This is a genomic window from Phytopseudomonas flavescens (assembly GCF_900100535.1).
GTDB classification, from domain to species: domain Bacteria; phylum Pseudomonadota; class Gammaproteobacteria; order Pseudomonadales; family Pseudomonadaceae; genus Aquipseudomonas; species Aquipseudomonas flavescens.
This window is the reverse complement of record NZ_FNDG01000007.1, coordinates 57,672-281,862: the sequence shown is the minus strand read 5'-3', so window position 1 is coordinate 281,862 and position 224,191 is coordinate 57,672. Positions and strand designations below refer to the sequence as shown.

The window sequence follows — 224,191 nt, the reverse complement described above, 5'->3', positions numbered from 1 at the left end:
GCCCTCACCGCCGCAACCGGCATTGCACCAGTAACGGGCTCTGTCGGTGTTACCCGGCCACGCAACATCAACCCGCTTGTCTGCATCCGCTATTGAGGTCGCCTATGACTACCGCACCCGTTGTTTACCACTACCACGGCCACACCGGCGAATTGCTCGGTACCGGCTTCGCCGATCCCGATCCCGTGAACCCCGACAAATGGCTGGTTCCGGGCCTGGCGACCTTGGCCGAGCCGCCCGCACCTGTCGCGGGCTGCGTGGCGTGCCGCATCGAGCACACCCGCTGGGAGCTGCTCGAGGACAACCGCGGCACCATCTACAGCACCGACTCCGGCCAACCTCGCGAGCACGCCGAGCTTGGGCCGCTACCTGAAGGCTTCACCACCCAGCCGCGGCCAAGCCTGCACCACACATGGCAGGGCGGCATCTGGGTCTTCGACGAAGAATCGGCCCGTACCGCGTTCATCAGCGCCGCCGTACTCGAACGCAACCGCCTGCAAGCGGAGGCCGCCGCACGTATCGCACCACTTCAGGATGCCGCCGATCTTGAGGACGCCACCGAAGCCGAACGCGTCGAGCTGGACGCATGGAAGCGCTACCGCGTCGCACTCAACCGTGTATCACTGGATGCTTACCCTCATTCAATTCAATGGCCGGCCAGCCCAACCAAGGACGTCGCATGAGCGCAGCGCTAGAACTCAACTGGCGCCTACTTAGCGCCGCCGTGCTAAAAACCCTGGGCCTACTCGTGCTGCGAGCAGTGTTGATAGTGGCAGGTCTGGTGGTCGTGCCTTTGGCACTGCCATGGCGTCGTACCAACGAATCGACACGCCAGCCATTCACTACGGCGACAGGGGACTGGCTGCTGGTCACCTTGCCAGGCTGGGCGTGGCTTTGGAGCAATGACCGCGACGGTGCTATCGGCGACAAGCGTGGCTGGTGGCACGCTAACGCACCGTTCGGGCTCGGGGCTTATAACTGGTTCTCGATGTTCGCCTGGCTGGTCTACCGCAACCCCGCGAACAATGCTCGGTTTACCCATCTAATGGGCTGCCCGGTCACCGAATGCGACTACCAGTTCTGGGGCGACGAAGTGGTCAAGGACAAGCCCGACCAGGGTGGCCTGCGCTTCCTCACCGCCACGCATCGCGAGTCAGGGCGCAGATACTGCGGGCTGTACTACGTGAAGACCTGGAGCGACCGCCGTGCCATGGTCGTGCAACTGGGCTTCAAGGGTGAGCCAAGCGACTGGGCCGAGGACTACAGCGGCGACCTGTCCAGGCAATGGAAGGGCTTCACCTTCGAGGTGAATCCTTGGAAGAACATTGCCTGAGGCTGGGTGCCAAACCTCCCGCTAAAAACTAGGTGGCATGTGGTGGGCAGCGGTGCCAATCCCAATGCAGCTCAGTGCCAAAACCGGCGCGCGCTTACACGCACCTCGCTGTCTCACTTTGTCCAACCTTCGCTGCCAGGGATGCATAGGATTCGCGCCTGCAAACGATTCCTAAGGAGTAATCCATGCACGCGCCCTTCCCTCGCCGCCCCGTCGGCACCCTGATCCGCCTGGCGACGCTCTGCCTGGCCACTGGCAGCACCCTCGCCCATGCCGACACCGTGGAGCTGGACGATATGGTGGTCACTGCCTCCGGCTTCGCCCAGAACCTGGAAGACGCCCCGGCGTCGGTCACCGTGATCAGCGGCGACGACCTGCGCAAGCGCTCGGTGCAGAACCTCGCTGACGCGGTACGCGACGTGGAAGGCGTGGTGGTCAACGGCGGTGCCAACGAGACCGACATCCAGATTCGTGGCATGCCCGGCGACTACACGCTGATCCTGGTCGACGGCAAGCGCCAGAGCGGACGCGATTCGCGGGTCAATGGCAACCGTGGCTACGAGCAGAGCTTCGTGCCGCCGGCCGCGGCCATCGAGCGCATCGAAGTGGTCCGCGGGCCGATGTCGTCACTGTACGGTTCGGATGCCATCGGCGGGGTGATCAACATCATCACCCGCAAGGTATCGCCCGAGTGGGGCGGCAACATTTCCTACGATTACTCGGCGCGCCCGAACAGCGATCAGGGCAATGCCCGCAATACCCAGTTCTACCTCAATGGCCCGCTGATCAACGAGGTGCTCGGCCTGCAGGTGTGGGGCAGCTACCTCGACCGCCAGGCCGATGACGACGTCGAAGCCAACGAAGGCTTCGCCAAGTCCGACAACAAGAGCCTGACCGCGCGCCTGGCGCTGACGCCGAGCGAGAACCATGACGTCCTGCTCGAAGCGGGCGCCTCGCGCCTGAAGAATGGCGATGGTCTCAGCGCCAACTGGTCGACCCGCGAGCAGGATAACGACCGTGATCACTGGTCGCTGACCCACGAAGGCCGCTGGGGCTGGGCGGATTCGACACTGTCGTTCGCCGAGGAAACCACCAGCCGCGAGGGCAAGGCAACGCCAGCGCAGGCCGACGTGTTCGGCCGCAAGCCGGAGATCCGCAATCGCGTGCTGGACGGCAAGCTGGTGATTCCTACCGATTACCACGTCACCACCACCGGCGTGCAGTGGAACGAAGCCACGCTGAGCGACTGGAACCAGGCCAACCGCGGCACCTCCCGCGAGCGTGAGAACGAAGAATACTCGGTGGTACAGAAGGCCCTGTTCGCCGAAGACGAATGGTCGATCACCGACGATTTCGCCCTGACCACCGGCGTGCGCCTGGATCATCACGAGCAGTACGGCAGCCACGTCAATCCACGCGTCTATGGCGTCTGGCACCTGGATAACCAGTGGACGCTGAAAGGTGGCGTGGCCCGTGGCTTCAAGGCGCCGGAACTGCGCGCGGTGATCGACGACTACGCGGTGGTGCGCCGCAACCGCTTCGTGCAATTCGGTAATTCCAACCTCAAGCCCGAGAGCAGCACCAACTACGAGTTGAGCGCGATGTGGTCGAACCGTGACGACCTGTCGGCCGGCGCCACGCTGTTCTACAACGACTTCAAGGACAAGCTGTCCACGGTCACCACCACCGAACAGTGGCAGGGCCTGACCGTGATGGAGCGGGTCAACGTCGACAAGGCGGTGATCCGTGGCCTGGAGGTGAGCGGCAGCTGGCAGGCGCTGGCCAACGTGGCGATCAAGGGTAACTTCACCTACCTGGATTCCGAGCAGAAGAGCGGCGTCGACAAGGGCCGGCCGCTGTCCCTGACGCCCAAGCGCAAGGCCAGCCTGCGTGCTGACTGGGATATCAATGACCGAACCCTGGCCTGGGCTGCCAGCAACTACAGCGGCGAGGAATATGGCGCCACGCTGACCGGCCAATCGTCCCGCGCCTACACCACTGCCGACATCGGTGGCTCGTACAAGCTGACGCAGAGCCTGACGCTCAATTCGGCCGTCTACAACCTGGGCAACAAACGCCTCAACGACGAGGACGACGGCACGGTCAATTATGGCCGTACCTACTGGCTGGGTGCGTCGCTGGACTTCTGATGACCTGACCGTTCCCACGCTCCGCGTGGGAACGGTCACGAGTGACTGACGAGCACCACCTTCGTACCCTCTTTCGCCTCAGGCGTAGCACGCCTGCCCAGTTCGTCGGCCTGCCTGCCCAGGTACCAGCCGAGCGCTCCCCAGACCAAGGCACAGACAGCGCCTGCCAGCGCTACCAGAACCGCGCCCTGGCCGAGCAGGTCCAGGCCACTCTTCAGCCAGCCGCTGATCGCATCGCCAGCCCGATAGACGACCGTGTCGATAAAGCCCTTCGCCTTGTATTTGCTCTCGGCATCCAGCGGGGCGAAGAGCATTTCCCGGCCAGGCCTGACGAAGGCGTACTCACCGATGCGCCTGACGATCATCAGCGCTGCCAGCATGGCGAAGGTCGGCGCCAGGGCGAGCCCGATGAAACCCACGCAGACCAGCGTCGGCACGATCGCCAGCAGCATGCGCACGCCCATTTTCTGAGCGATGCGCCCGGTGATGAATACCTGGGACAGCAAGGCACCGGCCTGCACGATCACATCGATGATGCCGAATACCCGGATCTGCGCCTCGCGGCCAGGAAAGCGCTCGGCCACCAGGCGCGCCTGCTCGAAGTACAGAAAGGTCGTCACGCTGGCGAGCAGCACCACGAACCCGGCGATCGCCAGCAGGTAAGGCGATTGCAATACCCGGGTCAGGCCGCTGAACGGATTGCCCGTCACCGGTTTGCGGGTGCTCTCCGTAGGTGCAGCACCCGGCCTGCCGGCTCCGCCGACTTCCCGCCAGCGCATCAGCGGTGCCTTGAGCGCCAGGGCGATGCCGAGCAGTGCCCCTGCCAGCAGGACCAAGCCGGACTGGCCGACGATGCCGACCAGCAGCGCGCTCATCGCCGGCCCGACCAGGCCGCCGACACTGGCGCCGGCAGCGATGAAGGCGAACAGCCGCTTGGCCTGGCGCCCGTCGAACACATCGGCCATCAGGCTCCAGGCCACCGACACCACGAACAGGTTGTAGACCGAGATCCACACGTAGAACACCCGCGCCAGCCAGACGTTGTCGTCAGCGAGCTGAAACAGCCCGGCGAAGGCCAGCAAGTTCAGGCAAAAGAACCCGTAGACCCAATCCACGAAGTGGATACGCGGCACCCGTGAACTGAGCCAGGCGAACGACGGCACGGCCACCAGCATGACCAAGAATGTCGCGGTGAACAGCCATTGCAGGTTGTCGATACCGGCCATGATGCCCATCGACTCGCGAATGGGCCGCAGCATGAAATAGCCGGAGAACAGACAGAAAAACAGGGCGAACCCCGCAAGCGCGGGATTCAGCTCGTGGCGTTCGGCGTTGATGGCAGCGCCGAGGCGCCGCGTCAGGGTTGCTGAGAACATGATGACACTCCTGCCACGGGGCTCACCGGTAGGCGACACCGGTCAACTGCTCGGCAACCTGCCACAGACGGGCCGCCGCAACAGCATCCCTGGCGGCATCAGGAACGCTGGCCAGGCCCAGCGGCCCGCGTTTCTCCTCTTCACCGGTCGGCCCATAGTAGGCACCACCCTGGGCGGCGGGCGCGGTGGCCGCGTACAGGGTCGACAATGCCCCCTGGGCGGCGGAGTGATAGCGCTCGCGGTCCTTGGCCCAGTTGCGTCCGAAGTCGCTGTCCAGCCCCGGGCCACGCTCGATCAGCTCGGTCACGGCAACCCCCGGATGCGCGGCAATGCTCTGGATACCCCAACCCTGCGCCTGGCTGCGGCGTTGCAGCTCGAAGGCCCAGATCAGCACCGCCAGCTTGGACTGGGCATAGGACGCATAGGGGTTGTAGGCCTGCTCGGATTGCAGGTCCGCGAAGTCGATACGGCCCCGGGCGACCGCGATGCTGGCCAGGGTCACCACCCGCGGGGAATCGCTATTGCGCAGCAACGGCAGCACATGGCCGGTCAGGGCGAAGTGCCCCAGGTAATTGGTGGCCAGTTGCAGCTCGAAGCCATCGGCCGACGTGGCACGCTCTGGCGGCGCCATGATGGCGGCGTTGTTGATCAGCCCATCGAGGCGCGGCAAGGTCGCATTGAGGCGTTCGCCCAGCGCCTTGACCGACGCCAGGTCAGCCAGATCGACCGCCTCGAACTGCACCTGAGCACCACGAACTTCCTGCTTGATGCGGGCGATAGCTTCTTTGCCGCGCTCGGGGTTGCGTGCGGCAATCACCACCTCGGCACCCGCCGCTGCCAGCGCCTTGGCATCTTCATAGCCCATGCCGCTGGTACCGCCGGTGACCAGAAAGATACGCCCGCTCTGCGACGGCATATCCGACAGGCTCCAGTCGGGCTTCGGCTGACTCTGTGCACTGCTCATGCCAGCTTCCAGCACGCAACTCAGGGCCAGCCCAATGGTCGCCAGGCCTTTGCGCCAGGCAGCGCTGGCGGCGCTTATGGAAGCCATCCGCAGGGTTGTCTCTGTCATGGTTCGATCCTCACGTAGGGAATGATCCGACGACCACGGCAAGGCGGCACGTCGACGTGACGCATTGTTCACCCGTGGATTACCCGCGATAAGCCGTATAAAAATGGACGCTATGTACGGCCACTCGTACAATCCAGTTTTCCTTTCTGGAGTCCGGCCATGCGCCAGCCCAACCTGACGGATGTCGCCCTGTTCGCTGCAGTGGTAGAGGCCGGTGGCTTCCGGATTGCAGCGCAGAAGCGCGGCATGCCGGCGTCCTCGATCAGCGATTGCGTGCGCCGGCTGGAAAGCGACCTGGGCGTCAGGCTGCTCAACCGCACGACTCGCAGCGTATCTCCCACGGAAGTGGGTGCCCGCCTGCTGGAGAGGCTGCGCCCTGCCCTCGACGAAATCGGCGCCGCCTTCAGTGACCTCGACGACGATGCGCTACACCCGGTCGGCACGCTGCGCCTCAACGTCCCGGTGCCGATCGCCCGTTTCGTGCTGCCGCAGATGATCCCCGCTTTTCTGCAGCGCTATCCCGGCGTGAGCGTGGAAGTGGCGATGGATAACACCTTCATCGACGTTATCGCTGCCGGCTACGACGCGGGGGTTCGCTACCAAGAAAGCGTCGCCAAGGACATGATCGCGGTGCCCATCGGGCCGCGGCGGCAGCGCTTCGTGGCCGCCGCATCCCCCGCCTATCTGGCGAAAAACGGCACGCCGCTGCATCCCCGCGACCTGCTCGACCACCGGCTGATCGGTCATCGTTTCGAGAGCGGCAAGCTGGGTGTCTGGGAGTTCGAAAAGGACGGCGCCACCGTGCGCGTAGCGCCGCAGGGGCCGCTGCTTTCCTCGTCCCAGGACCTGGAAGTGGGCGCCGCCATCGGCGGCGTGGGGATCATCTACACCTTCGAAGAATACCTCGGGCCGCTGTTCGCACAGGGGACCCTGGTGCCGGTACTGGAAGGCTGGTGGCAGGCATTCGATGGCCCCTACCTGTATTACAACGACCGCCGCCACGTGCCCTCGCCACTCAGGGCATTCGTGGATTTCCTCAAGGCCGAAAACCATGGCTGAGCGCATCAATGTCAGCGAGATAGCGCCCTGGGTTTAGCTTCGCTCTACGCCAGGCTACGGAGCGGGCGCGGTGCGATGAATCTATCGAATCAACAACCCTCCGCCGGCAGACGCACCACCGCGCACAGGCCGGCAGGCGGGCGATTCTCCAGGGTCAGCTCGCCGCCGTGGGCGTGCACGCAAGCACGCGCGATGGCCAGCCCGAGGCCCAGCCCCCTCGCGCCTTTCTCTGCATTCAACTGCACGAACGGCTCGAATACCTGTTCCAGTCGCGCCGGATCGATGCCCGGCCCATGGTCGAGGACCTCCAGGCTTATCTCGCCCGTTGCGCTAGTTTCCAGGCTGATCACGGCGTCCCCCCCATGTTGCAGGGCGTTGTCGATCAGGTTGGTGAGCGCCCGCTTGAGCGCCAGCGGGCGGCAACGGCAAAACACCTCGGGCCCCGGCTGCCAATTGACCGGCCGCCCCAAGGTGCGATAACGCCGCGCCAGGTCATCGAGCAGGCCGCTCAGCGACAGGCGTACCGTGGCCTCCTGCACGGCATCGTCGCGGATGAAGCCCAGCGTCTCGGCGACCATGGCGCGCAACTCGTCGAGGCTGTCGAGCAAGTCGTCACGCAAGGGACCGTCATCGAGCAGTTCCAGTTGCAGGCGCAGTTCAGTGAGAGGCGTGTTGAGGTCGTGGCTCAGCGCCGCGAACATCCGCGTGCGCCCTTCGACGTGCCGCGCCAGGCGCTCCTGCATCAGGTTGAACGCCTGGCTCAGCTCCCGAGCCTCGCGCGGGCCGGACAACGAAAGGGCGGCGACCCGCTCGCCGCGGCTGATGCGTTCGGTGGCGGCGGCCAGCGTCCTGAACGGGCGTACCACGCGGGCCACGAAGAACAGCAGGATCAACAGGATCGGCACGATGCTCACTGGCAGGGCATACGCCAGCAGGCGCCCCCACTCATAAGCGCCCGACGGATGCTGCAGCGCATTGAGGTAGCGCCCCGATGGCAAGCGGATGCTGCTGCGCAGGCGCAACGACTCCCAGCCGGCAGGGCTCAGCACTCCCACGCGCGCCGGCCCGCCGCCGATGCGTTCGAGCTGCATGTGGATCAGCCCTGCGGCAACCCGCAGTTCATTGGCCAACTCGAGGGTCAGGCGGCGCTCTTCCGGATGCATCTCGAAGCGCGGAACATCCGCCTCGGCGGCGATCCAGAAACGCGCCTGGACACCGCCCAGCGACATCAGCAAGCGCTCGCCATCGTGCGGATTCAGCTGCACTGCCGCCTGGTAAGCGGTGCCAAGTCGCTCCAGTACCTGGGCGCGGGACAGCGGATGCACCAGTGCGCCGGTGCGCTGCAGCAGCAGGACGGCAATGCCGTGGGAAGCCAGCAACGCAAGGATCAGCAACACCGCCAGCTGATGAACCAGCCGCTGCGGCCACAGCCGCGACAATAGACTCATGAACGCGTCACGTCCGCCACCAACATGTAACCGCCGCCCCACACGGTACGCAGCAGGTCGTCACAGCCGGCGCTGTCGGTCAGCTTGCGACGCAGGCGGCTGACCTGGCGGTCGATGGTACGGTCGAACACATCGCTGTCCGGGCGGGCCGTCAGGTCGATCAGTCGGGCGCGATCCAAAAGCTGGTTCGGGTGGTCGAGGAAGACCTGCAGCAAACGGCCTTCCGCCGTGCTCAGGCGGGTCGACTGCCCGCTGCCGTCGCTCAGGCTGCCGCTACCGCTGGCGAACGCCAGGCCGGCGAACCGGTAGTGACGGACCAGTGGCCGTGGCGCTGGCTCGAGGGGGGCCGGTTCGCCGGCGCCGCGGCCACGCCGCCGCAGCACGCTGTGCAGGCGTGCCACCAGCTCACGTGGTTCAAAGGGCTTGGTCAGGTAATCATCGGCGCCCAGGTCCAGCCCGCGGATACGGTCGCTGATGGCATCGCGGGCGGTCAGCAGGATCACCGGTACGCCGTTGCGCCGGTGCAGGCGGCTGCACAGCTCGAAGCCATCGCCGTCGGGCAACATCACATCCAGCACCACCACGTCGAACGGCTGCCCGTCGAGCAACTGCCACATGCCTTCGGCGCTTTCCGCGGTACGCACGTCGAAGGCGTGCTTGCGCAGGTAAACGGCCAGCGGCTCGCGAATCTTGCGGTGGTCGTCGACCACCAGAACACGCGGTGCGGGGAGCGGAGAAGTCGGATTCATGATGGCTCGGGGCAGTCGCAGCCTGAGCGAGCAGGCCACCTGTGCGGAGGATTATCATTTGCATGCCGATGATACTCCAGAGCCCGCTGCAACTGCAGCGACGTCGCGTCGAAGACTGGCGTATCCGCTTCATTTGATGACGCACGGTTTCGGCCACACGCGCCTCGGCTTATGATGCCGCCCATGATCAAAGACCCGTTCCAACGCCTGAACCTCGACCGCGAGGTGCTCAGCGTCAGCCAGCTCAACAACCGTGCGCGCCTGCTGCTCGAAGATGTCTTCGGCGGTATCTGGGTGGAGGGCGAGATTTCCAACCTGGCGCGACCGGCCTCCGGGCATGTCTACTTCACCCTCAAGGACAGCCAGGCCCAGGTGCGCTGTGCGCTGTTCCGGCAGAATGCTGCGCGGGTACGCCAGGCACTGCGTGACGGCCTGGCGGTCAAGGTACGCGGCAAGGTCTCGCTGTTCGAGGGCCGTGGCGACTATCAGCTGATTCTCGATACCGTGGAGCCGGCCGGCGACGGCGCGCTGCGCCTGGCCTTCGAGGCGCTGAAGGAAAAGCTGGGGGCCGAGGGGCTGTTCGCCAGCGAAGGCAAACGGGCGTTGCCCGCGCACCCACGACGCATCGGCATCGTCAGCTCGCCCACCGGCGCGGTGATCCGCGACATCATCAGCGTGTTTCGCCGCCGCGCCCCCCAGGTCGAACTGAGCCTGATCCCCACCGCCGTGCAGGGTCGCGAGGCCACGGCGCAGATCGTGCGCGCCTTGAAGCTGGCGGATGCCCAGGGCTTCGATGCGCTGATCCTGGCCCGTGGCGGCGGTTCCCTGGAAGACCTCTGGTGCTTCAACGAAGAAGCCGTGGCCCGCGCCGTGGCAGCCTGCGTCACGCCCATCGTCAGTGCGGTCGGCCATGAGACCGATGTGTCGATCAGCGATTTCGTCGCCGACGTACGCGCCCCTACGCCGTCAGCCGCGGCCGAACTGCTGGCACCCCATAGCGACGACCTGGTGCAACGGGTCACGGTGCTGCAGCGCCGCCTGACCCTGGCCATCAACGGCCGCCTGGCCCGTGAACGCATGCGCCTCGACGGCCTGACCCGGCGCATGCGCCACCCGGGTGAGCGGCTGCGCCAGCAGGCCCAGCGCCTCGACGATCTCGACATGCGCCTGCGCCGCGCCCATGCGCAGCAGCTCAATCAGCGTGCCCACCAGCTGGCGCAGTTGCAGGCACGCCTGGCCGGCCAGCATCCGGGACGTCACCTCGCGCTGCTGCGCCAGCGCCTCGACAGCCTCGCCGAGCGTCTGCCAAGGGCCATGAAGGAAGGCCTCAAGGCCCGCCGTCTGCTGCTGCAGAGCCAGATGCAGACGTTGCACGTGGTCAGCCCGCTGGCGACCCTCGGCCGCGGCTACAGCATCCTGCTCGACGACCGTGGCCGGGCCATCCGCAGCGCCGCCGCCACCCAGCCCGGGCAACGCCTCAAGGCACGCCTGGGCGAAGGCGAACTGGACGTACGCGTCGAGGACAATCATGTCGCGCCCGTCACGCTTTCGCTGCTGGATTGAGGAACGGGTCACCCTCGCCCTCCGACAGCGCGTTTCCCCGTCTCGATAAGAAGGAAAATCAATGCGTCCCCTGCTGTTGCTGCTCACCCTCTGCCTCGCCCTGCCCAGCCACGCCGAAGGCTTCATCAGCCGCTTGCTGAACAAGCCGGTGCCCGGTGGCGTTGCGGTGGTCGACCTGGGCACCTCGCCCACCGCGCCCCGCGCCACCTACCAGGGCAAGCCGGTGCTGGTGGTGCATGAAGAGGGCCAACGCTGGATCGCCATCGTCGGCATTGCGTTGAGCGTCAAACCCGGCGCACAGCAGATCGAATCGAGCGGCCAGCGCCTGAGTTTTCAGGTCGGCAGCAAGCACTACGTCGAGCAGCGCATCACTCTCAAGAACCAGCAGCAGGTCAATCCCGACGCCAAGAACCTCGCACGCATCGAGCGCGAGCTGGCCGAGCAGACCCGCGCCTACCGGCAGTTCAGCCCGCGGCAACCGAGCAACCTGCTGTTCGACAAGCCGGTCAGCGGCCCGCTGTCGAGCCCCTTCGGGCTGCGCCGGTTCTTCAATGGCGAGGAGCGCAATCCGCACTCCGGGCTGGATTTCGCCGCCAACCGCGGTACGCCGATCAAGGCGCCGGCAGCCGGCAAGGTGATTCTGCTGGGCGACTACTTCTTCAACGGCAAGACCGTGTTCGTCGACCACGGCCAGGGCCTGATCAGCATGTTCTGCCACCTGTCGGAGATCGGCGTGAAGGTCGGCGACGAACTGCCACGCGGCGGCGTACTCGGCAAGGTCGGCGCTACCGGCCGCGCCACCGGGCCGCACCTGCACTGGAACGTCAGCCTCAACGACGCGCGGGTCGACCCGGCGATCTTCATCGGCGCCTTCAAGCCTTGATGCAACGCCTGTCGGCAGCGCCACAGGTTCGCGTCTAACCTGACGGCTACCCGCCGGTCGGCCTGAATGGCCGCCGTACCGGGCAATCGCTCAACCTGCCTTGACCAGGAGCCACGATGATCACCGTCCACCACCTGAACAACTCACGCTCGCAGCGCATCCTCTGGCTGCTCGAGGAATTGGGCCTGGAGTACCGGATCCAGCGTTACCAGCGCGACCCCAATACCCTGCTGGCCCCGCCGGAGCTGCGCGCCGTGCACCCACTGGGCAAGTCGCCGGTGGTTACCGACGATGACCTGACCCTGGCCGAATCCGGCGCCATCATCGACTACCTCGCCACCCGCTACGGCCCGCACCTGCTTCCCCCCGCCGACAGCGCCGAGCGCCTGCGCTGCACCTATTGGCTGCACTATGCGGAAGGCTCGGCCATGCCGCCGCTGCTGCTCAAGCTGATCTTCGACAAGGTGGAAAACAGCCCGATGCCGTTCTTCGTCAAACCCATCGCCCGTGGCATCGCGCAGAAGGTCCGGAACGCCTTCGTCGCCCCACAGTTGCAGTTGCACCTCGACTACCTGGAAAACGAGCTGGGCAAGAGCACCTGGTTCGCCGGTGAGCAGTTCAGCGCAGCCGATATCCAGATGAGCTTCCCCCTGGAAGCCGCCGCCGCACGCGCGGGCCTGGACACCAGTCGTCCTCGTCTGACGGCCTTTCTCGAGCGTATCCACGCCCGCCCTGCCTACCGGCGCGCGCTGGACAAAGGCGGGGAATACGCCTACGCGCAGTGAATGACTGCCGGTGCGAGCTTACCGCAGCCCGTCAGCAGCACATCCCGCGCCGGTGCCTGCGGGTTAACGGCCGCCAGCCGTCACCCGCCGACCCATGGCATTGCAAAGAACCGTCGCGGCAATGACAATGCGAGGCATTATCAGACCCGTGCTCAATTTTTCATGCCTGCCCCACAGCCTCTTCGCCACGCTGCCATCCATGCTCTCTACAGCGACCACCACGGTTGGCTGAAGACATGGTTGCGCGGCCGCCTCGGCAATGCCAGCGATGCGGCGGATTTCGCCCACGACACCTTTGTGCGGGTCATCCAGCGCTGCGACCTGAGCGCCATCGATACGCCCCGCGCGTTTCTGCGGACTGTTGCCCGCGGCCTGGTGATCGATCACTGGCGCCGTGAAGAGCTGCAGCGCGCCTGGCTGGAGAGCATCGCGCACCTCTCGGACGCGGAGGCGCCCTCGCCGGAATCCCGGGAGCTGGTGCTGGAGCTGCTCGAACGCATCGCGTTGATGCTCGACGGCCTGAAACCCCGGGTTCGCACCGCCTTTCTGCTTGCCCAGTGCGAAGGCCTGTCGTACCGGGAAATCGCCGAGCGTCTGGGTGTATCGGTTCGCTCCGTAGAGCGCTATATCGCCGACGCGCTGTATCACTGCTATCTGCTGCGCTATGGCGATGATGCATGAGCGACCTGGCCAACAAGGATGCCGAAGCACGCCGGGTCAAGCAGGCGATCGGCTGGCTGATGCGCCTGCAGCAGGACGACGCCCCGGCGCTGCGTCGCCAGTGTGAACAATGGCGACGCGAGGACGCCGGCCACGAACGCGCCTGGCAGCGGGTCAGCGGCATGCATGCCGAGTTGAGCCAGGATCTGCGCACCCTGCCGGCAGGCACCGTCGATACGCTGGAAAACTCGGCCATGCGCCTGCGTCGTCGACAGGCACTCAAGCTGCTGTCGCTGACTGCCGTGGCGGGCGGCAGCGCCTGGCTGGCCAAGGATCTGTCCATCGTCCAGCCGCTACTGGCGGACCAGGCAACCGCCGTGGGCGAACATCGCCACCTGACCCTCGGCCACGGTGACGAACTCGACCTCAACACCGACACCGCCGTGGATGTACGCCTCGACGACAGACAGCGCCTGATCGTGCTGCGCCAGGGCGAGCTGTTCGTCAGCGGCACCGCCAACAGCCAGCGTCCCTTGCGGGTCAGTACCCCGCACGGATTGTTCGAGGCCCGGGCAGGAGCTGAGCCGGCCACCCGCTTCGGCCTGCGCATAGGTGATGGCGGTATCAACCTGCATGTCGAACAGGGTCAGGTCGCGGTGGCCGGGCTGCCAACCTTTCAGGCGACTTCCGGAACTCGTTACCGGGTCGCCGATGGCCGCGCGTCAGCGTTCGAGCGTGACGATATGGACCCCTCCGCCTGGCGCGAAGGGCTGATCGTCACCCGCGACATGCGTTTGCAGGATTTTCTCGACGAGGTCGGCCGTTACCGCAACGGTCATCTCGGCTACACCCGCAGCGTTGCCGATCTGCGCCTGTCCGGCGTGTTCCGCCTCGGCGATACGGATGAACTGTTGCGGGTCATGGCGCAGACCCTGCCGATTCGCGTGCAGTACCTGACGCGCTGGTGGGTTCGGGTGGAAGCGGCCTGACGCCAGCCGGCTCGCATCTGCGCGCAGGCTGAAAAGAGCGTCGTTCTCGCGCTGAAAAAGTTGGAAAAAACTGTCGGCTTTGCCGACACGGTTCGGCAAGGAATCAGAACCATTCCTATTCATAGCCGTTCCGTCGACAGTGAGCCCCATGCAACCACGCTTAAACGCCGCCCACCTCACTCCGCTCAATCGCGCCCTGCGCCACGCCCTGTTCGGTGCAGCCCTGGGTTTCGCCGCTGCCCCAGCCACCCTGCTGGCGGACGAGCCCGGTAGCACTGCCAGCGTTAAGCGTTATTCGATCGCTGCCGGCCCGCTGGCCGATGCCCTCAACCAGTTCGCCCGTACCGCCGGGATCACCCTGGCGACGACCCCGCAGCAAACCGCCGGCAAGAACTCGCCGGGCCTGCAAGGCGAATACGAGGCTCATGAAGGGCTGAACCAGTTGCTGCAAGGCAGCGATCTGGAGGCCCTGAACCAGGGCAACGGCAGTTTCATTCTCGGCGAACGCCTGGACGTCGGCAGCGCCATGGAGCTGGGCGCGACCGCAATCAGCAGCACCGGCCTGGGCGGCACGACCGAAGGCAGTGGCTCGTACACCACCGGGGCGGTCAGCATCGGCAAGACGCCGCAGTCGCTGCGCCGCACCCCGCAGTCGGTGACGGTACTGACCGAACAGCGCATGAAGGATCAGAACCTGACCAACCTCAAGGAGATGCTCCAGCAGACGCCTGGCGTGGTGGTCGACCAGACCGATAGCGAGCGGGTGAACTACTACTCCCGGGGCTACCAGATCGACGCCCTGCAGTTCGACGGTGCCACCCTGAACATCGATTCGCGCAATGGCAACTTCATCCAGCCGGATGTCGCCACGCTCGATCACCTGGAAGTGCTGCGTGGCGCCAGCGGCATGCTACGTGGTTCCGGCAACCCGTCCGGCACCGTGAACATGGTGCGCAAACGCCCGACACGCGACGTCCAGGGCTCGGCCAGTTACACGGCTGGCTCCTGGGACGCGAACCGCTACACCGCCGATATCTCCGGCCCATTGACCGAAGGCGGCGCTATCCGTGGACGAGTCATTGCGGTGCACAGCGACAAGGACTTTTTCCAGGACACACGCATGGAGCGCAAGAACCTGCTCTATACCGTGCTGGCAGCAGACCTCACTGACAGAACCACGCTGACAGGTGGTTTCGAATACACGGAAATGGATGCAACGGGTGCCTGGGGTGGCCTGGTGCCTGACTTCGATGGTTCGCCATTGCCGTTCTCGCGCTCGACTTTTCTGGGTGCGAACTGGGCACGCTGGGACCGCACCAACGCACATACCTTCATCGAACTCGAGCATGCCTTCGACAGCGGCTGGACTCTCAAGCTGAGCGGCAATCGCAGCCGTCTTGCCTACAAGGACCACGGCTTCCAGCAGACCTCGCTGGCCAGAACGGTGGGCGCTACCAACCCTTATTTGTGGGACGTTAACTACAACTTCAGCGATGGTGGCGGCAGAACCAACTACAGCAACCTCGGTGCCGTGCTGGATGGCCCGTTCAACCTGCTGGGGCGTGAGCATCGACTCACCGCCGGCGCGGAATGGAACGAAGCGGACGCCATCGGCAACGAGTCCGTATGGGGCTATAACGCCCGTGGGGTAGATGTGCGCAATTGGAATCCGTCGACGGTCAACAAAGACCGTATCAACCCGACGGTGAATCCTCAGGCGCATACCATCACGACTCAGAAAGCCACCTACGCGAGCTTGAACCTGTCGCTGGCCGAGCCGCTGAATGCCATCATCGGCGCACGGTTGAACTGGTACGACTTCGATAACCTCACATCCACCACTGGCGATTACAAGGTCACTCAGGAGCTCGTGCCCTACGCAGCACTGATCTACGACCTGACCGAAAACATCAGTGCCTATACCAGCTATACCGAGATATTCGCGCCACAAACCAGCTACGACACCTCGGGCTCTCTGCTTGAGCCCATGACGGGTGAAGTTTACGAACTTGGGCTGAAGGGCGAATTCTATGAAGGACGCCTGAACAGCTCCCTCGCGGTGTTTCGTACCAACCTCATAGGCAAAGGCCTGCAGGACGCCGAAGCCCTCGCAAATGGCGTTACCTGTCAGCCCACGTTTGCACAGGGTTCCTGCATGAGCGCATCGGGCAAGAGCCGTAGTGAAGGCGTCGAACTGGAAATGTCTGGCGAGGTGGCGCCGGGCTGGCAAGTCACAGGCGGATACACTTACACCACCAGCGAGTATCTCAAGGATAGCGCTGCCAATACCGGCAATGCCCTTCGCACCACGGACCCCAAACACCTGCTGCGTCTGTTCACCTCGTACAAGTTGCCGGGCCAGCTATCCAACTGGACGGCAGGCGGTGGCGTTCAGACCCAAAGCGACACCTATGCAAGCAATACAGCGAGAACCGCCCGTGCCGAACAGGGAGGCTATGCGGTGTATAACGCCATGCTCGCTTACCGCTTCAACGAGCACTACTCGGCACAACTCAACGCCAACAACCTTTTCGACAAGTATTACTACGAGAAGATTGGCGTAACCGGCGCCAACTACTACTACGGCGAACCCCGCAACTTCGCCGTGACCCTGCGCGGCGAGTTCTGATCGCCCTCCGCTCCCGTGCCCTGTTACGGGAGCGGCTCACCTGGAAGCCGTACTTACGGAGTCACTTGCCCGGTTTGGGCAGCTTTTCCAGACGATGCAGTTCGCCAATCAGGCAGTGTTCGGCAAAGCCGCTGCCGTCGCTCGATACGATGCGGTCCAGCCGTGTCAGCGATCCCACGGTCGTGCTGAACCCCAGACTATTGCTGAAATTCAGGTTGCGGCAGGGTCGCGAGAACGTGATCAGGTAGGATCGCCCGGGGCCGTCACCGAGGATGATGTGGGTCTTGTCCAGGTACTGCCAACCGTCGATAGCGACGCGCTGCACCGCATCCACCCCTTCGCCCTGCCGGTAGCCGAGGCCGGCCAGGCGTTGCTCCAGCGGCAGACTTTCATCTCGCGCCGGCGATTGCGCACAGGCACCGAGCAGGAGCGTCAGCAGCATGACGGCGCCACAACCGATTCGGGACATAGGAGAGTTCCTGGAGAGCTGTCGACTCAGCCTCGAGCATAGCCGCAGCCACTTCAATATTGAACAAACCTGACAGAAACGCCTGATCGTGATTCGCTTTTGCTAAGGTACGTCGCCGCTGCACCGGAGCACTCTCTGGCAGCGGGTTCGACTGAAAGCTGAGGAACGCGATGAAAGAGCACTACGACGCCACGCTCGAATGGCTGAAAAACTACCCCGAACTGCACACCCTGATCAGCCTGAGTCTGCTGATCCTCGGCGCCTGGATCGCCAACTGGATCGTCAAACGCATTCTCGTGCGCGGCCTCTACCGTGCGCTGAAATCCACCGCCATGGGCCAGGATAAAGCCCTGGCGGACTCCCATGTAGTCGCGCGCCTGGCCAATATCGTGCCGGCGCTGATCCTGGCCAGCGGCATCAAGGTGGTCCCGCACCTGCCGCCCGCCGTGGTCACGGTGGTCGACAACGTCTGCAGTGCCTTCATCATTCTCACCATCGCCCTGGCCATCGGCGGGGTGCTGCACCTGATCAACACCCTCTACCAACGTCGCCCCAGCGCTTACCTGAAACCCATCAAGGGTTATGTGCAGGTGGTCTCCATCGTGGTCTACGCCATCGCCGCGATCCTCATGGTGGCGACGCTGATCGACCGCTCGCCACTGATCCTGCTCTCCGGCCTCGGTGCCATGGCCGCGGTACTGATGCTGATCTTCCAGGACACCCTGCTGTCGCTGGTGGCCAGCGTACAGATCTCTTCCAGCGACATCGTCCGTGTCGGCGACTGGATCGAGATGCCGCAACTGAATGCCGACGGCGATGTCATCGATATCGCCCTGCATACCGTGAAGGTGCAGAACTTCGACAAGACCATCACCACCATCCCGACCAAGCGCTTCATCAGCGACCCGTTCAAGAACTGGCGCGGCATGCAGGAATCCGGTGGCCGGCGTATCAAGCGCTGCCTGTACCTCGACCAGACCAGCGTGCGCTTCCTGAGCCCCGAGGAAATCGCCCACCTGCAGCGCTTCCTGCTGCTCGGCCAGTACCTGAGCAGCAAGCAGAGCGAGTTGCTGAGCTGGAACGCCGAACTGGCCGAAGCCGCCCAGGAACCGGCCAACACGCGGCGGGTGACCAACCTCGGCACCTTCCGCGCCTACGTGGAGCTCTACCTGCGCCAGCACCCGGGCATCAACCAGAACATGACCCAGATCGTCCGCCAGTTGCAGCCTACCGCCGATGGCCTGCCGCTGGAGCTGTACTGCTTCACCAACACCGTGGCCTGGGTGCCGTACGAGGGCTACCAGTCGGATATCTTCGACCACCTGCTGGCGATCCTCCCGGAGTTCGGCCTGCGCGTGTTCCAGCACCCGAGCGGCGCCGATATGCGCGAGCTGCGCCCCAGCCTGCCGCCGTCGGCATGAGCGACGACGCAGAGGGCTCTGCGGGCCGTCTGCGCGCCGCGCAACGAATGGTCGTTTCCAGGGCCACAATCACAATAAAAAACCCCAGGCAGATCCCGAACGGTTTTTTCCACCAATTTTTCTCAGGTACTTGCCAGTTTTTCCCTCACTGATTAGGGTTAGGTTCATGAACGCATCGCAGACCCTCATCCTCCTCCGGCAACACGCCAACCTCTGCCTGGTCGCCCAGCGACTGCGTTAGGGTCTGTTGGCGCCCAAGCACGTCGGCAAACCCGCTCCCGCTTATCCCTCTTCATCTTTTTGTTTTCAGTTCGGCCGTTGCCGGCCTTCGTCTTCAGGAATTTTCCATGAGCATGCTCAAAGACCCCTCGAACAAGTACCGTGCCTTCACCCAGATCCAGATTCCGGACCGCACCTGGCCGGACAGGATCATCGACCGGGCGCCGATCTGGCTGTCCACCGACCTGCGTGACGGCAACCAGTCGCTGATCGAGCCGATGGATGCCGAGAAGAAGATGCGCTTCTTCAAGTGCCTGCTCGCCGTGGGCCTGAAGGAAATCGAAGTGGGCTTCCCGTCCGCCTCGCAGACCGATTTCGACTTCGTCCGTGAATTGATCGAGGGCGGTCACATTCCGGATGACGTCACCATCCAGGTGCTGACCCAGGCTCGCGACGACCTTATCGAACGCACCTTCGAATCGCTCAAGGGCGCCAAGAAAGCCATCGTCCACTACTACAACGCCTGCGCACCGAGCTTCCGCAAGATCGTCTTCAACCAGGACAAGTCGGGCGTCAAGGCCATCGCCGTGGCCGCCGGCACCACCATCAAGCGTATCGCCGACGCCACACCGGGCACCCAGTGGGGCTTCGAGTATTCGCCGGAAGTGTTCAGCTCCACCGAGATCGACTTCGCTGTAGAGGTGTGCAACGCGGTGATCGACGTGTTCCAGCCGACTCGGGCCAACAAGCTGATCCTCAACCTGCCCGCCACCATCGAGTGCGCCACACCGAACAACTACGCCGACCAGATCGAGTGGTTCGGCCGTCATATCGACAAGCGCGACAGCGTGCTGATCAGCGTGCACACCCATAACGACCGTGGCACCGGCGTAGCCGCCTCGGAACTGGCCGTGATGGCCGGTGCGGATCGCGTCGAGGGCTGCCTGTTCGGCAACGGCGAGCGCACCGGCAACGTCTGCCTGGTGACCCTGGCGCTGAACCTCTACACCCAGGGCGTCGATCCGCAGTTGAACTTCTCCGACATCGACACCGTGCGCAAGGTAGTCGAGGAGTGCAACCAGTTGCCGGTGCACCCGCGCCATCCCTATGTCGGCGATCTGGTGCACACTGCCTTCTCCGGCTCCCACCAGGACGCCATCCGCAAGGGCTTCGCCCAGCAGCAGGAGGGCACCCTGTGGGAAGTCCCCTATCTGCCGATCGACCCGGCCGACATCGGCCGCGATTACGAGGCGGTAATTCGCGTCAACAGCCAGTCCGGCAAGGGTGGCATCACCTTCCTGCTCGAACAGGAATACGGCATCAACCTGCCGCGTCGCATGCAGATCGAGTTCAGCCAGGTGGTGCAGGGCGAGACCGATCGCCTGGGCCTGGAAATGACCGCCGGGCAGATTCACGGCCTGCTCGAGCGCGAATACCTGCAAGCCAGCGCGCCTTACCAGCTCAAAGGCCATCGCCTGCAGGAAGAGAACGGCGACAGCAACGTCGAGGTGCAAGTGCAGGTGGACGGCACCGTGCAACGCTGGAGCGGTGCCGGCAAGGGCCCGCTGGAAGCCTTGGTGTCGAGCCTGCCGGTAGCCGTGGAGATCATGGACTACCACGAGCACGCCATCGGCGGCGGTGCCAGCGCCAAGGCGGCCTGCTACATCGAGATCCGCCTCGACGGCCAACGCCCGCTGCACGGCATCGGTATCGACGAGAACATCACCACGGCGAGCTTCCGCGCCCTGTTCAGCGCCCTCAACCGCGCCGTTCGCCAGGCCGACGGGAAAACCCAGGCGGCCTGAGGGTCAGCCCGGCATGCACAAAGGGACGCCTCGGCGTCCCTTTGTCGTTTCTGTAGCAGATGGGGCTACGGGTGTTGCTGTTGCGCTTTTGCCGGCCGCGCCTGCCGCTGCAGGGTGTTGCCGAGGAAAAACGCCGGGGACTGCCAGCGGGCGATTAACATGAGCACCAGGCCCAGCAGCAGGATCACCACGGCGATCACGAACACCAGGCCGAGCCCGCCAATGTGGGAACCGCTGCCGAATTCTGGCGACATGCTGTCGAAGGTGGTCTGCCAGAAGATGATCGACAGCATCACCGCGCCCAGCAGCGGGCACAGGCCGCGCATGAAGAAGTGGCGCAGGCTGTCGAACAGGCTGTGGCGGAAATACCAGACGCAGGCGAAGGCGGTCAGCGCGTAGTAGAAGCAGATCATCATGCCCAGCGCGGTGATGGTATCGGCCAGCACGTTTTCGCTCAGGGTGCGCATGCTCACGTAGAACAGTGCCGTGGCGATGCCGGCGGCGATGGTCGCGTAGCGTGGCGTCTGCGACAGTGGATGCACACTGGCGAAACGCTTCGGGACGGCCCGGTAATAGCCCATCGCCAACAGCGTGCGCGCCGGCGAAATGAAGGTGGATTGCAGGGACGCCGCGGTGCTGGCCAGCACCGCGATGGACATCAGGATCGCCAGCGGCCCCATCACCGGGCCGGCCAGGTGGGCGAAGACGTTTTCCTGGATCTGCGCATTGCCCAGGCCCAGGCCGGTATCGCCGGTGCCCGCGAATTGCAGGGTAGCCGCCGCGGTGAACAGGTAGAGGGCGAGGATCAGCAGCACGGTGATGGTCGCCGCGCGCCCCGGCACCTTCTCGCTGCCCACCGACTCTTCGCTGACCGTCAGGCAGACGTCCCAGCCCCAGAAGATGAAGATCGACAGCGACAGGCCGGCGGCGAAAGCGGAGAACGAGTCGATGTTGAACGGGTTGAACCACTCGGGATGGAAGACCACTGGCGAGCTGTCCGGCGCCGCCGCGAAGGCGGCCAGGGCGAAACCGATCAGCACCACCAGTTGCAAGGCCACCAGGGTGTACTGCACGCCCATGGTCATGCCGATGCCCCGGCAACAGACCCACACCGCCATGGCGATGAAGACGCAACAGGTGACGATGTTCACCAACAGATTCTGGGTGAGACCCGCCAGCCAGTCCAGACCGGTCAACTGGGCGAGAAACAGGTAGAAGAAGTCCACCGCGATGCCCGCCAGGTTGGAGAGCACGATGGTCGTGGCGGTGACCAGCCCCCAGCCACCGATCCAGCCGATCATCGGTCCGAAGGCCCGCGCCGACCAGGTGAACGAGGTGCCGCTGTCCGGTTCGGCCGCATTCAGCTCGCGGTACCCCAGCGCCACCAGCAGCATCGGCAGGAAGCCGACGATGAATACCGCCGGCAGGTAGACACCCACTTCGCGGACGGTGGGACCAAGGGCGCCGGTCAGCGTGTAGACCGGCGCAATGGTGGAAATGCCCAGCACCACGCAGGCCAGCAGCCCGACCTTGCCTTGCGCCAGCCCCTTGGAAGACGCCCCACCGGCAGCTAGCGGGTTTCCCTGAACGGTCGATGATTCACTCATAAGCCTCTGCCATCATTTTAGAATTGTTCGTCAGAGCGCCTCGAACCCGACAGGGTTCGGGCGGATTCAGCGTGTTTGGCGTGTCTGCGCATACGCCTGGCAGGCATCGCGAAATGCCTGGAACAGCTTCAGCGACTCGGGGTTTTCGCTGAAGCGCCACTCCGGGTGCCACTGCACGCCGATCAGGAAGCCTGGCGAGCCCGCTATCGACACCGCCTCCACCAGGCCATCGGGCGCCCGGGCCTCGATGCGCAGGCTGTCGGCCAGACGATCGATGCCCTGGCTGTGCAGGGAATTGACCTGAAACTGCGACGGCAGGCCGATGCGCTCGAACGCCCCGCCCGGTTGCACGGTCACCCCATGCTGCGGCGCGTACTGCTCGGCGAGCGACTCGCTCTGCGGCTCGCGATGATCCAGGTAGCCAGGCAATTCCTGGACCCGCTGGTGCAGGGTGCCACCCAGGGTCACGTTGAGTTCCTGGAAGCCCCGGCAGATGCAGAACACCGGCACACCCTTGTCGATCGCCAGGCGCAGCAGCGGCAAGGTATTGGCGTCGCGACGCGGATCGTGCTGAGTGCCCTCGATGCTCGGCGTGCCCTGGTAATGACGGGGCTCGACGTTGGAAGGCGAACCGGTGAACAGGATGCCGTCCAGTTGCGCGAGCAATTGCTGCGGATCACTCGGCGTGCTGCGCGCTGGCAGTACCAGCGGCAAGCCAGCGTAAGCCGCAGCCTCGACGTATTTGTCGCCGACGGTGTGCGAATCGTACTTGCCAAGTTGCTGCCGGCAGGCAGTAACGCCGATCAGGGGCATACGGTACATGTTGACTCTCCGCAATGTGACTTGAAGCCTGCTCACGAACCTTTATCTACTCGTGAAGCACGGGATAGAACGACATTGATTGACTGCGACCTAGGGTGGATCGGGGCGCGTAGCCGACGCTTCACCTACGCGGCCCGATCTGTCCAGCATTGCAACGGTGGACAAAAAGAGCGTTGTCCACCCTACGAAAGCGCCTCCCACTAACAGGCTAAATGCCGAGGCGATCGCGCAGCTGGTAGTAAACGGCGCCCAGGGCCGTGAACGGTACCCGCAGCAACTGCCCGCCTGGGAACGGGTAATGCGGCAGGCCGGCGAACGCGTCGAAACGCTCGGCCTGACCGCGCAGTGCTTCGGCCAGCACCTTGCCGGCCAGGTGCGTGTAGGTCACGCCATGGCCACTGCAACCCTGGGAGTAGTAGATGTTGTCGCCGATGCGACCGACCTGCGGCAGGCGCGACAGGGTCAGCAGGAAGTTGCCGGTCCAGGTGTAATCGATCTTCACGTCCTTGAGCTGCGGGAAGGTCTTGAGCAGCTTGGGTCGGATGATCGCTTCGATGTCCGCCGGGTCGCGGGCGCCGTAGACCACGCCGCCACCGTAGATCAGGCGCTTGTCGGCGCTGAGGCGGTAGTAGTCGAGCAGGTAGTTGCAGTCTTCCACGCAGTAATCCTGCGGCAACAGGCTATGGGCCAGCTCGTCCGACAGCGGCTCGGTGGTCAGCACCTGAGTGCCGCAGGGCATGGATTTGGCTGCCAGTTCCGGCATCAGCCCGCCCAGGTAAGCGTTGCCCGCCACCACCACGAACCTGGCCTTCACCTGCCCGTTCGGTGTGTGCACCACCGGCTGCGGGCCACGGTCGATGCGGGTCGCCGGGCTCTGTTCGTAGATCGCGCCGCCCAGGGAGGCCACCGCTGCGGCCTCACCCAACGCCAGGTTGAGCGGATGGATATGACCGCCACTCATGTCCAGCAGGCCGCCGACATAACGCTCGGTGCCGACCACTTCGCGAATGCGGCGCGCGTCCATCAGTTCCAGCTGGGTATGGCCGTAGCGCTCCCACAGCTTCTTCTGCGACTCCAGGTGGCCCATCTGCTTGTCGGTGATGGCGGCGAATACGCCCCCCTCCTTCAGGTCGCACTGGATGCCATACTTGGCGACCCGCTCGCGGATGATGCGCCCGCCTTCGAAGGCCATCTCACCGAGCAGCTGTGCCTGGCGTGCGCCGACCTGGCGCTCGATGACGTCGATATCGCGGCTGTAGCTGTTGACGATCTGCCCACCGTTGCGCCCCGAGGCGCCGAAGCCGACCTTGGCGGCTTCCAGCACGGTGACGCGAAAGCCATGCTCGAGCAGGAACAGCGCCGTGGACAGGCCGGTATAACCGGCGCCGATGACGCAGACATCCGTCTCGACGGATTCGCCGAGCATGGGGTAATCGACTCGCGGATTGCGCGAGGCGGCGTAGTAACTGTCGACGTGTTGAGTCATGTGAAACTCCCTAACTCCAATGCTCCGCCTTGGGATAAATCATTCGAGACCTCGCGAGCTAGAGCCATGCAAGGCAAAAACAGACGAGGAAGCGGAATGTACTGTTGTACATGAGCATCCGCAGGCTGTTTTTAACGCCGCAGGGCCGACGCGCAGCAGGTCGGTTTCTCCCCTCAAAGCTTGATCCAGGTGGCTTTAAGTTCGGTGTACTTGTCGAAGGCATGCAGCGATTTGTCACGCCCGTTGCCCGATTGCTTGAAACCACCGAACGGCGCGGTCATGTCGCCACCGTCGTACTGGTTCACCCACACGCTGCCGGCCCGCAGGGCACGTGCCGTGCGGTGCGCACGGGAGATATCGCGGGTCCACACGGCAGCGGCCAGGCCGTAAGGCGTGTCGTTGGCGATGCGTACCGCTTCCTCGTCGCTGTCGAAGGTGATCACCGACAGCACGGGGCCGAAGATTTCTTCCTGGGCGATACGCATGGCGTTGTCCACGCCCTCGAAGATCGTTGGCTGCACGTAGCTGCCGCCGGTTTCCTGCAGGGCACGTTCGCCGCCGCTGATGATCACCGCACCTTGCTGGCGACCGGACTCGATGAAGCCGAGCACGGTGTCCAGATGGCCGTCATCGACCAAGGCGCCGACACGCGTCTGCGGCTCCAGCGCATGGCCGGGCTTCCAGCGTTGCAGGGCCTCGACCAGCATCGGCAGGAAGCGCTCCTTGATCGAGCGCTCGACCAGCAGGCGCGAGCCCGCCACGCATACTTCGCCCTGGTTGAAGGCGATGGCCGCGGCAGCGGCCTCGGCGGCGGCCTGCAGATCCGGTGCATCGGCAAACACGATGTTCGGGCTCTTGCCGCCCGCCTCCAGCCACACGCGCTTCATGTTCGATTCGCCGGCGTAGATCATCAGTTGCTTGGCAATTTTCGTGGAGCCGGTGAACACGATGGTGTCGACGTCCCTGTGCAGCGCCAGCGCCTTGCCAACCGTATGGCCATAACCGGGCAACACGTTGAACACGCCAGCAGGAACGCCGGCTTCCAGCGCCAGCTGGGCGATACGGATGGCGGTCAGCGGCGATTTCTCGGACGGTTTGAGAATCACCGAATTGCCAGTCGCCAGCGCCGGCCCGAGCTTCCAGCAGGCCATCATCAACGGGAAGTTCCACGGCACGATGGCCGCCACCACGCCGACCGCTTCGCGGGTGACCAGGCCAAGCTGGTCACGGGGCGTCGGTGCCACTTCGTCATACAGCTTGTCGATCGCCTCGGCGCTCCAGCGGATGGCGTTGGCCGCCGCGGGTACGTCGATGCTCAGCGAGTCGCTGATCGGCTTGCCCATGTCGAGGGTTTCCAGCAGCGCCAGCTCCTCGGCATTGGCCAGCAACGCGTCGGCGAAGGCGATCAGCACACGCTTGCGCTGCGCCGGGGCCTGATGGGCCCAGTCGCCACGCTCGAAACTCGCGCGGGCAGCCTTGACGGCCAGCTCGGCGTCCTCGGCCATGCAACTGGCCACGCGGGCCAGGTGACGACCGTCCACCGGGCTGACGCTGTCGAAGGTCGCGCCGCCCACGGCGTCGCGGTAGGCGCCGTCGATGAAGGCACGCGCCTCGATATCCAGACTGCGGTAGCGCTGCTCCCAGTCCTGGCGGGTAGTGATTGTCATGCCAGCTCCGTCAGACCGTGTGCAGGTACCAGTTGTATTCGAGGTCGGAAATGGTCGTCTCGAACTCGTGCATTTCCGCTTCCTTGCAGGCGACGAAGATGTCGATGTACGCCGGGGGTATGTACTTGTTCATCACTTCGCTGTCGTCGAGCTGGCGCAGGGCATCACGCAGGTTGTTAGGCAGGCTCTGCTCCAGCTGCTCGTAGGAATTGCCCTCGATCGGCTCGCCCGGCTCCAGCTGGTTGGTCAGGCCGTGGTGAATACCGGCGAGGATCGACGCCATCATCAGGTACGGGTTGGCATCGGCGCCGGCCACGCGGTGCTCGATACGGATGGCATCGCTGCTGCCGGTCGGCACGCGTACCGCCACCGTGCGGTTGTCCAGGCCCCAGCTCGGCGCGTTGGGCACGTAGAACTGCGCGCCGAAGCGGCGGTACGAGTTGACGTTCGGGCACAGGAAGGCCATCGACGCCGGCATGGTGTCGAGGATGCCGGCAATGGCGTGGCGCAGCGGGGCGTGCTGTTGCGGGTCATCGGTGGCGAAGATGTTCTGCCCGGTCTTCTTGTCGAGCAGCGAGATGTGCACGTGCAGGCCGTTGCCCGCCTGCCCCGGATAGGGCTTGGCCATGAAGGTCGAGTCCATCTCGTGGTCGTAGGCGATGTTCTTGATCAGGCGCTTGAGCAGCAGCGCGTGGTCGCAGGCCTTGATGGCGTCTTTGGTGTGGTGCAGGTTGACTTCGAACTGCGCCGGGGCGCTTTCCTTGACGATGGCGTCGGCCGGCAGGTCCTGTTCCTTGGCGGCTTCGAGCATGTCCTGCAGGCAGTCGACGTATTCGTCGAGGTCGTCGATCAGGTAGACCTGGGTAGAGATCGGGCGCTTGCCGGAGATCGGCGAGCGCGGCGGCTGCGGACGGCCGTTCACGTTCTCCTGGTCGATCAGGTAGAACTCCAGTTCGAAAGCCGCGCAGATGGTCAGGCCGAGTTCGTCGAACTTCTCCACCACCTGGCGCAGCACCTCACGGGGGTCGGCGAAGAACGGCTTGCCGTCCAGCTCGTGCATGGTCATCAGCAGTTGCGCGGTGGGGCGCTTCTGCCAGGGTTCCTTGCACAACGTGTCGGGGATCGGGTAGCAGATGCGGTCGGCGTCGCCGATGTCCAGGCCGAGACCGGTGCTTTCCACGGTGGAGCCATTGATGTCCAGGGCGAACAGCGAGGCCGGCAGGTTGATGCCTTTCTCATACACTTTGTGCAGGCTGGCGCGCTCGACACGCTTGCCACGCACGATGCCGTTCATGTCGGTGATCAGCAGATCGACGTACTGGATCTCCGGGTGATCCTTGAGGAAAGTGTTCGCCTCGTTGAGCTGGACGACACGTGGGGTTACCGAAGTCATGGAAAATCATTCCTTTTGGCTCGGCGCGCCCGCGGAAGACATCTCACGAGCCTGGCGCCTCATTATTCTGGGTAGTTGATTCTAGGGGCTATTGACGTTTCAGCACGACCGCGCCGGAGCCCGTTTTGCCGCGAGGCAAGGCACGAGCCGCGAAGTTTGGCTGGCCAAATGAGCCGGCGAGAAACGCCGCATCGCGACAAAACGGGCCCGGCCCTTCGGGTTGCGCGGGAAATCCCGCCATGCGTTGTTGGAGGACTTGAAAAGGGAATACCATTCCCTGCGTCCTCCGCCTAGCCTGGCGAGATTTCTCGCGGCAACGCGGCTTGCGCTGAAACGTCAACAGCCCCTAGACAACGCTCCGAGTATAAGTGGGCGCATACGCAACCGATACTGGCATTCAGGCAATTCATGATTGCATCGACGCACTACCAGATCAGCCATGCCGACCTCGCCCTGGTACTTGCCCTGGTGCGCGGACGCTCCCTGGCGCGGGCCGCGGAGCAGTTGCATGTCGACGTTTCCACGGTATTTCGCGCCATCCGCAAGCTGGAGGCCAGCCTGGGCGTGGCGCTGTTCGAGAAAAGCCGTCGCGGTTACATGCCGACCCAGAGCGCCCAGGCCCTGGCGGAACAGGCAGAACGTGCGGAGCAGGCTTTGGATGCGGCGCGCATCGCCCTGCAGCATGGCGAAAAAGTCATCAGCGGCACCGTGCGCCTGACCTGCACCGATGCGGTGCTGCAAAACCTGCTGCTGCCCAGCCTGGCCGAGCTGATGCCACGCTACCCGGCGCTGGCGCTGGAGCTGGCGACCACCAACACCTTCGCCAACCTTAGCCGCCGCGACGCCGACATCGCCCTGCGCCTGTCCAACGCTCCGCCCGAGCACCTGGTTGGCCGGCAACTGGGGCACACCGCCTATTACATCTGCGGCCGTCCCGAGCACCGCGAAGCATTCGTGCAGGCCCCCACTTCGGCGCCATGGATCGCCCCCGACGACTCCATGCCCGACCACATCACCGTGGCCTGGCGTCATCAGGCATACCCCAGCCTGGTGCCGCGCTACCGCTGCAGCAGCGTGTCGGCGGTGGCCACCCTGGTGCAGGCCGGCCTGGGCATCGCCGCCCTGCCCGACTTCATGGCCAGCAGCCTGACCGGGGTGGAACGCCTGAGCGATGCGCTGATCGATTGCGACACCGGTCTTTGGCTGCTGACCCGCCCGGACTGTCTGGCATTGCGCTCGGTGCAGACGCTGTTCGACGAGCTCACTCCGCTGCTGCGCGCGCGCCTTACGACACGATGAACCCACGCCGTGGGTGATCCCCATGCAGAGCGTGGGAACCATCTACCTGCCTGCACCTTCAAAAAACCACGGAGGATCAGGACAGACAGCGACAGGATTGTGCAATCGACCCGACACAGTGCTGCACTAAGCTTATTCACCCCCGCGGCCACAAGCCGCTGCTTTACACACGACAGGAATTGCCCATGACCACCATTCTCGGCTATGCCGCCCAGGACGCCAGCAAACCTCTCGCGCCCCATCGTTTCCAGCGCCGCGCCGTCGGCGCCAACGACGTGCAGATCGACATCCTCTACTGCGGCGTCTGCCACTCCGACCTGCACACCGCGCGCAACGAGTGGAAGAACACCCTCTACCCGTCCGTGCCCGGCCACGAGATCGTCGGCAAGGTCACTGCCGTCGGCAGTGACGTGACCGGCTTCAAGGTCGGCGACCTGGCTGGCGTCGGCTGCATGGTCGACAGCTGCCAGAGCTGCCCGTCCTGCTCCGAGGGGCTGGAGCAGTATTGTGAGAACGGCTTTACCGGCACCTACAACGGCCCGGTATTCGGTGGCGAAAACACCTTTGGTGGCTACTCCGACAACATCGTCGTCGACCAGAAATTCGTCCTGCGCATCCGCCACACCGACAACCTGGCAGCGGTCGCGCCGCTGCTGTGCGCGGGCATCACCACCTACTCGCCGCTGCGCCAGTGGAACGTCCAGCCCGGCCACAAGGTCGGTGTGGTCGGCCTCGGCGGCCTGGGCCACATGGGCGTGAAGATCGCCGCTGCCATGGGCGCCCATGTGGTGCTGTTCACCACCTCGCCGAACAAGCGCGAGGATGCCCTGCGCCTGGGCGCTGCCGAAGTGGTGGTATCGAAGAATGCCGACGAGATGGCCGCTCACGCCAACAGCTTCGACTTCATCCTCAACACCGTGGCCGCACCGCACAACCTGGACGCCTTCCTCGGCCTGCTCAAGCGCGATGCCACCATGACCCTGGTCGGCGCGCCGGATTCGCCGCACCCGTCGCCGGAAGTGTTCGGGCTGATCTTCAAGCGTCGCCGCCTGGCCGGCTCGCTGATCGGCGGCATCGCCGAGACCCAGGAGATGCTGGATTTCTGCGCCGAGCACGGCATCGTCTCGGATATCGAGATGATCGATATCCAGCACATCAACGAAGCCTACGAGCGCATGCTCAAGAGCGACGTGAAGTACCGCTTCGTGATCGACATGGCCTCCCTGGCCAAGGACGAGCACGCCGCTTAGCGGCCAGCCGCCACAAAACGTGCACTGGCCGCTATCGCCTGCTCGATAGCGGGCCAGTGCCGTTGATGGCGTGACAGAAATACCCCGGTCTGCGTCATGTCGAAGCGCTCGACCTGGATGAAATCCAGCGACTCGGGTGCGATCCGCAACAACCGCGGCATACCCGGTACGCGCAGCAAGGCCTTGAGCAGCCCCATGGGAACATGGTGTTGCGGCGCAGCGACCCGCAGCGTTCGTCCCAGCAGCTGAACCAGCCCGTGCAGGCTGGGTGTGCGCTCATCCAGGGCCAGCAAGGACCGCCCAGCCATCAGAGGGTCGAATGCCGCCAGGCGGATCAGCTCCACCAGAAAATCCACACTGATCAGCGGCAACCAGTGCATCGGCGAACCGGGCAAGGCGCTCAATCGCCCTGCCAGCAACTGCCGCACCAGCTCGGCAAGCGGCTGCCCGGGCAGAATATGGCCACTCTGGCTATGCCCGCAGAGCGTGGCCGGGTGCACCAGCGTCAGCTCGCCGCCCAACCGTTGCATGTCGTCCAGCACGCGGTAGTGCGCCTCCAGCTTGCTGCCTTCGTAGCCTCCCACCCGCCGGTATACGGCAGGCCAGTCGGTGTGCTCGGGATACCGACCGTCTACCCCGACACGTGCCAGTTGCGCTGCGTTGCACAGCATGTAGCCACCAACCATCAGCAGCCGCGCCCCACTGTGCACCGCTAGCCGCGCCACCTGTCGCGCGCCCTCGACATTCACCTGTCGGGCCTGCGCCATGGACAGCCCCCAGGCGAACTGTGCACCAAGATGGAAGAAGCACGCGCAACCCGCCACCTGGCGCAATGCAGCCGCATCGAGGCCCAGTCCCGGCAGCGCCAGGTCGCCGTGAATGACAGTCAGCCTGCGTGGCTTACCACCCAGTGCAGCCACACGCTCGGCAAGGCGTGGAAAATCGGCAGGACGGCGCATCAGCACCGTCACGGCATGATCATGGGCGGTCAGGGTGCTCAGCAGATGCTGGCCGATAAAACCGCTACCGCCGGTAACCAGACAGGATGTGTTCATAAGGGCTCGCTCGATCATGGGAGCGAGAGGCTAAACTATCGACCCCGCTCTACAGTCAAGAGGCAACGATGCGCATCGGCGAACTCGAACGCAGCAGTGGCGCCAGCCGCCACACCCTGCGCTACTACGAAACCCTCGGGCTGATCCAGGCCAGGCGCTTGCCCAACAATTACCGCGATTACCCCGACCACACCCTCGAGGACCTGCGGTTCATCCAGGGAGGCCAGCGCATGGGCTTTTCCCTGGAGGAAATCGGCAGCATCCTGCATGCCAGACGCCAGCAGCAGATCGACTGCGCCCAGGGGGCCTTGCTGATCGCCGCCAAACTGCAGCAGATCGAGAGCAGAATCGCCGAGCTGAATGCCATGCGAGACGACCTGCGTCAGGAGCATCAGCGCCTGCAAGCCAGTGCCGCTGCCCAGGCGGCATCAACTAGAACCTCGGGTTAGCCCCCATGGTCACACACAAACGCCCCATCAACTCGAGGAGCATTCGATGTCCAAACGCACTCTCGGTCAGTCCGGCCTGCAGGTTTCGCCCATCGCCTTCGGTGGCAACGTATTCGGCTGGACGCTGGACGAAGCGCAGTCCTTCGCCATGCTCGACGCCATCGTCGACAACGGCCTGGACTTCATCGACACCGCCGACATGTACTCGGCCTGGGCCCCAGGCCACCAGGGCGGCGAGTCGGAAAGCATCATCGGCAAATGGTTGAAACGCAGCGGCCAGCGCGAACGCATCGTGCTGGCGACCAAGGTCGGCATGGAAATGGGCCACGGCGGCAAAGGCCTCAAGGCGGACTACATCCAGAAAGCCGTGGAGGACTCGCTCAAACGCCTGCAGACCGACTACATCGACCTGTATCAGGCCCATCAGGACGATGCCGACACGCCCCTGGAAGAAACCCTGGGCGCCTTCTCCCGGCTGATCGAGCAAGGCAAGGTGCGGGTCATCGGCGCCTCCAACTACAGCGGCGAGCGCCTGCGCGAAGCCCATCGGGTGGCGCAGCGCCTGGGCGTGCCGAGCTACCAGAGCCTGCAGCCGCACTACAACCTGCACGCACGCAAGGCCTACGAAGAAGAGCTGGAGCCGGTGGTGCAGGAACTCGGCATCGGGGTGATCAGCTACTTTTCCCTGGCCAGCGGCTTTCTCACCGGCAAGTACCGCACCCGCGACGATATCGCCGGCGCCCGCGCCGAGATGGTCAAGGGCTACATGGATGAACGCGGCGTCACCATCCTCTCCGCGCTCGATGAGGTCGCCGCAGCCCGTGACGCGACGCCGGCCCAGGTCGCCCTGGCCTGGCTGATCGCCCGCCCGAGCATTACCGCGCCCATCGCCAGTGCCACGTCGAGCAGGCAACTGGCCGATCTGCTTGCCGCCACCCGCCTGCACTTGAGCGACGACGAAGTGACCATGCTCAACCAGGCCAGCGCGTACTGAGGCAATAAAGTAAACGCGCCGTTGCCGTAGGACGGCGAGCGAAGCGATACCCATCAAGGGCTACTTGCAACGCCCGATGGGTATCGTCGCTTCGCTCCTCGACCTACGCGGCCCGACCCATCCTGCGGATGGTCGATTCGAGCCGCTTTTGACGATCGTTCCCACGCTCTGCGCGGGAGCCATTTTCCGGGCGTTGCGCGCTACCTTCCTGATTCAGCGAAACTCGAACGGGTCGGCATCCTGGTGCGCGGGAAAACGCTCGCGATAGGCCGCCAATGCGGCACCCTCCAGGCGCTGGTGGAACACACCGGCCTTGTCGTGGGCATCGAGCAGGCTGTCGCCCTGGAAGTCCAGCACCTGGGAGTCGCCGCTGTAGGGGTGATTCTTGCCGTCCACCCCGATGCGGTTCACCGCGGCCACGTAGCACAGGTTCTCGATCGCCCGGGCCGGCAGTAGCCGGTTCCAGTGCGAGCGCCGCGCCGCGGGCCAGTTGGCGGTGTAGAGCAGCAGATCGGTGCCCCGGGGATCACGGCTCCAGACCGGGAAACGCAGGTCGTAGCAGATCAGTGGCCGCACTCGCCAGCCCTTGACCTCGAACACCACCTGGCGGTCACCGGCCGCATAGTGCTGGTGTTCCCCGGCCATGCGAAACAGGTGGCGCTTGTCGTAATGCGCCAGCGAACCATCGGGTCGCGCCCACAGCAGGCGGTTGCGATAGCTGCCATCGGCTGCCTGGATGATCAGGCTGCCAGTGATCACCGCGCCGACCCGCTGTGCCTGCGCGCTGAGCCAGCGGCTGGTGGGGCCGTCTTCCGGTTCGGCCAGCTCGGCCGACTGCATGGAAAAACCGGTGCTGAACATCTCCGGCAGTATCACCAGATCGGCGCCTGCGGCCTGCTGCAGCTGCGTCTCGAAGTGGGCGCGATTGGCCGCGGGATCGTGCCAGGCGAGGTCGCTTTGGATCAGCGCCAGTTCGAGGTTGTCTTGCTTGCTCATCAATAGCCCTCTGGAGTGATCTCGCATGCTATGTGGTGGACAACGTTTCGCGGTTGTCCACCCTACACGGCGCGCAGTTTTTCCGCTGCTTGGCGCAAGGTCTCTTCACGCTTGGCGAAACAGAAACGCACCAGGCGCTGCGCCGGATCTGGCGTCTGGCAGAACACCGACACGGGGATCGCCGCCACGCCGTGCTCACGGGTCAGCCAGTGGGCCATGGCCACGTCGTCCAGGTCAGGGCGGATCGCCGAATAGTCGGCCAGTTGGAAATAGGTGCCCGGCGTGCGACTGAAGGTGAAGCGCGAGCCCCCCAGCAGGTCGCAGAACAGATCGCGCTTGGCCTGGTAGAAGCCGGGGAGCGCGTCCACGTGCTCGGGGCAGGCGGCCATGAAGTCCGCCAGCGCCCACTGCAGCGGGGTCACGCCGCAGAAACTGACGTATTGATGAACCTTGCGCAGCTCGGCGCTCAGCGCGGGTGGCGCCACCACGTAACCGGTCTTCCAGCCGGTGACGTGATAGGTCTTGCCGAACGAGCTGACCACCAAGGCGCGGGCATAGAGTTCGTCATGGCTCAGCACACTGGCGTGCTGGCGACCATCGAACACCAGGTGCTCGTAGACTTCGTCGCTGATCAGATAGATGTCACGGTCGCGGATCAACGCGGCCAGGCGATCCAGCTCTTCACGGCTGATCAGCGCACCGCTGGGGTTGTGCGGCGTATTGAGGATGATCAGCCGGGTACGCGGGCTCAGCGCCGCTTCCAGCCGTTGCCAGTCGATGGCGAAATCGCCGTTGGCCAGCGGCACGTGCACGCAGCGGCCGCCGGCCAGGGTGACGCCCGGGTCGTAACTGTCGTAGCTCGGGTCGAAGACGATCACCTCGTCGCCGGGGTGAATCAGCGCCTGGATCGCCGAAAAGATCGCCTGGGTCGCGCCGGGCGTGACGGTCACCTCGCTGTCCACATCGACCCGGCGGCCATACAGGCGCTCGACCTTCACGGCGATCTGCTCGCGCAGCGCCGGCAGGCCGGTCATCGGCGCGTACTGATTGTGACCGGCAGCGATGTGCCGGCTGACGGCCTCGCGCAGCGCCTCGGGGCCATCGTAGTCGGGAAAGCCCTGGGACAGGTTGATGGCGCCGGTCTGGGCGGCGAGCTGGGACATGGTGGTGAAGATGGTGGTGCCGATCGACGGCAACTTGCTGGCGAACATCGACGCATCCTGGGCAATGGGGCAGACGCCGAGGATAGCCGATGGCGTGAAGCCCACGCACCCGGTAATAATCGCCGGCCAAGCGATGAGAAGCCCATGAACGTCGAAGACCTGCGCCTGTTCGTCACCACCCTGGACACCGGTAGTTTCACCGCGGCCGCCGATGCCCTGGGAGTCACCAAGCAATACGTCAGCCGACGTGTCGCCGCGCTCGAGGCGTTGCTCGGCGTGCGCCTGCTCAACCGCACCACGCGGCGCCTGCAGGCCACCGAGCTGGGCCTGCTGCTGCACGACAAGGCCACCACCATCCTGGCCGACCTGCGCGATGCCCAGGAGCTGGTATCGGCCCAGGGCACCTCGCTGCGCGGCACCCTGCGGGTCAGCGCGCCGATGACCTTCGCCACCCTGCACCTGAGCCACCTGGTGCCGCTGTTCATGCAGCAGCACCCGCACATCAACCTGCAAATCGACCTCGATGACCGCGCCGTCGACCTGCTCGCCGACGGCTACGACATGTCGATCCGCATCGGCACCCTGGAGGACTCCAGCCTGATCGCCAAGCGCCTGACCGCCATGCAGACCATTCTTTGCGCCAGCCCGGCCTATCTCGACGAGCACGGTACCCCGCAACACCTCGATGATCTGCAGCGGCATGCGTGCCTGCTCTACGGCCATGGCCAGCAGGTCGAATGGCGCCTGCGCGATCAGGGCAAGGCCCGCAACCTGAGCATGCGTGGCCAGTTGCGCGCCAACAACGGCGAACTGATCCGCGATGCGGCCATCGCCGGCATGGGCATCGCCTACCTGCCCACCTTCATCATCGGTCAGGCGCTGGAAGGTGGCGCGCTGGTGCCGATACTCGACGGGCACTGGCCGGCTCCAGCGGCGGTCTACGCGGTGTATCCGCGGCACCGGCAATCCGCCCGGGCGGTGCAGGTGTTCTCGGATTTCATCAAGGAACAGGTTCAGCACATGGGCAGCTGACCCCTGAAGCAATAGTCAACCTAGAGAAGACAATAAGTCCATTTACAGCCAGTTAATCACTCCATGGATAGTCAGTAGACTGTCTCTCATGCCGCCTCGGGCAGCGACCATAGACAGGAGGATTGATCATGCTGGCTATCCGTAAATCCACCGAACGCGGCCATGCCAACCATGGCTGGCTCGACTCCTTCCACACTTTCTCGTTCGCCAGTTACGACGACCCGAACGAACGGGGCTTCTCCGACCTGCGGGTCATCAACGACGACACCGTGGCCGCCGGCCAGGGCTTCGGCGAGCATCCGCACCGCAACATGGAGATCGTCTCCTATGTGCTGCAAGGTGCTCTCGAGCACAAGGACAGCCTGGGCACCGGCTCGGTGATCCGCCCTGGCGACGTGCAACTGATGAGTGCCGGCAGCGGTGTCTCGCACAGCGAGTTCAACCACTCGCCCCGCGACGCGGTGCACTTCCTGCAGATCTGGATAGTGCCGAGCGAGCGTCAGGCCGAGCCGCGCTACCAGCAGGAGCACTTCAGCGAGGCGCAGAAGCGCGGCCGCCTGCAGTTGATCATCTCGCCGGACGGCGCCGATGGTTCGCTCACCATCCGCCAGCATGCCCGGGTGTATGCCGGGTTGTTCGACGGCGCCGAGCAGGCTCGACTGCAGCTCGATGACAACCGCCATGCCTACCTTCACGTCGCTCGCGGCAGCGTCGAGCTGAACGGCCAGCCCCTGCAGGCGGGCGACGGCGTACGGCTGCGCGGGGAGCGGGAGATCCACCTGGGCAACGGCGAGCAGGCCGAAGTGCTGGTGTTCGACCTGCGTCCCAACGAACTGCCGTCGCTGTACTGATACGCATCGGTAGCCCGGTGTTGAGCGCAGCGATACCCGGGGAGCGGGCTTTCCTGGGTATCGCTGCGCTCGACCACAGGCTACGGTCTCGGAGTCTATTGGCTGGATTGCTGGGACACATCTAGGCGCTCCCATGCCGCTGCCTTAGAATGAGCATCCGCCGCCTGCCGGCCATCTGATCCGTCGGAAACACCATGCGCTGGTTGCTCGCCCTGCTCTGCTTCACCTTCTCTCTCGCGAGTCATGCCGCCACTGCGCCCGCCTCGACGACGGCGACCGTCGACAAGATCCTGGTGGAGAAGTCCCAGCGTAGGCTGCACCTGATCGGCCAGGGTGAGACCCTCAAGTCCTATCGCATTTCCCTGGGCAAGCAGCCGCTCGGCGCCAAACAACGCGAAGGCGACCTGCGCACGCCGGAAGGCTTCTACTGGATCGACTGGCGCCGCAAGAGCGAGAACTACCAGCTGTCCCTGCACATTTCCTACCCCAACGCCCGCGATCAGGCCCAGGCGAAAGCCACCGGCGTGAAGCCCGGCAGCATGATCATGATCCACGGCACACCGCTGGACGACGAATACCCCGAGTGGTTCTTCCATACCCTGGACTGGACCGAAGGCTGCATCGCCATGAAGAACGCCGACATGCGCGAGGTCTGGGGTCTGGTGAAGGACGGCACGCTGATCGAGATTCGCCCCTGAGAACCTATCCAAAGTCTGCTGCGCGTCGGCCCTGCTGCGTAAAAAACAGGCTCGGACTGCTCATTTACAACGCGTAAACTCCGCGTCCTCGCCTGTTTTTGCCTTGCATGGCTCTAGCTCGCGAGACGTTGAAAAGGCTCTTGGGCGAGGCGCTTACCAACGGATACTGCGCGCCACCTCGGTGACGCCCGGCGCCAGCCATTGCGCACTGACCAGCACCGGGCGCAGTGCCGCGCCAGGCTCGACTCGCCCCGTCAACCTGGCCTGCCTGGCGAGCAGATCGGCCGCCAACTCGGCATGATGCTGCCCAGCCAGGCTCAACTGCCCGGCCAGCTTCCAGCCAGCGCGGCAATCGAGCGCCAGGCGCGCCTGCCCCAGGTCCAGTTGCCAGGGCGCCAGCAGCGCCAGCCCATCGGCCTGTAAATGCCCGTCGGCCGACAGGCAGCGTGCGCCGCTGCCCGTCAGTTCGATCATGCCCTGCCACTGTCCCGCCAGGCGATAACCGGTGGCCAGGGTGTGGGGATCGCTGGCGGGTTGCAACGAGGCATGCCAGCGCCAGGGCCAGCCGGAAACCTGCAACTGCCAGCGCTGCCCCTGATAACCGGCACTCCCTTGCGCCATCAGCCGCCAGGGTTGCCAATCCCAGCGCAACGGGCCGAGATCGCCCAGGCGCTCGGCCTGCCCCTGCCAGATACTGCCGCTGATGCCTGCCAGCGGCACGGGCAGCGGCGCCAACAGCCAGCGGGCGGGCAACTCGACCAGCAGCGTCAGGGCGAAGACCAGCAGCCCCCACAGCCAAGCGCGCCGCGTCATCGCTGCAGCGCCAGTTCGAAGTGCAGCGCCGAGTCGTCACGCCGCAGCCCCCAGCGCAACGGTCGTGCGCCCTCTCGCTGCAACTGCTGGAGCCAGTCCTGTAGCACGCGCTCATCCTTCAACCGCCCGCGCACCAGCCACTCTTCACTGCCAGGCTCCAGCGTTTCGATGCTGATTTCACGGGCCTTGGCAGCCTGCTGCAGGTCATCGGCGGTCAGTGCCCTGGCGGCTCGCAGGGCCAGGGCCGACTGGGCCAGCGCCTGCCATTGGCCAAACGTCTGCCAGCGCTGCTGGCTTTCACGCCAGGCCAGCAGTCCCAGCAATACGGCGATGATCGCCACCGCCAGTATTCGTACGCCGCGGGCTTCGAGATTCAGCCTCATGATGCGGCTCCCAGGTCGAAGGTCAGGTTGAGTTCGTCGCTTGCCTGGGTCACCTGCACTGTCACGCCGATGGCGCTGGCCATCGCTTGCCAGGGTGCATCGTCGACGACCTCATGCCCCTGCAGACGCAGCGTCCAGCGCTGACCATCGAACTGGGCAGCGCTCAGTTGCCACCCCCCGTTGGCGCGCAGCCAACCATCGAGTTCGCTCTGCAGGTGTTGCAGTTGCCGCAAGCGAAGCTGTCGCTCGTCCGCCTCCAGGCGCCGCTGCTTCAGCCGCTGCGCAGCCTCGCGCACGGACGCGACCGGCCCGACCAGCTCTTCCACCTGGGCGCGATAGACACCCTGCTGCCGCCACTGCTGGCTGGACCACAGCCCCCCCCAGAGCACGGCCAGGGCCAGGCAGGCAGCCGGCAGGCGCCAGAGGCCAGGGCTCATCTGGCGGATCTGGCGTTTGCCCCGGCGCCGTTCGAACAGGCTGGGCAGGCCATCCAGCGCGGCGAAGCGCTCGGGCCAATCGCCCTCGACCGTATGCATCTCGAGCTCGCGCCAAACACCGGCAGGCGTTGCCGCCTGAAGCGCGACAGGCCAGGCCAGCCAGTGCTGGCGTGCCTCGGCACTGCGACCGACGAACAGGCTCGCGCCCGCGTCCTGTCGCCAGCACCATGCCGAGCCTGGAGCCGGCAACGGTAATAGCTGGAACTGCGCCCAGCAACGCTGCACATCGAGTTGCCACTCGGCGCACTGGGCCAGCCAGCCATCCAACAGCGCCTGTTCGACGCAGACCAGGCGCATGGAGCCGGGCTCGCGGGCCAGGCAGCCACAGGCCAGATCCTGGGCACTCTGCAGCAGGCGATCCTCGAGCAACAACGGCCACTCGTGACGCTTCAGCCCAGGCGGCGCGGGCACCTGAAAGTGGCTGCACAGCTCACCCGGCAGCAGCAACGCCACCCGTGCGCCCGTGATCGTCGGCGGCGCACCACAACCTGACGCCTGCACGCGCCCCTGCTCTACCCGCGCCCATTGCCAGGCCTGGGCATCCGCGCCCGGGCGCAACAACAGCCAGGGCCGTGCCGCGCGGCGGCGCCAACGCTCAGGCTTCATGAACGGCCCCACGGCAGGGCGAACGTACAGACATAGGGTGCTCCATCCCGCTGAAAAGTCAGGCGCACGCCCCTGTCGGGTCGCAACCTGTCCGTCGATGGCCAGGCCAGCCAGCGGCTGTCCTGACGAAAGGTAAAACTCACCGATTCCACTCGATCCAGCTGCTCGCGCAGTGCCCAGACCGGTGCGGCTGCGGCGTACAGATCGCTGGAGGTGTGCAGCAGCAGACGCTGGCTGCGGCGGTCGTAATCGAGACGCTGACGCTGCAGACGGGCACCGCCTTCGGCGCTCGGCCAGGCACCCAGCGCCACCCATTGCAGTTGCAGCTCGTCCGGCCGCCAGTCCAGCCAGTTCAAGGCCAGCGGTAACCGCCGCTCATGCAGTTGACGCAGCACGGTGCTATCGAAACGACGCTCCAGCGCCAGGCAGAAATCCAGCACCGGCATCCCCGCAGAGCCCTGCGAAAGGCGTTCGCGAACGTTGATCCAGCCATTGACCAGGGCGGCCAGCAGCACGCCGAGCAAGGCCGTCAGTGCCAGGGCGACCAGCAGTTCCACCAGGGTCAAGCCGCGCTGCCCGCCCCTCACGGGCGCACCAGAAACAGCTGGTACGAGCCCAGCGACTCGCGGCGATCGCCATCGGCGAACAGGCTCAGCTCGGCACGCCGCAGGTCCCGTACACCGGTGCCCTGCATCTGCAGTTGCCAGTGACAGTTCTCATGGCCCTGGGCGAGAACACCAGCGAGGCCGTTCTGCGCAGGCCAGAGCTGCTCGACCGCGAAGCGTGCCTCCAGCTCGCGGGCACACAGCGCGCCGAGTTGATGCTGCTGAACGCTTTGCTGCACGGCCAGGCGCTGGCGCAGCACCTGGCTGGTCATGACCGCCAGCATGGCGGCGATACCCAGGGCGACCGTCACTTCGAGCAGGGTGAAACCCCGTTGGCGCGTCATGGCGCGGACGTCCGCTGCAAACGACCGGCGCTGTCCCACTGCCACCGTTCGCCTCCATCGGGCCAATGCCAGCGCAGTGCCTGCGCACGACCGACCCCGTTTGGCGTGAAGACCAGACGCGGCTCACCGGCAGCCGGCCAGTCAGGTCGCAACATTGCCGGCCACTCCCCCAGCGCGACCGCCTCGATCTGCCAGCGCAGTTGATCGTTGTCGCGTACCTGGCGCACGAACTCCGGGCGCTGGCCATTCCAGCGCAGGCCATGAATCTGCCCGGCGTGCAGCGCGACTGCGGCCTGGGCGCGGCTGGCCGCGGCAAGGCGTTCCAGCGCCTGCTGCGCCGGCGCCTGACCGCTGTCGAGCCAGGCCACGCTGAGGCTGGTCAGCAAGCCGGCGATGAACAGCACGACCAGCAGCTCCAGCAGGCTGAAACCGCGCTGCCTGGACACCTACCAGAGCTCCCGGCCATGCAGGGTGGACGACGCTTTACCCGTCCACCGCTCACGATCGCAATGGTGGACAAAAGGAGCGTTGTCCACCCTACGTACCGGTTCATCCACAATGGCAGCAACCACGTAGGGTGGACGACGCTTCACCCGTCCACCGCTCACGATGGCAACGGTGGACAAAAACGGCGTTGTCGATCCTGCGTAAGGGCCTTCCACCCCGCTGTCATTCCGGTTCATGGCAACGTCTCAAAGCGCCCAGTTGCCCAGGTCGGCATCGATGCCCTCGCCGCCCGCGATGCCATCGGCGCCCAACGAATAGACATCGACCCGACCATGCTCGCCTGGGCTACGGTACTGGTAGGCGTTGCCCCACGGGTCCTGCGGCAAGCGGCGGATGTAACCATCGGCGCGCCAGGCGCGCGGCAGCGGCTCGACGGTGGGTTTGATCACCAGGGCCGACAGCCCCTGCTCGTTACTGGGGAAGCGCAGGTTGTCGAGGCGGTACATGTCCAGGGCCTGTTCGAAGGTCGACAGGTCGGCCATCACCTTCTGCTTCATGGCCTTGTCCTGGCTACCCAGCACGCTGGGCGCAACCACGGCGATCAACAGCCCCATGATGAAGATCACCACCATGATTTCCATCAGGGTGAAGCCCCGTTGAGTGAAACGATTGCTGCGCATGATGGCTCTCCTTTTCAAAGTGTCAGGCCCTGATTGAGCTGCATGATCGGCAGCAGCACGGCCATTACGATGAACAGCACCACGCCGCCCATCAGCAGAATCATCAGGGGTTCGAATAGCGCCATGGCGGTGTCCACCTGGCGGGCGAAGCCACGCTCCTGGTTGTCCGCCACGCGTTCGAGCATGTCCGGCAGGGTGCCGCTGGCTTCGCCACTGGCGACCATGTTCAGCAGCAACGGTGGAAAATGGCCGCTGGCCTCCAGGGCGCGGTGCAGGCTGACGCCGCCCTTCACCTCGCTGCCGACCCGCTCCAGGGCCAGGCGGATGCGCCGGTTGTTGACCGTGGCGGTCGCCACTTGCAGGGCTTCGAGCAAGGGCACGCCACTGCCGGCGAGGATCGCCAGGCTGCGCGACAGCCGGGCGCTCTCCAGCACCTGCAGGAGCACGCCGACCTGGGGCAAACGCAGCAGCAGATCATCGCGACGCAGGCACCAGTGCGGCTTGCGCAGCAGCAGCTTGCCGACCAACGCCGCCAGCAGTGCCGCGCCCAGCAGCCAGGGGCCGAGCAGCACCAGCGTATTGCTGATGCCGATCAGCAACGTGGTGATCCACGGCAGGCTCTGCCCGGCATGGGCGAACTGTTCGGTGAGCTTGGGCACCACGAAGGTCATCAGGCCGATCACCACGGCCAGGGAAACGCCCATCAGCACGGCCGGATAGATCAGCGCGGTACGGGCCTTGTGCTGTTGCCGCTGGACCTGTTCCAGGTGCTCGGCCAGGCGTTCGAGCACCTGGGCCAGGCGACCGGAGCGCTCGCCCGCCTCGACCAGCGCGCAATACAGCGTCGAGAACACCCCGCCCTGACGCGCCAGGCTGCGGGCCAGGCCAACGCCCTCGGCGAGGGAGCCGCGCACCGCCACCAGCAGGCTGCGCAGCGCTGGCTGGACCAGCTGCCGCTCCAGAGTACCCAGTGCGTCGACCAGCGCAATGCCTGCGCCGGTGAGGGTCGCCAGTTGCCGGGTCAGCTCGCACAGTTGCGCACGGCTGACCCGCTGGCGGCGCGGCTGCCGGCTTTGCGGGTCGTGACGATGCAACTCGCGGGCGAACAAGCCGCTCTCGCGCAGCAACTGCCGGGCGTGGCGCTCGCTGTCCGCCTGCAGACTGGCCTTGTGCGGTTTGCCGGCCAGGTCGACGGCCTGATAGCGATAGGTCGGCATACTCAGCCCTGCACCGCACGCAGCACTTCGGCGAGGCTGGTGTCGCCGCGTGCCAGGCAGTCGCAGGCCATGGCCGACAGGCTCTGCCGACGATCCTCGAGGTAGGCCTGCATGCTCACCTCGCTGGCGCCGCTGTACAGCAGCGCGATCAGCCCGGCATCCAGCTCGATGAATTCGTAGAGCCCCAGGCGGCCCTGATAACCGCAACCCTGGCACTCTTCGCAGCCGACCGGATGAAAGCTGTATTCGAGGCCGACCAGCTCCGGCATCAACTGCCGTTCGGCGGCCTGCAGGGGTCGACGTTCGGCACAGCCGCACAGGCGACGCACCAGGCGCTGGGCGAGCACGCCACGCAGGCAGGAAGCGATCAGGAAGGGCTCGATGCCCATGTCGCGCAGCCGCGTCACGGCACCCACTGCACTGTTGGTATGCAGGGTCGACAACACCAGATGCCCGGTGAGACTGGCCTGCACGGCAATCTGCGCGGTTTCCCGATCACGGATTTCGCCAAGCATGATCACGTCCGGGTCCTGGCGCAGGATCGCCCGCAAGCCACTGGCGAAGGTCAGCCCGGCACGCGGGTTGATGGCGGTCTGGCCGATACCGGTGATGGCGTATTCCACCGGGTCTTCGACGGTGAGAATGTTGCGGCTGCCGTCATTCAGGCTGTTGAGGCTGGCGTACAGCGTGGTGGTCTTGCCCGAGCCAGTTGGCCCGGTGCTCAGCACGATGCCATTGGGGCGGCCCAGGCAGGCACGCAGTCCCTGCTCCACGGCTGGCGGCATACCAAGATTGGGCAGCGCCAGCAGGCTGGCCTGCTTGTCGAGCACGCGCATCACCACCCGCTCGCCATGAATGCCCGGCAGCGTGGAAACCCGCACGTCGACCTCGCGGCCGGCGGCCCGCAGGGTGATGCGGCCGTCCTGGGGCTGGCGTTTTTCGGCGATGTCCAGGCGTGCCATGACCTTGATCCGCGACACCAGCATGGCCGACAGCGCCCGTGGCGGGCGCAGCACCTCGCGCAGGTGACCGTCGATGCGCAGGCGTACCACCAGGCTCTGCTCGAAGGTCTCGATATGGATATCCGAAGCCTGCAACTGCAGCGCCTGGGCGAACAGACCATTGATCAGGCGGATCACCGGCGCCTCGTCGTCGCTCTCCAGTAGATCCTCGATGCGCGGCATGTCGTCTATCAGGCTGGCGAGATCGACCTGTTCGCCAATGCCCTCGATCAGCGCCGCATTCGCCCCCTCGCCGGCCTGGTACAGCTGGCCCAGGCGTTGCTCGAACTCGGCCCGCGGCAAGCGACACACCGCGCCGGGCGCACCCTCGACACGCAGCAATTCCTGCAACTGGTCGCTGTCGGCGTCATCGCACAGCCACAGGCTCCAGCTACCCTCGCTGGGCACCCAGGCCAGGCCGGCCTGACGGGCCAGGCGATAGGGCAACAGGCTCATTACCAGGCGCCCCCATCGAGGCGTGCGCGGCTTGCCGGGAAGAGCTGCTGCAGCCGGGCATCGCCGTCCAGCGCGGGTAGTTTGAGCGCCGTCTCGCGCTGCAGATTCTGGTATTTCTCGGCACTGAAACCGGCGATGCTCGGCCCGTCACGCAGGATGCGCGGACGAATGAAGACCATCAGGTTCTGTTTGACGCCGCTCTTGCCGGAGGAACGAAACAGCCGGCCGAGCCCGGGAATGTCACCGAGCAGCGGCACCTTCTGATCCGTATTGCTGATTTCGTCGCTGATCAGCCCGCCGAGGATGATCAGGCCGTTGTCCTCGACCATCACCTTGGTCTTGATCTCGCGCTTGTTGGTGATCACATCGCTGGCCGAGGCGTAGTCGGCGATCGACGACACTTCCTGAACGATATCCAGGCGCACGCTGTTGTCGATATTGATCTGCGGCTTGATGCGCAGCTTCACACCGACTTCACGGCGCTCGATGGTCTGGTACGGGTTGCTGTTGTTCTGGGTCACCGAGCCAGTGACGAAAGGCACTTCCTGGCCAACCAGAATCGACGCCTCGGCGTTGTCCAGGGTCAGCAGGGTCGGCGTGGACAGCAGGTTGAAGCCGCTCTTGCTCTTCAGCGCATTGAGCAGCACGGCGAAATTGAACCCGCCACCGAAATGGCCGATGCCGGCGGTCGCGCCGTTGACACCGGAAAGCAGCTCACCGAGGGCGGCGTTGTCGCCACTGGCCGCCGCACCGGCGATACCCGCGATGTTCGCGCCGCCCGCGCTGAAGTTGACCACCCCGGCGCCAAGTTTCTCGTCGGCGAACAGCCACTGCACGCCCAGCTCTTCGGCACGGGAATCGGAGACCTCGGCGATGATCGCCTCGACCACCACCTGGGCACGGCGGATGTCCAGTTGTTCGACGATGGAGCGGTAGGCTGCCAGCTCGCTGTCCGGGCCGACCATCACCACTGCGTTGCTGCCCTCCTCGTACTCCAGGCGCACACCCGAATCACTGATCGGCAGGCGCGCAGCCTGGACGCCCTCCGTGCCCTCGCCGGGGACCTGGGGGGCCTCCTGACTGAGACCGCGCAACACCTTCACCACCTCAGCGGCGTTGGCATGGCGCAGGTAGATCACCTGGGTATTGGAGCTGCGCAGCTCGCCACCCGGCCGATCCAGTTGTGTCAGCAGGGCACGCACCCGCTCACGGCTGGCCGCACTGCCACGTACCAGCAAGGCGTTGCTGCGCGGATCGGCGATCACCTGGGCGCTGTCGCCGCCCTTCTCGCTGGCCAGCAGGCGAGTGATCAGCACACTGGTGTCGGCAGCGCTGGCATGCTGCAGGGGCATCACCTGCAACGGCTCGTCACTGACCTGATCGAGCTCGGCCAGCAGGCGATCGATACGTTCCAGATTGCTGCGCCAATCGGTGACCACCAGCAGGTTGGCGGCGGGATACGGCGTGATGACGCCCACCCGTGGGTCGATCAGCGGCTTGAGGATGCCGAGCAGTTGTTCGCTGGCGGCGTTGCGTACGCTGAATACCCGGGTGGCGATACCGTCGCCGCCGGCCTGCTGTGCGCCGCTGGGGTCCACGGGCACCGGTTCCAGGCGCGCCGCCTGATCGGGGAGAATCTTCACGCTGCCGTTGGGCAGATTGACCGCGGCAAAACCCTGGGCACGCAGTTGCGCGAGAAAGATGTCGTAGATCGCTTCGCTGTCATGGCGCTCGACCGTGCGCACGGTGACCTTGCCCTTGACCCGCGGGTCGACGATAAAGGTCGTGCCGGTGATCTGCGACACGCTGTCGATGAACTCGCCGAGTTCGGTGTCGACGAAATTCACCTCGTACAGCGGCGACTCGGCGACCGGCAGGTCCAGCCCTTCAGCCAGAGTCTGGGTCGATCCCAGGGCCAGCAGAGCGGCCAGGCAGTAGCGAACGATCATCTCTTATCCTTGCCGCTTGAAGCCGGTCACGGCAGGCCGTGGCGGCCAGGGCAGGCGCTCGCGCCGCCCCTGGTTATCGAAAATCAGCCCGGTTTCGTCTATGTCCTGCAGCACGATGCCGGGTGCCAGGCGTTGCCCACGGCTGACGCTGCGCACCTGCTGGCCGTAGCGCAGCACCACCACGGTGGCGCTCAGCGGCACCGCACGCAGCCCGCCCAGGTACTGCACCGGCAGACGGGTCAGCGGCAGTGCGCCGCCGTCGGCATTCAGTTGCCAGTGGCCCACCAGCAGGCCAGGGGGCGCTGCCACATCGACGGCAGCGGCACGGGCCGGTTGCGGTTCACGGCTGAGCTGCAATACGCACTGCGCCGCCAGCCAGGCGCCGAGGGTCAGCCACAGGCCGCTCCACAGTCGCTGTGCGCTGATCAACTGACGCCTCTGGGATGCCAGCCGGGATGGCCCTGCACGTAGCGCACGCTGGGCAGATGCAGAGCAGGTAGCTGCCAGTCGCCTGGCTGCCTGGCCAGCCAGGCCTCCACACGCTGCCAGAGGGGTTCGCCTGGGCTGGCGTCATCGGTCAGTGACACGCTGCGGCACAGGCCGTCGAGTGGAGCCAGACCGGAAACCCGCTTGCCGGTCGGGCTGTAGTTGACCTGCCAGGCCTGCCCCTGCCAGCGCGGCAGATCCTGGCTGTTGTCGAGTAACAGGGGATCACCGAACAGTTGATCGGCTGCGTTTTCCAGCACGCCTTCGAGAGGCTTTACCGGCGCCTCCACGACGGGGGCCGGATAGCCGCCCGTCAGGCTGATCAGGTGTTCTCGGGTAATCGCCTGGCCAGCGGCTACCGGGCTGTCGTAACGCAGGCCAGGCAGCAGCACCTGCATCTGGCCGTCATCGGACAGCGCCTGATGCAGCAGGCGGTCCCAGCTGCCGCCCCGCGTATCGCGACGCCAAAGCGCCTGCGGCGCCTTGGCCAGTGGCTGATCGAGCCAGGCGGCGTGAGGCGCTCGCTGGCCCTGCAGCTGCGTCCGCAAGCGCGCCGCATGCGCCTGGCCTGCCGGGGACAGCAGATGTTCGAACGCCGGATGAAAGCGCGCGACGAAGGTCCATTGTCCCGCCTGCCGCTGGCAACCGATATGAAAGGCACCGCTGGCCCGGCAGCCGCCCAGTACCACCGGCACCCGTCTGCCGCTGCTCTGCAGCACCTCGATCGGCGCCGGCCAGAAGTCCTGACCACGGGCACACAACAGCAGATCGGCATCGCTCAGGCGTTCGGCCAGCCACAGGCCGGGACCGGTCCCCACATCGGCCAGGGCGATGACCAGATCGGCCTGGGCACGTGCCTCCTTGAAGGCTGGCAGCAGCGATTGGTACCACTGTCTCAGTGTGGCGTTCTGATCCCCGGCATAAGGGTCGGTAATCCCCACTACCGCGATCCGCACCCCGGCGCGCCGGATGAGGGTGAAAGGTTCGCTACCCAGCGCCTGGGCGTCTGCAAGGCCGGCACCGACGACGGGCCGAGCGAAATGCCGATAAAGGCCGGCACAGCGTTGTGGCCACAGTACGCGCTCATCGCTGCTGACCCGCACCTCGCTGCCCAGCAGCTGGCTACCCTGCGCGCCACTCTCTCCCTGGGTCAGATAGGCCAGCCCACTGCCGTTCCAGCCCTGGCCATTCTCCAGGGTCAGGCAGCGCTCGGCGCCATGGCGCTGGCGCAGCTCTTCCAGCAACGCACCCAGTACGGCATAACCACCAGTACTGACGCCTTCGGCCAGGCGCGCATCGAGCAGCGGATTGAGTTCGCTACGGGCCTGGTGGGCATTGCTGCCACTGAGCCAGGGCGCTCGCCCGAGGTGGGAAACCGGCCCCAGTCGAGTGGCCGGCACCACCGGTTGACCCGGCTGGCGGGCATCCAGGGTATCGGCGAAATACAGCAATTGCAGTTCGGATTGCCCATCCTGCCGCGGGCTTGCGAAGCCCGAGCAGGCGCTGAGCATCGGGGCCATTGCACCGATGCCCATCCAGCTCATCACTTCACGTCTGCCGATGTCTGTCATCGCCCCGCTCGCCTCATCTTTATGCATTGTCGGGGCGGGATACTGGGCAGCTTATGTGACAGTTTAATGGCGGTTATTCGACAGCCACACCTCGGTATTCAATCAAAAAAATCAGATAAATCAGATAAATCAGAAAGGTAGCGTCACAAAGCTTTCAATAGCCGTTAACAGAACTGCCAGAAAATCATCACATTCGGTCTCTAAAGTCCCGGTTTCCTCAAGCCGCTTCAACAGAAAAAGGACATGACCTGATGAGTCGAGATACCGGCGATAACCTGGACCGCAACCCCAGTGGCAACCTGCCGATGGCATCGGTTCTGGATGCCTACCTGAGCCGCCGTAGCGTGATGCGCGGTGGCCTGGGCGCCGCGATCGCCATGATCGCCGGCACCGGCCTCACCGGCTGTTTCGACAGCGACGGTTCCAGCGACGACGGCCCCTCCACCGAGCCACCCGCCGAGCCGAAACTGGCTCTCGGCTTCCAGTCGATTGCCGGCTCGCGTACCGATGCCTGCGTGGTAGCTGCCGGTTACAGCGCCTACGTGCTGGCCCCCTGGGGAACGCCGTTCAACAGCGCCGGTGGCACTTGGCAGGCCGACGGCAGCAATACCCCCGAGGAACAAGCCAACTCGGCCGGCATGCATCACGACGGCATGCATTTCTTCCCCATCAATGGCAGCTCGGATGACGGCCTGCTGGCCGTGAACTATGAGTACATCGATGCCAACGCCCTGCACCCTGATGGCCCGACCCTGGACGCCAACGGCAAGCGCCCGGTCGATGAGGTGCGCAAGGAAATCAACGCCCACGGCGCCGGGGTGGTACGTATCCGCAAGGTCAATGGCCGCTGGCAGGTGGTCGACAACGACCCGCTCAACCGCCGCTACACCACCGCCACGCTGATGGATATCGCTGGCCCGTTGCGTGGCACCGACCACGTCAAGACCAAGTTCTCCATCGACGGTACCCAGACCCGCGGCACCAACAACAACTGCGGCAATGGCTACACGCCCTGGGGCACCTACCTGACCTGCGAGGAGAACTGGCCAGGCATCTTCGTCAACACCGGTACCCTGCCCGCCGACCAGGAGCGCATCGGCGTCAGCACCCGCCGTGGCAACTACCGCTGGGAAACCGCAGCCGGCGACGCCAGCGAGGTCGACGATGAATTCGCCCGTTTCACTATCACCCCGGTGGGCACGACCGCCCTCGACGACTACCGCAACGAGGCCAGCACCTATGGCTACATCGTCGAGATCGACCCCTACACCGCCAACAGCCGCGCGGTGAAACGCACGGCTCTCGGGCGTTTCCGCCACGAGGGTTGCTGGCCGACGCTGCCGGTGGTCGGTAAGCCGGTGGTGTTCTACAGTGGCGATGACTCGCGGGGCGAATACCTGTACAAGTTCGTCTCCGACGCGGTGTGGGACGCTGCCGATGCCAACCCGAGCGACCGCCTGGCCACCGGCGCCAAGTACATGGACAGCGGCACCCTGTACGTCGCCCGTTTCGATGCCGACGGCACCGGTGCGTGGATCCCGCTGGTAGCGGCTACCCCCACCACCGATGGCAGCACCCTGGGCGCCAAGTTCAGCGACCTGCCGGGGATCATTCTCAACACGCGGGGCGCGGCCGATGCCGTCGGCGCAACGCCGATGGATCGCCCGGAGTGGACCGCCGTCAACCCGCTCAATGGCGACGTCTACCTGACCCTGACCAATAACAGCAACCGCTCCGCCAGCGAAGTGGATGCCGCCAACCCGCGCGGCCCGAACCGCCACGGTCACGTGATCCGCTGGCACGACAGTGACGATCAGCTCAGCTTCGCCTGGGATATCTTCGTGTTCGGCGCCAACGCCTCGGGCACGCCCGATATCAACCGTTCCGGCCTGACCGAACTCAATCAGTTCGCCAGCCCGGATGGCATGAGCTTCGACAGCCGCGGGATTCTCTGGATCCAGACCGACAATGGCGAAGAGAGTGTGACCAGCTACACCAACGACCAGATGCTGGCGGTAATCCCCAGCAACCTGGTCGATGCCAGCGGCAAGCAGGTCCCGGTCAACGCTCAGAATCAGGTGGATCTGCGCCGCTTCTTCGTTGGCCCCAACGGCAGCGAAGTGACCGGCATCGCCTTCACGCCGGACAACAAGACCATCTTCGTCAACATCCAGCACCCGGGTAACTGGCCATCCACCGACGTCGCCACGGACGAAACGCCAGCCGGCACCAGCGTCCGCCCACGCGCCTCCACGGTGGTGATCCAGCGCAACGACGGCGGCGAAATCGGCGTCTGACCCGCCCACGCGGCACGGGGTCATCTCGTGCCGTATCTCTTCGCCTGGATCGAGCACCGCGACATCCAGGCCCCTCTTTCCGTGTATGCCCACGCTCGACACCGGCTGCCAATGCACCCTGTGCGTAGCCTGCGATTGATGGCGACCGCATGCCCATCCGCTGGATGAGCATGATCGCATCGCCCGCAAGCGGGCGCCCTACACAAGTAGGCGACTTGCGCTACAAAGCGAACGGCAAGGGTTCGCGGCTGATCACCTGCACCCGCTGCACCGGCACCTGCGCATGCCAGCGCACCACCCCCTGAGCCTGCACCTGAAACTGGCTGCTGATCAGCCGGTCATCCTGCTCGAACTCTAGCTGCAGCATGAAATCACCGCTGTTGAGCAGCAGGCCCTCACTGAGGCGCTCGAACGTCGGGTCGTCCACGGCGCCCAATGCCTCGCGCAAGGCGCCTACATCGCGGTAACCGTTGGCTGGTCGGCCGGTGATGATACGGGTCAGCAGCGAACGGGCGAACTCGCCCTCGTAGAGCGCATCGAGCAGGGGCAAATGCTCCAGGCTCAGGGCATTGGCATTCAAGCGCCAACCCGATGTCTGCGGCAGCGCACAGAGTTGCGGATAACGCAATTGTCGACCAGGTTGCGGCGTGAGCAGCAGGTTCAGTTCACTCATGTCCACCATGGGCTGATCGGCAGCGAGCCGAGGCGGCCTCTGGCGCAGGTACTGGTCGCTTTCGGCACCGTGCAGGCGGCTCTGGCCGTCGCTGTCGATCCAGTCAGCCAGCGCATGCACCAGTTGTTCGGCGGCCAGGTCGTCACCAAGCAGGTATTGCAACTGGCGCTCGGCCCGTTCGGCCTCCTGCCCGGCCAGCGCATTGACGTTGAAGCAGCTGTGCAGATCACGGATGCGCAGGGTCGCCGCACCGCCGGCGAAGTCGTAACGCAACGGCTGCCCACGCAGGGCTTGCCAGAACAGCGGGCTCTGCCGCCAGGCAGGATCCCTGAGTGCCTGTTCGGCGAACGCCAGGCCGGCGACCTCCATGGCTCGCGCCTGGATTCGCTGCTGTTGCAGGCGCACCGCATCGACCTGCTGTCGTCCTTGCTGCACCATCCACGCCAGCCCACCGGCGAGCATGGCCAAGGCCACCAGCACCATCAATAACGCTGCGCCGCGCTGCTGCCTGCCGCCCATCGCTCACCCCTCGAACCAAGAGCCGACAGTCAACAGGCTGAATGTTGCAGAGAGGTGGCAGCCGCCTCTTTTCGTCATCGACGCGTCACCGTAGCGTCACAAAGCCCAGGCAGATTAGCCCTTCAATTTCATCGCGTTGGAGAGTTTTCATGGGCGGCATCGGTATCTGGCAACTGGTCATCGTGCTGTTGATCGTGTTTCTGTTGTTCGGCAGCAAACGCCTCAAGACGCTGGGTGGCGATCTCGGTGAAACCATTCAGGGTTTCCGCAAATCCATGGCCAGCAACAAAGAAGCGGACGAGCCGCCGGCACAGGTCCAGCAGCAGGCACCGCTGTCGGGAACCACCCAGCAGCCCCACACCCACACGGATCGCCAGGCCTGATGTTCGAAATAGGCTTCACCGAACTGCTGCTGGTGAGCGTGGTGGCGCTGCTGGTGCTCGGCCCGGAACGCCTGCCGGTCGCAGCCCGCACCCTGGGGCGCGGCCTTGGCCAGGCAAAACGGGCGATGGGCATGCTGCGTGATCAGGTAGAACGTGAACTCGATGCCCAGGCCGTGAGCAAGGAACTGGACGCCGCGCCGTTGCGGCAACTGGAGCAGGAACTGCGTCGCGGCATCAACCTGCAGGGGCCACAACCAGCCGTAGGCAAATCGGAGGGCAGCGCATGAGCAGCATGCCATTGACGGCGCACCTGGGCGAACTGCGCAAGCGGCTGGTGCGTTGCCTGCTGGTGATTGCGCTGGCCTTCCTCGGCCTGTTCCCCTTCGCGCAGACCCTTTACACACTGATATCCGAACCGCTGCGCCGCTACCTGCCCGAAGGCGCGAGCATGATCGCAACCAGCGTGACCTCGCCTTTCCTGGCGCCATTCAAGCTGACCATGATGGTCGCCGTGTTCCTTTGCATGCCGGTACTGCTGCATCAGGCGTGGGGGTTCGTGGCACCGGGGCTGTATCGCCGCGAACGGCGCATCGCGGTGCCCCTGCTGGTCTCGAGCATCCTGCTGTTCTATGCCGGCATGGCCTTCGCGTTCTTCGCGGTGTTCCCGATGATGTTCGGCTTCTTTGCCAGCGTCACGCCGGATGGCGTGGAGATGATGACCGATATCGCCCTGTATCTGGACTTCATCCTCGCCCTGTTTCTGGCATTCGGGCTGGCCTTCGAAATTCCCGTGGCCACCTTCATCATCGTCTGGGCCGGGCTGACGGATGTCGACACGCTGCGCCGCAGCCGACCCTACGTGATCGTCGGCTGCTTCGTGGTCGGCATGCTGCTGACCCCGCCAGACGTATTCTCGCAAACCATGCTGGCGGTGCCGATGTGGCTGCTGTTCGAAGTCGGCCTGCTCGCCTGCGGCAGCATCCAGCGCCGGCCGGAGCGGGAAAGCCGGCAGGAACTGGCAGTCACAGAATGAGGCTCGAGGCGGACGCCTCGAGCGCGGGAAAGAAGGAAGAGACGGGTCTAGCGATGGCCTGCTGGCAGGCAACAGACCGGGTCAGAACTGCAGATCGGAAAGACGCCATACATCGAAGGCAGGCGTTTCGTAGGGATGGCTCTGCTTGAGGGCCTTGACCGCGTTGTGGATCGACTCGTCGGCCACCACCAGCTCGACCTTCCATTCGGCGACCGTTTCCAGAGCGCCGCTCTGGCCGAGAAATGGCTGGCTCCCCTCCAGGGGGAGAAACTGGCCGCGTCCCAGGGTCTGCCAGCAGCACTGCTCATACTCACCGACACACCCGCCGCCCGCTGCGAATACCGCCGACTTCACGCTTTGCAGATGACTCTCCGGAACGTAGAAACACAATTTGTACATCAACCACTCCGCCGCAAGTCGCTGAAAAGCAGGACTAATCATGCCATAGTACAGCGGCTCTTAGCCTGGTCAGGGCGTGATAAAGGCATCACATCCAGCACCTTTGACCTGACCATGGCGCACGCCGTTCACAGGGGCATAGGCAACATTCAGCGCGAAGCGAACGGCGGCTGACTCCGCCGCAGGGTGTGGTCGGCAAGCGTATGGCGGGCCGAGCGACCTATCTCAAAGACGCAAGGCCTGGCCCGCCTCTGCGCCGGGCGGAGGCGACTGGACGCCGACGCGCAGCGCAATCAGCAACGCCGCGAGCAGCATCAGAATGCCGCCGGCGACGAATACGCCCGCTATGCCGCTGAGGCTAAACATCGCGCCCCCTGCTGCGGCACCTACGGCAATCGAGGACTGCACCGACGCCACCACCATTCCCCCTGCGCTTTCGGCCTGATCAGGCACCGAGCGTGCCACCCAGTTCGACCAGGCGACCGGTACACCGCCAAAGGCCATGCCCCAGAATGCGACCAGCAACGCCTGCCCCGTTACGGTAGCCGGCAGTAGCACCAGTGCCAACGCCGCCACTCCGACCAGGGCGGGCATCAGTGCCAACGTCCCGCGCAGGCTGCGTTGCATCAGCCAACCGGCCAGCAGCGTGCCGGCGAAGTTCGCCACGCCGAACCCCAGCAGCATCAGCGCCAACCCGTCCGTGGCCATGTCCGTGGTGCTTTCCAGAAAGGGGCGGATATAGGTGAACAGGGCGAAATGGCCGGTGTGGGCGAGTACACAACCGAACATGCCGATGGCGATGCCGGGACGCAGCAGCACATCCAGTACCGTCCTCAGCCGAACCGTGCTGCGCGGTGCCATCCGTGGCAGCGTGAACCACTGGAACACCAGAGTGACCCCGCCAATGGCGGCAGCCGCCATAAACGCACTGCGCCAGCCATACAGTCCGCCGAGGTAGCTACCAAGGGGCACGGAGACGACCGTACCGACCGCGATGCCGCTGAAAATGATCGACAGCGCACGCGGCAGCAGCGCTGCCGGCACGAGGCGCATCGCCACGGCCGCAGCCATGCTCCAGAAGCCCCCCAGCGCAATGCCCAGCAGGACACGCATCGCCAGCAGCACCACCATGCTGGACGACAAGGCTACCAGCAGGTTGGAGGCGATCATCAGCAGGGAAAACCCCAGCAGAATCACCCGCCGGTCAAGCCCGCGCGTCAGGCCCGGCACCAGCAACCCGGCAAACAGCGCCACGACCGCCGTTACGGTCACCGCCTGTCCCGCCAGCGCTTCCGATACCCCCAGATCGGCGGCCATCGGCGTCAGCAGACTGGCCGGCAGGTATTCGGCCGTCAACAACCCGAACACTCCCATCGCCAGCGAAAACACGGCCATCCAGGCAGGCGACGCCGGGGCTCTATCGGCGGCGCCATCGGGCGACGCATCACACACACAATTACTCATCGGACAACATCCTGAGAAACGATCGAGAGCGGAGTCTAGGCTCGACAACCAGGATGATCTATGATGATGCGTCTTTATTCCTTGATCGAAACTCCTGAAGTGGACACGCCAAACCAATTCGCCCTCTCCTCCGACCTCATCAGCGAACTGCTGACCGGCATGCGCCTGCGCGGCGTCCAGTACCGTCGTATCCAGACCGGATCGGTGTTCGGCCTGAACTTCGACGCCAAACCGGGCCACGCGTACTTCCATTTCCTTGCCGTGGGTAACGTAGTCCTGCGCACCGGCGATGGCGCCTTGCACGAACTGTCGGCCGGCAACGCCGTCTTCATTCCCCAGGGCGGCGCGCATCAGCTTCTCTCCAGCCCGACCGTTGCCGCCCGGGACATCGGCAGCATCGAGGCCGCTCCTCTGGGCGATACGGTCTGCGCCGTCGATATCTGCCCCAGTACCAGCAGCATCCCCAGCGCCATCCTGTTCTACGGCTGCATGGAGTTCGATCTGGGGGGCATGCAGGGCCTGGAAAAACTGATGCCGGGCCTCATCGTGATCGATGCCAAGGGCAGGCGTTACCCTGGACTGATACCGATCCTCGCCGCCATGAAAGGCGAGATCTGCTCCAAACGCATCGGCTTCGCCGGTATCCTGGCCCGCCTCGCCGACGTGGTGGCGGCCATGATCGTGCGTGATTGGATCGAATCGGGTTGCGACAACGCCTCGGGCCTTGTCGCCGCATTGCGCGATCCCCGGCTGGCGCGTGCCATCCTGGCCCTGCACCGGCAGCCGGGCCGCGACTGGACCGTGGCGGAGTTGGCCGCGCAATGCCACACCTCCCGTTCCGTCTTCGCAGAGCGCTTTCAGAGCACGATCGGCACGCCGCCACTGCGTTATGCCACGGAACTGCGGATGCGCCTGGCCAGCCAGTGGTTGACCCAGGACAGGCTGCCGATAGAAGCCGTGGCGCAACGCCTCGGGTATACATCCCAGGCCGCCTTCAGCCGCGCTTTCAAACGCATCACCGGCCTGCCACCCGGCGCCAGCCGGCATGGCGTCGCACCGGGGGTCGCCTCGTGAACGGCGCGCTTCACAGGCGCGATCAATCCATCAGATAGCGCCCCTTCACCATGCGCTCGACCAAGTCGGGCGTTTCTCCGTCCGCACTGAAACGACCCTCTCCCTGATGGTGGATCAGCCGCTTTTCCTGGCACGCGGTGTCGATCAAGATACGCTGTACGTGCAGCACGAACAGGTTGTAGCGTCGTGACCCGCCATCGTCGGCGACGCGGCATTCCAGGTTGGCCCAGCATTCGCGCAGCCATGGCGCCCCCACCGTTCCCGCTGGCGCCGGCGGGCCAAAAAAATGGCCGGGAGCCACTTTTGGACGTCGCTGGCGACGGCCCGCAGGGTGACCGCCAGGGATGGCAGGCCAAAAAAACGCCAGGATCGACCTGGCGCTTTTTTGTGGGAGTCGAGCGGCAGACGATGTCTGCGCGAAATCAATCCACCCAGACGCGCGCATTGCGGAACATGCGCAGCCAGCCGCCGTCTTCCTGCCACTCGTCCGGGCGCCAGGAGTTCTGCACGGCGCGGAACACCCGCTCCGGGTGCGGCATCATGATGGTCACGCGGCCGTCACGGCTGGTCAGGCCGGTGATCCCGCGCGGCGAGCCGTTGGGGTTGGCCGGATAGGTCTCGGTGACCTTGCCGTGGTTGTCGACGAAACGCAGCGCGATGGTGCCGGACAGGTCGGCCTCCAGCAGCGCCTCCTCGCTTTCGAACTCGGCATGCCCCTCGCCATGGGCGATGGCGATCGGCAGCCGCGAACCGGCCATGCCGCGCAGGAAGATCGACGCCGACTCCTGCACCTGGACCATGGCCACGCGGGCCTCGAACTGCTCGGAGCGGTTGCGCACGAAGTGCGGCCAGAACTCACTGCCCGGGATCAGCTCGTGCAGGTTGGAAAGCATCTGGCAACCGTTGCACACGCCGAGGGTGAAGCTGTCCTTGCGCTCGAAGAAGCCCTGGAAGGCATCGCGGGCACGGGCGTTGAACAGCGCCGACTTGGCCCAGCCCTCGCCGGCGCCGAGCACGTCGCCGTAGGAGAAGCCCCCGCAGGCGACCAGGCCCTTGAAGGCATCGAGGTCGACACGCCCGGCGAGGATATCGCTCATGTGCACATCCACCGCTGTAAAGCCGGCGCGGTCGAATGCCGCAGCCATTTCCACCTGACCGTTGACGCCCTGCTCACGCAGCACGGCGACCTGCGGACGCACACCCTTCTTGATATAAGGCGCAGCGATGTCGTCGTTGACGTCGAAGCCAAGCTTGACGCCCAGGCCGGGGTTGTCTTCTTCGAGCAGCGCATCGAATTCCTGATCGGCACAGTCGACGTTGTCACGCAGGCGCTGGATGCGATGGCTGGTCTCGGCCCACTGGCGCTGCAGCAGACGGCGCTGGCCGCTGAACACCGACTGGTCGTTGTAGCTGATGGCCACGTCACCGTTGTTGACCGGCTGGCCGATCACCGCGACGCAGTCGCCGAGGCCGGCGGCGCTGAACTGTGCCAGCACGTCCGGGGTGGCGTCCTGGCGAACCTGGATCAGTGCGCCCAGCTCTTCGTTGAACAGGAAGGCGGCCAGTTCCTCGCGGCTCTCGACCAAACCGTCGAGCTGCAGGTTCAGGCCGCAATGCCCGGCGAAGGCCATTTCCAGCGCGCTGACCAGCAGGCCGCCGTCGGAGCGGTCGTGGTAGGCCAGCAGGTGACCATCGGCATTCAGGCCCTGGATCACCGCGAAGAACGCCTTGAGGTCTTCGGCATCGTCGACGTCCGGCGCCTGGCGGCCCAGCTGGCCGTACACCTGGGCGAGGATCGAGGCGCCCATGCGGTGCTGGCCACGGCCCAGGTCGATCAGCACCAGATCGGTCTCGCCCTTGTCCATGCGCAGCTCGGGCGTCAGGGTCTGGCGCACGTCGGCGACCGGTGCGAAACCGGTGACGATCAGCGACAGCGGCGAGGTGACGCTCTTCTCGATGCCCTCCTCGCTCCACCTGGTCTTCATCGACATCGAGTCCTTGCCCACCGGAATGGTCAGGCCCAGCTCGGGGCACAACTGCATGCCGACGGCTTTCACCGTGTCGTACAGGCGCGCGTCTTCGCCCGGGTGACCCGCGGCGGACATCCAGTTGGCCGACAGTTTGATGTCGGACAGTTTCTCGATGCGCGAAGCGGCGATGTTGGTCAGGGTCTCGCCGATCGCCATGCGCCCGGACGCCGGGGCATCGAGCAGGGCCAGCGGGGTGCGCTCGCCCATCGCCATGGCCTCGCCGGTATAGACGTCGAAGCTGGTGGCGGTGACGGCGACGTCGGCCACCGGCACCTGCCACGGGCCGACCATCTGATCGCGGGCGACCAGGCCGGTGATGGTGCGGTCGCCGATGGTGATCAAAAAGCTCTTGCTGGCCACGGCCGGGTGGCGCAGTACGCGCTCGGCGGCTTCGCCGATGTCCAGGGTGCTCGGGTCGAAGTCATCGCCCAGCTCGGCTTCACGGGTCACCGAACGGTGCATGCGCGGCGGCTTGCCGAGCAGCACTTCGAGCGGCATGTCCACCGGAGTGTTGCCGAAATGGCTGTCGGTCACGGTCAGTTGCGGCGCTTCGGTGGCTTCACCGACCACCGCGAACGGGCAGCGCTCACGCTCGCAGATGGCCTGGAAACGCTCGAAATCGACGGCGCTGACGGCCAGCACGTAGCGCTCCTGGGACTCGTTGCTCCAGATCTCGTGCGGGGCCATGCCCGGCTCGTCGTTGGGCACGTTGCGCAGCTCGAAGCGGCCACCGCGGCCACCGTCGTTGACCAGTTCCGGGAAGGCGTTGGAGATGCCACCGGCGCCGACGTCATGGATGAAGGCGATGGGGTTCTGGTCGCCCAGTTGCCAGCAGCGGTCGATGACCTCCTGGCAGCGGCGTTCCATTTCCGGGTTCTCGCGCTGTACCGAGGCGAAATCCAGGTCGGCCGAACTGGCACCGGTGGCCACCGACGAAGCGGCACCGCCACCCAGGCCGATCAGCATGGCCGGGCCACCGAGCACGATCAGCTTGGCGCCAACGGTGATCTCGGCCTTCTGCACGTGATCTTCACGGATGTTGCCCATGCCACCGGCGAGCATGATCGGCTTGTGATAACCGCGCACTTCGTCGCCATGGGGGGTGCTGATCGACTGTTCGAAGGTACGGAAGTAGCCAGTCAGCGCCGGACGACCGAATTCGTTGTTGAACGCGGCGCCACCCAGTGGGCCCTCGATCATGATGTCCAGCGGCGTGACGATGCGCTCGGGCTTGCCGTAAGCCTGTTCCCAGGGCTGCTCGAAGCCGGGGATATTCAGGTTGGAAACGGTGAAGCCGGTCAGCCCGGCTTTCGGCTTGGCGCCGCGGCCGGTGGCGCCCTCGTCGCGGATCTCGCCGCCGGAGCCAGTGGAAGCCCCCGAGAACGGCGAGATGGCGGTCGGGTGGTTGTGGGTCTCCACCTTCATCAGGATGTGCACCGGCTCCTGCACCGCGCCGTACTGACGGGTTTCAGGATTGGGAAAGAAACGCCCGGCGCTGTGGCCTTTGATCACCGAGGCGTTGTCCTTATAAGCGGACAGCACGTTTTCGCTGTGCATCTGGTAGGTGTTCTTGATCATGCCGAACAGGGATTTCTCCTGGCTTTCGCCGTCGATGTCCCAGCTGGCATTGAAGATCTTGTGACGGCAGTGCTCGGAGTTGGCCTGGGCGAACATCATCAGTTCGATGTCGTGCGGATTGCGCTTCAGGCCCTGGAAGGCGCTGACCAGGTAATCGATCTCGTCTTCGGCCAGGGCCAGGCCCAGGTCGCTATTGGCCTTGTCCAGCGCGGCGCGGCCACCACCGAGGATATCCACGGCGGTCAGCGGTTTGGGCTCGGCCTGGCTGAACAGCCTGGCGGCGTCCTCCAGGTTGTTCAGCACCAGTTGGGTCATGCGGTCATGCAGGATGGCGGCCGCCTGCTGCACGTCGGCCTCGCTCAGTTCCCCCGACAGGTAATAGGCGATGCCCCGCTCCAGGCGGCGAATCCTGCCGAGGCCGCAGTTGCGGGCGATGTCGCTGGCCTTGCTCGACCAGGGCGAAATGGTGCCGAAACGCGGGATGGTCAGCAGCAGACGACCGCTGGGCTCCTGCACCGGCACACTCGGGCCGTACTTGAGCAAACGGGCCAGCACCTGCTCCTCGTCGGCACGGAGCGCACCGTCGACATCGGCAAAGTGTGCGAACTCGGCGTAAAGGCCGGTCACCGCAGGAACCTTGCCGGTCAGTTGCTCGAGCAATTTACCGTGACGAAAAGCAGAAAGGGCGGGAGCGCCGCGCAGGATCAACATCGGGGACAGCCTCTGGGAAGGGGGTGTACTTTGAGGCCGCACATTCTAGCCTAAAGCGTCGTTGGCGGCACACCCGCTCGCGCCTCGCGGCAACGCAAACGCCGCCGCCTAGCAGAGCGCAGCGGCGCTGTCCAGATATGGTACGGCACGGCGTTGGCGTATACTGCGCCGATGCCCTCCCCCCACCTGATTGGCAAGCGCTACGCCGGCTGGCTCTCGGCGATCGGATTACTCCTGATGCTCGGTGGCTGCACGGAACCTCCCAGCAGCCTCGAGCAAATCAAGGAGGAAGGCGTGCTGCGTGTGATAACCCGCAACAGCCCGGCCACCTACTTCCAGGATCGCAACGGCGAAACCGGCTTCGAATACGAGCTGGTCAAGCGCTTCGCCGATGACCTCGACGTCGAACTGGAAATCCAGACCGCCGACAACCTCGACGAGCTGTTCTCCCGCCTTGGCCAACCCAACGGCCCGGTGCTGGCCGCCGCGGGCCTGGTGGAAAGCCGGGGCCGCCAGCAAAGCGCACGCTTCTCCGTCCCCTACCTGGAAGTGACGCCGCAGATCGTCTACCGCAACGGCCAGCGCCGCCCGAGCCGCCCTGCGGATCTGCTCGGCAAGCGCATTCTGGTGCTCAAGGGCAGCAGCCATGCCGAGCAACTGGCCGCGCTGAAGGTCGAGGAACCGGACCTGCAGTACGAGGAATCGGCCGATGTGGAAGTGGTCGATCTGCTGCGCATGGTCGATGAAGGGCAGATCGACCTGACCCTGGTCGACTCCAACGAACTGGCGATGAACCAGGTGTATTTCCCCAACGTGCGCGTCGGCTTCGACCTCGGCGACTCGCGCAACCTGAGCTGGGCCGTGGCCCCGGGTGAAGACACCAGCCTGCTCGATCAGGTCGACGGTTTCCTGCGGCGCTCCCAGGACAACGGCAGCCTGCAGCGCCTGAAGGAGCGCTACTACGGCCATGTCGACGTCCTCGGCTATGTCGGCGCCTACACCTTCGCCCAGCATCTGCAGCAGCGCCTGCCGCGCTACGAAAAGCATTTCCGCAAGGCCGCCCAGGCCAATGGGCTGGACTGGCGGATGCTCGCTGCCGTCGGCTATCAGGAGTCGCTCTGGCAGCCCGGCGCCACCTCCAAGACCGGCGTGCGCGGCCTGATGATGCTGACCTTGCGCACGGCCCAGGCGATGGGCGTGTCCGATCGCCTCAACCCACAGCAGAGCATCCTCGGCGGTGCCAAGTACCTGGTGCACGTCAAGGAACAACTGCCCGAGAGCATTCAGGAGCCGGATCGCACCTGGTTCGCCCTGGCCTCCTACAACATCGGCGGCGGGCACCTGGAAGACGCCCGCAAGCTGACCGAAGCCGAAGGCCTGAATCCCGACAGGTGGCTGGACGTGCAGAAGATCCTGCCGCGCCTGTCGCAGAAGCAGTGGTACAGCAAGACCCGCTACGGCTATGCCCGCGGTGGCGAGCCCGTGCACTTCGTGCGCAACATCCGCCGCTACTACGACATCCTCACCTGGGTAACCCAGCCGCAACTCGAAGGCAGCCAGGTGGCAGAAAGCGGCCTGCACGTGCCCGGCGTTGCCAGGGATCACCCCGAACAGCAGGACAAGACGCCGCTTTAAGCGTCCCGACCTGAAGGGATAGCGTGCGCGCCCCGTCGGCTGCCGGATTCGATCGCCAGGATCTGTTGACGTTGCCTAACGGCCGCGCCGAAACGTCAACAGCCCGAACACGCGATTCCCACAGCGGAGCGATCATCAGAACCGGATCAGTCCCCTGCCCGGCAGGGCGATCCACTGATCAACGCGCGACCGGCGCCGACGGCTGATCCTCCGCGATCGCTGTGCGTACGTCCCCTGCCAAGCTGAAATCGAAGGCCTCCTGCACATCCAGCTTTTTCGGTAGCACCCCATGGCGATGGAAGAAGTCAGCGGCCTTCTGCAGGCTGGTGGCGACCTCCTCGTCCAGCGCTGCAGGCTGGATGTGCGCTTCCTGCACCCAGCGACGGGCGACGTTCTGGGGGATGTCGAGGTCTGCGGACAACGCCTCGGCCATTTGCTGTGGATGGGCGAGCGCCCACTGCTGAGCCTTGGCAAGGCGTACCAGCAGATCACCGATGGCAGCCTTCTTGTCGGCATCGGCCAGTGCCTTGTCGCTGGCCAGGGCATAGGAATAGCCACTCATGATGCCGCGCCCGTCGGCGATCACCCGTGCATCATCGATGAGGATGGCGTTGGAGGTATAGGGTTCCCAGGGCACCCAGGCATCCACCGAGCCACGTACCAGCGCGGCACGGCCATCGACCGGGCCGAGGAACGAGAACGTCACGTCCTTGTCGGTCAGGCCGTTGTTTTCCAGCAGGCCAAGGGCCAGAAAATGCCCCCAGCCGCCGCGGTTGACGGCGATCCGCTTGCCCTTGAGGTCCGCCACGCTGCGCGCCGTCGAATCCTTGGGTACGACCAGCGCCACGGTCGCGGCGTTGTAGCGCCAGGCCCCGACCGCCTTCAACGGGGCGCCGGCGGCACGCACGAACAGGAACGGAATATCGCCGGTGAAGCCAACGTCCAGGGCATTGGCATTCAGCGCCTCGAGCACCGGTGCACCGGCTGCGAACGGCGTCAGCTCGACCTTGTAAGCGAGGTTCTTCAGCTCGCCCGAGGCACGCAGCGAGGCGTAGCGATCACCCTTCACGTCGCCGAGACGCAGGGTGACGGGCTCGGCAGCCTGCAACAGGCTGCTGAACGACAGGGCGGCGAGAGCCGCAGTGACGGTTAAACGAAAGGGGGACATGCGATGGACTCCAATGGCGATTACACGGCGACGGGTGATCTCTGAAACGTCGACAAGGGTTGGCCAGCGTGCGCATCACGGCCTCAGCACCGGCGCTGACACGCTGCCGACCGGTAACCCGCTCGAAGCCCATGCGGCCGTCCCCATGCCGATGATTGCGAGGCTCATGCGGCGATTCGTGGCACGCGATCACACCTGAACCAAGGTGCTGCAAATGCCTCGTTATAATTCAAACGTCTTTAAACGTGGTTGCTTATAAAAGCTATACAGCTGGAAGTAGAAAATGAAATTCATTTTAGGAATATCCTAATATGCGAAATCTTCAAGCATCATATCCGCACCGATGCCTTCACGGCGGCCCCATTGCAGACGATGACAACGGACCCGTCCCTGAACCACGGGTGAGCCGTCACGCGCGAGAAAGCGGCCGATGAAGCGCACCTGAAATTACTCAATACGCATATTAGCTTATGCATAAATTGAATTTTTATAATCAATACCGGATTGCTACCTTAGGCTTCAAATCGTTACGGATCACCCGCCATGAGTCACTCCCCAGCCTCACAACGCCTGAACGTATTCGTTTCCGGCTTCTCGGCTCTGCTGGGCCAGGAGCCTGACGAAGGCACCCTGATCGAGCAAGGCGGCGAGTTGCTGCAGCGACTGGTCAGCCATGACGACTGGCTGCCGGACGAACTCGCGCAGCCCAGCGACGAACGCTATCAGCAATACCTGCTGCACCTCGACCCCGCACGGCGCTTCTCGGTGGTCAGCTTCGTCTGGGGCCCCGGGCAACGTACGCCGGTGCACGACCACCGTGTCTGGGGGCTGATCGGCATGCTGCGTGGCGCCGAGCATTCCCAGGGGTTCAGCCGCCAGGCCGACGGTAGCCTGCACGCCGATGGCGACCCCGTGCGCCTCCAGCCCGGCCAGGTGGAGGCGGTATCGCCGCGCATCGGCGACATCCATCAAGTCAGCAATGCCTTCGATGACCGCGTATCGATCAGCATCCACGTCTACGGTGCCGATATCGGCGCATTGCACCGCGCCGTGTACCGCGAGGACGGCAGCGAAAAACTGTTCATCTCCGGCTACTCCACACCGCCCTCCATTGCCCAACGGCAGCCTGCCCAACACGAGTCCTGACCCATGAGCCAAATCGTCACCCGCTCTTTCGCCGACCTGCGCAGTGCCCTGCTGCAACAGCAGGAAGTCGCCCTCATCGATGTACGCGAAGAAGCCCCCTTCGCCGAAGAGCACCCGCTGTTCGCCGCCAACATTCCGCTGTCCAGGCTCGAGTTGGAAATCTATGCACGGGTGCCGCGCCGCAACACCGCGATTACCGTCTATGACGATGGCGAAGGCCTGGCCCAGCTGGCTGCCGAGCGCCTGCTGCACCTTGGTTACCTCGACGTGGCCCTGCTGGAGGGCCAACTGGCCGGCTGGCGCAAGGCAGGTGGCGAGCTGTTCCGCGACGTCAACGTCCCCAGCAAGGCGTTCGGCGAACTGGTGGAAAGCCAGCGCCACACGCCGTCGCTGGCCGCCGAGGAGGTTCAGGCCCTGCTCGACGCCAATGCCGATGTGGTGGTGCTCGATGCGCGCCGCTTCGACGAGTACCAGACCATGAGCATCCCCACCGGGATCAGCGTACCGGGGGCCGAACTGGTGCTGCGAGCCCGGGAACTGGCGCCGGATCCGTCCACGCAGATCATCGTCAACTGCGCCGGGCGCACGCGCAGCATCATCGGCACCCAATCGCTGGTCAACGCCGGCGTGCCCAACCCGGTCGCCGCACTGCGCAACGGCACCATCGGCTGGACCCTCGCCGGCCAGCGCCTGGAAAACGGCCAGAGCCGCCGCTTCGGCGAGGTCAGCGCGGGCAACCGTGAACAGGCCGCGCGATCGGCCCGCGCCGTGGCCGACAAGGCCGGCGTCGGCCGCGCCACGCTCGAGCAGTTGAACGCGTGGCGGGCCCAGCCAGCACGCACCACCTACCTGTTCGACGTGCGCGCGCCGGAAGAATACCAAGCCGGCCACCTGCCCGGCTCACGCTCCACTCCCGGCGGCCAGCTGGTCCAGGAAACCGATCACTTCGCCAGTGTGCGCGGCGCCCGCATCGTGCTCGCCGATGACGACGGCGTGCGCGCCAACATGAGCGCCTCCTGGCTGGCCCAGCTGGGCTGGGATGTGCACGTACTGGACGGCCTGCAGCCGGAGGCGTTCAGCGAGAGCGGAGGCTGGTCCGCCCCCCTGCCCGACCTGCCCCAGGCCGAGGAAATCAGCCCACAGACCCTGCAAAGCTGGCTGGCGGCAGGCGACACCCTGGTGATCGACTTCACCACCAGTGCCAACCACGTCAAACGCCACATCGCCGGCGCCCACTGGGCCATCCGCGCACAACTGCCACAGGCCCTGGAAAACCTGCCAGTGGCCGAGCGTTACGTACTCACCTGTGGCAGCAGCCTGCTGGCGCGTTTCGCGGTCGGCGAGCTGCAGGCGCTGACCGGCAAGCCGGTGTTCCTGCTCGCCGGTGGCAACGCCGCCTGGTTCGCCGCCGGCCTGCCCGACGAATCCGGCGAACGGCACCTGGCCGTTCCGCGCAGCGACCGCTACCGGCGTCCCTACGAGGGCACCGACAACCCTCGCGAAGCGATGCAGAGCTACCTGGACTGGGAGTTCGGCCTGGTCGAGCAACTGGGCCGCGATGGTACCCACGGGTTCCGGGTGATCTAACCCTGCCCATGTAAAGAGGCCGGAGCGCCGACGCCGCGGTGGGCGCTACCACCGCATCGCCAGCACCAGGCACGCCGACTACCGGCTATTCCAGGGGCGCCAAGCGCTCGCGGCTATTGCTGAGGTGCGTCCACATGGCCGCCCGGGCAGCATCGGGATCCTTGCGACGTATAGCGCTGAGCAGGGCCTCGTGCTCGAGGTTGGCCAGGTAGCCATGCGACACCATGCTGCTGCCGGCACGTTCACTGCTGGCAATGCGGGTACGCGGGATGATGGCACTGCCCAGGTGCTGCATGATTTCCATGAAATACGGGTTACCCGTGGCCTCGGCGATGAGCAGGTGAAAGCGTTTGTCGGCCTCGACGCAGCTGTCGTCCTTGGCCAGCAGATCCTGATAGTCGTCCAGCGCCTGACGCATCGCCGCCAATTGCTCGTCGCTGCGGCGCAAGGCCGCCAGAGCCACGGCCTGGGTCTCCAGACCCATACGCAGCTCGATGATGTCGCGCACCCGCGACACGGTTTCCACCTTCAGCCGCAGACCGCTGCGCTCCTGGCGCTCCAGCACGAAGGTACCCCGCCCCTGGTAGGTCTCCACCAACCCCGACGCCTGCAGCTTGGAAATCGCCTCACGCACTACCGTGCGGCTGACGCCGTGCTCACGAACGATTTCATTCTCGGATGGCAATTTATGCCCCGGGGCAATCTTGCCCAACAGAATGCGCTGACTGAGCTCGGTGACCAGATCGCTGGCCAGGCTGTGCTGTCGACGCTTCGGCGCAGCGGTGGCATTGTCCTGCATGACGACGCTCCAGTCTCAGGTTGTATTTTTCCGCCAGGCCGAGGAGCCGAACACGCCGATTCACCTCGCTGCAGGGGGCAGACATGGGCCCGATACTAGCACTGGGACGCGGCTGCCCAGGCATCCAGCATTGCGACGATACTTGTTCATCTTGTCAGACAAGTTATGAGAAAATCCATCAAGCCCTCTTCATGAACACGCCCCGAGGGAATTGTCAGATAAATCTTAAAATCCATTAAAAAGCAAAAAATCCCGCAATAATTATGGATAACCCCATTAAAATCCAAAAAAACACCACTGTCCGCATAGGCGATACTTAAAAACCTCACTTGCCGAACGAACGATAGCTTGTATGATGACAGACAAAGCAGACGACGATCTGCTCTAACCCGCATAAAAACAATGAGTGGGAGAGCCTCAAGTGAGCACATCCAAGATCGGGATGAACGGTGATACGGATCCCGTCCTGCAATCGGCGATATCCAAGGTCAAACGCCACGTACTGCCGCTGTTCGTCATCATGTTCATCGTCAATTACATTGATCGGGTGAACATCGGTTTCGTGCGCTCGCACATGGAAACCGACCTGGGCATCGGTGCAGCCGCCTATGGCTTTGGCGCCGGCCTGTTCTTCATCGGCTATGCACTGTTCGAAGTGCCCTCCAACATCCTCCTGCAGAAAGTCGGCGCCCGCCTGTGGCTGACCCGCATCATGCTGACCTGGGGCATCATCGCCTCGTGCATGGCCTTCATTCAGAACGAAACCCACTTCTACATCCTGCGCTTCCTGCTGGGCGTGGCCGAAGCCGGCTTCTTTCCCGGGGTGATCTACTACTTCACCCGCTGGCTGCCTGGTGTGGAACGTGGCAAGGCGATCGCCATCTTCCTCAGTGGCTCGGCCATCGCCTCGCTGATCTCCGGCCCGCTGTCCGGCCTGCTGCTGCAAATCGACGGCCTGGGCATGAAGGGCTGGCAGTGGATGTACTTCATCGAGGGCATGTTCTCCGTGCTGCTGTGCTTCTTCGTCTGGTTCTGGCTCGACTCCAGGCCACACGACGCCAAATGGCTGAGCCGCGCCGAGCAGGACGCCCTGGTCGAGGCCATCGATGCCGAGCAGCAAGCCCGCGAAGCGGCCACACCGATCAAGCCCTCCCTCGTGCAATTGCTCAAGGACAGCCAGATCGCGCTGTTCTGCCTGATCTACTTCCTCATCCAGCTGACCATCTACGCGGCTACTTTCTGGCTGCCGAGCATCATCAAGAAGATGGGCAACCTCAGCGACATCGAAGTCGGTCTGTTCAACTCCATTCCATGGCTGCTGTCGATCGTCGGCATGTACGCCTTCGCCAGCCTGGCCGGCAAGTGGAAGCGCCAGCAGGCCTGGGTAGCCATCGCCCTGCTGGTGGCTGCCGCCGGCATGTTCATGTCCACCACCGGCGGCCCGATCTTCGCCTTCGTCGCCATCTGCTTCGCAGCCCTGGGTTTCAAATCGGCATCCTCGCTGTTCTGGCCGATCCCCCAGGCGTACCTGGACGCCCGTATAGCGGCCGCAGTGATCGCCCTGATCAACTCGGTGGGCAACCTCGGCGGTTTCGTCGCCCCCACCACCTTTGGCTTTCTGGAAGAAACCACAGGCTCGATCCAGGGCGGCCTGTATGGCCTGACCGTCACCTCGATCATCGCTGCAGTGATCGTCTTCGCCGCCCGCAACCAACCCAAACCCGGCGCGACGCCAGTCGCAGAAGTCAAGGTAGCGAACAACCACCCGGCAACCTGAACAGCCCCCGGAGAAAGGACCTGACCATGCCTCATCAAACCGCCAACAAGACCCCCGTGATCACCCGCCTGCAAGTGGTACCCGTGGCGGGGCACGACGACATGCTACTCAACCTCAGCGGCGCCCACGGCCCTTACTTCACCCGCAACATTCTGATCCTCGAGGACAATGCCGGACACACCGGGGTTGGCGAGGTGCCCGGCGGCGAAGCCATCCGCCAGACCCTGGAGGATGCCCGAGCACTGGTGGTCGGCCAGGGCATCGGCCACTACCAGAAGGTTCTCAACGGCGTACGCAAGGCCTTCGCCGAACGCGACGCCGGCGGCCGCGGCCTGCAGACCTTCGACTTGCGCGTCACCGTGCACGCGGTCACCGCCCTGGAGTCGGCACTGCTCGACCTGCTCGGCCAGCACCTGGAGGTTCCAGTCGCCGCGCTGCTGGGCGAAGGGCAACAACGCGATGCGGTGGAAATGCTCGGCTACCTGTTCTTCGTCGGCGACCAGGCGCAGACCAACCTGCCCTATCGCCGTGAACAGGATGCCGACAACGACTGGTTCCGTGTGCGCCACGAGAAAGCCCTGACCCCCGAGGCCGTGGTACGCCTGGCCGAGGCTGCGCACAGCCGCTACGGCTTCAAGGACTTCAAGCTCAAGGGCGGCGTGCTGCGCGGCGACGAAGAGATCGAAGCGGTCACCGCCCTGGCCGAGCGCTTCCCGGATGCGCGCATCACCCTCGACCCGAACGGTGCCTGGTCGCTGCAGGAAGCCATTCGCCTGTGCCGAGACCAGCACCATGTGCTGGCCTACGCCGAAGACCCCTGCGGCGCCGAGAACGGTTACTCCGGTCGCGAAGTGATGGCCGAGTTCCGCCGCGCCACCGGACTGCGCACCGCCACCAACATGATCGCCACCGACTGGCGGCAGATGGGCCACGCCATCTTGCTGCAATCGGTGGACATTCCCCTGGCCGATCCGCATTTCTGGACCCTGCAAGGCTCGGTGCGGGTGGCGCAGATGTGTCACGAATGGGGCCTGACCTGGGGCTCGCACTCCAACAACCATTTCGACATCTCCCTGGCGATGTTCACCCACGTCGGCGCCGCCGCCCCGGGTGCCATCACCGCCCTGGATACCCACTGGATCTGGCAGGACGGCCAGCGCCTGACCAAGGAACCCTTCAAGATCGAGGACGGCAAGATCGCCGTGCCGAACAAGCCAGGCCTGGGCGTGGAACTGGATATGGAGCAACTGCATGAAGCCCATGAGCTTTACAAAAACAGGGGCCTGGGGGCACGTGACGATGCCGCCGCCATGCAGTTCCTGATTCCGGGGTGGCGCTTCAACAACAAGCAGCCGTGCCTGGTGCGCTGAACCGGGTCACTGCATATCCACGTGAGGCGACGGTTTGTCAGGGCAGGTTACGGGGGGTAGAATTGCGCCCCCTCAGCAAGGACGGCAGCCCCCATGAGCGGTTTCAATCATAAGGATGGGCACTACCTGGCAGTCGATGGCGCGCAGATCTACGTCGAGCAGCAGGGCACGCCTGACGGCCCGGCCCTGATCCTCCTGCACGGTGGCCTCGGCGACATGCAGACATTCAATGCCATCGCCCCGCATCTCGGCCAGCGCCACCGCCTGATCGGCATCGACAGCCGCGGCCAGGGCAAATCCACCCTCGGCTCGCTGCCACTGACCTACGCGCGCCTGCAGCGGGATGTGGAAGCGGTGATCCGCCACCTGCAGCTCTCTCGCTTCAGCGTCATCGGTCACAGCGACGGCGCCATCGTCGCGTTGCGCCTTGCGGCCGCAGGCGCCAGCCGACCGCGGCGCCTGGTCACGCTCGGCGCGCACTGGGCACTGGAAAAGGACGAGCCGACACGCGCCCGGTATGCCGGCATGACCGCCAGCGCCTGGCGCGAGCGCTTCCCCGGGAGCGTGGCACGCTACCAGGCCCTCAACCCGCAGGCGGATTTCGACCGCTTGATGGACGCGGTGCGTCAGCTGTGGCTCGACGACGGGGCGACGGGCTACCCCGGCGAGGCGATACGCGACATCGGCGCCGAGCTGCTGGTTATCCATGGCGATAACGATCCCCTGGTCGCACGTGCCCACGCCCTCGGCCTGGCCGAGCGGGTCGCCTCGGCGAAGCTGCTCAACCTGCCATTCGCCGGCCACTCGGTGCATGAGGAGCGCCCCGACTGGTTGCTGCCGGTTCTGGAGCTGTTCCTCCAGGAGGCGTCGTAGCGCGCCGACGACCAAGCCGTCGACCTCGCAGCGCTAGGAGCCCACGGGCCGGCATGCAAGGCGCTGGCCGTGCCCGAAATGCCCTGGATGTGAAATGAGCCTCGAGATTCTGCTGCACCTGCCCCTCGTACTGCTGTACCTGCTTCTCGCGCTGTTGCCCCTGGCCCTGATCGCGGCCTTGCTCGGGAGGGTGCGTGCGCAGGCACGCTCAGGCAGCGTATCACCGGGCCTGAAAAGAATATCGAAGACCTCCGGAATCCTGGTGTTCTTCGGCGGTGCCGCGTATCGCACGGCGTGCTACTTCGATGCGGACCGCTTTGTGATGAAAGGCGAGAATGGCGACAAGACCATACCCTTGCATGCCATCAGAGCGGTCACTCGAACCCGTGTCGAAATCAATGGGCGGTCGCTCTGGAAAGTGCTCTTCGACGAGGGCGGCGAGACCGGCAGCGTGGAATTCCTTCACAATTTCACGGTGTTCAACAGGGATTTCGTCCGTTTCCTGGTCGCCGTCGAGCGGGCCAGCCCCACGGCGACGGTCGACAAGCTGACCCTGTTCACCCTCTAGGCCGACGGGCCAAGGTCACAGGCTCAGCGCGTCACCTGCTGGTTGCCCATGGCGCAGAAGCTCTGGGACTGCTTTGCGGCAGGCAAGGCACGCAGTTGCGTGGTGCACTGGGCCTGGCTGGACGTTCTGCTCACGCTGAGCACCGACGTCTCATCGACCTGGATCAGGTAAGGCCGGTCATAGCGCGGCCCGTCGTACCAGTCGCTGATGCTCAGGTCGCTGTAGGCGCAGCGATAACGCATATGCCCCGTGAACCCCTTGAACATATCGCGCCGGAAGATGTGGTGATACTGCTGCCAGTCACGCTCGCGCTGCCCCTTGCGCACGGCGTCGAGGCATCCTTGCAGCTCGGTGATCTGTGGCTCATGAAGGAAGATGCTCTGGGCCAGGTTGGAGCCATCCAGGTGCACCGTCGCGATCAGATAAACCTGCCGTTCGGCAGCCTGAGCGCTCGCGCCCACCAGTGCCGCCAGAACCAACATCCCTGCCTTGATCAATGTAGTGCTCCTGAAAGATCTCATCGTACCCACGGCTTGTGTCAGCCACGCCGTCACGAAAATATGCAACGAGACTCAGCCTCCACGGCTCCCAGCTGGCCCCTCGAATCAGCATGCCCATCGATGTCCTCTGATTCTGCCCTACCCCCGCCGCGCCTTGAAGAATGCTTTCAACACCGCCCCGCATTCCTCCGCCAGCAACCCGCCTTCGACCAGCACGCGGTGGTTGAGAAAGCCCTGGTCGAAGAACTGCCCGCGACTCACCGCCATGCCGGCGCGGGGCTCGCTGGCCCCGAAGACCACGCGCTGTACCCGCGAGTGGACGATCAGGCCGGCGCACATGGCGCAGGGCTCCAGGGTCACGTAAAGGGTGCTGCCCGGCAGGCGGTAGTTGCTGACGGCCCGGGAAGCGGCGCGAACGGCGACCATCTCGGCATGGGCGCTGGGGTCGTGGGTGGAGATCGGGCAATTGAAGCCGCGGCCGATCACCTCGCCGCCCTGCACCAGCACGGCGCCGACCGGTACCTCGCCGAGCTCGGCGCCTTTTCCTGCAAGCTCCAGCGCTTCACGCATGAAGCGCTCGTCGTGACTGCGGTCGATGATCAGCGGAGCTCTCACGTCAGGCGATCTCGATGGCGGCCATCAGGCCGGTTTCCATATGGTCGATGACGTGGCAATGGAACATCCACACGCCGGGATTATCGGCCACGAAGGCGATACGCGCAGTCTCGTTCTTGCCGAGCAGGAAGGTGTCGGTGTAGTAGGGCTCGATCGTGCGGCGGTTGGAGTCCAGCACCTTGAAGATCAGCCCGTGCAGGTGGATCGGGTGCTGGTACTGGGCCATGTTGCGCAGCACGAAGATGTAGTGACCGTCCTTCTTCAGGCTGGCGATGGGGCGATCGGCGCAGGTCCTGTCGTTGATGTCCCAGGCCTGGCCGTTGATCTGCCAGTACTTGTAGCGGCCTGCGGCTTCATCGGCCGGGGATGCCAATGACGCCGCCCACTCGAAGTTGAAGCGCAGGGTCTCGGCGCGCTGCAGATCCGGTTCGGCCACCGGGTTGGCCGGCAATGCGGGCGGCCATTGCCCCGCCGCTTCGCTGCTGGCAACGGACTTGATGGTGGCCAGGCGCAGTGGCCCGTTGCGCAGAGACAACTCCTGGCTGCCGACGTCCGGGACCTTGAGCGCCAGGTCGATGCGCATGCCAGGACCCAGCCAGTATTCCTTGCCCAGCGGGCGCGGCTGGATCGGGTTGCCGTCCAAGGCATAGATGCGAGCATCGCCCTTGGGCAGGTTGAGACGGTAGGTGATAGTGCTGTCGACGTTGATCAGGCGCAGGCGTACCACCTGCCCGGCCGGCAGTTCCAGGATCGGCAACGAGGTGCCGTTGATGGTCGACAGACGCCCACGGGTGCCCTCGCGGGCAGCCTCACGGGGTACGCTGAATTCGCTGAATGCTCCCTGCTCGTCCACGTGCCAGCTCTTCAGGCACAGGGTGCGCTCGTGCTGGAAGCCGGTGGGTTCGCGCTCCTCGATGATCAGTGGGCCGACCAGCCCGCGACCCAGTTGCCTGGCGCTCGACTCGTGGGGGTGGTACCAGTAGCTGCCGGCATCCGGGGTGACGAAACGGTAATCGAAGTATTCGCCCGGTAGCACTGGAGCCTGGGACACGTAGGGCACACCGTCCATCTCCAGCGGCAGGCGGATGCCGTGCCAGTGAATGGTGGTGGGCTCGGGCAGGTGATTGATGAAGCGCACCCGCAATTCGTCACCCTGACGGCAACGCAGCTCGACGCCGGGGGCCTGGCCACCGAACGTCCAGGCGGGCGTGACATGACCGGGCACCAGTTCGATGTCGTGGGGCGCGGCGATCAACTCGTAATCATGGGTCTTGCGGTCGAACGGGCGCCCCAGCCAATAACGCGCGCCGCCAGCGCCGAGGCCGACGACGCCCAGACCGAGCAAACCGCCCAATACCTGTCTGCGGGTGAAACTCATGAAGCCTGCTCCTGAAGCGGGACTGCGATAACGCTAATCAGGTCTGATCGGATACGCCTCTGCGGACGCTGGAGAGCTGCGAACGATACACCTTGCAAGCGAGGGCGTTAAGGCTGCACCGCTGGAATGTGCCCGACCGGACGTCTTCGCGTGATCAGGCAGTCGATATGGCAGTAGGGTGGATCGGGGCGCGTAGCCGACGCTCTTTTCATCCCCCATGGCTATCGCAGGACAGTGCACGAATCCGATGCCCCACGCCCTGGCTATGTGCGCCGATAGGCCCGCGTGGTCAGCAGATACACCGGCAACCCCGACACCAGTACGATCAGCGCGGCATAAGGCGCGGCGCCGGCATACTCCAGGTTGCCGGTGTGCGACCAGACCTTGGTCGCCAGGGTCTCCAGGCCGGTGGGGCCGAGGATCAGGGTAGTGGTCAGCTCTTTCATGCAGTCCAGAAATACCAGCACGAAGCCCGCTCCGATGGCGGGCGAGATAATCGGCAAGGTGACCCTCAGGAAGGTGGCGATCGGGGTATGCCCCAGGGTGCGTGCAGCCTCTTCCAGTTGCGGCGAAGCCTTTTCCAGTGCCACGCGGATCGGCCCTTGAGCCATGGGCATGAACAACAGCGCATAGGCCACCAGCAGCAGTATGCTGGTCTGGTACAGCGCAGGCACGTAGCCAAGGGCGAAGAACACCAGCGACAGGGCAATCACCAGGCCCGGCAAGGCGTGCAGCAGGTACGGCAAGCGATCCGCCAGCGTCGCCATGCGGCCGTAGTAGCGCACCACCACCAGGCACACCGGCAGCGCCAGCAGGCAACTGAGCAAGGCCCCCCCGAAGGAATAGCTCAGCGACGCCCAGAGTGTCTCGACGATTTCCACCACCGGAAAGCTGGCCGAACTGCCCTCGACGATCCAGAACCCCAGCATCACCAGCGGTACCCCGCAGCCGATGGCCACCAGCGCCAGCAACAGCACCTGAGCCAGCACACGCCAGCGGCCCAGGCGTATCCGTGCCGCGCTGCGGGCCACGCCCTGCCCGGTACGTGCATAGCCACGCCCGCGCAGGCGGAACTCGCCCCACAGCAACAGCATGCACAGCGCCAGCAGCAGCGCGGACAGCATGGCCGCATTGCTGCCACTGAACTCCAGCTCGAACTGCTGGTAGATGGCGGTGGTGAAGGTCTGGTAGCGCATGATCGACGGTGCGCCGAACTCGACCAGCATATGCACCGCCACCAGCAGGCTGGTGGCCATCAGCACCGGGCGCAGCAGCGGCAGCGTGACCCGCCAGAACACCTGGCGGCGACTGCAACCGAGCATCCGTGCCGACTCTTCGAGGGCCGGGTCGAGATTGCGCAGCACCGCGACCACCGGCAGGTAGATCAGCGGGTATTTCGACAGCACCATGACCAGCACCGTGCCGCCCAGGCCCTCGAACATCGGGCTGATCGACACCCAGGTGAAGCCGCTGACGAACGAGGGAATGGCGAACGGCAGGCACAGCAGCACGTTCCACTGCCGGCGCCAACGCAGATCGCTACGCTCCACCAGCCAGGCCAGGGCCAGGCCGATCAGCGCGCAGCCCAGGGTCACCAGCACCATCAGCTTCAGGGTATTGGCCAGCAAGCCGAATACGAACGGCCGCCAGAGCAGCGCGAAAGCTTCATGCGGCCCGACCTGCGCGGCGCGGGCGACCACGAAGAACAGCGGCAGCGCGGCAAGCAGCAGCAAGGCCAGCACCGGAATCTGCAGCCAGATCGGCGGTGCCTTGCGCCGCCGCGCGGGAACGCTTACCGGGGGAAGCGGCAGCTGGGGGGTTACCGCCTGGGGCTGCATGCTCAGTTCATTCCCACTTCGCGCTGCAGCTCCAGCGCATCCTCGGCCAGGCCGATCTGCGCGGCGGTGATGGCCGGCGGCTTGAGCTGGTCATAGGGCTTGAGCAGCGGATCGGCCGGCACCTTGGGGTTGACCGGGTACTCGGCAGACTGGGTGAGCACGGCCTGCTGGCCTTCCTCACTGATCATGAAAGCGAGAAATTGCTGAGCTTCTTTCGGATGTTTGCTGGCCTTGACCACGGCTGCCCCGGACACGCTCGACAGGCCGCCCGCATCGCCATCGGCGAAGTAGTGCAGCCTGGATTTCAACTCGCCCTTCTCTTTCTTCAAGGCCGTCCAATAGTAGCTGTTGACCAGCGCGGCACCGACCTCACCATTCTCCACCGCCTTCATGGCGATGACGTTGTTGGTGTAGGTGCCACCGAAGGCCTTGAGCCCGGTCAGCCACTCTTCGGCAGCCTCGCGACCATTGAGGCGGATCACCGCTGCCGTCTGGCCAAGGAACTCGCCGCTGCTCGGCACGAAGGCGATCTTGCCCGCCCACTCGGGGTCGGCCACTTCCAGCACGCTTTTCGGCAGTTCGGCCTGGCTGACCAGATCCGGGTTATAGGCCAGCACGCGCACCCGCGAGGTGATGCCGATCCAGTTGCCATTGTCGTCGGAGAACTTGGCATCGATCTGCGACAGGGTGCTGTCATCCACCTTGGCCAGCAGGCCCTGGCTGCCGAGCTTGATCAGCGGCGGTGCCTCTTCGGTGTAGATGATGTCTGCCGGCGAGCGCTCGCCTTCTTCGGCAATCTGGTTGGCCAACTGGCCGCCACCGCCCTTGCGGATCAGCACCTTGATGCCGGTTTTCTTCTCGAACGCAGCCGCCACCGCTTTGCCGGTGGCCTCGTGCTGGCCGTTGTACAGCGTCAGGGTCACGGCATCGTCGGCATGCACAGCACCGGCGAACAGCAGGGAGGACAGAAGACCCGCGGCAATCGCACGCGCCAGACCGGTTACTCGATGAGCCGACATTGACCGTTTCCTCAAACAAAATAATCGTCGAGAGCGATGTTCGGTATCGCTCGTGATAGCCAGAAGGGGAACCGCCACGGAGGCGGACACAAAAAGTTACCGGTGATTATACGATCCAACTGCGGCTGATTCTCAAGAAATGCATGCATGGGTCACGCAGGGGGCAAGCGTCATCCCTCACTCGACAACCTACTAAAAGCAAGTTACTAATAGTAGGAACCCACTGCTGGAGCTGACCCATGCATGCCCTTATCGTCGTTGCACACCCGGACAAACACTCCCTGACCCACGCGATCGCTACAGGTATCGCCGATGGGCTTGCCAGCACGGAGGCCAGGCACTCGATCGAATTGGCCGATCTGGCTGCCGAAGGGTTCGACCCACGTTTCAACGAAACGGATATCGCCCTGTTCCAGAAAAAGGCGCCAGCGCCGGCAGACGTCGCCGCCGAACACGCTCGGCTCGAGCGGGCCGACGCGCTGGTGCTGGTCTACCCGATTTACTGGTGGTCCTTCCCTGCCCTGCTCAAGGGCTGGATCGACCGCGTGTTCACCAACGGCTGGGCGTATGAAGAGGCCGACAACGGCAAGGTGGTGAAAAAGCTGCAGCACCTGCAGGTCCATCTGGTGGCCATTGGTGGTGCCGACGCAGGCACCTTCACCCGTCACGGCTATGACCAGGCGATGAAGACGCAGATCGACCACGGCATCTTCGATTACTGTGGCGCACCGGTCAGCACATCGCGATTTCTGTTGGCCTCGGATCCCGGCTTCCCGCAAGCGCATCTGGAGACGGCGCAGGCGATTGGCCGTAAGCTGTTCGCCGAACAATCCTGAAACGCCCCGGAGCATCGATGAGTTCGCAGTCTGCCGTATCGCCACGTCGCCGCCTGCCCCGGGAGGAGCGCACGCGCCAGCTTCTGGAAGTGGCCTGGCAGTTGATCGGTGATGAAGGCACGGATGCCCTGACGCTGGGCAATCTGGCTGAAGCGGCGGGCGTGACCAAACCGGTGGTGTACGACCACTTCGGCACCCGTAACGGCCTGCTGTCGGCGCTCTATCAGGATTACGACGAGCGCCAGACCAGGATCTTCGACGCGGCCATCGAAGCCGCTGCCGCCAACCTGCAGGACAAGAGTCGCGTCATCGCCGCCAGCTACGTCGATTGCGTGCTGACCCAGGGACGAGAAATATCCGATGTGGTGGCCGCCCTCAACGGCTCCCCGGAACTGGCAGCGGTGAAAAAGCGCTATCAGCACGCCTTTATCGAAAAGTGCGCGGCGATACTGGCGCCCTTCTGCGCCCACGGAGGCACGTCGCCAGCCGGCATGTGGGCCATGCTCGGCGCCGCCGACTCGCTCTCGGATGCAGCCGTTGCCGGCGACATCAGCGAAGAGCAGGCCCAGGATGAGCTGCAGGCGGTGATTCTCGGAATGGTCGAGCGAAGCCGCCAGGGTGGCAAGGCGCAGCCGGAACCCTCGGCCGGCTGAACGGCCATCCAGGGATAAGGATCCGCCCGCCCGTGCCAAAAGCGCTTGGCAGCGCGCTCCCGGGCGACGAGACTCAGGCCTGTTTTCACCCCAGCGAGGTATTTGCGGATGATCGATTTCAATAACAAAGGCTTCTTCAAGCTCAAGCAGAACGACGAATACGCCCAGCGCGTCAGCGCCTTGCTGCTGGAAAACGAGCAGGTGATCGACGCCTACAAATCCATGCGCGACGGCGTGGTGTTCACCAACAAGCGCATCATCGCGGTGAACGTGCAGGGCCTGACCGGCAGCAAGAAGGACTTCACCTCCCTGCCCTACAAGAATATCGTCGCCTATTCGATCGAAACCTCTGGCACCTTCGATCTCGACTCGGAACTGGAGATCCATTTCTCGTCACTCGGCAAAGTGAAGTTCGAGTTCACCGGCAAGACGGCGATAGTGGAAATCTCCAAACTTATCTCGGCGCATATTTTTGGCTGACGCTGGCAAACCACACTAGTTGCGATACCCGGAAAACTGAAAAAGGCGCGAATCGCCAATCGATTCGCGCCTTTTTCATTAGCGGTATATTGCGTTGGCGCCTGGCATCAATGGAGGCCGACGACAATCACGGAACATCGCCCGAGCATTATGAAACCGCTCGGGCGACGATCTACCGGATTACCAGTTGTAACTTACCTTGGCCGTGATTTCGCGGCCTGGATTGTAGTAGTTGGCGGTACCGGAGCCGACCACATGCTGCTCGTCGAGCAGGTTGCTGACGTTAAGCGCCAGGTCGGTGCCTTTGGCGATGTTGTAGTTGAACGCGGCATCGTACAGCGTGGTTGCTTCGCTTTTGCCGGTGTTGAAGGCATTGAAATAGTAAGAGCCGGTGTAACGGGCACCCAACCCGACATCCATTTTCGTGCCCGGCACACTGTAGTAAGTCCAGAGCGACGCGGAATGCCGTGGCGTTACTTCGAACTCATTGCCTTTGATGGAGACGATGCCCGAACCACTCTGCAGCGCACCACGGGTCACGTCCGACTTCATGTAGGAGTATCCACCAACCAGGCTCAGATTCTCGGTCAGCTCAGCCTTTGCCTCCAGGTCGAGGCCACGCACATTCGTCTCACCAACAGTCTGCTGCTGAATTCCGCCACCAGGTACGACAACGGCAATAGATACGTTCTCCTGCGTCAGGTCGTAGATGGCAGCCGAGAACAGCGCATTCATACCCATTGGAGAGTACTTCACGCCAGCTTCATACTGCTTGCCACGCTTCGGGGTAACGCCGATTTCGGGTGGCGAAACAGACTCCACCATACTGACGTAAGTGGAAACCTCGTCGGTAACGATGTAAGTCAGCGCGCCACGATAAGAGGTTTCGGAAAAGCTGTCGCTATCGTCAAACTCTGGAATGGTGTTGAAGTTATTGAAGCCCTTGCTGGATAAATCCATGGAGTCGTTACGTACACCAGCAGTGACGATAAAACGCTCATAGAACGACAAGTTCTGCTGCAGGAAAACCGCTTTGGTAGTGTACTCGCGCTTGTCGCGCAGATAGGGCTGCAACCCAACAGGTGCGCCCGTGTAGACGGGGTTGGTCACGCTGATCGGGCCAACACCTTGATAGATGGAGCTGCTGTCAGACGAAGAATCGCCGTACTCCACTCCTACCATGGTGCTGCTGTCGATGTTCTCGAAGCGGGCGTCATATTGCAGCATCAGGTTGCCATTGAGCTGCTCTGCTTCGCTATCAGTGCCGAAAGCGTCACGCCCTAGCGTGTCACCGGTGCGAACACCGTTCAGATAGACATAACCGAAATCATCCGTCAGCTCGCTGTAACGCAGGTTGCTGCGCAGAACGAAACCATTGTCGAAGTCGTGGCTGAAGCTGCCATTGATATTGGTGCGTTCGACTTCATGGAAGTTGTAGCCAGGCTCACCGAAGAAGTCGCTGCGGTCGTACTCCCGATCCAGCGGGTAACCACCACTGTTTGGCGTGCTCTTGGTCTTGAGATGATCCACGACCAAGGTCGCAGAGGTAAAGGCAGTCGGTGCCCAGGTGAGCCCGCCCATGACCAGACCGTTGTCGTCACGGGAGTGATCGTACTCGCGGTCGCTGTCCTGAAGCTTGCCGGTGAAGCGGTAGGCAAGGGTCTGATCCGCATTCAAAGAATCACCAACGTCGATGCCAGTTTCCTTGTGGTTGAAGGAACCATAGGTTGCATAGACCTGCCCGAACTTCTCGAAGCGCGGTTTCTTGGTCACGAAGTTCACCGAGCCACCTGGATCGGCCGCGCCAAACAGTGTGGAGTTTGCGCCGCGCAGCACCTCGACACGCTCATAGGCGAATGGGTCTTCACGGACGCCACGCATCGAACCAAGGGTCAGACCATCGCGATAAGTGGTGGCCTGAAAGCCGCGGATCTTGAAATAGTCGTTACGGTCATCAGTGCCGTAGTAGTCGGTGATGATGCCCGGTGTGTATTGCAGGAGCTCTTCGGTAGTACTGACGCTGCGCTGCTCGATTTCTTTTTGCGTGATCACGGACACGGAAGCCGGTGTGTTGAGGATGCTGGTAGCCACCTTGCCGCCCACCCAGAGTTCCTGAGCGACTACCGAGTTGGCATCGTCACTCGCCGCAGCCTTGGAGTTCACGATGATCGGTGCGAGGCGATAGCTCTCCTCCTCCCCGATGGTGATCGCCTCCTGGGCATTCACACCGAGGGGAACAGCCACCAGCGGGGCGCAGAACATAGCTGCCGTCGCGGCACGCTGCCAGGAGGCGTGTGCGTTGATAACCCCGTTTTTACTATCGGTCATGCTCAAGATCCTTGGATTGTTTGCGGGCTTGCGCCGCTAGCCCTGTTCAGCGTTGTCGCGACGACTCGGCAGAGATCGTACAACTCATGATATTCAAAAATAGCTATCACAACGATAGTCATTCACATACAGGCCGGATTCGCCGGTGAATCCCGCCACTCTTTTTCAAAAAGATCCGGACAGGAACGCAGCTCGACGGTTTGATCAAGGAGAGCGCTGCCTCGCGGTACGCAGCGCAGCTGGAAAATGCCGAGCGCAGAATGGAAAAAGCCCGCAATCGAGCGGGCTTCTGGTTATTGTTAACAGTGACTACCAACAGCTCTCAGAGCGGGATTATCCACAACCATCATCGCCGAGTGATCGAACGCCGCTCTGGCCAACGCCGTGCGCTGGTGTCGACGATGGATCAGGCTGTGCTCGAACGACGCCTCAGCAATTGGGAGGGTGTGGGTGAGTTCGCTCAGCGTGGCAGCATGAGCGAGGGGCCAGACGGCGAAGTCCGACAGCCCCGCGTACAGAATATTGCCAGCGCGGGCGAGATCCTCGAAGCAATTGCTCGGAGTGGCCGAATCGATAGGTATCCGCCAAGTCGATGAAATTTCCACCTGCGTCGGCATAGGTATCGAACCCTGCGTTGCTGACATCGGGGTCGGCGCCGTGCCCCAACGGGACATCGCCAAAGCTTCACGTCGAAAAAGGCTATTCAATGAGTTCGGGCCGGATGCCACTCGAGGCGAAACTACCCGAGTGATCATCCAGCCCGACGCTGCAGTTTCGGTCAGAAGCGGACGGTCACCCCCGCGTTAACCGAGTGGAAACGCGTGTCGGAACCGAACTGTCCTTGATAGGACAGGCCCAGATCAGTCTGTTGATTCAAGCGTAGTTTCGCCCCCACTTCAGTCAGAGCCGTGTCGCGGGTCTGGGCGACACCTTGCACTTCGAAGTTTGGACCGCCTGCAAAGGACTGAACGTTTCGCGGATCCAGATCACCATAGGCACGCCGCCATCCCAATGAGCCGTAGAGCTGCGTATCGAGGTTCGCTACACGGGCGTTCGTCGACGCGCGCAGGCCCAGCGTTGAGAAGACGGTGTCCTGCTTGTCGCTGGACACGTCCAGAGCAGCCGCCCCGCCTTTTTCGTGCATATCCTTGGCATCGTAGCGCACGTAGGAAAGGCCGGCGAAAGGCTCCAGCACCACGCGGTCAACGGGTATGCGGTAGGCCACTTCGCCACTTGCCTGCAGCGATTGGGCGTCGCGCTTGCCGGTCAGGCGATCACTGAACCCGGCAAAAGCGACATTCCGCTCGCTCTCCAGACGGTGCCAGGTGTAACCGACATCTGCGCTGAGGCGCAGGGCGTCGATCTCGCCACCGGTATAGAGACCAAGATGATAGTTGTCGCTGTGACCCTCGGCATCACTGTCATCGGCATCGAACTTCGAACGGCTGTAGCCGCCATAGACGCCACCGCGCCAATCCGGGGTGAAACTACCATCGGCACCGAACAGCAGGCCGCCCGTGCTTTGGTGCAGACCGCCGGCGCCGTTGCCGCCGCCTACCTTGGTCCAGTTGCCGAATGGCTGCACCCAGGCGCCATTTTCGCTAGGTGGTGTGCTGGGCATCAGGCTCATTGCCATGGCTGGCATGCGCAACGTCCCGCTATCCAGAAGACTGCGCACACGAGTCCCGACCACTCCGGACACCACTTGGCTATTGGCGATCAGCGCAGTCGAGGTGCTGCCGTGATAGTCCCCGGATAGCTGATCTGCTGCATTACGCGCGCTTTCGGCATCCAGAATCAGCAGGTTGTTATAGAGGCGCAGGGATTCGCCGCTTTGCTCCAATACACTCAGCGCGCCAGCTGTATTGAACTGGTTTTCGGTCAGCATGACTGTCTGGAAAATGCCCAGAGTAGGCTCTGGTGTTGGTGTTGGTGTTGGTGTCGGCTCTGGCGTCGGGGTCGGTTCAGGGGTAGGCTCTGGAGTCGGAGTCGGAGTCGGAGTCGGAGTCGGCTCTGGCGTCGGCTCTGGCGTCGGGGTCGGCTCCGGGGTCGGTGTAGGCGCTGTGCTTTTTTGCTCGATGGTCAGGTTCAAATCATTGGCAGTACGCTGCAGTCCGACATTCAGGAACGCCGAATTGGTAAACGCCTGGGCATAGGCGGTTCCTGAGGCGGCGCCGTCGACCAAGCCGCCTTGCGCGGAGAGCAAGGTGTAGGTCCTGCCGCTCTGATAACTCTGCGCTGAATCCAGTGCGGTCACGTTGACCTGCGTACCGCGCAGGGTGGCCGTGCCGCTCACGTTGATTCGATCTGCGCCGCCGTCGCCAGCGATATCGGCCGCGTAACGTGAGCCGGCAGCCATGTCGAGGTTGCCTTGTATGGACAGCGCACCGATGGCGCTTTCACCTGGCGATAACGTACCGCCGGCCGCCACTTCGGTAGTGCCCACTTGACCGACACCGGCCAGAACGCCTCCGTCCAATACTTGGGTGCTGTTGGTGTAGACCCCGAATTCGTTACGCCCCACAGTGCCGTTGACCACGAGGGTGCCGTTGCCTACGCTCAACCGCGAAAGGCTTTGGGTAGTGGCCGTATTGCCGCGCTGATTGACTTGGTCGACGTTACCCGACAGTACGAGTCGCCCGCCGCGCACAACGACACTACCGGCCAGCCCGGTAAGGTCGCCGCTCAGGGTGGTATTGCCGTTGAACGCATACACTCGGCCCGTTCCGCTCAACGTGTTGGCGACTTGCAGATCGGTGTCCGTATGGTTGAACGCCAGGTGCCCGTTGACGGTACCGAAGCGAATGGCGGTTTGTGGGTCCAGCCGGCCGGCCGCCTGAGCGGCTCCGGCGGTCACGGAATCGATATCGGAACGGTTGGGATCGGCCACGACCGAGCCGCCTACGGCAAGTGTGCCCCGTGTCGCACTGTTGATGTCGTTTATGGTGCTGATGAGGATACCGTTAGTGGCGCTCAACTCGGCACCGTCGGAAAGTGTCAGGTAGGTGCGGGTGGTGCCGGTGCCGAGCGTCATGCTTTGCGTTGTCAGGCGTGTGCCTTGTCCGGAAATAGTCACCTGATTACTGCGGTTGACAACGGCCGAGCCCAACAAGAGTGAGTCGGTCGTCAGTACGGCGCCATTCTCGAGCGTAAGATCGTTTCTGTTTCTGAAAACACCGCTGTTGTCCCAGCGGGTTCCAGCATCGGAGAGCCTGACGACGGAGTCGATGTCGACCTGCTGGCTGTTGATTTTCCCGCCATCATTGGCCGTTATGCCCGACCTGTAGACAAATACCCCACCGGCCTCGATATTGACCGCGTCGACCAGGGAGTTCTGGCCACTCACGAGCAGTTGGGCGTTCGAAAATGCGTTGGAGAGGGCACCGTTCACATCACCCAGATCCAGATCCCGCACCGACACCTGGCCCCCGTTGCGAACGGTCAGGTCGCCTTGACCGACACCACCGACAACGATCGTGTTACCCAGCACAAATGAAGTGCGGGGCACGATCCAGCGCGAACCCGCCCCTTCGACCAACACGCTGGCCTGGGCCGGATTGACGCCCGTACGGCTGGCTTGGCCAACAATGTTGCCGCCTTCGCTGGTCACGGTTGCGCCGCTGTTGATAGTGAGGCTGGAGGTGTTGCCGTCAGTTGACCGAACGTTGATCGAGCCATCGATTACGCGGTCGCTGCTGAAGGTTTCCTGACCATCGGTGAGAATGTAGTCCGCTGCCTGAGCCTCCGACAGCAATGCAAGAGTAATCGCAAAAGCAAGAGGGGATATTCTGAACAAGGGATTCATAGCGACTCCAGATACTCCATAAAGGCCACGAAGGTGGCTGCTCAGCCCCGAGGGCTAAGCGTTTCCGTTAGGCAGGTTGCTAACGATGGGAGTATCAGGAGGCGCAGTTGCAATGGATATAGCATGCATGCACTAGGTTTGGTGCATAAGCCCGGACAGTTGTACGGCGCGGTGACAGGTCGGAGGGCAGCCTGGCAGCGACCTGCCGGAGCGCTTCAGCCCATAACCAGAGGCATGCTGACCACGCTCGATCGGCGGAGGAACATCTCCGTCACAATCTCGCGAGAACACACGACCGCTGCTGGCGCTCCTCGCTCCGAGGCCGCATCGGTCAACGTTCACAAATGCTCATGCTGACTCCACCCGTTTCCGATTATCGGATTGCAGCCTGAGCTCGCGCTCGTAAACAGATCGGCGCAGCTCACGCCATCTGATATCCGCTTGGCCATTCTTCTGCAGCCTTGCTACGGCCTTGGCACACGTCTTCTATTTGGCGGGTGAGCGACGAGCCGAAACCATCTTTCAGCTTCAACCAAGCGCTTCTTAGCTAGCGCAATCGTGACGTATCCACGCCATAACGACCGAGCATTAAAAACCAAAAGCCCGCAATCAAGCGGGCTTCGGGGTATTTCCTGCTACAGGGTGCCAGCCGATGCTGGCAGTGGGATCACTCCCACTCGATCATCAACAAGCCACGCAAGTCCGCGTGGTTAAAGGATTTGCAGTGATCGACATGGGCCGCTACCGTCGCGTTTACCGTCAGAAACGCCCATCTTTCGCTGGCGCGGAAGATGGAGCGAATTGCGGGGCGTCGATTCTTTCAGGCCCGTAGTCAATCAGTTTGAAGAATACAGGAAGTCCAGTCGGTAGATCAGCACTTCGTCCGACGGCGCAGAGCTCGTAGGTTTCATACAACCTCTCTTCGACATGCATGTATCGCTCCTCATACGCCCCGCAGGACACTCCAACCGACTCGGTTCACGACGATCAAAACCAGACGATCCTGCACGCCAAATATTCGCTCAATACGATGTGCACGAAGTTGCCATCTGACTGCCCCACCAAATAGCGATAGCGTCCGCCCTGCACGTCGATCCAGTTATCGATAATTCGTTCTCCCGATGGAATCGCACACATGAAAGCCCTGGAACCGAGCTCCGGCCAGGTAGTGATGACGTCGGACTCTGGACATTCGAAGAATTCGCGGTGCTCATGGCTCATGAGAGCAAGAGGCATCACATGGATCTCATCGGGGTCAACCAACTCCTGAACGCCCAACTCGTAATCCAGATGACCACGCGCCAACTTAACGACGACATTTCGGACACGATCCATGTTCGGCTGCCAAGTCTTCTGGCCATCTTCGTTCGTGGACAGCGCGGCTCGGATCCTGCTAGCCAGCAGTGGTACCGCACGAAGAATCCTGCTCACATTCGCCCTCTTCACGCCGGGCGGATCTGCCGTGCCGCAGATGACGCACTCGATGAAGCAGGCCAGATACTGTTCGTCCAGCGAGAAAGACCGGTTGCACTCAGCGCAGGCAGGTACGACGGGCAGATCCGCGGGGAACGGTTCATCCAGCAGGACCTTCGACGGACAATGATCTCGTGTCGTCGGTTCAGCACCGCAGTACACACAATAGCCAGTGAGACGTTTGTCCACAAAGAGTTTTCGAGGGTCGTTCATGCGAAGTCAGAGCCTTAGCACACCCGAAGCCATCTCGCATCATCGTGCTGTTCCCTTCCCCTGACAGTGGAGTGTCTTGTGCAGCCCAACCCCGCGCACGGAACTCACCCACTAACCTCAATGCCCTCTGCCCGTCCTCTGTCAAGGACATCAAGAAGAACCGCACACTGCTTCTCGGTAGGAAGCTTCGCAGGGATTTGCATGGCAATCTTGAGAATCCCAACTTCCTTAGGCGTGAGAAGCTCTCGTTCGAGGAGGGCCTGATGGAGGCGAGCCCACTCGCCTGCGGGAACAGCCAGCACATGCCGCTGCGCTTCGATACCGTTGTCGATCTTCTGCGTTTGCCTCGCAGACCTGACCTCCCTCACCTGATCGTCGAGTGACAAAAGCTGACTATGAAACTCGGGAGGAAGCAGATTATCAACCTCGTCGATCCGAGCCTGAATCCGCGTCCAGCATGCCTCCCTCTTGCACCATTCGGAGATGTTTGAGATGCCTGCCGGAGGCCTGATGATGTCCTCGTTCACGACCGCGGAGACGGCAGCAATGGCACTTTCGAGAACAGAGTTTACGCCCTGTGCATTCCATATTCTCAGAAAGTCCACACAGGCGTTCCTTCGCCTCGCGAGCTCGCTTAGCACGGCCAGCGTATAAGCCACGATATTAGCCCGGTAGCCTCCGTTGTACCAATGCTGTGCAGACACGAGCCTCTCAGTGGCGCGGAAGATCAGTCCACGAGCAACTGCTCGCTTGTAATAGAACTCGTTGAACCCATCGGATGACTTCTCCCACTCGATGCCGATTCGCGCGGCGTAGCGCGCAAAGTTCTTCTGAGAGCCAAGATTGACCCATCTAGGATGATCATCCCAAACATTCTCGAATTTCGCGAGATCCGTCTTGGTGAACATCTGCTGCTTGGGATGCTCGGCCTTGAAGCGACGCTGCTCTGCAGGTGTAAGCTTCGACTGTGAATCGGCGTACTGACCACGTGCACGCTCGTAGAACCAGCGCGTCTCACGCGGGGCTCCCCTCTGGGCCGGCGCCCAGATGCGTCGTGAGAATCCTTCCATCCGCACATGGAATGGATGATTCGAGAAGAAGTCAGCAGCATTCACCCGATTCTGGGTGTTCGCGTACTCTGATATCTTCGGCACGACCATCTCGCTTTGCTGGTTGTCGATGACGGACAGCTTCATCTGAACGAATATCTGGGAAAGGTCCGCCTTGTCCCGCTTTCGCGTATGGAACAGCGATGCAGTGGTCTGCCCACCATTGACGATCTGGAGGTCGACAACCCTTGTGATCGCCAGACTGGAATCCGCTGTCTCGATCTCGACACTCTGCGCAGTGGCCGTGATCCCGTTATTGTAGGCAAAGAACATTCCTGGCTCGTTCAGGATCGTTGCCCGTATTCCTTGGTTTACATTGCCGCGAGCCTGCAGGAATGTCCGGACGTTCTGTTCCAGCAGGCGCGCTCCGAATCGTTCGTACAGCGTCGCCAGCACATCTGCAGGCATGACCATAAGATAGGACTGGTAGGCATCGGTCCCTAGGTGGGCAGGAAGACAGGCAATTCCCTTGCCGAACATTTGCTCGAAGTCGAGATCGAGTGGTTCCTTGTGGCTGCGTGAGGTTCGCTGACGATGAAGTCGTGAGATGTCCCAGATGTGGTGGGTGACCGGAATACCGGCCAGTTCCGTATCGGGAAGCGCCTGGATTCTCTCACTGAGCATGCGCTCGGAGAAGAGAATCAGGTTTACCTGCCGAATGGCATCCTTGCGATCCGCAATCTGTCTGGAAAGACCGTACTCCGGCGAAGTGACTTCCAGTTCTGAGGCCAGGGCTTTGTTAGCACTAGCCTCGAAGAAGTTGGCAACACGCCTAAACGCTGCATCTGCCTCCGTCTTAGTGAGGGATGTCAACTCGTTTCTGGAATCGAAGTCCGCGATGAATAGGTCCAGGACTCCTTCGTCATTGAACCAGTAGCCATCCACGCGCATGCCCCGCTGCGCCCGAAAATGGCAGAGTTCGAAACCCTCCGTAAAGCCTGTTTCGACGAGTTCAGAAGCGACTGTTTCCATAAACTCATCAAGCTGAAATATGCGATTTGCTTCGGCACCGGCCAACAGTTCCTGCCGAAAGTCGTGGAAGAACTCCTCGGCGCTCATCCCCATTTAAAGCCCACGAAAATATCTGTCTGATCACATGAGAACGGTGCAATAGCTTCTAGCATGAGATCGTATGACAAATTGGCGACCCCCTGTGGTAGCTCCGAACGTATCAGTCGCGGGAAGGCATCGGTCACGCGGTATCCCTGAAGTCCACTCACGACAAAGCGTGGAACATCATATTCAGCGAGTGGCGCATAACTCATGCTCGCCAGCTTATCTGCGAACTGTTCGATTGCCTCGGCGTCCATCAGCTCACTTTCGATTAGTGCGACGAGCCCGTTCAACGACAGTGCGTCTTGGGCATCAGGCATATCGCTGAGGAGCTGCGTCAGCAAGAACAGCTCATCGACAAGTGATTCAAGCTGATCTTCGGACGAGATACGGACGGTGCTGCGCTCTCGGCCTGAAAGCGATTTAACTTCTATGGCTCGGTTGCCAAAAACAAAGTCTTGATGGGAAGCGTCCGGTCCGCACCAAGCATCAACAGCTGCAGCCTGCGTGAGCGTGCCCTGATAGAGCATACGCAGGATATGCAACTCCCCGAAAAGACCACGAACCTCCTCGGATGAGAGCAGCCGGGCATTCCGACCAGCCAGAAACGCCTTCCATCGTTTCAAATGCGCGAGGGTGAGAGCAAGCGCCGTCGAGGAGTCGGCGATATCTTTCAAACCTCCAATAAGCGTTTCACAGAGGCCAAGGAAAAGATCACTGTCTATATGGCGGGCGAGCCTGAGGACGATTCGCTGCCGTTCGGAGGTGCCACCGTTACGGAGATCGATGGCGATCCCGTGAAGCGAAACTGGGTCACGTCGAAATTGAACGGTGTGGTCGCCATCCAGCTCCATGATTAACAGGCAATGCGCCGTGGAGTCACGTCCCCAGTAGATAGGAATGCCGGTAGTTCCGGCTACCCGAAGAACGCTCAAGTCAGTCGAGGGGATAGGAATGCTGTCCCACGGCACGAATTTACTCATCGTCATAATCCTCATCGACGTCAGGGTCGTCGTCGAGCGATCCGTACATTTGCTCCATCCAGACCTTGTTCGCGATAACTTCGATCTCGACGCCGTACAAGCCATCAGGGTAGCTCAGCCCCCATGCAGGAACCCGGAAACCTGCCAGTTCCGCCTTATCCGTTGGCTCCAGAACATGAAGCATGAGCAGGGGCTTGTCGCGCACTACCCGATAATGAATATCCGATGGCCTCTTCGACTTGCTCTTCGTATCCTCCGCTGCCAGCTTTTCGGCAGCTGCAATCTGTTCCGGGGTGAGGCCGAGTTTCTCGTCACCCCGACTGGCAACGCGATAGCCTGAAACGCGCCATTTATCAGGCGTCGCGTCTTCAGCCGTCCGCTCCTGCGTCCCGAGGCGAAATCTATCAGAATCGAACGGCCCCTTGGAGATCAAGAGAACGTCACCTTTCGGATACTGCGCCGAAATGGCCCGTAGATACTCCACCGCTGATATCTTCCTCTGCCTTGCATCTTTATGCGATTTGAAACGAAGAAGGAACTCGTCAATCTTCTCGACATCCACATCCGGGATGAAAAATCCCTTCTGTTTCGTGTCTTCAATCGCACCACCGAAGCCATCCCGCCAGTACTCCTCGATCAGCACTTCGTTTTCGGCATTTGTATCTGGACTGAGGGGAAGGTCGTAGCTCTCGACAAGGAGACCCGTAAAATTCTGGTTGAGGACTACCTTCTCACCGCTACGCATCTTATTGGCCGCCGTGACGAGGAGACTGTCGGGATGGGATTTTACGTAAAGCCCAAAATCTCTCGGACTCATATCAGCCTGACGCATCCTGGTAATTTGTTGTCGAAGTTCGTCCGACGCGAGCGCAATATGCTTGTACCAGTTGATTGAGTCGTTGGGCAGCCAGACACGGCAGACATCCTCGTAGCCCGGCCGATAGCCGAACCATCGCCCCATCTGCATTAACGTGTCATACATCTTTGTATTGCGGTACATGTAGCTGATCGTCAACCCTTCGATGGTGAGGCCGCGCGACAGACTAAGACCGCCGATAGCGATCGCGGTCAGGCCAATGCCCTCCTTTTCATACTTTGCGAAATCCAGAACTTCGTCGCTTTTGCTGTTCACCACATAGGTCCGCAAGTTCTCGAAAACACCCCAGAGCGCGGCTCTCACCTCATCCCAACCGTAATGCCGCTCACCGAACTCATTTTCTGCAAACTCGGCATCGAACTCCGCCCGCAGTCGCGCCATGTGTTCATTTTTCGAGGAAGTAGCTTCCGGCATCATGTAATTGGCCTTCACCGCCTCGCGTATACGATCCAAGCGCAGCCCTATGAAGCTTCTAACCTCTTTCTGTACGGACACAAAGCGCGATACGTTTATCAGCATGGAGCAGTGCTTACCCGTCTGACCTCTGAGATTACGAATGGCACGTGCAACAATGAACTGATCGATAGCTCTGTAAAGACTGGGAGGCAGTTCTGCTACAGGGGAGCCATTTTTATGCGACAGGGGCAGAAATTCTTCGGAATCCGCGATCTTCCGAAGGATGGCATTGCTGCTTTCATCGTTCAGAAAAACCTTTTCGGGTCCGAAATAGGTTGTCGGCGCATCCAGCGAATGAACGAAGTCTTTGGGAAATAGCTCTTCGTAGGCCTCCTTATCGAAGGCGTCGGGATCGATAAATATGTTTGCGAATGGAGTGGCGGTGTATCCGATGTAGCAGTTCTTGGTGAAGAGACGCAGTATCTTCCTTATCCACGAATTGGTCGCCGTCGGATTTATGTCTGGCTTATTCGTGTTGATCGACGCATTGTCCGCCTCGTCATCGATGACCAGCATGGGAACATCGGCGATGCGGTCTCTTCCTGCCGCATTCAGTTCGCGCAGCCAGACGTGCAAAGCCTCAAGCGTCTTCACGTTTTTCTTGATGACGATAATGACGGGCTTCTTGAAATCGTTTAGCTGTGCGCCGCTTCTGTCTGCTGTCTGCTTGTTGAAATCCGAGATGATGTTTGTAAGCGTCACCGGATTAGGGTAGGTCCTGTCCAGTCCGACCCCGATACTCACACGATCCGCCGGATCGCTGGAACGCCCAACAAATCCTTCATCAACGCGTTGTTGTGTCTGCTTGCGAAGATTGTTGTGAATGCCGGCAATGACGATGATAAATTTATACCCGGCGTCAGCAGCTTTCGCGATCACCCCCATGTAATTGGCAGTTTTCCCGGACTGAACGTGACCAATGACAAGCCCGCGGCGGCTCCATGCGCCATCACTCGTTGGATCCTGGAGTAGTCCTAGAATTTTTGAACCGTCGCCGTTAAGGAGGGTGTTCACGACCGTCGGCTTCCAGCCCTGACTGCGGAGATATCCTCCGTAGGCATCCGCATACGTCGTACCGATTTCACGCTTGTGAATCCAATCCTCGTCGTGAGCGGCGTCAACATCGACCAAAGAGACGCCTGCATTCATGCGCGAGGGAATCGTTGTCTCCGCTTCGGCGATGATGCTTCGAAGATCACCGGCGAACCCTAGAAGGGGGGAAAGAACAGCAGCCTTGGCCGCGATCTCTTCGCGCGACGGAAGACTGTCCTGACCGTCGAATGCTCCAATCAATGCCGCCAGCACGACTTTTTCTTTGTCACTTTGTGCGCTCATGCGAATCCCTTTTGAATGTATTCCTCGACGATTTCGCTGTGAGCGTCAAATAATCGAGTCGATCTGACAATATCCCTGAATGCTTCCGCATTGCCTGGTAGGTCTCCCCAAAGCGCACGTTTTAGATCATATAGGCGATCCCGCACCTCTTGAGTTGCCGGCGCTTGAATCACTTCACGAGGATTGGTCGAATAATCTGAATACACCATTTCGACCGGCAGAGATGCTGAGGTTGCTTCAATAAGAAGGTCGAGATGCCGGATGCCTTCTCCGTCGAGCCGGTCCCGCAGTCGCTGCACAAGCGGATGAGAGCCGTTCAAAGCATATCTGATCCTAGTCTGATCAGCGTATCGCTCCCACAGTGGGGCGCTGACTTCCTGAAACAGCCTCTGTCCACGCCCCCGATGTACCGTCATGCTGCGGGTGGTGATCTTGCTAATGATCTGGCGCAGACGCTCACGCACCGCATGTGGCGGACGAGCACGCGACTTCTTGATGTCGATGGTCCATGCTTCGTCCAGACTGTTGGGGAAGTCGATCTGCACTCGCGCCAGCTTGGTGGCCTCACCCTTCGGCACTAGTCGGAACCAATCTCCCCACGCCATCAGGCGCCCGTTCCGATAGACATAACCTCCCTGGTTGGAGATAAAGTCGCTGCGATTTTGGTAGTAGTCGTACTCGACCACGGAGAGACGGCTGTGATGTGGCAACACATAGGGCTGCAGGCGCACCTCGGCATCACCGATGCGAACGATTTCCTCCGGAAGGACCTGGGTAGCCGGATTTTTTCTGCAGAAGGGATCGAATGCGGCAATGGGATGACCGTTGATAGTGAGCGAGATTTTGGAATGTCCCTTGACCTCGCCCGAAAGAAAACGATGAAAGACGAGGGACAGGTGCCGCCCCACCGCCTCAAGCTTCTCGTTCACGATTTCCTGTCGACGATCCCCTGCCTCGTCTTCCAACAACCGGTCAAGTTCTCGCCAGATGACGGCAGTCCCTTGCTTGCCAAGGCGATCGACATAAGGCAATACCTGGATATCGACCTCATCGAGAAGACTCAGGATCCAGTCGTCTGCAGCATCGATGCGATCCAGGTTCCATTCGGCGCCACAGATGGGGCCATCCTTCGTACTCACCACTGTCAGGGAACGACACTGAGAGAACGACGCCGTCTTTAGCCCCAGACCAAAGCGCCCGAGGTCCTTTGGCGAACGGTGCTTTCTGGGATTGTCGGTCCCGTGACGCATTGCAGCCAGCAGTTCACCTTCCGTCATTCCCTTGCCGTCGTCGAGAATGACGACAAGAGGATGCTCGCTGGAGACGTCGCAGATGATGTCGATCAAGTCCGCGCCAGCGGAAATGCTGTTGTCAATCAGGTCCGCAATGGCAGTTTCGAGCGAATACCCGAGATCCCTCATCGACGCAGAAAGGCAAGCCGCGCTTGGTGGATGCCTATGTTCCCGTGCCATCAATATTCCCCTCGTGATTTCTCGCGAATCATCTGCATGCTAAGCTTCTGAACATTGTCTTGCAGAACGCCTCCACCCAATCAGATTGGCTGGCAGATGTGGGAAGTGGCAGCTTCTGCGAACGTTCAAGTGGAATGCATCCAAGGCCATGCGCGTCCCTACCACTCCTCAGCGCAGCCGCATGATGTCGAGCATTCGCGGAAAGGACACTTGGCCGGAACGAACTCTTCGCTCCCTTCTTTTCGCCAGGGGATTCCGATATCGACTTCATGTCAGAAAGCTGCCGGGCTCCCCAGACCTCGTGTTCCCGAAGCACCGGGCGGTGGTTTTCGTTCACGGCTGCTTCTGGCATCGACATGAAGGTTGTCGCTACGCCACCACGCCCCGGACCAACATGGAGTTCTGGCAACAGAAGTTCCTGGGCAATGTCGATCGCGACAAGCGGCACGTGGAGGCGCTTCGGGGCCTCGGGTGGCGGGTGGCCACCGTTTGGGAGTGCGCGCTGAAGCATTCGATCGAGGACACTGTTCGGTCGGTTCAGGAGTGGTTGCATGGCAATGACGAAGCTCTCGTAATCGGTCAGTCCGCCTCGGCAAGCAACGGAACCTGAACCTGCTTAGAAATGCTGCGGCGTACGCTTTCCATCGGTTTGCTGTGTGTTTGGTCACCGACTTGCCTGCGCTTCTTCCTGTTTGTTTCGTTCAGCAGGCTACGCACGATTTTGGCCAGTTTGTACGCCAGCAGCGGAGGAACGGCATTTCCGACTTGAGTGTATTGCTCCGTGCGGTTGCCCGCGAAGAAATAGTTGTCGGGGAAAGTCTGCAGCCGTGCTGCCTCCCGAACCGTGAGACTCCTGCACTGCGAAGGGTCGTAGTGGATATAGTAGTGACCATCCTTAGCAATATGCGCCACAACCGTCGTGGCTGGCTCGTTCTTGCATTGAACACGAAATCGGTCCCTGAACGGAATAGTCTCGGATTCGCTTTTGACGCGCGCATTGATGTGGTCGGGCAACAGTTTCGGGGGGAAAATATCCAGCCGAGGAAAATACCCGTACGAATGCGCAAAAGTGGCCGAAAATAGGTAGCGTGCCAAATCGGAGGCCATGTGTGCACGCGCCTCATGCTGGCAAACACCGCCGAGACTTCGATCGTGCAGCCACTGTTGAAGCTCCGTGGGTTTCTTCGGCCTTTTGTAATTTCGTGGAATGAATACCCCTCCGGTCGTGGTACTAGTTGCAGCTGCAGCAAAGGTCCGCGTCGCTTCAATCATGGCGGACTCGATTCCTGTTTTCCATCCCTTGATATACGCAGGGGTAGCCTGAACAGCCTTGCGCCACGCTTCCAGCGAATCCCCCTTGGACAATCTGCTTCGAATCCTTGGAAGCTCGTCGATTGCCTGCCTGACAGTTACAGGCTTTGATATGGGCACTAGCAACTGTTGCGGTGGTATCCCCGCCCCCTTCCTTACGCCGAGCAGTATCACTCGGTGCCTACTCTGCGGTATCCCATAGTCTTCGGAATGGATAATGTAGTCTGAGGGTTCCAACGATTCGCCATTCCCCTTCTTGGTGAAAGATCGGATTTCATACTCCAGTCCCTCGGCAGGTGACGACAGGTCGGCAATGATCCTCTCGAACATTGGGTCACCAGAGTGCTTCGACGAGAGCAGACCTTTGACATTCTCCATCACGAAGATCGTGGGCCGATGCACTCGGATGATTCGCAAGTACTCCCTGTAAAGAAGGTGCTTCTCGTCTTTGTGAAAGTTCTTGTCATTGGCACGCCGAGAGCGGCCCGCCAAGGAGTAAGCTTGGCAAGGTGGGCCACCAATCAGCACCCAATTCTGCTGTCCATTCAGTGCTGCTTGGATTTCCCCATCTATATTGGATTCATCCGACTTGCCAAGCTCCAGACACCTCGCTTCTTTGGCGGCATGCGCGAAAGCGCTGGCCACCGCAGGTATCTCGCGAAACGCAGTTTCGTCAATTTCACCTCGTATATAGCTGTAGTAATGCCTGACACTTTTGGTTCCACGTAGACGCCGGAACACGGCCCTGAGCGTCAGTGTTCTATGTGCGACAGCATCCTTTTCAATGGAGAGTCCGATCTCAAAAAATGGCTGATGTTTGTTGCCTTTCAGTGAGGCAAATCCCTCTCCTAGTCCTCCCGGACCTGCAAAAAGATCAATTATTGGAACTGGCATTCGTTGCCTTCTTGATATTTGGAATGATTGAGGAATCAGTACTCATGGCTTGAGTACCAGCAGACCGTCATTCGATTTAGAAACCCAGGGACGGTCACTGCCCGTTGGCAGTGCGACCGGGTCGAGCTTGGCAGCCCAGGGTAGCGCCTGCTCACGACCAAGATGAAGGCACAGACGCACGGTCTTGACACTTTTGCAGCATTGCAGAAGTCCACGCAGCACATCCGCACGCAGGTTGTGAGTGTCTTCGACGAATTCGCGAGCCTCCTGCAACGGCTGACGCACACCAACATCGCTAAGCAATTCCAGCAACGCGCGCTCCGGTGTCGAAACCTGCGGCGCCTCATTACGCCTTTCGAATGGACAAACATGCAGCAAGGCATCTGGGCGCTCGTCAAACAATCGCTTGCGGTGATACTCAGCCGGAAAGCGTTCTACGAACCATTCTGGCAAACGCCCGGCAGCCCAGCCATATAGGTGTATAAGTGGCGGCTGCGACATATATCGGCGCAAGCCATGCCATTCCAGCGCAGACTTGCCCCCCACGTGCAAGCCCTCTAACCTGCGCTCCAACAGCGATAGGCTAGGATTGAGAGCTAACTCGTCATTGGACCGGTAAAACACACCACGCGTCAGCCGTGTAAGCCAGCCGGCACGCACGTAATGCACCGCCAAATCCGCCGAGATGCCCAGAGCCGCCAAGTCTTCCGAAGTCAGCGGTGTTCCAGGTGCCGGATGCGCATGGAGCGCGTTTAGCTTACTTAGTCGGGTCGTGGCCATACTACGATTGATACATCTTTTCCAAATAGGTGTCAATTTAATTTTATAGGCTCAATCGTAGCAAGCTACGACTCGGAGGATTTTCCCAAGCCCCTAGCCTTGTAAAGGGTTTACAAGTTTGCGCGAGTAGAAGTGCTGCACTTACCCTTCCGCCCTCGAAAGCCACGATCCCCTGCCATGAACACCTCCAACATGTACGGGATCAGCGTTATGGCATCGACCGCCTCGCCATAAGTCTGTGCGTGCAACGCGGCGTAGCGGTCTAGGTCAGCCTTTAGGCTGGCCGGGCACGCGAAGGTCAGCTTAATGCTCTCGGTCTTAGGCAGAGGCCCAAGCCGCAGTTTGCGCGTCGTGCTCATTGCGAAGTCCCCCGATTGAAGAACAGCGGTTGGTACGGTCGCAGTACCAAGTCGCGGTTGACGATGATGCGAACCGGCAGGCCCGGCCTCTCGGTCAAGGTGGGCTGGATGTTGAGGTTGCGCCGGGTCATCTCTTGGCCGACCTGATTAATGCTGTCCTGCGCGCTGTCGCGCCCGGCGATAACGACGCGATCGCCGTTCTGGCGGTTCTCTGGTGCAGCCAGTTCGGCGCCGACGCCCAGCAGCGTCGTCAGTGCGGCGCCGGCAAAGATGCGATCCCAATGCCAATCGACGCCATCCTCCAGGCCGGCATAGCCGGCCGGGTCCGTGCCGGCCAGGTTGTCCAGTGTGAGCGAAGACGTGTCCGGCAGAATGACGCGGTTCCACACCACCTGAACGCGGCTCTGTCCGTAGGCGACCTGGCTGTTGTATTTGCCGAAGATGCGCGATCCCTGCGGGATCAGCAGATAGCGGCCGGTCGCGGTGTCGTACACCGGCTCCGTCACCGTGGCGATCACATCGCCAGGCAAATCCGACTTGATGCCCGTCACCAGCGCACCGGCGATCACCGTTCCGGCCATGACCTGATACGGCGAAGCCGGCAGGGTCAGGTTGCCGGAATTACGGGTTTCCGTAGTTCCGGCTTTCTGGAACGCCTCTTTCTGGTCTTGGCGGTTCTGCACGGCAGTCGGGTCGGCGGGCTGGGCCGCCGTCGAGGCCGGCCCAGCGGCCTGCGGATCGAAGCCGGTTAAGCCAGATGTCGGGCCGGCGGCGGCCACCTGCGTCGGCGCCGTAGCGGCGCGCTGGTTGCTGGAGCGGAAGAACACTGACGATCCCGCTGCCGCTTCAGCCTCCTTGCGCCGCGCGTCACGCTCTGCGGCGCCGGGGTCCTGGCCGGGCGGCGAGTAGCGGGCCACCGCCTGCTGCTGAGACTTCACGATGGCCGGCCCCAGGTCGCCGGGCAACGGCGGCCCCAACTCTGGCACCTTGGCCGGTAGCTTGGAGTAATCAGTGGGAAGCTGGTCCAGTCCTTCGGAGCGCGAGACGCGATCGACGTTGTAAAGCTCGGCCGGCTCGTTGCCGCCGCGCCGATGCGTCGGCTGCAATGACCACATCGTTGCGCCCAGCACGGCCACGCCGAGGCCGCCGGTCAGCAGCGCCAGCGTTCGCCGATTCAAGCGTGTCACCGGGCGCGGCTGAGCCCGCAGCGCCACGTTCTCGGGCGCGACCTTCGGCGCGGTGTCGGGAATCGGCACATCCGGGGTTTCGTCCTGGCTCATGGTCATTTCTCCCGCGTGCCATCCGCGCGCTCAATGCGCACCACGTCGCCCTTGTCCCCGCCCAGGCGAAGTTCGGCCGCGCCGAACAGCCGATCCACGATGTAGTACGGTGAGCGGAAGCGGTAGTTCACCAGTTGTCCGTCGCCCTGCGCGCCGATCACGAACAAGGGCGGCAACTCGCCCTGCGCGATGCCTGCCGGGAACTGGATATAAACCTTCTCGCCGTCGTCGAAAGCGCGCAATGGCTTCCACGGTGGATTGCTGCCGCTGACCGCGTAGCGGAAGCGGATCTTCTCCAGCGACAAGCCCGTATCGACCGGCGCGGTCGCCTGTGCGGCCTGCGACTGGCGCTGCAAGGCCAACATCCGGTCTTTCGGATAGTCCCAAGACACCGATGCCATCCACGCTTTTTCCGTCGAGGTCAGTTCCAGCAGGTATGTCCTGCGGTTCGTGGTGACGACCAGATTCGTCTTGAGGCCCGACCGGGTGGGCTTCACCAGCACGTTGACGCGCAGCTCGGCGCCGGCGCCGCTGGACGTATCGCCAACAATCCAACGCACCGTGTCGCCGGCGGCGACCGTCACCAGTTCCTCGCCCGGCTGTAGGGACACGACGGTGACGCGCCCCGGCGCGGCGTAGACCTGATACAGCGCGCCATCGGTGAAAGGCCACACCTGAATCGCGTTGACGTAGCCCTCGCGAGTCGGCGCGATGCGCGCCTCGGCGTTGGCACGCGAGACGCGCACGGTTTCGTCGGCCGGCTCGGGCGCGGGCTTGGCTTCGTCCACGTCAGGCATCGGCTTCATCTGCGCCGGCATCGGCAGCACCTTCGGCACCTCCACCACTTCTACGGGCTTCGGTGGTTCGGGCAACGGCTGCGCCAGCACCGGCTCATCGAGCGAGATGCGCGGCGGTGGCTTGCCCTGCGAGGCGCAGCCCAGCAGTGACGACGTGGAGGCCGCCAAAGTCAGCGCAAAAGCATAAAAGCGGAAAGACGGGTTCATGGCTCGGCTCCTTCGGACGCATCGAGTTCGCGGCTCCACGACAAGCCGTTGACGTAGATGCCCAGCGGGTTCTTGCGCAGGCGTTGCTCGGTGCGCGGGGTTTGCAGGACGATGGAAATCACGGCGTTCCAGCGTTGGGTGCCGGCCGATGCGCCGTTGATGAAGCGCTGTTCCGTCCAGCGAACGTTGAATGACGAATCGCTGGCGCGAACGACGCTGGTGATCTGCACCGTCACCGACTCCTTGCCGACGCGCGCAAACGGATCGCTCGTGCGTGCGTAGTCGTTGAGCACGGCCGCGCCGCGGTCGGTGGTGTAGTCGTAGGCATCGAGCCAGTTTTGCCGCACGACGATGGGGTCGATCGACAGCGAGCGCACCAGCGTGATGAAGTGCGCGAGGTGGAAAGCGATCTGTGCATCGGCCGGCCGATACGGCGTGGCGGCTTCGCCGATTGCGCGCACCTGGCCGATCTTGTCCACTTCCACCACGTAAGGCGTGACGATGGACTGCGCTGAGCGCCAGACCAAGCCACCAGCCATCAGCAGCGCGAGCACCAGGCAGCCGAAGGCCATCAGCCGCCAGTTCTTCGCCTGCACGCGAGCCAAGCCAATGCGCTCGTCCCAGACTTGCGCGGCAGCTTGATACGGGGTGGCAGGCTGCGGAGTATCGGCGTAGCGCACCTGCGGTCGCTTGAATCGCATGGCTTGTTCTCCTCAAGAATCGGAATTGCCTAGGCTTGGGCCTTGCGCCGAGCCGCCGCCGTCCCCGCCGCGCAGCGTGTGCGCGACGGTGGTAGCGGCATGGCTGATCTGCTGGCGGCGATGCAGGCGCTTGGCCCAAGCGGGTTGCTGTTGGTTGGCGCTATTGGCCGGGGCTTCGCCTCCGGCGGACGAGCCCGACGCAGCGGCGCTGCCCCCTGCGTCGCCAGCACCAGCTGCTGGCCCGGCGTCGTCCGAACGGAAGGCGGCGGCTGCGCGCTGCCCGAACGAGCGCACTCCGGCGGTGGCCTTCTGGCCAACTGCCTGCGCGCCGGTCGTGGCGACATTGCCCAAACCCGCCATTGCGCCTCTGGCGCCACCGCCGGCAGCGGTCGAGCCCGCCTGAAACGCCGACCTTGCGCTGCTGGCGGTCGAGGTAGCCGCGCGGGCGCCGCTACCGATGGCGCTTGCAGCCGCTGGTGCCATGCGCGCTCCGACGGCCACCGCACCACCGACGCCGGTGGCGGCGGCGCCGACCGCGACAGCGGCTCCTGCCGCACCCAAGGCTGCGCCAGCCATCGCACCCGCACCGAGTTGCGGCCCGCCAGAGATCAGTCCCGTGGCGATGCCTGGCCCAAAGATGCCAAGCGCCAGCAAGGCGAGCGAGGCCAGCATCACCACTAGCGCGTGGTCGATGGAAGGTTCGTTCGGTGTGACCTGGAATTCAGCGAACAGACCCGTACCGATGCCGACGATGACGGCCAGCACCAGCACCTTGACGCCCGACGAGATCACATTGCCGAGCACCTTCTCGGCGAGAAACGCCGTCTTGTTCCAAAGTGCAAATGGCACCAGCACGAAGCCGGCGAGCGTGGTCAGCTTGAACTCGATAAGCGTGATGAAGAGCTGCACCGACAGCACGAAGAAGCAAATGATGACGGTGAACCATGCAAGGAACATCACGGCGATAGGCGTCAGGTTGACGAACACCTCGGGAAACCCGGCCATGTCGCTGATCTGGTCGAGGATCGGTGCCGCCGCGTCGAGGCCAGTCTTGGCAAGATGACCGGGTTGCAGGAACGTTTGCATGCTCACGGTCGAGCCGCTGGCCGTCAGGCCGAGGCCAGCGAAGGAGCGGAATACGATGCTCGCCAGCCAGTTGAAGTTATTGAGGATATAAGCGAAGGCACCGACGTAGAGCACCTTGCGGATCAGCTTGGCAATCACGTCATCGCCCTGACCTGTGGCATGACTGAGCGCCCAGTACAGCCCGGCGAGCGTCATGTCGATGGCGACCAGTGTGGCCGTCAGGTAAGCGACTTCGCCGCGCATCATGCCAAAGCCGGAGTCGATGTAGGTCGAGAAGACGTTGAGGAAGCGGTCGATGATGGCGACGTCGTTCATGGCCGTGCCTCCACGGGGTCATCGAAGCTGTCGGGAATCGGCGGCAGATCGGCGAGCGTCTGGTATTCGCCCGGCCCGGCCTGCCCGGAAAGGAAGCGCCGCAGATCGGCTTGAGTGACTCGCGCGCAGAACGCACCGTCATGCTCGGAGCGGCCGCACTCCGCGCGCAGCGCATGCAGCTGCGCCGGATCGGCGGCCAGCGCTTCCACGGATAGCGCCTGCGGCCGGTCGCAGCCGGCCAGCAGGCACGCGAAGGCGAACATGGCGGTCGCGCGTGTCATGGCCCTGCCCGTTAGTCGTTGTAGAAGTTCACGGACTGCGGCGTGTACGCCGTACCGCTGCCGAGGAAGCGCCGTGTCACTTCGCGTCCGCGTTCGACGGCGGCGGCTTGCCGCGCCAGTTCCAGCGCCGTCGCGCGGCCCTGGGTAAGCTGGAGCTGCTGCGCCTGGATGGATTGCTTCGCCTGCAAGGCGAGCAACTGGTTGGTCGCTTGCTGGGCCTGCAAGGCGCCGGTGGCCGATTGGCTCTGGCCGACCAGATCCGTCAGAACGCTTTTGTCTTCGGTCAGGTTCTGCGATACCTGCGCCTGCATCTGCATTGCGGTCTGCAAGCCGCCCAGCGTGTTACGCCAACGCTGTTGTGCGTCCTGGTACATCTGATTGCCGCTCACGGTCGCGGCGTATTGCTCCGGGTACAGGCGCGCGAACTCCTGATCCATGCTCTGCACCTCGAACGCCAACCCCTGCGCCTGCGCGATCAACCGATCGGTGGTGGCGAGCGTCGAATGCAGCCGGTTGACCACGTTGAATGGCAGGCTCGCCAGGTTGCGTCCCTGATTGACGAGCATTTGTGCTTCGTTCTGTAGCTGGTTGATCTGGTTCTCGATCATTTCCATCGTGCGGATCGCTGTCAGCGTGTTCTGCACGAGATTGGTCGGGTCGATGACCGTGATGGCGGACGCCGGCTGGGCGAGCATGAGCGAGCCGGACAGCGCGATGGCGAGAGAAACGGAAAGCAGGCGAGTCTTCATGGCGAAACCTCCGGTGGTTGAGAAGTGAGGAAGGACGCGGCGGACGGTGCAGACGGCAGTAGGTCGGCTGCCCAATCGAGGCCGCTATGGCGCAGCCAGCCGCCGGCAAAGCCCGGCGCGCCGACCTGCGCAAGAACGCGGTCTATGTCGCGCTGGTCTTGCGGCGTGGACGCGCCCGCGAAGGCCAGCGCCGCCGGCCCCAGGTCGAGGTCGAACAGGCGGTTGCCGAGGCGGGATTGGTAGTAGTAGTCGCGCTTGGGTTGCGCGGTGGCGACAATCTCGATTTGTCGGCTGCTGAGACCGAAACCGTCATAGATTGGGCGAATCTGCGGTTCCGTCGCCTGCGGGTTGGGCAAGAAAATGCGGACGGCGCAGCTTTCGATGACGGCCGGCGCGATAGACGATTCTTTGATGTCAGCCAACGATTGCGTGTCGAAAACGACGGAGACCTGTTTTTTCCGCAAGGTCTTCAGCCACTGCCGAAGCCGTGCCGAGAACACCGGGTCATCCAGAAACATCCATGCCTCACTGAGGAAAAGCATGGTTGGGGAGCCATCGAATCGTTCTTCCAGGCGCGCAAACAAGTAGCTCAGCACGGCCAGAACGACGGCCTTGCTGTGCATCAGCTCTTCCATCTCGAAGCACTGCACGTCGGCCATTCCGAGCCAGTCGTGATCGGCGTCGAGCAACTTGCCGTGTGCGCCGCCGAGCACATAGGGCGACAGGGCCTGGCGCAGCGCGTTGGATTGCAGCAGTACGGAGAACCCGGTCAGCGTCCGTTGCTCCACCGGCGCCCCGGCGAGGCTCCCAAGCGCCGACCAGATCGCCGCCTTCTCGTCGGGGCCGACGATCACGCCTTCATGCAGCAGCCGGCCTTCCATCCATTCGGCCGCCCAAGTGCGGTAGCTTTCTTGGTCGATGCGCGCGAGCGGCTGGAATGCGATGCCGCCATCGGCCCCGAGGTCATAGTGCTCACCGCCCAGGCCCAGGATGGCGGCGCGCAAAGAGCGGCCTATATCGAAAGCGAAGATGCGCGATCCAGGGTAGCGACGGAACTGCATCGCCAAGGTCGCCACCAGCACCGACTTTCCCATACCGGTTGGGCCGACAATCATCGTGTGCCCTACATCGCCAATGTGCGTCACCAGCCGGAACGGCGTCGAACCATCCGTGCGGGTGACGATCAGCGGCGGGCCGTTGAGATGGTCGTTCCTCTCCGGCCCGGCCCACACCGCGGACAGCGGCATCATGTGCGCCAGGTTCAACGTGGAAACGATGGGCTGGCGCACGTTCGCATAGGCGTTGCCGGGGATGGACGACAGCCAGGCATCGACAGCGTTGAGCGTTTCGGGGATAGTGACGAACCCGCGTCCTTGGATGACGCGCTCCACCATGCGCAGCTTTTCGTCCGCCACGCCGGCATCCGTGTCCATCACGGTGACGGTGGCCGTCAGGTAGCCGAAGGCGACTTGGTCGCTGCCCAGCTCCTGCAAGGCGGCATCAGCGTCGGTCGCCTTGTTGCTGGCGTCGGTATCAACCAGCGGCGACTCTTGCTGGAAGATCGTTTCGCGCAGCAGCGCGACGACATTCTTGCGCTTGGCAAACCATTGGCGGCGTAGGCGGCCCAGCTCCTTTTCTGCTTCGGCTTTGTCCATGCAGACAAAGCGCGTACTCCAGCGGTAGCCGAAGCCCAGGCGGTTGAGGTCGTCCAGAATCCCCGGCCAGGTCGAAGTCGGGAAACCTCGCACCGACACCACGCGCAGGTGCTGGTCGCCCAGCGTGGGCGCCAGGCCGCCGACCAGTGCGCAGTCAGCCAGCAGCGCGTCGATGTGGAACGGCACTTCGGGCACCGCCAGCCGGTAGCGGCGCGTCGAAACCGTAGCGTGCAGGTAGGTCAGCGTCTGGGCGTCATCAAGCCACGCTATTTCCGGCATCACGCCGTCGAGCAGGTCGAACACGCGATCGGTTTCCGCCACGAAGGCATCGAGCCGGCCGCGCCAGTCCACGCCGTCGCCAGGCGCGTTCTCGTAGAGCAGCTTGGCCGCGCGGGCGCGCGATTCCTCGGGCGGCAGGTACGCGAGCGTCAGGTGATAGCCACTCTCGAAGTGATGCCCCGACTCCTCGAAGGCGGCACGGCGTTCCTCATCGACCAGCCAGGACAGTGGCTCGGGGAAGTCGGAATGCGGATAGTCCGCCGCCGGCCGGCGCTCGGCCTCGATGAACAAGGCCCAGCCCGACCCCAGGCGGCGCAGCGCGTTGTTGAGCCGCGCCGACGTGGCGACCAGCTCGCCTTGCGTAGCGCTGTCCAAGTCCGGCCCGCGAAAGCGCGCCGTGCGCTGGAAACTGCCGTCCTTGTTCAAGACGACGCCCGGCGCGATCAGTCCGGCCCAGGGCAGCCAGTCGGCCAGCAGCGCGGGCCGCTGGCGGTATTCGGCAAGGTTCAGCATGGCATCCCCCTCACACGTCCAGCAGCGGCTTGTGCTTGATGTGCCGGGCGAAGACCTGCATGAACTGCGGATCGACGCGAGCGCCCCAGACGGCCAGCGAATGGCCGACGATCCAGAGCACGACACCGGGAATCCACAGTTGCAAGCCCAGCCCGACGGCGGCGGCGGCCAGCGTGCCGTTCGCAATGGCGACCGTTCGCGGCGCACCGCCCATGAGGATGGGTTCGGTCAGTGAGCGATGCAGCGGCACCTCGAAGCCCGGCAGGTCATTGACCGTACTCATACGACGGCCCCGCCGGAGAACGAGAAGAACGACAGGAAGAAGCTCGACGCCGCGAAAGCGATGGTCAAACCGAACACGATCTGGATGAGCTTGCGGAAACCGCCGCTCGTGTCGCCGAAGGCCAACGCCAGGCCGGTGGCGATGATGATGATGACCGCGACGATGCGCGCGACCGGCCCCTGGATGGATTCGAGGATGGAGGTCAGCGGGCCTTCCCAGGGCATCGACGAACCGGCGGCCCGCGCCGTGCCAGCCGTCGTCAGCATCACGGCGGCGAGAAGCAAGCCGTGGTGCGCGGGGCCGGCCAGGCGCCGCAGGCGAGCGAGGATCGAGGCCGGCTTTACGGAAATACGGAAAGCATGGGCGTGCATCTGTGTCATGGCAGTTCTCCAAGGTGGTCAGGGGATGGGGGAGAAAGCGGCAGCGCTGGAAGCGGTGGCTCCAGCGCATCCGCGAGGCGATAGCCCACGTCGTCGAAGCCAAGGACGCGGGCAATGCTCTCGATGCGGCGGCGCCGACCACGGCCGGCGATGTGGATGACGACGTTGACGGCCTCGGCGACGAGCGCCCGCGGCGGATTCACGGCCACTTCGAGAATCAGTTGCTCCAGGCGCAGCAGCGCGCCCAGCGCGGAGCCGGCATGGATGGTGGCGATGCCGCCGGGATGACCTGTGCCCCACACCTTGATGAGATCCAACGCCTCGCCGCCGCGCACCTCGCCGACGATCACGCGATCGGGGCGCAGCCGCATCGTGGCGCGTACCAGCTCCTGCATCGACACGACGCCGGCACGGGTGCGCAGCGGTACGTGGTCGCGCGCCGTGCATTGCAGTTCGATGGTGTCTTCGAGCACCAACACGCGGTCGCCCGTGGCGGCGATTTCGGCGAGCAAGGCATTGGCGAGCGTGGTTTTACCGCTGCTGGTGGCGCCTGCGATCAGGATGTTTTTTCGCTCGCGTACGGCGCGCACCAAGAAGTCCGCCTGGGCGCGGGTCATCATCCCGTCGATGACGTAACGATCCAGCGGGATCACGCCGATGGCGCGTTTGCGCAGGGCGAAGGCCGGCCCCGGCGCGGCGGGCGGCAGGATGCCCTCGAAGCGTTCGCCGGTTTCGGGCAACTCGGCCGACAGCAGCGGCTGGCCGCGATGGACTTCCGCGCCGACATGGGCTGCGACCAGCCGGATGATGCGTTCGCCGTCGGCCTCGGACAGTTCAACCCCCATCGGCGCGCGGCCGGTGGAAAGCCGGTCCACCCAAAGGGTGCGATCCGGGTTGAGCATCACTTCCACCACGTCTGGGTCTTCGAGCGCGGCAGCGATCAGCGGCCCCATCGCCGTGCGCAGCATCTGGATGCGGCGATCCATCGACGCCGCAGCGGACGAACGCAGCTCGTGCGGGAGTTGTCCACCTGTGGAGATGTTGGCGCTCATGACGCACGCTCCCGCGCAGCGTCCGGTGCCTCCGCGTCCTCCATGCGCATCGGGTCGGGATGCAGTTCCTCCACCACGTCGCGCACCAAGCTGCGCCCACGCAGCAGGTGGCGGCCAAGCTGCTCGGTGAACTGCTCAAAGCGTGCCTTGCCCTGAGCACGGGCGGCGTCTTGATGGACCTCGGGAATCGGCGTGCTGACGGTGAGGTAGTAGCGGATGAACAGCGCCAGCGTTTCGATGGCGATGTTCTGATCGCGCTCCAGCCGTTCGGCCTGGCGTGACAGCCGATCCAACCGCTTGGCAATGGCCGCCTCGCGCTGGTCAGCCGTGTCGGGCGACAGCCAGGACGCCAGCGCCGCCGCGACGATGGAGGACTTGGACACGCCTTTCTTGGCGGCCAGCTCTTCCAGGCGCTTGGCGTGCTCGTGCTGGATGAACAGATTGAGGCGGTATTGGCTCATAGGTCGATTCCGTCGTTGGGGTCGAGGGAAGCCAGCCGGGCCGTGCGCTGCATGGATGGATCGAACTGGCGAGGAAGGGGAAGTGGGAAGTCGTCGTCATCGAGCAGCGACAAGTCGCTGGCCGATGGCTCCATGTCCGGATGGAATTCGGCAACTTCGGAAAGCTCGGGCTGGCGGCGGGGCCCGCCGTCATCGGCCGAAATGGCGAAGCCTTCGGCCGCATGGGTTGTGGGTGCTGCCGGCACGGCGGGAATCGCCAGGCCGCTCCAGTCATCAGGCCGCGATGGCGGCGCGTCGGCGTATTGCCCGTCCACCAGCACAGGTGGTGGCAACACGCGGCGCTTGAAATTGGCGTCGGCGTAGTAGCGCAACTTCTTGGCTTTGATCGGTGCCACGCTGGAGACCATCACCACGGCCTCGTCCGGTGGCAGTTGCATCACCTCACCGGGCGTCAACAGTGGCCGCGCGGTTTCTTGGCGCGACACCATGAGGTGCCCGAGCCAGGGCGCCAGCCGATGGCCCGCGTAGTTGCGCTGCGCGCGCAATTCGGTTGCAGTGCCCAGCGTCTCGGAGATGCGCTTGGCGGTGCGCTCGTCGTTGGTGGCGAACGTCACGCGCACATGACAGTTGTCCAGGATCGAATGGTTCTGGCCGTAGGCTTTGTCGATCTGGTTGAGCGACTGCGCGATGAGGAAGCTGCGGATGCCATAGCCGGCCATGAACGCCAGGGCCGTCTCGAAGAAATCAAGCCTGCCCAGCGCCGGGAACTCGTCGAGCATTAGCAGCAGCTTGTGGCGCCGTGCGATGCCGTCCGAGCCGTCGAGCGATTCAGTGAGGCGTCGCCCGATCTGGTTCAAGATCAGTCGAATGAGGGGCTTGGTGCGGCTAATGTCCGAGGGCGGCACCACCAGGTACAGCGACACCGGATGCTCGGAAGCAATCAGGTCGGCGATGCGCCAGTCGCAGCGTGACGTGACTTCGGCCACCGTGGGGTCGCGGTACAGACCGAGGAAGGACATGGCCGTGGACAGCACGCCGGAACGCTCGTTGTCGCTCTTGTTGAGCACTTCGCGCGCGGCCGATGCAACGACCGGATGCGGACCACCACCATCCCCGTTCACCAAGTGTGGCGTGGTCATCATCCGGTGCAAGGTCAGCTCGAACGGGCTGGCCGGATCAGACAGAAAGTTGGCGACGCCGCGCAGCGTCTTGTCCTCTCCCGCGTAGAGCACGTGCAGGATGGCGCCGACCAGCAGTGCATGGCTGGTCTTCTCCCAATGGTTGCGGCGCTCCAGCGCGCCTTCTGGATCGACCAGGATGTCGGCAATGTTCTGCACGTCGCGCACTTCATGCGCGCCGCGCCGGACCTCCAGCAGCGGGTTGTAGGCGGCCGACTTCGCATCGGTGGGGTTGAACAGCAGGCAGTGCGAGAAGCGCGAGCGCCAGCCGGCGGTGATCTGCCAGTTCTCGCCCTTGATGTCATGGATGACGGCGGACGCCGGCCAGGACAGCAGCGTCGGCACCACCAGGCCCACGCCCTTGCCCGAGCGCGTGGGGGCGAAGGTCAGGACGTGTTCCGGGCCTTCGTGCCGCAGGTACTGATCATCGTGCCGACCGAGGAATACGCCGGCGGGCTGGGTGAGCCCTGCGTCGCGAATATCGGCCGCATCAGCCCAGCGTGCCGAACCATAGGTGGTGACCAGTTTCGACTGCCGCGAACGCCACACCGACATGGCGATGGCGACCACCACGGCGGCCAGTCCGCTGCCGCCTGCGATCAGGCCGCCGGTGTCGAAGATGCGCGGCGCATAGGCGTCGAAGAAAAACCACCACTCGAACAACCGCCAGGGGTGATAGACCGGCGTGCCGAAGATATCGAACCAGGGCGAGCCAAGGCGTAGCTGGTAGCCCAGGGCGGCGGCTGTCCATTGCGTGGCACTCCACACGCCGGCAATCACGATACCGAAGACGACACCGATTTGCCCGAACAGTACCCCTTGACCTTGCATGCCGACCGCTCCCTTCTCCCGCAAAATGAAGCCCAAGAAAAGCAGCACAAAGACGTGCCGCAGTCGTCAGGTTCGGTGCGGGATCAAGGCTGGTCAAAGGCCGTTGTGGCGGGAATTAAGGCAGAAAAAGCCAGACTTCTTGCGGTGGCGAAACGCATAAAAATGCCGCAGGCACGAGCGTGCTGCGGCGTGATAAGCAAATCGGTGATAAGTCCGTCGCGGCTGGGCGACAGAAGACGTTCGGCGAACTATTTGGTGTGCTGTTCGGGTCGGTCGCCGAAGAAGCGTCGTTTGGCAGCTTCAGCCGCGCGAAGGCATAGCTCGTCCGAGACCTTTGAGCGATCTTCACGGCACAGGCGCTGGATTTCTTTGATGCGCTCGGGATGGGCGGTCAGAAACTCCACCGTGTCATTGACGGGCGACGGTCCGCAGGCCGACAGCAAGCCGGCCAGGGCGAGTGCACAACTGGTGCGGAAAGCGGTGTTCATCAGGAATCCTCCAATTCATCGGAAGGAGCGTCGCCAGCAGGCACATGCTCTTTGCTGGTATCGGCTTCCAGTCTGCCGACGCGGGCGATAAAACGACTCAGTGCTTCTGACGGATCGCTATCTCGACGCAGAAGGTAGGTGGTGAGCATCGGCGAGCCGCTGGCCAGTGGTCGGGCAACAATGTTGGGCTCGCGACTGGCGGCGATCTGCGAAGCACCGACCAGCGCCAGAGCGAACCCGGCCGCGACCAGCGCCATCATCAAGTCGAAGGACATCACGCGTTCGGCCACTAGTGGGTCCTTGTCCAGCGCACGAAGTACCCGTTCTATCTGATGGTTATAGCCCTCGCAGACCTGAGGGTCTCCCATCACCAGCGGATAGCGCAACACCTCGTCCAAGGGAATGCGCGCGTGCGCCAGCAGGGGATGGCGCGCTGGGATGGCGACCCGCAGTGGATCGCGCCAGGCGGGCTTGGCGAGGATTCCGTCACCTACATCGGCAGACTGTGCAAATCCCACGTCGTACAGATCATCGTGCAGCCCCTTGATCTGCTGGGTGAGCGGGACTTCATCGAAGTGGATAGCTATCTCCGGGTCTTCCTGTCGGCACAGGGCCATGAGAGAGGACAACCGTGCCGGGGCGATGCCGTCGGACAACGCGATACGCAACTGACCGTCATAGCCTGCGGCGGCCGCCCGCACGCTGGCGCGGGCTTGATCCAATGCGGCGAACACGCGTGGCACATGTTCGAGCAACAGTTTGCCAGCCCGGGTCAATCGAGTGCTACGCGTGGTGCGCGCGAACAACGGTGCACCCAGATGCTCTTCCAGCTCTTTGATCGTGCGCGACAGGGGGGACTGGTCTATATGCAACCGTTCGGCGGCACGAGCGAAGTGGAGTTCTTCAGCTACGGCCAGAAAGCATCGAAGATGGCGTAATTCCATTCGACGTAGAGTCCGATTGAATTCTCTGTTATAGCGGCGCGGAACTTGGAAGAACCTGGGGTAGAACTTCCCGAGCCAGCTCATCAAGCACCTCGTCCAGCGGGCGATGCGAATTCCGAAGATGCAGTACCAGATGATCGACTCCGGCAGCGTAGAACCTATGCAATTCATCAACCAGTCGATGCCGACCGATGCGTGCGCCAAAACGATGTGGAATGGCATCGAGGCTAACGTTCTCATCCAAATCCAGATGGAACGCGCTAATGAACACACCGGGATCCATAGACACTGTTTCCCGCAATTGGCGCCATGACGCTACTTGCGCGGCCATCGCCTCGATGGAGCCTGGATAGACAAAAATTCCCTGCATGTTCCGTGCAATCCATTCGGGACTTTGTCTTCCTTGGCCTGCGATCACCATGGGTATCGTGCCTCTCCATGGTTTAGGAAGGAGCTGTAAATCTTCGCCAGCGAATACACCATCAAGAGCCATTCTTCCAGGCAGCCAAGCACTGCGTATTTCATTGACTGAATTGCGAAATATCTCGCCGCGATTGTCGAAGTCCACGCCCATGAGAGGAAATTCCACCGGGCGGTCACCGGTTGCGACCCCAAGAATCAAACGGCCATTGGCCAGAACATCCACTGATGCAGCAGCCTTGGCGACCAGAAGGGGATGACGCAGCGGCAAAACGATCGCAGCGGTTCCCAACGCTACGTTACGGGTAACGGCAGCCAAAAAACCCAAATTGACGAAAGGATCGTAGACCGAGCCCGCGTCACCGAAACGGAGTGGATCAAAGACCGGTACGTCGCGCATCCAGATGGCAGAGAATCCGGAAGTATCCACCTGGCACACGAGTTCCTCCTGCCGACTCAGGTCCGGCACACCTCGCGGACGGTTGGAGAGTTTGCGGCGGCACTCACCATCCGCAGACCAGTCGTTGTCCAACGGCAACTCGATGCCAACCGTCATTCCACCTGCAATCCGGATCAGATCCAAGGCGGATGAGATTTCCTCCTTAATGGGCATGATGTTCTCGTACGTTATTTGCATGAATTGCCCGGCGATCCAGCAGACCACTCCACAAAGTGAGTAACAAGGCCACCGCCACCAGCAAAGCGCTGACCCATGGTGTTGCCTCCAGTCCCAATTGGGAATCGACCACGCGCGCGCCGATGAAAGCGGCGAGCGCAATGCCCAAGTTGGCGGCGGCGATATTCAAGGCTGAGGCCACATCCACACCATCTGGGCGGTGTTTCTGCGCGAGCTGGACAACGTACAAGTGCAATCCGGGAACGTTAGCGAAGCAGAGCCCGCCTAGAAATGCGAGCGTCACCAGCGTTCCCCATTGGGAATGGGCGGTGAAGCTGAACACCAGCAGCCCTAATGCCTGCAATGTGAACATTTTTACTAGCATCGGCACGGGATCGCGGTTGGCGACACGACCGCCGATCACGTTGCCAACGATGACCGACAGACCATAGAGAAACAGGATCTGGCTAATACGGTTGGACGAGAAGCCACTGACCTGTTCCAACAACGGTGCCAAGTAAGTAAAGGCCACGAAGGTCCCGCCATAGCCAAACAGATTCATGGCAAAGGCAATCAACAGGCGTCCGCTGCCCAATACCTCAACTTGGTCAGATAAGCGTCCGGGGCGGTCGACTTGGATGGTTCGGGGTAACAACGCAGCAGTTCCGATGAATGACAACAAACCCAATCCAGCGACCATCCAGAATGTTGCACGCCATCCCCATTGCTGCCCTACAAAGGTGCCGATGGGCGCTCCCGTGGCAATGGCGATCGTAAGCCCTGAGAACACCATGGCGATGGCTGTGGCCCTGCGGTCTATCGGTACCAGGCTTGCGGCGATGGTGGCAGCAACGGCAAAGAACACGCCGTGGGCGAATGCGGTCACCACTCGCGCGGTTAACAGCAACTCGTAGGTCGTACTAAGCGCGGCGATCACATTGCCAATGGTAAACAGAGCCATCAAAGACAGCAGTAGTGTCTTGCGCGGCACGCGCCCCGTAAGCGCAGTCAGCACTGGCGCGCCAATCGTGGCCCCTAGCGCGTACATGCTTACCACCAAGCCCGCCATTGGAATACTAATTCCCATATCGAGAGAAATGTTGGGCAGGATACCGACGGCGACGAATTCTGTGGTTCCAATGCCGTAGGCGCTGATCATCAGAGCCCACAAGGCTGGGTAATGGGAACGATTTCTCAAGTCTCTCTCCAAGCAAAAAAACAGATACGTCACTTTAGAAAAATTTCGTATTTTGGAATACATTTCATCTGTCATAGGACTTTGGAAAAACATTCATAAGCCATGCACCAGTTCAATCGTTCTACCGAGATGGCAATTTTTGTCCAAGTTGTGGAGTCGTCAGGACTTTCCTCGGCAGCCAGGCGGTTAGACATGACACCGTCGGCGATCAGCAAGCTCATTAACCGGTTGGAAGCTCGACTCGGTGTCCGTTTGCTCAATCGCACTACGCGCAAATTGCAACTCACGCCGGAAGGCTCGGTCTTCTACGACCGTTGTTTGCGTATCCTGGAGGACATCTCTTCAGCCGAGCTTGAAGTCACGCTCGGGGCGCAGCCGCGAGGTCGGGTACGGGTTAATTCGCACGTTCCATTTGGCAAGCATTACCTGATGCCGCTGATGCCTATCTTCCTCAAGCGATACCCGGAAATCACACTTGACCTGGTTCTTTGCGATCAAGTCGTGGATCTGCTGGACGACCGGGCCGACGTAGCTATTCGCACAGGGCCATTGAGCGACTCGGGGTTGGTCATGCGCCGGTTGGGTAGCAGCCGGATGGTAGTGGTCGCGGCCCCGGACTATCTTGAACGGGAAGGCACTCCGAAGACTCCTGATGATCTCGGACAGCACAATCGGCTTAGCTTCGGCTTCACCCGCCACGTCAAGGCTTGGCCGTTCAAGGGTGATTCGTCCAGCCAACTGCTTCCTCCCTCAGGCAATCTCCTGCTGGGAGATGGAGAGACCATGCGCAAGGCCGTGATCGTTGGGCTGGGCTTGGCTCGGATGGCACTCTTTCATGTGCATAACGACATTAAAGCCGGACGGCTCATTCCGCTATTGGAGGACTACAACCCTGGGGATGAGGAAGAAATACATGTCGTCTTCATTGGCCCGGGCAAGCAGCTTCCTGCACGCGTGCGGGTGTTCATCGACTTCCTCGCAGAGCACTGCCGCGTCAGCGAGGACCTTGGTCAGTCCGTCTTCCAAACGAACTGACCGCCAAGGCGAGGTAGTTACACCACTGCGCGCAGGACTCCACCGTCCACTCTCATGGCGGAGCCGGTGATCGCTGACGCCTGGTGCGAAGCCAGGTAGACCACGAGGCTGGCGACCTCTTCGGTCGTCGCAAGGCGCCCAATCAGTGAGGACGGCCGGTGTTCGCGCACGAAAAGTGCCCCGGCCTCTTCAGCGGAGGCAGCGGCATCGCCCATGAGACTCGACACAAACGTTGCGACTCCCTCGCTCAGTGTTGGCCCGGGCAATATGCTGTTGACCGTTACACCACTATTGACGGCCGCCTCTGCGTAGCCGCGCGCCACGGCAAGCTGTGCCGTTTTGCTAACGCCGTAATGAACCATTTCCGGAGGGACTTGCAGGGCTGACTCGCTGGAGACGAACACCACTCGTCCCCAGTTTTTTCTGATCATCCCGGGAAGGAAATGCCGCGTCAAACGGACGCCACTCATGACATTGACCTCCATGATCTCCGTCCACTCAGAATCCTCAATTTCCAGCAATGGCTTGGGACGAAATATTCCTGCGTTATTCACCAGGATATCAATGCTGGGAACGGTATCGGTCAGTATTTGGCAGCCATACGCGGTACCCACGTCAGCAGCGATTCCGGTCACCCGTGGAGCCCCTCCCAACTGCTCCACCGCTGCGGCTACCCGCTCAGGGGAGCGGCCATTGATGACCACATTTGCGCCGGCGGCCAAGAGTCCAGCGGCGATCGCGTGTCCAATACCTGAGGTCGATCCTGTAACCAGTGCCAACTTGCCTGAAAGATCGATGTTCATGGCTACTCACCTCTTGCTAAGGAAGGGGCAGCCGGCTGCTCGGAGCCCTCTTTCATGTCGTTGTAGTAGACGACGACCTTGGGGTTGGCCGCCTCGAAGTAGTTCGGCACCGAATAGCCCACTGTCGCGAAATCAATGACTCCCCTCTGCTTGAAATCACCCAAGGCGACCCTGGCCACAGACTCATCGCCCACGCGCCACTTCAGAAAAACGCCGTTCTCGACATCCAGCGCTTTGTAGTACATAACGCCTTGCCACGGTGCGGGACCTCTCAGGCCGACCAGAAATTCATCATCTCCATCGCCATCAAAATCGGCGCATACCACACAGTGACCGGGACTCTCACCTTTGGTATCGGGATCGCTGAACACGTCCAGCACATAGCGTTTCCACTGGGCGGAACGGGGATCCTCCCCCGGCTTTTTGCAATACACCACCACAGTGTTGCCATGGAATGGCTCCAGCGCCGCGACATAGGCGAATGCATCTGCCTTAATCCGGCCAACATCGGCATCGCCACTACCCTTGAAATGGGTTTTCTCGACCTGGCCGATCTCTCCAGTACCGATCAAATGGCGCACCCACTGCCCGCTGCTTTCGTCGTAGTAGAACCAGCTCACCCCCTCGTCGGATGCAACGACCAGAGAGTCCAGAGCGGAGCCGGGTATCAGGTTTGTTTTCTTCTCCACGCCATGCACGAAGCGGAACGAATGGTTGTCGATGATGCTCATCGGCCAGCAAGCGACATGCTTTACATCATCGGGGCGTGTGAACAGCGCGACGTTGATGACGCCGTGCATCGCGGAGGTAGAGACGATAGGAAATCCCAAGATTTCCAGGCGATCACTGCGGGTGAAATGGCCGGCCCTCAAGCGGTGCATGGCAGGTACGTGGCCGATGTAGTGACGCGTCCAGCGCAGACTATCGCTGGCATCGGGCCCTGGGTTTTCGAACCAGTCGATCTTTCCACCGTCGACAGCCGGGTCGTTAAATGTTCCGCCTGCGCCGTACAGGTCGTAGCAGACGATCACATCCTGCCGACCGATACCGGCGACATCGGCGCTATCCATGCCCACCGGCATGCGGATGCCGTCGGCCAAGAGGTGGCGCCGCCATTCAATCCCGGCGACGTTGGGCAGGTTCTCGTACCAGTAGATCTCTCCGATACCGGGGCCGTAGGCCACCAGGTCATGGCGGCCCTTGCCCGCAACGTCCAAAGCCTGAACCCAGTATCCATCGCGCAATCGCTCAGCCACGATCTGAGCAGTGAAGCGCGGTGGGAAGCCATTTCCGATTGCATGCTTGGTCATAGACATAGATCTCCTTTCTACGATTAATGTTACTTGCACGAAACCTCAAACCGCGAATGTGATGCCCTCGGTTGAGAGGGTCACGCATACGGCCTCTCGTTCTAGACTATTGCGCGTGATTTTCCGCCATCGTGGCCACCGCATCATGTCCAGCCCGATCAACTGAAACCAGCGGTAGTAGACGAGCAAGAAGGCATCCACTAGAGTGAAGTCCGCTCCGGTGGCATACCTTCCGACAGAGGCAATGCCTTCTTCTATACGCTGGGCATGGTCTGCCATGTGCGTTCGCGCGAACTCTCGTAAGCGTTGGCGGGTGCCGTCGTCTTCGGCTAAATGCTCGGGACGGAAATAGGCACCTATCGAGCGATGGACACCGGTCGCCAGCCAAGCGATCCATTCCAGTACACGGGCTTCCGCAAGAGTGCCTGCGGCAGGCAGCAACATCGTATTTCGCTCCCGGCGGACAAGATAAAGGCTAATAGCCATCGATTCCGTCAAGACTTCGCCTTCGACCTCCAGCACAGGAACCAGACCGGCTGGGCTAACCCTGAGAAACTCCGGAGTCTTGTAGTTGTGCAGGGAGTTGTCTGCTATCGCCACGCGAACCGGCTCGAAAGATAGCTTCAGTTCATTGAGCACGATGTGCGGAGCAAGAGAGATGGTTCCCGGGTCGTAATGAAGCCGCACCATGGCAATCTCCTTAAATGAATATCCAATTTTGCATTCGCACAAGAGGCGGTTTTTCACGCTGGCGGGTGATACTCAATCGCCATCCAAATACAGTCGGTTTCAGCGTAATACTGATGCCAGGGATAGCAGAAACCTCCTTGCTTCTGGGCCACGCAGAACGGCTGCGATGTGGTGAAACCAGGCAGCATTCCAACCTCTTCGTAGAGCGAATCGAAGGATTCGGAGTGGAACTTCTGCATATACCCGACGCCTGCTACCTGGGTATGGATTTCCACGAACCTGTGCTGGTTGTGAATGAGGCAATGCGTACCCGCTGGGGCGAACCACAGGTTGAGCTTGAGCGCGAACGCGGCTGTTGGGCCGAGTGCATCCCGCAAATGGATTGGCAAGGTAGCGTTCGCAGAAAACAACATCGTTGCGACCTCATCCTGCCCCGAACGCCATAGATCAGGGGAAGACAACGGGCTTCCAACGGGCAGCTTGAAGCGCTGCCAACCGGCTTCTTCGCATATGCAAGAGGCATCGCGCCGCTCCGGCGTCCGAAGAAGAATCACTGGATCGGGGCTGGAGAGATGCACCTTGCGCAAGCGGCTTGACGAAAGCGGTGGTATCCCATGACCCGGATCCTCACTGATTGCCACATAGCCCTTGCCGGGATTGACGACGTAAGCCTCGCTTTCAAGCCGATAGCGCTCGGGCGCATTCAGCAGCGTTGCCTCCACGACAGAACCGGAGAAGCTCAGCGGACGTTCAATGCTCGATTGCAACTTGGCCATCTCACACCCCCGCAATGCCAAGGGCTGCTTCGGACGGGCCAGGCCACTGGACCGCCCTAACCGTTTCTCTCTCCGGGGCAAGCGATTCATACAAGTATTCGTCGCCCATCAGGAACGATGTGATGGCCTCCAAGGATCTGGCAGTCGCGTTACCGTCGCCGTAGGGGCTTATCGGCAGCGCCATGCGACGGTAGCGCTTCTCGTCCCGGAGCAAAGCCGTTGCCTCGGCCACGATCCTGCCGCGATCGCGTCCCACAAGCTTAGCCGTGCCCAAATTTACCGCCTCCGGACGCTCGGTGAGTTCCCGAAGCACCAAGGTCGGCTTGCCCAGAGCTGGCCCCTCTTCCTCGGCTCCGCTGCTATCAGAGATGATGAGATGACTTCTCTGCATCAGCTTGCAGAACCCCAGATAAGGCAAAGGCTCTACCAGTGACACATTGGAATTGCCCTGCAGACGGCTCTGCATCTTCTCGCGCACCACCGGGTTCTTGTGCAGCGGGACGACGACACGTACGCCGGGCTCCCGCGAAATTTCGTACAAAGCATCTGCAATGTCGGCCAGATGCCCCCAGGACTCTCGCCGATGGGCCGATGCCAACACTACCCGACGAGGATCAGTGTCAAGATCTTCCAATCCTTGAACGCCATAGTCCAAGGCATGCTGCACCCCCCAGTGCAGTGCATCGATCACCGTGTTACCAGTAATGGCGATCCTGGATGGGTCGACTCCTTCATGGAGCAGGTTGCGATAGTTACCCCCGGTCGGCGCCAGATGCAGTGCGCTAATTTGTGCAACGAGACGACGGTTGGCTTCCTCGGGAAATGGCGAGGCGATGTTGCCGCTGCGCAGGCCTGCTTCAATATGGATGACTGGGGTACGGTTCTGGAAGGCGTACAGCGCTCCCGCGAGCGTTGTTGCCGTGTCTCCGTGAACGGCCACAGCGTCAATCGAATACTGGCTCAGCGCCGCTGGAAGTCCCTGCAATATGCGCTGGGTTACTTCGGTCAGCGTTTGCCTGGGCTGCATGACAGCCAAATCGATGTCGGCTTTGATCCCAAAAACCGCAAGCGTCGTATCGAGCATTTCGCGGTGTTGCCCGGTCGACACGACCAATGGCTTTAAATACTTGCTATCAGCCATCGCGCTGATAAGGGGGGCGCATTTAATCGCTTCTGGGCGGGTTCCTATCACGATTGCTACAGTACGCATATCGTCACTCCTTGATTCTGCAAATTGGTTTTCGAGGCAAGTCTCGAATTACTTGCTCATCGCAAGAAGAACAGCCCACCAAAAAAGAACCAATAGCCACCTATCCTGCAAGAGTGAGAATTTGCATAAAATAACGGATTATAGTTGTTTTATTTATATGCAGTGGCAAGAACTCAGGATAGGCGGTAATGGCTCTTCGCTTTATTCTTTGCCATGTAGTGTGTCAAACTTCACTCTTTCTTTACGGGCGTAAAATATTGAACCAACATATCTTTTGCGAGCACTTCGTCTTTCGCCGCCTGGAAGGCCAAGAAGTGTTTTGATTTGATATGCGACTCTAAGTCCTCTTTCGACTCCCAGTTCTCGTAGAACATCCATATGGCAGGATCATCGTTAGAGCGATGAAAGTCATAATTGATGCAGCCTTTCTCAGCCAGGGTTGGTGGAATCATGTTGCGGAGGCGGCGCCCCAGTTCTTCTTCTTGACCGGGCTTTGCGGTCAACTGAGCTACGACAGTGAGTACCTTGCTGGTCATGGAGTGTCTCCTTACAGTAATTACAATAAATAGAGTTCCGGTTCGAGACCTTACATAACAGCCTCAGCTTGCTCCTGCAAATCCCAACTAGACAAGGCTACACTGAAGGCGATCTCAGTATCCTTTGCTGCGTCGCAGCAATAAATATGCCTTCCGTAAAAAGACCTATGAAATAATTTCAGAGATTATTTTTGTATGTGCGCATAACAAAACAACTCGGTATATTTAAATTCCACGTCGGCGCAGGTGCGATCATTCCCACAGCGAATGGGCAGGACCTGATTGATCCGGAGGACGTGCGGCTGACGGTGGGCGAGCGCGAAGGCATGGCATGGCGCCCGGATCCAATCGCCCTTGCCTGACGAACAGCGCGGCTTGCACGGAATGCCGATGGTGCCAGCGATCCACCGAAAGTTCGGACCAGTCTGTTTGGATGGTGTCAGGCTCCGGGCCTGCGCATGCGCTGCTGGAAGGGTTGAGCAAGGATTGCACCGTTCGGTAGTGAAGGACTTGCTGAAGACAGTCTGCGCTATCCGATGGCAGGCCCATGCAGCCGCCCGATCTCCCAAGACACGCCACCGCCGCGCATTGTCGCGGCGATCTGCTGCCCCAGCCTTTGTTCGATCACCGGCTTCCACGGCACCAGGCTGAATCCCATGCCGTCATCCAGCACTGCGTAGCGCCCGCTGGCGAGCATGACCGAGCGCCGATAAATGCCGGCCACACGCTGCCCATCAGTGACGGGGCAATGTTCAAGGCCAGTGTCGACGGCAATGTCTTTCGCGGCCTGCGCCACCTCCCGATTGCGCAGCGTGCCCAACAGGTTCCGGGCGAGGATCACGCGTTGCCCGCGCCGCTCGGCCAGTCCTTGTTCGGCCAGGAAGTCGGCGCGCTGCTGCATGGCTTGTTTGGCATCGCTGCCAAAGCCCAGGTCGCCCAACCCTTTGCCGCCGCCGATCAACTGCTGATCCAGCCAGGTCGCGCCGATGACGCGGGCCTGCCGCTCGATGGGCAGGTGCGATTTCAGCTCTACCACCACGCCGCCCAGGCGCTGCGCGTCGTACTGGCGGCCGCGTTCGGCCAGATCGTCCGGCACCTTCCACAAGCCATCAGCCACGCGCTCCACGATGCCGGCCCGGCGCAGGGCTTCCAGCCGGCGGACGTGGGCCGCGACAACCTCCTGCGGATCGCGTTCAGGCTTGGCCCGGCCTTGCTCAATTGCCAGGTGATGATCGGTGCGGTACAGGCCATTGCTCGCCAGTGCGGCGATGTTCTTGTCGGCCGCCCGTACCTTCGGCGGAACCGCGTACCTCCACCACTGCGCCGATGAGATAGTTCGCCGGTTCGTCGCGGGCGTTCAACACGACGTAGTGGGCCTTGCCGTCCACGCCGTCGATGACCAGATAGCCGCGGTCGTGCAGTTCGTCGGCCAGCCCCTTCGCAGCCACGCGGCCGACGATGCTGCGGCCATCTTCGTTCTGCTCAAACACCGCCAGTTCGCGCTGCTGGCCGCGCATGGCCCGCTGCATCGTGCGGATGATGTCGCCACGTTTACCCAGGGCGCGCAAGGTTTTCTCGGCATCCGCATGGACGGCCCAGGTGCCGGGCTGCGTCTCGTCGGCCAAGCCCAGACGCTGCAAGCGTTGCAGACGGCCGATCAGCAGCAAGCGCTGACGTTGCAGCGGTGGTTCGTTGAAGCGTTCGATCCGCACCCGGCCGTCGTCGCTGGCCTCGCGTTGCAGCGTGCGGTCGAGACTCGTCCACCGCTCTTGCTCCACCTCGCGCCGCAAGGTCTGCTGGATCTCCAGTTCCGTACGCGGCCCCAGCCATTCCGTCGCCAGCTCGGTCGCGCGATGGCGGAAGCCGTGGGCGATGTAGTCGCCCGCGATGATGAGGTCTTTGCCGATGTCGTCGCGCCCGCGCACGATCAGGTGGGTGTGCGGGTTATCGGTGTTCCAGTGATCGACTGCCACCCAGTCCAGCCGCGTGCCCAGGTCGGCTTCCATGCGGTTCATCAGGTGCCGGGTGTAGGTGCGTAGGTCGTCCAACTCCGCGCCTTCTTCGGGCGAGACGATGAAGCGGAAATGGTGTCGATCGTCCTGGCAACGTTCCTTGAACGCATCCAGGTCGGCTTCGTCGGTCTGCGGCCCATAGGCTCGGCCCGGTTCACCATCGCGGCCGGCGCCGTCGCGTTCAATGTAGCGCAGGTGCTTGGCGAGGGACTGCGGGCTGGCGTTGCGCTGATTGACCAGCAGGGTCTTGATGGTCATGCGCCGCGACATGGGCGTCAGCTTCTCTCCCGCGAAACGCGCCGCCGTGTGACCGCGCCCAAGTCGTGAGCCGGGCCGTTGGCCAGCGCGTGCGCCGCTGCTGCCGACTGCGGAATGGCGCATCGAGGACTTGCCGCCGCTGGCCTTGCCAGCCTGCTTGAGCACCTTGGAAACGAAGCTCTGGCCCTGGCCTTTGCCCCGGTTCTTCGGGGCGCTGGGGCGCACCCGGAAATCGTCGTTGCGGCGGTCGGTCATGGCTGCGCTCCCCGCAAGCTTTGGCGTGTCCTGTCGTGCGAAGCACGCGGGCATGCCTGCATTGGCGCAGGCCTCGCGCCCCGCGCGGCACGGCGGCGAAGCCACTCCGTGCCGCTCCACCCCCATGTGCAGACTGGCTTTGCGGGCGGCAGAGTGCCGAACCCTTTTGTCTTGCCTTCCGCCTTTGCCCTTCGCTGCCGCTCCGGGCGTCGGCGGCCCGGCGGCGCTGTGCTGCTTGCAGCCAGCACGCCGGCGAACGCGCCAATGGCCGCAGGCCGGGCGCGTTCGAGGCAAGACGCCTGCACGGTGGACGGCTGCGCCGGATGTTGCGCGAAGCGCGGCGCGTATGCGCTCGCGCTGCATGCGCGACGACACGGCGGCAGCAGCCGGAACGGCATGCCCGATGGCACGATGAGAGGCACGGCAACGTGCAGCGAATCGGCGGCCATCATGGGTGTGTCTCCAGCCAGACCGGATGCGCGACGCCGATCACGGCGGATGCGCTGATCGGGCCGAAATAACGGCTGTCGAACGATGCCGGATTGGTCACGCTCAACAGGAACAGCTCGCCCTCGGCCAGTAGCCGGCAATGCGGCCAGGATGGCAGCGACCGGCCCAGCCGATCGGCAGGCAGCGCGGCGGCCGTAGGCACGCCGTCGATGCGAACCTGACCGGCGACGATGCAGACGTGTTGCGGCGCGACCGCGCCCACGCGTTTGAGCAGCGGAACGTGTGCCGGCAGGTAACCGCGCTGCGCAGCGAGCACGCCAGCGTCAGCAGGCAATCGGGTCAGGACGATGCTGCCCACGGAAAAAGGACGTGGCAGCGAGACGGCCCGATGGTCAAGCGGCTGTACGCGATACCAGCCGACCGGAACGCTGTCGGACGGGTTGTAGATCAGGCGCGGCAGCGGCTGCACGAATGCCGCCCAGGCCAGCGCAGCGAGGCCGATGGCGGCGAAGCCCGCCAACACGATGCGAGCGCGCAAGCGCGAGCGAGGAAGCGGCGCGACTTCGGATGTGCGTGCGGTAGTGGAATCAGAGGTCATGGCAGCGCCCTCCCGGCCAGCCAGGCGGCGTGCCGTTCGGCGGTGTACTCGGGCAGCGCCAGGCGGGCCGCCAGACGGTTGCCCAGCGTGCGCCAGTATGCGGGCGACACGTCGATGGCGGCGATGCCTTGCCCTTCGATGCCGTCGATGCGTTCCAGCACGGCACGCACCGCGTTTTCGCCTTCGGCGTGCAGCAGCAGGCGTGCGCCCGGCCGCACGCCGGGGATGCGCTGCATGTCGTCCAGCGGCGTCGCGGCTTGCATCACCATGAGTTGCCAGCGGATAGTGCCGTAGTTGTTTGCTTCCCAGCGCACGCGGCAGAACATTGCACGCGGCAGGAACACCGCGCAGCGCCGCCAGCGGTCGAGCCGCAGCGTGCGCGCCGGCTCGCCGAAGCGCAGGTAGAGCTTGAATCGCGGTTCGATGTAGGCGAGCGATACGCGAGTCAGCGGCGTGCTGCCAGCCTGGCCGGCGAGCGTCGAAAGCGAAGGCGGCGGCGCAGCAGCCGGTGCAGCCGTCGCCGCATGAGCAGCAGGCAAGGCGAATGCATTCATGGCAGGTTTTCCGGGCGCTTGTCGGGGAACTCCCGTTCCAGCAGGCCGCGCAGCAGGTCGGTCACGGTCACGCCCAGGCCGAAGGCAGCGATCTTGATGCGTGCGCGCAGCGCGGGCGTCACGTCGATCGTGAGGCGTGCGGTGTAGAAGTCGCCCTTGTTGAGCGCATCAGCATCGCCCTGGCGAATCCACGCCTCGGCGTGCGGATTCGCGGGCGGACGTGCGCCGATGCCGACGCGCTTGCTGGCACGCGAACCGTTGCGGGTGGTGCTGTCGCTGCTCATGCCGGCCACCGCAGCAGTTCATCGACCAGCGCAGCGATCTCGCGTGCGGCGGCGCTGTCGGGCGCGGTTTCGCGGGCGAGCCGGCCAGCGGCCACGCTGTCGGCAAAGACGATCCTTTGCCGAACCTCGGCGCGCAGCGCTGGCAGCGGCTGTTCCGCCAGCGATTGCCGCGCTTCGCGGCCGATGATGGTGGTGCTGACGCGCCGGTTGATGACGAAGGCCGCGCGCAGCGCAGGCCGGAAGACTTGTGCCTCGCGGATCAGCGCCACCATCTCGGCGCTGGCCCAAAGGTCATACGGGCTGGGCTGCACGGGAATCAGCACACGCTCTGCCGCCAGCAGCGCGGAACGTGCCAGGGCGGCGATGCGCGGCGGGCCGTCGATGATGACGTGATCTGCGCGACGTGCCAGCTCCGGCGCTTCCTGGTGCAGCGTCTCGCGGGCGAGGCCGACGGCGCTGAACAACCGGGGCAAGCCCTGCTGGCTTCTACGCTGCGTCCAGTCCAGCGAGGAACCCTGCGGGTCGGCGTCCAGCAGGACGACATGCTGGCCGCGCAGCGCGAGTTCGCCAGCGATGTGCGTGGCGAGCGTGGTCTTACCGACGCCGCCTTTCTGATTGAGCAAGGCAACGATCATTACGCGGCCTCCCATATTGGAAAGCCGGACTTCGCCTGCCGTGCAAAACGCTGTTCGCTGTGCCGTTTCGTGGTTGTCCACCGCAACGGCGCGCTTCTACTAAAAGTTAGAGATTTATAGTTAGGTAAGTTAGAGGGGCCGCAAACCCGCGCCGTTACTGGCTTTGCGGCGTTTTCGTACTCCTGATAGCACGATAGGCGTACTCCCGATAGCACGATACCCCGTACTCCTGATAGCACGAGGCCGTTCACAGGTTTTCCCGCAGTTATCCCCGTGCCGTAACCGGCACGGGCCGGAAGGTCAGCAGTTCCAGCCTTTCGTCCGGCATCGGCTCGATGCCCAGGACGTAGCCGGGCAGCGACTGACGCGCGACCAGTACGCGCAGGTCGTAGGCGAAGTCCGAGAAGCGCGCCGCGCTGCCGGACTTGCGGTGCAGGTGCCGGAAATCGAATTGCCAGCCGTGTTCCTGCCGCCCGCCGTGCTTGCGCACCAGGCGGTACAGCCACCGCTCGATGCCGCCCTTCAAGCGGAAATAGGCTGGGTCGATGGTCAGCACCAGAGCGGCGTCGAGCACGCCAGCATAGAACCAGTCCGGCAGGATCAGCTCGATGCCAAGCGGCGTGCCGCTGGCGTCGGCCAACTCGCGCCATTCGTTCACCCATGAAAAGCGATGCAGCCGCCTTCCCGTGGTTTCGCGGATGGAAGTCGCCACGCTGGTCGATTGCAGCCGGTCGAGCGCGGCTTTCAGGCGCAGGTAATCGTTGAGCGACGTGCCGCGTCCGATGAAGCGCAGGATCTCGTAGGGCGTGGCGCGTATCCAGCGCGACGGGCGAATACCCGCGTCGCGTGCCTCCACGATCTGCGAGGCCGCCCATATCAACACGTCGGCATCCCATATCGTGGCGATGCCGTGCTCGGCCGTGCCTTCCACGCGGATGGTGATGTTCCCGCTGCGAAAGTCGATCGGCGCCGTGCGCCGCGACTTCGCCAGCGAGAAGAACGGAAAGGCCATCAAGTCCTGGCTGTCGCGCGGTGCCATGTCGCCGGGCAAGGCGCGGAACAGGTCGAGCTGTTCGCGCTCCTGCACCGGCCGCGGCCGCGGCCGAGGCGGTAGCGCGGGGCTGGACATGACGACGGCCACCGGCAAGCCAGCGATCAGCGGCGATCACGGTAGTCACCCGCATGGCGCTCGGCGTACTCCGGGTCGGACGTGGCATCGAAACTGCGCGCATCCGCCCAGGCGTCGAGGTCGGCCACGGCGTACATGACGCGCCGGCCGAACTTGCGGAACTTCGGCCCGCCGCCGATCACGCGCTGTTTCTCCAGCGTGCGCGGGCTGAGGCGCAGATACTCGGCGGCCTCGTCGTTGGTCAGGTAGCGTTGGGGCTGCGCGGGCGCAGCGACAGCAGCGGCGGCAGGCCGCAAGGGAGCGGGTCGCATGGTGTGAACCTCCATCGGTCGGCAAAGCCCGGCCACACAGCGCGACCGGATGGAGTCAGTCTCAAGAAAGCGAGGCTTCCTGCTAAGGGACGATTTGCAGGGGGCGCGAAACGTCCCCCCTAATGCGGTGCAATTGGCGGAAGCTGCGCCAGGCGGCGATAGCCGCCGCGCATCAGCGCCTCGCCACGCCGCACCAGCCGCCGCACGCGGGCACGCAAGGCGCTGTCTTTGTGCCTGTCGGCCGCGACGGCATCGGCACCGAACAGCCCTTCGGCCACCTCGCGCAAGGACGCGCCCGCGAGGGTCGCGTCGAGCGCCTGCAAGGTGTGCAGTTCCAGCAGCGCGGCGGGTGTGGGCCGGGATCGGGCCGTTGCCACAGGCGCGGCCACGGTCGCGGCGGACAGCGCATCCAACTCGGCCGCGAGCGTGCGATAGCGCGCGCAGGGCGTGGCGCAGGCACGGGTGGCGTAGAGGTAGGCCATGCCGTCTTCCAGGCCCGGCGCCAGTGCGAGCCGCATACAGCAGCCGGGCCAGCGCGACACCAGCACCAGGCGCTTGCCATCATGGATCAGGTGCTTGCGGCCGGGGACGCGCCAGAACTCGAAGGCGTAGGCTTCGGGCGGTGGGTCGGCATCGGGATAAAGCTGCACCACGGCATCGTGATCGGGGAACCAGGCCGGATGTGCGTCGCGCGCATCCAGGGCCGGGTCTTCCAGCAGGCGCAGGCCCCAGGCGTGCGCCGCGTCTGGTCGGCGGCGACGGCGCAGCCAGTCGCGCCGGTAGTCGGGGTTGCGGCGCAGGTATTCCCAGGCCAGCGCGGGGCCGTCAAGGTGCAGCGTGTAGAGATACGCGGCGGTCGGATACCAGTGTTCGGCGCTCGGGTCAGCCATGACGCAACCTCCTGTCGTTCAGCAGGAACGTCGCGACGGATTCCGGCGTGCGAGAGCTATCGAGTCGCCATCAAGTAGTCATCGAAATCGAGGTAAACTGTAACTGCTGGTGTCAAGACTGATTCGCTCCAGGGCATTGCGGAAATCGTCTGAATGCGACGGCTGCGCCGCCACAAAAATGGTGCGCAGCGTGGAGCACCGTGCAGCAGCCCGCGTCAAAGATCATGACTGTTTGCATCAGAAGCGTACCGCTTCGGTGCAAGAGTGTGGATTCAGACGTTCCGGGTCTTGGGTAAGACCGAAATAGTCAGAATGCGCCGTCGTTGGCTGAGGTTGCTCAGTCGGTGATCGAGCCGTTTTCCTCGGCCAGCCGCAGGTACTCCGACAGCAGCCGCACCGGCTGGAAGTAGCGGTCGCGCATCACCGGCTGCTTGCGCGGCCCGACGATGGACGCCAGATCGGACAGCTTCACATGGCCCAGCCCGGGCATGCCTATTCCCAGGTCGATCAGACCCCATGCCGTATCGCCATCGGCCGGGTCGAGCGCGGCCAGGAGCCAAGTGGCGTGCGCGTCAGGCGTGAACAGTCGCACCGCCGGCATCGGGTCGATGCTCCGACCAGCGGCGCGTGCCTCGCCGACGGCGAGCAGTTGCGCCCGCTGTTCAGCGGTGCCGAGCGGCTGGGTCATGGCTCGAATCCCCACGCACCCGAGCATGCACGGATACGATTTTCCACCGAAGCGCGGAACCGCTGAAGCGGATGCGTGCTTTGGCGGAAAAGCACGAAGGCGCAAGCCATCGAATCCGTACATGCACAGAAACGCAGAAGCGGAATTGTGAGGGTCAGGAAAGGCACGGACGTAATTCCCTGGCTCCGGCGAAATCCGCAGTTGCGGATTTCAGCAAAAGCACGAAGAGGACTAAATTGTTGCAATGAGTTAAAGATAACGTGGTTTTAATTGTCCCGCGACTGGACGCTTCTGTCTATGCAGAAGCGACCCGTTCAACCCGGCCGACCGGCCGGTGCCACCACCTTCGATGCCGAGTTGGCGCAAGCCTTCGGCGCGGCGGTGCGTGCGCTGCGGATGGAGCGCGGGATTGCGCAGGAATCGCTGGCCAACCTGGCTGGCATCGAACGTTCCCACATGGGCAAGGTCGAGCGCGGCGAGCACATGCCCACGCTGGCGATCATCTTCAAGATCGCCAGCGCGCTTGGTTGCAGTACCGCCGTGTTGATGGCCGCGACGGAAAGCCAGCTCGCGTCAGTGTCCGAGAGCTAGGCTGAGCGAAAAGCGCCCCGCCGCAATGGGCGGGGCGCGGTGGGCCGCCGTCAGGCTGCCTTGGGCTTGGCGCGCGACCAGATCAGGTCGTGCGTACCGTCCTCGTTCTCGATCAGGCGGGCATAAACCGTCGCCGGGAACGAAGGGTCATCGAGCGAAACCGACAGGTACGGACGGTCGGCCTGGCTGGTTTTCTTCCACGCCGCGCCGATCTCGTGGCCGGCCGCCTGAAGGTGGAAGTCGGGAGCGTTCTCGGTGTCGCCCTTGTCGTTGGGAACCAGCTTGACCTTGACGTTGAGCGTCAGGGTGCGGAGCGTGCCGGTGAAGCCGTCTTTCTCTGCGGTGAAGGTGCCGATGTTAGCCATGATGTTTCTCCTTTCGGGTTGAACAAGGTCGCGCCAGTGCGTCCTTGTTGTGATCCGGCCGGCGGGGGATGGGCTGGCCGCACCGCGCAGCGGTCGCAACACCGTGGAGAACCTGGAAGCGAAAACAATTTGTGCCGCGAGGAATCCGCGTAGCGCAGGGGAAATTGTTTTCGCTGGAAGGTTGCGGCCATGAAGCCCAAGGCGCAGCCGTTCCCTCGCCAGGATTCACGACAAGCCAAGGACGCACGGGCCGCCCGCTCCCGAATGGAGACGTGGCCAACTCGGCATCCCCGCGTGACGGCTGCACTGGCTTGTGCTCTGACGCGGGCAAGGCCAATCTCCCAACGACAGGCGAGAACGCCCCCGCCGCAGCTTGCGGCGACGTACTTGAGGCGTGGCGTGGAAGTTCCATAGGCAAGGCCGGGCGGCGTGTCGGTGAACCGCCCTTCGTGACGTAGAGGCGCGAACCTCCAGCGTCGAGGACGGCACGCATCTGCACAACCTGCCGCAGCAAGCCTCAGCTCATCAGCCATGCCCCGTCCATTGCGGCGGAACGCTGGCCTGGTCGTTCCGGCGCAGCCGGTTCGGCGGTATTGAGAGGCGCCAAGCGATGCGCGGCAGGGATAGCCCGGAGGCTAGCGGAGCGCCGCAGGCGCGAAGGCGGGATTGAAGCCGACGGCGAAGACGGCACGGAACGGAGCCCGAAAGCCCGGCGGCGCTTGCGCCGACACGCTCTTGTGAGTCACAAACTTCGCACTCGGCACAATAGCACCAACCAACGGGTAAATGGCGCATCTTTGCAACAGGGGCTGTAGTATGACAAGAGCCATATCAGCGCAAGCTAGACGCCCTTCTTCTGCCCCCTTTTTGGAAGAAAAATGAACGAAAATCTAAAACAAGCAATAAGAAATGGTGAGCTTGCGCTCTTCTTAGGAGCAGGTGCATCAAAGAGATGCAAAGACTCGTCTGGAAATGATTTGCTCGATGGAAACTCACTCGCCGAAGAATTAGCAAAGCGAGCGGGCATGGATTATTCAGACGAAGAGCTAGAGGACGTATATGGTGCAGTGCGCGATGAAATGGGATCGCGACTTGACTCGGTGCTCGAAGAGTTATTTCGACACGTATCTCCATCGGATGAATATTCTGCACTGGCCAAATTTGCTTGGCGCCGAATTTACACCCTAAATATTGACGACGGCCTAGAGCGCGCCTTCCATTTTTCAGCGCAACGTATTTGCCCTAGGTTATCCTCCGATCCGATAGAAGATAGAGACCCCTTCTTCGGGAGGCTCGACATCGTCAAGCTAAATGGATCTGTTGATAAACTGCATTGCGGGATAATTTTCTCCGCATCAGAGTATGCCAAAGCCACCATTCAAGGACGACCTTGGTATGAGCAGTGTGGCTCGGATTTTGTGCGAAATCCAATCCTTTTCGTTGGAACCAAACTGAAAGAGCCACTGCTTAAATTTCATATCGAAAGATATAAAGAGTTTAACAAGCGCACACCAGGACGAAGCTACGTCATTACTCCATCTGCCACTGAAATCGAGAAGCGATCTCTAAAGCAATACAACATTGAACACATTTCGGGAACTTTGGCTGACTTTACCTCTTGGCTAGAGCAAGAATTCCCAGATGGACTAAACTCAAAAGATCTAGCGCGTGCGAGCCTCCCTCCATATGCAGCAGCCTTAAATTCCTCAGACAAGGCGAGCTACACAAAACTCTTCGATGGAGTTTTCCTGGTCAAAAAAGATATGGCTCCAAATGATCTGGAAGGCGGGGCAATCAGGGAGTTTTACAAAGGCTTCAAACCAAGCTGGAGCGACATCGCCTCAGGAATTCCTGCAGAGCTTGAAATTCTTGACGAGTGCTCAAGATTTCTAAAGCAAAATCTGGGAAAAAACAAGCTGATCCCTCTCATTGGCCCAGCCGGATCAGGGAAATCAACCTTGTTGATGCAATTGGCATACAACACCTCTCAATGGAAAAGTGTTGCCGTCTACCATTTTGAGGAACCACTCTCTGACGTCAAAAGAACTTTGATCGCAATAGAGGAGGCATCAAAGGATTTTGAGTATATTGTTGTTGCAATTGACAATGTCGATCTTGTCTCCGAATCTCTGATCGAAGCATTGAAATCCGGGAAACTCGCAAAAACAACGATTGTTTTCGCTGAACGGGAAAGCATCTGGGAGAGAAGAACAAAGGCAAAGTTAGGTGAGTTTTCCACCAATAATATTCATGTAAGCGAGTTCACCGAGAGGGATGCACGCAATATACTTCATAAGCTGCAGAAGTATGGCTCTTGGACAATTCTAGGTCAAATGACCGAGAACGAAAGAGTCTCGGCCTTGATCAACAAGGCGGGAAAGCAACTACTTATTGCATTGCTGGAGGCAACATATGGCCGCGGATTTGAAAAAATAATAGAGAGCGATTACAAAGCACTCGAAAATGATGAACAGAGGATTTTCTTTCTTACTGTTGGCGTCATAACAGAGAGAAATTTTGGAGCGCCAATCGAGTTAGTTGATAGAGCACTTTCCGCCAACGGCTTTGCCGGAACCGGAATTTTGACAAAATCATTATCAGGAATAATCGTCAAGAAAGAAGGAAAACTTACAGCCAGGCATCGTGTATATGTGCAACACCTGTTGGAGCAGGTGGTAGACCCAGATTTAACCGCAAAAGCAATAAAGGGACTCTTGATCGCCTTCTCCCATTATGACGCCCCAGTAATTAAACATGTCAGAAAGGCCGATGCTGCAATTTACAAAGGAATAATAAATCACAGCTTCTTGTGGAACGTCCTACGAGGCAGAGAGTCGCTCATAGTTTCGTTGTACAAGTCTCTTGAAAAATCCTTTGAGCTAGATGGATTGTTCTGGCTTCAGTATGGACTTGCCTTGAGAGATATGCATGATGACGAAGAAGCCTTGGATAAACTGCGAACAGCCTTCAATGCCTATCAGATGCCACATACGCAACACGCACTTGGGCAACAGCTGCTAATCATCGGCAGAAAGGCGAATGATCGAACAATCGCCCTAGCTTACGCAGATGAAGCCAGAGCATTACTCGAACCGCTCGATGAAATCATGGAAAGTGACGACACGTATCCTATAGTCACTTTGGCAGAAGGACACACGGCATTGATGCGTGAAATTGCTGATGAAGGCGAGGCGCGAAATATCGCGAGGTCGTATTTACCGGCCCTGGAGCGACGGAAAAGGTCTCAGCCAGATAATTTCCGCTTACAAGAGTGTTATTCCAGAATATTCAAATTTGTAGCAATAGGAACGTGGATTGATATCGTATGACGCTACGAATGCAGTTGGTTTAGGTCGGCTTCAATGAAGGCGCAAATGGCCCCGGCCTGAACCGGGGCGGGAAGGATCAAGCGCTGAGGTCTAGATCTGTTTATGCGCCTTGATAGCAGTGTCCGGTTACTACATCCGTTGCTGTATCCTCCGGCATCGCTGCTTGCTGACCTCTGCTCTCGAAGACCGCAGGCATCCAGCCCGTACCATCGGCCAGCCGTTCCGCCTCGCTGGCAATATCGGCCTTCTTCAACTTCGCCAGCCGAGTAGCGTGCGACGGTGCGAACTCGCCCACGGCTTCCAGAATCGCGGCCTTCGGCACATGCTGGAAATACCCGTCTGCGGTGGGCTGCCACCATGCCGCCATGTCGAGGCCTACGGCCTGCGCCAGTTCCGCGCCCGGCTGGTGCGTCGTGGCGCGAGGCGTCACCACGTCCACCGTGGAAGCCACGCACACGGCCAGCAGCCGCACCAGTTCGCCTTGCTCCATCGCCAGCAGCGCGGCGAACAGTTCGGCGCTGCCCTGCGGCAGCGCCTCGCCCGCGACCTGCTGCAATTCGCGCAGGGCCACGGCGGCGGGCGACTCGGGCCAGTCGGGGGCCATGCCTTCCAGCCGATCTTGCACGGTCAGGCGCACGCCCAGCGGCAAGTCATGGCCGTAGTGGCTGTCCTGCAAGACGGTCTGCACCATGCCATGCACCAGCGCGGCCAGCGCGACGTGCGGATGCCGGGCGACTTCGATTTGCAGCGCGGCGGTACGGTGCGCGCTCAGGCGCTGCGCCAGCCGGTCGGACAGGCTCGCGGCCTTGGGCTGCTCGGCGTCCTCGCCTTCGTCGTCGTTCCCGACTTCGCCTTCCGCGCTGCCGAACCCCTGCCGCAAGCGTTCCAGCGTGCGCAGCGCCTTGGCTTCGGCTTCGCGCAGCAGCCCGCGATGAATCACGGCTTCGCCGCTGCGGTCGAGGGTGACGATGGCACCGGCCGCGGCGCGCACGTCCGGGGCGTAGCCCTGCAAGGCTTCCTCCACGGCTTGCAGTTCCCCGGCCACCTGTTCGCGGCGCGGTTCCAGCGCCTCGGTCTTGTCCTCGTCCTCGGCGTCGTAGGCGTCTTCCAGTTCGGCGTCGATCTTGTCGAGGCGGGTTTGCAGCGATGCGATGCGGCGGGCTTCGCGGGCGCTCGGTTCGCGGCGCTGGCGCGGCGCGTTCTGGAATGCCTGCCGCTCGGCGTAGCTCATGTGCGGCACCGCTTCCACCCACGCCCAACCCTCGGCGCGGATGCCTTCGGCCAGCGCATCCAGCTTGCCGCGCACCAGCGTTTCCAGCAGCGCCGCGTCGGTCAGGTAGGTTCCGGCATCGCCTTCCGCGAACAGGTCGCGGCGAATGCCGCCGCCCGCCGCCGTGTAGGCGTCCAGCCCGGCGAAGTGCACCAGCGGATGCGTGGCGTCGATTTCACGCTCGGTCAGGCGTTCGCGTAGCGCGGATCCGCCGCGCTGCCATTCGGGCGCACCGTAGAACGCGGCTTCCTGCGCGGGGTGGTCGTCGGTGATGGTCAGGGCCATCAACTGTTCCAGCGTGACGGCTCCGGCCCGGTAGTCGGCCAGCAGGCGCGGCGAGACGTTGGCCAGCTTCAAGCGGCGCTGCACCACCAGCGGGGACACGCCGAAGTCAGCGGCAATGTCTTCGATGGGACGGCCTTCCTTAACCAGCGCGGCGAACGCCTCGAACTGGTCGGCCGGGTGCATCTGCTCGCGCAGCAGGTTTTCCGCGAGGCTGACAGTACGGGCCGAAGCGTCCGGCACCAGCAGGCAAGGCACCTCAAAGTCGGCGGCGATGCGCTTCTTCTTCGCCAGCAGCTTCAATGCGGTCAGTCGGCGGTCGCCGGCCACCACTTCGTACTGCTCGCCATCGGCGGTAAGGATGACGACGAGATTTTGCAGCAGGCCGATGCGGGCGATGCTCGCGGCCAGTTCGGGAATGGACAGGCGCGGGGTCTTGCGTGCGTTGCGCTTGGAGCGGCGCGGCAGCAACTGCGAGAGCGGAACCAAAATCAGGTTCTTGGTCGGGTCGGCCACCTCCAGCGGCGCGGCGGTGGTTTCGATGGCGCGGGTTTCGATTTGGGTAACGGCGTTCATGGTGATAACTCCTAAAGAGAGAATGTGAAACAAGAGAATGAATGGAGGGGCTGCCCGCCCCTCCGCGCGGGGTTCAGGCTTTCAACTGGCGCATGCCATCGGCCAGCAGCCAAAGCGCACGGTTGAGGCGGATGTTCTGGTCGATGCCCTGCACCGGGCGGGTTTGCTGGCGGCGTCCGTTGGCGCTGCGCCCGCGCAGGCCGCCTTGGGTCAGGTTCTCTTGCGTGCGGTTGAACACGCTCCACAAGTCCGGGCGGCGGTCGTCGAACCGGCGCGGCATCAGGATTTGCGATTCGGTGATGGGTGCGGGCTTGTCGGGGTCGTCATACTTGAGGGCCAGCGCGGCGCGGGCGAACACTTCGGATTCGCCATCGTTCAAGGTGATGCCGCGCATGGCATCGCGGGATTCCTTCACCCGGTCGAAGCCGCTCAACACTTCGTAAGCGCCTTCGATGACGGAACCGGCCACGTCGCCTTTGTGCGGCACGCGCACGTCCGCCACGGTGTCGCCGCAGACAAGGCCATTGCTGCACACGAACCGGAACATTCCGGCCAGCATCTGATAGCTGCTCGTGCCGTCATGCGAGTTCAACAGCACGATTTCGTTAGCCTCCGCGCCGTTGATCTGGCTGGCGTGGCGCAGGCGCAGCATGTGTTTGGTGTAGTCGCGGCGGTCGTCGTGGCGCACGCGGGTTTGCGCTGCCATGAAGGGTTCAAACCCTTCCTTGCGCAGTTCCGCCAGCACGGCGGCGGTGGGGATATAGGCGTACCGCTGCGAACGGCTTTCGTGCGGCGCGTCCGCGAAGATGGACGGCGCGACCCTGCGGATTTGATCGTCGGACAGCGGGTAATCGCTGCGCAGCGACGGGGAACGGGAAGCGAATCGGGATGCGAGTTGCATGGCATTTCTCCTGACGAAAAGGGTTTGCTGTTCAAACCGCACACCGGATTCCTAGATTCGGAGCCCAGCCTTTCGGCTGTTCGGTGCGGTCGGCACGAGGAACCCGGTTGGCCCTGTTGCCACCGTCTTTCCTGAGTTCATCGCCCGCGACGGTCAGGAGCGCGCGGACGGGGGCCGTCAAGGAAACAAGCGCAGGGTTGGTGCGGCCCGCAGCGCAGCGAGGACACGGCCCTGCGCGCCTTGACGGCACACGGGAGCGGGCTACGGTCGCGGGTAAGGTGATGAAGTCAGGGGAGACGGCTGGACAAGGCAACGGCCGCCTTGACGTGCAGACCGCACGCAAGCGAAGCGCGCAGGCCCGAAGCTGGAAGCCGGGCCGGAGGCGTCAGCCGAGCGGAGCGAGGGAACGATGGAAGCCCGAATGGGGCGAGATACCGTAGGTGGCTTGATACGAAGCACGACAGCGCGACCGGCCATGTTTCTTGGCCGGGGACGCCCTGCAGGGACGGCACGACCGCCGGGATCGAGGTTGGCCTGGAACAACTTGCGAAAAGGTATCGTCAGCAGGCATGACGATCCACGCGTTGCAGTTCTGATGAGAAGGAGAACGGACTATGCAGATTTTCAAGAAGGCAGTGGCAGCCTTTCGCGCTCGCCGCAAATGGCGGCTGGATGAATTGAGCGACTGGGTAGTGGCACCTCTCGGGGCAGCATCGTTTCTAATCGCTGGGTATTGGGGCATGGCAGTAGGCGACGTCCTGCCGGAACTGGTCTCGGTGACGAACCGACATGGCCTGAGCTGGTTCGGAGCCGCGGCCTTCGTGTTGCTCGGCATGATGGGCGTCACCATTTGGTTCCACGCTCACCTCGCGGCACGCTGCAATGCCGTGTTGAAGCAGCGGCACTTCAGTTGGTAGCGCAGCAGCCCGCAGTGCCGTGCCTGGGCTACCTGGCGCAGCAAAAAGGGGGCCGAAGCCCCCGAAGTCAGAGCAGACCCCGCTCTGCAAATGATGTAGTAGCAACGCCAGCGACGATGATGTGATCCAGTGTGCGCACGTCCACCAGCCCCAAGGCTGCCTTGAGCTGCTGCGTCAGCGCCCTGTCCGCAGCGCTGGGTTCTGGATGTCCGCTGGGGTGGTTATGCGCCAAGATCGCCGCCGCTGCATTCGCTCGCAATGCTTCCTTGACGACCTCACGCGGATGCACGGATGCGCTGTCGATAGTGCCGCGGAACATCTCGGTGTACTCGATCAGGCGATGCTGTGTGTCGAGGAACAGGACGGCGAACACTTCATGCTCGAATCCTGCCAGCTTGGCGCGCAGGTACTCCTTCACCACGGCTGGCGAACTGAACTCGGCCCCGCGCTGCACCTTCTGGTCGATGGCCTCACGTGCCGCTTCAAGGATCTGTTCGACAGAGGCCAGCCGATAGCGGCCTTGGGTATCGCGCAGGTGCAGCAGCGAATCGAAGGAGGAAAAGGACAGTTGCGACATGATCGTGCTCCGGTTGCTCGGGCGGAATTGCCCGGAACCGGCGCCTCACGGCGCAGCGCAAGCAGTCAGGGATCGCAGACGGCCGACAGGCCGCAAGCGTGCGAGCACGCGCAGTCATTGACGGCGAGAACGCCGTGATACGGTGAAGGGAACAGCAAGCCCGCCCCTCCATCTCCAACGAAGAAGTGGAAGGCAAGCGCAGCGCGCAGGCCCGGATCAGCGATCCAGGCCGAAGGCATCAGGGATCAAACCCGGATGGCCGCGACTCGCAGAGGCGCGGGGCGCAGCCCGCGAGCCCGACGGCGGAACGCCGGGATGCTCCTTTCCTACGCCCGGCCTTGCTGCAGCAAGTTGTCGCAATCGCTAGCGATAGCCACCATGACGTTCATTGCGAACACATGGAATCTGGACGATGGCTGCCGACTCGGAACCGCTCAGGACCTCTGCACAACCCACTGCATCCCTACCCCACCCTGGCACCGAGCAGTACGCCGAGCTTCCGCAGTTCCCGAAGGGATCACCGCTCCCCTTTCGCCGCACGATCCGCCGACGTGAGCTGCACCAGATCGTGCCCTTGGCGGAAACCACCATCTACGAAATGGAGCAGCGCGGCGAGTTTCCACGGCGCTTCCGGCTGACGCCGCGTTGCGTGGTCTGGGATCTGGAAGAGGTCGAAGCCTGGATCGAAGGCCGCAAGCAAACCTCGCGATCAGCGAAGGCTGACGTATCGCCCGGCCCAGACGTGAGGTTGCGTCGGAACCGCCCTGTTCGGTGAAACCGCCATCTGGCGCGACCACTACGAATACGCGGCATCCACTCGGATCAGTTCCGCCCCGGGCAGCACTCGTGCCATCTGAGCCGCGGCAAGCGTGACCGCCGCATCGCGGTCCCGTGCCTTCCGGCTGAAGGCCAGCGCGACATGCCCAGGCCGGCCCCAGCCCACCGTGGCATCGGCACAGTCGCTGCCGGCCAGCCGGCGCAGCACCTCATCCTGCGAATCCACCTCCGGATTCAGCGCGTAGACCAATGTGAAATCGTGAACCATCGCGATCGCTCCATTCGCTTGTATTGCCGCCACGTCATCGCACCTTGATCCGCGCCAGCACGTCCGCCAACTGACCACGATCCGCAGCACGTTTGGCCGCCGTGCGCTGCGCCAGGTTGTGTAGCTTGCGCCGTACCCCGGGCAGATTGGCCGCATGGGCAAGGCCAATCAAACCGAAATCCGGCTGCTCATCCTCGACCGATTGCAGAAAGGCGCGCGACGGCTCGTCCAGCCAATGCACCACCCGCGCCAACAGACGTTCGCGGCTCTCCAGCAATGCCGCCGCGCTAATAGGCTCGGTCGTCATGCCTTTGAAATGGGCCTCGAAGGTGGCCTCGAAATCCGCAGGTACGCGCGGCGCCAGCATTTCCCATGCTGGCTTAGGACTGCATGTCAGGTACACGAGAAAGGTCCGCCAGAGACCAGCATCCGCTCGTTCATCCTCCAGCAGCAGGCCCACGTCGAACAGATCACGCGGATGCTGCCGCGACAGTGCCGCCGCCAGCTTTCCGGCATACAGGTCGGCGAAATCCAGCACCTGCACCTCGGCGAAGCCGAACGCGTCCTCCACCCTCGGGCGCACGACCATGGTCCGCACCGGATGCACCGTCCCGCGCATCACCGGCGTCGTCTCGATCTGCACACGCGCGCGGCCGCGGCTAGCCACCAGCCGGGTGACCGCCGCGCCTTCGCCCGCTGAAGCTTGCACCTGCAATTGCAAAGGCCGGGCGCGCATCGCGTCGGCCAGTCGTCCGAGTGCTTCGGCGATCAGCTTCGCATCTTCGGCATAGTCGTGCACCGGCAGCCAGGCCAAGTCAATGTCCACCGACAGACGCGGCAGATCATGCTCGAACAGGTTGATGGCGGTGCCGCCCTTGAGCGCGAAGCGCGGCTCCTGGGCCAGCACCGGCAGGATTTCCACCAGCAGCCGCACCCGATCGGTGTACCGCCGATCCCACCGATCAAGCCAGGTGCTCATCGAGGTCTCCTGGCAAGGTGATCTGGTAGGTCGGATGCAGGCGCCCGCCGGACACCAGCGCCCGCTTGCCCCGGCCCAGATCAACGCCATCCAATGGCACATGCGACAACCACGCATGCCGATGACGATCGGCCAGGGCCAGGAACAGCCGCTTGGCCTTGATGCTGCGGCAGTGACGCAGCAGCAGGCCGATCCGCTGCGGGCGCAGCGTGGTCATGGCCTGCATCAGCGCATCGGCCTCGTAGACCTCCGCCGCATTCGATACGCCATCGCACAGCTCCAGCATGGCCCGCTCAGGCGTCGAGCACACCAGGGCATCGACACCAGGCGCAACGGAATGCCAAGCCAAGCCCGCCTCGGATAGCCCCTTCTCGGAGACTTCCGCAGTGAAGGACACGGCCGGCAGATCGAACGGCCCCTTGCCCTGGTACTCGAAGCGCTGCTCCATGGACAGCTTGCCGACCCAGCCCGGCGGCGGCACCGGCCCGTAAAGCGTGACCGTCCCGGCATCGCCCAAACGCAAGTAGTGCTCGTGCCCTTGCAAGGCCAGTGCGAATCGCCCACCGACATGCAGTGGCATGCCCTCCCCGACCTGCAGGCTGCGGACCACCCCGTCCCATTGCAGCCGCCCGCCCGCGCGCATGTACACGCCACGCGCCGGCGATACCAGCCAGCCGCTGCCGACATAGCGCGCGACCAGGCTGTTGGCGTAGTCATGCGCGCGCAGCCAGCGGCTGGACACCAGGCGCGTGTCGCCCAGTTCAGCCAGCAAGCGGTTCAATTTTCCTAAATTTTGAGCACCCATAGTGCTCAAAATATCAGATTTATAAACCTCTGCCAAGGACCATGAGTTTGAAAATGCAGGAAAAAGATCATCCAGAGTGATCTTTTCTTGACAAATACAAACCCGGGCGGCCCACCAGAAGCGTTCCCAGTCAAGGTCACCATGCGCTCCTCCCTCACAAAGCCGGGCTGAGCACCGGGACCGACACGTCCTCTGGCACCAGCTTCGGCACATGCGTGCGCCCATCGATCCACGCCTCCACCATGTCGGCCCACTCCTGGAGCATGTGCCGCCGCGGCCCGGCGTACTCGGCCTTGTTGTAGACCGAGCGCGAAGACCTGCTGCCCTCCTCGTGCGCAAGGCACTTCTCGATCCAGTCCCCGTTGAAACCCACCTCGTTGAGCAGCGTGGACGCGGTGCGCCGCAGGTCGTGCACCGTGAATGGCTCCAGCGGCAACCCGGCTTCCTTCGCGCGCGACCCAATGAGCTGCGTCACCCGGTTGAGCGTTGCATGCGACATGCATCGATCGGGGTCATAGCGCGATGGCAGCACGAACCGCGATCCCGCCGCGCAGGTGTGCAGGGCCACGAAAATGTCCATCGCCTGCCGCGACAGGTAGACCACGTGCGGTTTGCGCCCCTTCATCCGCGACTTCGGAACCGTCCAGGTGGCGTTCTCGAAATCCACCTCGTTCCAGGCGGCCTCGACCAACTCGCTCTTGCGCACCATCGTCAGCAAGATCAGGCGCAAGGCCAGCCGGATGGTCGGATAGGACGCGATGGTCTCCAGTTGGTGGAAGGCCAGCCGGATCTCGGCCGGCGACAGCGCCCGGTCCTTGGGAATGAAGGTCGCGATCGAGGCCGCCTTTACATCGTCGGCTGGGTTGGCGAGCCGTTCGCCGTGCAGGATGGCGAAGGCATAGACCTGCTTCACGATGTCTCGGACGTGGATGGCCGTGGCCGGCGCGCCGCGCGCCTTCACCTTGTTGCACAACGCCCGCAGGTCGTCGGGGGTGACTTCTTTCAGCTTCCGATTCTGGAAGACCGGCAGGATGTCGCGGTCGATGATGTGCTTGCGCATCGCCCGCGTGCTGTCGGCCATGCGGGCATCGGCCAGCCAGCGTTCCGTCATCTCGCCGAAGGTCCTGGCGGCCGTCAGCCGCCGTTTGGCCCGCTGCTTCTCCAGCGCCGGGGAAAGGCCCTGATCGACCGAGCGCTTGGCATCGAGCAGTCGCTCTCGCGCCATGGCCAGCGACATGCCGGCCGGCCCATACCGTCCGAGCGTGAGCGTCTCGCGGCGCCCGTTGAGACGGTAGTCGTAGCGGAAGGTGATGGTACCGGCGGTCGATACCGCCACGTACATGCCATCGCGGTCAAAAACCTTATAAATCTTTGACTTAGGCTTGAGATTGCGCAGTGCAGTGTCGGTGAGCATCGAGGGTGTTCCTCCTGTTCGTGACGGCTTTTACCGTCAGGGACCTGGAGACCCGTTGATGCTCGGAAAGCCGCATGAAACAAGCTTTCCTGAAGAGTTTTTTACCGTCAAAGACCGGTTCGGTCTCAATAGTAAACAGGAAGGTCTGGATCCGACCTCCGAGAGCTTACCGTCAGTTCTGTCGCCGACCCGTTCTGCTGGCCGGCGATAGCCACCGATAGAAAACGCAACTTATACCTTTAAAATCAACAAGTTAAGTCACTTCTACCGATACCTGGCGATAGCCCCCGAAAGACGCTCCGTCATTCCCACTCGATCGTCGCTGGCGGCTTGCTCGATACGTCGTAGGTGACGCGGGAGATGCCGTCAATCTCGTTGATGATGCGACCACTGACGGTTTCCAGCAGTTCGTACGGCAGGTGTGCCCAGCGGGCGGTCATGAAGTCGATGGTTTCCACCGCACGCAGGGCCACGACCCAGGCGTAACGACGGCCGTCACCGACCACGCCAACCGATTTCACCGGCTGGAACACCACGAACGCCTGGCTGACCTTGTGGTACCAGTCGGCCTTGCGCAGTTCTTCGATGAAGATGTGGTCGGCACGACGCAGCAGGTCGGCGTATTCCTTCTTCACTTCACCGAGGATGCGCACGCCCAGACCCGGGCCCGGGAATGGGTGGCGGTAGACCATGTCGTACGGCAGGCCCAGCTCGAGGCCGAGGCGACGCACTTCGTCCTTGAACAGTTCGCGCAGCGGTTCGACCAGCTTGAGGTTCATTTCCTCGGGCAGGCCGCCGACGTTGTGGTGCGACTTGATCACGTGGGCCTTGCCGCTCTTGGCGCCAGCGGACTCGATCACGTCCGGGTAGATGGTGCCTTGCGCCAGGAACTGGATGTTGTCGAGCTGGCTGGCCTGGGCATCGAACACGTCGATGAAGGTGCGGCCGATGATCTTGCGCTTCTTCTCCGGGTCGGCTTCGCCGGCCAGGTTGTCGAGGAACTGCGCTTCGGCATTGGCGCGGATCACCTTGACGCCCATGTTCTCGGCGAACATGGCCATTACCTGCTCGCCTTCGTGCAGGCGCAGCAGGCCGTTGTCGACGAATACGCAGGTCAGCTGATCGCCGATGGCCTTGTGCAGCAGCGCCGCGACCACCGAGGAATCCACACCGCCGGACAGGCCGAGCAGCACGTTGGCATCGCCGACCTGGGCGCGCACCTGGGCGATGGCGTCTTCGGCGATCTTCGACGGCGTCCACAGGGCTTCGCAGCCGCAGATGTCGAGGATGAAGCGTGACAAGATGCGTTCGCCCTGCTTGGTATGGGTCACTTCCGGGTGGAACTGCACGCCATAGTAGTGGCGGTCGTCGTCGAACATGCCGGCAATCGGGCAGCTCGGCGTGCTGGCCAGCACATGGAAGCCGGCCGGGATCTCGGTGACCTTGTCGCCGTGGCTCATCCACACGTCCAGGCCGAATACGCCGTCGGCATCGACATGGTCTTCGATGCCGTCGAGGATGCGGCTCTTGCCGACCACATCGACGCGGGCGTAACCGAATTCGCGCAGGTCGGAACCGGCCACTCGGCCGCCAAGCTGCTCGGCCATGGTCTGCATGCCGTAGCAGATGCCGAATACCGGCACGCCGAGGTCGAATACCGCTTGCGGGCAACGCGGGCTGTTGGCTTCGTGTACCGACTCCGGGCCACCGGCGAGGATGACGCCGCGCGGTGCGAATGCGCGAATCGCCTCATCGTCCATGTCGAACGGGTGCAGTTCGCAATACACGCCGATCTCGCGCACGCGGCGGGCGATCAGCTGGGTGTACTGGGAACCGAAATCGAGGATCAGGATACGGTGAGCGTGAATGTCGAGGGCCATGACTAGTTCTCGTCAGTGGTAAGCAGAAACAACGCGGGGCTGTCGATAACAGCCCCGCTTACAGGTATTACCGAAGCATCAACCTACCCGGTAGTTCGGCGCTTCTTTGGTGATCTGCACGTCGTGGACGTGGGATTCGGCCATGCCGGCACCGGTGATACGGACGAACTCGGGCTTGGTGCGCATCTCTTCGATGGTCGCGCAACCGGTGTACCCCATGGAAGCCCGCAGGCCGCCCATCAGTTGATGGACGATGGAGCCCATGGCGCCCTTGTAGGCCACACGGCCTTCGATGCCTTCGGGCACCAGCTTCTCGGCACCGGCAGCGGAGTCCTGGAAGTAGCGATCCGAGGAACCCTGTGCCTGGGACATGGCGCCCAGCGAGCCCATGCCACGGTAGGCCTTGTAGGAACGGCCCTGGAACAGTTCGATTTCGCCTGGCGCCTCTTCGGTACCGGCCAGCATGGAGCCGATCATCACCGCCGAGGCACCGGCGACGATGGCCTTGGACAGGTCGCCGGAGAAGCGGATGCCGCCATCGGCGATCAGTGGAATACCCGTGCCCTCCAGCGCCGCGGCGACGTTGGCCACGGCGGAGATCTGCGGCACGCCGACACCGGCGACGATACGGGTGGTGCAGATCGAGCCCGGGCCGATGCCGACCTTGACCGCATCGGCGCCCGCTTCGGCCAGAGCCAGTGCGGCGGCGCCGGTGGCGATGTTGCCGCCGATCACCTGGATATCCGGGAAGTTCTGCTTGACCCAGCGCACGCGCTCGATCACACCCTTGGAGTGACCGTGGGCGGTGTCGACGATGATCACGTCGACGCCGGCATTGGCCAGCGCGGCAACCCGGTCACCGGTGTCGGCGCCAGTGCCGACGGCAGCACCGACGCGCAGGCGGCCCTGGTCGTCCTTGCTGGCCAGCGGGTAGGCCTTGGCCTTCTCGATGTCCTTGACGGTCATCATGCCCTTGAGGGTGAAGGCGTCGTCGACGATCAGGACCTTCTCGATGCGGTGCTTGTGCAGCAGCTCGCGAACGGCTTCCTTGGCGGCGCCCTCCTTGACCGTGACCAGGCGCTCCTTCGGCGTCATCACGTCACGGACGGTGGCATCCAGGCGGTTCTCGAAACGCACGTCGCGGGAGGTGACGATGCCGACCAGGTCACCATTGCTCAGCACGGGAACGCCGGAGATGTTGTGCTGGCGGGTCAGTTCGAACAGGTCGCGCACGGTGGCGTCGGCCTCGATGGTGATCGGGTCCTTGACCACACCGGCTTCGAACTTCTTGACCTTGCGCACTTCGGCAGCCTGCTGCTCGATGGTCATGTTCTTGTGGATGATGCCGATACCGCCTTCCTGCGCCATGGCGATGGCCAGGCGGGCTTCGGTCACGGTATCCATGGCGGCGGAGAGCAGCGGAATGTTCAACTCGATGCCACGGGTAAGGCGAGTCTTGAGGCTGACGTCCTTCGGCAGAACATCGGAGAAACCGGGAATAAGTAGAACGTCGTCGAAGGTAAGGGCTTCTTGACTGATACGCAGCATGGCGGGGGCTCCCAGACGGGAAAATTGGAAGCGCGCCATTATACCGAGTCAGCCCCGGTCACTCAATGTAAAGAATGGGAGTCGACCGTTGGGTCGATTGATATCAATGATTCTCAACGACCAGGGAACCGATGACCATTCAGGCAGCCTGATCTATTCAGGCTCAAGGAAGAGCTCCCCCTTCCGATTGCTGCAACGCACCGCCAGGCGTACCGCAGCGAAAAACGCTGCCCGGCGTCACCAGCCTGGCTGCAGCAGCACCGCAAGACCGGCATGCAGCCAGTGTCGAGCGGCTCTCACGCATCGACCAGCGCCACGGGATAGCCCAGGCGCTCGGCGAACTCGTCGAGAAACGCCGACGTGAAACGCGCCTCGGCCCAGCCGTTGAAAAGAAAACCCAGGTTGGAAAACCCGCAGGGCTGCAGGAACAGAAAACCGTTGATGTCGTCCTCGTGGCCGCACTCGGGACAGGTGAAATTATCGGTTTCACCGGGCATCCACTCGTCCAGGCTTTCGAACAGCGCCTGCCCCACTTCCTGACGGCATTCGGGGCACCCGGCCTCTTCGAGAAAATCGTCGACAGGCGTATAGATACAGCGTCGGTAAATGACCTCCAGACCATTCACAGGCTGGCCGAACGGCAGGCGGCCGGCGAATTCGACCACTCTGCTCGCCCCTGGCGCGATGGCGTAGGCCATCGCGCTGCGACCACAGGTGGTAGGCAGTGCCGCGACGATATCGCGCTTGGCCAGCCAGCGCAGGATCTGCTGCGCCTTGCGTTCGTGACCGGGGAAACTGGAAATGCGCGGAACGACGATGCTCTGAGTGGTCATGCGCTTGCCTTCGGGAACGCGAAAACCGTAAAGCTTAGGGGTTGCCGACAGCGGATCACAAGCCGCATGCCGACCTGCAGTGGCGCAAGCCGGCGGTCAGCGACAAGCCAGCCGACTCGCTGCACGTCGATTGACGTAGCGTTCGCGCAGGCTGTCGTATGCCCAGTTGTAGCCCAGGGTGTATGGCAGAAAGAACAGCACCAGCCCGATGTCCAGGAAGAATGCCGCTACCAGGCTGATCGACAGCCACCAGGCCGCCAGGGGTACCAGCACCAGGATCAGGCCCGCTTCGAACAGCAAAGCATGGCTGATCCGCGCCCACAGGCCGCGCTCGAAGCCCATGTGGCGCTGAGCGGCATCGAACATGAGGTTGAACAGCATGTTCCAGAGCATGGCGATGGCCGAGAACATCAGCGTCAGGGCTCCCACGTGCGCCAGGGACTTGCCCATGAGCCAGGCCAATATCGGCGCGCATACGCCCACGGCGATGACTTCGAACAGCGACGCATGCAACACGCGTTCCTTGAAGGAACGCCGGGCGAATTGACCAGACTGACTCATTTTCCACGCTCGCAAGCTCAGAGAGAAGGTTCTATCCTCATCGGAAAACCAGCCAGAACAAAGCCAACAGCCATCGGAAAAACCGATATGAACCCATCTCCCGAATCGCTCCACGCGTTTGCCCAGGCAGCGGCCACCGGCTCGTTCAGCGCGGCGGCACGTCGCCTGGGCAAAAGCCAGTCGACGGTCAGCGAATCGGTTTCGCGGCTGGAAATCGACCTCAACGTCAGCCTGTTCGTGCGCGGTGCGCGCCGGCTCACCCTGACCGAGGCAGGCTGCAGCCTGCTGAGTCGCGTGCAGGATGTACTGGCGGCGTCAGATCGCCTGCTGCGCCAGGCCGGCCAGTTGGCCGCCGGTCTGGAACCGAAGCTGACCCTGGTGCTATCGGACGCCTACCAGGCAAGCCAGTACCAGGCTCGCCTGGTCGAACTCGATCAACACTACCCGGACCTGGAGTTCGAGTGTTTTTTCGCCGAGCACGCCGATGTGCTCGATCTGGTCGGCCAGGGCCGGGCCAACCTGGGCCTGCTCGCGGCCCAGGCCAGCTACCCGCCGGAACTGGCCCATGCCAGCCTGGCCGATTGTGCGCACTTCGGCCTGTTCGTCGCCAAGGGGCATCCGCTCAGCCGGCTACCGCGCGTCACCCCGGAGGATCTGGCCCACTGGCGCGTGCTGCGCCTGAGCACCCTGGCCGATCAGGGCGATGAGCTGGATGATCTGCCAGGTAGCGGCGGGCGCTGCTGGTCGGCGCCGGACTACCTGCTGTTACTGGAGATGGCCACGCTGGGCTTTGGCTGGGCCGCGCTGCCACGCCAGCTGGTCGGCAGCCATGGGGTTGAAAACCTCCACGAGCTGGCGGTCAATGGCTGGCCCAAACAGGTCTCGGTGGACGTAGTCTGGTCTCGGGAGCGGCAGTTGGGACCAGCGGCAGCGTGGTTGCTGGACCGGCTTCTGCACAGCTGACAGGGGCGTGCACGAGAGGGTCATGGTTGAAGACCCACCCGATATCGAGACGCAGGCCACGGATCTGCCTTAGCATGTGCACGGCGGCGAGAAGAATGCCGCTCGGTTCTTTTCATCGAGAAAGCGCTGCGCCGAACATTCACCGCACCAGCGAGCAACCGCTGGCAGCGGTACCCGCAATCGATGGCTGCCAGTGCCGGCCCGGTACGTTCCGGTTGCTCGCCCATCAGCCCCAGGAGCCTCCCATGTCCACCTTGGAACGGGCAATCGCCATTGCCGCCGCTGCTCACGAGGGGCAGCTGGACAAGGCCGGCACCCCTTACATCCTTCACCCGATCAAGGTGATGCTACGCGTCGACTCCGTTCAGGCGCGCATTGCTGCCGTGCTGCACGACGTGGTGGAAGACAGCGACGTCAGCCTGCAGGCACTGCGCGAAGAAGGCTTCGGCGAGGACGTGCTGCGGGCCATCGCCGCCTTGAGCAAAATTCCTGGTGAGTCCTACGAGGCCTTTATAGAACGAGCCATCGCCGACCCCATCGCACGCCAGGTGAAACTTGCCGACCTTCGCGAGAACAGCGACCTTTCGCGCCTCGCCTCGCCCAGTGAAATCGACCACCAGCGCACCGAGAAATACGCAAGGGCCATTGAGCGCATCCTGGCCCACGACGCGCCGCCGCCCGTTCCATGACACGCTCTGGCGATACCGATATGGCCCACAGCACGCGAATAGCGTTCAGCCCCGGGCAACTGCTTGCCTGGGCGGGCATGGGCAACTATCTACTGCTGTCCCCGGATGCCAGGCATGAGGTCGAGTTGATCTACCTGGGCGAGCCGCCCCATGGCGACAGCTACCACCGGGTCATCATCGATGGCCATGCACTGCCCGGTTTCGCCTGGGGCGACTGGTTCAGCATGTCAGCCTGCTCACGCTACCTGAGCATGAGCTGGATGCCGGCCTGCTACGAACGCCACACGTTGCTGGTGGACATGCTCGGCTATCGCTACACGCGCCTGCCTGCATACATGGGCCGGGTGCAAATCGACTGGCCGATCCTCAGAACGACCGATGAGCCACGCGGCCCCCTGCACCACCAGATGGACGCCAGGCAAAAATGGTATGCGTTCTGAGCCCTGTCCAGCAGCACTGGGGCCCGGGCTGGCGCGTCACACGCCCGGCAGGTGGCAGGGGAAGTAGACAATCATGCCTCTCGCCCCGGATCATGCCGCACACCGTTCAAGGAGACGCTCATGATCACCTGCTACCTGCGCTACATCATCGACCCCTACCAACTGGCCGAATTCGAGCACTACGCCCAATTGTGGATCCCCCTGGTGGAGAAATTCGGCGGCCAGCACCATGGCTATTTCCTGCCCTCGGAAGGCAGCAACAACGTCGCCCTGGCGCTATTCAGTTTTCCCAGCCTGGCCGCCTACGAGGAGTACCGCGAGCGCTCCCTGCAGGATGCCGAATGCCTTGAGGCCTTCGCCTATGCCCAGCGGAACCGCTGTATCATCAGCTACGAGCGCAGCTTCATGAGACCCGTCGGCGTCGGCTTCCGATAGTCGATGGCGCTCAGCGTGCGACGGCGTGCTGCCAGGCCTCGCGGTAGCCGTCGCCCCTTGATCGACAGCCTTGTAGCGGATCTTCGCCGGCGTCCCTTGAGATTGCCCCGCAGCCTCGGTAACGTGGCCGCTCGCAGACGGAGAGTCCCATGCATAGCAGCCGCAAATTCTTAGTGTTCACCCTGTTGCCGCTGTTCGCCAGCTGCCAGGTATTCCAGGACACCCCCGTGGATGCGCAGAAATCACAGACACGTCTGCAAGGCGAAGTGACCCGTGACGCCGGTCAGCTGTGGTTCACACCGTGCCAGGTTGCACGCCGTTTCGTGATCGACGAGGGAACGACCAGCATCACGCAGGACAGCAGCCAACTGCTTGGCGATGGCCACTCGGCGCTGTTCGCCGACCTGCGCGGGCACATGGGCTCGACTACGGTCAGCAACGCCGATGGCGTGCTGGAGCTGAGCCGCGTGTACCGGTTGCAGAACGAGGGCCACGGCTGCGACGACCCCACGTTCAAGCGTACCCTGATGCGCGCCAGCGGCCACGAGCCATCGTGGAGCGTGACCGTGAGCAACCAGGGCATGGTGCTCAGCGGCCCGGATCGCGCGCCCCTGGCACTGCCCTACATGGAAGAACAGCTGCCTGATGGGCGCATCAACCTGACCAGCGAAGCCAACGGCCAACGCGTCGAGCTGTGGATCGCCCCCCAGCGTTGCGTCGACACCCTGAATGGCACGGTCGAGCACCTGAGCGCCGAGCTGCGCCTCAATGGCAAGCTGATGCGCGGTTGTGCGGCGTTCGGCGGAGCGCGTAACGACTGACCAGAGCGTTGCCGGCGTGGGATGCGTCGCAATAGCCCGGCGCATCCCGCTAGAGCAGGATGCCTTTATCCCGGGCACGCTCATGGCACCACTGCAGTACCTGGCGGCGCTCGGCGTTTTCCATGCGGCTCCAGCGGGTGATCTCGTCGACGTTGCGCTGGCAACCGATGCAGATGTCCTGTTCGTCCAGCGCGCAGACATGCACGCAGGGCGAGGCGACGGGACGTTCGACGGTTTGCATCAGTCTTCCTGCTCGGCCAGATCGGTAGCATAGCGCCTGGCGTTCTGTACGTAATGAGCGGCGCTGGCCTCGAGCAGTTTCTTCTGCTGCTCGGTGAGTTCACGCACGACCTTGCCCGGCGAGCCCACTACCAGGGAACCATCGGGAATGTCCTTGCCCTCGGCGATCAGCGCGTTGGCGCCAATGATGCAGTGCTTGCCGATACGCGCGCCATTGAGCACCACGGCATTGATACCGACCAGGCTGTAATCGCCGACCGTACAGCCATGCAGCATGGCGTTGTGGCCCACGGTGACGCCCTTGCCCAGGGTCAGCGGCGAGCCCATGTCGGTATGCATCACGGCACCATCCTGGACGTTGCTGTGTTCACCGATATGAATCAGTTCGTTGTCGCCACGCAGCACGGCGCCGAACCAGACGCTGGCGCCCGCCTCCAAGCGTACCTTGCCGATCAGGGTGGCAGTGGGCGCAACCCAGCTTTGCGGATGCTGTTCGACACGGGCGTCGCCCAGGCGGTATTTCATGGTGAAGGTCTCGGAGCCAGGCTCACTTGAGGTGGATGTAGTACTCGGGCGGACGCTGCATGTCGATGCCGGCATCAAAGACCAGATTGACCAGTTCCACCAGCATGATCGCCGTCAGCCCCCAGATCTTGTACTCGCCATAGCGGTAGCTCGGTACGTACCAGCTGTGCCCGAGGTAATCGATACGGTGGGTGACTTCACGCGGGTCGTCACGAAAGAATGCCAGCGGCACCGAGAACACTGCGGCGATCTCCCCGTCGTTGGCCTGGTAGTCGACGAAATCCGGCACCACCCCGACATAGGGCGTGACCTGGATACCGTGCCTGGAGACCAGGGTGCTGAGCGGCCCGACGATTTCCACCAGCCCGGGCGGCAGGCCGATCTCCTCCTCGGCTTCACGCAGTGCGGTGTCGATCAAGTCGCGGTCTTCCGGGTCGCGGCGGCCACCGGGGAAAGCGACTTCGCCACCGTGGGTGGACAGGCCACTGGCACGCAGGGTGAGCACCACCTCCGGTTCATCGCTGCGGGTGATGGGCACCAGCACCGCCGCCTCGGGAAAACCCTCCAGGGCGTCCATCAGGTGCGGGCTGTAGCCATGAACCCGTTGCAGTAACTCGTCCAGCATGACCATTCTCGGCATTCTTCTGCACGGATGATGGCATGAAAGCGTGGCGCTGCCCAACCCTGCGCCATCGAAGCCGGCGCAGGGTTGCTGCATCAGCTTTTCAGGCGATAGCCGGTCTTGAATATCCAGCCGACGGTGAGGATGCAGGCCAGCAGGAAGCCGAGGATCATCCCCAGGCTGAGCAACACATTGACGTCGGAGACGCCATAGAAGCTCCAACGGAACGCGCTGATCAGGTAGACCACCGGGTTGAACAGGGTCACCGTCTGCCAGACCGGCGGCAGCATGCTGATCGAATAGAAGCTGCCACCGAGGAAGGTCAGCGGCGTGACGATCAGCGCCGGGACGATCTGCAACTTCTCCCAGCCGTCGGCCCACACGCCGATGATGAAGCCGAACAGGCTGAAGGTCAGCGCCGTGAGCACCAGGAAGGCCAGCATCCAGAACGGATGGAGAATCTCGAAATCGACGAACAACCTGGCGGTGGCCAAGATGATCAGGCCGAGCACGATGGACTTGGTGGCCGCCGCGCCCACGTAGCCGAGGAGAATTTCCAGGTAGGAAATCGGCGCCGACAACACCTCGTAGATGGATCCCGAATACTTGGGCATATAAATGCCGAAGGACGCGTTGGAGATGCTCTCGGTGAGCAGCGCCAGCATGATCAGCCCGGGAATGATGAAGGCCCCGTAGCTGACGCCATGCACCTGGGTCATGCTCGAGCCGATGGCCGAGCCGAACACCACGAAATACAGCGAGGTGGTGATCACCGGGGTGGCGATGCTCTGCAACAGGGTACGCCAGGTACGGGCCAGCTCGAACAGATAAATGGCGCGAATCGCGTAGACATTCATGCTTTATCCCTCACCAGGCTGACGAAGATATCCTCCAGTGAACTCTCGCTGGACTGCAGGTCCTTGAAGGCGATGCCGTGCTGCGCCAGCACCTGCAGCAGCGCCGCAATGCCAGTGTCCTCCTGCTGGCCGTCGAAGCTGTAGACCAGCTCATGGCCGTCGTCGCGCAGCTGCAGGTCGTCGCGCTGCAGCACCGGCGGCAGTTCGCGCAGTGGCTGCTGCAGGTGCAGGGTCAATTGTTTCTTGCCGAGCTGGCGCATCAGGGTGGCCTTGTCCTGCACCAGGATGATCTGGCCCTTGCGGATCACTCCGATGCGGTCGGCCATTTCCTCGGCCTCCTCGATGTAGTGGGTGGTGAGGATGATGGTCACGCCGCGCTCGCGCAGCTTGCGCACCATGTCCCACATGTTGCGGCGCAACTCGACGTCGACCCCGGCGGTCGGCTCGTCGAGAAACAGGATCTGCGGCTCGTGGGACAACGCCTTGGCGATCATCACCCGGCGTTTCATGCCGCCGGAGAGTTCGAAGATGCGCGCATCCTTCTTGTCCCACAGCGACAGGTCGCGCAGCAATTGCTCCAGGTAGGCCGGATCCGGCGCCTTGCCGAACAGGCCACGGCTGAAACGCACCGCCGCCCAGACGCTTTCGAAACCTTCGTTGAACAACTCCTGGGGCACCAGGCCGATCTTCGAACGGGCCGCCCGGTAATCGCGCTGGATGTCATGGCCGCCCACCGTCACCGAACCGCTGCCGGGGTTGACGATGCCGCAAATGATGCTGATCAGCGTGGTCTTGCCCGCCCCGTTGGGGCCTAGCAGCGCGAAAATCTCCCCCTCGCGGATGTCCAGATCGATGGATTTCAGTGCCGGATGCCCCGACGCGTAGGTTTTGTTCAACTGCTGAATAGAAATGACCGGTTGCACGGATAGGCCTCGATCCTGAAAACAGCCGGCCATTGTAAAGAAATGTTGCCCTGCCCGCTGAGCCGCCTGACGACTGTGATCATGGCAATGCGAGATCGGCAGCCGCCTGCACGCCTCACCAGCACCTACCACGCGTGCGGAGGGTCACGCCGCCATTAGCCAAATTCGGAACATGGACACGACAACCGAGTCCGATACACGGCACACTCATGTACTTCACCGCGAACCCTTCACACACAAGGATCATGCAATGGCTTTCAAACACCTGATTGGCGGCGCCGCTCTGCTCGCCCTGCTCGCCGGCTGCAGTTCGACCGACACAGCACCCACCCAGGCGTCGAAACCCGCCAACAGCAACGGCAAATGCAGTGCCGAAGCCGCGCAGAGCCTGCTCGGCCAGGTGGCCACCGCCGAAATCGTCGAGCAGGCCCGTGAGCAGTCCGGCGCCCGCACCGCCCGCGTGCTGTCGCCCGGCGACATGGTGACCCTGGACTACGATTCCCAGCGCCTGAACATCGACATCACCGAAGCCGAGGTCATCGAGCGCATCGCCTGCGGCTGATTCGCCACAGCGCCCATCGTCTGCGGCACAATCGGGCCACTTCCGCCTCACCAAGGATTGGAGCTGGCCCATGCAGATCGATGAAGAACTGACGCTCAAGAAGCTGGAAATCTTTCTGGCGTTCATGCGCAGCGGCAACCTGGCCCGCGCGGCCAGCGAACTTAACACCAGCAACGTCAGCGTGCACCGCGCCATCCACTCCCTGGAAAATGCACTGCGCTGCCCGCTGTTCAAGCACCAGGGACGCAACCTGATCCCGCTGGAAAGTGCCTACGTGCTGGAAGAGAAAGCCCAGAAGCTGATCCAGGACGCCCAGGACATGGTGCGCCTGGCCCGCGAGGCCGCCGGGTTCGGTGCCGAGCGCTTCAAGCTCGGCTCGCTCTACTCGCTGACGGTGAAGACCGTGCCGCAGCTGATCATGGGCCTGAAGCTGCGTCGCAGCGAACTCAATATCGACCTGATCCTCGGCTCCAATGTCGACCTGATGTACAAGCTCAAGGACATGGAGCTGGACGCCATTCTGGTCGCCCTGAACGATGGCGAGCCCCATCCCGACTGCGAGCAACTGCCGCTGTTTTCCGATGATATTTTCCTGGCCGTACCGGTGGACTCGCCCTTCGCCGAGCAGGCCGAAGTGGACCTGGCCGAGCTGCGCGAATCCACCTTCATCACCCTGACCCAGGGTTTCGCCACCCACCAGGACGGTGCGCGGGTGTTCCAGCAGGCGGGGTTCGAACCCAACGTGGCCATGCAGGTGAACGATATCTTCACCCTGCTCAGCATGGTCAGTTCCGGGGTGGGCTACGCACTGCTGCCCGGGCGCATCGCCGCCGTGTACGAGAACCGCGTGAAGCTGATCCCGTTGCAGGCCAAGTATCACCTGCAACAGCATATCGGCGTGGTGTTCCTGAAAGCCAAGGAGCGCGATCCCAACCTGCTCGCGCTGCTGGCCGAATGCCGCATGTACAGCCTGGGCCTGAATGCCTGATGCCAGGCCGGGTCAGCCCGGCAGCGCCTCGCACGCAGAAGCACAGCGCCGACGGCCGGGTCCGGCATGCAAGGCCGTCGACACACCATCGGGAAGCAGGCGCCGATGGGTTTACATCCAGCCCGGCACGACGAACAGCAGCCAGGCCAGCAGCGGACCGAACGCCACCACCAGTCCGCTGTAGACGAGGAAACGGCGGAACAACGCTTCGCGCTCTTCCTTCGCCGCCGAAGCCACCACCAACGCGCCATTGGTGGAGAACGGGCTGACGTCCACCACCGTGGAGGACACCGCCAGCGCACAGATCACGCCCGCCGCGCTGAGGTGGCCCTGCATCAGGAACGGTACCGCCAGCGGGATGGTGGCGCCCAGCACGGCCGCCGAAGACGCGAAGGCGGAGACGATGCCACCGACATAGCAGACCAGCAGTGCCCCCAGCAGCGGAATGCCGATGGCACTGACGCCGTGGCCGACGAAGTCGACCGCACCGGCCTTCTGCAGCACGGCGACATAGGTCACCACGCCGCTGATCAGCAGTACCGTGGACCAGCTGATGCCATCCACCGCGCCCTTCTGCGCAGACGGCGAGGCCATCGCGATGACGACGGCCACGGTGATCGCCACCAGGCCGACGTTGAGGTCATACACCAGCGCGGCGATGCCCAGGCCCAGCAGGCCGACCAGCGTGATCAGATGATCGCGGTTGATGCGCACCTCATCCAGCGCCTGCGGATCATTGGACAGGGTGCCACCACCGACACTGACCACCGCGCCATGACCCTCGATGGCGAACTGGCGCGACGACGCCTGCACGCCGGCGATCAACGGCTCATCGACCACGGCACGTCCACGGCGCAGCAGGGCGATACCGCCAAAAGCGAAGAAGCAGATGAACGCCATCAGCAGGTTGAAGCCGAGGCTGGTGAGGAACACGGCCATTTCCGTGACGTCCAGTCCAGCCTTCTGCACCACCTGGTTGGTGATGCCGCCATACACGCTGATCGGCGAGAACCCGCCCGCCTGCGCGCCGTGGATCACCAGCAGGCCCATCATCAACGGATTGATCTCGTACTGCTTGGCAAAACGCAGCGCGACCGGGCCGATGATCGCGACCGCTGCCGGACCCAGTGCGCCGAAGGCAGTGAGCACCGCGGTGACGATGAACATCACCCACGGAATCGCCACGATGTGGCCCATTACCGCCTTCACCGCCCAATGCACCAGCAGGTCGATGGTGCCGTTCTTCTGGGCGATGGCGAACAGATAGGTGATGCCGACCAGGGTCAGGAAAAGATCGGCGGGAAAGCCCGCAAGGACTTCCTTGCCACCCATGCCGACCCAGATGCCGCCGACGATGAACGCCAATGCAAAGCCGACGGCGCCCATGTTGATGGGCAGGGCCGTGGCCACGATGAACATGATCACCAGACCGATGATCGTTGCAATTTCCGGACTCATGCGCCCCTCCGAGAAACCTGGTTCGTTTCATCCGATGGTGACCCGCCATCCAGAGGTACGGCCTGGCTTTGCGATCCTGCGCGCCTGCTCATGGGCGCACCCAGGCCGTTTCCACCCATGCCACGACGCCCTCCAGGGTGATCCCAGCGGCCAGGTGTACAGATGGCAAGTAGCGCTACACCGTAGATGATCATTGTTTTTATCCTCGTTGACGCATCGAAGTTATTGTTCTTGTGCTTCGGCAATCGGCGTTGTTATCGGCTCTGGCTCACCTCCTGACGCAGCAGGGCGTCCAGGGTATCCAGACGCGCGCCCTGAAAGGCGACGGCCATGCCCGGCTCGAAGACGCGCCGGGCCAGCCCGCTCAGCACGCTGCCAGGCGGCAGCTCGAGGTGCAGCCGCACGCCCCGCTCGAACGCCGTCTGCAAGGTGCCGTACCAATCCACGATCCGGCACATGTTGTTGGCCAGGTCATCGCGCAGCGCATCAGGTTCGCTCAACAGTCGCGCGCTGCTACCACTCAGGTAACGGACGGACGGACGCCGCAGGGCGACCGTGGCGAACGCTTCGTTCAACCTGGCGGCGGGTTCGGTGAGCAGCGCGCAGTGCGAGGGGACGCTGACCGCCAGCGGCTTGACCGCCCCTGCACCGGCAGCCCGGGCACGCTCGCCCACGGCCTGCATGGCGGCGCGGCTGCCGGCGATCACCACCTGGTTTTCGGCATTGATATTGGCCAGGAACACCGGCGACTGCGGGCCGTTCGCCTCAGCCAGCAGGCGCTCGATACAGTTCAGGTCGAGGCCGAGAATCGCCGTCATGCCGTAGCCCTGGGGATAGGCTTGCTGCATCAACTGGCCACGCAGCGCGACCAGATGCAGGGCATCGGCAAAACTCAGCGCATCGGCGACCACCGCAGCGGCGTAGGCCCCGATAGACAGCCCGGCGACATAGTCGGGCGCCAGCCCTCGCGCCTTCAACAATCGGGCACCCGCCACGCCGGCAATCAGCAAACACAGTTGTACGGCGCGGGTGCCCCGCAAGGCCTCGGCAGAATCCAGAGCGGAAAGTGCTTCGCCGAGCACCACTTCGGCTTCCTCCAGGCACGCCCGAACGGCGGGCTCAGCCGGCAAGTCATGCAACATGCCGGGCTGCTGCGCGCCCTGGCCGGGGAACGCCCAGAGCGTGCTCATGCCACCGATCGCTCTGCAGCCCAGGGGTCGCTGACCAGCAGTGGCCCGGCGTTGCTCTTGAGCAGAACCCGTGCTGCGCCACTTGCCCACTCACGCAGGGCCAGCGCGCCGTGCGGAGTTTCCAGCTGCACGTCGATGCTGCCCGGTGCCAAGTCGATCAACGTGCAGAGCGCTCTGGCCCAGGCCCGAGGTACTGGCTGGGCGGCGCGGATCAGCAGATCCAGGTCGCTGGCCGGGTGCGCGGCGCACAGCCCGCTGGCCAGCTCGAAGCCGAGGCTTCCCGTCACGCCCCAGCGCAGACCGGCACGCTCGAGCTGCGGCGCGAGCCAGGCCAGCGCGCGCAATGCCGGCCAGGCGCCGTTGGCATGGCGCAGCCAGCGACCGGTACGCGCGACCCCCTCCGGGCTGACGCGGCGGCGCACCTGGTCAAGACGCATCCAGGTCGCGAAACGCTCTTCCCGAGCCCTGCCGCGAACGCCCACGGCCACCCAGCCGGGCTCGGCCTGGGCACGGCGCACCACCACCGGGGTGTGGCGCCCCAGGGCGCCATGCACCCAGGCCGGAGCGTCCAGGGGCAGGTGTGCGGCAGCAAAGCCCCACAGCAGATCATGGGGGCTGGGCACCCTCGACGCGTCATTGATCATCAGAGATTCCTCGATCCAGGCAACGACTGCCGCGCATCCGCTACCACTGGGCGCGCAGCAGTTCGCGTACCTGCGAAGACGCCGCTCGATTGGGCGCCCCCAGGCGACTGCGCAGATCCTTGCTGCCACCGGCGATATCCGCCAATGCCCGGAACAGGCAGCCCTCCACCCGCGTGCGGTCGTCGCCGCTGGGCTGCGCAACGTTCTCGACCGGCAGGGTTTCCCAGAGCAGGCCGAGGGAAGCGTAACTGTCCAGGTCGTAGGCCATCGGCGGGATACTGGCGGCCAGGCTTTCCAGTTCCTCGACGCTGCGTAGCGTGATCCGTGCTGCAGCAGACTTGCCCATGGCATGCACCATGACGCTAGGATCGCGCAGGGCGATCAGCCGCTGTGCCTGGTAACCGTGAGCCAGAAAGGCACCGGACATCGCCTTGCCGACCAACAGGCCGATCACCGCATGCCCGGCCAAACGGGCACGGGCATAACTGTCGACCGCGGCGGCCAGGGCCTGGTGAATGCCGTAAGCCTCTTCCCGGCGGCCATAGGCCTGGCTCGGCACGTCGACGATGGCGATCAGCGCTCGCTTATGCGGCCCGTCGGCGTCGCCCTGAATGGCGTCATCCACCGCCTTGGCCAGCCCCCAGCCCTCGAGCAGTCCTACTTCACCATGGCGGGCGCGGGGAAACGGATTGTTGCCATCGGCTACCACCGCGAGGTAGCGCACCGATTGTTCGCCAAGCATGCCGTCGGCCACCAGCAGCGAAGCTGGCAGGCCCTCCAGCGGCGTAGCGCCTCTGGTCAGTACCTGAAACCAGCTACGTCCGCGTTGTTCGCTTGCTCCGCTCATGACGGCTCTCCTTGAAAGGCGCTGCGCACCGCAGCGGCATCGGCCTGCACCCGGGTGTCGACGCGCTGCAGGCGCTCGAGGAACCAGGCATGCCGGCGGCTGCGCTCCAGCGCCGGCTTGCCCTGACGCAACAGCTCGATCAGCGCGTGGCGAATCGGCTCGACATCGTCGGCCACATAGCGATCCACCAGCGCGCTGGCATGGCGCTGTTCACCACCGATGAGGCTCCAGATGAAGGGGCGATCCCGTGAGTCGTACTCATCGATACCCGCCTCCTGCTCGATCACCTGCGGGCCGTTGAGCCCCAGGCGAGCCTCACGGGTCACCAGCAGATAACTGCACAGGCCCGCGGCGATCGACATGCCGCCGAAGCAGCCGACCGGGCCGGCCACCAGGCCGATCACCGGCTGGTACTGGCGCAGATCGACGATCGCCGCCTGGATCTCGGCAATCGCCGCCAGACCGAGGTTGGCCTCCTGCAGGCGTACGCCGCCGGTTTCCAGCAGCAGTACAGCGCGGGTCGGTGTACCGTCACGGTTGTCCTGCGCGGCCAACTCCAATGCGCCGGCAATCTTCGCGCCGCCCACCTCGCCCAGACTGCCGCCCTGAAAGGCACCTTCGATGGCGATGACCACCGCGGGCTGCGCATCGATCACCCCCTTCGCCACCACGACCCCGTCGTCGGCCTGGGGCACGATGCCCTGCAGGGGTAGCCACGGCGAGACCACCCTGGCGAACGGGTCGACCAGTTCGCGAAAACTGCCCGCATCGAGCAGCGCGCGGGCCCGCTGGCGTGCACCAAGCTCGGTGAAACTGCGCTGCTCGAGCAACCGTTGGATCCTGGCATCAGTCATGGGTCAGTTCCTCGAAGCCTTGCTCCAGGCGCAGACGCACCACACCGGGCGTTGCGCCGAAATCGTGGATTTCTATGTTCAGCGCCGGCAGGTGCTGCTCGCGGAACATGCGCTCGAACAATTGCTGCCAGCGCGGCGCGCTACCGTTTACCGAGGTCACCACCTGAATCGCCAGGGTGCCATCGGTACCGGGCTCCAGCAGCACCTCGAGATCGCCGGAGCCGACACAGCCGACCAGGGCGCGATTGCGGGCCGGTGCCCCGGCGGGGAATTGGAAGGACAGGGTTTCCATGTTCAGAGACTCCCAAACTGGGCCGACTGGCCAGGCTGCAGGCGGTCGAGAAACAGGCAGGCGGCGAGCAGATCCGCCGCACCGCCTGGCGAGGCGCGTAGCCGCAGCATGTCGCCTTCCAGCTTTCGCAGGCGGCGACGCCCAGCCAGGCTGGCGACGCCACCGGCATCGAGCACGGCGCGGGCACCGCTCTGCATGCAGTGCAGGCCCTCGAGGCCGGCGCGGTACAGCACGCAGGTGTCGGACAAGCGACTCATGATTGCCAGCAAGGCATCCAGCCGGGCGTTCTGCTCCCCGACGCCAGCAGCACGGCTGCGGGCCAATTGGGGCAATGCATGGTGGATCACCGCCGGAAACGCCAATTGCGCCTCCTCCCGCGCACCATGAACACCGTAGCGCCGACAGACCTCGGCACCGTGGCTGTAGCTGCTGACAGGCACCGCTCGATCGGTCAGCAGCGCGATGCGGGCAGCACGAACCACCACGAGGCTGGCGGCCCACTGCCGGCTCTCCAGCGCCGCGCCAGCACACAGCAGGCCCAGCGCCCAGATGGCGCCGCGGTGGGTGTTGACGCCAGCGGTGACGCGCAGCATTGCCTGCTCACCTTCGCGGCCTATACGGCCGAGGGTCTCGCGCAACGCCTGGGTGACCTCGCTTTCGTCCTGCGCGGCCTCTGCCATCGCCCTGAAACAGGGCCATAGCGACAATGCAGAGGCATGCATCAGGCCCAGATGCAGATCCTGATGGGCACCACTGCCGCGTTTATCGACAAGCCCGGGCTTGGGTGACAGATCGGCTTCGTCGATCAGCACGTCCACCGCCAGATCTGCCAGGTACTCGCCGAGCGACCGCTGCGGCTGCCTGGAATGGGTCGTACTCATCACCAGCTCCTGAATTTGGCGGGCGGGTTGTAGAGGCCGCCGGACCACTCGACCAGCTCGGCGATGCTCTTGGCTGCCAGCAGTTCACGGCTGGCGTCGGCGCGGCGGATGCCGAGGTCTTCCGGCAGCGCGACGAGGCCTTCACGGCGCATGCGCTCGGTGTTCTTCGGATCGTGGCGCAAGCCGATGCTGGTGACGCCGGCGACGGCGGCGATCATCGCCTGGCGCTCCTCCAGCGAGCGGGCCTTGTACAGGTAGGCGATGCCTTCCTCGGTCAGCAGGTGGGTGACGTCGTCGCCGTAGATCATGATCGGCGCCAGCGGCATGCCCGCCTTCTGCGCCACGCCGACGGCATCGAGGGTTTCCACGAAGGTCGGCTTGCCGCCCTCCTGAAAGGTCTCGACCATCTGCACCACCAGCTTCTTGCCCCGCTCCAGCAACGGCGCTTCGCTCTGCGCGGGGCGCATGTCCAGCCATGCAGGTGTGCTGTGACGGCGTCCACGCGGATCGTGCCCCATGTTCGGTGCGCCACCGAAACCGGCCAGGCGTCCGCGGGTCACGGTGGAAGAATGACCGTCGCCATCGACCTGCAGGGTCGCACCGATGAACAGGTCGACGGCGTATTGGCCGGCCAGCTGGCACATCAGTCGGTTGGACCGCATGGAGCCGTCGCGACCGGTGAAGAACACGTCCGGGCGCTGAGCGATATAGCCTTCCATGCCCAGTTCGGTGCCGAAACAGTGCACGCTCTCGACCCAACCTGTCTCGATGGCGGGAATCAGCGTCGGGTGTGGGTTGAGCGTCCAGTTTCGGCAGATCTTGCCCTTCAGGCCGAGGGACTCGCCGTAGGTCGGCAGGATCAGTTCGATGGCGGCGGTATTGAAACCGATGCCATGGTTGAGCGACTGCACGTTGTGCTTCTGGTAAATGCCGCGGATCGCCATCATCGCCATCAGCACATGCACGGGCTTGATATGGCGCGGATCCCGGGTGAACAGCGGTTCGATGTAGAACGGCTTGTCCGCCACCACCACGAAGTCGACCCAGGACGCGGGAATGTCCACCCGCGGCAGTTCGTCGACGATCTCGTTGACCTGGAAGATGACGATGCCGTCGCTGAAGGCGGTGGGCTCCACCAGCGCCGGCGTATCTTCGGTACTCGGCCCGGTATAGATGTTGCCATGGCGGTCGGCCTGGAAGCCGGCGACCAGGGCGACATTGGGAATCAGGTCGACCAGCAGCCGTGAGTACAGCTCGATATAGGTGTGGATGGCGCCCACCTCGAGCAGACCGTCTTCGAGCAACTGGCTGATGCGCAGGCTCTGCGGGCCGGCAAAGGAGAAGTCAAGTTTGCGGGCGATGCCGCGCTCGAACAGATCCAGGTGCTCGGCACGGCTGACGCTGGGCATGATCATGTGCAGGTCATGCAGCCGGCCGGGATCGGTCTGGGCCAGCGAGCGGGAGAGGAAGTCGGCCTGTTTCTGGTTGTTGCCTTCGAGCACCACCCGGTCGCCAGGGGCGATCAGCGCTTCGAGCGCGGCGACGATGCCGTCGCTGGGCAGCACCACGCCATCGGCGAAGGCGCGAACCTGATCGAGACGCCGTGCCTTCTCGGCACGACGACGCGACCATTGCGGCGGTGGGGATATTGTTGTCATTGAAGACTCCACGAGTTCCGCTGTCGTGGCATCACAGTAGGAGCGCGGACGAACCCCATCAATCAAGCGCGGCGCCGTATCGTTACGCTCAGGCTAACGATGTACGCCTGTTAACGTCAGCGGACAGACCGGGCATACTGCGCCACCGATCTCCCGCTGCCCGGCCCACCATGCGCATTCACGTCACCTTCATCGATCGCGTCGGCATCACCCAGGAAGTGCTCGCCCTGCTGGGGGGCCGCAACCTCAATCTGGATGCCGTGGAGATGGTGCCGCCCAACGTCTATATCGACGCCCCGACCCTCAGTGCCGCGGTGCTCGACGAGCTGCGCGAGGCACTGTTCAAGGTGCATGGCGTGCAGGCGGTGACGGTGGTGGACATCCTGCCCGGACAGCGCCGCCGCCTGCAGCTCGATGCGCTGCTGGCGGCGATGAGCGACCCGGTGCTGGCGGTGGATGGTGACGGCCGCGTGCTGCTGGCCAACCCAGCGCTGGTTGCCCTCTGCGGCCGCGAGCCGGAAGGCGTGGCGCTTGGCGAACTGTTCGCCGGATCGGATCTGCAACAAGCGCTGCTCGACCAGCATTTGCGCCTGCCACTTCGTGAGGTGACGCTGAACGGCCAGGCACTGCTGCTGGACGCCACACCGATCAGCGAGTCCGCCGACATGGGCCGGCTGGCCGGCGCGCTGCTCACCCTGTATGAACCCAGCCGCATCGGCGCGCGCCTCGCTGCCCTGCACCACGACCATGCCGAGGGCTTCGATTCGCTGCTCGGCGACTCGCTCCCCATCCGTACCCTGAAGGCCCGCGCACAGCGAGTGGCGACCCTCGACGCGCCATTGCTGATCCATGGCGAAACCGGTACCGGCAAGGAGCTGGTGGCACGCGCCTGCCATGCCATCAGCACGCGCCACAGCGCCCCCTTTCTGGCCTTGAACTGTGCCGCTCTGCCGGAAAGTCTCGCCGAAAGTGAACTGTTCGGCTACGCCCCTGGCGCCTTCACGGGCGCGCAGCGTGGTGGCAAGCCGGGCCTGCTGGAACTGGCCAATCACGGCACGGTGTTCCTCGACGAGATCGGCGAGATGTCGCCTTATCTACAGGCCAAGCTGTTGCGCTTCCTCAGTGACGGCACCTTCCGCCGGGTGGGTGGCGGCCGTGAGGAACGCGTCGATGTGCGCATCATCAGCGCCACGCATCGCAACCTGGAGCGTATGGTCAGCGAGGGCGGGTTTCGCGAGGATCTCTTCTACCGGTTGAACGTGCTCAACTTGCAGGTACCCCCGCTGCGTGAGCGCGGCCAGGACATCCTGCTGCTGGCGCGGCATTTCATGCAGCACGCCTGCGCTCAGATCCAGCGCACCCAGTGCCGGCTGGAGCCCGATACCTACCCGGCCCTGCTGGGCAATCCCTGGCCGGGCAACGTCAGACAATTGCAGAATGTGATCTTTCGCGCAGCGGCGATTTGCGACAGCAACCGGGTGCAGATCGGCGATCTGGACATCGCCAGTACCGCCGTCGCGCAGCAGGTGGGGGGGGAAGTCGGCAGCCTGGAGGCTGCGGTTTCGGCATTCGAAAAAGACTTGCTGGAGAAACTTTACGCCAGCCATCCGTCTACCCGGCAACTGGCTGCGCGCTTGCATACTTCGCACAGCGCCATTGCCACACGGCTACGCAAATACGGCATCACCGCCAAGCGCTAGGCGGGGGAGCCGCTGGCTGGCCAGGCGCTCTGGCAGCACATGCCGAGAACGCCTGCGCCCATTCGGGCTTACTGGCTGGCGCCGCCCGCACCACCACCGGAACCACCGGAACCACCAGCGCCGCCGGTGCCGCCGGAACCGGTGCCGCTGCCCGCCCCGCCCGTGCCACCACCGTTGCCGCCGGTGCCGCCCGGCATCGGGTCGGAGCCGGCTCCAGTGCCATTGCCCGTACCCGTGCCGGTACCTGGCACGGTAGTGCTGCCGTCGGTGCCTGGCGTCGTAGTGCCCGGTGTGGTGGTTCCCGGGGTCAGGGTGCCGTTGTCACTTGGTGGAGCACCTGGCGTGGTAGGCGACGTCGGAGCCGTCGTGCCTGGTGCCGGCGCGCTGGAGTCCGCAACGGCTGGCAGAACGGCACCAGCCAACAGGCCGCCAAGTACGATGGCCGGAATACTCATCTTGTTCATTGTCATCACCTTTCATCCAGGTTGGTGGGCAAGCTCACCCGCTTTCTTCAATGAAGCGAGCGCTCCCTACACCCGACCGGCCGTGGTTCAACAATGTTCGGCCAGCAGGATAAACGGTCGTCAGCCTCGAAGCGCCTCGGTGAACTCGGCGAGCCAGGGTTCGGCGTCCTGTTCGGGGGTGACGCTTTCGCTGGCATCCACACGCAGCATCGGCAGCACTTCGCGGATGCCCAATTCGGCGAACAACTCGCGCACCAGTTCGCCGCCCGCACAGTAGGTGTCGCCATAACTCGAATCGCCCAGCGCGATCACGCCCCCGGGCAGGCCGCTCCAGGCGGGAAAACGATCACGGATCGCGGAGTAAAGCGGCTGCAGGTTGTCCGGCAGTTCCCCCATGCCGGTGGTGGACGTCACCACCAGAAAACCCTCCGGGGCGGATGCCAGAACATCCTCCAGGCTCGCCCGCGGGTTGTGCCAGGCGTCTAGGCCGGCCTGCTTCAACAGACCTTCAGCGTGTCGGGCCACTTCTTCGGCGGTGCCATAAACCGATCCGGACAGAATCGCGACTTTCATGAAAACTCCGTGTGTTGAGGACTGCGCCAGGCATTATGCCGCATTGCCCGGCAGCTCGTCCGAAGCCGCCCCAGTGGGACAGCCGGCACGCAGCCCTCTGATAAACTGGCGCAAATGGCTCAGGGACGCTGGAAATGATCAATGCCAAATTGCTGCAGCTGGTGATCGATGCCTCGAACGATGGCATCGTGGTCGCCGAGCAGGAAGGAGAAGACAACATCCTCATTTACGCCAACCCGGCGTTCGAAGCGCTGACCGGCTACAGCAGCGAAGAAATCCTCTATCAGGACTGCCGGTTTCTCCAGGCCGGCGATCGCGACCAGCCCGCGCTGGCGCTGATCCGCGAAGCGGTGCGCAGCCAGCGACCCTGCCGCCAGGTGATACGCAATTACCGCAAGGACGGCAGTCCCTTCTGGAACGAGCTGTCGATCACCCCGGTCTTCAACGAAGGCGATCAACTGACGTACTTCATCGGCATTCAGAAGAACGTCAGCAAGCACGTGCAGAATCAGGAGCGAGTCAAGAAGCTCGAAGCCGAGGTGCAAGCCCTGCAAGCCGAGCTGCAGGAGTTGAAGCGACGGGCGTACGGTAACGAAAGCGGCGGCGAGTTGTCATAAAGGAGCTCCCACCTTGCGCAGAAAGCCGTCATGCAAGATCCGTCGCTCCTGACTCCCCTCGAAATGGAATTCATACAACGACTTACCGAGAACAGCCCTGCCCCGGTCGAGCCCGATCCGGGCCTGCAGGTCGATGCCGCGCGGCAGACCGCTGAGCTACTCGCCAGTTGCGCCGCCAACGAACAGTTGACCATCGAGGCGCATATCGCCAATCAGCGCCTGTCGTTCACCCCTCACCTGGTCACCGACGAGCAGAACACCCCGCACCTGGAGCTGGGGGTGCCGCAGATATTCGACGAGGGCTCATTCGATCGCGCCTGGCGCCTGCCGCTCGATCCGCCAAGGCCGTTGTTGGCACGCGACGGGCGTCCGGGCAGTCTGTTTATCCATGAACTGTCACTGAGCGGCCTGCTGGTGGCGCAAACCGCCGAGGCGCAGCCGCCAGAGCGTTTCTGCCTTGATCTGGATATCGGCGAACGGGAGCCGGTCACGCTCCAAGGCAGCCTGGTCCGCGTTACCGAAGAAGGTCTGCTGGCTTATGAATTGACGCTGGACGAAGACAACGGCGGACGCCTGCAGAACTACCTCTACCAGCAACATCGCAGCCTGTATCCAGACGCCCACCGCCTGTGAAATCCGCCACCTCAGGTATCCAGGCGACCACTCAGGAACTGCCGTAAACGACCACGCATGAGGCGCCCCTCGCTGCCCAGGCAGGCGATCGGTGAATCGTGCAAGCGCTCTTCCAGCAGATCGGCCACCTCGCCCACCACTGCGACCGGGCATTCGAGCGACAGCGCCAGGCGCTCGAGAATTCGCGGCGTATTCGCCACTGGCGCCTGATTGGAAAATACCACCACCGCCAAGGGTCGCATCCTGCTGCATACCTGCGGCAGTTCATCCAGCGACTGGCCGACCCCCACAACATGCACGGCATTGTCGGCCGGGTTCAGCAGCAGACCGGTCACCAGCAACTCCAGCTCACGGCAACGCCCAGGCAGCGCGACCAGCAGCAGGCGCTCACCGGGCTGGTCGCGCAGGTTGTGCAGCCGCTGTAATACACGGCCACGCAAAAACGTATCGAAAAACAGCCACTCACTGCCGTGGCCAGGCTTGCCACAACCCAGCAGCAAGCGCTGCCAGAGCGGCATGATGATGTCCTGAAAGGAAACTGCCAGCGGATAGCTGGAAAACACCTGGCCGTAGACCCGATCCAGCTCACCTTCGTCGTAGGCCTGCACGGCCTCCAACAGGCGGCTCTGCCACTGCGCCCACTCACCCGAGGTGGCCGATTCGTAGGGACGCGTGCCGCCGGCTTCGCTGGCGCCATGACGGGCGAGAATCCGACCGACCTTACTGACCGGAACACCCCGCTCGATCCAGGCCAGCACGCTGCGTACCGTCTCGACGTCCACTGGCGAGTACAGGCGATGGCCACTGTCCGTACGCACCGGCTGGATCAGGCCATAGCGCCGCTCCCAGGCACGCAGCGTCACAGGGTTCACCCCCGTCAACCGAGCCACTTCGCGGATCGGGAACAACTCCTCTTCCTGCAAGGCGCTTGAGTGGAAAGGCGCGCAGCCAACCAGATCGGACATAAGAAAAACCGCTGCGGGGTCAGAAGCCGGCAAGTCTACTCCAGCTCGGAATACCTTTCATTTTAGTTGTACAAATCCTGTACATCGGTCATGCCCTCCACCGCCGCCACCCGGCCCATGCCCGCACCAAAACGGGCACGCCGGGCTCGCCGAAGCCCTCCCGCCGGATGCTGGAAAGTCACTCGCCGACCAATGGCAAAGCCTCGCAGGCCTTGCAGCCAGCGGTGTTGACCCCCTTGGCCGCACGCACCAAGGAAGATCGCTGGATAATTCGTACGAAACAGGAATAATCCTTGCTGCGTTCAAGACGCGACTCACCACCCCGAGCCGCGCCATCCGCCTGCCCCTACCCTGGCCAGGCGCTCAGCAGGAGATACACGATGTCTACCGAACCGGTCACCCTGATGGTGGCGCGCCGTGTCGCCAACGAGCGCTATCACGACTTCATCGCCTGGTTGCGCGAAGGCGAGCAACTGGCTACCGACTTCCCCGGCTACCTGGGTTCCGGCGTTCTCGCTCCCCCACCGGACGACGATGAATTCCAGATGGTATTCCGCTTCACCGACGAGCAGACCATGGCCGCCTGGGAGCACTCCGCGTCACGCCGTGCCTGGCTCAGCCGCGGCAAAGGCCTGTTCGCACAGCCCCACGAGCAGCGTGCCCTGGGCATCGACGCCTGGTTCGGCAGTGGCCTGCGGCAACCGCCACGCTGGAAACAGACCGTCGCCATCTGGCTGGCATTCTTTCCGGTGTCCCTGGGCTTCAACCTGCTGTTCGCTGGCCTGCTGGCAGATGTTGCGCTGATGACCCGCGTGCTGCTCAGCACCCTGGCGCTGACGCCGTTGATGACCTACCTGTTCATCCCACTGGTCACCCGCCTGCTTGCTCCCTGGCTGCAAGGCGGCCGCCCCGCAGGCCTGCTGCGTCGCGCGAGCCCTTCCACCGGCCGCTGAGCCGCGAGTGCCATGGCCCTGATCGGCCAGCGCACGCTCTATTGCCACACTGTACGAAGGGTTGTACAGCTTCTGTGGCTACTATAACGTTGCAAGGCCAGGGTCACCGCCTTTCGGGGCGGTGCCTTCCCGTTCACTCCCGGCCAATTCCCATGAGCGTCAGCAACGCCCCGATCCTGATCACCGGCGCCAGCCAGCGTGTTGGCCTCTATTGCGCCGAACGGCTGCTCGATGACGGCCATTCGCTGATCGTCACTTATCGCCGCGACAGGCCCGAACTGGACAGACTGCGTGAGCGCGGCGCGCTGACCCTGCACGCCGACTTCACCAGCGAGGCAAGCATTCTCGATTTCATCGGACGTTTGCAGGGCCATACCGACGCGTTGCGTGCCATCGTGCACAACGCCTCGGCGTGGTTCGCCGAAACGCCCGGCGAAGAAGCTGCGGCCTTCCAGCAACTGTTCACCGTGCACATGCTGGCGCCCTACCTGATCAACCTGCACTGCGCCGCGTTGCTGCAGTGCAGCGAACAGGCGGACATCATCCATATCAGCGATGACGTGGTGCGCAAGGGCAGCGGCAACCGGCCGGCTTACTGCGCCAGCAAGGCGGGCCTCGACAGCCTGACCCTGTCCTTCGCCGCGCGTTTCGCGCCCGGTATCAAGGTCAACGGCATCGCGCCGGCCCTGCTGATGTTCAACCCGGAAGACGACGCCGAATACCGAAGCAAAGCTCTCGGCAAATCGGCACTGGGCTTCGAGCCCGGGCCCCATGTGATCTACCAGAGCCTGCGCTACCTGCTGGACACCCCCTACATCACCGGCACCACCCTGACCGTGAACGGCGGCCGCCACCTCAAGTGAGGCGCCGCGAGGACAATGACGATGAACCCATTACTGCCCAACCACTACCGCGAAATCCTCCTCGGCCTCGGTGAGAACCCTGAGCGCGAAGGTTTGCTGGACACCCCCAAGCGCGCCGCCAAGGCCATGCAGTACCTGTGCAATGGCTATGAGAAGAGCCTGGAAGAGGTGGTCAACGGCGCATTGTTCAGCTCAGACAGCGACGAGATGGTGATCGTCAAGGATGTCGAGCTCTACTCGCTCTGCGAGCACCACCTGCTGCCGTTCATTGGCAAGGCTCACGTGGCGTACATCCCCACGGGCAAGGTGCTGGGCCTGTCGAAGATCGCTCGTATCGTCGACATGTACGCTCGCCGCCTGCAGATCCAGGAAAACCTCACCCGGCAGATCGCCAACGCCATCGAGGAAGTCACCCAGGCCGCTGGCGTGGCGGTGGTGATCGAGGCCCAGCACATGTGCATGATGATGCGCGGTGTGGAAAAACAGAACTCGGTGATGAGCACCTCGGTGATGCTCGGTGCCTTCCGCGAGTCCTACAACACCCGCCACGAATTCCTGCAACTGATCGGACGGAGCAAGTAACGATGCCCAGACTGGAACCCGGCATGGCGCGTATCCGCGTCAAGGATCTGCGCTTGCGCACATTCATCGGCATCAAGGAAGAAGAGATCAACAACAAGCAGGACGTCCTGATCAACCTGACCATCCTTTACCCGGCCATCGACGCGGTGCGTGACAACGATATCGATCACGCGCTCAACTACCGCACCATCACCAAGGCCATCATCGGCCATGTCGAAGGCAACCGCTTCGCCCTGCTCGAGCGCCTGACCCAGGAAATTCTCGACGTGGTGATGGCCAACGAAACGGTGCGTTACGCCGAAGTGGAGGTGGACAAGCCACATGCCCTGCGTTTCGCCGAATCGGTCTCCATCACCCTCGCCGGCCACCGCTGAGCCAGCCGGCAGTCATTGCCCTGGCACTGGCGGCCTCTATATCATCGCCGCCATGCCCAACTGCCCGCCCAGAGAGCATCGCCATGAATGATCAACAACGTCTCGAACTGGAAGCCGCCGCCTACCGCCGTCTGGTCCAACACCTGCGCGAAAGGCCGGACGTACAGAACATCGACCTGATGAACCTGGCCGGCTTCTGTCGCAACTGCCTGTCCAAGTGGTACAAGGCCGCGGCCGACGACCTGGATATCGCGATCACCCCGGAGCAGGCCCGCGAAGAGGTGTATGGCATGCCCTATGCCGAATGGAAGGCCAAGTACCAGACCGAAGCCAGCGCCGAACAACAGGCTGCCTTCAACGCCAAGCCCCCTAAAGGAACAGCATGAGCCACCTGAACGACTTCCGCGCCCGCCTGAGCGGCGAGCACTTCGCCTTTGCCGAGACCCTGGCCTTCATCGCCGAGCACTACGACTATCGGCCCAGCGCCTTGCGCAACGGCGATGTGAGCAACGCTGCCGGGCAGAACGAAGGCTCGTGCAAGACCCTCGGCCTGGCGCTGCTCGAAGGCCTGAGCGAAAAGGAAGCACTGCTGTGCTTCGGCGAACACTACCGCAGCGTTCTGGCCACTCCCAAAGGCAGTGACCACGCCAATATCCGCGCCCTGATGAGCAGCGGCCTGGCGGGCGTCAGCTTCGAACAGCAGTCGCTGACCCGCAAGGCCTGAGCCTTGTCGCACCGATGGCTGGGCGCTCACCCGGCCATCTGCACCGACCTGCCCCGTCAGTAGGGGGCACTCCCGCCCATTATCACGCCCACGCACGAGCCGCCTTGCAGCCAAATGGCCAAGGTAGTCGAATGATGCGTCGTGGGTGACGATTGCAGAGAAATCGCACACCGGAACCCTGGCGAATGCAGGGCCCGGCGTGGATTGGATACCGCCTTACAGCAGCTTGCGATCCTTGCCAGCAGCGATGCGCAGGCGCAGGGCGTTGAGCTTGATGAAGCCCGCCGCGTCGGCCTGGTTGTAGGCACCGCCGTCTTCTTCGAAGGTGGCGATGTTGGCGTCGAACAGCGAGTCGTCGGACTTGCGGCCGGTGACTATGACGTTGCCCTTGTACAGCTTCAGGCGAACCACACCATTCACGTTGACCTGGGAGGCGTCGATCATCTGTTGCAGCATCAGCCGCTCCGGGCTCCACCAGAAACCGTTGTAGATCAGGCTGGCGTACTTCGGCATCAGCTCGTCTTTCAGGTGAGCGACTTCGCGGTCCAGGGTGATCGACTCGATGGCGCGGTGAGCCTTGAGCATGATGGTGCCGCCCGGGGTCTCGTAGCAGCCACGGGACTTCATGCCGACGTAACGGTTCTCGACGATATCCAGACGGCCGATGCCGTTCTCGCCGCCGATGCGGTTCAGTTCGGCCAGCACGGTGGCAGGACTCAGTTCCTTGCCGTCGATGGCGACGATATCGCCGGCCTTGTAGGTCAGCTCGATGTAGGTCGGGCTATCCGGCGCCGCCTCGGGCGACTGGGTCCAGCGCCACATGTCTTCTTCGTGCTCGGTCCAGGTGTCCTCCAGCACGCCGCCTTCATAGGAGATGTGCAGCAGGTTGGCATCCATGGAGTACGGCGACTTCTTCTTGCCGTGGCGCTCGATCGGGATCGCATGCTTCTCGGCATAGTCCATCAGTTTCTCGCGGGACAGCAGGTCCCACTCGCGCCATGGCGCGATCACTTTCACACCCGGCTTGAGCGCGTAGGCGCCGAGTTCGAAGCGAACCTGGTCGTTACCTTTGCCGGTGGCACCATGGGAAATGGCGTCGGCGCCAGTCTCGTTGGCGATCTCGATCAGGCGCTTGGCGATCAGCGGGCGGGCGATGGAAGTACCCAGCAGGTACTCGCCTTCGTAAACGGTGTTGGCGCGGAACATCGGGTAGACGAAATCGCGGACGAACTCTTCACGCAGGTCATCGATGTAGATTTCCTTGACGCCCATCGCCTTGGCCTTGGCGCGGGCCGGTTCGACCTCCTCGCCCTGACCGAGATCGGCGGTGAAGGTCACCACTTCACAGTTATAGGTATCTTGCAGCCACTTGAGGATCACCGAGGTGTCCAGGCCACCGGAATAGGCCAGAACCACCTTTTTGACGTCCGCCATGCCATCCACTCCACGGGTTGTGCGAAAAGCCCATGATTCTACTGCCCATGGCCTGCGATTTACAGGGGTGCGACAGGCGATGGCATTGAAGCGACAGAGTCAGGAGGTGGCGGCCGGCGTTGCAGGCATCGGTGGAACCGCTGGAGCGGGCTGCTCGGCAGGCTGCGCCGGCGCGTCGGGCACTTTCTCTAGGCGTATGGCGACCCTGCGGTTCTTGCTGCGGTTGGCAGCCGTGTTGTTGGGCGCCAATGGATAACGTTCGCCGTGGAAACGCATGACGATGCGCTCGTCGGGGATACCTTTGGCCTTGAAATAGTCCATCACCGCCAGCGCACGACGGCGCGACAGGTCACGGTTGGTCAGGCGGTTGCCGCTGTTGTCGGAGTGGCCATCCAGCTCGATACGATTGACCGTGGGGTCGGCCTTCATGAAGTCGAGGATGATATCCAGTTTGGCCTTGGCCATGGGATCGAGCTCGGCTCCACCATCCGGGAAACCGACGATGGACTGGCGCACCTGGTCGAAATTCACCGGGAGCAGCTTGGCCGTGCAATTCAGGTAATCATCGTAGGCCTTGCGAAAGCGCACCGGCAGCAGCCGCACTTCGAGATTCTCACCGCCCATCGTGCTGCGGTGGCGCACCAGCGGGCTACGCCCCTCGAGCAAGCCGGTCAGCAGCAGCCCGGCCTGTTCCTGGCTGCTGTTGAAGGGCACGTCGCCCTTGCCGACGCTGACGACCCCCAGGTTGATATCGCCGCGCCCTGGCTGCCAGGGCGCGGCGGCCGCCAGCAAAGTCGCCGAACCAGCACCCAGCCAGTGATCCCGGGCCTGCAACCGGAAAGTCGCCTGTTCGCCAGCGCGACGCACGAAGCCGCCCGAGCCGAAATCGGTGATCGGTTGCGTCAGGCGACACTCGAACTGGTCGCCAGCCACCTGCCATTCGACCGTTTCCAGACGGGTCTGGAAGCTGATCGCGGCCACGGGCAGACTCGAGCCGGCGCCGGCAAGCAATCCGACGATAAGGAAAAGAGGCTGGCGCACGGCGAGCTCCACAAGAAAACACAACGTTCCCTGTGGGTATCGGAGGCCAGGGAGAAAACTTGAGCCGTGCAATGGCCTATCTGCGGCGTGCCCCCGCGGGCCTTTTCCGGTAGCATTCCAGGCATGTTTCGCCCCCGCCTGGAAGCCTCAATGACCGACCGCATCACCCTGCTGCGTCCTGACGACTGGCACATTCACCTGCGCGACGGCGCGGTGCTGCCGCATACCGTCGCCGATGTCGCCCGTACCTTCGCCCGCGCGATCATCATGCCCAACCTGGTGCCGCCGGTGCGCAATGTCGTCGAGGCTACCGGCTATCGCCAGCGAATCCTAGACGCGCGGCCGGCCGGCAGCCGGTTCGAGCCGTTGATGGTGCTGTATCTCACCGATCGCACCACGGGAGAAGACATCCGTGCGGCCAAGGCCAGTGGCTTCGTGCATGCGGCGAAGATGTACCCGGCTGGCGCGACCACCAACTCCGACTCTGGCGTGACCAGCCTGGACAACATCACCAGCGCCCTCGAGGCCCTGGCAGAAACCGGCATGCCGCTGCTGGTACACGGCGAGGTCACCCGCGCCGAGATCGACGTCTTTGATCGCGAAAAAGCCTTCATCGACGAACACATGCGTCGTCTGGTGGAACGCTTCCCGACCTTGAAAGTGGTATTCGAGCACATCACCACCGGTGATGCCGCCCAGTTCGTCAAGGAAGCACCGGCCAACGTCGGCGCTACCATCACCGCCCAGCACCTGCTCTACAACCGCAACCACATGCTGGTCGGCGGCATTCGTCCGCACTTCTATTGCCTGCCGATCCTCAAGCGCAACACGCACCAGAACGCGCTGCTCGATGCCGCCACCAGCGGCAATCCGAAGTTCTTCCTGGGCACCGACTCCGCGCCCCATGCCAGGCACGCCAAGGAAAACGCCTGCGGCTGCGCCGGCTGCTACACCGCCTATGCAGCCATCGAGCTGTATGCCGAGGCCTTCGAGCAGCGTGGCGCGCTGGACAAACTGGAAGCCTTCGCCAGTCGGTTCGGCCCGGACTTCTACGCCTTGCCACGCAACACCGACACCATCACCCTGGTGCGTGAGCCGTGGAACGCACCGGCCAGCCTGCCGTTCGGCGAGCAGACGGTAATCCCCTTGCGCGCGGGCGAATCGCTGCGCTGGCGTCTGCTGGAGGCTGGGCAATGAGCGAAGAACAGTACGAAGACGATCAGGATCAGCCGAGCAGCGGTGGCCCGCGCCACCCGATGGCAGCACGTTTTCGCGGCTACCTGCCCGTGGTGGTGGATGTCGAGACCGGCGGTTTCAACAGCGCCACCGATGCGCTGCTGGAGATCGCGGCCACCACCATCGGCATGGACGAGAGCGGCTACCTGTACCCGGATCACACGCATTTCTTCCGGGTAGAGCCCTTCGCAGGCGCCAATATCGAACAGGCGGCCCTGGAGTTCACCGGCATCAAACTCGACCACCCGCTGCGTATGGCGGTGAGCGAAGAGCACGCCCTGACCGAGATTTTCCGCGGCCTGCGCAAATCCCTGAAAGCCAATGGCTGCAAGCGCGCCATTCTGGTCGGCCACAACAGCAGCTTCGACCTGGGCTTTCTCAATGCCGCGGTCGCTCGCTGTGACCTCAAGCGCAATCCCTTTCACCCCTTCTCCAGCTTCGACACCGCCAGCCTTGCCGGCCTCGCCTATGGGCAGACCGTACTGGCCAAGGCGTGCCAGGCCGCCGGCATCGAGTTCGACGGCCGTGAAGCCCACTCCGCCCGTTATGACACCGAGAAGACCGCCGAGCTGTTCTGCGGCATCGTCAATCGCTGGAAGGAAATGGGCGGCTGGGAAGATTTCGACGAGTGAGTGCCATGAAAAAATACCAGATCTTCATCGATGGACAGGCCGGTACCACGGGCCTGCAGATTCGCCAGCGGCTGGCCAACCACCCGCAGATTGACGTGGTCACCATCGACCACGACAAACGCCGTGACGTAGAGGCCAAGCTCGAGCTGATGCGTTCGGTCGACGTGACCGTGCTGTGCCTACCTGACGATGCGGCTAAAGAAACGGCTGCTCAAGCTCGTGAAGTCGGCTGCCGGGTGCTCGATGCCAGCTCCGCGCACCGTACCGCCAGTGACTGGGTATTCGGCATGGCCGAGCTGGCCAAGGGCCAACGCGAAGCCATCGCCAAGGCCGCAGCCGTGAGCAACCCGGGCTGCTACGCCACGGGCGCCATCCTGCTGCTGCGCCCGCTCATCGAAGCCGGCCTGCTGAGCTCGGATCGCGAGCTGTGCATCAACGCCATATCCGGCTACACCGGCGGCGGCACCAAGATGGTCGAGCGTTACCATCAGGACGACGCGCCGGTCTACGCTGCCTACGGCCTCGGCTTCGACCATAAGCACATCCCGGAGATCCAGCACTGGAGCGGGCTGCAGGCGCGCCCCATCTTCCAGCCGGCGGTCGGCAGCTACGACCAGGGCATGCTGGTGATGATCCCGCTGCAAGGCAGCGACGGGGTCGAACTGCACAAAGCCCTGAGCGACTATTACCAGGGCGAGCAGTTCGTTCAGGTTCTGTCCTACAACGAGATCCCTGCCGACTCGGCGCCGTTCATCACCCCCCACGGCCTGAACGGCAGCAATCGCGCCGAGTTGCAGGTGTATGGTGCGGGCAGTGGCAAGCAGGCTCTGCTGGTGGCCAAGCTCGACAACCTCGGCAAGGGGGCCTCAGGAGCCGCGGTGCAGAACCTCAATATCATGCTCGGCCTGGATGAAGGGCTCTGCACGCAGATCGGCTGAGTCCATCCCAGATCAATGAACCGGCTCCTGAGCCGGTTTTTTTTGCCAGCCCTGCCCCTTCCTCATTTGCGTGGCAGCACGCGATGCTGAACAGGCTTTCTTGCCATTTCCAGGCGCCAGTCGGCGGGACACGGCCCTCGAGCAGCAGCACGGCGGCGCATCGAACGTGGGGACGGATTACCGCTCATCCAAAGTCGTTTTTTTCGAACGGAGATACTCCCGTTTATCTTTGACACGCATTCTCATTAACATTAGTATCCTTCGTCATCAGTCTCAGCCAAGCGACGGTCAAGCCATGTACGTCTGCCTCTGCGAAGGTGTCACCGACGGTCAAATCCGCGAAGCGATCTATGAGGGTTGCTGCAGCTATCGTGAAGTCCGTGAAACGCTGGGTGTTGCCAGTCAGTGCGGCAAATGTGCATGCCTTGCCAAGCAGGTCGTTCGTGAAACGCTGGGCGAAGTGCAGCAAAGCCAGGCATTAATGGCTTACCCAGGAAATTTTGTTGCCGCCTGAATAGACCACTTTTCGAAGAACCGGATCTCGTATCCGGTTTTTTTATACCTAGAATTCAATGAGTTACCGCCAAGACGCATAACTTAAACATTCGTATTTATATTTATTTTTACTTATATTTCAATAACTTACGTTTGACAGGCTGATATTGCAAGCCCAGAATCCGCCATCGGTAACTCATTTCCAGGCAGGGCGGGCATCATCATGAAAGGCGACAAGACAGTCATCCAGCACTTGAACAAGATCCTCGGCAACGAGCTGGTCGCGATCAACCAGTATTTCCTGCACGCCCGCATGTATGAGGATTGGGGCCTGACCAAGCTGGGCAAGCATGAGTACCACGAGTCCATCGACGAGATGAAGCACGCGGACAAGCTCATCAAGCGCATCCTGTTCCTGGAAGGCCTGCCGAACCTGCAAGATCTGGGCAAGATCCTGATCGGCGAGAACACCCAGGAAATGCTCGAATGCGACCTGCGGATCGAGCACAAGGCCCATATCGACCTCAAGGCCGCCATCGCCTACTGCGAGAACGTCGGCGACTATGCCAGCCGCGAGTTGCTTGAAGACATCCTCGAGTCCGAGGAAGAGCATATCGACTGGCTCGAAACCCAACTCAGCCTCATCAAGGCTGTTGGTCTGCAGAACTATCTGCAGTCGCAGATGGAAGAGTAACTGGGAGCAGCTGCGCGTCGGCCCTGCTGCGTTGAAAACAAGCTCGAAATGCTCATGTACATAAGTACACTCCGCTTTCTCGCTTGTTTTCGCCTTGCATGGCTCTAGCTCGCAAGCTCCCAATCCGCCGCGCCTTTTGCGGATTTAGTTGTGAGAAAAAAACGGGAGCCTAGGCTCCCGTTTTTTTCATCACTGATGCTTACTTCTCGACGAAGGCGCGCTCGATCAGATAATCACCTGGCTCACGCATCCGCGCAGACACCTTCAGGCCGAAGCTATCGAGCACTTCGCTGGTCTCGTCGAGCATGCTCGGGCTACCGCAGATCATCGCACGGTCGTCCTGTGGGTTGATCGGTGGCAAACCGATGTCCGCGAACAGTTTGCCGCTACGCATCAAATCGGTCAGACGACCCTGATTCTCGAATGGCTCGCGGGTCACGGTCGGGTAATAGATCAGCTTCTCCTTCAGCGCATCACCGAAGAACTCGTTTTGCGGCAAGTGTTCGGTGATGAACTCGCGGTAGGCCACTTCGTTGACGTAGCGAACACCGTGTACAAGGATCACCTTCTCGAAACGCTCATAGGTTTCCGGGTCCTGAATGACGCTCATGAACGGCGCCAGGCCGGTGCCGGTGCTGAGCAGGTACAGGTGCTTGCCGGGGTTCAGGTCATCCAGAACCAGCGTGCCGGTGGGTTTCTTGCTGATGATGACTTCGTCACCTTCCTTGAGGTGCTGCAGTTGCGAGGTCAGCGGGCCATCGGGCACCTTGATGCTGAAGAACTCCAGGTGCTCTTCCCAGTTCGGGCTGGCGATGGAGTAGGCACGCATGAGCGGGCGGCCATTTTCCTGCTGCAGACCGATCATCACGAACTGGCCATTCTCGAAGCGCAGGCCCGGATCGCGGGTGCACTTGAAGCTGAACAGCGTGTCATTCCAGTGGTGAACACTGAGAACGCGTTCGTGGTTCATGTTGCTCATGTACGGGCTCCTAAAAACTTCAGACGCGCTGATTCTCGAGCGCAATTGCGCAGCATTCTAATCACCGCCACAATATCTGTTAAATGAATTATCAAGATATAGGTTATCGGTTATATAGATATGCGATTTACTCTCCGTCAACTCCAAGTGTTCGTCGCCGTGGCCCAGCAGGAGAGCGTATCCAGAGCGGCTACCCTCCTCTCCCTCTCCCAATCGGCAGCCAGCACGTCAATTACCGAGCTGGAGCGGCAATCCAGCTGCCAGTTGTTCGACCGCGCCGGCAAGCGCCTGAGCCTCAACGCCCTGGGGCGCCAACTGCTTCCGCAGGCGGTAGCGCTGCTGGACCAGGCCAAGGAAATCGAGGACCTGCTCAACGGCAAATCCGGCTTCGGTTCACTGGCGGTGGGTGCGACCCTGACCATCGGCAACTACCTGGCGACCCTGCTGATCGGCGGCTTCATGAAGGTTCACCCGGAAAGCCAGGTGAAACTCCACGTACAGAACACAGCGCATATCGTGCAACAGGTCGCGCATTACGAAATTGATCTGGGTCTGATCGAGGGTGATTGCAACCACCCGGACATCGAGGTGCAGAGCTGGGTGGAGGACGAGCTGGTGGTGTTCTGCGCGCCCCAGCACCCTCTCGCACGGCGGGGCCATGCCGGAATCCGGGAATTGAGCGGTGAGGACTGGATTCTCCGCGAACAGGGCTCCGGCACGCGCCTGACCTTCGACCAGGCCATGCGTCATCACTCCGACGCCCTGAACATTCGCCTGGAACTGGAACACACCGAAGCGATCAAGCGCGCCGTGGAGTCCGGCCTGGGTATCAGTTGCATCTCGCGCCTGGCGCTACGCGACGCGTTTCGCCGTGGCAGCCTGGTCCCTGTGGAAACACCAGACCTGGACCTGCGCCGGCAGTTCTATTTCATCTGGCATCGACAGAAATACCAGACCGCGGCCATGCGCGAATTTCTCGATATGTGCCGGGCGCTCACAGCAGGCATCCGCCGCAGCGACGAGATCGTGCTGCCCGAGGTGCGCTAGGGCTGTCGACGCTTCATCCGGCCCTGCGATTTACGCTGAAACGTCTGCAGGCCCTAGCCCAGCAGGATGATGCCCCACACGCTGGCGATCAGCGTCAGCGACACCAGTTGGGCCGCGCTGCCCATGTCCTTGGCGCTTTTCGACAACGGATGCAGATCGAGGGAAATACGGTCGATGGCCGCTTCGACGGCTGAATTGAGCAGCTCGACGATCAACGCCAACAGGCAGGCGGCAACCAACAGCGCGCGCTCGCCACGGCTGACGTCGAGCACCAGTGCCAGCGGAATGAGCACGACGTTGAGCAATACCAGTTGGCGGAACGCCGCTTCGCCGACGAATGCGGCGCGCAGGCCATCCAGCGAATAGCCGGCGGCATTGAGAATACGCTTTAACCCGGTTTGTCCTTTGAATGGCGACATGACAACGAACCGCGACAGGAAAAGGCCGGCAGGGTACGCCAGAGGCCGAGAAAAATCCCGCACAATCGGTTCATCAGGCGGCTGGCACGGACTCCAGCTGCTGCAACAGCAGTGCCGCCTGGGTGCGGGTGCGCACGCCGAGCTTGCGGAAGATCGCCGTGACGTGGGCTTTCACGGTGGCTTCGGAAACGCTCAGTTCGTATGCGATCTGCTTGTTCAACAGCCCTTCGCAGACCATGGTCAGCACGCGGAACTGCTGCGGTGTCAAGCTTGCCAGACCGGCGCTTGCCGCCTTCGCCTCGGACGACAGGCTGATCGCTTCCTCGCTCTGCGGCGGCCACCAGACTTCGCCGTCGAGCACCTGCCGGACGGCCTGCTGGATCACTTCCAGCGAACTGGATTTGGGAATGAAGCCACTGGCGCCGAACTCACGAGAACGCACCACCACGGCAGCCTCTTCCTGGGCGGAAATCATCATCACGGGAATCTGCGGATACTGCCCCCGCAACAGCACCAACCCGGAAAACCCGTAGGCGCCCGGCATGTTGAGGTCGAGCAGCACCAGATCCCAATCGGTCTTCTCCGCCAGGCGGGCTTCCAGCTCGGCGATGCTCGCCACTTCGACCAACCGTACGCCGGCACCGAGGCCCATCGTCAGGGCCTGTTGCAGCGCACTGCGAAACAAGGGGTGATCATCAGCTATCAGGATTTCGTAAGCGACCATGGCATATCCTGTTCTTTTTATAGGCAGGCCGTATCGCAAGATACCGCCTAGCATACGGCACGCATCAGAATGCCCAGCGTCGACGGGGTGGTCAAGCACGAAGCTTTGCGGCAAAGTCTGCGCCCTTCTCGCCAGGAGCTCGACGATGCTCAATCCAGCGCTGCGCGCCGATCTATTGATGGTGCTGACCGCCATGATCTGGGGGTCTTCGTTCGTCGCCCAGCACTTGGGGATGGATACCATCGGCCCGTTTCTCTACAGCGGCCTGCGCTTCGCCCTGGCTGTCGTGGTGCTGCTGCCATTGCTGATGCTGCTGCGCCGGCGCAACCGGCAACCCGCGTCAACCTTGAGCCGTCCGCTGCTACTCGGCGGTTGTCTGATGGGCGCGGTACTGGCGTTGGGCATCAATCTGCAGCAGGTCGGCCTGCTGTTCACCAGCGTCACCAACTCGGGCTTCATTACCGGGCTCTACGTGATCGTGGTGCCACTGCTCGGCCTGGCGCTGGGCCACAAGACCGGCATGGGCATCTGGCTGGGTGCTTCGCTGGCGGTGATCGGCATGTTTCTGCTGAGCGTCGGCGAGGGTTTCCAGGTCGCCTCCGGAGACTGGCTGCAACTGGCCGGCGCCTTCGTATGGGGCGTGCACGTGCTGCTAGTAGGGGTCTTCGCTGCGCGTCATGATGCACTGCTGCTGGCGCTGGTGCAGTTCGTCACCTGCGCGGTGATCAGCCTGGTGCTGGCGCTGGTTTTCGAAAACCTGCCAGGCGCCGAGATCGCCCCGGCCGTGCCGGCGATCCTGTATGGCGGCATCTTCGGCGTGGCGGTGGGTTTCACCCTGCAGGTGGTGGCGCAGAGGCACGCCATCGCCTCCCACGCGGCGATCATCCTCTCACTGGAGGCCGTGTTCGCCGCCATCGCCGGCGCCCTGCTACTGGGCGAAGCGCTGTCAGTGCGGGGCTATCTAGGCTGCGCGCTGATGTTCGCAGGCATGCTGCTGGCACAGCTCTGGCCCAGGCCGCCAGCTATTGCAGGAAAGCCTTGAGGCGCTGGTGCAGCTCGTTTTCCAGGTCCACGGCGCGAGGAGCCTTGGACGACAGATAATGCTCACTGAATACATCCAGGTAGGCATTCAGGGCATCGGCGGCGCGCTCATCGCCAGCCAGTTCAAGGCACAGCGCTGCCACTTCGGCGGTACACAGGTGATCATCGCGCTTGGAACGTCGCAGCCGGTAGCGTGACAAGGCCTCCGGCTGCAGGCTGAGTACTGGCAACTGGTCCAGATACGGACTTTTGCGGAACATCTTGCGCGCCTGGGTCCAGGTCGCGTCGAGCATCACGAACAATGGCCGCTTGCCCGCGCCCACTTGCACGGAGCTAACCACCCGCTCGGCCTCGGCATATTCGCTGGGGAAGACCAGGTACGGCTGCCACTGTGCCTCGCTCAGCAACGCGGGTAGCCGCGGATCGACTTCAGTACGCGACCAGCCGAATGCCGAGGTGTCCGCGACCACATCGGCGATCAGCCAGCCGGTGTTGCTTGGTTTAAGCGCCTCGACGTCGTGCATCAACAGACATACCCCGGCATTCGCCGATACGTGCGGACGCCAGGCGCACAGGCAGTGGCTGCGGGCCAGACGACAATCCGCGCAGCGCTCGGCCCGCGAACCTCTGGCCAGGAAGGGTTTGACGCTACGCGCCAGGCGCGCGGCGCGCAGTGCGGCGACAGCGTGGCTCATGGACATGCGCCCGGGCGGGTAGAAAAAATCGGGTCGAAGACAGAAAAGGGCATGGCCGTCTGGAGTCGCGTAACGAAGGGCGCGTAGTCTATCAATTGCGTTGTTAAAAATGCCTCATTGCCCCTGCTAATCTCCAAGCAACGGCCGGGCTTGTTAACATCCATCCTTTGCCCGTCGATACGCGTTCTTAAAGCGAACATAAAGAGAAGAGCCGGGTCTATTACCGCTTACCGTCTTCAGGAGTCAGTCATGCAGCGTTTCGCCCTTTCCGCCCTACTCGTCAGCCTTCTCGCACCGACGGCGCATGCGGCTTCGCTAAAAGGCTATGAGCTGACGCAAACGTTGGAAAAAGTGGCTCGCGAAAGCAGCGCCGGCACACCACGCGCCATCAACGAGGACATCCTCGATCAAGGCTATACCGTGCAGGGCAACGAGTTGATCAACCACCTCAGCGTGCGCCCAGGGCACGCCTCGCAGATGCGCGGCAACCCCGATACCGTTCGCGCGCAGTTGGCCAACAGCGTGTGCGCCAACCCAGGCTTTCGCAAACTGCTGGCCAGCGGCGCGGTACTGCGCTATGACTTCAGTGAAATCCAGAGCAATCGTCCAGTCACCACCGAACGCTTCAGCAAGTCTGATTGCCGACTGTAAGCCATTTATACAGTGAGATGAGCTGGAAACGCCCCGGCACGGGCCAGCATGGGGCGAAAAGGAGAAGTGCAATGGATGATCACGCGAACGCCCATCTTTCCCATCACCTGCAAGCCAAAGGCACCGAGCTGGAGGACAGCCTCGACGAGCTGGCCGCCCGGATAACGCCAGCAGACAGCCCCAACCTCGCGCTGTACCGGGAAATGCTCGCCACCGTGGCCCGCATGGCCCAGGCCGACCGCAACCGCTGGGACGCCAAGATCATGCTGCAGACCCTGCGCGAGATGGAGCGTGCCTTCAGCGTACTGCAGCGCTTCAGGCATCGCCGCAAGGTTACCGTCTTCGGCTCTGCCCGGACCCAACCAGGTCACCCGGTATACGCTCTGGCACGAGACCTGGGCTCTACCCTGGCACGCCACGACCTGATGATCATTACCGGCGCAGGCGGCGGCATCATGGCCGCGGCCCACGAGGGTGCAGGCCGTGACAACAGCCTGGGATTCAACATCACCCTTCCTTTCGAGCAATCGGCAAACGCGACCATGCAAGGCAGCGACAACCTGCTGTCTTTTCACTTCTTCTTTCTGCGCAAACTGTTCTTCGTCAAGGAAGCCGACGCCCTCGTGCTGTGCCCCGGCGGGTTCGGCACACTCGACGAAGCGCTGGAGGTCATCACCCTGATCCAGACCGGCAAGAGCCCGCTGGTGCCGGTGATCCTGCTGGACGAACCCGGCGGCACGTTCTGGCAGGGACTGCTCGACTACATCCAGCAGAACCTGGACAGCAACGGCTACATCCTCGCCAGTGACATGAACCTGATGCACCTGGTGCATGACGTCGACTACGCTGCCGAGGCCATCGATCGCTTCTACGCCAACTTCCACTCCAGCCGCTGGCTGAAGCAACAGTTCGTGATTCGCATGCACCACCCACTGACGGATCGCGCCCTCGAGCAGTTGAATCTGCACTTCAGCGATCTGTGCAAGAACGGCGATATACAGCAGCAGCTCAGTGGCAACATGGAAACGGACGGGCCGCAACTACGCGACAAACCAAGACTGACCTTCGCGTTCAGCGGGCGCAACGCCGGGCGTTTGCGTGAATTGCTCGACGTGATCAACCAGCCCGGGAACTGGCGAGCATGAGCGCGACAGGCTGGATATGCGCCGGCGGCCCGTCCAAGGAAACGCCTCGATTTCAGGCATCAAGCACAGGCATCAAGCAAGGGTGGTAAAAATACCTGAGCTGATCGCTGCCATGTACGGCGCCTGGGAAGGTGCCAGCAGGAACTTGTCAGTCGTCGTCCAGGGAACCGCGCATCAGTTGCCCGACCAGATCCATCGGGTATCCACGGTAAACCAGAAAACGCATTTGCCTGGCCCGCTCACGGGCATCGGTCGGTAACTGTCCGGCAAACTTGCGTTGCCAGGTTTGTTGAAGGCCATCGCGCCAGTCGATGCCACTGTCACGCAGCGCCTGTTCGACATCGGCACGGCCAAGGCCACGCTGGGAAAGGTCTTCACGGATACGCTGCGGGCCGAAGCCCGAGCGCGCCCGATAGCTGATGAAGCTTTCCAGATAACGCGCTTCGCAAAGCAGCCCTTCTTCGCTCAAGCGATCGAGGGCAACCTCGATATGTTCATCGCTGGCACCGCGCTGTCGCAGTTTTCGCGACAGCTCGACCCGGCCATGCTCACGGCGCGCCAGCAAATCCATGGCGGTATGGCGCACCGCTTGCACATTGTCCAGCAACACGGCCACGGTCAGGAATCAGAGGTCGACTTCGGCATCGACTTCAGCGCCCGAATTGGCTTTGACGGTAGGGCTGACAACGAGCAGCTTCTCGCGGATCAGGCCTTCGATGGCACGGCCTACTTCCGGGTTGTCTTCCAGGTACTTGGCCGCGTTGGCCTTACCCTGGCCGATCTTGTTGCCCTGGTAGCTGTACCAGGCACCGGCTTTCTCGACCAGGCCCTGTTGCACGCCCAGATCGATGATCTCGCCGTTACGGTAGATGCCCTTACCGTAGAGGATCTGGAACTCGGCCTGACGGAATGGCGGTGCCACCTTGTTCTTGACCACCTTGACGCGGGTTTCGCTGCCGACCACTTCGTCGCCTTCCTTCACGGCGCCGGTACGACGGATATCCAGACGAACCGAAGCGTAGAATTTCAGGGCGTTACCACCGGTGGTGGTTTCCGGGCTACCGAACATCACACCGATCTTCATACGGATCTGGTTGATGAAGATCACCAGGCAGTTGGCATTCTTGATGTTGCCGGTGATCTTGCGCAGCGCCTGGGACATCAGGCGAGCCTGCAGGCCAACGTGCATGTCGCCCATCTCGCCTTCGATTTCGGCCTTTGGCACCAGTGCAGCCACGGAATCGACAATGATCACGTCGATGGCATTGGAGCGCACCAGCATGTCGGTGATTTCCAGTGCCTGTTCGCCAGTATCCGGCTGCGAGACCAGCAGGTCGTCGACGTTGACGCCCAGCTTGCCGGCATAATCCGGGTCCAGTGCGTGCTCGGCGTCGACGAAGGCACAGGTAGCGCCCATACGCTGTGCTTCGGCGATGACCGACAGGGTCAGCGTGGTTTTACCCGATGATTCCGGGCCATAGATCTCGACGATTCGGCCTTTCGGCAGGCCGCCGATACCCAGTGCGATATCCAGCCCCAGGGAGCCGGTGGAAATGGCTGGGATCGCCTGGCGATCGTGATCGCCCATGCGCATCACTGCGCCCTTGCCGAACTGCTTCTCGATCTGGCCCAGTGCAGCCGACAAAGCGCGCTTCTTGTTCTCGTCCATTACATTCCTCACGTGATCAGAAGGGCCTGACGGCCAATACCTGTATAAGTAGCCAGTATTATTCCACAGGGTTTGCCCCTCGCCTACCCCGCTGACGGATTTTCTTGCACCAGTAGTCGCATCAGACCACGCAATGCCGCTTCCACGGTCTGCGCACGTACGGCGTCACGGGGGCCAGAGAACTGGAACCGCCTGGCGAATACCTGCCCGCCATCGGCCCAGGCAATCCACACCGTGCCGACCGGCTTCTCCGCGCTGCCGCCAGCGGGCCCGGCCACGCCACTGACCGCAGTGGCATAACGCGCTTTACTGTGGGCCTGGGCACCACGCACCATGGCCTCCACCACTTCACGACTGACCGCGCCCACGCTGCTGAAAAGCGCTTCGGGCACGCCCAGCTGACGGGTCTTCTGGGTGTTGGAGTAGGTGACGAAGCCGGCTTCGAACCAGGCCGAGCTGCCAGCGATGCGGGTGATGGCTTCGGCGATACCGCCGCCCGTGCAGGACTCGGCCGTGGCGACCTGAGCACCGCACTCCAGCAGCGCCTCGCCAAGACGTGCAGCGAGCACGGTCAGGGGCTGATCCTCGAAATTCATCTGCGCTCCGGGGTTAAAGGTGATGGGGTCGATACCGTACACTAGGCGCTTTTGCTAATCAGCCGGACACTCGACACGATGAGCCAAAGCGACCTCTCCAGCCACACCCCGATGATGCAACAGTACTGGAGACTGAAGAACCAGCACCCTGATCAGCTGATGTTCTATCGCATGGGCGATTTCTACGAAATCTTCTACGAAGATGCGAAGAAAGCCGCCAAGCTTCTCGACATCACTCTGACCGCCCGCGGCCAGTCCGCCGGCCAGGCGATTCCGATGTGCGGCATTCCCTACCATGCCGCCGAGGGCTACCTGGCCAAGCTGGTCAAACTGGGTGAGTCGGTGGTCATCTGCGAGCAGATCGGTGATCCGGCCACCAGCAAAGGGCCGGTGGAACGCCAGGTGGTACGCATCATCACGCCCGGCACCGTCAGCGACGAGGCGCTGCTCGATGAGCACCGCGACAACCTGCTGGCCGCCGTACTCGGCGACGAGCGCCTGTTCGGCCTGGCCGTGCTGGACATCACCAGCGGGCGCTTCAGCGTGATGGAAATCCGCGGCTGGGAAAACCTGCTGGCCGAACTCGAGCGCCTCAACCCTGCCGAACTGCTGATCCCCGATGACTGGCCGCAAGGCCTGCCGGCGGAAAAACGCCGTGGGTCGCGTCGTCGCGCCCCCTGGGATTTCGAGCGCGATAGTGCGCAGAAAAGCCTGTGCCAGCAGTTCGGCACCCAGGATCTCAAGGGCTTCGGCTGCGAGGCGCTGACCTTGGCCATCGGTGCTGCCGGATGCCTGCTGGCTTATGCCAAGGAAACCCAGCGCACCGCCCTGCCGCACCTGCGCAGCCTGCGTCACGAGCGCATCGACGACACGGTGATCCTCGACGGCGCCAGCCGCCGTAATCTGGAACTGGACGTCAACCTGGCCGGTGGCCGCGACAATACCCTGCAGTCCGTCGTCGACCGCAGCCAGACCGCCATGGGCAGCCGCCTGCTCGGCCGCTGGCTGAACCGCCCGCTGCGCGACCGCGCCGTACTGGAGGCGCGCCAGGAGTCGATCGCCTGCCTGCTGGATCGCTACCGCTTCGAAAGCCTGCAGCCTCAACTCAAGGAGATCGGTGACCTGGAGCGCATCCTGGCGCGGATCGGCCTGCGCAACGCGCGCCCAAGGGATCTGGCCCGCCTGCGCGATGCCCTGGCCGCACTGCCGGAACTGCAACGTGCGATGGCCGAGCTGGAGTCGCCGCATCTGGGCACCCTTGCCAACACCGTCAGCACCTATCCGGAGCTGGCCGAACTGCTGTCACGGTCAATCATCGACAATCCGCCAGCGGTGATCCGCGACGGCGGCGTGCTGAAGACCGGCTACGATGCCGAACTGGACGAGCTGCAGTCGCTGAGCGAGAACGCCGGCCAGTACCTGATGGACCTGGAAGCGCGGGAGAAAGCCCGCACCGGCCTGGCCAACCTCAAGGTCGGCTATAACCGGGTGCACGGTTACTTCATCGAGTTGCCGAGCAAACAGGCAGAGTCCGCGCCGGCCGACTATATCCGTCGCCAGACCCTCAAAGGTGCCGAGCGCTTCATCACTCCCGAGCTAAAGGAGTTCGAGGACAAGGCGCTGTCCGCCAAGAGCCGCGCCCTGGCTCGCGAGAAGCAGCTCTACGAGGAATTGCTGGAACGCCTGATCGGCCACCTCGGCCCATTGCAGGACAGCGCTGCGGCGCTGGCGGAGCTGGATGTACTGAGCAACCTGGCCGAACGCGCACTGAGCCTGGACCTCAACCGTCCGCGCTTCGTCGATGAACCATGCCTGCTGATCGAGCAGGGTCGCCACCCGGTGGTGGAGCAGGTTCTGACCACGCCGTTCGTGGCCAACGACCTGAAGCTCGATGACGACACGCGGATGCTGATCATCACCGGCCCGAACATGGGCGGTAAGTCCACCTACATGCGCCAGACCGCGCTGATCGTGCTGCTCGCCCATATCGGCAGCTTCGTACCGGCGGCGCGCTGCGAACTGTCGATGGTCGACCGCATTTTCACCCGGATCGGTTCCAGCGACGACCTGGCCGGCGGGCGCTCGACCTTCATGGTGGAAATGAGCGAGACCGCCAACATTCTGCACAACGCCAGCGAGCGCAGCCTGGTACTGATGGACGAGGTGGGCCGTGGCACCAGCACCTTCGACGGCCTGTCGCTGGCCTGGGCGGCTGCCGAGCAGTTGGCCAGCCTGCGAGCCTATACGCTGTTCGCCACCCACTACTTCGAGTTGACCGTGTTGCCGGACAGCCAGCCGGTGGTCGCCAACGTGCATCTCAATGCCACCGAGCACAATGAACGCATCGTCTTCCTGCACCACGTACTGCCCGGGCCGGCCAGCCAGAGTTACGGCCTGGCGGTCGCGCAACTGGCGGGGGTACCGGACAATGTGATCCTGCGTGCCCGTGAGCACCTGGCGCGCCTTGAAACCACCAGCCTGCCTCACGATTTGCCGGCCAAGGCACCAGGGCAACCGACGGCCCCCATGCAAAGCGATCTGTTCGCCAGCCTCCCACATCCCGTGCTGGAAGAGTTGCTGAAGGCCAATCTGGACGAGTTGACCCCGCGTAAAGCGCTTGAACTGTTATATGCATGGAAGGCGCGAGTCTAACGCCAGAGCCAACAAGCTGTTAGAATCCCGCGCGCTCCGGAAGCGCTGCAGCCTTTAGCCTGGCCTGACAGCCCCGTTCCCGAGCCTGAGAGCTGCTGAATCAAGAGTGGCTCGCTGCCGTAGCCCGAGGAGAAAACTAGAAATGACCTTCGTCGTCACCGACAACTGCATCAAGTGCAAGTACACCGACTGCGTGGAAGTCTGTCCGGTGGACTGCTTCTACGAAGGCCCGAACTTCCTGGTGATTCACCCGGATGAATGTATCGATTGCGCGCTCTGCGAACCTGAGTGCCCGGCACAGGCCATTTTCTCCGAAGACGAGATACCCGATGGCATGCAGGAATATATCGAGCTGAACGCGGAACTGGCGGAAGTCTGGCCGAACATCACCGAGCGCAAAGACGCACTGGCCGAGGCCGGAGAATGGGATGGCGTGAAAGACAAGCTGCAGCACCTGGAGCGCTGAGCGTCACGAAACGACGGCGCAGACCGTCGATTTCGCAGAAGATGCCGCGGCCTGAAAAGGTCGCGGCATTTTTTATAGGGCGCTCCCGGCAGGCGCCAGGCGTGGCCCCGCAGGAGGCAAGGCAATCATTAGGTTCATAGCGAACTGAAACTTTTCTGCAGGCAAAAAAAAGGGGCGGTTTTACCCGCCCACTCTTTTGTCCCTATTCCCTTAAACTCCCAACTCATCATCCTGATGAATCGCATCCCGCGATGTCCTGATCATTATCCTTAACGACCTGTGCTTTTCCCTAAGCACGGTTCAGATAATAATGGCCCTGGAAATAATCACAACGGCGTCTGTAGCCGTCCCTGACCGCATCGGCCTCACACGAACCAATCAATAAACCATATATATCAACGTGTTGAAGAGATGGCCTGGTGAATTCCAACAGCGAATTGCCACCAATGCTTACAGAAGGTGTAAGCAAATACTTACAAGCAGGTGGAGAAAACAGAGATCACGGCGCAAACATACAACGCCCCGACGAGGCTTCTGCGCCTCATAGTAAACAGACAGGTGATCGCTGCAGGCGTTCAGCCGCCGTTCACACCGATGCGGCGAGCGGATGGAAGCTGAAGTAATAACGCAGGGCGTCGACCATCTCGACGAAATCCGCCGGTGGTGCAGTCATGGAAAAGCCGGAATCGAAGCTGCCAGGCGTGACGTCCTCGCGGCACCAGAGACAGGTGGCGCTGAAATCGATGTGCCGTAAAGCATCCTGCCCTGGGATTTTCAGGCGCATGTCGAAACAGCCGCCCACCAGTACCGGCAACTGGCTGATCAACATCAGGCCATCCAGCGAGACATTGCCCAGGTGACCGATCGGTTTGTCGGTAAAGGCATTGAAGACGTTGAGGTAGTACGGCAACTGGTGCCGTTCTATATGGCGATTGGCATTCATAATGGCGAAGCGCTATGAGTGTCGGTTGAGTATGGCGGCAGTCCGGCGAGCTGACCAGCCCTCAATTACACCGCTCGGATAACTGGCTACGCAGGTAATCACGCCCCGCATCCAGCTCCTGATCACTGTAATAGCGGCGCTCGCCATCGTCGCCAGGTCGATAGTAGCGGCGCCCCTCGGGCATCGAGGCCAGACGGTTACGCAGCGTCGTGCACTCTTTCGCCCTCTCGGCCTGCAGCTGCTTGCGGGCTTGAGCGGCCTGAGCCTGCTCATCGCGTCGGGCCTGAAAGTAACGTTCGCTGCGCTGCTCGCGCTCCCGGGTAGCGGCATCGCGCTCGACTACCTGCGGGCGGACGTCCACCACTTCGGCATCCGTCGCCTGAGGTTGTTGGCCATAGTGCACCTGCCCGCGCTCATCCACCCAGCGATAAACCTGCCCGGACGCCAGCGTGGGCAGTAGAAGAAGAAGGCAGATCCCTATGCGCATCACGACAATCCCCAGTCTATATCCGGGCCGTCAAAGCGCTCCAAGAGGCGATACCTTGGCTGGCTCCGCCATGCCATGATGGCCGAGCTGGCGCAGGGTCTCCAGCCGCGCACGGGCACGGAACGCGTATTCGCTGGTGGGATAGCGGCCAATAATGAACTGGTAGGTCTGCGCCGCATCGACGTACAGGTTCTGCCGTTCCAGGCACTGGCCACGCAACAGGGAGATTTCCGGCTGGATATAGCTGCGCGAGCGACTCGCGCGCTCGGCCTGCGACAGATAGAGCAGCGCATCCTCGCACTCGCCCAGATCATAGGCCTGATAGGCCTTGTTCAAATGGTGGTCGAGGGACATACGGGTACACCCGCCAACGACCAGCACACAGCACAGCAGCAACAGAATACGCATGGGCTTCTCCTCCAATGAGCAACGTATCGGCGATATCTGGAAAAACTGAACAGCTGCAACATACTGCATTGCGTTGCCTGGCCGTGCAGGAAGAACAATCCAGCGCGATCCTCTAGGCTGATGCAGGTCAACGCATACCACCGGGCGATAAGATGCAATGAGACTCACTACATAGGGAGGTCGACCCCATGAAACTCGAAAAGCTGCTGGTCGTGATCGATGCCAGCCAGCCCAGCCACCCAGCGCTCGAGCGAGCGGCCTGGCTGGCACGGGGTACCCAGGCCCGGCTGCACGTGCTGCTGGTGGAATACAGCGCAGCACTGGATGGTAGCCTGCTGGAGAACAGCCTGCAGAACAGAGCCCGCGACGCATTGCTCGAGCAACGTGGCAAATGGCTGGAGCAACTGCTGACCCCGTTGCATGACGAGCGCCTGCCCCTGCACCAGGAAGTACGCTGGGGCAAACGCCTGCACGAAACGGTGCTCGAAGTGGCTGCCGAGTTGCAACCGGATCTGGTGCTGAAGTCCGCCGCCCACAACAACCTGCTACGCCGCCTGTTACTCACGGACAGCTGCTGGCAACTGATGCGCCATTGTCCGTTTCCGCTGTGGCTGGTGCATCACGCCGAGTGGCGAGGCCGCAACCTGTGCACCGCCGTCGACCCGCTGCACAAGGACGACAAACCCGCAGCACTCGATCACCACCTGATCGCCACCAGCCAGGCGCTCTCCTCCGAACTCGGCCTGCATGCCGACGTCGTACACTGCCATGCGCCATTGCCGCGAACGCTGCTCAACAATGCCGAACTGCTGGCCACCTACCAGCAATACGTCAGCGACGACGCGCAGCAGCACCACAAGGCTTTCGGCGAGTTGGTCCGCCAGCACGGCATCGCCCCGGAGTCGGCCCACCTGCTCGAGGGCGCACCGGAAAACATGCTGCCGCGCTTCGTGCGCAAGCACGAAATAGACCTGCTGGTGATGGGCGCCATCGCCCGCGGTCGACTGGACACCATCCTCATCGGCCACACCGCCGAGCGCCTGTTCGAATCGGTGGACTGTGACCTGCTGGTGGTCAAGCTGGCCAGCGAAAGGTAGTGCATACGAACAATGACTACAGCGCTGCGGCGTAGTAGCCTCGCGGTCTGCTTCAGTCAAGGAGTCCGCGCATGACCGCTCGCCGCACCAAAATCGTCGCCACCCTCGGCCCCGCCAGCAACTCACCGGAAATGCTGGAACAGCTGATTCTTGCCGGGTTGGATGTCGCCCGCCTGAACTTCTCCCATGGTTCGCCGGAAGATCACAAGGCGCGGGCCAGTCTGGTACGCGACATCGCCGCCAGGCACGGTCGTCATGTCGCGTTGCTGGGCGACCTGCAAGGGCCGAAGATCCGCATCGCCAAGTTCGCCAACAAGCGTATCGAGCTGAAGGTCGGTGATCGCTTCACCTTCTCCACCAGCCATCCGCTGACGGAAGGCAACCAGGACATCGTGGGTATCGACTACCCGGATCTGGTCAAGGATTGCGGCGTCGGTGACGAACTGCTACTCGATGACGGCCGCGTGGTTATGCGTGTGGAAACCACCACCGCAGACACCCTCAATTGCGTGGTCCTGATCGGCGGCCCGCTGTCCGATCATAAAGGCATCAACCGCCGTGGCGGCGGCCTGACCGCGCCAGCCCTGACCGAGAAGGACAAGGCCGATATCAAGCTCGCCGCCGAAATGGACCTGGACTACCTGGCCGTTTCCTTCCCGCGTGATGCGGCGGACATGGAATATGCCCGCCAACTGCGTGACGAATCCGGCGGCAAGGCCTGGCTGGTCGCCAAGATCGAACGCGCCGAAGCGGTAGCGGACGACGAAACCCTGGACGGCCTGATCAAGGCCAGCGACGTGGTGATGGTTGCCCGTGGCGACCTCGGCGTGGAAATCGGCGATGCCGAGCTGGTGGGCATCCAGAAGAAGATCATCCTGCACGCACGCCGCCACAACAAGGCAGTGATCGTGGCGACCCAGATGATGGAGTCGATGATCCAGAACCCGATGCCGACCCGTGCCGAAGTGTCCGACGTGGCCAACGCCGTGCTCGACTACACCGACGCGGTCATGCTCTCGGCAGAAAGCGCCGCCGGCGCCTACCCGCTGGAAGCGGTGCAGGCCATGGCACGCATCTGCCTCGGCGCCGAGCGTCACCCGACAGGCAAGAGCTCCAGCCACCGGATCGGCAAGACCTTCGAGCGCTGCGACGAAAGCATCGCCCTGGCGGCCATGTACACGGCCAACCACTTCCCCGGCGTGAAGGCGATCATCGCCCTCACCGAAAGTGGCTACACGCCGTTGATCATGTCGCGTATCCGCTCCTCGGTGCCGATCTACTCGTTCTCCCCGCACCGCGACACCCAGGCGCGTTCGGCGATGTTCCGTGGCGTGTACACCATCCCCTTCGATCCCGCCGCCCTGCCACCCGGCGAAGTCAGCCAGGCGGCGGTGGATGAGCTGCTCAAGCGCGGGCTCGTCCAGCAAGGCGACTGGGTCATCCTGACCAAGGGCGACAGCTACCACACCATCGGTGGCACCAACGGCATGAAGATCCTGCATGTCGGTGATGCGCTGGTCTGACGGGCGGTGGCATCCTGCAGAGGCCCGCGTTCAACGCGGGCCTTTTTGGTTTCTGGAGGGGAAACGGCGCAAGGCGAAGCGCCATCAGGCGTGAGGCAGGAACAGCTCGGAGAACAGCTGGCTGCGCGGCAGCCCGGCAAGGTAGAGGCGCCGGGCGATAGCCTCCACGGTATCGGGCCCGCCGCAGGCCAGCGCGATGGTCTGCCGTGAGCCGGGACGCAGCGCCGCCAGGGCATCCGGCAATGCTGCCGTGTCGATCAGGTCGAGCTGCAGGTGCGGATGATGCTCGGCCAGTTCGAGCAGCGAATCGGCCAGGTAGTGCCCGCCAGGCGAACGCGCCACGTGCAGTACCCGGATCGGCCCCTGATGGGATTGGCGCAACGCCTCGCGCAGGATGGCGTACAGCGGCGCGAGGCCGGTTCCAGCACCCAGCAACCACAGCGGTCGGGCCTGCCAGTCCGGATCGTAGTGCAGCGCACCACCACTCGAGGTGCCCAGGCGCAAAGGCTCCCCGACCCTGAATTGCCGGGCCGCATCGCTGAACGCTCCAGGCTGACGACAATCCACGTGAAATTCGAGAAAGCTGTCTTCCTGCGGCAGGCTGGCCAGCGAGTACGGTCGGGCGATTGCGTCGGCCGTCCACAGCAGCAGATGCTGCCCTGCGCGGTAGCGCACGGCCTGTTGCGGTAGCAGACGCAAGCGCAACACATGCTCGCTCAGCCAGTCGCACGCCTGTATCTGCGCAGGGATCCCATCGTTTCTGGGGTCGAATACCTGGATCTGCAGATCATCGATCACCCGGCATTGGCACGCCAGCCGCCAGCCCTGCTGTCGACGGGCCTGGTCGAGGGCCTCGGGCTTCTCGTCCAGTGGCTCGCCCGCCAGGCAGCGCACCATGCACGCCTGGCAACTGCCAGCGCGACAGCTGTACGGCACCGCGATACCGGCGCCCAGCAGGGCGTCGAGCAGGTTGCCTGCAGCATCGACGCTGACACGCCGCTCACCGACCCGCAATTCAGGCATCTGCCGCTTCCCAGGTCGAGGCGCAGCGATTACGCCCGGTGCGCTTGGCCTGGTACAGCGCCTGATCGGCACGGTGCAGGGCTTCATCGAGGTCGTCGTGCATGGACACCAGTGTCATGCCTACGGACAAACTGAGGTTTTGCACCTTGGCACCGATCGGCTCGGCCTCGCTGAACGCCACACGCAACCGTTCGCAGCAGGACAGGAAGGCATCCGCATCGGTGTCGGGCACCAGCAGCACGAACTCCTCGCCGCCGTAACGGGCGATGATGTCGCCGTCGCGCAGGCAGGCCGTGGCAATCTCCGCAAATGCCTGCAACACGCGGTCGCCCGCCGCATGGCCATGGCGGTCGTTGATGTTCTTGAAGTGATCGAGATCGATCAGCGCCAGACCGTGCCAGCGCTTGGGTTTCAGCCCCTCCAGTTCGCTGGCCGCCAGGCGCAGGAAGTGGCGGCGGTTGCACAACCCGGTGAGTTCATCGGTGGCCACCAGGTCTTCCAGCTGGCGCATCATTCCACGCAGGGTCTCCTGATGCGCCTGCAGCGCGAAGCGACGTTGCCGCATACGCTGGCGCATGCTCTGCATGTAGGAGGCGAACAGGCTCAGCCAGAACAGCACCATCCCCAGTGCGCAGACCTGCAGCGTGGCCAGGCCGGGATCGCGCATGCGCATCTGGTAAGCCTCGTACAGGTTGATGACGAGGAAACCGAGGAATGCCAGGCCAGCACAGCGAAAGAATACCCGCGGCGGCAGTTGGAACAGACCGAACAGCAGCGCCATGGGGTAGATCAGCAGCAGGCTGCCACGCCCCTCGCCAAGCATGGCCACCATCGCCGTGATCAACCCCAGGGCGACCAGCACCTGGGCCTCGGTGAGGCTGGGGTCTCGCAAGGCCAGGTTGCGACCCGAGATGAACAGGGCGAAGAACAGAAGCTGACTGGCGGCGGCAACGCCAAGCAGCCCGGCGACCCTGCTGCCGGAGGCGCTGAAAAGGTCATGGCAATAGGCAATCCCTGCCAGCGCAGCGATCATCAGATAGGTAGCCACAGCCATGCCGAAGCGCTTGATCAGCAGATTCTGTAACGTACGGTGGGTCAATCGGCGGTTGCTTGGGATCATGGGCTCCGTCCCATACTGGCAACTAGCCGCCACTCTACTCGCGCGCCGTTAAAAAGCCTAGCAATGCGTCGCGTTGTCGCCGTCGGGCCCTGCACGGGTGTCCCAGGCAGCGGCCCCACGGTATACTGCTGCGCCTTTTAGAATGCGCCGGCCATGTTCCGGCGCCCCAGTTCCTGCCCTACAAGGGAGCGCCCCGCATGACCGTGATCAAGCAAGACGATCTGATCCAGAGCGTCGCCGACGCCCTGCAGTTCATTTCCTATTACCATCCCGTCGATTTCATTCAGGCCATGCATGAGGCCTACCTGAAAGAAGAATCGCCCGCCGCCCGCGACTCCATCGCACAGATCCTGATCAACTCGCGCATGTGCGCCACCGGGCACCGGCCGATCTGCCAGGACACCGGCATCGTCACCGTGTTCGTCAAGGTCGGCATGGACGTACGCTGGGACGGCGCCAGCATGGGCGTCGACGACATGATCAACGAAGGCGTGCGCCGTGCCTACAACCTGCCGGAAAACGTCCTGCGCGCCTCGATCCTGGCCGACCCGGCAGGTGCCCGCAAGAACACCAAGGACAACACGCCGGCAGTGATCCACTACGCCATCGTGCCCGGCGACAAGGTCGAGGTCGATGTCGCCGCCAAGGGCGGCGGCTCGGAGAACAAGTCGAAGATGGCCATGCTCAACCCGTCCGACTCGATCGTCGACTGGGTACTCAAGACTGTCCCGACCATGGGTGCTGGCTGGTGCCCGCCGGGCATGCTCGGCATCGGCATCGGCGGTACTGCCGAGAAGGCTGCGGTGATGGCCAAGCAAGTGCTCATGGAGCACATCGACATCCACGAGCTGCAAGCCCGTGGCCCGCAGAACAAGATCGAAGAACTGCGTCTTGAGCTGTTCGAGAAGGTCAACCAGCTGGGCATCGGCGCCCAGGGCCTGGGCGGCCTGACCACCGTGCTCGACGTCAAGATCATGGATTACCCGACCCACGCGGCTTCGCTGCCGGTATGCATGATCCCCAACTGCGCCGCGACCCGTCACGCCCACTTCGTGCTCGATGGCAGCGGCCCGGCCGAGCTGGAAGCACCGGACCTCTCCGCCTACCCGGAAATCGTCTGGGAAGCCGGTCCGTCGGCGCGGCGCGTCGACCTCGACACCCTGACCCCGGAAGACGTGCAGAGCTGGAAGCCGGGCGAGACCATCCTGCTCAACGGCAAGATGCTCACCGGTCGCGACGCCGCGCACAAGCGCATGGTCGAGATGCTCAACAAGGGTGAAGAACTGCCGGTCGACCTGAAAGGCCGCTTCATCTACTACGTGGGCCCGGTCGACCCGATCGGCGACGAAGTGGTGGGCCCTGCCGGCCCGACCACCGCCACGCGGATGGACAAGTTCACCCGTCAGATCCTCGAACAGACCGGCCTGCTGGGCATGATCGGCAAATCCGAGCGCGGCCCGACCGCGATCGAAGCGATCAAGGACAACAAAGCCGTGTACCTGATGGCCGTCGGCGGCGCCGCCTACCTGGTGGCTCAGGCGATCAAGAAGTCCAAGGTGCTGGCGTTCGCCGAACTGGGCATGGAAGCGATCTACGAGTTCGACGTGAAAGACATGCCCGTTACCGTCGCCGTCGACAGCAATGGCGAGTCGGTACACATCACGGGACCTGCGATCTGGAGCAAGAAGATCGCCGACAGCCTGGCGGTGGAAGTGCAGTAAGCCACATCCTGCGCTGACCAGAAGCCCGACCCCATGTCGGGCTTCTGCGTTTCTGCGCGGCTCTGATTGCCCGCGCCCATCGCCGGCCCCGTCGGATCGGATGGCGCAGGCGTGGCTCCGGCCGAGATCACCCACCTGGTCGGCTCCCGCCATCTGCGCCAGCAGCGTGGCGGCAAGTGGAACAATAGCGGGCAGCCTGTGGCCTAACGGGCCAATGCAAAACGTTGGCGAGTTAGCCAGGCGGTCCCGCGATAACAGTGCCCACAGCGCGTGTAGTCGCCTTCGAGCTCAGGTGCTGTAAATCAGCAGTGTGACAGGGGCGTCCCGGCTTCACTCACAGTCGCGCCGGAGCCAGGCCCAATGGCCTGCAAACCCCAGGTGTATCCGAGGAGTTGTCCATGACCTTTTCCATCGTTGCCCGCTGCCCGCGCACCGGCCAGTTCGGGGTTGCCGCCGCCACCGCCATGCCAGCCGTGGGCAAGCTGCTCAGCCACGCCGCCGCAGGTGCTGGCGCAGTGGCGACCCAGGCGCAGGTCAACCCGTACCTGGGTCTCGACGGGCTGTCCTTGCTACGCCAGGGCCATTCAGCCCCCGCAGCCCTCAAGCGGCTGATGGATACCGACCCGTGCATGGAGCTTCGCCAGTTGGCGTTGATCGACCGGCACGGCGACAGCGTGTGCTGGACGGGCGACCAGTGCATTCCCTGGGCGGGCTCGCTGTCCGGCGAACAGTTTTCCGTGCAGGGCAATCGCCTGGTCGGACCGCAGGTGCTGGATGCCGTGGCCGATGCCTTTCGCCACGGTGAGGATCTTCCACTGGTCGAACGGCTGATCGGTGCTCTCGCCGCAGGGGATGAACGCGGTGGCGATCGCCATGGCGAATCCTCGGCGGTGATCTATATCGTCGACCACGAGGAATACCCGTTATGGGACATCCGCGTCGACCATCACCTCGACCCGGTCGCCGAGTTGTGGCGCCTGCACGGCGTATTCGTCCGCGAGGTGCTGCCGGAAATACTCGCCATGCCGACCCGTGAGAACCCCGCTGGCAAGGCAGCGGAGGACGCGGTCTGACAATGTTCGTTCTCTGCCACGCTACAAGCGATGACGGTTGAACGTCCATAAAGAACAAAGAAGTTTCACTCAACTCACCAATTGAAAAGAGAGTGGCGAGATGGCCTAAATCAACATATTCATATAAAAAAACAAACTGAGCAACGCAGCTAAAGCTGTTTATAGTTAAATAACGTCAACACCTTCTCCCTCAGAGAATCAGCCCAGGATAGAAACCTTGTGCCGCCCCCTGTTTTTTTTCTAAAATATCTAGCACTGGTGACCTTGAGCGCGACGACCCTATGCCTACATGCTGAGCAGTGTGGCAGACAGGCGGGTGGGGCATTATGTCCATCCGGCCAGTGCTGTAGCGAATATGGCTGGTGCGGCATTGGAAACAGCTATTGCTGTGTTTACAATACTTTCCCCGGAGTTCCAGGGGGAGTAACAGGCTGTCAGGTGGGCTATGGTGTTTGCTACGCATGCAGTACACCAGTGTCACATACAGACTTACTAGCCCCCCGGCCCACAGCATCCAACACATTAATCACCAACACCACGCATTCAACGACCGCCCCAGACGCTTCAAAAGATTAATAGTGACGGCTGGAATTAGCGTGACGGTATCCACGAAACACGTTCCGCTATCGCGACACCCGGACTCTTCTATCTTGCAGGGGATGAGTGTCTATTGCAAACACTGGAAGTAGCACACACGAGTTAAAGACACCTACCGTAAAAGCTGCTGCAAACGCCGCTCATGATTATTCAAGAAATCCCGGGTCAGACGAAAACAATCAGTGTCTTCATAATCCACGACGGACACGCCCTCTTCGTCAAACTGATAGATTCTCGAGCGGGGGTAAGAGAGCAATAACGGGGAGTGTGTGGCTATGATGAACTGAGAGCCCTCGTTTACCCATTGATCGATCGCACGAATCGCCGTCATTTGTCGGGAAGGAGAAAGCGCGGCCTCCGGCTCATCCAAAATGTAAATGCCATTCCCCTTGAATTGGTTGACGATCAGGGACATAAATGCCTCTCCGTGAGAATGGCTGTGGATGCTTTTATTGCCAAAGCCCTTCAAGGCCGGCCCCTCATCGTAGTAGGTGGCCACATTGAAGAAACTCTCAGCCCTGAGAAAGTAGCCATCTTTCGGCCGATGTACGCCCCTGACCACCCTCAAATACTGATGCAGGCTGGAGACACTGTCGACGGTGGAAAAGTTAACCGAGAAATTCCCCCCCTCGGGATTGAAGCCCAGCGCAACGGCAATTCCTTCGAGCAGGGTGGATTTACCTGCGCCGTTCTCACCCACGAAAAACGTCACATCGGGATGAAAATGCATCCGCCCAAGCCTATTGATCGCGGGAATGTCGAACGGGTGCACATCCGCACTCGCGGATTTGTCGTCCTTCAGGTAGATCTCTCGGATGTAGGGCTTGTCGATCGCCATCACCAGCTCCTTTAAAACGATTCCGGCGAGTGTAGCAGCCCAGTGATTGAAGCATTCCCCCCACTCGAAGCGTCCTCGCAACGCGATGACCAGATTACCGGGGCAGCAGGTGGACATCCTAATCCGCGCCGGCTGCCCCCAAAACGCCGCCGGTAGTCGCCAGGCGCCAGACCGACCAGGCGGGTGAACACCTTGCGAAAGGCGCCGCTGTCCTGGTAGCCGACCTGCCCGGCCACCTGCTCGACGCTGTACCGGGTCAGCTCGAGCAATTCGCGGGCCTTGGTAACGCGCAGTTGCTGGCAGTATTCGGTGGGTTTCATGCCGGTGGCCGACCGAAAGCGTCGCAAGAAGGTACGCTCGCCCAGCCCTGCCCGTGCGGCCATGCCTGGCAGAGTTGCATCGAGCATGGCAGCACCCTGTAACCAGTGCTGGACACTCAGCACGGCCGAATCACCGTGGTCGAGGCTGGGCACGAAACTGCTGAAATGTCGCTGCGACGCGCGGTTCAGATCAACCACAAGAAAACGTGCCGTCTCGGCGGCGATGGTGGGCCCCAGCAGACGTGCCACCAGCGCAAGGCCGAGATCAGTCCAGGCCATCAGGCCGCCAGCGGTAATCAGGTCGGCGTCCTCGACGATCATGCGCTCCGGCAGCACCTTCACGGCGGGAAAACGAGCCGCCAGTTCATCGGCCAACGCCCAATGGGTGGTCACTGAACGACCGTCCAGCAAACCTGCCTCGGCCAGCGGAAAAGCGCCGGCGCAGACCGATGCCAGGGTGACACCAGCACGGTGCTGGTGACGTAACCAGAGACGATAGGCACTTGCCAGCCCGGCTCGCGATGTGGAGTCCAGGCATGGCGGCAAAATCACTACCCGAAGGCGATCCTCATCCTGGCCATGACTGTCGAATACCCGCCGAACCTCATCCTGCTCATCCACCTGCCAGTGGCTGACACGCAGTTGCGCCAGCCCTTGGCGCTGCTGTCCACCCGCCAGGCGATTGGCTACAGCGAACAGATCACCCAACCCATACACCGCTGCCAGTTGTACGCCGGGGTAAAGCAGCAGCCCGATTTCCAGGCATCGCCCGCTCATTGTCAGTTTTCCCTCGCAGATTGTCGGCCATGCCCATCCCGCCGCCGGCTTGGCACGGCTAAGTTATAGAGCAGATAGCCCACATACTCCCACGGAGAGCATCATGAGCAAGCGCGCACTGATCCTGATCGACATCCAGAACGACTACTTCGCCGACGGCAAATGGCCGCTGCACGGCATCGACGCCGCCGCGCGCAACGCCGCACGCGTGCTGGCAGCCGCTCGCACTGCAGGCGATACGGTGGTGCACGTGCGTCATGAGTTCCAGGGCGATGGCGCGCCCTTCTTCGCCGCAGGTTCCAGCGGTGCGCAGATCCATGCCAGCGTACAGCCATTGACGGGCGAGAGCGTGGTGCTCAAGCACAAGGTCAACGCGTTTCGCGATACCGATCTGAAGGCCCTGCTCGACAAGGCCGGGGTCGAACAGGTCACCCTGGCCGGCGCCATGAGCCATATGTGCATCGACGCCGCCGCCCGTGCCAGCGCGGATTTCGGCTACACCACCACGGTGGTTCATGACGCCTGCGCGACACGCGACCAGGAATTCGAGGGCAATCAGGTTCCAGCCACGCAGGTCCAGGCAGCCTATATGGCCGCGTTGGCATTCGCCTATGCGACGGTGGTTCCGACCGAACAGTACCTGGCAGGCTGAACAGCTCCTCGGCCAAAGCCAGCGATGTAACCCAGCACCAGGTAGCGCCTGCCTGTGTGGGAGTGCGCCATGCGAGCGACTTCACGGGCATGGCCCGTTCCCACATGAGAGCAGGCCGCAGGTTTAACAGGCGGCGACCTCAAGACTCAGGCCAGCTCTTTGCGCAACTGACGGGCGGCGGCGACCATATTGACCAGCGCTGCTTCGGTCTCCGGCCAGCCGCGGGTCTTCAGGCCGCAATCCGGGTTGACCCACAGACGCTCGGCAGGAATGCGCCTTGCGGCCTTGCGCATCAGCTTGACCATCTCTCCGGTGTCCGGCACCCGTGGCGAATGGATATCGTAGACACCCGGGCCGATTTCGTTGGGGTATTCGAAGGCTTCGAAGGCCTCCAGCAGCTCCATGTCCGAGCGCGAAGTCTCGATGGTGATCACGTCCGCATCCATGGCAGCGATGGACTCGATCACGTCGTTGAACTCGCTGTAGCACATGTGTGTGTGGATCTGCGTTTCGTCACGCACACCGCTGGCACACAGCCGGAACGACTCCGTGGCCCAGTCCAGGTACTGTTGCCAGTCGGCCTTGCGCAGTGGCAGTCCCTCGCGGAAGGCGGCTTCGTCGATCTGCACGATGCGGATGCCGGCGCGCTCGAGGTCGACGACTTCGTCGCGAATCGCCAGGGCCAGTTGCCGGGCCTGCACCTCGCGGCTGACGTCTTCGCGGGGGAACGACCACATCAGCATGGTCACCGGGCCCGTGAGCATGCCCTTCATCACCTTGCCGGTGAGGCTCTGCGCATAACGGATCCACTCCACGGTCATGGCTTGGGGTCGGCTCAGGTCGCCAAAGATCACCGCCGGTTTCACGCAGCGCGAACCGTAGCTCTGCACCCAGCCGAAACGGGTGAACAGGTAACCGTCCAGCTGCTCGGCGAAGTACTCGACCATGTCGTTGCGCTCGGCCTCGCCGTGCACCAGCACATCCAGCCCCAGGCGCTCCTGAATCTCTACCGCATGACGAATCTCGCTGTGCATGGCGTCAGTGTAATCACCCAGCGACAGCTTGCCCTGCTTGAACGCCTGGCGTGCCAGGCGGATCGCCGAAGTCTGCGGGAACGAGCCGATGGTGGTGGTCGGGAACGGCGGCAGGTCGAGACCGGCACGCTGCCTGGCGATGCGTTGGGCGAACGGCGACTCGCGCTGGCTATCACTGGCGGTCACCGCGGCCAGCCGGGCCTGCACATCAGGCTTGTGGATACGCGGTGAAGCCGCCCGGCTGGCCTGCACGGCGCGGCTCTCGGCAAGCGCGGCGCGCACTTCGGGGGCATCCGGCTGATTGACGGCACGGGCCAGCAGCGCTACCTCGGCGCACTTTTGCGTGGCGAAGGCCAGCCAGCCCTTCAGCTCGGCATCCAGTTGATCCTCACGCTGCAGGTCGACCGGGCTGTGCAGCAACGAGCAGGATGGTGCGATCCAAAGGCGTTCGCCGAGCCGGCTGTGCGCATGGCCGATCACCGCCAGGGCGCTTTCCAGATCGCAGCGCCACACGTTGCGGCCATTGACCAGGCCGAGGGACAGCACCTTGTAGGCCGGCAGGCGGTCGAGGATGGTCGGGTACTGCTGTGGCGCGCGCACTAGATCGATGTGCAGGCCGTCCACCGGCAGGTTGGCTGCCAGGCCGAGGTTCTCTTCGAGGCCGCCGAAGTAGGTAGCGACCAGCTTCTTCAGCGGTTCTCGCTGCAGAATGTTATAGGCGCGTTCGAAGGCGTTCTTCCAGTCCTGAGGCAGGTCGAGCACCAGAATCGGCTCGTCGATCTGCACCCATTCCACGCCCTGCTCGGCCAGGCGCCGGAAGATCTGCCCGTAGAGCGGCAGCAGACGCTCGAGCAATTCCAGCTTGTCGAAACCCTGAGCCTCGCCCTTGAGCTTGCCCAGCCACAGGTAGGTCAGCGGGCCGATCACCGCCGGTTTGACGTCATGGCCCAGAGCACGGGCCTCATCCACTTCCTCGAACAGCTGTTCCCAACTGAGGGCGAACTGCTGGTCAGCGGTGAACTCGGGCACCAGGTAGTGGTAGTTGGTATCGAACCATTTGGTCATCTCCTGTGCATGGGCGCTGCCACAACAGGCATCGCCGCTGACGCCACGGGCCATGGCGAACAGGGTATCCAGGGTCGGCTTGCCACTGGCTGGGCGGAAGCGCTCGGGTATCACCCCGAAGGTCAGGGAATGGGCCAGCACCTGGTCGTACCAGGCGAAATCGCCGACGGGCAGCAACTCGATGCCGGCATCCTTCTGCACCTGCCAATGTCGGGCACGCAGTTCGCGGCCCACGACACGCAGGCCGGCTTCGTCCAGCTCGCCTTTCCAGAACGCCTCCTGGGCTTTCTTCAATTCACGGTCGCGTCCGATTCGGGGGAATCCGAGGCTGTGGGCCAGAGCCATGGCGCTATCTCCAATGCATAAATGATGGGATGCATTGTCGGGGCCCCAACCAAGTGAAACAAACTCAATTAATTAACGTTAAAAACAAGTTTCCCTCACGTTAATGAAATGCTGCTCATGCTGACCTATCCGCCCGCCCCCTTGAGGGCTCCCCCGTAGTCGGGCAAGCTGCTCCCTGCCCCCTGGACGAACCCGGCATGCCAGATATCCCCGACGACCCCGCCCAGACCGAACGCACCCGAGAAACCGTTCTGCGCTATCACTTCAGTTGGAAGTACCGCGATTTGGATGCGGTGATGGCGCTCTATCATCCCGACGTCGAGTACAACGACTTCTTCCTCAACCGGTGCATGAAACTGGGTGAACTGCGCGATTATGTACTCAGCACCATGCCGCGCCACCCCGGCGAGGCGCTGGAGCACACCGACCGCATCCGCATCGACGGCCACACGGCGTTCATTCAGTACCGTACCACCCTGCATGGCGGCGAGGGCCTGGTGTCGTTCCGAACCGCCGAAGCGGTCACCGTGCGCGACGGGCTGATCTGGCGGGTCAACGAATTCGCCTCCCTGGTGCACGAAGGAGCGGACGCACGCCCACCGATACAGACCAGCGCGGCGATCAGCAAACTGGGCCTGTCGACCCGGCAATTGGGCTTCATGGCGCAGGATCTGCAGGATTACTTCCTGCACGGGCAACCCTTTCTCGACCCGGCCCTGAGCCTGCAACAGGTGGCCAGCGCCACCGGCTACAGCCGCAACCAGATTTCCTACCTGCTAAACCAGGTGCTCGGCCAGAGCTTCTACCGCTACGTCAACCAGGCGCGCCTGCAGCACCTGCTGCAACGCCTGCAGGCAGGCAACGACCTGCGGCGCATGGACGAACTGGCCTTCGAGGCCGGCTTCAATTCCCTGACCGCCTTCTACAGTACCTTTCGCCGCCATACCGGGATGACGCCCAAGGCCTACCTGAAAGACATGTACCAAGCCGCTGAAAAACTGCCTGCGCTGCGTTGAAGCCAGCAAAAATGCTCATGTACCAACCTAAACGCAGTTTTTCGCTGATATTTGCCTTGCGTTGGCTGCCTCACCAAGTTTTTTTCAGCGGGCCGTTACGCGCGGGCACGCACGCAAGACAACCGCTGATTAGGCTTCTAGTCTTGCTGCATACATCTTGTTTGGAAGCGGTGCATGAACGACTGGCGCAACATCAGCCTGTGGATGGATCAACTGGACGAACCGCTGGCGCCGCGCCCATCGCTGCAAGGCGATATCCAGGCAGATGTCGCCATCATCGGCGCGGGCTACACCGGGCTGTGGACGGCCTACTACCTCAAGCGCCAGGCCCCCGAACTGCGCATCGTCATCCTCGAGGCGAAGATCGCCGGCTTTGGTGCATCCGGGCGCAATGGCGGCTGGCTGATGGGCAATCTGCTCGGCGAGGATCGCCTGCTGTCGGGCCTGTCCCCGCAGGCCCGCCGTGAATCCTACGACCTGCTGCATGGCATTCCCGATGAAGTCGGCCAGGTGCTGCAACGCGAAGGGATCGACTGTGATTACCGCAAGGGCGGCGTGCTGTATTGCGCGGCCCGCTACCCGGAGCAGGAACTGCGTCTGCGCGACTACCTGCGCGGCTATCGCGAACAAGGCCTGGGCGACGACGACTACCGCTGGCTGCCCGCCGAAGAACTCGCCCAGCAACTGCGTATCCCCGGTGCCTATGGCGCGCTCTACACGCCACACTGCGCGACCATTCAGCCGGCCAGGCTGGTGCGCGGCCTGGCCCGCTGCGTGGAAGCGCTGGGCGTGAGCATCTACGAAGGTACGCCGGCCCTGAGCTGGCAGGCCGGCAGCGTGCGCTGCGAAGCGGGCGAAGTGCGCGCAGACTGGGTCGTGCCTGCCGTGGAAGGCTACGCCGCCAACCTGCCGCCGCTCGGCCGCCATCAGATTCCGGTGCAGAGCCTGATCGTCGCCAGCGAACCACTGCCCGCCTCGACCTGGGCGGAGATCGGCCTGGAACGCGGCCAGGCCTTCTGCGAGACCAGCCGCCAGGTCACCTATGGCCAGCGCAGCCTAGACGATCGCCTGATCTTCGGCGCGCGCGGCGGCTATCGCTTCGGCAGCCGCCTGCGCAGCGACTTCAACCTCAAGGACGAAGAGCGCGGCCTGCGCCGCTATCTGTTCAGCGAACTGTTTCCGCAACTGCGCAATGTGCGCATCACCCACGCCTGGGGCGGCAACCTGGGCATGGCACGGCGCTTCCATCCGCACATGCTCTGCGACCGCGGCAACGGCATCGCCCTTTCCGGGGGTTACGGCGGCGAAGGCGTGGGCGCCAGCAACCTTGGCGGGCGCACCCTGGCCGACCTGATCCTCGGCAACGACAGCCTGCTCACCCGCCAGCCCTGGGTGCGCCACGACACCCGCGTGCAGGACTTGCCGCGCTGGGAGCCGGAGCCCTGCCGCTGGCTCGGCTACAACGCCATCATCCGCAGCTTCGTGCGCGAGGACAAACTGCTGGCCGACCCATCCAGCCGCCCGTGGCAGCGCTACATGGCGCAGCGCGTGGCCAGCCTGATGGAAGGTTTCATGAAGTGATCACCCTCATCCGCCACTCAGGTTGCATGCCATGACCATCACGCACTTTCGTAATACCGACAGCGTCGCACTCGACCAACACAACCCGGTCGCGGTACCGCTCAGCGAGCCCGCCGCTATCACTTCGGTGACCTGCGTGGAGCGCGACGACGGCGTGGAAACCGGCATCTGGGAATGCACGCCCGGGCGCTGGCGCCGACAAATCGTGCAACAAGAGTTCTGCCACTTCATCGCCGGGCGTTGTACGTTCATTCCGGACGTAGGCCAACCGATCGAGATCAAGGCTGGCGACGCCATCCTGTTTCCGGCCAACACCACTGGCGTATGGGACATACAAGAAACGCTGCGCAAGACCTATGTACTGATTTTCTGACTGCTGCCTCGAAAACGTCGACAACAATCGCTGAGGTCTACCATGCTGAAATCGCTTATCCCGCTGATGCTCGTCGCCTCGCTCAGCCAGGCGGCGCAGGACGTACGCATCTACAACTGGACGGACTACATCGCCCCCGACACCCTGAAAGACTTCCAGCAGGCCAGCGGCGTGGTGCCCCACTACGACGTCTACGACAGCAATGAAACCCTCGACGCCAAGCTGATGGCCGGCCGTTCCGGCTATGACGTGGTGTTCCCCTCCAACCACTTCATGGCCCGGCAGATCCAGGGCGGCGCGCTCAAGCAGCTGGACAAGAGCCAGTTGCCCAACTGGCAGAACCTCAACCCGACGCTGCTCAAGGCGCTGGAAGGCAACGACCCGGGCAACCAGCACGGCTTCCCCTACCTGTGGGGCAGCACCGGCATCGGCTACAACGTCGAGAAGGTCAAGGCCGTGCTCGGCAACGACGTGCCGCTGGATTCCTGGGACCTGATCTTCAAGCCCGAACTGATGGCCAAGTTGAGCAAGTGCGGCGTGGCGATTCTCGACAATGGCCCGGAAATGCTGCCCATCGCCCTGCACTACCTGGGCCTGCCGCACCACAGCCAGAAGGCCGAGGACTACAAGAAGGCCGAAGCGCTGCTGATGGAAATGCGCAAGAACGTCGCCTACTTCCACTCCTCCAAATACGTTGGCGAGCTGGCCAATGGCGACGTCTGCATGGCGGTGGGGTTCTCCGGCGACATCATGCAGGCCAGCGCCCGCGCCAAGGAGGCCGGCAATGGCGTCGACATCGCCTACGTGATTCCCAAGGAAGGCGCGCCGATGTGGTTCGACATGGTCGCCATTCCCAAGGATGCCCCCAACGAAAAGGCCGCCTACGCCTTCATGAACTACCTGCTCGAGCCCAAGGTGATCGCCGGCATCAGTGATTACGTGCACTACGCCAACGGCAACAGCAAGGCGGACGCGCTGGTCGACCCGGCACTCAAGGCCGACACCACCGTCTACCCGCCCGATGACGTCATGGAAAAGCTCTATGCGCTGGAAGCCATGCCACTGAACATCGACCGCATCCGCACGCGGATCTGGACCAGGGTCAAGAGCGGCACCTGACGCAGCAGCTCGGGCTGGCGTTCGCCATGAACGCCAGCCCGCTCCATCAGATCCACAGGTCATTGACCGCCGTACGCTCACCGCCCTGCTCTCCGGTATTCAGCACACCCCGCGGTTCGATGAGCATCAGCTTCACCTCCTTTTCGGCGTAAGGCTTGTGCTCCACCCCTTTGGGCACCACGTACAGCTCGCCGCTGCCAAGCGTTACCTGGCCATCACGGAAATCGAGTCGCAATTGCCCATCGAGGACGAAAAAGGCTTCGTCCGTCTCGGCATGGGAATGCCAGATGAAATCGCCCTGCAGGCGCACGACCTTGAACTGGTAGTCGTTCATTTCCGCGACTACCCTGGGTGACCACTGTTCGTGGATCAGGGCCAACTTCTGCTCGAGGTTGACGGGGCGTTTCGATGACGGATTCTGGTTGGACATGGGCGGCTCCTCGGTTGGTTTTCACCACTCTAGCGAGGCGCCGGAGGGCTATCTTGTACGATCCTGCAACCTGAGCATGCCCAGCCAGCGGGCCGGCGAAAGGCCGAAGCTACTGACGAAATGACGCGTCATGTGGCTCTGGTCGAAAAAGCCGGCGATCAGCGCCGCGTCGGCCAGGCCGATCCCCGCGAGCGCCAGCTCACGGCAGCGATCCAGCCGGCGCATCGTCACGTAACGGTAGGGGCTGGTGCCGAACAGCGCGCGAAAGTCCCGGGAAAGGCTCCAGCGCTCGCGCCCGCTGACATGTTCCAGTTCGTCCAGGGTAATGCTCGCGCCGTTGCGGCTGTGGATGTATTCCCTCGCCCGCTGCGCAGCGCGATAGTCGAACACTCGACGCCCCCGACGCTTACCGGCGAGCGCATCCAGTGCGCGAGCGAGGTCATGGATGGCATCGTCTTCCTCCAGCGATTCGAGAGGATGATCCATCGCCTGCAGGAACGACTCGCTGGCCCAGCGCAGACGCGCGTCATCGCTGAGCCCGCCCGCGATGAAGGGCAGCGGCTTGCCGCCAAGCACCTGCTGGATCAGCAGCGGATCGATATAGAGCATGCGATAGCGAAAACCGTCCTCGGTACCCGCCATGCCGTCGTGCAGCTCGTCCGGATGCAACACCAGGGTGCCGCCTGGGAGGCTGTGACGCATGGCGCGCCGGTAACGAAAACTCTGCACGCCGGACAGCGTACGACCAATGGCGTAGGAGTCGTGACGATGCGGGTCGTAGCCATGGCCGCTGAAATAGGCCTCGATGCGCTCCACCCGACCCGGCACGGGGCTGCGCAGCACCCAGTCTCGGCCGTTCGTATCTGTGCCCATGGCTCGACTCCCCTGCCGCTGCGCTATGTGACGCCGCCACAGTAAATCGTTTGGGGCTGCAAGTCTCTTGGTACCTGCAAATCGGCACGGTAACCAATGCCGAGGATTATCTGCCCGGCAGCCACAGCCAATGATGCCCGGGGCGGCTTGCCCGCCCCGGGGTTTACGGCTTACTGATTGCGCGTCACGCGCCAGATGGTGTTGGCGAGGTCGTCGGCGATGATCAGGGCGCCTTTCGGGTCCACGGTGACGCCCACCGGGCGGCCGCGGGTTTTCCCGTCGTCGGTGCGGAAGCCCGTGGCGAAGTCGACCGGCTCACCGGCCGGTCGCCCGCCGTTGAACGGCACGAAGATCACCTTGTAGCCCACCGGATTGTCGCGGTTCCAGCTGCCGTGTTCACCGACGAAAACGCCGTTGGCGAACGGCTCGCCCATCTCCGGGATGGAGAAGTCGACACCCAGTGCGGCGACGTGGGAACCCAGGCTGTAGTCCGGCTTGATCGCCGCGGCGACTTTCTCCGGGTTGTCCGGCTTCACCCGCGTGTCGGCGTTCTGGCCCCAGTAGCTGTAGGGCCAGCCGTAGAACTCGCCCTCGCGCACCGAGGTCAGGTAATCCGGCACCAGGTCGGGGCCCAGCTCATCGCGCTCGTTGACCACGGCCCAGAGCTGGCCGGTTCCAGGTTGAATGGTCAGCGCCGTGGGGTTGCGCAAGCCGGTCGCGTAAGGTTTGTGGGCGCCGGTCTCGGCATCGACCTGCCAGACCAGCGCGCGGTCGGCTTCGACCTCCATGCCCCGCTCGCCGATATTGCTGTTGGAGCCGATGCCCACGTACAGGTAGCGCCCGTCCGGGCTGATGGTCAGTGCCTTGGTCCAGTGGTGGTTGATCTGCGACGGCAGGTCGGTGACCTTGGTCGGCGGGCCACCGGCTTGGGTCTGGCCATCCTGATAATCGAAGCTGACCAGCGCATCCTGGTTGGCCACGTACAGCTTGCCATTGCCGAAAGCCAGGCCATAGGGCGCATTGAGGTTCTCGGCGAACACCGTCTGCACCTCGTAGGTGCCGTCGCCGTCGGCATCGCGCAGCAGCGTCAGGCGGTTGCCGCCTTTGACCTTGGTGTTGCCCTGGGCCTTGATATAGCCGGCGATCACGTCTTTGGGCTTGAGCTTGGCGGCGTTGCCGCCACGACCTTCGGCGACGAGGATATCGCCGTTGGGCAGAACCAGGGTCTGACGCGGAATCCGCAGATCGGTGGCAATCGCCGTGACGCTGAAACCGTCCGGCACCACGGGTTTGCGATCGCCCCACTGTTCCGGCTCGGCGATCTTCATGCTCGGCAACAAACCCCGCTGTGGCTCCGGCAACTTGGGGTCGGGGCCACGTGCCTGGGGGGTATCCGCTTCGCCACCGCAGGCGCTCAGCAACAGCGCCATGCTCAGGACAGTCAGTGCGCTTGCCGTTCTCATTCTGCACCTCCCGAACGCAGGCCGCTGAGGCCGATCCACGCGGTAATGCTGATCAGCACGGTGACGACGAGCGACAGTACCAGCCCAGCGGGCATCACGGCCCATGCGTCCTTCGCGTGCTCGAAGGCGTTGACCAGCCCGAGCCCCCAGGTGATCAGCAGCAGCAGGAAATACGTGAGTGGGCGCCCGGCCTTGCGCTCGGCACGCAGCAGGTTGGCCAGTGCGAACAGCAGGGCCAGGCCGCCAAACACCAAGCCACCGGCAATGAGCCAGGCGGCGAAGTTGCTCCACTGGATCTGGAAGGTCTTGTAGTAGGCGAAATCGCTCAGCAGGGCACCGAGAAACAGCGGCACGCTGCCGGCGAGCAGGATCGCGTGCAACGGGCTTGGCGTGCTTCGGTAGACGGGGTAAGCGGTGACGTTCACGGACAGCTCCTTATCGTTCAGCGACACGGAATGAGGCTCTGCGCGGGAGGCGTCGGGCCCATCGGGCCGGCGCTGACCCCGCATAGCAGAGGATCGCGCTGTCAGAACGTTAGTTCATCTCCATTGCCCGACCGAAATATTTTGAAAAATCGGTGGCGATCCCCCGCAGAGGATCTTCCACACGTGAGTGCCTGGATCGGCAGCATCGTGGCCTGGGTCGAGCTTGGCGATACCCAAGTAACTTTCCGGCCGCTCGAGCGTGCTCACGAAGGCTTGGGCAGATACCCCGGCAGGCTCTCAAGCTGCTCGAGCCACCGCCCGACATGGCGGTAGGGGCCAAGATCCACAGCGCCCTCCGGCGCCGGCACCACGTAGGGGTAGACCGCGCAATCGGCAATCGGAGGTCGCCCGATCGCCAGCCAGTCGTGGTGTTCCAGGTGGTTGTCGAGCAACGCCGACACCCTGGGCGATTTCTCCAGGGCGGCGGCATGATCCAGGTCGTAGCCGAACGTCTGCACCAGTCGCGCGCTGCTGAGGCTGTGCTGCACCTCGTTGGCGGCGAACGACAGCCACTGCAGGTAGCCGCCTGGCCCTGTGGATGAGCCGGCCACCAGGCCAGGCCACCGTAGGCACCGGCGAGGTAGACGAGAATCGCCTGGGAGTCGCGCAACACCTGCTTGCCATCCTGCAGGATCGGCAACGCCCCCAAGGGGGTGAGGTCAACCAGCGGCGGCGGCTTGTGCGCGCCATTGACGAAATCCACCGCCTCGATGTCCAGCTCGATATTGGCCAGCGCGGCGAACAGGCGAACCTTGTAGCAGTTGCCGGGAGCATCCAGATCGTACAGTTAGACTGTGTATCTCCATCGACGAGTGGATTGAATTCAAGGACGTTCCGTCCGGATCGCGGATGAACAGCGCGATGCGCCTGGGGCCGATGTGATGTGGCCCCTCGGTGATGACGATCCCCTGCCCCTGCGGCCACAGCTGGCGCGCCTGCAGGTCGTCGACAATGAATGCCGGAGGTCATGCCGGGCAGTTTTATCGGTGCATCCAGCAACGCGTTGTGGGCCCTGGGCACACGCACACCGTTGAAGATCAGGTTGATGCGTACACCGCCCGGGGTGAGCATCTCGTTGGCCTCGAATTCGGGAAAGCTCGCGCTCGCCACAAAACCGAGTGCCAGGTAGAACGACAGCGCAATGTCCTTGTCGCTGACGCCAACTCCGATAGGGTCGTATGCCATGATTCGAGCGGGGTTCGATCACGGGTTCATGTTGGAAACTCCGGGTTGGGTCGGTTCCCGAAGTTTCTACCCGGGCGCGCGTCGCACCTATGCTGTGAACCTGACAACACCTGCGCAGTGATCGCACTTGAGGCGGCCACCAATGCGGCCAGGTAGGGGCGCTGTCGCAGCCTGGTGGAGCGCTGCTCGTGCACTGGGCAAAGAGGCTGGAGAAGCGCGATGCACCTTGACCCTGAGCTGGATCGAAAACAACGGGCCGGTGGTACGGGAGCCACTGCGCAGCAAAGGTCATGGAACGACCATGATCGGTGCCCGCCCGCGTACTGCGTTAGCCGATGCCGCCGTGCAGTGCTACGAGGTGTCGGGTTTCAATCGCCGCATGCCCCCGCTCAGCCGTCGGCTGGACCGGGAAAAAGACTGAATGGCGCAGCCGGTTGAGCGGCCATCGTACCGCCACGGATCGCACTCAGTGTGCCAGGCGTTGTTCCACCGCGTGGTACAGCACATCCAGTTTCCAGGGTTTGGGGATGAAGGTGGAGTGCTGCGGCAACTGGTCGGCCCTCAGCTGCATATGCCCCGATGTGAGTATCACCGGCAGGCCGGGCCAGCGAACCCAAACGATTTCGGCCAGTTCCCAGCCATCGAGTTGCCCGGGCATCCGGATGTCGCTCAACAGCAGGTCCACAGGCTCGTGCTCCAGGTGGTACAACGCCTCGTCGGCCGAGGCACACTGAATGACGTCCAGGCTCAACGGCGAGATCAGCTCGACGAGCAGGTCTCGCAGCATTTCTTCATCCTCGGCGAGTAACACGGTGAAGGTCATCTGGCTGAGCCTGTTTGCTGGATAAACAGTTAGGCTACGTCTGCCGCGTGACGTCTCACAAAGTGGACGGGTGGTCACCGAGGGCCGAACGCAACCCATCCGCCTCGTTACGCGTACCGATTACGGCAGAGCCAATGCCGGTGGGTTGTCGCCCCTTGAAGGCCAGTCGAATGACTGGCCTGTCGTGCATCGCGGCACGCTCGTGGCGCCTCGTGCGTCGCGGACGGTTACTGCCGCGCACCGTCGCCGTCGCGGCCTTCTTCGCCGCCTGCATGGGGATAGGCGCGGCCAGGCCCGGGGTGTTGCGAGGGTGCGCCGCCGCCCAGGCCAGTGGCCTTGGACATGAGCAACTGGGCGAACGCCTCGACGCTCATGTCCTGGCCGTTGAACCTCACCTTGTCGTCGGCATAATGCAGCGACGCTTGCAGGGTGTCGCCTTCGAGAGTCAGCAGCCCGGTACCCAGGGCCATGCCGCTGCCCATTTCGGTGAACATGGCCGCCTGGTCTTCGATTGCCTTGGCATCGGTTTGGCCCTCGATCGTCGCCTGAGCACGAACGCCATCACCGATCACCGCCTTGGCGACGGACAGCCTGGCATCCAGTTTGGCTATCACCTGCTTGGCGATCTCGGCTGGCGGCAGCTCGAACGACTCCGGCGCCTCCAGCTCCAGCGCGATGTTCAGCGATGCTTCACCGTTGGCGGTATGGAGGCTGAATTTTTCCAGGGCGATCTGCGGCCTGCCGCTCAGCAGCGTATCGAAGTCGCTCTTCAGACGGGTTTCTTGCGCAGGAGAGAAGACGAATTCCGGGACATCCTGGCCGTTGGCCTGAGCCTGCTGGATGGGCTTGAGTTTCTCGCGGTACAGCTCGAGCACGGACTGCGTGGCAGCGGCATCGATGTTGTTCAGTGACCAGAGCATGTGCATGCCGGCGAGATCTTTGCCATCGTAGCTGACCATACCGATGTCGTAGGCCATGCGCCCACCGAGCAGATTGCCGGTTTCCTGCAGGCTGCCGGACTGGGCCAGGTCCTTGATCAGCACAGGCGGTTTGTCGCCGACCTCGATCTGTGCGGTGGCCAGCCTGAGGCTGCTGTCGCCGAGGTAGAAATCGCCGCTGCCCAGCGTCTGCTCGCTGTTCAGGGCCAGGCCCCGCAGTTCCACCTGAATAGGAACACCGTCGCGGCCGGTGGCGGTAACGAGCAGGCTATCCATGGCACCGACGGCCTTGAATGCGGCAGCGTGCTCGCTGGCTTCGCCCTCTACCGTCAGACCGGAGAACGTGACCCTGGAGGTCGGCGTGGGGGCGAAGTCCAGCGGGGCGAACACCAGGCTACCGCGGGTGGAACCGTCATAGCCCAGGCTGCCCTGGCCGACGAGCGGCGCCGCGCCCTTGGCGGCAGCGAACCACTTCTGGGTGTAGTCGTTGGCTTCTACGCTGTAGTGGCTGGCGGCCATGACCGGCCACAGATTGAGACGTTTCAGGCGCGAGGCTGGCAGCGGGCCGTGTTCGATGTGGTCCACCAGCAGAATCTCCATGTGCCTGGGCGGCTTTTTGCCGTCCGGCGCATCGAAGGTGAAGCGGTAGTGAGCGGTGCTGCTGAACAGCCGAGTCTGCAACGACACCAGTTCCAGGCTGGCGGTTGCCCCTGAACCGAGCAGTGCGTCCTGCCCCTGCTGGTTGGCTTGGGCAATGGCGCTTTGCAACACCCCGGGCAATCGAGTGCCGGTGTACCAGGCCCCGAGCGTGCCGATCACGCCAACCGCTACCACTACGCCTGCCGCTATTCCTGCAATTTTCTTCATCGTCTGCTCAATGCATGTCCATGATTGAATGGTGAGCCTTTCCAGCCTTTGCGCGACGAGCGCGGCACGGCCACAGGCGGCGGCAATGGTAGCACCCTGCCGCACGCGATTCTCGGCCCTGAGGATGGGCATCTCGGCGATTTCCCGCCGGTTTGCCAGGCAGGCGCAGGCCCACTCTCCATGCTCGCGACGCCTGGACATGACGCTTCATCGGCAAATGGCCTGGCACGCGAACATGAGCTGAATCCTTCTGCTGCCCGCGCAGTCATACCTCACCAGTAGCGCCCCGAATCCATTCGGGCTTTTCTTCCGGCCGGCTACAGGCCCTGATCGAGGTGCAGATATGGCTACGCAGAGTGAGATGGCGCTGGAGCAAGCCATGTTGGCCGTTTTGGGGGCATGCATCGACCTGGGTTATGACGTCGACAAGCTGACCAGACAGGCCCAAGTGCTGGTGCTGGACAACAGCAAGTACAACTATGTCGAGCAACCCCAGGCCACCACGCCGCACGAGGCGATCGAGCGGGCGCTGTCGACGGTGAAGAGCGCGCCACGCTTGTAGGGTCTGTTGACGTTTCAATGCGAGCCGCGTTGCTGCGAGAACTCTCGCCAGGCCGGGCGGCGATCCGCGAGGCGGAGGACGCCGGGAATGGACTAGCCGTCCGCGCCTTCCCTTTTCGAGTTCTCCAACGACGCATGGCGAGACGTCCCGCCTGATCCTCGCCACGTGCCATTGGCCGCAGTGGCGGCCGTCAAGGATCCAGTAGCCGGCGCAGCGCCGAGAATGGCGCTAGCACGCAGAACACGCCATAGGCCAGCAAGCGCGTGAAGATCCGTGCCGGCAGCGGCGCTGGCCGCCATACGGACTCGGGCACGAAATGGCCCGCAGGGCGAAAGTGCGCCAGCGGCCGGGTCAGGAAGCCGTGCCACAGGCCGTCCGGTGAAATCAACAGGCGCAGGTTCTCGGGGATGAAGAAGCCCGAGTGCCCGTACGCCTCGCTGCGCACGTTGAGAACATTGTCCGCGCCATACCCTACTACCCCGCCAGGCCCGGCGCCGGGAATGGCGTATTGCGCATAGGGCACCGCCGCATCCTGGCCGCCGACATGATTCAGCACCGCCTCCACCCGGCCCTCGGCGACCAGCCGACGCCAATCGAAATCCGGGCGCACGATGCTCGCCGCGGTGATGATGCGGCCGAATTTCAGGTCGGCGAAATCCGCATCCTCCAGCACGCGCGAAAGCAGCAGCGTGCCGAAACTGTGGGCGATGATGTCGGGCCGAGGCGGACGGTGGCCTTTCTCCGCCTGGGCGATGGCGATCCGCATGCGCTCGCCAAGGCGCCTGGCGAGCCGTCGGTGCATCCAGCGAGCGAAGACATCGATGGTCGCCCAGCCGTATTTGTAGATCAGCACAGGGGCGCCATAGTTGAGCTGGTTGGCGATTTGCCAACTGAATTCCTCTTGCCATTTGGCGCGGCTGTTCATGCCATGGATGACCATCATCCAGCGGATATCGCGGCTGGGCTCGCCCTGCAGCCGATAGAAAGGCTCGACGACGGCCTCGTGCCCCGTCTGCAGATAGTCCGTGTGACAATACGGACAGGAAGCAGGCGGGCCGCCCGGTGGCAGCACCCGGTTACAGCCGCGCACCGGGCAGCGATAGGCTTCGATTCTGCGAACTGCCGCAGAAGCCAGAAGCCTGTCGACAAAGGTCTGCAGGCGGTCGTCGCCGTCCCGGGCGTCGACCGCACTGGCGAACTGCGCCAGAGTGAACTCCAGCTCGACGCCCCGCTCCAGGCGTCGGTCGATTTCCGCCTGCCAGCGATCGTGCGGTGAGGGGCTCATGGCGTGTTGTTGTAAGCCCAGAGCAACTCGACGATACGCCGCACATCCTCGCGCTTGCACTTTGCCCAGATCCGCAGCCTGCCCTCACGGCCATAGACCTGGACGGCGATGCGTCGGCTCGTGCCATGCTCCTCGGCGGCGAAATGCAGCATGCCCTGAGCGCGGTCGAACTGGCCGGTATCCACGGCCTGCAAGACCACGCGCACCGGCTCCACGGCGTCGATGCCACCCTCGGCCAGGGTCGAGGCCATTTCCACATAGCCGCCGTCGAGTTCGAAACGCGTGGCATGCACACCCTTGCCGGTCACCGCTGCCACCTTCACCGCCTGGTTGAGCGCAATCGACCGGGAAGCCACATCCGCGCAGCCGATGGCCGCCAGGGTGTCGCGCACGTCCTGGAAGACCGACTGGTGGTCGATCTCCGGATTACGGTGGATGAGGATCGCTGCGTAGGGGTCGCCGAACCGCCATGCATAGCGCACGACACTGCGGTCGAGGCGCTGCCGATAGGCCTCGAAGCGATAATGCTCCAGCCCTTCAGTGGTGGCAAAGTCCTTGGGCTTGTAGCGATTCCAGCCCGCCTTGCACTGGTGCCAGACCAGCGACAACCCGCCGTCGCCGAGGTCGATGTGCTTGAGGGCCAGCACCTCGGGAAAATCCATACTGGCGCCCGCCTGCAGCGCAGCGGCATGGGGGCTTGCCGCAATGCCGGCGGCGAGCGCGGCGACCTCGACCTGGGGCGGTTCGAACAGATAGAGGTGCTGGTCCCCCCAGCCCTCGACTTCCGCCAGCCAGGCCTCCAGGCTCGCCTGGGTCAGCGCCTCGGCATCGATGGCCGCATCCAGGTTGGCGGCGAAATCGTCCTTGCTCGCCCCGATCCTGAAACCGCTGCCACGCAGCAGCTCCTTGATGAAGGCATTGCCCTGAGCGACGACCACCTGTCGCACCAGTTGCTTGAGTTGCAGTTTGCTCAGCGAATCCGTGCCCATGCGCTCTCCCGGCGATGCGAAGGGTCATGTTGGCGCGCCTGCGGCACGACATGACATAGCCATACGCCATCATACTGTGTAGCGAGCGCAATGGGGCATCGGGATCATCGGCGGCGCACCTGCCGACGAGTCGTCGCTGGCATGACTGCACCGCGTCGCGCGTGCTTGAAATCACGCCGGTCACCAGGCCGAGGCGCAGACGGCCTACCTGGCTACAGGACCATCACGTTCGGCTGTACTAGCGAGGGTCGCCAGCGCCAGGTTCGCGCTTCGACGGCGTTTCAGGCGGGTGGCCGGGAATCGCTCGCCCCGCGCCTGCGGGCTCCATCGCCCTCCTGGTCTGCGCGATGAAGTCGAGCATCACGGCTTGTAGCAATGCGGTGTTGGCCAACTGGGCGTTGCTCAGGCATCTGCGTCCCATGCATCGGCCGTCTCTGGACATGGCCTTGAAGCATATGCCGGTAGGGCCTCTTTCGAGGTCGAGCTGGCAGCCTGTTTCATTGGTAAATTTATTGATGTATAGGTCCATAAGCTTGTGAGGTGGAGAGACGCGGATCGGTTCGTATTGTATCGATACCACTCGTCCTGCCATGCTGAGATGCGTCTGCCGGCGCCGGCTGGCCCCTGTCCGTCAACCTCCCCACTCGGCGAAAGCGCTACGCGGTATAATTCGCGCGTTTGACGTCCGGAGGTTTCCAGCGCCCTGTTCCGGCAAGCGTCCGAGCGTGTCGCAAGACGAAATGCGCCCAGCCGGGCCGAAGGCGAGAGTGCCTCTGGCGGCAAACGCCTGGCCGTTGTCCACCTGCAAGCACAAGGTGTCCCCGTGCAATCCACCAAAGACTTCGATTGGTCATCGACGCCGCTCGGCGCGCGCGAGAACTGGCCGGCTGCCCTGTGCACCGTGTACGCAATCATGAGCACCAGCAGCTTCGCCATGTGCGCCACCTGGGGCCCGGCGCGCACCCTCCTGTATAACGATGCCTACGTGCCTTTTCTGGGCGAGCGCCACCCTGCCGCCCTGGGCATGCCCATACAGGACGTGTGGCCGGAGGTCTGGCCCACCATCGGCCCGCTGGTGGAAAAGGTGTTGAATGGGGTGCCCGTCCACGACGAGAACATGCACCTGGCGATGACCCGCAACGGCTATCCGGAAGACACCTACTGGACGTTCTCATACAGCCCTCTGGCCGATGCTTCCGGAATGATCGCCGGCTTCCTCAACGTGGCGATCGAGACCACGCAGTTGGTGACCATCCAGAAGCCCGCCATCGCCAACGCCGAACGGGTGCAGTTGGCCCTGGCAGCGGGGGCCATCATCGGCACCTGGTTCTGGGACCTGCCCAGCAACCGTTTCACCGTGGATGAAGCCTTTGCACGCAACTTCGGCCTCGATCCGGCGCTCGGCCGTGATGGCCTCAGCCTGCAACAGGTGGTCGAGACCGTTCACCCCGATGACATCGATAGCCTGCTCGCCGCCATCGACGAAACGATATCCCGCGGTGGGCCCTATGCCCACCAATATCGGGTGCGCCGTGCCGATGGCCGCTATTACTGGCTGGAGGCCAATGGTCGCGTGGAACTGGCTGCCGATGGCAGCGGGCTGAGCTTCCCTGGCGTGCTGATCGACGTGGAAGAACGTCGTGCCATCGAAGGCGAACGTGACCGCGCCATCGCGCGGGTGATGGCGCTCAACGACGAATTGGAGCAGAAGGTCATCGCGCAGACCTTCGAACGGGGCCGTACCTGGCAGGTAACCCCGGACCTGCTGGGTGTCATCAATCAGGACGGCTATCTGGAAGCGTCCAATCCGGCCTGGCAGACAACCCTCGGCTGGTCGGCAGAAGAACTGGCCAGCAGCCACTTCCTGACCTTCGTGAACCCCGACGACCAGGCCGAAAGCCAGCGCGTCTGGGAGCGGGTCAAAGAGGCCGGTGAGCCGGCGCTGGGTCTGGAGAATCGCTTCGCGTGCAAGGACGGTGGCTGGCGCTGGTTGTCCTGGGTCGCGGTGCCCAGCGGCGGGAAAACCTACTGCTCGGCACGCGATGTGACCCGCGAGAAGCGCAACCGGGCCGAGCTGAGAAAGCGCACGGCCGAGCGCGACCGCCTGTGGGAAAGCACCAACGACCTGATGGGCTCTGCGGGGTTCGACGGTTACTTCAAGAGCCTCAACCCGGCATGGTCACAATTGCTTGGCTGGGAAACCGGGCAGTTGCTCGCCGCGCCCTTCATCGAGACGGTGGTCGAAGAGGACCGGGCGGATGTCGGCGCCCTGCTCGAGCGCCTGAGCAACGGCGGGAAGGTCAGTGGTTTTACCAGCCGCCTGCGCTGCAAGAGCGGTGAGGCCCGGTCGTTCCTGTGGACGGTGGCGTCCGACCCGGCAGGCGCCATCGTTCATTTCGTCGGCCGCGATGTCACGGCCCAGCACATGGCCGAGGAATCGCTTCGCCAGTCACAGAAGATGGAGGCCATCGGGCAACTGACCGGCGGGATCGCCCACGATTTCAACAACCTGCTGGCGGGCATTTCCGGCTCCCTGGAATTGATGCAGCTGCGTATCGAGCAGGGTCGCTTCCATGAGCTGAGCAGGTACATGAGTTCGGCGGAAACAGCGACCCGCCGCGCTGCCGCGCTGACGCATCGCCTGTTGGCGTTCTCGCGCCGCCAGACACTGCTGCCCAAGCCGACGGACGCCAACCTGCTGATCGCCGGCATGCTGGAGATGATCCAGCGCACCGTCGGCCCGGCCATCCGCCTGGAGAGCGAATTGCACGCCAATCCGTGGACCGCGCTGGTGGATGCCTCGCAGCTGGAAAACACCCTGCTCAACCTGTGCATCAACGCCCGCGACGCCATGCCCAACGGTGGCACGATCAGAACCACCACGCAAAACCTGTGGATAGACGCCGGGCTCGCTGCCACCCTCGGCCTGCCCGAGGGCCAGTACCTGAGCCTGGCCGTCCAGGACAATGGCGTGGGCATGCCAGCCCAGGTCGTCGCACGGGCGGTGGAACCCTTCTTCACCACCAAACCGTTGGGCGAGGGCACCGGCCTCGGCCTGTCCATGGCCTACGGGTTCGCCAAGCAGTCCGGTGGGCAGATGCGCATCACCTCGACGGTGGGTGAAGGCACCGTCGTGACCCTCTATCTACCCCGCCACGACGGCAAGGCGGAAGTCGAAACGACACCGTCCCCCCTTACCGGGCACACCCTCACGGGCGAGAAAACCGGCAGAACCGCCCTGGTGGTCGATGACGAACCGGCGATCCGCATGCTGGTCGGCGAGGTGCTCGAAGAACTCGGCCTGCAGGTGATCGAGGCCGCCGATAGCGCCGATGGACTGAGCATTCTGCAATCCGATGCCCAGGTGGATTTGCTGATCAGCGATGTCGGCCTGCCCGGCGGCATGAATGGTCGGCAGATGGCCGATGCCGGATTGGCTCGACGGCCGGCGATGCCGGTGCTGCTGATCACCGGCTATGCGGAAAACGCGCTGCTCACCGACGGCCAGCTGGGCTCCGGCATGGCGGTACTCACCAAGCCTTTCACCCTCGAGGCATTGGCGTCGCGAGTGCGCGAGCTGCTGGCGTGACCGCTGCCTGCTGCCGGGACGAGGCTCTCAGCCCAGGGCGTCCTGGTAGTCCTTGACATATTGGCTGGCCAGCGAGGTCTTCTGCTGGGGGGTCAGCATCTTGCCCGCCTGCTGGAAGAAGCTGTGCTCTTCATCCTCCAGGTGGTGGAAGATCTTTTCCTTGAGCTTGCGGGCATTGGCGATCCACGCCGGGCTGGAGGGATCGGTGTCTTCCAGGGTCTCCAGCAGCTCGTCCATTTCGTGGTGTTCGGCGACACCATGGCGAGAGAGGTCGACGCCAGAGTCATGCTTCATCAGCGGTGAGTAGAAGAATCGCTCTTCCGCGCGAGCATGGGCGAGCAGTTCCTCCTTCAGTTCACGGTAATACCTGGCACGCTCGGGGGAATCGCCGTGGGTGGCGACCAGCGCCTCGGCCATCGAACGCTGGCGATCATGGCTCTCTCGCAGGGCTTCGAAAATCTGCATACACGCTCTCTCATCAGCTTGGGGATTGTCCGTGGCCTTTAGCAGCCATCTGGACCGTCAGACCGAAGCAGGAAAATTGTGGTTCAACCATTTGCCTCGCGGGCGAGGGGCAATATCCCTGTGAGTCACGCTCGCGGGTTCGAACCCGGCCGCGCGTGACACGCCGTATCAGCGGCGCCGGTCGAGCAGGTTGACCACCAGACGATCCAGCCAGCCCCACAGGCGCTGGCGCAGTCGCGTCCAAAGCGGCCGGGCCTGCCACATCTGCAGGTCGACCTCACGGCTCTGCGGGAAGTCGCTGGCGAAACTCAGTTGCACCGCCCGGGTGAAATCCGCATCCAGGGTCTCGACGTTGGCGTCCAGGTTGAAGCGCAGGTTCCAGTGGTCGAAGTTGCAGGAGCCGACGCTGGCCCAGTCGTCGACCAGCACCATCTTCAGGTGCAGGAAGCGCGGCCGGAATTCGAAGATACGCACACCCGCCTTGAGCAGCCGCGGGTAATAACGCTGGCCCGCGAAGCGCACGGCCGGGTTGTCGGTGTGTCGCCCGCTGAGCAGCAGGCGCACGTCGACGCCTCGCGCCGCGGCCTTGCGCAGGGCACGGCGCACTCGCCAGGTCGGCAGGAAATAAGGGGTGGCCAGCCATACCCGCTGCTCTGCCCCATTCAGGGCGTGGATCAGCGACTGCAGGATATCGCGGTGCTGGCGGGCATCGGCGTAGGCCACCCGGCCCCAGCCCGCTCCGGCCTGGGGCTGGTGGGGCAACGGCTTGCGGTGCGGCGTCAGGTACGGGCGCCAGGCGAACCGTGCATTGTTGGCCTGCCACTGGCGGTCGAACAGTTGTAGCCAGTCGGCCACCAGCGGCCCATTGATCTCCACCATCACTTCATGCCACGCACTCACCGCTTCGCCGGGCGTCCAGAACTCGTCGGTGGAGCCGGTTCCGCCGACGAAGGCGACCCCGGCGTCGACCACCAGCAACTTGCGGTGGTCGCGGTACAGGTTGCGCGCGCCACGGCGCCAGCGTATCGGGTTGTACCAGCGCAGCTGTATGCCGGCATCCAGCATCGATTGCCGGTCGCCCGCGCCGAGGCCCTGGCAGCCGAAGGCATCGAACAGGCATCGTACCGCCACGCCACGCTGCGCGGCCTCGCACAGCGCCCGCAGCAAGGCCTCGGTACAGGCACTGCTGACCACCAGATACTGCTCGAGCTCGACCGTCTCGCGGGCCGCGTCGATGCACGCGATCATCCGCGGGAAGAAAGCCGGGCCATCGTTGAGCAGGGTGAAGCGATTACCTTCCCGCCAGGGAAATACCTGACCAGGCATCAATCGCTCTCAGAAGGCAGAAGGTGGGACGACGGGCGCATGGCATCTCGGCCGAGGGCTGGGGATGCGCCACGATAGCCGCCCGCGCGCGCCTTGCAAAGCGCCATCCGGGGTAACCAGGACGGTTGTGCATCAGCGTCTCTGGCCGCACATCCGGCAGCGTTCGCCCACCATCACGCCCGTGCAACGCTGGCAGTCGCCGTTCAGGGTGCCGCGGCGCCAGTGCCAGATCTGCAGCAGCCGCTGCGCAGCCCACAAAGCCCCGCACACCGGCAACGGGATCATCCAGGGAAAGATCGCCCGCGCGGCCTGCGCCCCGGATGGCAACCCATCGCCCTGCTGAGACAGCGCCAGCAGCCCCATCATCGCCACCAGGCCACCGGCGATGAGGAGGAAGGGCAGGCCCAGGTTTCTGATGAAGAACATTCGCGATCCACGCTTCAGGCTGTCGGGCGCACAGGGTAAACAAGGTGACGGCCAGCCTGCACCTGATCGTTCGCCGTGCTCGCCGCCACGGCGCCTGTCACATAAGCATCACCGAAGCTTCACAGTGGTGACACCCGCCCTGCCTAGCCTGAATTTGTTTCCTGAGTTTGCTCAGGTCAGCAGGCCAATCTGGTTCGAGTGTGCAGCGATGCTGCCCCGGCCGCAACGGAGGTAAGGCATGACCCAGAACGCCATGGCATCCGCGCGCAGCACCCCTTCCCGTCGCCTGCAGGCCGAACGCCTGACCGGCGCGCGCGCCCTGCGCGAGGCCCAGGCCCTGCGCTTTCGTGTGTTCAGTGCCGAGTTCGACGCCAAGCTCAAAGGTGCCGAGCAGGGCCTGGATCAGGACGACTACGACCCGCATTGCCAGCATATAGGCGTGCGTGACCTGAACAGCGGCGAGCTGGTGGCCACCACGCGGCTGCTCGATCACCAGGCAGCCGCCGGCCTCGGGCGCTTCTACAGTGAAGAGGAGTTCGCCCTGCATGGGCTGCCTCACCTGCAAGGCCCGCTGCTGGAAATCGGTCGTACCTGCGTGGACAGCGCCTACCGCAATGGCGGCACCATCGCCGTGCTCTGGGCCGAGCTGGCCGAGGTGCTCAACGAAGGCGGTTATCGCTACCTGATGGGCTGCGCCAGTATTCCCATGCAGGACGGCGGCATCCAGGCCCAGGCGATCATGCAGCGCCTGCGCGAACGCCACCTGTGCACCGAGAACCTGCGGGCAGAACCGAAGACGCCCCTCCCCGCCCTGGCCCTTTCGGGCAATGTCATCGCTGAAATGCCACCCTTGCTCAAGGCATACATGCGCCTGGGCGCCAAGGTCTGTGGCGAACCGTGCTGGGACAAGGACTTCCAGGTCGCCGACGTGTTCATCCTGCTCAAGCGCGATGAGCTGTGCCCGCGTTACGCGCGGCATTTCAAGGCAGCGGTCTGATCGGAAATCGCCTATGAGTAATCTGCGTTTGTACGGACGTCTGGCTCGCCTGCTGGCGGTGATCGCCGCCGGCACCCTGCTCGCCGCGTCCCTGGTTCCCCTCGAGCGGCTGACCCGCCGTGACCTGGCGGGCCTGCGTCAGCGCCTGACCCGCTGGTTTCTGGCGCGCCTCGGCAATGCCCTGCCCTTTCGCGTC

The 224,191-nt window shown here is 63.1% G+C and carries 215 protein-coding genes and 4 pseudogenes (2 of these 219 only partly in view); 82 read left to right on the top strand and 137 right to left on the bottom strand.

Annotated features, from left to right (window positions below; genetic code table 11):
* The 4 genes from BLR94_RS11955 to BLR94_RS11940 form a co-directional block, all read left to right on the top strand.
* Positions 1-96: the end of a hypothetical protein gene (locus BLR94_RS11955; RefSeq protein WP_139207440.1), read on the top strand. Its footprint begins 1,686 nt before the window's first position; 96 of the gene's 1,782 nt are visible here — the last part of the coding sequence; the start codon falls outside the window, past its left edge; its stop codon occupies positions 94-96.
* Positions 97-104: 8 nt separating this feature from the next.
* Positions 105-683 (top strand): tail fiber assembly protein, encoded by a 579-nt coding sequence (locus tag BLR94_RS11950; RefSeq protein WP_084308978.1) that lies wholly within the window; start codon positions 105-107, stop codon positions 681-683.
* Positions 680-1,333, top strand: coding sequence for a DUF7338 family protein (locus BLR94_RS11945; RefSeq protein WP_139207439.1), 654 nt, complete (start codon positions 680-682; stop codon positions 1,331-1,333). The genes BLR94_RS11950 and BLR94_RS11945 overlap by 4 nt, the downstream gene beginning before the upstream one ends.
* A gap of 185 nt (positions 1,334-1,518) precedes the next feature.
* Complete coding sequence (locus BLR94_RS11940) at positions 1,519-3,483, top strand: TonB-dependent receptor domain-containing protein (protein WP_090423701.1); 1,965 nt, start codon at positions 1,519-1,521, stop codon at positions 3,481-3,483.
* A gap of 35 nt (positions 3,484-3,518) precedes the next feature.
* Here the strand turns inward: BLR94_RS11940 and BLR94_RS11935 are convergent, their stop codons facing one another.
* Positions 3,519-4,859 (bottom strand): NTP/NDP exchange transporter, encoded by a 1,341-nt coding sequence (locus BLR94_RS11935; protein ID WP_084304971.1) that lies wholly within the window; start codon positions 4,857-4,859, stop codon positions 3,519-3,521.
* 22 nt (positions 4,860-4,881) lie between these two features.
* Complete coding sequence (locus tag BLR94_RS11930) at positions 4,882-5,823, bottom strand: SDR family oxidoreductase (RefSeq protein WP_244158153.1); 942 nt, start codon at positions 5,821-5,823, stop codon at positions 4,882-4,884.
* Positions 5,824-6,090: 267 nt separating this feature from the next.
* On the opposite strand from BLR94_RS11930, the gene BLR94_RS11925 reads away from it, so the two are divergent.
* Complete coding sequence (locus BLR94_RS11925; protein WP_084304969.1) at positions 6,091-6,990, top strand: LysR family transcriptional regulator; 900 nt, start codon at positions 6,091-6,093, stop codon at positions 6,988-6,990.
* Between the two features lie 89 nt (positions 6,991-7,079).
* On the opposite strand, the gene BLR94_RS11920 is transcribed toward BLR94_RS11925, so the two are convergent.
* Together BLR94_RS11920 and BLR94_RS11915 are read right to left on the bottom strand one after the other, a co-directional pair.
* Positions 7,080-8,405 (bottom strand): sensor histidine kinase, encoded by a 1,326-nt coding sequence (locus BLR94_RS11920; RefSeq protein WP_090423702.1) that lies wholly within the window; start codon positions 8,403-8,405, stop codon positions 7,080-7,082.
* A gap of 29 nt (positions 8,406-8,434) precedes the next feature.
* The gene (locus BLR94_RS11915) at positions 8,435-9,187 is read right to left on the bottom strand and encodes a response regulator transcription factor (protein ID WP_084304967.1); all 753 of its coding nucleotides are present in this window, start codon (positions 9,185-9,187) and stop codon (positions 8,435-8,437) included.
* A gap of 183 nt (positions 9,188-9,370) precedes the next feature.
* Here BLR94_RS11915 and xseA point away from each other — a divergent pair, with 183 nt between their 5' ends.
* The 6 genes from xseA (at position 9,371) to BLR94_RS11885 (ending at position 16,696) form a co-directional block, all read left to right on the top strand.
* Positions 9,371-10,750 (top strand): exodeoxyribonuclease VII large subunit, encoded by a 1,380-nt coding sequence (gene xseA / locus BLR94_RS11910; protein WP_084304966.1) that lies wholly within the window; start codon positions 9,371-9,373, stop codon positions 10,748-10,750.
* 61 nt (positions 10,751-10,811) lie between these two features.
* Positions 10,812-11,633: a peptidoglycan DD-metalloendopeptidase family protein gene (locus tag BLR94_RS11905; RefSeq protein WP_084304965.1), complete on the top strand. Its 822-nt coding sequence runs from the start codon at positions 10,812-10,814 to the stop codon at positions 11,631-11,633.
* Positions 11,634-11,749: 116 nt separating this feature from the next.
* On the top strand, positions 11,750-12,418 hold the full coding sequence (locus BLR94_RS11900; protein WP_084304964.1) for a glutathione S-transferase: 669 nt from the start codon (positions 11,750-11,752) through the stop codon (positions 12,416-12,418).
* Between the two features lie 162 nt (positions 12,419-12,580).
* Complete coding sequence (locus BLR94_RS11895; RefSeq protein WP_084304963.1) at positions 12,581-13,099, top strand: sigma-70 family RNA polymerase sigma factor; 519 nt, start codon at positions 12,581-12,583, stop codon at positions 13,097-13,099.
* The gene (locus BLR94_RS11890; protein WP_084304962.1) at positions 13,096-14,067 is read left to right on the top strand and encodes a FecR domain-containing protein; all 972 of its coding nucleotides are present in this window, start codon (positions 13,096-13,098) and stop codon (positions 14,065-14,067) included. The genes BLR94_RS11895 and BLR94_RS11890 overlap by 4 nt, the downstream gene beginning before the upstream one ends.
* A gap of 148 nt (positions 14,068-14,215) precedes the next feature.
* Positions 14,216-16,696: a TonB-dependent siderophore receptor gene (locus BLR94_RS11885; RefSeq protein WP_084304961.1), complete on the top strand. Its 2,481-nt coding sequence runs from the start codon at positions 14,216-14,218 to the stop codon at positions 16,694-16,696.
* A gap of 61 nt (positions 16,697-16,757) precedes the next feature.
* On the opposite strand, the gene BLR94_RS11880 is transcribed toward BLR94_RS11885, so the two are convergent.
* Positions 16,758-17,165: a DUF6491 family protein gene (locus BLR94_RS11880; RefSeq protein ID WP_084304960.1), complete on the bottom strand. Its 408-nt coding sequence runs from the start codon at positions 17,163-17,165 to the stop codon at positions 16,758-16,760.
* 170 nt (positions 17,166-17,335) lie between these two features.
* On the opposite strand from BLR94_RS11880, the gene BLR94_RS11875 reads away from it, so the two are divergent.
* Together BLR94_RS11875 and leuA are read left to right on the top strand one after the other, a co-directional pair.
* Entirely contained in the window at positions 17,336-18,586 is a 1,251-nt protein-coding gene (locus BLR94_RS11875) for a mechanosensitive ion channel family protein (RefSeq protein ID WP_084304959.1), read from the top strand.
* A gap of 347 nt (positions 18,587-18,933) precedes the next feature.
* Complete coding sequence (gene leuA / locus BLR94_RS11870; protein ID WP_084304958.1) at positions 18,934-20,610, top strand: 2-isopropylmalate synthase; 1,677 nt, start codon at positions 18,934-18,936, stop codon at positions 20,608-20,610.
* A gap of 65 nt (positions 20,611-20,675) precedes the next feature.
* Here leuA and BLR94_RS11865 read toward each other — a convergent pair whose 3' ends face one another.
* The 5 genes from BLR94_RS11865 to BLR94_RS11845 form a co-directional block, all read right to left on the bottom strand.
* Positions 20,676-22,217, bottom strand: coding sequence for an APC family permease (locus BLR94_RS11865; protein ID WP_084304957.1), 1,542 nt, complete (start codon positions 22,215-22,217; stop codon positions 20,676-20,678).
* 66 nt (positions 22,218-22,283) lie between these two features.
* Complete coding sequence (locus BLR94_RS11860; protein WP_084304956.1) at positions 22,284-23,039, bottom strand: gamma-glutamyl-gamma-aminobutyrate hydrolase family protein; 756 nt, start codon at positions 23,037-23,039, stop codon at positions 22,284-22,286.
* A 208-nt stretch (positions 23,040-23,247) separates the two neighbouring features.
* Positions 23,248-24,525: an NAD(P)/FAD-dependent oxidoreductase gene (locus BLR94_RS11855; protein WP_084304955.1), complete on the bottom strand. Its 1,278-nt coding sequence runs from the start codon at positions 24,523-24,525 to the stop codon at positions 23,248-23,250.
* 173 nt (positions 24,526-24,698) lie between these two features.
* Positions 24,699-26,192, bottom strand: a complete 1,494-nt coding sequence (locus BLR94_RS11850; protein WP_084304954.1) for an aldehyde dehydrogenase — start codon at positions 26,190-26,192, stop codon at positions 24,699-24,701.
* A gap of 10 nt (positions 26,193-26,202) precedes the next feature.
* Positions 26,203-27,585 (bottom strand): glutamine synthetase family protein, encoded by a 1,383-nt coding sequence (locus tag BLR94_RS11845; RefSeq protein ID WP_090423700.1) that lies wholly within the window; start codon positions 27,583-27,585, stop codon positions 26,203-26,205.
* Between the two features lie 408 nt (positions 27,586-27,993).
* On the opposite strand from BLR94_RS11845, the gene BLR94_RS11840 reads away from it, so the two are divergent.
* Positions 27,994-28,884 carry a LysR family transcriptional regulator gene (locus tag BLR94_RS11840; RefSeq protein WP_084304952.1) on the top strand — a complete coding sequence of 297 codons (891 nt, stop codon included), beginning with the start codon at positions 27,994-27,996 and terminating at the stop codon, positions 28,882-28,884.
* Positions 28,885-29,069: 185 nt separating this feature from the next.
* On the top strand, positions 29,070-30,134 hold the full coding sequence (locus BLR94_RS11835) for an NAD(P)-dependent alcohol dehydrogenase (protein WP_084304951.1): 1,065 nt from the start codon (positions 29,070-29,072) through the stop codon (positions 30,132-30,134).
* Here BLR94_RS11835 and BLR94_RS11830 read toward each other — a convergent pair.
* Entirely contained in the window at positions 30,131-31,189 is a 1,059-nt protein-coding gene (locus BLR94_RS11830) for an SDR family oxidoreductase (protein WP_084304950.1), read from the bottom strand. The genes BLR94_RS11835 and BLR94_RS11830 overlap by 4 nt on opposite strands.
* 68 nt (positions 31,190-31,257) lie before the next feature.
* Between BLR94_RS11830 and BLR94_RS11825 the strand changes: the two genes are divergently transcribed.
* Both BLR94_RS11825 and BLR94_RS11820 read left to right on the top strand, forming a co-directional pair.
* Positions 31,258-31,638 (top strand): MerR family DNA-binding protein, encoded by a 381-nt coding sequence (locus BLR94_RS11825; RefSeq protein WP_084304949.1) that lies wholly within the window; start codon positions 31,258-31,260, stop codon positions 31,636-31,638.
* A gap of 46 nt (positions 31,639-31,684) precedes the next feature.
* Positions 31,685-32,632, top strand: a complete 948-nt coding sequence (locus tag BLR94_RS11820; RefSeq protein WP_084304948.1) for an aldo/keto reductase — start codon at positions 31,685-31,687, stop codon at positions 32,630-32,632.
* 213 nt (positions 32,633-32,845) lie between these two features.
* On the opposite strand, the gene BLR94_RS11815 is transcribed toward BLR94_RS11820, so the two are convergent.
* Entirely contained in the window at positions 32,846-33,628 is a 783-nt protein-coding gene (locus tag BLR94_RS11815; RefSeq protein ID WP_090423699.1) for an amidohydrolase, read from the bottom strand.
* A 62-nt stretch (positions 33,629-33,690) separates the two neighbouring features.
* Positions 33,691-34,839 (bottom strand): pyridoxal phosphate-dependent aminotransferase, encoded by a 1,149-nt coding sequence (locus tag BLR94_RS11810; RefSeq protein WP_084304946.1) that lies wholly within the window; start codon positions 34,837-34,839, stop codon positions 33,691-33,693.
* Between the two features lie 96 nt (positions 34,840-34,935).
* Between BLR94_RS11810 and BLR94_RS11805 the strand changes: the two genes are divergently transcribed.
* The 3 genes from BLR94_RS11805 to BLR94_RS11795 all read left to right on the top strand — a co-directional run bounded on the left by BLR94_RS11805 (position 34,936) and on the right by BLR94_RS11795 (position 37,372).
* Positions 34,936-35,823: a LysR family transcriptional regulator gene (locus BLR94_RS11805; protein WP_084304945.1), complete on the top strand. Its 888-nt coding sequence runs from the start codon at positions 34,936-34,938 to the stop codon at positions 35,821-35,823.
* 128 nt (positions 35,824-35,951) lie between these two features.
* Complete coding sequence (locus BLR94_RS11800) at positions 35,952-36,674, top strand: pirin family protein (protein WP_084304944.1); 723 nt, start codon at positions 35,952-35,954, stop codon at positions 36,672-36,674.
* A 194-nt stretch (positions 36,675-36,868) separates the two neighbouring features.
* Positions 36,869-37,372 carry a L,D-transpeptidase family protein gene (locus BLR94_RS11795; RefSeq protein WP_084304943.1) on the top strand — a complete coding sequence of 168 codons (504 nt, stop codon included), beginning with the start codon at positions 36,869-36,871 and terminating at the stop codon, positions 37,370-37,372.
* Positions 37,373-37,525: 153 nt separating this feature from the next.
* Here BLR94_RS11795 and gspN read toward each other — a convergent pair whose 3' ends face one another.
* The 12 genes from gspN to BLR94_RS11735 form a co-directional block, all read right to left on the bottom strand.
* Positions 37,526-38,185 (bottom strand): type II secretion system protein N, encoded by a 660-nt coding sequence (gene gspN / locus BLR94_RS11790; RefSeq protein WP_084304942.1) that lies wholly within the window; start codon positions 38,183-38,185, stop codon positions 37,526-37,528.
* The gene (gspM, locus tag BLR94_RS11785) at positions 38,182-38,568 is read right to left on the bottom strand and encodes a type II secretion system protein GspM (RefSeq protein WP_084304941.1); all 387 of its coding nucleotides are present in this window, start codon (positions 38,566-38,568) and stop codon (positions 38,182-38,184) included. Before gspM ends, gspN begins: the two co-directional genes overlap by 4 nt.
* Positions 38,565-39,671, bottom strand: a complete 1,107-nt coding sequence (locus tag BLR94_RS11780; RefSeq protein ID WP_084304987.1) for a GspL/Epsl periplasmic domain-containing protein — start codon at positions 39,669-39,671, stop codon at positions 38,565-38,567. Before BLR94_RS11780 ends, gspM begins: the two co-directional genes overlap by 4 nt.
* Positions 39,668-40,258, bottom strand: a complete 591-nt coding sequence (locus BLR94_RS11775) for a prepilin-type N-terminal cleavage/methylation domain-containing protein (RefSeq protein WP_084304940.1) — start codon at positions 40,256-40,258, stop codon at positions 39,668-39,670. The genes BLR94_RS11780 and BLR94_RS11775 overlap by 4 nt, the downstream gene beginning before the upstream one ends.
* Positions 40,255-40,620: a type II secretion system protein gene (locus tag BLR94_RS11770; RefSeq protein WP_084304939.1), complete on the bottom strand. Its 366-nt coding sequence runs from the start codon at positions 40,618-40,620 to the stop codon at positions 40,255-40,257. Before BLR94_RS11770 ends, BLR94_RS11775 begins: the two co-directional genes overlap by 4 nt.
* On the bottom strand, positions 40,617-41,066 hold the full coding sequence (gene gspH, locus BLR94_RS11765; protein ID WP_084304938.1) for a type II secretion system minor pseudopilin GspH: 450 nt from the start codon (positions 41,064-41,066) through the stop codon (positions 40,617-40,619). The genes BLR94_RS11770 and gspH overlap by 4 nt, the downstream gene beginning before the upstream one ends.
* 246 nt (positions 41,067-41,312) lie before the next feature.
* Positions 41,313-41,747 (bottom strand): type II secretion system major pseudopilin GspG, encoded by a 435-nt coding sequence (gspG, locus tag BLR94_RS11760; RefSeq protein WP_084304937.1) that lies wholly within the window; start codon positions 41,745-41,747, stop codon positions 41,313-41,315.
* 14 nt (positions 41,748-41,761) lie between these two features.
* Positions 41,762-42,964 (bottom strand): type II secretion system inner membrane protein GspF, encoded by a 1,203-nt coding sequence (gene gspF / locus BLR94_RS11755; protein WP_084304936.1) that lies wholly within the window; start codon positions 42,962-42,964, stop codon positions 41,762-41,764.
* Positions 42,965-42,966: 2 nt separating this feature from the next.
* Positions 42,967-44,415 (bottom strand): GspE/PulE family protein, encoded by a 1,449-nt coding sequence (locus tag BLR94_RS11750; RefSeq protein ID WP_084304986.1) that lies wholly within the window; start codon positions 44,413-44,415, stop codon positions 42,967-42,969.
* Positions 44,416-44,420: 5 nt separating this feature from the next.
* Entirely contained in the window at positions 44,421-46,370 is a 1,950-nt protein-coding gene (gspD, locus tag BLR94_RS11745; RefSeq protein ID WP_084304935.1) for a type II secretion system secretin GspD, read from the bottom strand.
* Positions 46,371-46,373: 3 nt separating this feature from the next.
* Positions 46,374-46,799 (bottom strand): pilus assembly protein PilZ, encoded by a 426-nt coding sequence (locus tag BLR94_RS11740; protein ID WP_084304934.1) that lies wholly within the window; start codon positions 46,797-46,799, stop codon positions 46,374-46,376.
* Entirely contained in the window at positions 46,796-48,427 is a 1,632-nt protein-coding gene (locus BLR94_RS11735) for a bifunctional UDP-sugar hydrolase/5'-nucleotidase (RefSeq protein WP_084304933.1), read from the bottom strand. The genes BLR94_RS11740 and BLR94_RS11735 overlap by 4 nt, the downstream gene beginning before the upstream one ends.
* A 251-nt stretch (positions 48,428-48,678) precedes the next feature.
* Between BLR94_RS11735 and BLR94_RS11730 the strand changes: the two genes are divergently transcribed.
* On the top strand, positions 48,679-50,724 hold the full coding sequence (locus BLR94_RS11730) for a PhoX family protein (RefSeq protein ID WP_084304932.1): 2,046 nt from the start codon (positions 48,679-48,681) through the stop codon (positions 50,722-50,724).
* Positions 50,725-50,944: 220 nt separating this feature from the next.
* Here BLR94_RS11730 and gspK read toward each other — a convergent pair whose 3' ends face one another.
* Positions 50,945-51,916 carry a type II secretion system minor pseudopilin GspK gene (gene gspK / locus BLR94_RS11725; RefSeq protein ID WP_084304931.1) on the bottom strand — a complete coding sequence of 324 codons (972 nt, stop codon included), beginning with the start codon at positions 51,914-51,916 and terminating at the stop codon, positions 50,945-50,947.
* A 149-nt stretch (positions 51,917-52,065) separates the two neighbouring features.
* Between gspK and tatA the strand changes: the two genes are divergently transcribed.
* Genes tatA through tatC form a run of 3 tightly spaced genes read left to right on the top strand, consistent with a single transcriptional unit; the run spans position 52,066 to position 53,332 of the window.
* On the top strand, positions 52,066-52,299 hold the full coding sequence (tatA, locus tag BLR94_RS11720) for a twin-arginine translocase TatA/TatE family subunit (RefSeq protein ID WP_084304930.1): 234 nt from the start codon (positions 52,066-52,068) through the stop codon (positions 52,297-52,299).
* Positions 52,299-52,586 carry a Sec-independent protein translocase protein TatB gene (gene tatB / locus BLR94_RS11715; RefSeq protein ID WP_084304929.1) on the top strand — a complete coding sequence of 96 codons (288 nt, stop codon included), beginning with the start codon at positions 52,299-52,301 and terminating at the stop codon, positions 52,584-52,586. Before tatA ends, tatB begins: the two co-directional genes overlap by 1 nt.
* Positions 52,583-53,332: a twin-arginine translocase subunit TatC gene (gene tatC, locus BLR94_RS11710; protein WP_084304928.1), complete on the top strand. Its 750-nt coding sequence runs from the start codon at positions 52,583-52,585 to the stop codon at positions 53,330-53,332. Before tatB ends, tatC begins: the two co-directional genes overlap by 4 nt.
* An 81-nt stretch (positions 53,333-53,413) precedes the next feature.
* On the opposite strand, the gene BLR94_RS11705 is transcribed toward tatC, so the two are convergent.
* Both BLR94_RS11705 and BLR94_RS11700 read right to left on the bottom strand, forming a co-directional pair.
* Positions 53,414-53,731: a YqfO family protein gene (locus BLR94_RS11705; RefSeq protein WP_084304927.1), complete on the bottom strand. Its 318-nt coding sequence runs from the start codon at positions 53,729-53,731 to the stop codon at positions 53,414-53,416.
* A gap of 225 nt (positions 53,732-53,956) precedes the next feature.
* Positions 53,957-55,195 (bottom strand): MFS transporter, encoded by a 1,239-nt coding sequence (locus tag BLR94_RS11700; protein WP_084304926.1) that lies wholly within the window; start codon positions 55,193-55,195, stop codon positions 53,957-53,959.
* A 63-nt stretch (positions 55,196-55,258) separates the two neighbouring features.
* Here BLR94_RS11700 and BLR94_RS11695 point away from each other — a divergent pair, with 63 nt between their 5' ends.
* The gene (locus BLR94_RS11695) at positions 55,259-56,269 is read left to right on the top strand and encodes an AraC family transcriptional regulator (protein WP_084304985.1); all 1,011 of its coding nucleotides are present in this window, start codon (positions 55,259-55,261) and stop codon (positions 56,267-56,269) included.
* A 22-nt stretch (positions 56,270-56,291) separates the two neighbouring features.
* On the opposite strand, the gene BLR94_RS28250 is transcribed toward BLR94_RS11695, so the two are convergent.
* Together BLR94_RS28250 and purL are read right to left on the bottom strand one after the other, a co-directional pair.
* On the bottom strand, positions 56,292-56,525 hold the full coding sequence (locus tag BLR94_RS28250; protein ID WP_208601343.1) for a flavin reductase: 234 nt from the start codon (positions 56,523-56,525) through the stop codon (positions 56,292-56,294).
* A 166-nt stretch (positions 56,526-56,691) separates the two neighbouring features.
* Entirely contained in the window at positions 56,692-60,588 is a 3,897-nt protein-coding gene (gene purL / locus BLR94_RS11685; protein WP_084304925.1) for a phosphoribosylformylglycinamidine synthase, read from the bottom strand.
* A gap of 171 nt (positions 60,589-60,759) precedes the next feature.
* Here purL and mltF point away from each other — a divergent pair, with 171 nt between their 5' ends.
* Positions 60,760-62,223 carry a membrane-bound lytic murein transglycosylase MltF gene (gene mltF, locus BLR94_RS11680; protein ID WP_084304924.1) on the top strand — a complete coding sequence of 488 codons (1,464 nt, stop codon included), beginning with the start codon at positions 60,760-60,762 and terminating at the stop codon, positions 62,221-62,223.
* Positions 62,224-62,401: 178 nt separating this feature from the next.
* Here mltF and BLR94_RS11675 read toward each other — a convergent pair whose 3' ends face one another.
* Entirely contained in the window at positions 62,402-63,391 is a 990-nt protein-coding gene (locus tag BLR94_RS11675) for an ABC transporter substrate-binding protein (RefSeq protein ID WP_084304923.1), read from the bottom strand.
* A gap of 543 nt (positions 63,392-63,934) precedes the next feature.
* Here BLR94_RS11675 and BLR94_RS11670 point away from each other — a divergent pair.
* Both BLR94_RS11670 and BLR94_RS11665 read left to right on the top strand, forming a co-directional pair.
* The gene (locus tag BLR94_RS11670) at positions 63,935-64,537 is read left to right on the top strand and encodes a cysteine dioxygenase family protein (protein WP_084304922.1); all 603 of its coding nucleotides are present in this window, start codon (positions 63,935-63,937) and stop codon (positions 64,535-64,537) included.
* Positions 64,538-64,540: 3 nt separating this feature from the next.
* The gene (locus BLR94_RS11665; protein WP_084304921.1) at positions 64,541-66,124 is read left to right on the top strand and encodes a rhodanese-related sulfurtransferase; all 1,584 of its coding nucleotides are present in this window, start codon (positions 64,541-64,543) and stop codon (positions 66,122-66,124) included.
* Positions 66,125-66,209: 85 nt separating this feature from the next.
* Here the strand turns inward: BLR94_RS11665 and BLR94_RS11660 are convergent, their stop codons facing one another.
* On the bottom strand, positions 66,210-66,923 hold the full coding sequence (locus tag BLR94_RS11660) for a FadR/GntR family transcriptional regulator (RefSeq protein WP_084304920.1): 714 nt from the start codon (positions 66,921-66,923) through the stop codon (positions 66,210-66,212).
* A 442-nt stretch (positions 66,924-67,365) separates the two neighbouring features.
* Between BLR94_RS11660 and BLR94_RS11655 the strand changes: the two genes are divergently transcribed.
* The 4 genes from BLR94_RS11655 (at position 67,366) to BLR94_RS11640 (ending at position 71,511) form a co-directional block, all read left to right on the top strand.
* Positions 67,366-68,700, top strand: a complete 1,335-nt coding sequence (locus BLR94_RS11655; RefSeq protein WP_084304919.1) for an MFS transporter — start codon at positions 67,366-67,368, stop codon at positions 68,698-68,700.
* A 26-nt stretch (positions 68,701-68,726) separates the two neighbouring features.
* Positions 68,727-70,070: a glucarate dehydratase gene (gene gudD, locus BLR94_RS11650; RefSeq protein WP_084304918.1), complete on the top strand. Its 1,344-nt coding sequence runs from the start codon at positions 68,727-68,729 to the stop codon at positions 70,068-70,070.
* Between the two features lie 93 nt (positions 70,071-70,163).
* Positions 70,164-70,943 carry an alpha/beta fold hydrolase gene (locus BLR94_RS11645; RefSeq protein WP_084304917.1) on the top strand — a complete coding sequence of 260 codons (780 nt, stop codon included), beginning with the start codon at positions 70,164-70,166 and terminating at the stop codon, positions 70,941-70,943.
* A 94-nt stretch (positions 70,944-71,037) separates the two neighbouring features.
* On the top strand, positions 71,038-71,511 hold the full coding sequence (locus BLR94_RS11640) for a hypothetical protein (protein WP_084304916.1): 474 nt from the start codon (positions 71,038-71,040) through the stop codon (positions 71,509-71,511).
* A 23-nt stretch (positions 71,512-71,534) separates the two neighbouring features.
* On the opposite strand, the gene BLR94_RS11635 is transcribed toward BLR94_RS11640, so the two are convergent.
* From BLR94_RS11635 to BLR94_RS11615, 5 genes are all read right to left on the bottom strand, one after another.
* A complete protein-coding gene (locus tag BLR94_RS11635) occupies positions 71,535-71,993 on the bottom strand; it encodes a hypothetical protein (RefSeq protein WP_084304984.1) in 459 nt (152 codons plus the stop codon).
* Between the two features lie 156 nt (positions 71,994-72,149).
* Positions 72,150-72,626, bottom strand: coding sequence for a tRNA adenosine(34) deaminase TadA (tadA, locus tag BLR94_RS11630; RefSeq protein WP_084304915.1), 477 nt, complete (start codon positions 72,624-72,626; stop codon positions 72,150-72,152).
* A 1-nt stretch (position 72,627) separates the two neighbouring features.
* Entirely contained in the window at positions 72,628-74,004 is a 1,377-nt protein-coding gene (locus BLR94_RS11625) for a multicopper oxidase family protein (protein ID WP_084304914.1), read from the bottom strand.
* Between the two features lie 263 nt (positions 74,005-74,267).
* A complete protein-coding gene (locus BLR94_RS11620) occupies positions 74,268-75,842 on the bottom strand; it encodes an ABC transporter permease (RefSeq protein ID WP_084304913.1) in 1,575 nt (524 codons plus the stop codon).
* A gap of 2 nt (positions 75,843-75,844) precedes the next feature.
* Positions 75,845-76,861 (bottom strand): extracellular solute-binding protein, encoded by a 1,017-nt coding sequence (locus BLR94_RS11615; protein WP_084304912.1) that lies wholly within the window; start codon positions 76,859-76,861, stop codon positions 75,845-75,847.
* 239 nt (positions 76,862-77,100) lie between these two features.
* On the opposite strand from BLR94_RS11615, the gene BLR94_RS11610 reads away from it, so the two are divergent.
* From BLR94_RS11610 to BLR94_RS11600, 3 genes are all read left to right on the top strand, one after another.
* The gene (locus tag BLR94_RS11610; protein ID WP_084304911.1) at positions 77,101-77,697 is read left to right on the top strand and encodes an NAD(P)H-dependent oxidoreductase; all 597 of its coding nucleotides are present in this window, start codon (positions 77,101-77,103) and stop codon (positions 77,695-77,697) included.
* A 17-nt stretch (positions 77,698-77,714) separates the two neighbouring features.
* The gene (locus tag BLR94_RS11605; RefSeq protein WP_084304910.1) at positions 77,715-78,350 is read left to right on the top strand and encodes a TetR/AcrR family transcriptional regulator; all 636 of its coding nucleotides are present in this window, start codon (positions 77,715-77,717) and stop codon (positions 78,348-78,350) included.
* 108 nt (positions 78,351-78,458) lie between these two features.
* A complete protein-coding gene (locus tag BLR94_RS11600; protein ID WP_084304909.1) occupies positions 78,459-78,830 on the top strand; it encodes a PH domain-containing protein in 372 nt (123 codons plus the stop codon).
* Between the two features lie 180 nt (positions 78,831-79,010).
* Here BLR94_RS11600 and BLR94_RS11595 read toward each other — a convergent pair whose 3' ends face one another.
* The 8 genes and pseudogenes from BLR94_RS11595 to BLR94_RS11560 form a co-directional block, all read right to left on the bottom strand.
* Positions 79,011-81,092 carry a TonB-dependent siderophore receptor gene (locus tag BLR94_RS11595; protein ID WP_420492680.1) on the bottom strand — a complete coding sequence of 694 codons (2,082 nt, stop codon included), beginning with the start codon at positions 81,090-81,092 and terminating at the stop codon, positions 79,011-79,013.
* A 464-nt stretch (positions 81,093-81,556) separates the two neighbouring features.
* A pseudogene (locus tag BLR94_RS11590) lies at positions 81,557-81,821 on the bottom strand (hypothetical protein); the annotation flags it as partial.
* Between the two features lie 115 nt (positions 81,822-81,936).
* Complete coding sequence (locus BLR94_RS11585; RefSeq protein ID WP_084304983.1) at positions 81,937-84,882, bottom strand: autotransporter outer membrane beta-barrel domain-containing protein; 2,946 nt, start codon at positions 84,880-84,882, stop codon at positions 81,937-81,939.
* A 1,068-nt stretch (positions 84,883-85,950) separates the two neighbouring features.
* Positions 85,951-86,649 (bottom strand): hypothetical protein, encoded by a 699-nt coding sequence (locus BLR94_RS11580; RefSeq protein ID WP_090423696.1) that lies wholly within the window; start codon positions 86,647-86,649, stop codon positions 85,951-85,953.
* A 104-nt stretch (positions 86,650-86,753) separates the two neighbouring features.
* Positions 86,754-88,823, bottom strand: coding sequence for an AIPR family protein (locus BLR94_RS11575; protein ID WP_084304904.1), 2,070 nt, complete (start codon positions 88,821-88,823; stop codon positions 86,754-86,756).
* Positions 88,814-89,794 carry a PD-(D/E)XK motif protein gene (locus BLR94_RS11570; protein ID WP_084304903.1) on the bottom strand — a complete coding sequence of 327 codons (981 nt, stop codon included), beginning with the start codon at positions 89,792-89,794 and terminating at the stop codon, positions 88,814-88,816. Before BLR94_RS11570 ends, BLR94_RS11575 begins: the two co-directional genes overlap by 10 nt.
* Positions 89,787-92,462, bottom strand: a complete 2,676-nt coding sequence (locus BLR94_RS11565; protein WP_084304902.1) for a Z1 domain-containing protein — start codon at positions 92,460-92,462, stop codon at positions 89,787-89,789. The genes BLR94_RS11570 and BLR94_RS11565 overlap by 8 nt, the downstream gene beginning before the upstream one ends.
* Positions 92,459-93,934: an ATP-binding protein gene (locus tag BLR94_RS11560; RefSeq protein WP_084304901.1), complete on the bottom strand. Its 1,476-nt coding sequence runs from the start codon at positions 93,932-93,934 to the stop codon at positions 92,459-92,461. The genes BLR94_RS11565 and BLR94_RS11560 overlap by 4 nt, the downstream gene beginning before the upstream one ends.
* A 148-nt stretch (positions 93,935-94,082) precedes the next feature.
* Here BLR94_RS11560 and BLR94_RS11555 point away from each other — a divergent pair, with 148 nt between their 5' ends.
* Positions 94,083-94,544, top strand: coding sequence for a very short patch repair endonuclease (locus BLR94_RS11555; RefSeq protein WP_084304900.1), 462 nt, complete (start codon positions 94,083-94,085; stop codon positions 94,542-94,544).
* On the opposite strand, the gene BLR94_RS11550 is transcribed toward BLR94_RS11555, so the two are convergent.
* The 19 genes from BLR94_RS11550 to BLR94_RS11460 all read right to left on the bottom strand — a co-directional run bounded on the left by BLR94_RS11550 (position 94,514) and on the right by BLR94_RS11460 (position 112,953).
* Positions 94,514-96,139 carry a DNA cytosine methyltransferase gene (locus tag BLR94_RS11550; protein ID WP_084304899.1) on the bottom strand — a complete coding sequence of 542 codons (1,626 nt, stop codon included), beginning with the start codon at positions 96,137-96,139 and terminating at the stop codon, positions 94,514-94,516. The two genes, BLR94_RS11555 and BLR94_RS11550, sit on opposite strands and share 31 nt — an antisense overlap.
* Positions 96,140-96,181: 42 nt before the next feature.
* Positions 96,182-96,919 (bottom strand): type IV toxin-antitoxin system AbiEi family antitoxin domain-containing protein, encoded by a 738-nt coding sequence (locus BLR94_RS11545; protein WP_084304898.1) that lies wholly within the window; start codon positions 96,917-96,919, stop codon positions 96,182-96,184.
* 110 nt (positions 96,920-97,029) lie between these two features.
* On the bottom strand, positions 97,030-97,278 hold the full coding sequence (locus tag BLR94_RS11540) for a DUF2274 domain-containing protein (RefSeq protein ID WP_084304897.1): 249 nt from the start codon (positions 97,276-97,278) through the stop codon (positions 97,030-97,032).
* A complete protein-coding gene (locus tag BLR94_RS28385) occupies positions 97,275-97,859 on the bottom strand; it encodes a TraB/TrbI/VirB10 family type IV secretion system protein (protein ID WP_478212339.1) in 585 nt (194 codons plus the stop codon). The genes BLR94_RS11540 and BLR94_RS28385 overlap by 4 nt, the downstream gene beginning before the upstream one ends.
* Before the next feature lie 701 nt (positions 97,860-98,560).
* Entirely contained in the window at positions 98,561-99,562 is a 1,002-nt protein-coding gene (gene trbG / locus BLR94_RS11530) for a P-type conjugative transfer protein TrbG (RefSeq protein WP_084304895.1), read from the bottom strand.
* Positions 99,559-100,263 carry a conjugal transfer protein TrbF gene (gene trbF, locus BLR94_RS11525; RefSeq protein WP_084304894.1) on the bottom strand — a complete coding sequence of 235 codons (705 nt, stop codon included), beginning with the start codon at positions 100,261-100,263 and terminating at the stop codon, positions 99,559-99,561. The genes trbG and trbF overlap by 4 nt, the downstream gene beginning before the upstream one ends.
* A 12-nt stretch (positions 100,264-100,275) precedes the next feature.
* Entirely contained in the window at positions 100,276-101,664 is a 1,389-nt protein-coding gene (gene trbL / locus BLR94_RS11520) for a P-type conjugative transfer protein TrbL (protein WP_084304893.1), read from the bottom strand.
* The gene (locus tag BLR94_RS11515) at positions 101,661-101,945 is read right to left on the bottom strand and encodes an EexN family lipoprotein (protein WP_084304892.1); all 285 of its coding nucleotides are present in this window, start codon (positions 101,943-101,945) and stop codon (positions 101,661-101,663) included. The genes trbL and BLR94_RS11515 overlap by 4 nt, the downstream gene beginning before the upstream one ends.
* Before the next feature lie 11 nt (positions 101,946-101,956).
* Positions 101,957-102,694, bottom strand: coding sequence for a P-type conjugative transfer protein TrbJ (gene trbJ / locus BLR94_RS11510; protein WP_084304891.1), 738 nt, complete (start codon positions 102,692-102,694; stop codon positions 101,957-101,959).
* The gene (gene trbE / locus BLR94_RS11505) at positions 102,691-105,141 is read right to left on the bottom strand and encodes a conjugal transfer protein TrbE (protein WP_084304890.1); all 2,451 of its coding nucleotides are present in this window, start codon (positions 105,139-105,141) and stop codon (positions 102,691-102,693) included. The genes trbJ and trbE overlap by 4 nt, the downstream gene beginning before the upstream one ends.
* Before the next feature lie 10 nt (positions 105,142-105,151).
* Complete coding sequence (locus BLR94_RS11500; protein WP_084304889.1) at positions 105,152-105,424, bottom strand: VirB3 family type IV secretion system protein; 273 nt, start codon at positions 105,422-105,424, stop codon at positions 105,152-105,154.
* On the bottom strand, positions 105,421-105,804 hold the full coding sequence (locus tag BLR94_RS11495) for a TrbC/VirB2 family type IV secretion system protein (RefSeq protein WP_084304888.1): 384 nt from the start codon (positions 105,802-105,804) through the stop codon (positions 105,421-105,423). The genes BLR94_RS11500 and BLR94_RS11495 overlap by 4 nt, the downstream gene beginning before the upstream one ends.
* The gene (trbB, locus tag BLR94_RS11490; protein ID WP_084304887.1) at positions 105,801-106,856 is read right to left on the bottom strand and encodes a P-type conjugative transfer ATPase TrbB; all 1,056 of its coding nucleotides are present in this window, start codon (positions 106,854-106,856) and stop codon (positions 105,801-105,803) included. The genes BLR94_RS11495 and trbB overlap by 4 nt, the downstream gene beginning before the upstream one ends.
* A complete protein-coding gene (locus BLR94_RS11485; protein ID WP_084304886.1) occupies positions 106,853-107,317 on the bottom strand; it encodes a CopG family transcriptional regulator in 465 nt (154 codons plus the stop codon). Before BLR94_RS11485 ends, trbB begins: the two co-directional genes overlap by 4 nt.
* Positions 107,314-109,326, bottom strand: a complete 2,013-nt coding sequence (locus BLR94_RS11480; RefSeq protein ID WP_084304885.1) for a conjugal transfer protein TraG — start codon at positions 109,324-109,326, stop codon at positions 107,314-107,316. Before BLR94_RS11480 ends, BLR94_RS11485 begins: the two co-directional genes overlap by 4 nt.
* Positions 109,327-109,574: 248 nt before the next feature.
* On the bottom strand, positions 109,575-109,814 hold the full coding sequence (locus tag BLR94_RS11475; RefSeq protein WP_084304884.1) for an EexN family lipoprotein: 240 nt from the start codon (positions 109,812-109,814) through the stop codon (positions 109,575-109,577).
* The gene (locus BLR94_RS11470) at positions 109,814-110,758 is read right to left on the bottom strand and encodes a LysR family transcriptional regulator (RefSeq protein WP_084304883.1); all 945 of its coding nucleotides are present in this window, start codon (positions 110,756-110,758) and stop codon (positions 109,814-109,816) included. Before BLR94_RS11470 ends, BLR94_RS11475 begins: the two co-directional genes overlap by 1 nt.
* 28 nt (positions 110,759-110,786) lie before the next feature.
* Positions 110,787-111,791, bottom strand: coding sequence for a TIGR03571 family LLM class oxidoreductase (locus tag BLR94_RS11465; protein WP_084304882.1), 1,005 nt, complete (start codon positions 111,789-111,791; stop codon positions 110,787-110,789).
* Positions 111,781-112,953, bottom strand: coding sequence for an MFS transporter (locus BLR94_RS11460; RefSeq protein WP_208601342.1), 1,173 nt, complete (start codon positions 112,951-112,953; stop codon positions 111,781-111,783). The genes BLR94_RS11465 and BLR94_RS11460 overlap by 11 nt, the downstream gene beginning before the upstream one ends.
* A 141-nt stretch (positions 112,954-113,094) precedes the next feature.
* Here BLR94_RS11460 and BLR94_RS11455 point away from each other — a divergent pair, with 141 nt between their 5' ends.
* Positions 113,095-114,027 carry a LysR family transcriptional regulator gene (locus tag BLR94_RS11455; protein WP_084304881.1) on the top strand — a complete coding sequence of 311 codons (933 nt, stop codon included), beginning with the start codon at positions 113,095-113,097 and terminating at the stop codon, positions 114,025-114,027.
* 17 nt (positions 114,028-114,044) lie between these two features.
* On the opposite strand, the gene BLR94_RS11450 is transcribed toward BLR94_RS11455, so the two are convergent.
* From BLR94_RS11450 to BLR94_RS11370, 15 genes and pseudogenes are all read right to left on the bottom strand, one after another.
* A complete protein-coding gene (locus tag BLR94_RS11450) occupies positions 114,045-114,830 on the bottom strand; it encodes an SDR family NAD(P)-dependent oxidoreductase (RefSeq protein ID WP_084304880.1) in 786 nt (261 codons plus the stop codon).
* A 2-nt stretch (positions 114,831-114,832) separates the two neighbouring features.
* Positions 114,833-116,140 (bottom strand): hypothetical protein, encoded by a 1,308-nt coding sequence (locus BLR94_RS11445; RefSeq protein WP_084304879.1) that lies wholly within the window; start codon positions 116,138-116,140, stop codon positions 114,833-114,835.
* A 45-nt stretch (positions 116,141-116,185) separates the two neighbouring features.
* The gene (locus BLR94_RS11440; RefSeq protein ID WP_084304878.1) at positions 116,186-116,830 is read right to left on the bottom strand and encodes a glutathione S-transferase family protein; all 645 of its coding nucleotides are present in this window, start codon (positions 116,828-116,830) and stop codon (positions 116,186-116,188) included.
* A gap of 53 nt (positions 116,831-116,883) precedes the next feature.
* Positions 116,884-117,606: a hypothetical protein gene (locus BLR94_RS11435; RefSeq protein WP_084304877.1), complete on the bottom strand. Its 723-nt coding sequence runs from the start codon at positions 117,604-117,606 to the stop codon at positions 116,884-116,886.
* Position 117,607: 1 nt separating this feature from the next.
* Positions 117,608-118,816, bottom strand: a complete 1,209-nt coding sequence (wecB, locus tag BLR94_RS11430) for a non-hydrolyzing UDP-N-acetylglucosamine 2-epimerase (protein ID WP_084304876.1) — start codon at positions 118,814-118,816, stop codon at positions 117,608-117,610.
* A 230-nt stretch (positions 118,817-119,046) separates the two neighbouring features.
* Positions 119,047-119,352 carry a putative quinol monooxygenase gene (locus tag BLR94_RS11425; RefSeq protein WP_084304875.1) on the bottom strand — a complete coding sequence of 102 codons (306 nt, stop codon included), beginning with the start codon at positions 119,350-119,352 and terminating at the stop codon, positions 119,047-119,049.
* A 529-nt stretch (positions 119,353-119,881) separates the two neighbouring features.
* Positions 119,882-121,877 (bottom strand): annotated as a pseudogene (locus BLR94_RS11420) (relaxase/mobilization nuclease domain-containing protein).
* Positions 121,878-122,325: 448 nt separating this feature from the next.
* Positions 122,326-122,925: a S26 family signal peptidase gene (locus BLR94_RS11410; RefSeq protein WP_084304873.1), complete on the bottom strand. Its 600-nt coding sequence runs from the start codon at positions 122,923-122,925 to the stop codon at positions 122,326-122,328.
* Complete coding sequence (locus BLR94_RS11405; protein ID WP_084304872.1) at positions 122,922-123,479, bottom strand: DUF2840 domain-containing protein; 558 nt, start codon at positions 123,477-123,479, stop codon at positions 122,922-122,924. The genes BLR94_RS11410 and BLR94_RS11405 overlap by 4 nt, the downstream gene beginning before the upstream one ends.
* Complete coding sequence (locus tag BLR94_RS11400; RefSeq protein ID WP_084304981.1) at positions 123,476-123,763, bottom strand: chromosome partitioning protein ParB; 288 nt, start codon at positions 123,761-123,763, stop codon at positions 123,476-123,478. The genes BLR94_RS11405 and BLR94_RS11400 overlap by 4 nt, the downstream gene beginning before the upstream one ends.
* Positions 123,760-124,398 carry a ParA family partition ATPase gene (gene parA, locus BLR94_RS11395; protein ID WP_021221525.1) on the bottom strand — a complete coding sequence of 213 codons (639 nt, stop codon included), beginning with the start codon at positions 124,396-124,398 and terminating at the stop codon, positions 123,760-123,762. Before parA ends, BLR94_RS11400 begins: the two co-directional genes overlap by 4 nt.
* 265 nt (positions 124,399-124,663) lie before the next feature.
* Positions 124,664-125,527: a replication initiator protein A gene (locus BLR94_RS11385; RefSeq protein ID WP_175154225.1), complete on the bottom strand. Its 864-nt coding sequence runs from the start codon at positions 125,525-125,527 to the stop codon at positions 124,664-124,666.
* A gap of 26 nt (positions 125,528-125,553) precedes the next feature.
* The gene (locus BLR94_RS11380; RefSeq protein ID WP_084304870.1) at positions 125,554-125,838 is read right to left on the bottom strand and encodes a helix-turn-helix transcriptional regulator; all 285 of its coding nucleotides are present in this window, start codon (positions 125,836-125,838) and stop codon (positions 125,554-125,556) included.
* A gap of 119 nt (positions 125,839-125,957) precedes the next feature.
* A complete protein-coding gene (locus BLR94_RS11375; RefSeq protein ID WP_084304869.1) occupies positions 125,958-126,728 on the bottom strand; it encodes a DUF2285 domain-containing protein in 771 nt (256 codons plus the stop codon).
* A gap of 337 nt (positions 126,729-127,065) precedes the next feature.
* On the bottom strand, positions 127,066-127,416 hold the full coding sequence (locus BLR94_RS11370) for a DUF2958 domain-containing protein (RefSeq protein WP_084304868.1): 351 nt from the start codon (positions 127,414-127,416) through the stop codon (positions 127,066-127,068).
* A 297-nt stretch (positions 127,417-127,713) separates the two neighbouring features.
* Here BLR94_RS11370 and BLR94_RS11365 point away from each other — a divergent pair, with 297 nt between their 5' ends.
* Complete coding sequence (locus BLR94_RS11365; RefSeq protein WP_084304867.1) at positions 127,714-128,007, top strand: helix-turn-helix domain-containing protein; 294 nt, start codon at positions 127,714-127,716, stop codon at positions 128,005-128,007.
* 50 nt (positions 128,008-128,057) lie between these two features.
* Here BLR94_RS11365 and BLR94_RS11360 read toward each other — a convergent pair whose 3' ends face one another.
* Positions 128,058-128,372 carry a DUF736 domain-containing protein gene (locus tag BLR94_RS11360; RefSeq protein ID WP_084304866.1) on the bottom strand — a complete coding sequence of 105 codons (315 nt, stop codon included), beginning with the start codon at positions 128,370-128,372 and terminating at the stop codon, positions 128,058-128,060.
* 878 nt (positions 128,373-129,250) lie between these two features.
* Here BLR94_RS11360 and BLR94_RS11355 point away from each other — a divergent pair.
* Positions 129,251-131,701 carry a P-loop NTPase gene (locus BLR94_RS11355; protein ID WP_084304865.1) on the top strand — a complete coding sequence of 817 codons (2,451 nt, stop codon included), beginning with the start codon at positions 129,251-129,253 and terminating at the stop codon, positions 131,699-131,701.
* A 100-nt stretch (positions 131,702-131,801) separates the two neighbouring features.
* On the opposite strand, the gene BLR94_RS11350 is transcribed toward BLR94_RS11355, so the two are convergent.
* The gene (locus tag BLR94_RS11350; RefSeq protein WP_084304864.1) at positions 131,802-133,829 is read right to left on the bottom strand and encodes a ParB/RepB/Spo0J family partition protein; all 2,028 of its coding nucleotides are present in this window, start codon (positions 133,827-133,829) and stop codon (positions 131,802-131,804) included.
* Between the two features lie 73 nt (positions 133,830-133,902).
* Positions 133,903-134,730: a DUF932 domain-containing protein gene (locus BLR94_RS11345; protein WP_084304863.1), complete on the bottom strand. Its 828-nt coding sequence runs from the start codon at positions 134,728-134,730 to the stop codon at positions 133,903-133,905.
* 614 nt (positions 134,731-135,344) lie between these two features.
* On the opposite strand from BLR94_RS11345, the gene BLR94_RS11340 reads away from it, so the two are divergent.
* On the top strand, positions 135,345-135,647 hold the full coding sequence (locus BLR94_RS11340) for a hypothetical protein (RefSeq protein WP_084304862.1): 303 nt from the start codon (positions 135,345-135,347) through the stop codon (positions 135,645-135,647).
* Between the two features lie 67 nt (positions 135,648-135,714).
* On the opposite strand, the gene radC is transcribed toward BLR94_RS11340, so the two are convergent.
* A complete protein-coding gene (radC, locus tag BLR94_RS11335) occupies positions 135,715-136,224 on the bottom strand; it encodes a RadC family protein (RefSeq protein ID WP_084304861.1) in 510 nt (169 codons plus the stop codon).
* Between radC and BLR94_RS27135 the strand changes: the two genes are divergently transcribed.
* On the top strand, positions 136,223-136,345 hold the full coding sequence (locus BLR94_RS27135) for a hypothetical protein (RefSeq protein WP_123137236.1): 123 nt from the start codon (positions 136,223-136,225) through the stop codon (positions 136,343-136,345). The two genes, radC and BLR94_RS27135, sit on opposite strands and share 2 nt — an antisense overlap.
* Positions 136,346-136,636: 291 nt before the next feature.
* A complete protein-coding gene (locus BLR94_RS28295) occupies positions 136,637-136,999 on the top strand; it encodes a helix-turn-helix transcriptional regulator (RefSeq protein ID WP_084304860.1) in 363 nt (120 codons plus the stop codon).
* 21 nt (positions 137,000-137,020) lie between these two features.
* Here BLR94_RS28295 and BLR94_RS11325 read toward each other — a convergent pair whose 3' ends face one another.
* The 8 genes from BLR94_RS11325 to BLR94_RS11290 form a co-directional block, all read right to left on the bottom strand.
* Positions 137,021-137,269, bottom strand: coding sequence for a transcriptional regulator (locus BLR94_RS11325; RefSeq protein ID WP_084304859.1), 249 nt, complete (start codon positions 137,267-137,269; stop codon positions 137,021-137,023).
* A 34-nt stretch (positions 137,270-137,303) separates the two neighbouring features.
* Positions 137,304-138,248, bottom strand: coding sequence for a nucleotidyl transferase AbiEii/AbiGii toxin family protein (locus BLR94_RS11320; RefSeq protein ID WP_084304858.1), 945 nt, complete (start codon positions 138,246-138,248; stop codon positions 137,304-137,306).
* Positions 138,232-139,020 (bottom strand): type IV toxin-antitoxin system AbiEi family antitoxin domain-containing protein, encoded by a 789-nt coding sequence (locus BLR94_RS11315; protein WP_244158146.1) that lies wholly within the window; start codon positions 139,018-139,020, stop codon positions 138,232-138,234. Before BLR94_RS11315 ends, BLR94_RS11320 begins: the two co-directional genes overlap by 17 nt.
* A gap of 187 nt (positions 139,021-139,207) precedes the next feature.
* Positions 139,208-140,467: a tyrosine-type recombinase/integrase gene (locus tag BLR94_RS11310; RefSeq protein ID WP_084304856.1), complete on the bottom strand. Its 1,260-nt coding sequence runs from the start codon at positions 140,465-140,467 to the stop codon at positions 139,208-139,210.
* A 302-nt stretch (positions 140,468-140,769) separates the two neighbouring features.
* Entirely contained in the window at positions 140,770-142,347 is a 1,578-nt protein-coding gene (gene guaA / locus BLR94_RS11305; RefSeq protein WP_084304855.1) for a glutamine-hydrolyzing GMP synthase, read from the bottom strand.
* Between the two features lie 78 nt (positions 142,348-142,425).
* Positions 142,426-143,895 carry an IMP dehydrogenase gene (guaB, locus tag BLR94_RS11300; RefSeq protein WP_084304854.1) on the bottom strand — a complete coding sequence of 490 codons (1,470 nt, stop codon included), beginning with the start codon at positions 143,893-143,895 and terminating at the stop codon, positions 142,426-142,428.
* A gap of 296 nt (positions 143,896-144,191) precedes the next feature.
* Positions 144,192-144,728, bottom strand: a complete 537-nt coding sequence (locus BLR94_RS11295; RefSeq protein ID WP_084304853.1) for a sugar ABC transporter ATPase — start codon at positions 144,726-144,728, stop codon at positions 144,192-144,194.
* A 96-nt stretch (positions 144,729-144,824) separates the two neighbouring features.
* Positions 144,825-145,289 (bottom strand): multidrug/biocide efflux PACE transporter, encoded by a 465-nt coding sequence (locus BLR94_RS11290; RefSeq protein WP_084304852.1) that lies wholly within the window; start codon positions 145,287-145,289, stop codon positions 144,825-144,827.
* 87 nt (positions 145,290-145,376) lie between these two features.
* Here BLR94_RS11290 and BLR94_RS11285 point away from each other — a divergent pair, with 87 nt between their 5' ends.
* The 5 genes from BLR94_RS11285 (at position 145,377) to BLR94_RS11265 (ending at position 148,637) form a co-directional block, all read left to right on the top strand.
* A complete protein-coding gene (locus tag BLR94_RS11285; RefSeq protein WP_175154224.1) occupies positions 145,377-146,252 on the top strand; it encodes a LysR family transcriptional regulator in 876 nt (291 codons plus the stop codon).
* A gap of 245 nt (positions 146,253-146,497) precedes the next feature.
* Positions 146,498-146,941: an HD domain-containing protein gene (locus BLR94_RS11280; RefSeq protein WP_084304851.1), complete on the top strand. Its 444-nt coding sequence runs from the start codon at positions 146,498-146,500 to the stop codon at positions 146,939-146,941.
* Between the two features lie 20 nt (positions 146,942-146,961).
* Positions 146,962-147,381: a hypothetical protein gene (locus BLR94_RS11275; RefSeq protein WP_084304850.1), complete on the top strand. Its 420-nt coding sequence runs from the start codon at positions 146,962-146,964 to the stop codon at positions 147,379-147,381.
* A gap of 120 nt (positions 147,382-147,501) precedes the next feature.
* Positions 147,502-147,816 carry an NIPSNAP family protein gene (locus BLR94_RS11270; protein WP_084304849.1) on the top strand — a complete coding sequence of 105 codons (315 nt, stop codon included), beginning with the start codon at positions 147,502-147,504 and terminating at the stop codon, positions 147,814-147,816.
* 149 nt (positions 147,817-147,965) lie between these two features.
* Complete coding sequence (locus BLR94_RS11265) at positions 147,966-148,637, top strand: COG3650 family protein (protein WP_084304848.1); 672 nt, start codon at positions 147,966-147,968, stop codon at positions 148,635-148,637.
* Positions 148,638-148,686: 49 nt separating this feature from the next.
* Here BLR94_RS11265 and BLR94_RS11260 read toward each other — a convergent pair whose 3' ends face one another.
* From BLR94_RS11260 to BLR94_RS11240, 5 genes are all read right to left on the bottom strand, one after another.
* On the bottom strand, positions 148,687-148,878 hold the full coding sequence (locus BLR94_RS11260) for a DUF1289 domain-containing protein (protein WP_084304847.1): 192 nt from the start codon (positions 148,876-148,878) through the stop codon (positions 148,687-148,689).
* Positions 148,878-149,402, bottom strand: a complete 525-nt coding sequence (locus BLR94_RS11255) for a gamma carbonic anhydrase family protein (protein ID WP_084304846.1) — start codon at positions 149,400-149,402, stop codon at positions 148,878-148,880. Before BLR94_RS11255 ends, BLR94_RS11260 begins: the two co-directional genes overlap by 1 nt.
* Positions 149,403-149,424: 22 nt before the next feature.
* Positions 149,425-150,027, bottom strand: coding sequence for a CoA pyrophosphatase (locus BLR94_RS11250; RefSeq protein WP_084304978.1), 603 nt, complete (start codon positions 150,025-150,027; stop codon positions 149,425-149,427).
* Positions 150,028-150,119: 92 nt separating this feature from the next.
* Positions 150,120-150,881, bottom strand: a complete 762-nt coding sequence (locus BLR94_RS11245; protein WP_084304845.1) for an ABC transporter permease — start codon at positions 150,879-150,881, stop codon at positions 150,120-150,122.
* A complete protein-coding gene (locus BLR94_RS11240; RefSeq protein ID WP_084304844.1) occupies positions 150,878-151,804 on the bottom strand; it encodes an ABC transporter ATP-binding protein in 927 nt (308 codons plus the stop codon). The genes BLR94_RS11245 and BLR94_RS11240 overlap by 4 nt, the downstream gene beginning before the upstream one ends.
* A gap of 250 nt (positions 151,805-152,054) precedes the next feature.
* On the opposite strand from BLR94_RS11240, the gene BLR94_RS11235 reads away from it, so the two are divergent.
* Both BLR94_RS11235 and BLR94_RS11230 read left to right on the top strand, forming a co-directional pair.
* Positions 152,055-152,366: an I78 family peptidase inhibitor gene (locus tag BLR94_RS11235; RefSeq protein ID WP_075932708.1), complete on the top strand. Its 312-nt coding sequence runs from the start codon at positions 152,055-152,057 to the stop codon at positions 152,364-152,366.
* Positions 152,367-152,436: 70 nt separating this feature from the next.
* Positions 152,437-153,354: a LysR family transcriptional regulator gene (locus tag BLR94_RS11230; protein ID WP_084304843.1), complete on the top strand. Its 918-nt coding sequence runs from the start codon at positions 152,437-152,439 to the stop codon at positions 153,352-153,354.
* A gap of 111 nt (positions 153,355-153,465) precedes the next feature.
* Here the strand turns inward: BLR94_RS11230 and BLR94_RS11225 are convergent, their stop codons facing one another.
* The 8 genes from BLR94_RS11225 to mdcA form a co-directional block, all read right to left on the bottom strand.
* The gene (locus BLR94_RS11225) at positions 153,466-154,812 is read right to left on the bottom strand and encodes an SLC13 family permease (RefSeq protein ID WP_084304842.1); all 1,347 of its coding nucleotides are present in this window, start codon (positions 154,810-154,812) and stop codon (positions 153,466-153,468) included.
* Positions 154,813-155,066: 254 nt separating this feature from the next.
* Positions 155,067-156,002 (bottom strand): malonate decarboxylase subunit epsilon, encoded by a 936-nt coding sequence (mdcH, locus tag BLR94_RS11220; protein ID WP_084304841.1) that lies wholly within the window; start codon positions 156,000-156,002, stop codon positions 155,067-155,069.
* A complete protein-coding gene (locus BLR94_RS11215) occupies positions 155,999-156,646 on the bottom strand; it encodes a malonate decarboxylase holo-ACP synthase (protein ID WP_084304840.1) in 648 nt (215 codons plus the stop codon). Before BLR94_RS11215 ends, mdcH begins: the two co-directional genes overlap by 4 nt.
* Before the next feature lie 40 nt (positions 156,647-156,686).
* Positions 156,687-157,493, bottom strand: coding sequence for a biotin-independent malonate decarboxylase subunit gamma (mdcE, locus tag BLR94_RS11210; protein ID WP_084304839.1), 807 nt, complete (start codon positions 157,491-157,493; stop codon positions 156,687-156,689).
* The gene (locus BLR94_RS11205) at positions 157,490-158,347 is read right to left on the bottom strand and encodes a biotin-independent malonate decarboxylase subunit beta (RefSeq protein WP_084304838.1); all 858 of its coding nucleotides are present in this window, start codon (positions 158,345-158,347) and stop codon (positions 157,490-157,492) included. Before BLR94_RS11205 ends, mdcE begins: the two co-directional genes overlap by 4 nt.
* Positions 158,340-158,639: a malonate decarboxylase subunit delta gene (locus tag BLR94_RS11200; protein ID WP_042552020.1), complete on the bottom strand. Its 300-nt coding sequence runs from the start codon at positions 158,637-158,639 to the stop codon at positions 158,340-158,342. The genes BLR94_RS11205 and BLR94_RS11200 overlap by 8 nt, the downstream gene beginning before the upstream one ends.
* A gap of 2 nt (positions 158,640-158,641) precedes the next feature.
* Positions 158,642-159,520: a triphosphoribosyl-dephospho-CoA synthase gene (locus tag BLR94_RS11195; protein WP_084304837.1), complete on the bottom strand. Its 879-nt coding sequence runs from the start codon at positions 159,518-159,520 to the stop codon at positions 158,642-158,644.
* Positions 159,520-161,178: a malonate decarboxylase subunit alpha gene (mdcA, locus tag BLR94_RS11190; protein ID WP_084304836.1), complete on the bottom strand. Its 1,659-nt coding sequence runs from the start codon at positions 161,176-161,178 to the stop codon at positions 159,520-159,522. Before mdcA ends, BLR94_RS11195 begins: the two co-directional genes overlap by 1 nt.
* Before the next feature lie 170 nt (positions 161,179-161,348).
* Between mdcA and BLR94_RS11185 the strand changes: the two genes are divergently transcribed.
* Positions 161,349-162,878, top strand: a complete 1,530-nt coding sequence (locus BLR94_RS11185; protein ID WP_084304835.1) for a sigma-54-dependent transcriptional regulator — start codon at positions 161,349-161,351, stop codon at positions 162,876-162,878.
* Positions 162,879-162,946: 68 nt separating this feature from the next.
* On the opposite strand, the gene BLR94_RS27130 is transcribed toward BLR94_RS11185, so the two are convergent.
* Entirely contained in the window at positions 162,947-163,342 is a 396-nt protein-coding gene (locus tag BLR94_RS27130; protein WP_139207436.1) for a hypothetical protein, read from the bottom strand.
* Between the two features lie 120 nt (positions 163,343-163,462).
* Entirely contained in the window at positions 163,463-163,915 is a 453-nt protein-coding gene (locus tag BLR94_RS11175; RefSeq protein ID WP_084304834.1) for a flavodoxin, read from the bottom strand.
* A gap of 134 nt (positions 163,916-164,049) precedes the next feature.
* Here BLR94_RS11175 and BLR94_RS11170 point away from each other — a divergent pair, with 134 nt between their 5' ends.
* Positions 164,050-164,532: a PAS domain-containing protein gene (locus BLR94_RS11170; RefSeq protein WP_084304833.1), complete on the top strand. Its 483-nt coding sequence runs from the start codon at positions 164,050-164,052 to the stop codon at positions 164,530-164,532.
* 63 nt (positions 164,533-164,595) lie between these two features.
* The gene (locus BLR94_RS11165; protein ID WP_139207435.1) at positions 164,596-165,165 is read left to right on the top strand and encodes a hypothetical protein; all 570 of its coding nucleotides are present in this window, start codon (positions 164,596-164,598) and stop codon (positions 165,163-165,165) included.
* A gap of 11 nt (positions 165,166-165,176) precedes the next feature.
* On the opposite strand, the gene BLR94_RS11160 is transcribed toward BLR94_RS11165, so the two are convergent.
* The gene (locus BLR94_RS11160) at positions 165,177-166,130 is read right to left on the bottom strand and encodes a MerR family transcriptional regulator (RefSeq protein ID WP_084304831.1); all 954 of its coding nucleotides are present in this window, start codon (positions 166,128-166,130) and stop codon (positions 165,177-165,179) included.
* Positions 166,131-166,510: 380 nt separating this feature from the next.
* On the opposite strand from BLR94_RS11160, the gene BLR94_RS11155 reads away from it, so the two are divergent.
* From BLR94_RS11155 to BLR94_RS11130, 6 genes are all read left to right on the top strand, one after another.
* Positions 166,511-167,083, top strand: coding sequence for an antibiotic biosynthesis monooxygenase (locus tag BLR94_RS11155; RefSeq protein WP_084304830.1), 573 nt, complete (start codon positions 166,511-166,513; stop codon positions 167,081-167,083).
* 152 nt (positions 167,084-167,235) lie between these two features.
* Complete coding sequence (gene folM, locus BLR94_RS11150; RefSeq protein WP_084304829.1) at positions 167,236-167,946, top strand: dihydromonapterin reductase; 711 nt, start codon at positions 167,236-167,238, stop codon at positions 167,944-167,946.
* 21 nt (positions 167,947-167,967) lie between these two features.
* Entirely contained in the window at positions 167,968-168,528 is a 561-nt protein-coding gene (folE, locus tag BLR94_RS11145) for a GTP cyclohydrolase I FolE (protein WP_167359744.1), read from the top strand.
* Between the two features lie 2 nt (positions 168,529-168,530).
* The gene (folX, locus tag BLR94_RS11140; protein WP_084304827.1) at positions 168,531-168,902 is read left to right on the top strand and encodes a dihydroneopterin triphosphate 2'-epimerase; all 372 of its coding nucleotides are present in this window, start codon (positions 168,531-168,533) and stop codon (positions 168,900-168,902) included.
* 83 nt (positions 168,903-168,985) lie between these two features.
* Positions 168,986-169,288 (top strand): DUF1244 domain-containing protein, encoded by a 303-nt coding sequence (locus tag BLR94_RS11135; RefSeq protein ID WP_084304826.1) that lies wholly within the window; start codon positions 168,986-168,988, stop codon positions 169,286-169,288.
* Positions 169,285-169,626 (top strand): HopJ type III effector protein, encoded by a 342-nt coding sequence (locus tag BLR94_RS11130; protein ID WP_084304825.1) that lies wholly within the window; start codon positions 169,285-169,287, stop codon positions 169,624-169,626. The genes BLR94_RS11135 and BLR94_RS11130 overlap by 4 nt, the downstream gene beginning before the upstream one ends.
* A 216-nt stretch (positions 169,627-169,842) precedes the next feature.
* Here the strand turns inward: BLR94_RS11130 and BLR94_RS11125 are convergent, their stop codons facing one another.
* Together BLR94_RS11125 and BLR94_RS11120 are read right to left on the bottom strand one after the other, a co-directional pair.
* Positions 169,843-171,060 carry an argininosuccinate synthase gene (locus tag BLR94_RS11125; protein ID WP_084304824.1) on the bottom strand — a complete coding sequence of 406 codons (1,218 nt, stop codon included), beginning with the start codon at positions 171,058-171,060 and terminating at the stop codon, positions 169,843-169,845.
* Positions 171,061-171,159: 99 nt separating this feature from the next.
* Positions 171,160-172,101, bottom strand: a complete 942-nt coding sequence (locus BLR94_RS11120) for a flagellar protein MotY (RefSeq protein WP_084304823.1) — start codon at positions 172,099-172,101, stop codon at positions 171,160-171,162.
* 150 nt (positions 172,102-172,251) lie between these two features.
* Between BLR94_RS11120 and pyrC the strand changes: the two genes are divergently transcribed.
* The 5 genes from pyrC to bfr all read left to right on the top strand — a co-directional run bounded on the left by pyrC (position 172,252) and on the right by bfr (position 176,096).
* On the top strand, positions 172,252-173,298 hold the full coding sequence (pyrC, locus tag BLR94_RS11115; protein ID WP_084304822.1) for a dihydroorotase: 1,047 nt from the start codon (positions 172,252-172,254) through the stop codon (positions 173,296-173,298).
* Positions 173,295-173,969: a ribonuclease T gene (gene rnt / locus BLR94_RS11110; protein ID WP_084304821.1), complete on the top strand. Its 675-nt coding sequence runs from the start codon at positions 173,295-173,297 to the stop codon at positions 173,967-173,969. Before pyrC ends, rnt begins: the two co-directional genes overlap by 4 nt.
* Before the next feature lie 5 nt (positions 173,970-173,974).
* Positions 173,975-174,907, top strand: a complete 933-nt coding sequence (gene argC / locus BLR94_RS11105; protein ID WP_084304820.1) for an N-acetyl-gamma-glutamyl-phosphate reductase — start codon at positions 173,975-173,977, stop codon at positions 174,905-174,907.
* Positions 174,908-175,202: 295 nt separating this feature from the next.
* The gene (locus BLR94_RS11100; RefSeq protein ID WP_084304819.1) at positions 175,203-175,421 is read left to right on the top strand and encodes a bacterioferritin-associated ferredoxin; all 219 of its coding nucleotides are present in this window, start codon (positions 175,203-175,205) and stop codon (positions 175,419-175,421) included.
* Between the two features lie 204 nt (positions 175,422-175,625).
* Positions 175,626-176,096, top strand: coding sequence for a bacterioferritin (gene bfr, locus BLR94_RS11095; protein WP_084304818.1), 471 nt, complete (start codon positions 175,626-175,628; stop codon positions 176,094-176,096).
* A 199-nt stretch (positions 176,097-176,295) separates the two neighbouring features.
* Here the strand turns inward: bfr and fpr are convergent, their stop codons facing one another.
* Positions 176,296-177,075 (bottom strand): ferredoxin-NADP reductase, encoded by a 780-nt coding sequence (gene fpr / locus BLR94_RS11090; protein ID WP_084304817.1) that lies wholly within the window; start codon positions 177,073-177,075, stop codon positions 176,296-176,298.
* 120 nt (positions 177,076-177,195) lie between these two features.
* On the opposite strand from fpr, the gene BLR94_RS11085 reads away from it, so the two are divergent.
* Complete coding sequence (locus BLR94_RS11085; RefSeq protein ID WP_084304816.1) at positions 177,196-178,122, top strand: LysR family transcriptional regulator; 927 nt, start codon at positions 177,196-177,198, stop codon at positions 178,120-178,122.
* A 53-nt stretch (positions 178,123-178,175) separates the two neighbouring features.
* Here the strand turns inward: BLR94_RS11085 and BLR94_RS11080 are convergent, their stop codons facing one another.
* On the bottom strand, positions 178,176-178,541 hold the full coding sequence (locus tag BLR94_RS11080; RefSeq protein ID WP_084304815.1) for a diacylglycerol kinase: 366 nt from the start codon (positions 178,539-178,541) through the stop codon (positions 178,176-178,178).
* 73 nt (positions 178,542-178,614) lie between these two features.
* A complete protein-coding gene (gene erdR, locus BLR94_RS11075) occupies positions 178,615-179,265 on the bottom strand; it encodes a response regulator transcription factor ErdR (protein WP_084304814.1) in 651 nt (216 codons plus the stop codon).
* A gap of 145 nt (positions 179,266-179,410) precedes the next feature.
* Here erdR and BLR94_RS11070 point away from each other — a divergent pair, with 145 nt between their 5' ends.
* Positions 179,411-180,307, top strand: coding sequence for a DMT family transporter (locus tag BLR94_RS11070; RefSeq protein ID WP_084304813.1), 897 nt, complete (start codon positions 179,411-179,413; stop codon positions 180,305-180,307).
* Here the strand turns inward: BLR94_RS11070 and BLR94_RS11065 are convergent.
* Positions 180,288-181,001 (bottom strand): tRNA-uridine aminocarboxypropyltransferase, encoded by a 714-nt coding sequence (locus BLR94_RS11065; RefSeq protein ID WP_084304812.1) that lies wholly within the window; start codon positions 180,999-181,001, stop codon positions 180,288-180,290. The two genes, BLR94_RS11070 and BLR94_RS11065, sit on opposite strands and share 20 nt — an antisense overlap.
* Before the next feature lie 249 nt (positions 181,002-181,250).
* Here BLR94_RS11065 and BLR94_RS11060 point away from each other — a divergent pair, with 249 nt between their 5' ends.
* Together BLR94_RS11060 and BLR94_RS11055 are read left to right on the top strand one after the other, a co-directional pair.
* On the top strand, positions 181,251-181,652 hold the full coding sequence (locus tag BLR94_RS11060) for a quorum-sensing-regulated virulence factor family protein (RefSeq protein WP_084304811.1): 402 nt from the start codon (positions 181,251-181,253) through the stop codon (positions 181,650-181,652).
* 71 nt (positions 181,653-181,723) lie between these two features.
* Positions 181,724-182,797, top strand: coding sequence for an LOG family protein (locus tag BLR94_RS11055; RefSeq protein ID WP_084304810.1), 1,074 nt, complete (start codon positions 181,724-181,726; stop codon positions 182,795-182,797).
* A 148-nt stretch (positions 182,798-182,945) separates the two neighbouring features.
* Here the strand turns inward: BLR94_RS11055 and recX are convergent, their stop codons facing one another.
* The 3 genes from recX to BLR94_RS11040 all read right to left on the bottom strand — a co-directional run bounded on the left by recX (position 182,946) and on the right by BLR94_RS11040 (position 185,062).
* Positions 182,946-183,413, bottom strand: a complete 468-nt coding sequence (gene recX / locus BLR94_RS11050; RefSeq protein ID WP_084304809.1) for a recombination regulator RecX — start codon at positions 183,411-183,413, stop codon at positions 182,946-182,948.
* A gap of 9 nt (positions 183,414-183,422) precedes the next feature.
* Complete coding sequence (gene recA / locus BLR94_RS11045) at positions 183,423-184,466, bottom strand: recombinase RecA (RefSeq protein WP_042552049.1); 1,044 nt, start codon at positions 184,464-184,466, stop codon at positions 183,423-183,425.
* 83 nt (positions 184,467-184,549) lie between these two features.
* Entirely contained in the window at positions 184,550-185,062 is a 513-nt protein-coding gene (locus tag BLR94_RS11040) for a CinA family protein (protein ID WP_084304808.1), read from the bottom strand.
* 78 nt (positions 185,063-185,140) lie between these two features.
* On the opposite strand from BLR94_RS11040, the gene mutS reads away from it, so the two are divergent.
* Positions 185,141-187,714, top strand: a complete 2,574-nt coding sequence (mutS, locus tag BLR94_RS11035; protein ID WP_084304807.1) for a DNA mismatch repair protein MutS — start codon at positions 185,141-185,143, stop codon at positions 187,712-187,714.
* A gap of 142 nt (positions 187,715-187,856) precedes the next feature.
* Positions 187,857-188,180, top strand: coding sequence for a ferredoxin FdxA (fdxA, locus tag BLR94_RS11030; protein WP_084304806.1), 324 nt, complete (start codon positions 187,857-187,859; stop codon positions 188,178-188,180).
* A gap of 586 nt (positions 188,181-188,766) precedes the next feature.
* Here the strand turns inward: fdxA and BLR94_RS11025 are convergent.
* The 3 genes from BLR94_RS11025 to BLR94_RS11015 all read right to left on the bottom strand — a co-directional run bounded on the left by BLR94_RS11025 (position 188,767) and on the right by BLR94_RS11015 (position 190,018).
* Positions 188,767-189,123, bottom strand: a complete 357-nt coding sequence (locus BLR94_RS11025) for a PilZ domain-containing protein (protein WP_084304805.1) — start codon at positions 189,121-189,123, stop codon at positions 188,767-188,769.
* Positions 189,124-189,184: 61 nt separating this feature from the next.
* Complete coding sequence (locus BLR94_RS11020) at positions 189,185-189,610, bottom strand: DUF4124 domain-containing protein (protein WP_084304804.1); 426 nt, start codon at positions 189,608-189,610, stop codon at positions 189,185-189,187.
* Positions 189,611-189,640: 30 nt separating this feature from the next.
* Entirely contained in the window at positions 189,641-190,018 is a 378-nt protein-coding gene (locus BLR94_RS11015; protein ID WP_084304803.1) for a tetratricopeptide repeat protein, read from the bottom strand.
* Between the two features lie 188 nt (positions 190,019-190,206).
* On the opposite strand from BLR94_RS11015, the gene BLR94_RS11010 reads away from it, so the two are divergent.
* Positions 190,207-191,115 (top strand): universal stress protein, encoded by a 909-nt coding sequence (locus tag BLR94_RS11010; protein WP_084304802.1) that lies wholly within the window; start codon positions 190,207-190,209, stop codon positions 191,113-191,115.
* A 71-nt stretch (positions 191,116-191,186) separates the two neighbouring features.
* Entirely contained in the window at positions 191,187-192,638 is a 1,452-nt protein-coding gene (gene pyk / locus BLR94_RS11005; RefSeq protein WP_084304801.1) for a pyruvate kinase, read from the top strand.
* An 84-nt stretch (positions 192,639-192,722) separates the two neighbouring features.
* Here pyk and BLR94_RS11000 read toward each other — a convergent pair whose 3' ends face one another.
* Positions 192,723-193,661, bottom strand: a complete 939-nt coding sequence (locus tag BLR94_RS11000; protein WP_084304800.1) for an iron-sulfur-binding ferredoxin reductase — start codon at positions 193,659-193,661, stop codon at positions 192,723-192,725.
* Entirely contained in the window at positions 193,654-194,781 is a 1,128-nt protein-coding gene (locus BLR94_RS10995) for a GGDEF domain-containing protein (protein ID WP_084304799.1), read from the bottom strand. The genes BLR94_RS11000 and BLR94_RS10995 overlap by 8 nt, the downstream gene beginning before the upstream one ends.
* Before the next feature lie 197 nt (positions 194,782-194,978).
* On the opposite strand from BLR94_RS10995, the gene BLR94_RS10990 reads away from it, so the two are divergent.
* Both BLR94_RS10990 and BLR94_RS10985 read left to right on the top strand, forming a co-directional pair.
* Positions 194,979-196,502, top strand: coding sequence for a fumarate hydratase (locus tag BLR94_RS10990; protein WP_084304798.1), 1,524 nt, complete (start codon positions 194,979-194,981; stop codon positions 196,500-196,502).
* 398 nt (positions 196,503-196,900) lie between these two features.
* The gene (locus BLR94_RS10985) at positions 196,901-197,575 is read left to right on the top strand and encodes a DUF1028 domain-containing protein (protein ID WP_084304797.1); all 675 of its coding nucleotides are present in this window, start codon (positions 196,901-196,903) and stop codon (positions 197,573-197,575) included.
* Positions 197,576-198,284: 709 nt separating this feature from the next.
* Here BLR94_RS10985 and BLR94_RS10975 read toward each other — a convergent pair.
* Both BLR94_RS10975 and BLR94_RS10970 read right to left on the bottom strand, forming a co-directional pair.
* Positions 198,285-199,010, bottom strand: coding sequence for an AAA family ATPase (locus BLR94_RS10975; RefSeq protein ID WP_084304795.1), 726 nt, complete (start codon positions 199,008-199,010; stop codon positions 198,285-198,287).
* Between the two features lie 11 nt (positions 199,011-199,021).
* A complete protein-coding gene (locus BLR94_RS10970; RefSeq protein ID WP_084304794.1) occupies positions 199,022-200,107 on the bottom strand; it encodes a GlxA family transcriptional regulator in 1,086 nt (361 codons plus the stop codon).
* 103 nt (positions 200,108-200,210) lie between these two features.
* On the opposite strand from BLR94_RS10970, the gene BLR94_RS10965 reads away from it, so the two are divergent.
* Positions 200,211-200,759, top strand: a complete 549-nt coding sequence (locus tag BLR94_RS10965) for a cysteine hydrolase family protein (RefSeq protein WP_084304793.1) — start codon at positions 200,211-200,213, stop codon at positions 200,757-200,759.
* A gap of 146 nt (positions 200,760-200,905) precedes the next feature.
* Here BLR94_RS10965 and metE read toward each other — a convergent pair whose 3' ends face one another.
* Positions 200,906-203,203 carry a 5-methyltetrahydropteroyltriglutamate--homocysteine S-methyltransferase gene (metE, locus tag BLR94_RS10960; RefSeq protein WP_084304792.1) on the bottom strand — a complete coding sequence of 766 codons (2,298 nt, stop codon included), beginning with the start codon at positions 203,201-203,203 and terminating at the stop codon, positions 200,906-200,908.
* 197 nt (positions 203,204-203,400) lie between these two features.
* On the opposite strand from metE, the gene BLR94_RS10955 reads away from it, so the two are divergent.
* From BLR94_RS10955 to BLR94_RS10940, 4 genes are all read left to right on the top strand, one after another.
* Positions 203,401-204,219 (top strand): helix-turn-helix transcriptional regulator, encoded by an 819-nt coding sequence (locus BLR94_RS10955; protein ID WP_084304791.1) that lies wholly within the window; start codon positions 203,401-203,403, stop codon positions 204,217-204,219.
* A gap of 174 nt (positions 204,220-204,393) precedes the next feature.
* The gene (locus tag BLR94_RS10950) at positions 204,394-205,800 is read left to right on the top strand and encodes an NAD(P)/FAD-dependent oxidoreductase (protein WP_084304790.1); all 1,407 of its coding nucleotides are present in this window, start codon (positions 204,394-204,396) and stop codon (positions 205,798-205,800) included.
* Positions 205,801-205,831: 31 nt separating this feature from the next.
* A complete protein-coding gene (locus BLR94_RS10945; RefSeq protein ID WP_084304789.1) occupies positions 205,832-206,173 on the top strand; it encodes a cupin domain-containing protein in 342 nt (113 codons plus the stop codon).
* 42 nt (positions 206,174-206,215) lie between these two features.
* Complete coding sequence (locus BLR94_RS10940) at positions 206,216-207,292, top strand: polyamine ABC transporter substrate-binding protein (protein ID WP_084304788.1); 1,077 nt, start codon at positions 206,216-206,218, stop codon at positions 207,290-207,292.
* 46 nt (positions 207,293-207,338) lie between these two features.
* On the opposite strand, the gene BLR94_RS10935 is transcribed toward BLR94_RS10940, so the two are convergent.
* From BLR94_RS10935 to BLR94_RS10895, 8 genes and pseudogenes are all read right to left on the bottom strand, one after another.
* Complete coding sequence (locus tag BLR94_RS10935) at positions 207,339-207,722, bottom strand: cupin domain-containing protein (protein ID WP_084304787.1); 384 nt, start codon at positions 207,720-207,722, stop codon at positions 207,339-207,341.
* Positions 207,723-207,770: 48 nt separating this feature from the next.
* The gene (locus tag BLR94_RS10930) at positions 207,771-208,595 is read right to left on the bottom strand and encodes an AraC family transcriptional regulator (RefSeq protein ID WP_084304786.1); all 825 of its coding nucleotides are present in this window, start codon (positions 208,593-208,595) and stop codon (positions 207,771-207,773) included.
* Between the two features lie 170 nt (positions 208,596-208,765).
* Positions 208,766-210,058, bottom strand: coding sequence for a PQQ-dependent sugar dehydrogenase (locus BLR94_RS10925; protein WP_084304785.1), 1,293 nt, complete (start codon positions 210,056-210,058; stop codon positions 208,766-208,768).
* Positions 210,055-210,483, bottom strand: a complete 429-nt coding sequence (locus BLR94_RS10920) for a DUF2231 domain-containing protein (RefSeq protein WP_084304977.1) — start codon at positions 210,481-210,483, stop codon at positions 210,055-210,057. Before BLR94_RS10920 ends, BLR94_RS10925 begins: the two co-directional genes overlap by 4 nt.
* Positions 210,484-210,746: 263 nt before the next feature.
* Positions 210,747-211,330: pseudogene (locus BLR94_RS28245) on the bottom strand (glutathione S-transferase family protein).
* A gap of 5 nt (positions 211,331-211,335) precedes the next feature.
* Positions 211,336-211,728: pseudogene (locus tag BLR94_RS27925) on the bottom strand (VOC family protein); the annotation flags it as partial.
* 466 nt (positions 211,729-212,194) lie between these two features.
* A complete protein-coding gene (locus tag BLR94_RS10900; protein ID WP_084304783.1) occupies positions 212,195-212,551 on the bottom strand; it encodes a response regulator in 357 nt (118 codons plus the stop codon).
* A 227-nt stretch (positions 212,552-212,778) separates the two neighbouring features.
* Positions 212,779-214,356: a YdgA family protein gene (locus BLR94_RS10895; protein ID WP_167359743.1), complete on the bottom strand. Its 1,578-nt coding sequence runs from the start codon at positions 214,354-214,356 to the stop codon at positions 212,779-212,781.
* Positions 214,357-214,699: 343 nt separating this feature from the next.
* On the opposite strand from BLR94_RS10895, the gene BLR94_RS10890 reads away from it, so the two are divergent.
* The gene (locus tag BLR94_RS10890; protein ID WP_084304781.1) at positions 214,700-214,918 is read left to right on the top strand and encodes a hypothetical protein; all 219 of its coding nucleotides are present in this window, start codon (positions 214,700-214,702) and stop codon (positions 214,916-214,918) included.
* A 190-nt stretch (positions 214,919-215,108) separates the two neighbouring features.
* On the opposite strand, the gene BLR94_RS10885 is transcribed toward BLR94_RS10890, so the two are convergent.
* Both BLR94_RS10885 and BLR94_RS10880 read right to left on the bottom strand, forming a co-directional pair.
* Positions 215,109-216,203: a lipase family protein gene (locus tag BLR94_RS10885; protein WP_084304780.1), complete on the bottom strand. Its 1,095-nt coding sequence runs from the start codon at positions 216,201-216,203 to the stop codon at positions 215,109-215,111.
* A complete protein-coding gene (locus BLR94_RS10880) occupies positions 216,200-217,192 on the bottom strand; it encodes a hypothetical protein (RefSeq protein WP_084304779.1) in 993 nt (330 codons plus the stop codon). Before BLR94_RS10880 ends, BLR94_RS10885 begins: the two co-directional genes overlap by 4 nt.
* An 823-nt stretch (positions 217,193-218,015) precedes the next feature.
* On the opposite strand from BLR94_RS10880, the gene BLR94_RS10870 reads away from it, so the two are divergent.
* Entirely contained in the window at positions 218,016-220,781 is a 2,766-nt protein-coding gene (locus tag BLR94_RS10870; protein ID WP_244158142.1) for a PAS domain-containing protein, read from the top strand.
* A 27-nt stretch (positions 220,782-220,808) separates the two neighbouring features.
* On the opposite strand, the gene BLR94_RS10865 is transcribed toward BLR94_RS10870, so the two are convergent.
* From BLR94_RS10865 to BLR94_RS10855, 3 genes are all read right to left on the bottom strand, one after another.
* A complete protein-coding gene (locus tag BLR94_RS10865; RefSeq protein ID WP_084304777.1) occupies positions 220,809-221,246 on the bottom strand; it encodes a hemerythrin domain-containing protein in 438 nt (145 codons plus the stop codon).
* Between the two features lie 168 nt (positions 221,247-221,414).
* Complete coding sequence (locus BLR94_RS10860) at positions 221,415-222,572, bottom strand: phospholipase D-like domain-containing protein (protein WP_084304776.1); 1,158 nt, start codon at positions 222,570-222,572, stop codon at positions 221,415-221,417.
* A 132-nt stretch (positions 222,573-222,704) separates the two neighbouring features.
* Complete coding sequence (locus BLR94_RS10855; protein ID WP_084304775.1) at positions 222,705-222,998, bottom strand: hypothetical protein; 294 nt, start codon at positions 222,996-222,998, stop codon at positions 222,705-222,707.
* A gap of 238 nt (positions 222,999-223,236) precedes the next feature.
* Between BLR94_RS10855 and olsB the strand changes: the two genes are divergently transcribed.
* Entirely contained in the window at positions 223,237-223,995 is a 759-nt protein-coding gene (olsB, locus tag BLR94_RS10850; RefSeq protein WP_084304774.1) for an L-ornithine N(alpha)-acyltransferase, read from the top strand.
* Positions 223,996-224,008: 13 nt separating this feature from the next.
* Positions 224,009-224,191: the start of a lysophospholipid acyltransferase family protein gene (locus tag BLR94_RS10845; RefSeq protein ID WP_084304773.1), read on the top strand. 585 nt of this gene lie beyond the right edge of the window; the window shows 183 of its 768 coding nt (coding positions 1-183); its start codon is at positions 224,009-224,011; its stop codon lies off the right edge, out of view.

What these genes read in the sequence shown, in the direction of transcription:
- BLR94_RS11550 (WP_084304899.1), bottom strand. Translation starts at nt 96,139, where the DNA reads ATGCCAGTTCCAATAATTGATCTTTTTGCAGGTCCGGGAGGACTAGGA.
- BLR94_RS10865 (WP_084304777.1), bottom strand. Translation starts at nt 221,246, where the DNA reads ATGCAGATTTTCGAAGCCCTGCGAGAGAGCCATGATCGCCAGCGTTCG.
- tatB (WP_084304929.1), top strand. Translation starts at nt 52,299, where the DNA reads ATGTTCGAAATAGGCTTCACCGAACTGCTGCTGGTGAGCGTGGTGGCG.
- metE (WP_084304792.1), bottom strand. Translation starts at nt 203,203, where the DNA reads ATGGCTCTGGCCCACAGCCTCGGATTCCCCCGAATCGGACGCGACCGT.
- BLR94_RS11730 (WP_084304932.1), top strand. Translation starts at nt 48,679, where the DNA reads ATGAGTCGAGATACCGGCGATAACCTGGACCGCAACCCCAGTGGCAAC.
- recA (WP_042552049.1), bottom strand. Translation starts at nt 184,466, where the DNA reads ATGGACGAGAACAAGAAGCGCGCTTTGTCGGCTGCACTGGGCCAGATC.
- mltF (WP_084304924.1), top strand. Translation starts at nt 60,760, where the DNA reads ATGCCCTCCCCCCACCTGATTGGCAAGCGCTACGCCGGCTGGCTCTCG.
- tatA (WP_084304930.1), top strand. Translation starts at nt 52,066, where the DNA reads ATGGGCGGCATCGGTATCTGGCAACTGGTCATCGTGCTGTTGATCGTG.
- BLR94_RS11055 (WP_084304810.1), top strand. Translation starts at nt 181,724, where the DNA reads ATGGATGATCACGCGAACGCCCATCTTTCCCATCACCTGCAAGCCAAA.
- BLR94_RS11950 (WP_084308978.1), top strand. Translation starts at nt 105, where the DNA reads ATGACTACCGCACCCGTTGTTTACCACTACCACGGCCACACCGGCGAA.
- BLR94_RS11160 (WP_084304831.1), bottom strand. Translation starts at nt 166,130, where the DNA reads ATGTCCGATCTGGTTGGCTGCGCGCCTTTCCACTCAAGCGCCTTGCAG.
- BLR94_RS11165 (WP_139207435.1), top strand. Translation starts at nt 164,596, where the DNA reads ATGGAATTCATACAACGACTTACCGAGAACAGCCCTGCCCCGGTCGAG.
- BLR94_RS11625 (WP_084304914.1), bottom strand. Translation starts at nt 74,004, where the DNA reads ATGAGTTTCACCCGCAGACAGGTATTGGGCGGTTTGCTCGGTCTGGGC.
- BLR94_RS11825 (WP_084304949.1), top strand. Translation starts at nt 31,258, where the DNA reads ATGCGCATCGGCGAACTCGAACGCAGCAGTGGCGCCAGCCGCCACACC.
- BLR94_RS11475 (WP_084304884.1), bottom strand. Translation starts at nt 109,814, where the DNA reads ATGAACACCGCTTTCCGCACCAGTTGTGCACTCGCCCTGGCCGGCTTG.
- gspF (WP_084304936.1), bottom strand. Translation starts at nt 42,964, where the DNA reads ATGCCGACCTATCGCTATCAGGCCGTCGACCTGGCCGGCAAACCGCAC.
- BLR94_RS11885 (WP_084304961.1), top strand. Translation starts at nt 14,216, where the DNA reads ATGCAACCACGCTTAAACGCCGCCCACCTCACTCCGCTCAATCGCGCC.
- BLR94_RS11560 (WP_084304901.1), bottom strand. Translation starts at nt 93,934, where the DNA reads ATGGCACGGGAACATAGGCATCCACCAAGCGCGGCTTGCCTTTCTGCG.
- BLR94_RS11370 (WP_084304868.1), bottom strand. Translation starts at nt 127,416, where the DNA reads ATGACCCAGCCGCTCGGCACCGCTGAACAGCGGGCGCAACTGCTCGCC.
- BLR94_RS11845 (WP_090423700.1), bottom strand. Translation starts at nt 27,585, where the DNA reads ATGACTTCGGTAACCCCACGTGTCGTCCAGCTCAACGAGGCGAACACT.
- BLR94_RS11365 (WP_084304867.1), top strand. Translation starts at nt 127,714, where the DNA reads ATGCAGAAGCGACCCGTTCAACCCGGCCGACCGGCCGGTGCCACCACC.
- BLR94_RS11620 (WP_084304913.1), bottom strand. Translation starts at nt 75,842, where the DNA reads ATGCAGCCCCAGGCGGTAACCCCCCAGCTGCCGCTTCCCCCGGTAAGC.
- BLR94_RS11655 (WP_084304919.1), top strand. Translation starts at nt 67,366, where the DNA reads ATGAACGGTGATACGGATCCCGTCCTGCAATCGGCGATATCCAAGGTC.
- BLR94_RS11245 (WP_084304845.1), bottom strand. Translation starts at nt 150,881, where the DNA reads ATGAATGTCTACGCGATTCGCGCCATTTATCTGTTCGAGCTGGCCCGT.
- BLR94_RS11235 (WP_075932708.1), top strand. Translation starts at nt 152,055, where the DNA reads ATGGCTTTCAAACACCTGATTGGCGGCGCCGCTCTGCTCGCCCTGCTC.
- BLR94_RS11200 (WP_042552020.1), bottom strand. Translation starts at nt 158,639, where the DNA reads ATGGAAACCCTGTCCTTCCAATTCCCCGCCGGGGCACCGGCCCGCAAT.
- BLR94_RS11440 (WP_084304878.1), bottom strand. Translation starts at nt 116,830, where the DNA reads ATGGTGCGGCTTCATTACGACCCGGGAACCATCTCTCTTGCTCCGCAC.
- BLR94_RS11285 (WP_175154224.1), top strand. Translation starts at nt 145,377, where the DNA reads ATGAACCCATCTCCCGAATCGCTCCACGCGTTTGCCCAGGCAGCGGCC.
- pyrC (WP_084304822.1), top strand. Translation starts at nt 172,252, where the DNA reads ATGACCGACCGCATCACCCTGCTGCGTCCTGACGACTGGCACATTCAC.
- fdxA (WP_084304806.1), top strand. Translation starts at nt 187,857, where the DNA reads ATGACCTTCGTCGTCACCGACAACTGCATCAAGTGCAAGTACACCGAC.
- BLR94_RS11205 (WP_084304838.1), bottom strand. Translation starts at nt 158,347, where the DNA reads ATGACTGATGCCAGGATCCAACGGTTGCTCGAGCAGCGCAGTTTCACC.
- bfr (WP_084304818.1), top strand. Translation starts at nt 175,626, where the DNA reads ATGAAAGGCGACAAGACAGTCATCCAGCACTTGAACAAGATCCTCGGC.
- BLR94_RS11865 (WP_084304957.1), bottom strand. Translation starts at nt 22,217, where the DNA reads ATGAGTGAATCATCGACCGTTCAGGGAAACCCGCTAGCTGCCGGTGGG.
- guaA (WP_084304855.1), bottom strand. Translation starts at nt 142,347, where the DNA reads ATGGCCCTCGACATTCACGCTCACCGTATCCTGATCCTCGATTTCGGT.
- BLR94_RS11695 (WP_084304985.1), top strand. Translation starts at nt 55,259, where the DNA reads ATGATGCGTCTTTATTCCTTGATCGAAACTCCTGAAGTGGACACGCCA.
- BLR94_RS11880 (WP_084304960.1), bottom strand. Translation starts at nt 17,165, where the DNA reads ATGTCCCGAATCGGTTGTGGCGCCGTCATGCTGCTGACGCTCCTGCTC.
- BLR94_RS11325 (WP_084304859.1), bottom strand. Translation starts at nt 137,269, where the DNA reads ATGGTTCACGATTTCACATTGGTCTACGCGCTGAATCCGGAGGTGGAT.
- BLR94_RS11135 (WP_084304826.1), top strand. Translation starts at nt 168,986, where the DNA reads ATGAATGATCAACAACGTCTCGAACTGGAAGCCGCCGCCTACCGCCGT.
- BLR94_RS11230 (WP_084304843.1), top strand. Translation starts at nt 152,437, where the DNA reads ATGCAGATCGATGAAGAACTGACGCTCAAGAAGCTGGAAATCTTTCTG.
- folM (WP_084304829.1), top strand. Translation starts at nt 167,236, where the DNA reads ATGAGCGTCAGCAACGCCCCGATCCTGATCACCGGCGCCAGCCAGCGT.
- BLR94_RS10985 (WP_084304797.1), top strand. Translation starts at nt 196,901, where the DNA reads ATGACCTTTTCCATCGTTGCCCGCTGCCCGCGCACCGGCCAGTTCGGG.
- BLR94_RS11615 (WP_084304912.1), bottom strand. Translation starts at nt 76,861, where the DNA reads ATGTCGGCTCATCGAGTAACCGGTCTGGCGCGTGCGATTGCCGCGGGT.
- BLR94_RS11380 (WP_084304870.1), bottom strand. Translation starts at nt 125,838, where the DNA reads ATGCGACCCGCTCCCTTGCGGCCTGCCGCCGCTGCTGTCGCTGCGCCC.
- purL (WP_084304925.1), bottom strand. Translation starts at nt 60,588, where the DNA reads ATGTTGATCCTGCGCGGCGCTCCCGCCCTTTCTGCTTTTCGTCACGGT.
- BLR94_RS11455 (WP_084304881.1), top strand. Translation starts at nt 113,095, where the DNA reads ATGCACCAGTTCAATCGTTCTACCGAGATGGCAATTTTTGTCCAAGTT.
- BLR94_RS10930 (WP_084304786.1), bottom strand. Translation starts at nt 208,595, where the DNA reads ATGGGCACAGATACGAACGGCCGAGACTGGGTGCTGCGCAGCCCCGTG.
- BLR94_RS28385 (WP_478212339.1), bottom strand. Translation starts at nt 97,859, where the DNA reads ATGGCCGGAACGGTGATCGCCGGTGCGCTGGTGACGGGCATCAAGTCG.
- BLR94_RS11770 (WP_084304939.1), bottom strand. Translation starts at nt 40,620, where the DNA reads ATGACGCGCCAACGGGGTTTCACCCTGCTCGAAGTGACGGTCGCCCTG.
- BLR94_RS11410 (WP_084304873.1), bottom strand. Translation starts at nt 122,925, where the DNA reads ATGACCTCTGATTCCACTACCGCACGCACATCCGAAGTCGCGCCGCTT.
- BLR94_RS10880 (WP_084304779.1), bottom strand. Translation starts at nt 217,192, where the DNA reads ATGGGCACGGATTCGCTGAGCAAACTGCAACTCAAGCAACTGGTGCGA.
- BLR94_RS11385 (WP_175154225.1), bottom strand. Translation starts at nt 125,527, where the DNA reads ATGTCCAGCCCCGCGCTACCGCCTCGGCCGCGGCCGCGGCCGGTGCAG.
- BLR94_RS27135 (WP_123137236.1), top strand. Translation starts at nt 136,223, where the DNA reads ATGATCGTGCTCCGGTTGCTCGGGCGGAATTGCCCGGAACCGGCGCCT.
- BLR94_RS11805 (WP_084304945.1), top strand. Translation starts at nt 34,936, where the DNA reads ATGAACGTCGAAGACCTGCGCCTGTTCGTCACCACCCTGGACACCGGT.
- BLR94_RS11460 (WP_208601342.1), bottom strand. Translation starts at nt 112,953, where the DNA reads ATGATCAGCGCCTACGGCATTGGAACCACAGAATTCGTCGCCGTCGGT.
- BLR94_RS11595 (WP_420492680.1), bottom strand. Translation starts at nt 81,092, where the DNA reads ATGTTCTGCGCCCCGCTGGTGGCTGTTCCCCTCGGTGTGAATGCCCAG.
- trbG (WP_084304895.1), bottom strand. Translation starts at nt 99,562, where the DNA reads ATGAACCCGTCTTTCCGCTTTTATGCTTTTGCGCTGACTTTGGCGGCC.
- BLR94_RS11570 (WP_084304903.1), bottom strand. Translation starts at nt 89,794, where the DNA reads ATGAGTAAATTCGTGCCGTGGGACAGCATTCCTATCCCCTCGACTGAC.
- BLR94_RS11905 (WP_084304965.1), top strand. Translation starts at nt 10,812, where the DNA reads ATGCGTCCCCTGCTGTTGCTGCTCACCCTCTGCCTCGCCCTGCCCAGC.
- BLR94_RS11600 (WP_084304909.1), top strand. Translation starts at nt 78,459, where the DNA reads ATGATCGATTTCAATAACAAAGGCTTCTTCAAGCTCAAGCAGAACGAC.
- BLR94_RS10995 (WP_084304799.1), bottom strand. Translation starts at nt 194,781, where the DNA reads ATGATCCCAAGCAACCGCCGATTGACCCACCGTACGTTACAGAATCTG.
- BLR94_RS11130 (WP_084304825.1), top strand. Translation starts at nt 169,285, where the DNA reads ATGAGCCACCTGAACGACTTCCGCGCCCGCCTGAGCGGCGAGCACTTC.
- BLR94_RS11605 (WP_084304910.1), top strand. Translation starts at nt 77,715, where the DNA reads ATGAGTTCGCAGTCTGCCGTATCGCCACGTCGCCGCCTGCCCCGGGAG.
- BLR94_RS11840 (WP_084304952.1), top strand. Translation starts at nt 27,994, where the DNA reads ATGATTGCATCGACGCACTACCAGATCAGCCATGCCGACCTCGCCCTG.
- BLR94_RS11700 (WP_084304926.1), bottom strand. Translation starts at nt 55,195, where the DNA reads ATGAGTAATTGTGTGTGTGATGCGTCGCCCGATGGCGCCGCCGATAGA.
- BLR94_RS11465 (WP_084304882.1), bottom strand. Translation starts at nt 111,791, where the DNA reads ATGCCCATTAAGGAGGAAATCTCATCCGCCTTGGATCTGATCCGGATT.
- trbF (WP_084304894.1), bottom strand. Translation starts at nt 100,263, where the DNA reads ATGCGATTCAAGCGACCGCAGGTGCGCTACGCCGATACTCCGCAGCCT.
- BLR94_RS11080 (WP_084304815.1), bottom strand. Translation starts at nt 178,541, where the DNA reads ATGTCGCCATTCAAAGGACAAACCGGGTTAAAGCGTATTCTCAATGCC.
- BLR94_RS11015 (WP_084304803.1), bottom strand. Translation starts at nt 190,018, where the DNA reads ATGCGTATTCTGTTGCTGCTGTGCTGTGTGCTGGTCGTTGGCGGGTGT.
- BLR94_RS11195 (WP_084304837.1), bottom strand. Translation starts at nt 159,520, where the DNA reads ATGAGTACGACCCATTCCAGGCAGCCGCAGCGGTCGCTCGGCGAGTAC.
- BLR94_RS11270 (WP_084304849.1), top strand. Translation starts at nt 147,502, where the DNA reads ATGATCACCTGCTACCTGCGCTACATCATCGACCCCTACCAACTGGCC.
- BLR94_RS11850 (WP_084304954.1), bottom strand. Translation starts at nt 26,192, where the DNA reads ATGACAATCACTACCCGCCAGGACTGGGAGCAGCGCTACCGCAGTCTG.
- mdcE (WP_084304839.1), bottom strand. Translation starts at nt 157,493, where the DNA reads ATGAGCGGAGCAAGCGAACAACGCGGACGTAGCTGGTTTCAGGTACTG.
- BLR94_RS11445 (WP_084304879.1), bottom strand. Translation starts at nt 116,140, where the DNA reads ATGACCAAGCATGCAATCGGAAATGGCTTCCCACCGCGCTTCACTGCT.
- BLR94_RS11255 (WP_084304846.1), bottom strand. Translation starts at nt 149,402, where the DNA reads ATGAAATACCGCCTGGGCGACGCCCGTGTCGAACAGCATCCGCAAAGC.
- gspM (WP_084304941.1), bottom strand. Translation starts at nt 38,568, where the DNA reads ATGAGGCTGAATCTCGAAGCCCGCGGCGTACGAATACTGGCGGTGGCG.
- BLR94_RS11360 (WP_084304866.1), bottom strand. Translation starts at nt 128,372, where the DNA reads ATGGCTAACATCGGCACCTTCACCGCAGAGAAAGACGGCTTCACCGGC.
- argC (WP_084304820.1), top strand. Translation starts at nt 173,975, where the DNA reads ATGAAAAAATACCAGATCTTCATCGATGGACAGGCCGGTACCACGGGC.
- BLR94_RS11040 (WP_084304808.1), bottom strand. Translation starts at nt 185,062, where the DNA reads ATGAATTTCGAGGATCAGCCCCTGACCGTGCTCGCTGCACGTCTTGGC.
- BLR94_RS11295 (WP_084304853.1), bottom strand. Translation starts at nt 144,728, where the DNA reads ATGACCACTCAGAGCATCGTCGTTCCGCGCATTTCCAGTTTCCCCGGT.
- BLR94_RS11940 (WP_090423701.1), top strand. Translation starts at nt 1,519, where the DNA reads ATGCACGCGCCCTTCCCTCGCCGCCCCGTCGGCACCCTGATCCGCCTG.
- mutS (WP_084304807.1), top strand. Translation starts at nt 185,141, where the DNA reads ATGAGCCAAAGCGACCTCTCCAGCCACACCCCGATGATGCAACAGTAC.
- trbB (WP_084304887.1), bottom strand. Translation starts at nt 106,856, where the DNA reads ATGAGCGCCAACATCTCCACAGGTGGACAACTCCCGCACGAGCTGCGT.
- BLR94_RS11435 (WP_084304877.1), bottom strand. Translation starts at nt 117,606, where the DNA reads ATGGCCAAGTTGCAATCGAGCATTGAACGTCCGCTGAGCTTCTCCGGT.
- BLR94_RS28295 (WP_084304860.1), top strand. Translation starts at nt 136,637, where the DNA reads ATGGCTGCCGACTCGGAACCGCTCAGGACCTCTGCACAACCCACTGCA.
- BLR94_RS10950 (WP_084304790.1), top strand. Translation starts at nt 204,394, where the DNA reads ATGAACGACTGGCGCAACATCAGCCTGTGGATGGATCAACTGGACGAA.
- radC (WP_084304861.1), bottom strand. Translation starts at nt 136,224, where the DNA reads ATGTCGCAACTGTCCTTTTCCTCCTTCGATTCGCTGCTGCACCTGCGC.
- erdR (WP_084304814.1), bottom strand. Translation starts at nt 179,265, where the DNA reads ATGGTCGCTTACGAAATCCTGATAGCTGATGATCACCCCTTGTTTCGC.
- BLR94_RS11280 (WP_084304851.1), top strand. Translation starts at nt 146,498, where the DNA reads ATGTCCACCTTGGAACGGGCAATCGCCATTGCCGCCGCTGCTCACGAG.
- BLR94_RS11185 (WP_084304835.1), top strand. Translation starts at nt 161,349, where the DNA reads ATGCGCATTCACGTCACCTTCATCGATCGCGTCGGCATCACCCAGGAA.
- BLR94_RS11010 (WP_084304802.1), top strand. Translation starts at nt 190,207, where the DNA reads ATGAAACTCGAAAAGCTGCTGGTCGTGATCGATGCCAGCCAGCCCAGC.
- BLR94_RS11375 (WP_084304869.1), bottom strand. Translation starts at nt 126,728, where the DNA reads ATGGCTGACCCGAGCGCCGAACACTGGTATCCGACCGCCGCGTATCTC.
- BLR94_RS10975 (WP_084304795.1), bottom strand. Translation starts at nt 199,010, where the DNA reads ATGGCGATCGACAAGCCCTACATCCGAGAGATCTACCTGAAGGACGAC.
- BLR94_RS11875 (WP_084304959.1), top strand. Translation starts at nt 17,336, where the DNA reads ATGAAAGAGCACTACGACGCCACGCTCGAATGGCTGAAAAACTACCCC.
- BLR94_RS10855 (WP_084304775.1), bottom strand. Translation starts at nt 222,998, where the DNA reads ATGTTCTTCATCAGAAACCTGGGCCTGCCCTTCCTCCTCATCGCCGGT.
- BLR94_RS10885 (WP_084304780.1), bottom strand. Translation starts at nt 216,203, where the DNA reads ATGAGCCCCTCACCGCACGATCGCTGGCAGGCGGAAATCGACCGACGC.
- BLR94_RS11320 (WP_084304858.1), bottom strand. Translation starts at nt 138,248, where the DNA reads ATGAGCACCTGGCTTGATCGGTGGGATCGGCGGTACACCGATCGGGTG.
- BLR94_RS11660 (WP_084304920.1), bottom strand. Translation starts at nt 66,923, where the DNA reads ATGCAGGACAATGCCACCGCTGCGCCGAAGCGTCGACAGCACAGCCTG.
- BLR94_RS11860 (WP_084304956.1), bottom strand. Translation starts at nt 23,039, where the DNA reads ATGTACCGTATGCCCCTGATCGGCGTTACTGCCTGCCGGCAGCAACTT.
- BLR94_RS11665 (WP_084304921.1), top strand. Translation starts at nt 64,541, where the DNA reads ATGAGCCAAATCGTCACCCGCTCTTTCGCCGACCTGCGCAGTGCCCTG.
- BLR94_RS10940 (WP_084304788.1), top strand. Translation starts at nt 206,216, where the DNA reads ATGCTGAAATCGCTTATCCCGCTGATGCTCGTCGCCTCGCTCAGCCAG.
- BLR94_RS11945 (WP_139207439.1), top strand. Translation starts at nt 680, where the DNA reads ATGAGCGCAGCGCTAGAACTCAACTGGCGCCTACTTAGCGCCGCCGTG.
- BLR94_RS11175 (WP_084304834.1), bottom strand. Translation starts at nt 163,915, where the DNA reads ATGAAAGTCGCGATTCTGTCCGGATCGGTTTATGGCACCGCCGAAGAA.
- BLR94_RS11100 (WP_084304819.1), top strand. Translation starts at nt 175,203, where the DNA reads ATGTACGTCTGCCTCTGCGAAGGTGTCACCGACGGTCAAATCCGCGAA.
- BLR94_RS11470 (WP_084304883.1), bottom strand. Translation starts at nt 110,758, where the DNA reads ATGGAATTACGCCATCTTCGATGCTTTCTGGCCGTAGCTGAAGAACTC.
- BLR94_RS11565 (WP_084304902.1), bottom strand. Translation starts at nt 92,462, where the DNA reads ATGAGCGCACAAAGTGACAAAGAAAAAGTCGTGCTGGCGGCATTGATT.
- BLR94_RS10965 (WP_084304793.1), top strand. Translation starts at nt 200,211, where the DNA reads ATGAGCAAGCGCGCACTGATCCTGATCGACATCCAGAACGACTACTTC.
- guaB (WP_084304854.1), bottom strand. Translation starts at nt 143,895, where the DNA reads ATGCTGCGTATCAGTCAAGAAGCCCTTACCTTCGACGACGTTCTACTT.
- BLR94_RS11780 (WP_084304987.1), bottom strand. Translation starts at nt 39,671, where the DNA reads ATGAAGCCTGAGCGTTGGCGCCGCCGCGCGGCACGGCCCTGGCTGTTG.
- BLR94_RS11405 (WP_084304872.1), bottom strand. Translation starts at nt 123,479, where the DNA reads ATGAATGCATTCGCCTTGCCTGCTGCTCATGCGGCGACGGCTGCACCG.
- BLR94_RS10860 (WP_084304776.1), bottom strand. Translation starts at nt 222,572, where the DNA reads ATGCCTGGTCAGGTATTTCCCTGGCGGGAAGGTAATCGCTTCACCCTG.
- BLR94_RS11540 (WP_084304897.1), bottom strand. Translation starts at nt 97,278, where the DNA reads ATGAGCACGACGCGCAAACTGCGGCTTGGGCCTCTGCCTAAGACCGAG.
- BLR94_RS11855 (WP_084304955.1), bottom strand. Translation starts at nt 24,525, where the DNA reads ATGACTCAACACGTCGACAGTTACTACGCCGCCTCGCGCAATCCGCGA.
- trbL (WP_084304893.1), bottom strand. Translation starts at nt 101,664, where the DNA reads ATGAACGACGTCGCCATCATCGACCGCTTCCTCAACGTCTTCTCGACC.
- BLR94_RS10955 (WP_084304791.1), top strand. Translation starts at nt 203,401, where the DNA reads ATGCCAGATATCCCCGACGACCCCGCCCAGACCGAACGCACCCGAGAA.
- BLR94_RS11215 (WP_084304840.1), bottom strand. Translation starts at nt 156,646, where the DNA reads ATGATCAATGACGCGTCGAGGGTGCCCAGCCCCCATGATCTGCTGTGG.
- BLR94_RS11935 (WP_084304971.1), bottom strand. Translation starts at nt 4,859, where the DNA reads ATGTTCTCAGCAACCCTGACGCGGCGCCTCGGCGCTGCCATCAACGCC.
- parA (WP_021221525.1), bottom strand. Translation starts at nt 124,398, where the DNA reads ATGATCGTTGCCTTGCTCAATCAGAAAGGCGGCGTCGGTAAGACCACG.
- BLR94_RS11820 (WP_084304948.1), top strand. Translation starts at nt 31,685, where the DNA reads ATGTCCAAACGCACTCTCGGTCAGTCCGGCCTGCAGGTTTCGCCCATC.
- BLR94_RS10970 (WP_084304794.1), bottom strand. Translation starts at nt 200,107, where the DNA reads ATGAGCGGGCGATGCCTGGAAATCGGGCTGCTGCTTTACCCCGGCGTA.
- BLR94_RS11500 (WP_084304889.1), bottom strand. Translation starts at nt 105,424, where the DNA reads ATGAGTACGGTCAATGACCTGCCGGGCTTCGAGGTGCCGCTGCATCGC.
- BLR94_RS10935 (WP_084304787.1), bottom strand. Translation starts at nt 207,722, where the DNA reads ATGTCCAACCAGAATCCGTCATCGAAACGCCCCGTCAACCTCGAGCAG.
- BLR94_RS11735 (WP_084304933.1), bottom strand. Translation starts at nt 48,427, where the DNA reads ATGACAGACATCGGCAGACGTGAAGTGATGAGCTGGATGGGCATCGGT.
- BLR94_RS11250 (WP_084304978.1), bottom strand. Translation starts at nt 150,027, where the DNA reads ATGCTGGACGAGTTACTGCAACGGGTTCATGGCTACAGCCCGCACCTG.
- BLR94_RS11265 (WP_084304848.1), top strand. Translation starts at nt 147,966, where the DNA reads ATGCATAGCAGCCGCAAATTCTTAGTGTTCACCCTGTTGCCGCTGTTC.
- BLR94_RS11085 (WP_084304816.1), top strand. Translation starts at nt 177,196, where the DNA reads ATGCGATTTACTCTCCGTCAACTCCAAGTGTTCGTCGCCGTGGCCCAG.
- BLR94_RS11815 (WP_090423699.1), bottom strand. Translation starts at nt 33,628, where the DNA reads ATGAGCAAGCAAGACAACCTCGAACTGGCGCTGATCCAAAGCGACCTC.
- BLR94_RS11915 (WP_084304967.1), bottom strand. Translation starts at nt 9,187, where the DNA reads ATGAATCCGACTTCTCCGCTCCCCGCACCGCGTGTTCTGGTGGTCGAC.
- xseA (WP_084304966.1), top strand. Translation starts at nt 9,371, where the DNA reads ATGATCAAAGACCCGTTCCAACGCCTGAACCTCGACCGCGAGGTGCTC.
- BLR94_RS11000 (WP_084304800.1), bottom strand. Translation starts at nt 193,661, where the DNA reads ATGCCTGAATTGCGGGTCGGTGAGCGGCGTGTCAGCGTCGATGCTGCA.
- trbE (WP_084304890.1), bottom strand. Translation starts at nt 105,141, where the DNA reads ATGCTGAACCTTGCCGAATACCGCCAGCGGCCCGCGCTGCTGGCCGAC.
- BLR94_RS11025 (WP_084304805.1), bottom strand. Translation starts at nt 189,123, where the DNA reads ATGAATGCCAATCGCCATATAGAACGGCACCAGTTGCCGTACTACCTC.
- BLR94_RS10990 (WP_084304798.1), top strand. Translation starts at nt 194,979, where the DNA reads ATGACCGTGATCAAGCAAGACGATCTGATCCAGAGCGTCGCCGACGCC.
- BLR94_RS11355 (WP_084304865.1), top strand. Translation starts at nt 129,251, where the DNA reads ATGAACGAAAATCTAAAACAAGCAATAAGAAATGGTGAGCTTGCGCTC.
- gspG (WP_084304937.1), bottom strand. Translation starts at nt 41,747, where the DNA reads ATGCGCAGCAATCGTTTCACTCAACGGGGCTTCACCCTGATGGAAATC.
- BLR94_RS11450 (WP_084304880.1), bottom strand. Translation starts at nt 114,830, where the DNA reads ATGAACATCGATCTTTCAGGCAAGTTGGCACTGGTTACAGGATCGACC.
- BLR94_RS11060 (WP_084304811.1), top strand. Translation starts at nt 181,251, where the DNA reads ATGCAGCGTTTCGCCCTTTCCGCCCTACTCGTCAGCCTTCTCGCACCG.
- BLR94_RS11795 (WP_084304943.1), top strand. Translation starts at nt 36,869, where the DNA reads ATGCGCTGGTTGCTCGCCCTGCTCTGCTTCACCTTCTCTCTCGCGAGT.
- BLR94_RS11890 (WP_084304962.1), top strand. Translation starts at nt 13,096, where the DNA reads ATGAGCGACCTGGCCAACAAGGATGCCGAAGCACGCCGGGTCAAGCAG.
- BLR94_RS11515 (WP_084304892.1), bottom strand. Translation starts at nt 101,945, where the DNA reads ATGACACGCGCGACCGCCATGTTCGCCTTCGCGTGCCTGCTGGCCGGC.
- BLR94_RS11350 (WP_084304864.1), bottom strand. Translation starts at nt 133,829, where the DNA reads ATGAACGCCGTTACCCAAATCGAAACCCGCGCCATCGAAACCACCGCC.
- BLR94_RS11800 (WP_084304944.1), top strand. Translation starts at nt 35,952, where the DNA reads ATGCTGGCTATCCGTAAATCCACCGAACGCGGCCATGCCAACCATGGC.
- BLR94_RS11895 (WP_084304963.1), top strand. Translation starts at nt 12,581, where the DNA reads ATGCCTGCCCCACAGCCTCTTCGCCACGCTGCCATCCATGCTCTCTAC.
- fpr (WP_084304817.1), bottom strand. Translation starts at nt 177,075, where the DNA reads ATGAGCAACATGAACCACGAACGCGTTCTCAGTGTTCACCACTGGAAT.
- olsB (WP_084304774.1), top strand. Translation starts at nt 223,237, where the DNA reads ATGACCCAGAACGCCATGGCATCCGCGCGCAGCACCCCTTCCCGTCGC.
- gspK (WP_084304931.1), bottom strand. Translation starts at nt 51,916, where the DNA reads ATGGGCGGCAGGCAGCAGCGCGGCGCAGCGTTATTGATGGTGCTGGTG.
- BLR94_RS11900 (WP_084304964.1), top strand. Translation starts at nt 11,750, where the DNA reads ATGATCACCGTCCACCACCTGAACAACTCACGCTCGCAGCGCATCCTC.
- BLR94_RS11610 (WP_084304911.1), top strand. Translation starts at nt 77,101, where the DNA reads ATGCATGCCCTTATCGTCGTTGCACACCCGGACAAACACTCCCTGACC.
- BLR94_RS11310 (WP_084304856.1), bottom strand. Translation starts at nt 140,467, where the DNA reads ATGCTCACCGACACTGCACTGCGCAATCTCAAGCCTAAGTCAAAGATT.
- BLR94_RS11705 (WP_084304927.1), bottom strand. Translation starts at nt 53,731, where the DNA reads ATGTACAAATTGTGTTTCTACGTTCCGGAGAGTCATCTGCAAAGCGTG.
- BLR94_RS11635 (WP_084304984.1), bottom strand. Translation starts at nt 71,993, where the DNA reads ATGTTGGTTCTGGCGGCACTGGTGGGCGCGAGCGCTCAGGCTGCCGAA.
- BLR94_RS10890 (WP_084304781.1), top strand. Translation starts at nt 214,700, where the DNA reads ATGGCTACGCAGAGTGAGATGGCGCTGGAGCAAGCCATGTTGGCCGTT.
- BLR94_RS11425 (WP_084304875.1), bottom strand. Translation starts at nt 119,352, where the DNA reads ATGACCAGCAAGGTACTCACTGTCGTAGCTCAGTTGACCGCAAAGCCC.
- BLR94_RS11155 (WP_084304830.1), top strand. Translation starts at nt 166,511, where the DNA reads ATGTCTACCGAACCGGTCACCCTGATGGTGGCGCGCCGTGTCGCCAAC.
- BLR94_RS11835 (WP_084304951.1), top strand. Translation starts at nt 29,070, where the DNA reads ATGACCACCATTCTCGGCTATGCCGCCCAGGACGCCAGCAAACCTCTC.
- BLR94_RS11170 (WP_084304833.1), top strand. Translation starts at nt 164,050, where the DNA reads ATGATCAATGCCAAATTGCTGCAGCTGGTGATCGATGCCTCGAACGAT.
- mdcA (WP_084304836.1), bottom strand. Translation starts at nt 161,178, where the DNA reads ATGACAACAATATCCCCACCGCCGCAATGGTCGCGTCGTCGTGCCGAG.
- BLR94_RS10925 (WP_084304785.1), bottom strand. Translation starts at nt 210,058, where the DNA reads ATGAGAACGGCAAGCGCACTGACTGTCCTGAGCATGGCGCTGTTGCTG.
- BLR94_RS11575 (WP_084304904.1), bottom strand. Translation starts at nt 88,823, where the DNA reads ATGGGGATGAGCGCCGAGGAGTTCTTCCACGACTTTCGGCAGGAACTG.
- leuA (WP_084304958.1), top strand. Translation starts at nt 18,934, where the DNA reads ATGAGCATGCTCAAAGACCCCTCGAACAAGTACCGTGCCTTCACCCAG.
- BLR94_RS11810 (WP_084304946.1), bottom strand. Translation starts at nt 34,839, where the DNA reads ATGTTCGCCAGCAAGTTGCCGTCGATCGGCACCACCATCTTCACCACC.
- BLR94_RS11020 (WP_084304804.1), bottom strand. Translation starts at nt 189,610, where the DNA reads ATGCGCATAGGGATCTGCCTTCTTCTTCTACTGCCCACGCTGGCGTCC.
- BLR94_RS11670 (WP_084304922.1), top strand. Translation starts at nt 63,935, where the DNA reads ATGAGTCACTCCCCAGCCTCACAACGCCTGAACGTATTCGTTTCCGGC.
- BLR94_RS11495 (WP_084304888.1), bottom strand. Translation starts at nt 105,804, where the DNA reads ATGACACAGATGCACGCCCATGCTTTCCGTATTTCCGTAAAGCCGGCC.
- pyk (WP_084304801.1), top strand. Translation starts at nt 191,187, where the DNA reads ATGACCGCTCGCCGCACCAAAATCGTCGCCACCCTCGGCCCCGCCAGC.
- tatC (WP_084304928.1), top strand. Translation starts at nt 52,583, where the DNA reads ATGAGCAGCATGCCATTGACGGCGCACCTGGGCGAACTGCGCAAGCGG.
- BLR94_RS11830 (WP_084304950.1), bottom strand. Translation starts at nt 31,189, where the DNA reads ATGAACACATCCTGTCTGGTTACCGGCGGTAGCGGTTTTATCGGCCAG.
- BLR94_RS11580 (WP_090423696.1), bottom strand. Translation starts at nt 86,649, where the DNA reads ATGAACGACCCTCGAAAACTCTTTGTGGACAAACGTCTCACTGGCTAT.
- gspN (WP_084304942.1), bottom strand. Translation starts at nt 38,185, where the DNA reads ATGACGCGGCGCGCTTGGCTGTGGGGGCTGCTGGTCTTCGCCCTGACG.
- rnt (WP_084304821.1), top strand. Translation starts at nt 173,295, where the DNA reads ATGAGCGAAGAACAGTACGAAGACGATCAGGATCAGCCGAGCAGCGGT.
- BLR94_RS11645 (WP_084304917.1), top strand. Translation starts at nt 70,164, where the DNA reads ATGAGCGGTTTCAATCATAAGGATGGGCACTACCTGGCAGTCGATGGC.
- BLR94_RS10900 (WP_084304783.1), bottom strand. Translation starts at nt 212,551, where the DNA reads ATGACCTTCACCGTGTTACTCGCCGAGGATGAAGAAATGCTGCGAGAC.
- BLR94_RS11640 (WP_084304916.1), top strand. Translation starts at nt 71,038, where the DNA reads ATGAGCCTCGAGATTCTGCTGCACCTGCCCCTCGTACTGCTGTACCTG.
- BLR94_RS11925 (WP_084304969.1), top strand. Translation starts at nt 6,091, where the DNA reads ATGCGCCAGCCCAACCTGACGGATGTCGCCCTGTTCGCTGCAGTGGTA.
- BLR94_RS10945 (WP_084304789.1), top strand. Translation starts at nt 205,832, where the DNA reads ATGACCATCACGCACTTTCGTAATACCGACAGCGTCGCACTCGACCAA.
- BLR94_RS11225 (WP_084304842.1), bottom strand. Translation starts at nt 154,812, where the DNA reads ATGAGTCCGGAAATTGCAACGATCATCGGTCTGGTGATCATGTTCATC.
- BLR94_RS11290 (WP_084304852.1), bottom strand. Translation starts at nt 145,289, where the DNA reads ATGAGTCAGTCTGGTCAATTCGCCCGGCGTTCCTTCAAGGAACGCGTG.
- BLR94_RS27130 (WP_139207436.1), bottom strand. Translation starts at nt 163,342, where the DNA reads ATGAACAAGATGAGTATTCCGGCCATCGTACTTGGCGGCCTGTTGGCT.
- BLR94_RS11065 (WP_084304812.1), bottom strand. Translation starts at nt 181,001, where the DNA reads ATGAGCCACGCTGTCGCCGCACTGCGCGCCGCGCGCCTGGCGCGTAGC.
- gudD (WP_084304918.1), top strand. Translation starts at nt 68,727, where the DNA reads ATGCCTCATCAAACCGCCAACAAGACCCCCGTGATCACCCGCCTGCAA.
- BLR94_RS11555 (WP_084304900.1), top strand. Translation starts at nt 94,083, where the DNA reads ATGCGCGTCCCTACCACTCCTCAGCGCAGCCGCATGATGTCGAGCATT.
- folX (WP_084304827.1), top strand. Translation starts at nt 168,531, where the DNA reads ATGCCCAGACTGGAACCCGGCATGGCGCGTATCCGCGTCAAGGATCTG.
- BLR94_RS11345 (WP_084304863.1), bottom strand. Translation starts at nt 134,730, where the DNA reads ATGCAACTCGCATCCCGATTCGCTTCCCGTTCCCCGTCGCTGCGCAGC.
- BLR94_RS11400 (WP_084304981.1), bottom strand. Translation starts at nt 123,763, where the DNA reads ATGAGCAGCGACAGCACCACCCGCAACGGTTCGCGTGCCAGCAAGCGC.
- folE (WP_167359744.1), top strand. Translation starts at nt 167,968, where the DNA reads ATGAACCCATTACTGCCCAACCACTACCGCGAAATCCTCCTCGGCCTC.
- BLR94_RS10895 (WP_167359743.1), bottom strand. Translation starts at nt 214,356, where the DNA reads ATGAAGAAAATTGCAGGAATAGCGGCAGGCGTAGTGGTAGCGGTTGGC.
- BLR94_RS11275 (WP_084304850.1), top strand. Translation starts at nt 146,962, where the DNA reads ATGGCCCACAGCACGCGAATAGCGTTCAGCCCCGGGCAACTGCTTGCC.
- wecB (WP_084304876.1), bottom strand. Translation starts at nt 118,816, where the DNA reads ATGCGTACTGTAGCAATCGTGATAGGAACCCGCCCAGAAGCGATTAAA.
- BLR94_RS11340 (WP_084304862.1), top strand. Translation starts at nt 135,345, where the DNA reads ATGCAGATTTTCAAGAAGGCAGTGGCAGCCTTTCGCGCTCGCCGCAAA.
- BLR94_RS11070 (WP_084304813.1), top strand. Translation starts at nt 179,411, where the DNA reads ATGCTCAATCCAGCGCTGCGCGCCGATCTATTGATGGTGCTGACCGCC.
- BLR94_RS11480 (WP_084304885.1), bottom strand. Translation starts at nt 109,326, where the DNA reads ATGCAAGGTCAAGGGGTACTGTTCGGGCAAATCGGTGTCGTCTTCGGT.
- BLR94_RS11545 (WP_084304898.1), bottom strand. Translation starts at nt 96,919, where the DNA reads ATGGCCACGACCCGACTAAGTAAGCTAAACGCGCTCCATGCGCATCCG.
- BLR94_RS11260 (WP_084304847.1), bottom strand. Translation starts at nt 148,878, where the DNA reads ATGCAAACCGTCGAACGTCCCGTCGCCTCGCCCTGCGTGCATGTCTGC.
- BLR94_RS11485 (WP_084304886.1), bottom strand. Translation starts at nt 107,317, where the DNA reads ATGAGCCAATACCGCCTCAATCTGTTCATCCAGCACGAGCACGCCAAG.
- BLR94_RS11125 (WP_084304824.1), bottom strand. Translation starts at nt 171,060, where the DNA reads ATGGCGGACGTCAAAAAGGTGGTTCTGGCCTATTCCGGTGGCCTGGAC.
- BLR94_RS11930 (WP_244158153.1), bottom strand. Translation starts at nt 5,823, where the DNA reads ATGAGCAGTGCACAGAGTCAGCCGAAGCCCGACTGGAGCCTGTCGGAT.
- mdcH (WP_084304841.1), bottom strand. Translation starts at nt 156,002, where the DNA reads ATGAGCACGCTCTGGGCGTTCCCCGGCCAGGGCGCGCAGCAGCCCGGC.
- BLR94_RS11675 (WP_084304923.1), bottom strand. Translation starts at nt 63,391, where the DNA reads ATGTCCCCCTTTCGTTTAACCGTCACTGCGGCTCTCGCCGCCCTGTCG.
- trbJ (WP_084304891.1), bottom strand. Translation starts at nt 102,694, where the DNA reads ATGAAGACTCGCCTGCTTTCCGTTTCTCTCGCCATCGCGCTGTCCGGC.
- gspD (WP_084304935.1), bottom strand. Translation starts at nt 46,370, where the DNA reads ATGATCGTTCGCTACTGCCTGGCCGCTCTGCTGGCCCTGGGATCGACC.